The sequence below is a fragment of the Paraflavitalea speifideaquila genome (assembly GCF_032395985.1).
Classification (GTDB): Bacteria; Bacteroidota; Bacteroidia; order Chitinophagales; family Chitinophagaceae; genus Paraflavitalea; species Paraflavitalea speifideaquila.
This window is the reverse complement of record NZ_CP135920.1, coordinates 4,491,630-4,713,580: the sequence shown is the minus strand read 5'-3', so window position 1 is coordinate 4,713,580 and position 221,951 is coordinate 4,491,630. Positions and strand designations below refer to the sequence as shown.

Annotated in this window: 290 protein-coding genes, 1 tRNA gene and 28 pseudogenes (2 of these 319 cut by a window edge); 142 read left to right on the top strand and 177 right to left on the bottom strand. The window is 45.7% G+C overall.

Annotated features, from left to right (window positions below; genetic code table 11):
* Positions 1–515 (top strand): annotated as a pseudogene (locus RS881_RS60240) (porin) (its annotated part extends 563 nt beyond the left edge of the window); the annotation flags it as partial.
* A 63-nt stretch (positions 516–578) separates the two neighbouring features.
* Here the strand turns inward: RS881_RS60240 and RS881_RS32455 are convergent.
* A complete protein-coding gene (locus RS881_RS32455) occupies positions 579–1,217 on the bottom strand; it encodes an HdeD family acid-resistance protein (RefSeq protein WP_315814546.1) in 639 nt (212 codons plus the stop codon).
* Positions 1,218–1,401: 184 nt separating this feature from the next.
* Between RS881_RS32455 and RS881_RS32450 the strand changes: the two genes are divergently transcribed.
* Positions 1,402–2,490 carry a zinc metalloprotease gene (locus RS881_RS32450; RefSeq protein ID WP_315814545.1) on the top strand — a complete coding sequence of 363 codons (1,089 nt, stop codon included), beginning with the start codon at positions 1,402–1,404 and terminating at the stop codon, positions 2,488–2,490.
* Positions 2,491–2,824: 334 nt separating this feature from the next.
* Here the strand turns inward: RS881_RS32450 and RS881_RS32445 are convergent.
* The 25 genes and pseudogenes from RS881_RS32445 to coaE form a co-directional block, all read right to left on the bottom strand.
* Positions 2,825–5,088 (bottom strand): annotated as a pseudogene (locus RS881_RS32445) (efflux RND transporter permease subunit).
* 44 nt (positions 5,089–5,132) lie between these two features.
* Complete coding sequence (locus RS881_RS32440) at positions 5,133–5,933, bottom strand: efflux RND transporter permease subunit (protein WP_315814544.1); 801 nt, start codon at positions 5,931–5,933, stop codon at positions 5,133–5,135.
* A 156-nt stretch (positions 5,934–6,089) separates the two neighbouring features.
* Complete coding sequence (locus tag RS881_RS32435; RefSeq protein WP_315814543.1) at positions 6,090–6,557, bottom strand: efflux RND transporter periplasmic adaptor subunit; 468 nt, start codon at positions 6,555–6,557, stop codon at positions 6,090–6,092.
* A 44-nt stretch (positions 6,558–6,601) separates the two neighbouring features.
* The gene (locus tag RS881_RS32430; RefSeq protein ID WP_315814542.1) at positions 6,602–6,931 is read right to left on the bottom strand and encodes an efflux RND transporter periplasmic adaptor subunit; all 330 of its coding nucleotides are present in this window, start codon (positions 6,929–6,931) and stop codon (positions 6,602–6,604) included.
* A 237-nt stretch (positions 6,932–7,168) separates the two neighbouring features.
* Positions 7,169–7,749 (bottom strand): annotated as a pseudogene (locus RS881_RS32425) (TolC family protein).
* Between the two features lie 184 nt (positions 7,750–7,933).
* Complete coding sequence (locus RS881_RS32420) at positions 7,934–8,569, bottom strand: TolC family protein (protein WP_315814540.1); 636 nt, start codon at positions 8,567–8,569, stop codon at positions 7,934–7,936.
* Positions 8,570–8,697: 128 nt separating this feature from the next.
* Positions 8,698–9,306, bottom strand: a complete 609-nt coding sequence (locus tag RS881_RS32415) for a TetR/AcrR family transcriptional regulator (RefSeq protein ID WP_315814539.1) — start codon at positions 9,304–9,306, stop codon at positions 8,698–8,700.
* A 65-nt stretch (positions 9,307–9,371) separates the two neighbouring features.
* A complete protein-coding gene (locus RS881_RS32410; protein WP_315814538.1) occupies positions 9,372–9,698 on the bottom strand; it encodes a hypothetical protein in 327 nt (108 codons plus the stop codon).
* Positions 9,653–9,883: pseudogene (locus RS881_RS60235) on the bottom strand (TetR/AcrR family transcriptional regulator); the annotation flags it as partial. The pseudogene RS881_RS60235 and the gene RS881_RS32410, both read right to left, overlap by 46 nt.
* A 616-nt stretch (positions 9,884–10,499) precedes the next feature.
* Complete coding sequence (locus RS881_RS32405; RefSeq protein WP_315814537.1) at positions 10,500–11,366, bottom strand: hypothetical protein; 867 nt, start codon at positions 11,364–11,366, stop codon at positions 10,500–10,502.
* A 276-nt stretch (positions 11,367–11,642) separates the two neighbouring features.
* Positions 11,643–12,067, bottom strand: a pseudogene (locus tag RS881_RS62630) (anaerobic C4-dicarboxylate transporter family protein).
* Positions 12,025–12,927: pseudogene (locus RS881_RS32390) on the bottom strand (anaerobic C4-dicarboxylate transporter family protein). Before RS881_RS32390 ends, RS881_RS62630 begins: the two co-directional pseudogenes overlap by 43 nt.
* 53 nt (positions 12,928–12,980) lie before the next feature.
* The gene (locus RS881_RS61790; RefSeq protein WP_315824677.1) at positions 12,981–13,181 is read right to left on the bottom strand and encodes a hypothetical protein; all 201 of its coding nucleotides are present in this window, start codon (positions 13,179–13,181) and stop codon (positions 12,981–12,983) included.
* A 41-nt stretch (positions 13,182–13,222) separates the two neighbouring features.
* The gene (locus tag RS881_RS32380; RefSeq protein ID WP_315814534.1) at positions 13,223–14,389 is read right to left on the bottom strand and encodes an aspartate ammonia-lyase; all 1,167 of its coding nucleotides are present in this window, start codon (positions 14,387–14,389) and stop codon (positions 13,223–13,225) included.
* A gap of 348 nt (positions 14,390–14,737) precedes the next feature.
* Complete coding sequence (locus tag RS881_RS32375) at positions 14,738–15,097, bottom strand: cupin domain-containing protein (protein WP_315814533.1); 360 nt, start codon at positions 15,095–15,097, stop codon at positions 14,738–14,740.
* A gap of 201 nt (positions 15,098–15,298) precedes the next feature.
* Positions 15,299–15,721, bottom strand: coding sequence for a transposase (locus tag RS881_RS32370; RefSeq protein ID WP_315814532.1), 423 nt, complete (start codon positions 15,719–15,721; stop codon positions 15,299–15,301).
* Complete coding sequence (locus RS881_RS32365) at positions 15,691–16,047, bottom strand: IS110 family transposase (RefSeq protein ID WP_315814531.1); 357 nt, start codon at positions 16,045–16,047, stop codon at positions 15,691–15,693. Before RS881_RS32365 ends, RS881_RS32370 begins: the two co-directional genes overlap by 31 nt.
* Before the next feature lie 585 nt (positions 16,048–16,632).
* Entirely contained in the window at positions 16,633–17,460 is an 828-nt protein-coding gene (locus RS881_RS32360; protein ID WP_315814530.1) for a maleylpyruvate isomerase family mycothiol-dependent enzyme, read from the bottom strand.
* 159 nt (positions 17,461–17,619) lie between these two features.
* Positions 17,620–19,068, bottom strand: a complete 1,449-nt coding sequence (locus RS881_RS32355; RefSeq protein ID WP_315814529.1) for a M14 family metallopeptidase — start codon at positions 19,066–19,068, stop codon at positions 17,620–17,622.
* A 14-nt stretch (positions 19,069–19,082) separates the two neighbouring features.
* On the bottom strand, positions 19,083–19,373 hold the full coding sequence (locus tag RS881_RS32350) for a M14 family zinc carboxypeptidase (RefSeq protein WP_315814528.1): 291 nt from the start codon (positions 19,371–19,373) through the stop codon (positions 19,083–19,085).
* Positions 19,374–19,465: 92 nt separating this feature from the next.
* The gene (locus RS881_RS32345) at positions 19,466–20,011 is read right to left on the bottom strand and encodes a DUF8731 domain-containing protein (RefSeq protein WP_315814527.1); all 546 of its coding nucleotides are present in this window, start codon (positions 20,009–20,011) and stop codon (positions 19,466–19,468) included.
* Complete coding sequence (locus tag RS881_RS32340; protein ID WP_315814526.1) at positions 20,001–21,059, bottom strand: M14 family metallopeptidase; 1,059 nt, start codon at positions 21,057–21,059, stop codon at positions 20,001–20,003. The genes RS881_RS32345 and RS881_RS32340 overlap by 11 nt, the downstream gene beginning before the upstream one ends.
* A gap of 323 nt (positions 21,060–21,382) precedes the next feature.
* On the bottom strand, positions 21,383–21,913 hold the full coding sequence (locus tag RS881_RS32335) for a Gfo/Idh/MocA family oxidoreductase (protein WP_315814525.1): 531 nt from the start codon (positions 21,911–21,913) through the stop codon (positions 21,383–21,385).
* Entirely contained in the window at positions 21,900–22,604 is a 705-nt protein-coding gene (locus tag RS881_RS32330; protein ID WP_315814524.1) for a Gfo/Idh/MocA family protein, read from the bottom strand. The genes RS881_RS32335 and RS881_RS32330 overlap by 14 nt, the downstream gene beginning before the upstream one ends.
* 254 nt (positions 22,605–22,858) lie before the next feature.
* Positions 22,859–23,455, bottom strand: coding sequence for a dephospho-CoA kinase (coaE, locus tag RS881_RS32325; protein ID WP_315814523.1), 597 nt, complete (start codon positions 23,453–23,455; stop codon positions 22,859–22,861).
* Between the two features lie 54 nt (positions 23,456–23,509).
* Between coaE and RS881_RS32320 the strand changes: the two genes are divergently transcribed.
* On the top strand, positions 23,510–23,869 hold the full coding sequence (locus RS881_RS32320) for a bifunctional nuclease domain-containing protein (protein ID WP_315814522.1): 360 nt from the start codon (positions 23,510–23,512) through the stop codon (positions 23,867–23,869).
* Between the two features lie 32 nt (positions 23,870–23,901).
* Positions 23,902–23,985: a hypothetical protein gene (locus RS881_RS60230; RefSeq protein WP_350340268.1), complete on the top strand. Its 84-nt coding sequence runs from the start codon at positions 23,902–23,904 to the stop codon at positions 23,983–23,985.
* Positions 23,986–24,020: 35 nt separating this feature from the next.
* On the opposite strand, the gene yajC is transcribed toward RS881_RS60230, so the two are convergent.
* The 4 genes and pseudogenes from yajC to RS881_RS32300 form a co-directional block, all read right to left on the bottom strand.
* The gene (gene yajC / locus RS881_RS32315; RefSeq protein ID WP_315814521.1) at positions 24,021–24,383 is read right to left on the bottom strand and encodes a preprotein translocase subunit YajC; all 363 of its coding nucleotides are present in this window, start codon (positions 24,381–24,383) and stop codon (positions 24,021–24,023) included.
* A gap of 109 nt (positions 24,384–24,492) precedes the next feature.
* On the bottom strand, positions 24,493–24,927 hold the full coding sequence (locus RS881_RS32310; RefSeq protein WP_315814520.1) for a DUF1573 domain-containing protein: 435 nt from the start codon (positions 24,925–24,927) through the stop codon (positions 24,493–24,495).
* Between the two features lie 14 nt (positions 24,928–24,941).
* Positions 24,942–25,204: pseudogene (locus RS881_RS32305) on the bottom strand (transcription antitermination protein NusB).
* 2 nt (positions 25,205–25,206) lie between these two features.
* A complete protein-coding gene (locus RS881_RS32300; RefSeq protein ID WP_315814519.1) occupies positions 25,207–25,866 on the bottom strand; it encodes a transcription antitermination factor NusB in 660 nt (219 codons plus the stop codon).
* Positions 25,867–26,424: 558 nt separating this feature from the next.
* Here RS881_RS32300 and RS881_RS32295 point away from each other — a divergent pair.
* The 3 genes from RS881_RS32295 (at position 26,425) to RS881_RS32285 (ending at position 29,141) form a co-directional block, all read left to right on the top strand.
* Positions 26,425–26,706, top strand: coding sequence for a co-chaperone GroES (locus RS881_RS32295; RefSeq protein WP_119048861.1), 282 nt, complete (start codon positions 26,425–26,427; stop codon positions 26,704–26,706).
* Between the two features lie 115 nt (positions 26,707–26,821).
* On the top strand, positions 26,822–28,462 hold the full coding sequence (gene groL, locus RS881_RS32290) for a chaperonin GroEL (protein ID WP_315814518.1): 1,641 nt from the start codon (positions 26,822–26,824) through the stop codon (positions 28,460–28,462).
* Positions 28,463–28,700: 238 nt separating this feature from the next.
* Positions 28,701–29,141, top strand: a complete 441-nt coding sequence (locus RS881_RS32285) for a nuclear transport factor 2 family protein (protein ID WP_315814517.1) — start codon at positions 28,701–28,703, stop codon at positions 29,139–29,141.
* Between the two features lie 133 nt (positions 29,142–29,274).
* Here the strand turns inward: RS881_RS32285 and RS881_RS32280 are convergent, their stop codons facing one another.
* From RS881_RS32280 to RS881_RS32270, 3 genes are all read right to left on the bottom strand, one after another.
* Positions 29,275–29,955: a hypothetical protein gene (locus tag RS881_RS32280; RefSeq protein ID WP_315814516.1), complete on the bottom strand. Its 681-nt coding sequence runs from the start codon at positions 29,953–29,955 to the stop codon at positions 29,275–29,277.
* The gene (locus tag RS881_RS32275) at positions 29,924–30,556 is read right to left on the bottom strand and encodes a hypothetical protein (protein WP_315814515.1); all 633 of its coding nucleotides are present in this window, start codon (positions 30,554–30,556) and stop codon (positions 29,924–29,926) included. The genes RS881_RS32280 and RS881_RS32275 overlap by 32 nt, the downstream gene beginning before the upstream one ends.
* Positions 30,557–30,709: 153 nt before the next feature.
* Positions 30,710–31,141, bottom strand: a complete 432-nt coding sequence (locus RS881_RS32270; protein WP_315814514.1) for an Hsp20/alpha crystallin family protein — start codon at positions 31,139–31,141, stop codon at positions 30,710–30,712.
* A 243-nt stretch (positions 31,142–31,384) separates the two neighbouring features.
* Here RS881_RS32270 and RS881_RS32265 point away from each other — a divergent pair, with 243 nt between their 5' ends.
* The 4 genes from RS881_RS32265 to RS881_RS32250 all read left to right on the top strand — a co-directional run bounded on the left by RS881_RS32265 (position 31,385) and on the right by RS881_RS32250 (position 36,346).
* Complete coding sequence (locus RS881_RS32265; protein ID WP_315814513.1) at positions 31,385–31,798, top strand: BrxA/BrxB family bacilliredoxin; 414 nt, start codon at positions 31,385–31,387, stop codon at positions 31,796–31,798.
* 223 nt (positions 31,799–32,021) lie between these two features.
* Positions 32,022–33,173, top strand: coding sequence for a prolipoprotein diacylglyceryl transferase (locus RS881_RS32260; RefSeq protein WP_315814512.1), 1,152 nt, complete (start codon positions 32,022–32,024; stop codon positions 33,171–33,173).
* Positions 33,151–33,321 carry a hypothetical protein gene (locus tag RS881_RS32255; RefSeq protein ID WP_315814511.1) on the top strand — a complete coding sequence of 57 codons (171 nt, stop codon included), beginning with the start codon at positions 33,151–33,153 and terminating at the stop codon, positions 33,319–33,321. The genes RS881_RS32260 and RS881_RS32255 overlap by 23 nt, the downstream gene beginning before the upstream one ends.
* A 550-nt stretch (positions 33,322–33,871) precedes the next feature.
* On the top strand, positions 33,872–36,346 hold the full coding sequence (locus RS881_RS32250; RefSeq protein ID WP_315814510.1) for a TonB-dependent receptor domain-containing protein: 2,475 nt from the start codon (positions 33,872–33,874) through the stop codon (positions 36,344–36,346).
* A gap of 660 nt (positions 36,347–37,006) precedes the next feature.
* Here the strand turns inward: RS881_RS32250 and RS881_RS32245 are convergent.
* Both RS881_RS32245 and RS881_RS32240 read right to left on the bottom strand, forming a co-directional pair.
* Positions 37,007–37,438, bottom strand: a complete 432-nt coding sequence (locus RS881_RS32245; protein ID WP_315814509.1) for a hypothetical protein — start codon at positions 37,436–37,438, stop codon at positions 37,007–37,009.
* Between the two features lie 154 nt (positions 37,439–37,592).
* Positions 37,593–37,799 (bottom strand): metallophosphoesterase, encoded by a 207-nt coding sequence (locus tag RS881_RS32240; RefSeq protein ID WP_315814508.1) that lies wholly within the window; start codon positions 37,797–37,799, stop codon positions 37,593–37,595.
* Here RS881_RS32240 and RS881_RS32235 point away from each other — a divergent pair.
* The 7 genes and pseudogenes from RS881_RS32235 to RS881_RS32195 all read left to right on the top strand — a co-directional run bounded on the left by RS881_RS32235 (position 37,774) and on the right by RS881_RS32195 (position 42,388).
* Positions 37,774–38,341 (top strand): annotated as a pseudogene (locus RS881_RS32235) (YajQ family cyclic di-GMP-binding protein). The gene RS881_RS32240 and the pseudogene RS881_RS32235 sit on opposite strands and share 26 nt — an antisense overlap.
* A gap of 577 nt (positions 38,342–38,918) precedes the next feature.
* The gene (locus RS881_RS32225; protein ID WP_315814507.1) at positions 38,919–39,215 is read left to right on the top strand and encodes a type B 50S ribosomal protein L31; all 297 of its coding nucleotides are present in this window, start codon (positions 38,919–38,921) and stop codon (positions 39,213–39,215) included.
* A gap of 624 nt (positions 39,216–39,839) precedes the next feature.
* Positions 39,840–39,917, top strand: a pseudogene (locus tag RS881_RS60225) (hypothetical protein); the annotation flags it as partial.
* 26 nt (positions 39,918–39,943) lie between these two features.
* Positions 39,944–40,627 (top strand): putative sugar nucleotidyl transferase, encoded by a 684-nt coding sequence (locus RS881_RS32220; RefSeq protein ID WP_315814506.1) that lies wholly within the window; start codon positions 39,944–39,946, stop codon positions 40,625–40,627.
* Positions 40,624–40,869, top strand: coding sequence for a hypothetical protein (locus tag RS881_RS32215; RefSeq protein WP_315814505.1), 246 nt, complete (start codon positions 40,624–40,626; stop codon positions 40,867–40,869). The genes RS881_RS32220 and RS881_RS32215 overlap by 4 nt, the downstream gene beginning before the upstream one ends.
* Positions 40,870–40,987: 118 nt before the next feature.
* Positions 40,988–41,747, top strand: a pseudogene (gene tpiA / locus RS881_RS60220) (triose-phosphate isomerase).
* A 221-nt stretch (positions 41,748–41,968) separates the two neighbouring features.
* Entirely contained in the window at positions 41,969–42,388 is a 420-nt protein-coding gene (locus RS881_RS32195) for a hemerythrin domain-containing protein (RefSeq protein WP_315814502.1), read from the top strand.
* A 187-nt stretch (positions 42,389–42,575) separates the two neighbouring features.
* Here the strand turns inward: RS881_RS32195 and RS881_RS32190 are convergent, their stop codons facing one another.
* Genes RS881_RS32190 through RS881_RS32170 form a run of 5 tightly spaced genes read right to left on the bottom strand, consistent with a single transcriptional unit; the run spans position 42,576 to position 44,184 of the window.
* Positions 42,576–42,707 (bottom strand): hypothetical protein, encoded by a 132-nt coding sequence (locus RS881_RS32190; RefSeq protein ID WP_315814501.1) that lies wholly within the window; start codon positions 42,705–42,707, stop codon positions 42,576–42,578.
* A gap of 8 nt (positions 42,708–42,715) precedes the next feature.
* Positions 42,716–43,132, bottom strand: a complete 417-nt coding sequence (locus tag RS881_RS32185) for a hypothetical protein (protein WP_315814500.1) — start codon at positions 43,130–43,132, stop codon at positions 42,716–42,718.
* Between the two features lie 11 nt (positions 43,133–43,143).
* Positions 43,144–43,389 carry an arginase family protein gene (locus RS881_RS32180; RefSeq protein ID WP_315814499.1) on the bottom strand — a complete coding sequence of 82 codons (246 nt, stop codon included), beginning with the start codon at positions 43,387–43,389 and terminating at the stop codon, positions 43,144–43,146.
* Positions 43,373–43,735 carry an arginase family protein gene (locus RS881_RS32175; RefSeq protein ID WP_315814498.1) on the bottom strand — a complete coding sequence of 121 codons (363 nt, stop codon included), beginning with the start codon at positions 43,733–43,735 and terminating at the stop codon, positions 43,373–43,375. Before RS881_RS32175 ends, RS881_RS32180 begins: the two co-directional genes overlap by 17 nt.
* Positions 43,736–43,758: 23 nt before the next feature.
* Complete coding sequence (locus RS881_RS32170; RefSeq protein WP_315814497.1) at positions 43,759–44,184, bottom strand: hypothetical protein; 426 nt, start codon at positions 44,182–44,184, stop codon at positions 43,759–43,761.
* Between the two features lie 379 nt (positions 44,185–44,563).
* On the opposite strand from RS881_RS32170, the gene RS881_RS32165 reads away from it, so the two are divergent.
* From RS881_RS32165 to RS881_RS32135, 7 genes are all read left to right on the top strand, one after another.
* Positions 44,564–44,758: a hypothetical protein gene (locus RS881_RS32165; protein ID WP_315814496.1), complete on the top strand. Its 195-nt coding sequence runs from the start codon at positions 44,564–44,566 to the stop codon at positions 44,756–44,758.
* Positions 44,759–44,829: 71 nt separating this feature from the next.
* On the top strand, positions 44,830–44,976 hold the full coding sequence (locus tag RS881_RS32160; RefSeq protein WP_315814495.1) for a hypothetical protein: 147 nt from the start codon (positions 44,830–44,832) through the stop codon (positions 44,974–44,976).
* A gap of 9 nt (positions 44,977–44,985) precedes the next feature.
* Entirely contained in the window at positions 44,986–45,384 is a 399-nt protein-coding gene (locus tag RS881_RS32155) for a hypothetical protein (protein WP_315814494.1), read from the top strand.
* On the top strand, positions 45,384–45,728 hold the full coding sequence (gene ccsA / locus RS881_RS32150) for a cytochrome c biogenesis protein CcsA (RefSeq protein ID WP_315814493.1): 345 nt from the start codon (positions 45,384–45,386) through the stop codon (positions 45,726–45,728). The genes RS881_RS32155 and ccsA (RS881_RS32150) overlap by 1 nt, the downstream gene beginning before the upstream one ends.
* Positions 45,659–46,630, top strand: coding sequence for a cytochrome c biogenesis protein CcsA (ccsA, locus tag RS881_RS32145; RefSeq protein WP_315814492.1), 972 nt, complete (start codon positions 45,659–45,661; stop codon positions 46,628–46,630). The genes ccsA (RS881_RS32150) and ccsA (RS881_RS32145) overlap by 70 nt, the downstream gene beginning before the upstream one ends.
* A complete protein-coding gene (locus tag RS881_RS32140) occupies positions 46,627–47,451 on the top strand; it encodes a cytochrome c biogenesis ResB family protein (protein ID WP_315814491.1) in 825 nt (274 codons plus the stop codon). The genes ccsA (RS881_RS32145) and RS881_RS32140 overlap by 4 nt, the downstream gene beginning before the upstream one ends.
* A 72-nt stretch (positions 47,452–47,523) precedes the next feature.
* The gene (locus tag RS881_RS32135) at positions 47,524–48,216 is read left to right on the top strand and encodes a DUF4294 domain-containing protein (protein ID WP_315814490.1); all 693 of its coding nucleotides are present in this window, start codon (positions 47,524–47,526) and stop codon (positions 48,214–48,216) included.
* Between the two features lie 40 nt (positions 48,217–48,256).
* On the opposite strand, the gene rfaE2 is transcribed toward RS881_RS32135, so the two are convergent.
* From rfaE2 to panC, 5 genes are all read right to left on the bottom strand, one after another.
* A complete protein-coding gene (gene rfaE2 / locus RS881_RS32130) occupies positions 48,257–48,748 on the bottom strand; it encodes a D-glycero-beta-D-manno-heptose 1-phosphate adenylyltransferase (protein ID WP_315814489.1) in 492 nt (163 codons plus the stop codon).
* Positions 48,702–49,040 (bottom strand): hypothetical protein, encoded by a 339-nt coding sequence (locus RS881_RS32125; RefSeq protein WP_315814488.1) that lies wholly within the window; start codon positions 49,038–49,040, stop codon positions 48,702–48,704. Before RS881_RS32125 ends, rfaE2 begins: the two co-directional genes overlap by 47 nt.
* Complete coding sequence (locus tag RS881_RS32120; RefSeq protein ID WP_315814487.1) at positions 49,037–49,756, bottom strand: lysylphosphatidylglycerol synthase transmembrane domain-containing protein; 720 nt, start codon at positions 49,754–49,756, stop codon at positions 49,037–49,039. The genes RS881_RS32125 and RS881_RS32120 overlap by 4 nt, the downstream gene beginning before the upstream one ends.
* A gap of 161 nt (positions 49,757–49,917) precedes the next feature.
* Entirely contained in the window at positions 49,918–50,172 is a 255-nt protein-coding gene (gene panD / locus RS881_RS32115; RefSeq protein WP_315814486.1) for an aspartate 1-decarboxylase, read from the bottom strand.
* A 176-nt stretch (positions 50,173–50,348) separates the two neighbouring features.
* Positions 50,349–51,197 carry a pantoate--beta-alanine ligase gene (panC, locus tag RS881_RS32110; protein WP_315814485.1) on the bottom strand — a complete coding sequence of 283 codons (849 nt, stop codon included), beginning with the start codon at positions 51,195–51,197 and terminating at the stop codon, positions 50,349–50,351.
* Positions 51,198–51,309: 112 nt separating this feature from the next.
* On the opposite strand from panC, the gene RS881_RS32105 reads away from it, so the two are divergent.
* From RS881_RS32105 to rlmB, 6 genes are all read left to right on the top strand, one after another.
* Positions 51,310–51,669 (top strand): glycogen/starch synthase, encoded by a 360-nt coding sequence (locus tag RS881_RS32105; protein ID WP_315814484.1) that lies wholly within the window; start codon positions 51,310–51,312, stop codon positions 51,667–51,669.
* Entirely contained in the window at positions 51,552–52,082 is a 531-nt protein-coding gene (locus RS881_RS32100; protein WP_315814483.1) for a glycogen/starch synthase, read from the top strand. The genes RS881_RS32105 and RS881_RS32100 overlap by 118 nt, the downstream gene beginning before the upstream one ends.
* Before the next feature lie 70 nt (positions 52,083–52,152).
* Positions 52,153–53,583, top strand: coding sequence for a DUF4270 family protein (locus RS881_RS32095; protein ID WP_315814482.1), 1,431 nt, complete (start codon positions 52,153–52,155; stop codon positions 53,581–53,583).
* Between the two features lie 76 nt (positions 53,584–53,659).
* Positions 53,660–54,880, top strand: a complete 1,221-nt coding sequence (gene metK / locus RS881_RS32090) for a methionine adenosyltransferase (RefSeq protein ID WP_315814481.1) — start codon at positions 53,660–53,662, stop codon at positions 54,878–54,880.
* 319 nt (positions 54,881–55,199) lie between these two features.
* Positions 55,200–55,760 carry an NUDIX domain-containing protein gene (locus RS881_RS32085; RefSeq protein WP_315814480.1) on the top strand — a complete coding sequence of 187 codons (561 nt, stop codon included), beginning with the start codon at positions 55,200–55,202 and terminating at the stop codon, positions 55,758–55,760.
* Positions 55,744–56,505 carry a 23S rRNA (guanosine(2251)-2'-O)-methyltransferase RlmB gene (gene rlmB, locus RS881_RS32080; protein ID WP_315814479.1) on the top strand — a complete coding sequence of 254 codons (762 nt, stop codon included), beginning with the start codon at positions 55,744–55,746 and terminating at the stop codon, positions 56,503–56,505. Before RS881_RS32085 ends, rlmB begins: the two co-directional genes overlap by 17 nt.
* 65 nt (positions 56,506–56,570) lie before the next feature.
* Here the strand turns inward: rlmB and RS881_RS32075 are convergent, their stop codons facing one another.
* From RS881_RS32075 to RS881_RS32060, 4 genes are read right to left on the bottom strand one after another with little or no spacing between them, the layout of a single operon-like run.
* The gene (locus RS881_RS32075; RefSeq protein WP_315814478.1) at positions 56,571–56,882 is read right to left on the bottom strand and encodes a hypothetical protein; all 312 of its coding nucleotides are present in this window, start codon (positions 56,880–56,882) and stop codon (positions 56,571–56,573) included.
* A gap of 11 nt (positions 56,883–56,893) precedes the next feature.
* Entirely contained in the window at positions 56,894–57,538 is a 645-nt protein-coding gene (locus RS881_RS32070; protein ID WP_315824675.1) for a peptidase dimerization domain-containing protein, read from the bottom strand.
* Positions 57,451–58,065, bottom strand: a complete 615-nt coding sequence (locus tag RS881_RS32065) for a zinc-binding metallopeptidase family protein (RefSeq protein ID WP_315814477.1) — start codon at positions 58,063–58,065, stop codon at positions 57,451–57,453. Before RS881_RS32065 ends, RS881_RS32070 begins: the two co-directional genes overlap by 88 nt.
* Positions 58,029–58,187 carry a hypothetical protein gene (locus tag RS881_RS32060; RefSeq protein ID WP_315814476.1) on the bottom strand — a complete coding sequence of 53 codons (159 nt, stop codon included), beginning with the start codon at positions 58,185–58,187 and terminating at the stop codon, positions 58,029–58,031. The genes RS881_RS32065 and RS881_RS32060 overlap by 37 nt, the downstream gene beginning before the upstream one ends.
* A 258-nt stretch (positions 58,188–58,445) precedes the next feature.
* On the opposite strand from RS881_RS32060, the gene RS881_RS32055 reads away from it, so the two are divergent.
* From RS881_RS32055 to RS881_RS32030, 7 genes and pseudogenes are all read left to right on the top strand, one after another.
* Entirely contained in the window at positions 58,446–58,814 is a 369-nt protein-coding gene (locus tag RS881_RS32055; protein ID WP_315814475.1) for a beta/alpha barrel domain-containing protein, read from the top strand.
* Positions 58,793–59,314 carry a hydroxymethylglutaryl-CoA lyase-like TIM-barrel protein gene (locus tag RS881_RS32050; protein WP_315814474.1) on the top strand — a complete coding sequence of 174 codons (522 nt, stop codon included), beginning with the start codon at positions 58,793–58,795 and terminating at the stop codon, positions 59,312–59,314. Before RS881_RS32055 ends, RS881_RS32050 begins: the two co-directional genes overlap by 22 nt.
* A gap of 46 nt (positions 59,315–59,360) precedes the next feature.
* A pseudogene (locus tag RS881_RS32040) lies at positions 59,361–60,124 on the top strand (GSCFA domain-containing protein); the annotation flags it as partial.
* Between the two features lie 12 nt (positions 60,125–60,136).
* Entirely contained in the window at positions 60,137–60,352 is a 216-nt protein-coding gene (locus RS881_RS62625) for a hypothetical protein (RefSeq protein ID WP_527250437.1), read from the top strand.
* 583 nt (positions 60,353–60,935) lie between these two features.
* Complete coding sequence (locus tag RS881_RS61785) at positions 60,936–61,139, top strand: DUF6922 domain-containing protein (RefSeq protein WP_425476297.1); 204 nt, start codon at positions 60,936–60,938, stop codon at positions 61,137–61,139.
* Between the two features lie 63 nt (positions 61,140–61,202).
* Positions 61,203–61,547 carry a nucleotidyl transferase AbiEii/AbiGii toxin family protein gene (locus tag RS881_RS32035; protein ID WP_315814472.1) on the top strand — a complete coding sequence of 115 codons (345 nt, stop codon included), beginning with the start codon at positions 61,203–61,205 and terminating at the stop codon, positions 61,545–61,547.
* 94 nt (positions 61,548–61,641) lie between these two features.
* Positions 61,642–61,947, top strand: a complete 306-nt coding sequence (locus RS881_RS32030; RefSeq protein ID WP_315814471.1) for a hypothetical protein — start codon at positions 61,642–61,644, stop codon at positions 61,945–61,947.
* Positions 61,948–62,350: 403 nt separating this feature from the next.
* On the opposite strand, the gene RS881_RS32025 is transcribed toward RS881_RS32030, so the two are convergent.
* The 3 genes and pseudogenes from RS881_RS32025 to RS881_RS32010 all read right to left on the bottom strand — a co-directional run bounded on the left by RS881_RS32025 (position 62,351) and on the right by RS881_RS32010 (position 64,801).
* Positions 62,351–63,103 (bottom strand): phosphotransferase, encoded by a 753-nt coding sequence (locus tag RS881_RS32025; RefSeq protein ID WP_315814470.1) that lies wholly within the window; start codon positions 63,101–63,103, stop codon positions 62,351–62,353.
* Entirely contained in the window at positions 63,042–63,401 is a 360-nt protein-coding gene (locus tag RS881_RS32020; protein ID WP_315814469.1) for a hypothetical protein, read from the bottom strand. Before RS881_RS32020 ends, RS881_RS32025 begins: the two co-directional genes overlap by 62 nt.
* A 51-nt stretch (positions 63,402–63,452) precedes the next feature.
* Positions 63,453–64,801, bottom strand: a pseudogene (locus RS881_RS32010) (Gfo/Idh/MocA family protein).
* Positions 64,802–65,086: 285 nt separating this feature from the next.
* Between RS881_RS32010 and tnpA (RS881_RS32005) the strand changes: the two are divergent.
* The 4 genes and pseudogenes from tnpA (RS881_RS32005) to RS881_RS60215 all read left to right on the top strand — a co-directional run bounded on the left by tnpA (RS881_RS32005) (position 65,087) and on the right by RS881_RS60215 (position 67,552).
* Positions 65,087–65,404, top strand: a complete 318-nt coding sequence (gene tnpA, locus RS881_RS32005; RefSeq protein WP_315814461.1) for an IS66 family insertion sequence element accessory protein TnpA — start codon at positions 65,087–65,089, stop codon at positions 65,402–65,404.
* A gap of 3 nt (positions 65,405–65,407) precedes the next feature.
* A pseudogene (gene tnpB / locus RS881_RS32000) lies at positions 65,408–65,790 on the top strand (IS66 family insertion sequence element accessory protein TnpB).
* A 176-nt stretch (positions 65,791–65,966) separates the two neighbouring features.
* Positions 65,967–67,405 (top strand): annotated as a pseudogene (tnpC, locus tag RS881_RS31995) (IS66 family transposase); the annotation flags it as partial.
* A complete protein-coding gene (locus RS881_RS60215; protein WP_350340266.1) occupies positions 67,403–67,552 on the top strand; it encodes a transposase domain-containing protein in 150 nt (49 codons plus the stop codon). The pseudogene tnpC (RS881_RS31995) and the gene RS881_RS60215, both read left to right, overlap by 3 nt.
* A gap of 31 nt (positions 67,553–67,583) precedes the next feature.
* On the opposite strand, the pseudogene tnpB (RS881_RS31985) reads toward RS881_RS60215, so the two are convergent.
* The 22 genes and pseudogenes from tnpB (RS881_RS31985) to RS881_RS31890 all read right to left on the bottom strand — a co-directional run bounded on the left by tnpB (RS881_RS31985) (position 67,584) and on the right by RS881_RS31890 (position 81,257).
* Positions 67,584–67,891 (bottom strand): annotated as a pseudogene (gene tnpB / locus RS881_RS31985) (IS66 family insertion sequence element accessory protein TnpB).
* 11 nt (positions 67,892–67,902) lie between these two features.
* The gene (gene tnpA, locus RS881_RS31980) at positions 67,903–68,211 is read right to left on the bottom strand and encodes an IS66 family insertion sequence element accessory protein TnpA (RefSeq protein WP_315814464.1); all 309 of its coding nucleotides are present in this window, start codon (positions 68,209–68,211) and stop codon (positions 67,903–67,905) included.
* 54 nt (positions 68,212–68,265) lie between these two features.
* Entirely contained in the window at positions 68,266–68,400 is a 135-nt protein-coding gene (locus RS881_RS31975) for a hypothetical protein (RefSeq protein ID WP_315814463.1), read from the bottom strand.
* A 205-nt stretch (positions 68,401–68,605) separates the two neighbouring features.
* A pseudogene (gene tnpB, locus RS881_RS60210) lies at positions 68,606–68,958 on the bottom strand (IS66 family insertion sequence element accessory protein TnpB).
* A 194-nt stretch (positions 68,959–69,152) separates the two neighbouring features.
* Positions 69,153–69,299 (bottom strand): transposase domain-containing protein, encoded by a 147-nt coding sequence (locus RS881_RS31965; RefSeq protein WP_315824673.1) that lies wholly within the window; start codon positions 69,297–69,299, stop codon positions 69,153–69,155.
* A pseudogene (gene tnpC, locus RS881_RS31960) lies at positions 69,300–70,681 on the bottom strand (IS66 family transposase); the annotation flags it as partial.
* Between the two features lie 233 nt (positions 70,682–70,914).
* A pseudogene (gene tnpB / locus RS881_RS60205) lies at positions 70,915–71,297 on the bottom strand (IS66 family insertion sequence element accessory protein TnpB).
* 3 nt (positions 71,298–71,300) lie between these two features.
* The gene (gene tnpA / locus RS881_RS31950) at positions 71,301–71,618 is read right to left on the bottom strand and encodes an IS66 family insertion sequence element accessory protein TnpA (protein WP_315814461.1); all 318 of its coding nucleotides are present in this window, start codon (positions 71,616–71,618) and stop codon (positions 71,301–71,303) included.
* Between the two features lie 743 nt (positions 71,619–72,361).
* Positions 72,362–72,583, bottom strand: a complete 222-nt coding sequence (locus tag RS881_RS31945) for a hypothetical protein (protein WP_315814460.1) — start codon at positions 72,581–72,583, stop codon at positions 72,362–72,364.
* A 111-nt stretch (positions 72,584–72,694) separates the two neighbouring features.
* Positions 72,695–73,195 carry a peroxiredoxin family protein gene (locus RS881_RS31940; protein ID WP_315814459.1) on the bottom strand — a complete coding sequence of 167 codons (501 nt, stop codon included), beginning with the start codon at positions 73,193–73,195 and terminating at the stop codon, positions 72,695–72,697.
* A 277-nt stretch (positions 73,196–73,472) separates the two neighbouring features.
* Positions 73,473–74,255, bottom strand: a complete 783-nt coding sequence (locus tag RS881_RS31935; RefSeq protein ID WP_315814458.1) for a hypothetical protein — start codon at positions 74,253–74,255, stop codon at positions 73,473–73,475.
* A 788-nt stretch (positions 74,256–75,043) separates the two neighbouring features.
* Complete coding sequence (locus tag RS881_RS60200; protein WP_350339974.1) at positions 75,044–75,358, bottom strand: MauE/DoxX family redox-associated membrane protein; 315 nt, start codon at positions 75,356–75,358, stop codon at positions 75,044–75,046.
* A 254-nt stretch (positions 75,359–75,612) separates the two neighbouring features.
* Positions 75,613–75,948: a helix-turn-helix transcriptional regulator gene (locus RS881_RS31930; RefSeq protein WP_315814457.1), complete on the bottom strand. Its 336-nt coding sequence runs from the start codon at positions 75,946–75,948 to the stop codon at positions 75,613–75,615.
* Positions 75,936–76,190, bottom strand: coding sequence for a helix-turn-helix domain-containing protein (locus RS881_RS60195; protein WP_350339973.1), 255 nt, complete (start codon positions 76,188–76,190; stop codon positions 75,936–75,938). Before RS881_RS60195 ends, RS881_RS31930 begins: the two co-directional genes overlap by 13 nt.
* Positions 76,191–76,241: 51 nt before the next feature.
* Complete coding sequence (locus RS881_RS31925) at positions 76,242–77,480, bottom strand: IS701 family transposase (protein WP_425476380.1); 1,239 nt, start codon at positions 77,478–77,480, stop codon at positions 76,242–76,244.
* A 349-nt stretch (positions 77,481–77,829) separates the two neighbouring features.
* Positions 77,830–78,492: a 2Fe-2S iron-sulfur cluster-binding protein gene (locus RS881_RS31920; protein ID WP_315814455.1), complete on the bottom strand. Its 663-nt coding sequence runs from the start codon at positions 78,490–78,492 to the stop codon at positions 77,830–77,832.
* A 7-nt stretch (positions 78,493–78,499) separates the two neighbouring features.
* Positions 78,500–78,916 carry an FAD-binding oxidoreductase gene (locus tag RS881_RS31915; RefSeq protein WP_315814454.1) on the bottom strand — a complete coding sequence of 139 codons (417 nt, stop codon included), beginning with the start codon at positions 78,914–78,916 and terminating at the stop codon, positions 78,500–78,502.
* A 1-nt stretch (position 78,917) separates the two neighbouring features.
* On the bottom strand, positions 78,918–79,352 hold the full coding sequence (locus RS881_RS31910; protein ID WP_315824672.1) for an MDR/zinc-dependent alcohol dehydrogenase-like family protein: 435 nt from the start codon (positions 79,350–79,352) through the stop codon (positions 78,918–78,920).
* A 26-nt stretch (positions 79,353–79,378) separates the two neighbouring features.
* Entirely contained in the window at positions 79,379–79,819 is a 441-nt protein-coding gene (locus RS881_RS31905; RefSeq protein WP_315814453.1) for an alcohol dehydrogenase catalytic domain-containing protein, read from the bottom strand.
* 178 nt (positions 79,820–79,997) lie between these two features.
* Positions 79,998–80,525: an O-acetyl-ADP-ribose deacetylase gene (locus RS881_RS31900; RefSeq protein ID WP_315814452.1), complete on the bottom strand. Its 528-nt coding sequence runs from the start codon at positions 80,523–80,525 to the stop codon at positions 79,998–80,000.
* A gap of 17 nt (positions 80,526–80,542) precedes the next feature.
* Positions 80,543–81,046 (bottom strand): methylated-DNA--[protein]-cysteine S-methyltransferase, encoded by a 504-nt coding sequence (locus tag RS881_RS31895; RefSeq protein WP_315814451.1) that lies wholly within the window; start codon positions 81,044–81,046, stop codon positions 80,543–80,545.
* A 25-nt stretch (positions 81,047–81,071) separates the two neighbouring features.
* The gene (locus RS881_RS31890) at positions 81,072–81,257 is read right to left on the bottom strand and encodes a hypothetical protein (RefSeq protein ID WP_315814450.1); all 186 of its coding nucleotides are present in this window, start codon (positions 81,255–81,257) and stop codon (positions 81,072–81,074) included.
* A 301-nt stretch (positions 81,258–81,558) separates the two neighbouring features.
* Here RS881_RS31890 and RS881_RS31885 point away from each other — a divergent pair, with 301 nt between their 5' ends.
* The 3 genes from RS881_RS31885 (at position 81,559) to RS881_RS31875 (ending at position 84,810) form a co-directional block, all read left to right on the top strand.
* Entirely contained in the window at positions 81,559–82,905 is a 1,347-nt protein-coding gene (locus RS881_RS31885; RefSeq protein WP_315814449.1) for a Gfo/Idh/MocA family protein, read from the top strand.
* Between the two features lie 763 nt (positions 82,906–83,668).
* A complete protein-coding gene (locus RS881_RS31880; RefSeq protein ID WP_315814448.1) occupies positions 83,669–84,193 on the top strand; it encodes a Gfo/Idh/MocA family protein in 525 nt (174 codons plus the stop codon).
* Positions 84,130–84,810, top strand: a complete 681-nt coding sequence (locus RS881_RS31875) for a hypothetical protein (protein ID WP_350339972.1) — start codon at positions 84,130–84,132, stop codon at positions 84,808–84,810. Before RS881_RS31880 ends, RS881_RS31875 begins: the two co-directional genes overlap by 64 nt.
* A 329-nt stretch (positions 84,811–85,139) precedes the next feature.
* On the opposite strand, the gene RS881_RS31870 is transcribed toward RS881_RS31875, so the two are convergent.
* From RS881_RS31870 to topA, 10 genes and pseudogenes are all read right to left on the bottom strand, one after another.
* On the bottom strand, positions 85,140–85,619 hold the full coding sequence (locus RS881_RS31870; RefSeq protein WP_315814446.1) for a hypothetical protein: 480 nt from the start codon (positions 85,617–85,619) through the stop codon (positions 85,140–85,142).
* Between the two features lie 204 nt (positions 85,620–85,823).
* The gene (locus RS881_RS31865) at positions 85,824–86,441 is read right to left on the bottom strand and encodes a Dps family protein (protein WP_315814445.1); all 618 of its coding nucleotides are present in this window, start codon (positions 86,439–86,441) and stop codon (positions 85,824–85,826) included.
* A 284-nt stretch (positions 86,442–86,725) separates the two neighbouring features.
* Positions 86,726–87,001, bottom strand: a complete 276-nt coding sequence (locus tag RS881_RS31860; RefSeq protein WP_315814444.1) for a hypothetical protein — start codon at positions 86,999–87,001, stop codon at positions 86,726–86,728.
* Complete coding sequence (locus tag RS881_RS31855; RefSeq protein WP_315814443.1) at positions 86,998–87,711, bottom strand: transglutaminase family protein; 714 nt, start codon at positions 87,709–87,711, stop codon at positions 86,998–87,000. Before RS881_RS31855 ends, RS881_RS31860 begins: the two co-directional genes overlap by 4 nt.
* Positions 87,712–87,957: 246 nt before the next feature.
* Positions 87,958–88,176 carry a YcxB family protein gene (locus tag RS881_RS31850; protein WP_315814442.1) on the bottom strand — a complete coding sequence of 73 codons (219 nt, stop codon included), beginning with the start codon at positions 88,174–88,176 and terminating at the stop codon, positions 87,958–87,960.
* Positions 88,160–88,510, bottom strand: a complete 351-nt coding sequence (locus RS881_RS31845; protein WP_315814441.1) for a hypothetical protein — start codon at positions 88,508–88,510, stop codon at positions 88,160–88,162. The genes RS881_RS31850 and RS881_RS31845 overlap by 17 nt, the downstream gene beginning before the upstream one ends.
* A 6-nt stretch (positions 88,511–88,516) precedes the next feature.
* The gene (locus RS881_RS31840; protein ID WP_315814440.1) at positions 88,517–88,657 is read right to left on the bottom strand and encodes a hypothetical protein; all 141 of its coding nucleotides are present in this window, start codon (positions 88,655–88,657) and stop codon (positions 88,517–88,519) included.
* On the bottom strand, positions 88,654–88,776 hold the full coding sequence (locus RS881_RS31835) for a topoisomerase C-terminal repeat-containing protein (protein ID WP_315814439.1): 123 nt from the start codon (positions 88,774–88,776) through the stop codon (positions 88,654–88,656). The genes RS881_RS31840 and RS881_RS31835 overlap by 4 nt, the downstream gene beginning before the upstream one ends.
* Entirely contained in the window at positions 88,757–89,365 is a 609-nt protein-coding gene (locus RS881_RS31830) for a topoisomerase C-terminal repeat-containing protein (protein ID WP_315814438.1), read from the bottom strand. The genes RS881_RS31835 and RS881_RS31830 overlap by 20 nt, the downstream gene beginning before the upstream one ends.
* Positions 89,281–91,100 (bottom strand): annotated as a pseudogene (topA, locus tag RS881_RS61780) (type I DNA topoisomerase). Before topA ends, RS881_RS31830 begins: the two are co-directional and overlap by 85 nt.
* Positions 91,101–91,484: 384 nt before the next feature.
* Between topA and pxpB the strand changes: the two are divergent.
* The 12 genes and pseudogenes from pxpB (at position 91,485) to RS881_RS31750 (ending at position 98,553) form a co-directional block, all read left to right on the top strand.
* Entirely contained in the window at positions 91,485–92,129 is a 645-nt protein-coding gene (gene pxpB / locus RS881_RS31815; RefSeq protein ID WP_315814436.1) for a 5-oxoprolinase subunit PxpB, read from the top strand.
* A 36-nt stretch (positions 92,130–92,165) separates the two neighbouring features.
* Positions 92,166–93,160, top strand: a pseudogene (locus RS881_RS60190) (5-oxoprolinase subunit C family protein).
* A 52-nt stretch (positions 93,161–93,212) separates the two neighbouring features.
* The gene (locus tag RS881_RS31800; RefSeq protein WP_315824670.1) at positions 93,213–93,914 is read left to right on the top strand and encodes a LamB/YcsF family protein; all 702 of its coding nucleotides are present in this window, start codon (positions 93,213–93,215) and stop codon (positions 93,912–93,914) included.
* Positions 93,895–94,245, top strand: coding sequence for a hypothetical protein (locus tag RS881_RS31795; RefSeq protein WP_315814434.1), 351 nt, complete (start codon positions 93,895–93,897; stop codon positions 94,243–94,245). Before RS881_RS31800 ends, RS881_RS31795 begins: the two co-directional genes overlap by 20 nt.
* Positions 94,246–94,262: 17 nt before the next feature.
* Positions 94,263–95,131 (top strand): annotated as a pseudogene (locus RS881_RS62620) (NRAMP family divalent metal transporter).
* A gap of 284 nt (positions 95,132–95,415) precedes the next feature.
* Positions 95,416–95,655 (top strand): hypothetical protein, encoded by a 240-nt coding sequence (locus RS881_RS31780; RefSeq protein WP_315814431.1) that lies wholly within the window; start codon positions 95,416–95,418, stop codon positions 95,653–95,655.
* Positions 95,656–95,902: 247 nt separating this feature from the next.
* Positions 95,903–96,517: a hypothetical protein gene (locus RS881_RS31775; protein WP_315814430.1), complete on the top strand. Its 615-nt coding sequence runs from the start codon at positions 95,903–95,905 to the stop codon at positions 96,515–96,517.
* A 186-nt stretch (positions 96,518–96,703) separates the two neighbouring features.
* Positions 96,704–97,090: a hypothetical protein gene (locus RS881_RS31770; RefSeq protein ID WP_315814429.1), complete on the top strand. Its 387-nt coding sequence runs from the start codon at positions 96,704–96,706 to the stop codon at positions 97,088–97,090.
* A gap of 203 nt (positions 97,091–97,293) precedes the next feature.
* Positions 97,294–97,419 carry a hypothetical protein gene (locus RS881_RS31765; RefSeq protein WP_315814428.1) on the top strand — a complete coding sequence of 42 codons (126 nt, stop codon included), beginning with the start codon at positions 97,294–97,296 and terminating at the stop codon, positions 97,417–97,419.
* A 44-nt stretch (positions 97,420–97,463) separates the two neighbouring features.
* Positions 97,464–97,811 (top strand): DUF4407 domain-containing protein, encoded by a 348-nt coding sequence (locus tag RS881_RS31760; protein ID WP_315814427.1) that lies wholly within the window; start codon positions 97,464–97,466, stop codon positions 97,809–97,811.
* Positions 97,811–98,407 carry a DUF4407 domain-containing protein gene (locus RS881_RS31755; RefSeq protein WP_315814426.1) on the top strand — a complete coding sequence of 199 codons (597 nt, stop codon included), beginning with the start codon at positions 97,811–97,813 and terminating at the stop codon, positions 98,405–98,407. Before RS881_RS31760 ends, RS881_RS31755 begins: the two co-directional genes overlap by 1 nt.
* Entirely contained in the window at positions 98,392–98,553 is a 162-nt protein-coding gene (locus RS881_RS31750) for a hypothetical protein (protein WP_315814425.1), read from the top strand. Before RS881_RS31755 ends, RS881_RS31750 begins: the two co-directional genes overlap by 16 nt.
* On the opposite strand, the gene RS881_RS31745 is transcribed toward RS881_RS31750, so the two are convergent.
* The 5 genes from RS881_RS31745 to RS881_RS31725 form a co-directional block, all read right to left on the bottom strand.
* Positions 98,545–98,970 carry a hypothetical protein gene (locus RS881_RS31745; protein ID WP_315814424.1) on the bottom strand — a complete coding sequence of 142 codons (426 nt, stop codon included), beginning with the start codon at positions 98,968–98,970 and terminating at the stop codon, positions 98,545–98,547. The two genes, RS881_RS31750 and RS881_RS31745, sit on opposite strands and share 9 nt — an antisense overlap.
* A 601-nt stretch (positions 98,971–99,571) precedes the next feature.
* Positions 99,572–100,189, bottom strand: coding sequence for an SGNH/GDSL hydrolase family protein (locus RS881_RS31740; protein WP_315814423.1), 618 nt, complete (start codon positions 100,187–100,189; stop codon positions 99,572–99,574).
* Positions 100,190–100,363: 174 nt separating this feature from the next.
* Positions 100,364–100,639: a hypothetical protein gene (locus RS881_RS31735; RefSeq protein ID WP_315814422.1), complete on the bottom strand. Its 276-nt coding sequence runs from the start codon at positions 100,637–100,639 to the stop codon at positions 100,364–100,366.
* Positions 100,640–100,707: 68 nt separating this feature from the next.
* A complete protein-coding gene (locus RS881_RS31730) occupies positions 100,708–101,115 on the bottom strand; it encodes an RDD family protein (protein WP_315814421.1) in 408 nt (135 codons plus the stop codon).
* A gap of 261 nt (positions 101,116–101,376) precedes the next feature.
* Positions 101,377–101,607: a cyclic nucleotide-binding domain-containing protein gene (locus RS881_RS31725; protein ID WP_315814420.1), complete on the bottom strand. Its 231-nt coding sequence runs from the start codon at positions 101,605–101,607 to the stop codon at positions 101,377–101,379.
* Positions 101,608–101,934: 327 nt separating this feature from the next.
* Between RS881_RS31725 and RS881_RS31720 the strand changes: the two genes are divergently transcribed.
* Both RS881_RS31720 and RS881_RS31715 read left to right on the top strand, forming a co-directional pair.
* Positions 101,935–102,087: a hypothetical protein gene (locus RS881_RS31720; protein WP_315814419.1), complete on the top strand. Its 153-nt coding sequence runs from the start codon at positions 101,935–101,937 to the stop codon at positions 102,085–102,087.
* A gap of 131 nt (positions 102,088–102,218) precedes the next feature.
* Positions 102,219–103,055 carry an ABC transporter permease gene (locus tag RS881_RS31715; RefSeq protein ID WP_315814418.1) on the top strand — a complete coding sequence of 279 codons (837 nt, stop codon included), beginning with the start codon at positions 102,219–102,221 and terminating at the stop codon, positions 103,053–103,055.
* 19 nt (positions 103,056–103,074) lie between these two features.
* Here RS881_RS31715 and RS881_RS31710 read toward each other — a convergent pair whose 3' ends face one another.
* From RS881_RS31710 to RS881_RS31665, 10 genes are all read right to left on the bottom strand, one after another.
* Positions 103,075–103,956 carry a hypothetical protein gene (locus RS881_RS31710; protein ID WP_315814417.1) on the bottom strand — a complete coding sequence of 294 codons (882 nt, stop codon included), beginning with the start codon at positions 103,954–103,956 and terminating at the stop codon, positions 103,075–103,077.
* 245 nt (positions 103,957–104,201) lie between these two features.
* The gene (locus RS881_RS31705) at positions 104,202–104,483 is read right to left on the bottom strand and encodes a hypothetical protein (RefSeq protein ID WP_315814416.1); all 282 of its coding nucleotides are present in this window, start codon (positions 104,481–104,483) and stop codon (positions 104,202–104,204) included.
* Positions 104,484–104,518: 35 nt separating this feature from the next.
* Entirely contained in the window at positions 104,519–105,310 is a 792-nt protein-coding gene (locus RS881_RS31700) for a hypothetical protein (RefSeq protein WP_315814415.1), read from the bottom strand.
* 169 nt (positions 105,311–105,479) lie between these two features.
* Entirely contained in the window at positions 105,480–105,710 is a 231-nt protein-coding gene (locus tag RS881_RS31695) for a hypothetical protein (protein WP_315814414.1), read from the bottom strand.
* A 459-nt stretch (positions 105,711–106,169) separates the two neighbouring features.
* Positions 106,170–106,754 (bottom strand): hypothetical protein, encoded by a 585-nt coding sequence (locus RS881_RS31690; protein WP_315814413.1) that lies wholly within the window; start codon positions 106,752–106,754, stop codon positions 106,170–106,172.
* Positions 106,755–106,810: 56 nt separating this feature from the next.
* Positions 106,811–107,116, bottom strand: a complete 306-nt coding sequence (locus tag RS881_RS31685) for a hypothetical protein (protein WP_315814412.1) — start codon at positions 107,114–107,116, stop codon at positions 106,811–106,813.
* Positions 107,092–107,355, bottom strand: coding sequence for a hypothetical protein (locus RS881_RS31680; RefSeq protein WP_315814411.1), 264 nt, complete (start codon positions 107,353–107,355; stop codon positions 107,092–107,094). The genes RS881_RS31685 and RS881_RS31680 overlap by 25 nt, the downstream gene beginning before the upstream one ends.
* Entirely contained in the window at positions 107,333–108,340 is a 1,008-nt protein-coding gene (locus RS881_RS31675) for an amidohydrolase family protein (RefSeq protein ID WP_315814410.1), read from the bottom strand. The genes RS881_RS31680 and RS881_RS31675 overlap by 23 nt, the downstream gene beginning before the upstream one ends.
* Before the next feature lie 298 nt (positions 108,341–108,638).
* A complete protein-coding gene (locus RS881_RS31670; protein WP_315814409.1) occupies positions 108,639–109,286 on the bottom strand; it encodes a hypothetical protein in 648 nt (215 codons plus the stop codon).
* A gap of 162 nt (positions 109,287–109,448) precedes the next feature.
* Positions 109,449–110,291, bottom strand: coding sequence for a polymorphic toxin type 23 domain-containing protein (locus RS881_RS31665; protein ID WP_315814408.1), 843 nt, complete (start codon positions 110,289–110,291; stop codon positions 109,449–109,451).
* A 465-nt stretch (positions 110,292–110,756) separates the two neighbouring features.
* Here RS881_RS31665 and RS881_RS31660 point away from each other — a divergent pair, with 465 nt between their 5' ends.
* Together RS881_RS31660 and RS881_RS31655 are read left to right on the top strand one after the other, a co-directional pair.
* Entirely contained in the window at positions 110,757–111,083 is a 327-nt protein-coding gene (locus RS881_RS31660) for an IS110 family transposase (protein WP_315814407.1), read from the top strand.
* Positions 111,041–111,995, top strand: a pseudogene (locus RS881_RS31655) (IS110 family RNA-guided transposase). Before RS881_RS31660 ends, RS881_RS31655 begins: the two are co-directional and overlap by 43 nt.
* 206 nt (positions 111,996–112,201) lie before the next feature.
* Here the strand turns inward: RS881_RS31655 and RS881_RS31650 are convergent.
* From RS881_RS31650 to RS881_RS31635, 4 genes are all read right to left on the bottom strand, one after another.
* Complete coding sequence (locus RS881_RS31650) at positions 112,202–114,667, bottom strand: TonB-dependent receptor domain-containing protein (RefSeq protein ID WP_315814405.1); 2,466 nt, start codon at positions 114,665–114,667, stop codon at positions 112,202–112,204.
* 276 nt (positions 114,668–114,943) lie between these two features.
* On the bottom strand, positions 114,944–115,108 hold the full coding sequence (locus tag RS881_RS31645) for a hypothetical protein (RefSeq protein ID WP_315814404.1): 165 nt from the start codon (positions 115,106–115,108) through the stop codon (positions 114,944–114,946).
* Entirely contained in the window at positions 115,105–115,296 is a 192-nt protein-coding gene (locus tag RS881_RS31640; protein WP_315814403.1) for a hypothetical protein, read from the bottom strand. The genes RS881_RS31645 and RS881_RS31640 overlap by 4 nt, the downstream gene beginning before the upstream one ends.
* Positions 115,297–115,330: 34 nt before the next feature.
* Positions 115,331–115,537: a hypothetical protein gene (locus tag RS881_RS31635; RefSeq protein ID WP_315814402.1), complete on the bottom strand. Its 207-nt coding sequence runs from the start codon at positions 115,535–115,537 to the stop codon at positions 115,331–115,333.
* Between the two features lie 254 nt (positions 115,538–115,791).
* On the opposite strand from RS881_RS31635, the gene RS881_RS31630 reads away from it, so the two are divergent.
* The 15 genes and pseudogenes from RS881_RS31630 to RS881_RS31555 all read left to right on the top strand — a co-directional run bounded on the left by RS881_RS31630 (position 115,792) and on the right by RS881_RS31555 (position 126,587).
* A tRNA-His gene (locus RS881_RS31630) sits at positions 115,792–115,865 on the top strand.
* Between the two features lie 851 nt (positions 115,866–116,716).
* Positions 116,717–118,246, top strand: a complete 1,530-nt coding sequence (locus RS881_RS31625) for a serine hydrolase domain-containing protein (RefSeq protein ID WP_315824669.1) — start codon at positions 116,717–116,719, stop codon at positions 118,244–118,246.
* A gap of 123 nt (positions 118,247–118,369) precedes the next feature.
* Positions 118,370–118,789, top strand: coding sequence for a hypothetical protein (locus RS881_RS31620; protein ID WP_315814401.1), 420 nt, complete (start codon positions 118,370–118,372; stop codon positions 118,787–118,789).
* Positions 118,753–120,222 (top strand): S41 family peptidase, encoded by a 1,470-nt coding sequence (locus RS881_RS31615; protein ID WP_315824668.1) that lies wholly within the window; start codon positions 118,753–118,755, stop codon positions 120,220–120,222. Before RS881_RS31620 ends, RS881_RS31615 begins: the two co-directional genes overlap by 37 nt.
* Positions 120,108–120,551, top strand: coding sequence for a carboxy terminal-processing peptidase (locus RS881_RS31610; RefSeq protein WP_315814400.1), 444 nt, complete (start codon positions 120,108–120,110; stop codon positions 120,549–120,551). Before RS881_RS31615 ends, RS881_RS31610 begins: the two co-directional genes overlap by 115 nt.
* 214 nt (positions 120,552–120,765) lie before the next feature.
* Complete coding sequence (locus RS881_RS31605) at positions 120,766–121,065, top strand: hypothetical protein (RefSeq protein WP_315814399.1); 300 nt, start codon at positions 120,766–120,768, stop codon at positions 121,063–121,065.
* Positions 121,029–121,283, top strand: coding sequence for a hypothetical protein (locus tag RS881_RS31600; RefSeq protein WP_315814398.1), 255 nt, complete (start codon positions 121,029–121,031; stop codon positions 121,281–121,283). The genes RS881_RS31605 and RS881_RS31600 overlap by 37 nt, the downstream gene beginning before the upstream one ends.
* Positions 121,284–121,380: 97 nt before the next feature.
* A complete protein-coding gene (locus RS881_RS31595) occupies positions 121,381–122,328 on the top strand; it encodes a geranylgeranylglycerol-phosphate geranylgeranyltransferase (RefSeq protein WP_315814397.1) in 948 nt (315 codons plus the stop codon).
* Positions 122,328–122,908: pseudogene (locus RS881_RS31590) on the top strand (Maf family protein). Before RS881_RS31595 ends, RS881_RS31590 begins: the two are co-directional and overlap by 1 nt.
* Before the next feature lie 103 nt (positions 122,909–123,011).
* Positions 123,012–123,521, top strand: coding sequence for a TonB-dependent receptor plug domain-containing protein (locus RS881_RS31580; protein WP_484557639.1), 510 nt, complete (start codon positions 123,012–123,014; stop codon positions 123,519–123,521).
* The gene (locus RS881_RS31575) at positions 123,518–124,072 is read left to right on the top strand and encodes a hypothetical protein (protein ID WP_315814394.1); all 555 of its coding nucleotides are present in this window, start codon (positions 123,518–123,520) and stop codon (positions 124,070–124,072) included. Before RS881_RS31580 ends, RS881_RS31575 begins: the two co-directional genes overlap by 4 nt.
* 24 nt (positions 124,073–124,096) lie before the next feature.
* Positions 124,097–124,489 carry an outer membrane beta-barrel protein gene (locus tag RS881_RS31570; protein ID WP_315824666.1) on the top strand — a complete coding sequence of 131 codons (393 nt, stop codon included), beginning with the start codon at positions 124,097–124,099 and terminating at the stop codon, positions 124,487–124,489.
* Positions 124,482–124,985, top strand: coding sequence for a TonB-dependent receptor domain-containing protein (locus RS881_RS31565; RefSeq protein ID WP_315824665.1), 504 nt, complete (start codon positions 124,482–124,484; stop codon positions 124,983–124,985). The genes RS881_RS31570 and RS881_RS31565 overlap by 8 nt, the downstream gene beginning before the upstream one ends.
* A complete protein-coding gene (locus RS881_RS31560; protein ID WP_315824664.1) occupies positions 124,880–125,221 on the top strand; it encodes an outer membrane beta-barrel protein in 342 nt (113 codons plus the stop codon). The genes RS881_RS31565 and RS881_RS31560 overlap by 106 nt, the downstream gene beginning before the upstream one ends.
* A 79-nt stretch (positions 125,222–125,300) precedes the next feature.
* Positions 125,301–126,587, top strand: coding sequence for a DUF2851 family protein (locus tag RS881_RS31555; RefSeq protein ID WP_315814393.1), 1,287 nt, complete (start codon positions 125,301–125,303; stop codon positions 126,585–126,587).
* 152 nt (positions 126,588–126,739) lie between these two features.
* On the opposite strand, the gene RS881_RS31550 is transcribed toward RS881_RS31555, so the two are convergent.
* Positions 126,740–126,991: an OsmC family protein gene (locus tag RS881_RS31550; RefSeq protein WP_315824663.1), complete on the bottom strand. Its 252-nt coding sequence runs from the start codon at positions 126,989–126,991 to the stop codon at positions 126,740–126,742.
* Between the two features lie 349 nt (positions 126,992–127,340).
* Between RS881_RS31550 and RS881_RS31545 the strand changes: the two genes are divergently transcribed.
* The 13 genes and pseudogenes from RS881_RS31545 to RS881_RS31490 all read left to right on the top strand — a co-directional run bounded on the left by RS881_RS31545 (position 127,341) and on the right by RS881_RS31490 (position 134,723).
* Positions 127,341–127,532, top strand: a complete 192-nt coding sequence (locus tag RS881_RS31545; protein WP_315814392.1) for a hypothetical protein — start codon at positions 127,341–127,343, stop codon at positions 127,530–127,532.
* A 20-nt stretch (positions 127,533–127,552) separates the two neighbouring features.
* Positions 127,553–128,011, top strand: a complete 459-nt coding sequence (locus RS881_RS31540) for a hypothetical protein (RefSeq protein ID WP_315814391.1) — start codon at positions 127,553–127,555, stop codon at positions 128,009–128,011.
* A 57-nt stretch (positions 128,012–128,068) separates the two neighbouring features.
* A complete protein-coding gene (locus RS881_RS60185; RefSeq protein ID WP_350339971.1) occupies positions 128,069–128,686 on the top strand; it encodes a lipoyl synthase in 618 nt (205 codons plus the stop codon).
* The gene (locus RS881_RS60180; RefSeq protein WP_350339970.1) at positions 128,599–129,018 is read left to right on the top strand and encodes a hypothetical protein; all 420 of its coding nucleotides are present in this window, start codon (positions 128,599–128,601) and stop codon (positions 129,016–129,018) included. Before RS881_RS60185 ends, RS881_RS60180 begins: the two co-directional genes overlap by 88 nt.
* Positions 129,019–129,141: 123 nt before the next feature.
* Positions 129,142–129,477 (top strand): hypothetical protein, encoded by a 336-nt coding sequence (locus RS881_RS31530; protein ID WP_315814390.1) that lies wholly within the window; start codon positions 129,142–129,144, stop codon positions 129,475–129,477.
* Positions 129,474–129,761, top strand: coding sequence for a hypothetical protein (locus RS881_RS31525; RefSeq protein ID WP_315814389.1), 288 nt, complete (start codon positions 129,474–129,476; stop codon positions 129,759–129,761). Before RS881_RS31530 ends, RS881_RS31525 begins: the two co-directional genes overlap by 4 nt.
* Positions 129,725–129,970 (top strand): phosphodiester glycosidase family protein, encoded by a 246-nt coding sequence (locus RS881_RS60175; protein WP_350339969.1) that lies wholly within the window; start codon positions 129,725–129,727, stop codon positions 129,968–129,970. Before RS881_RS31525 ends, RS881_RS60175 begins: the two co-directional genes overlap by 37 nt.
* Positions 129,901–130,089: a phosphodiester glycosidase family protein gene (locus RS881_RS31520; protein ID WP_315814388.1), complete on the top strand. Its 189-nt coding sequence runs from the start codon at positions 129,901–129,903 to the stop codon at positions 130,087–130,089. The genes RS881_RS60175 and RS881_RS31520 overlap by 70 nt, the downstream gene beginning before the upstream one ends.
* A gap of 27 nt (positions 130,090–130,116) precedes the next feature.
* Complete coding sequence (locus RS881_RS31515; RefSeq protein WP_315814387.1) at positions 130,117–130,527, top strand: hypothetical protein; 411 nt, start codon at positions 130,117–130,119, stop codon at positions 130,525–130,527.
* 35 nt (positions 130,528–130,562) lie between these two features.
* Positions 130,563–130,742: a hypothetical protein gene (locus tag RS881_RS31510; protein WP_315814386.1), complete on the top strand. Its 180-nt coding sequence runs from the start codon at positions 130,563–130,565 to the stop codon at positions 130,740–130,742.
* A 76-nt stretch (positions 130,743–130,818) separates the two neighbouring features.
* Positions 130,819–132,578, top strand: a pseudogene (locus tag RS881_RS60170) (DUF4132 domain-containing protein).
* Positions 132,579–132,631: 53 nt separating this feature from the next.
* Entirely contained in the window at positions 132,632–133,006 is a 375-nt protein-coding gene (locus RS881_RS31495; protein ID WP_315814383.1) for a DUF7737 domain-containing protein, read from the top strand.
* Between the two features lie 139 nt (positions 133,007–133,145).
* The gene (locus RS881_RS31490) at positions 133,146–134,723 is read left to right on the top strand and encodes an IS1182 family transposase (RefSeq protein ID WP_315814382.1); all 1,578 of its coding nucleotides are present in this window, start codon (positions 133,146–133,148) and stop codon (positions 134,721–134,723) included.
* A gap of 187 nt (positions 134,724–134,910) precedes the next feature.
* On the opposite strand, the gene RS881_RS31485 is transcribed toward RS881_RS31490, so the two are convergent.
* The 4 genes from RS881_RS31485 to RS881_RS31470 all read right to left on the bottom strand — a co-directional run bounded on the left by RS881_RS31485 (position 134,911) and on the right by RS881_RS31470 (position 137,320).
* Positions 134,911–135,894: an ROK family protein gene (locus RS881_RS31485; protein ID WP_315814381.1), complete on the bottom strand. Its 984-nt coding sequence runs from the start codon at positions 135,892–135,894 to the stop codon at positions 134,911–134,913.
* 63 nt (positions 135,895–135,957) lie between these two features.
* On the bottom strand, positions 135,958–136,407 hold the full coding sequence (locus RS881_RS31480; protein ID WP_315814380.1) for an MFS transporter: 450 nt from the start codon (positions 136,405–136,407) through the stop codon (positions 135,958–135,960).
* Between the two features lie 44 nt (positions 136,408–136,451).
* Positions 136,452–136,916 carry an MFS transporter gene (locus tag RS881_RS31475; RefSeq protein WP_315814379.1) on the bottom strand — a complete coding sequence of 155 codons (465 nt, stop codon included), beginning with the start codon at positions 136,914–136,916 and terminating at the stop codon, positions 136,452–136,454.
* On the bottom strand, positions 136,913–137,320 hold the full coding sequence (locus RS881_RS31470) for an MFS transporter (RefSeq protein ID WP_315814378.1): 408 nt from the start codon (positions 137,318–137,320) through the stop codon (positions 136,913–136,915). Before RS881_RS31470 ends, RS881_RS31475 begins: the two co-directional genes overlap by 4 nt.
* Before the next feature lie 507 nt (positions 137,321–137,827).
* On the opposite strand from RS881_RS31470, the gene RS881_RS31465 reads away from it, so the two are divergent.
* From RS881_RS31465 to RS881_RS60165, 9 genes are all read left to right on the top strand, one after another.
* The gene (locus tag RS881_RS31465) at positions 137,828–138,448 is read left to right on the top strand and encodes a glycogen/starch synthase (RefSeq protein ID WP_315814377.1); all 621 of its coding nucleotides are present in this window, start codon (positions 137,828–137,830) and stop codon (positions 138,446–138,448) included.
* 43 nt (positions 138,449–138,491) lie between these two features.
* Positions 138,492–139,244: a glycogen synthase gene (locus RS881_RS31460; RefSeq protein WP_315814376.1), complete on the top strand. Its 753-nt coding sequence runs from the start codon at positions 138,492–138,494 to the stop codon at positions 139,242–139,244.
* A gap of 98 nt (positions 139,245–139,342) precedes the next feature.
* Positions 139,343–139,879 carry a transposase DNA-binding-containing protein gene (locus RS881_RS31455; protein ID WP_315814375.1) on the top strand — a complete coding sequence of 179 codons (537 nt, stop codon included), beginning with the start codon at positions 139,343–139,345 and terminating at the stop codon, positions 139,877–139,879.
* Positions 139,880–139,887: 8 nt separating this feature from the next.
* Complete coding sequence (locus RS881_RS31450) at positions 139,888–140,664, top strand: IS4 family transposase (RefSeq protein WP_315814374.1); 777 nt, start codon at positions 139,888–139,890, stop codon at positions 140,662–140,664.
* Between the two features lie 140 nt (positions 140,665–140,804).
* On the top strand, positions 140,805–142,079 hold the full coding sequence (locus RS881_RS31445; RefSeq protein ID WP_315814373.1) for a glucose-1-phosphate adenylyltransferase: 1,275 nt from the start codon (positions 140,805–140,807) through the stop codon (positions 142,077–142,079).
* A 481-nt stretch (positions 142,080–142,560) separates the two neighbouring features.
* A complete protein-coding gene (locus RS881_RS31440) occupies positions 142,561–143,682 on the top strand; it encodes a T9SS type A sorting domain-containing protein (protein ID WP_315814372.1) in 1,122 nt (373 codons plus the stop codon).
* A gap of 523 nt (positions 143,683–144,205) precedes the next feature.
* Positions 144,206–144,391, top strand: a complete 186-nt coding sequence (locus RS881_RS31435) for a hypothetical protein (RefSeq protein WP_315814371.1) — start codon at positions 144,206–144,208, stop codon at positions 144,389–144,391.
* A 193-nt stretch (positions 144,392–144,584) separates the two neighbouring features.
* Positions 144,585–145,100: a hypothetical protein gene (locus tag RS881_RS31430; RefSeq protein ID WP_315814370.1), complete on the top strand. Its 516-nt coding sequence runs from the start codon at positions 144,585–144,587 to the stop codon at positions 145,098–145,100.
* Entirely contained in the window at positions 145,034–145,243 is a 210-nt protein-coding gene (locus RS881_RS60165; protein ID WP_350340265.1) for a T9SS type A sorting domain-containing protein, read from the top strand. Before RS881_RS31430 ends, RS881_RS60165 begins: the two co-directional genes overlap by 67 nt.
* 405 nt (positions 145,244–145,648) lie before the next feature.
* Here RS881_RS60165 and RS881_RS31425 read toward each other — a convergent pair whose 3' ends face one another.
* Positions 145,649–145,984 carry a hypothetical protein gene (locus RS881_RS31425; protein WP_315814369.1) on the bottom strand — a complete coding sequence of 112 codons (336 nt, stop codon included), beginning with the start codon at positions 145,982–145,984 and terminating at the stop codon, positions 145,649–145,651.
* A gap of 58 nt (positions 145,985–146,042) precedes the next feature.
* On the opposite strand from RS881_RS31425, the gene RS881_RS31420 reads away from it, so the two are divergent.
* The 5 genes from RS881_RS31420 to RS881_RS31405 all read left to right on the top strand — a co-directional run bounded on the left by RS881_RS31420 (position 146,043) and on the right by RS881_RS31405 (position 148,070).
* Positions 146,043–146,621, top strand: a complete 579-nt coding sequence (locus tag RS881_RS31420) for a matrixin family metalloprotease (RefSeq protein WP_315814368.1) — start codon at positions 146,043–146,045, stop codon at positions 146,619–146,621.
* A gap of 7 nt (positions 146,622–146,628) precedes the next feature.
* On the top strand, positions 146,629–147,189 hold the full coding sequence (locus tag RS881_RS31415) for a hypothetical protein (protein ID WP_315814367.1): 561 nt from the start codon (positions 146,629–146,631) through the stop codon (positions 147,187–147,189).
* A gap of 76 nt (positions 147,190–147,265) precedes the next feature.
* The gene (locus RS881_RS31410) at positions 147,266–147,412 is read left to right on the top strand and encodes a hypothetical protein (RefSeq protein WP_315814366.1); all 147 of its coding nucleotides are present in this window, start codon (positions 147,266–147,268) and stop codon (positions 147,410–147,412) included.
* A complete protein-coding gene (locus RS881_RS60160; RefSeq protein ID WP_350340264.1) occupies positions 147,409–147,708 on the top strand; it encodes a DUF5990 family protein in 300 nt (99 codons plus the stop codon). Before RS881_RS31410 ends, RS881_RS60160 begins: the two co-directional genes overlap by 4 nt.
* 11 nt (positions 147,709–147,719) lie before the next feature.
* Positions 147,720–148,070, top strand: coding sequence for an ADP-ribosylation/crystallin J1 (locus tag RS881_RS31405; protein WP_315814365.1), 351 nt, complete (start codon positions 147,720–147,722; stop codon positions 148,068–148,070).
* Here RS881_RS31405 and RS881_RS31400 read toward each other — a convergent pair.
* The 11 genes from RS881_RS31400 to RS881_RS31350 form a co-directional block, all read right to left on the bottom strand.
* Entirely contained in the window at positions 148,067–148,651 is a 585-nt protein-coding gene (locus tag RS881_RS31400; RefSeq protein WP_315824662.1) for an RNA-dependent RNA polymerase family protein, read from the bottom strand. The genes RS881_RS31405 and RS881_RS31400 overlap by 4 nt on opposite strands.
* Positions 148,567–148,872: an RNA-dependent RNA polymerase family protein gene (locus RS881_RS31395; RefSeq protein ID WP_315814364.1), complete on the bottom strand. Its 306-nt coding sequence runs from the start codon at positions 148,870–148,872 to the stop codon at positions 148,567–148,569. The genes RS881_RS31400 and RS881_RS31395 overlap by 85 nt, the downstream gene beginning before the upstream one ends.
* Entirely contained in the window at positions 148,869–149,303 is a 435-nt protein-coding gene (locus tag RS881_RS31390; RefSeq protein ID WP_315814363.1) for an RNA-dependent RNA polymerase family protein, read from the bottom strand. The genes RS881_RS31395 and RS881_RS31390 overlap by 4 nt, the downstream gene beginning before the upstream one ends.
* Positions 149,222–149,581 carry a hypothetical protein gene (locus RS881_RS31385; RefSeq protein ID WP_315814362.1) on the bottom strand — a complete coding sequence of 120 codons (360 nt, stop codon included), beginning with the start codon at positions 149,579–149,581 and terminating at the stop codon, positions 149,222–149,224. Before RS881_RS31385 ends, RS881_RS31390 begins: the two co-directional genes overlap by 82 nt.
* A 117-nt stretch (positions 149,582–149,698) precedes the next feature.
* Complete coding sequence (locus RS881_RS31380; RefSeq protein ID WP_315814361.1) at positions 149,699–150,199, bottom strand: hypothetical protein; 501 nt, start codon at positions 150,197–150,199, stop codon at positions 149,699–149,701.
* 8 nt (positions 150,200–150,207) lie between these two features.
* Positions 150,208–150,873: a hypothetical protein gene (locus RS881_RS31375; RefSeq protein WP_315814360.1), complete on the bottom strand. Its 666-nt coding sequence runs from the start codon at positions 150,871–150,873 to the stop codon at positions 150,208–150,210.
* A 71-nt stretch (positions 150,874–150,944) separates the two neighbouring features.
* Positions 150,945–153,059, bottom strand: coding sequence for a hypothetical protein (locus tag RS881_RS31370; RefSeq protein WP_315814359.1), 2,115 nt, complete (start codon positions 153,057–153,059; stop codon positions 150,945–150,947).
* Complete coding sequence (locus RS881_RS31365; RefSeq protein ID WP_315814358.1) at positions 152,993–153,241, bottom strand: hypothetical protein; 249 nt, start codon at positions 153,239–153,241, stop codon at positions 152,993–152,995. Before RS881_RS31365 ends, RS881_RS31370 begins: the two co-directional genes overlap by 67 nt.
* Before the next feature lie 11 nt (positions 153,242–153,252).
* Positions 153,253–153,420: a hypothetical protein gene (locus RS881_RS31360; protein WP_315814357.1), complete on the bottom strand. Its 168-nt coding sequence runs from the start codon at positions 153,418–153,420 to the stop codon at positions 153,253–153,255.
* Positions 153,398–153,910: a hypothetical protein gene (locus RS881_RS31355; protein ID WP_315814356.1), complete on the bottom strand. Its 513-nt coding sequence runs from the start codon at positions 153,908–153,910 to the stop codon at positions 153,398–153,400. The genes RS881_RS31360 and RS881_RS31355 overlap by 23 nt, the downstream gene beginning before the upstream one ends.
* A 142-nt stretch (positions 153,911–154,052) precedes the next feature.
* A complete protein-coding gene (locus tag RS881_RS31350; protein ID WP_315814355.1) occupies positions 154,053–154,268 on the bottom strand; it encodes a hypothetical protein in 216 nt (71 codons plus the stop codon).
* A 531-nt stretch (positions 154,269–154,799) separates the two neighbouring features.
* Here RS881_RS31350 and RS881_RS31345 point away from each other — a divergent pair.
* The 7 genes and pseudogenes from RS881_RS31345 to RS881_RS31315 all read left to right on the top strand — a co-directional run bounded on the left by RS881_RS31345 (position 154,800) and on the right by RS881_RS31315 (position 158,623).
* Positions 154,800–155,021, top strand: coding sequence for a hypothetical protein (locus tag RS881_RS31345; protein WP_315814354.1), 222 nt, complete (start codon positions 154,800–154,802; stop codon positions 155,019–155,021).
* Between the two features lie 298 nt (positions 155,022–155,319).
* Positions 155,320–155,652, top strand: a complete 333-nt coding sequence (locus RS881_RS31340; RefSeq protein ID WP_315814353.1) for a hypothetical protein — start codon at positions 155,320–155,322, stop codon at positions 155,650–155,652.
* A complete protein-coding gene (locus tag RS881_RS31335; RefSeq protein ID WP_315814352.1) occupies positions 155,616–156,314 on the top strand; it encodes an MFS transporter in 699 nt (232 codons plus the stop codon). The genes RS881_RS31340 and RS881_RS31335 overlap by 37 nt, the downstream gene beginning before the upstream one ends.
* Before the next feature lie 17 nt (positions 156,315–156,331).
* The gene (locus RS881_RS31330; RefSeq protein ID WP_315814351.1) at positions 156,332–156,700 is read left to right on the top strand and encodes a hypothetical protein; all 369 of its coding nucleotides are present in this window, start codon (positions 156,332–156,334) and stop codon (positions 156,698–156,700) included.
* A 76-nt stretch (positions 156,701–156,776) separates the two neighbouring features.
* Positions 156,777–158,078: an alpha-amylase family glycosyl hydrolase gene (locus RS881_RS31325; protein ID WP_315814350.1), complete on the top strand. Its 1,302-nt coding sequence runs from the start codon at positions 156,777–156,779 to the stop codon at positions 158,076–158,078.
* A gap of 11 nt (positions 158,079–158,089) precedes the next feature.
* Positions 158,090–158,155, top strand: a pseudogene (locus RS881_RS31320) (hypothetical protein); the annotation flags it as partial.
* 15 nt (positions 158,156–158,170) lie between these two features.
* The gene (locus RS881_RS31315) at positions 158,171–158,623 is read left to right on the top strand and encodes a cyclomaltodextrinase C-terminal domain-containing protein (protein WP_315814349.1); all 453 of its coding nucleotides are present in this window, start codon (positions 158,171–158,173) and stop codon (positions 158,621–158,623) included.
* A 278-nt stretch (positions 158,624–158,901) separates the two neighbouring features.
* Here the strand turns inward: RS881_RS31315 and RS881_RS31310 are convergent, their stop codons facing one another.
* The 5 genes from RS881_RS31310 to RS881_RS31290 all read right to left on the bottom strand — a co-directional run bounded on the left by RS881_RS31310 (position 158,902) and on the right by RS881_RS31290 (position 162,407).
* Positions 158,902–159,336 (bottom strand): GLPGLI family protein, encoded by a 435-nt coding sequence (locus RS881_RS31310; RefSeq protein ID WP_315824661.1) that lies wholly within the window; start codon positions 159,334–159,336, stop codon positions 158,902–158,904.
* Positions 159,337–159,644: 308 nt separating this feature from the next.
* Positions 159,645–159,995, bottom strand: a complete 351-nt coding sequence (locus tag RS881_RS31305; protein WP_315814348.1) for a hypothetical protein — start codon at positions 159,993–159,995, stop codon at positions 159,645–159,647.
* 35 nt (positions 159,996–160,030) lie between these two features.
* Positions 160,031–161,710: an outer membrane beta-barrel protein gene (locus RS881_RS31300; protein WP_315814347.1), complete on the bottom strand. Its 1,680-nt coding sequence runs from the start codon at positions 161,708–161,710 to the stop codon at positions 160,031–160,033.
* Positions 161,659–161,964: a hypothetical protein gene (locus RS881_RS31295; RefSeq protein WP_315814346.1), complete on the bottom strand. Its 306-nt coding sequence runs from the start codon at positions 161,962–161,964 to the stop codon at positions 161,659–161,661. Before RS881_RS31295 ends, RS881_RS31300 begins: the two co-directional genes overlap by 52 nt.
* On the bottom strand, positions 161,955–162,407 hold the full coding sequence (locus RS881_RS31290; protein WP_315814345.1) for a peptidase associated/transthyretin-like domain-containing protein: 453 nt from the start codon (positions 162,405–162,407) through the stop codon (positions 161,955–161,957). The genes RS881_RS31295 and RS881_RS31290 overlap by 10 nt, the downstream gene beginning before the upstream one ends.
* A 460-nt stretch (positions 162,408–162,867) precedes the next feature.
* Here RS881_RS31290 and RS881_RS31285 point away from each other — a divergent pair, with 460 nt between their 5' ends.
* The 11 genes and pseudogenes from RS881_RS31285 (at position 162,868) to RS881_RS31230 (ending at position 170,175) form a co-directional block, all read left to right on the top strand.
* On the top strand, positions 162,868–163,083 hold the full coding sequence (locus tag RS881_RS31285) for a hypothetical protein (protein WP_315814344.1): 216 nt from the start codon (positions 162,868–162,870) through the stop codon (positions 163,081–163,083).
* Between the two features lie 11 nt (positions 163,084–163,094).
* Positions 163,095–163,502 (top strand): annotated as a pseudogene (locus tag RS881_RS31280) (1,4-alpha-glucan branching protein GlgB); the annotation flags it as partial.
* A complete protein-coding gene (locus tag RS881_RS31275) occupies positions 163,502–164,227 on the top strand; it encodes an alpha-amylase family glycosyl hydrolase (protein WP_315814343.1) in 726 nt (241 codons plus the stop codon). The pseudogene RS881_RS31280 and the gene RS881_RS31275, both read left to right, overlap by 1 nt.
* A gap of 17 nt (positions 164,228–164,244) precedes the next feature.
* A complete protein-coding gene (locus RS881_RS31270; protein ID WP_315814342.1) occupies positions 164,245–164,733 on the top strand; it encodes a hypothetical protein in 489 nt (162 codons plus the stop codon).
* A 128-nt stretch (positions 164,734–164,861) separates the two neighbouring features.
* Positions 164,862–165,605, top strand: a complete 744-nt coding sequence (locus tag RS881_RS31265; RefSeq protein ID WP_315814341.1) for a tetratricopeptide repeat protein — start codon at positions 164,862–164,864, stop codon at positions 165,603–165,605.
* Positions 165,536–165,898, top strand: a complete 363-nt coding sequence (locus RS881_RS31260; protein WP_315814340.1) for a tetratricopeptide repeat protein — start codon at positions 165,536–165,538, stop codon at positions 165,896–165,898. The genes RS881_RS31265 and RS881_RS31260 overlap by 70 nt, the downstream gene beginning before the upstream one ends.
* A 447-nt stretch (positions 165,899–166,345) precedes the next feature.
* Complete coding sequence (pdhA, locus tag RS881_RS31255) at positions 166,346–167,344, top strand: pyruvate dehydrogenase (acetyl-transferring) E1 component subunit alpha (protein WP_315814339.1); 999 nt, start codon at positions 166,346–166,348, stop codon at positions 167,342–167,344.
* A gap of 84 nt (positions 167,345–167,428) precedes the next feature.
* Entirely contained in the window at positions 167,429–168,139 is a 711-nt protein-coding gene (locus RS881_RS31250; protein ID WP_315814338.1) for a tetratricopeptide repeat protein, read from the top strand.
* Positions 168,140–168,211: 72 nt separating this feature from the next.
* Positions 168,212–168,711 (top strand): annotated as a pseudogene (gene ribH, locus RS881_RS60155) (6,7-dimethyl-8-ribityllumazine synthase).
* A 144-nt stretch (positions 168,712–168,855) separates the two neighbouring features.
* A complete protein-coding gene (locus tag RS881_RS31235; RefSeq protein ID WP_315814336.1) occupies positions 168,856–169,512 on the top strand; it encodes a (Fe-S)-binding protein in 657 nt (218 codons plus the stop codon).
* A gap of 111 nt (positions 169,513–169,623) precedes the next feature.
* Entirely contained in the window at positions 169,624–170,175 is a 552-nt protein-coding gene (locus RS881_RS31230) for an NUDIX hydrolase (RefSeq protein WP_315814335.1), read from the top strand.
* A gap of 114 nt (positions 170,176–170,289) precedes the next feature.
* Here the strand turns inward: RS881_RS31230 and RS881_RS31225 are convergent, their stop codons facing one another.
* The 7 genes from RS881_RS31225 to RS881_RS31195 all read right to left on the bottom strand — a co-directional run bounded on the left by RS881_RS31225 (position 170,290) and on the right by RS881_RS31195 (position 174,823).
* Positions 170,290–171,579, bottom strand: a complete 1,290-nt coding sequence (locus RS881_RS31225; RefSeq protein ID WP_315814334.1) for a bifunctional folylpolyglutamate synthase/dihydrofolate synthase — start codon at positions 171,577–171,579, stop codon at positions 170,290–170,292.
* A gap of 89 nt (positions 171,580–171,668) precedes the next feature.
* Complete coding sequence (locus RS881_RS31220) at positions 171,669–172,541, bottom strand: hypothetical protein (RefSeq protein ID WP_315814333.1); 873 nt, start codon at positions 172,539–172,541, stop codon at positions 171,669–171,671.
* A gap of 177 nt (positions 172,542–172,718) precedes the next feature.
* Positions 172,719–173,378: a sulfite exporter TauE/SafE family protein gene (locus RS881_RS31215; protein ID WP_315814332.1), complete on the bottom strand. Its 660-nt coding sequence runs from the start codon at positions 173,376–173,378 to the stop codon at positions 172,719–172,721.
* A gap of 164 nt (positions 173,379–173,542) precedes the next feature.
* A complete protein-coding gene (locus RS881_RS31210) occupies positions 173,543–173,833 on the bottom strand; it encodes an EamA family transporter (RefSeq protein ID WP_315814331.1) in 291 nt (96 codons plus the stop codon).
* Positions 173,818–174,285: a DMT family transporter gene (locus RS881_RS31205; protein WP_315814330.1), complete on the bottom strand. Its 468-nt coding sequence runs from the start codon at positions 174,283–174,285 to the stop codon at positions 173,818–173,820. Before RS881_RS31205 ends, RS881_RS31210 begins: the two co-directional genes overlap by 16 nt.
* Positions 174,286–174,299: 14 nt before the next feature.
* Positions 174,300–174,458, bottom strand: coding sequence for a hypothetical protein (locus RS881_RS31200; protein WP_315814329.1), 159 nt, complete (start codon positions 174,456–174,458; stop codon positions 174,300–174,302).
* A 128-nt stretch (positions 174,459–174,586) separates the two neighbouring features.
* Positions 174,587–174,823: a hypothetical protein gene (locus RS881_RS31195; protein ID WP_315814328.1), complete on the bottom strand. Its 237-nt coding sequence runs from the start codon at positions 174,821–174,823 to the stop codon at positions 174,587–174,589.
* A gap of 541 nt (positions 174,824–175,364) precedes the next feature.
* On the opposite strand from RS881_RS31195, the gene RS881_RS31190 reads away from it, so the two are divergent.
* Positions 175,365–176,603: a hypothetical protein gene (locus tag RS881_RS31190; RefSeq protein WP_315814327.1), complete on the top strand. Its 1,239-nt coding sequence runs from the start codon at positions 175,365–175,367 to the stop codon at positions 176,601–176,603.
* 130 nt (positions 176,604–176,733) lie between these two features.
* Here the strand turns inward: RS881_RS31190 and RS881_RS31185 are convergent, their stop codons facing one another.
* From RS881_RS31185 to RS881_RS31175, 3 genes are all read right to left on the bottom strand, one after another.
* On the bottom strand, positions 176,734–177,456 hold the full coding sequence (locus tag RS881_RS31185; RefSeq protein ID WP_315814326.1) for a radical SAM family protein: 723 nt from the start codon (positions 177,454–177,456) through the stop codon (positions 176,734–176,736).
* Entirely contained in the window at positions 177,363–178,043 is a 681-nt protein-coding gene (locus RS881_RS31180; RefSeq protein WP_315814325.1) for a hypothetical protein, read from the bottom strand. Before RS881_RS31180 ends, RS881_RS31185 begins: the two co-directional genes overlap by 94 nt.
* A gap of 145 nt (positions 178,044–178,188) precedes the next feature.
* Complete coding sequence (locus RS881_RS31175; protein WP_315814324.1) at positions 178,189–178,779, bottom strand: hypothetical protein; 591 nt, start codon at positions 178,777–178,779, stop codon at positions 178,189–178,191.
* Positions 178,780–178,913: 134 nt separating this feature from the next.
* Between RS881_RS31175 and RS881_RS31170 the strand changes: the two genes are divergently transcribed.
* From RS881_RS31170 to RS881_RS31155, 4 genes are all read left to right on the top strand, one after another.
* Complete coding sequence (locus RS881_RS31170) at positions 178,914–179,270, top strand: oligosaccharide flippase family protein (RefSeq protein ID WP_315814323.1); 357 nt, start codon at positions 178,914–178,916, stop codon at positions 179,268–179,270.
* A gap of 14 nt (positions 179,271–179,284) precedes the next feature.
* A complete protein-coding gene (locus RS881_RS31165) occupies positions 179,285–180,157 on the top strand; it encodes an oligosaccharide flippase family protein (protein ID WP_315814322.1) in 873 nt (290 codons plus the stop codon).
* A gap of 183 nt (positions 180,158–180,340) precedes the next feature.
* The gene (locus RS881_RS31160; protein WP_315814321.1) at positions 180,341–180,544 is read left to right on the top strand and encodes a hypothetical protein; all 204 of its coding nucleotides are present in this window, start codon (positions 180,341–180,343) and stop codon (positions 180,542–180,544) included.
* A 464-nt stretch (positions 180,545–181,008) separates the two neighbouring features.
* Complete coding sequence (locus RS881_RS31155; RefSeq protein WP_315814320.1) at positions 181,009–181,410, top strand: glycosyltransferase; 402 nt, start codon at positions 181,009–181,011, stop codon at positions 181,408–181,410.
* 117 nt (positions 181,411–181,527) lie between these two features.
* On the opposite strand, the gene RS881_RS31150 is transcribed toward RS881_RS31155, so the two are convergent.
* Positions 181,528–181,710 carry an acyl-CoA-binding protein gene (locus tag RS881_RS31150; RefSeq protein ID WP_315824660.1) on the bottom strand — a complete coding sequence of 61 codons (183 nt, stop codon included), beginning with the start codon at positions 181,708–181,710 and terminating at the stop codon, positions 181,528–181,530.
* A gap of 832 nt (positions 181,711–182,542) precedes the next feature.
* Here RS881_RS31150 and RS881_RS31145 point away from each other — a divergent pair.
* From RS881_RS31145 to RS881_RS31115, 9 genes are all read left to right on the top strand, one after another.
* Positions 182,543–182,830, top strand: coding sequence for a hypothetical protein (locus tag RS881_RS31145; protein ID WP_315814319.1), 288 nt, complete (start codon positions 182,543–182,545; stop codon positions 182,828–182,830).
* On the top strand, positions 182,748–183,044 hold the full coding sequence (locus RS881_RS31140) for a TrbG/VirB9 family P-type conjugative transfer protein (protein ID WP_315814318.1): 297 nt from the start codon (positions 182,748–182,750) through the stop codon (positions 183,042–183,044). Before RS881_RS31145 ends, RS881_RS31140 begins: the two co-directional genes overlap by 83 nt.
* Positions 183,045–183,208: 164 nt before the next feature.
* Positions 183,209–183,457, top strand: coding sequence for a hypothetical protein (locus tag RS881_RS31135; protein WP_315814317.1), 249 nt, complete (start codon positions 183,209–183,211; stop codon positions 183,455–183,457).
* Between the two features lie 250 nt (positions 183,458–183,707).
* Entirely contained in the window at positions 183,708–184,826 is a 1,119-nt protein-coding gene (locus tag RS881_RS61775) for a GTP-binding protein (RefSeq protein WP_425476296.1), read from the top strand.
* Entirely contained in the window at positions 184,778–185,335 is a 558-nt protein-coding gene (locus RS881_RS61770) for an elongation factor 4 family protein (protein WP_425476295.1), read from the top strand. The genes RS881_RS61775 and RS881_RS61770 overlap by 49 nt, the downstream gene beginning before the upstream one ends.
* Positions 185,293–185,529: a hypothetical protein gene (locus RS881_RS61765; protein WP_425476294.1), complete on the top strand. Its 237-nt coding sequence runs from the start codon at positions 185,293–185,295 to the stop codon at positions 185,527–185,529. Before RS881_RS61770 ends, RS881_RS61765 begins: the two co-directional genes overlap by 43 nt.
* A gap of 33 nt (positions 185,530–185,562) precedes the next feature.
* Entirely contained in the window at positions 185,563–185,874 is a 312-nt protein-coding gene (locus tag RS881_RS31125; protein WP_315814316.1) for a hypothetical protein, read from the top strand.
* A gap of 248 nt (positions 185,875–186,122) precedes the next feature.
* Complete coding sequence (locus RS881_RS31120; RefSeq protein WP_315814315.1) at positions 186,123–186,626, top strand: hypothetical protein; 504 nt, start codon at positions 186,123–186,125, stop codon at positions 186,624–186,626.
* 64 nt (positions 186,627–186,690) lie between these two features.
* Positions 186,691–187,335, top strand: a complete 645-nt coding sequence (locus RS881_RS31115) for a PH domain-containing protein (protein ID WP_315814314.1) — start codon at positions 186,691–186,693, stop codon at positions 187,333–187,335.
* 324 nt (positions 187,336–187,659) lie between these two features.
* Here the strand turns inward: RS881_RS31115 and RS881_RS31110 are convergent, their stop codons facing one another.
* The gene (locus tag RS881_RS31110; protein WP_315814313.1) at positions 187,660–188,304 is read right to left on the bottom strand and encodes a hypothetical protein; all 645 of its coding nucleotides are present in this window, start codon (positions 188,302–188,304) and stop codon (positions 187,660–187,662) included.
* A gap of 15 nt (positions 188,305–188,319) precedes the next feature.
* Between RS881_RS31110 and RS881_RS31105 the strand changes: the two genes are divergently transcribed.
* A complete protein-coding gene (locus RS881_RS31105; RefSeq protein ID WP_315814312.1) occupies positions 188,320–188,580 on the top strand; it encodes a hypothetical protein in 261 nt (86 codons plus the stop codon).
* Between the two features lie 172 nt (positions 188,581–188,752).
* On the opposite strand, the gene RS881_RS31100 is transcribed toward RS881_RS31105, so the two are convergent.
* The 7 genes from RS881_RS31100 to RS881_RS31070 form a co-directional block, all read right to left on the bottom strand.
* Positions 188,753–189,337: a D-glycero-alpha-D-manno-heptose-1,7-bisphosphate 7-phosphatase gene (locus RS881_RS31100; RefSeq protein ID WP_315814311.1), complete on the bottom strand. Its 585-nt coding sequence runs from the start codon at positions 189,335–189,337 to the stop codon at positions 188,753–188,755.
* Positions 189,338–189,532: 195 nt separating this feature from the next.
* Positions 189,533–189,916, bottom strand: a complete 384-nt coding sequence (locus RS881_RS31095; protein WP_315814310.1) for a D-sedoheptulose-7-phosphate isomerase — start codon at positions 189,914–189,916, stop codon at positions 189,533–189,535.
* Positions 189,917–189,968: 52 nt separating this feature from the next.
* Positions 189,969–190,721: a glycosyltransferase gene (locus RS881_RS31090; RefSeq protein ID WP_315814309.1), complete on the bottom strand. Its 753-nt coding sequence runs from the start codon at positions 190,719–190,721 to the stop codon at positions 189,969–189,971.
* A gap of 100 nt (positions 190,722–190,821) precedes the next feature.
* Positions 190,822–191,199 (bottom strand): glycosyltransferase family protein, encoded by a 378-nt coding sequence (locus RS881_RS31085; RefSeq protein WP_315814308.1) that lies wholly within the window; start codon positions 191,197–191,199, stop codon positions 190,822–190,824.
* 9 nt (positions 191,200–191,208) lie between these two features.
* Entirely contained in the window at positions 191,209–192,153 is a 945-nt protein-coding gene (locus tag RS881_RS31080) for a glycosyltransferase family 2 protein (RefSeq protein ID WP_425476393.1), read from the bottom strand.
* Between the two features lie 69 nt (positions 192,154–192,222).
* The gene (locus RS881_RS31075) at positions 192,223–192,705 is read right to left on the bottom strand and encodes a DUF4199 domain-containing protein (RefSeq protein WP_315814306.1); all 483 of its coding nucleotides are present in this window, start codon (positions 192,703–192,705) and stop codon (positions 192,223–192,225) included.
* Positions 192,706–192,830: 125 nt separating this feature from the next.
* A complete protein-coding gene (locus tag RS881_RS31070; RefSeq protein WP_315814305.1) occupies positions 192,831–193,979 on the bottom strand; it encodes a dihydroorotase in 1,149 nt (382 codons plus the stop codon).
* Between the two features lie 217 nt (positions 193,980–194,196).
* Here RS881_RS31070 and RS881_RS31065 point away from each other — a divergent pair, with 217 nt between their 5' ends.
* The 5 genes from RS881_RS31065 (at position 194,197) to RS881_RS31045 (ending at position 197,813) form a co-directional block, all read left to right on the top strand.
* On the top strand, positions 194,197–195,243 hold the full coding sequence (locus tag RS881_RS31065) for a ligand-binding sensor domain-containing protein (protein ID WP_315814304.1): 1,047 nt from the start codon (positions 194,197–194,199) through the stop codon (positions 195,241–195,243).
* Complete coding sequence (locus RS881_RS31060) at positions 195,240–195,440, top strand: hypothetical protein (RefSeq protein ID WP_315814303.1); 201 nt, start codon at positions 195,240–195,242, stop codon at positions 195,438–195,440. Before RS881_RS31065 ends, RS881_RS31060 begins: the two co-directional genes overlap by 4 nt.
* Positions 195,441–195,520: 80 nt before the next feature.
* Positions 195,521–196,552, top strand: coding sequence for a triple tyrosine motif-containing protein (locus tag RS881_RS31055; RefSeq protein ID WP_315814302.1), 1,032 nt, complete (start codon positions 195,521–195,523; stop codon positions 196,550–196,552).
* A complete protein-coding gene (locus RS881_RS31050) occupies positions 196,522–197,181 on the top strand; it encodes a sensor histidine kinase (protein WP_315814301.1) in 660 nt (219 codons plus the stop codon). Before RS881_RS31055 ends, RS881_RS31050 begins: the two co-directional genes overlap by 31 nt.
* Complete coding sequence (locus RS881_RS31045; protein WP_315814300.1) at positions 197,178–197,813, top strand: LytR/AlgR family response regulator transcription factor; 636 nt, start codon at positions 197,178–197,180, stop codon at positions 197,811–197,813. Before RS881_RS31050 ends, RS881_RS31045 begins: the two co-directional genes overlap by 4 nt.
* Before the next feature lie 194 nt (positions 197,814–198,007).
* On the opposite strand, the gene RS881_RS31040 is transcribed toward RS881_RS31045, so the two are convergent.
* The 3 genes from RS881_RS31040 to RS881_RS31030 all read right to left on the bottom strand — a co-directional run bounded on the left by RS881_RS31040 (position 198,008) and on the right by RS881_RS31030 (position 201,480).
* Complete coding sequence (locus RS881_RS31040) at positions 198,008–198,949, bottom strand: hypothetical protein (protein ID WP_315814299.1); 942 nt, start codon at positions 198,947–198,949, stop codon at positions 198,008–198,010.
* Entirely contained in the window at positions 198,949–199,434 is a 486-nt protein-coding gene (locus RS881_RS31035; protein ID WP_315814298.1) for a hypothetical protein, read from the bottom strand. Before RS881_RS31035 ends, RS881_RS31040 begins: the two co-directional genes overlap by 1 nt.
* A gap of 663 nt (positions 199,435–200,097) precedes the next feature.
* On the bottom strand, positions 200,098–201,480 hold the full coding sequence (locus tag RS881_RS31030; protein WP_315814297.1) for an undecaprenyl-phosphate glucose phosphotransferase: 1,383 nt from the start codon (positions 201,478–201,480) through the stop codon (positions 200,098–200,100).
* 478 nt (positions 201,481–201,958) lie between these two features.
* Between RS881_RS31030 and RS881_RS31025 the strand changes: the two genes are divergently transcribed.
* Positions 201,959–202,423 (top strand): hypothetical protein, encoded by a 465-nt coding sequence (locus RS881_RS31025; protein ID WP_315814296.1) that lies wholly within the window; start codon positions 201,959–201,961, stop codon positions 202,421–202,423.
* A 148-nt stretch (positions 202,424–202,571) separates the two neighbouring features.
* On the opposite strand, the pseudogene RS881_RS31020 reads toward RS881_RS31025, so the two are convergent.
* The 30 genes and pseudogenes from RS881_RS31020 to RS881_RS30875 all read right to left on the bottom strand — a co-directional run.
* Positions 202,572–203,368 (bottom strand): annotated as a pseudogene (locus RS881_RS31020) (WecB/TagA/CpsF family glycosyltransferase).
* Positions 203,369–203,403: 35 nt separating this feature from the next.
* Positions 203,404–203,775, bottom strand: a complete 372-nt coding sequence (locus RS881_RS31015; RefSeq protein ID WP_315814294.1) for a glycosyltransferase — start codon at positions 203,773–203,775, stop codon at positions 203,404–203,406.
* Positions 203,690–204,280: a glycosyltransferase gene (locus RS881_RS31010; RefSeq protein ID WP_315814293.1), complete on the bottom strand. Its 591-nt coding sequence runs from the start codon at positions 204,278–204,280 to the stop codon at positions 203,690–203,692. The genes RS881_RS31015 and RS881_RS31010 overlap by 86 nt, the downstream gene beginning before the upstream one ends.
* Before the next feature lie 4 nt (positions 204,281–204,284).
* A complete protein-coding gene (locus tag RS881_RS31005; RefSeq protein WP_315814292.1) occupies positions 204,285–204,455 on the bottom strand; it encodes a hypothetical protein in 171 nt (56 codons plus the stop codon).
* A gap of 129 nt (positions 204,456–204,584) precedes the next feature.
* On the bottom strand, positions 204,585–205,247 hold the full coding sequence (locus RS881_RS31000; RefSeq protein WP_315814291.1) for a glycosyltransferase: 663 nt from the start codon (positions 205,245–205,247) through the stop codon (positions 204,585–204,587).
* Between the two features lie 502 nt (positions 205,248–205,749).
* On the bottom strand, positions 205,750–206,382 hold the full coding sequence (locus tag RS881_RS30995; RefSeq protein ID WP_315814290.1) for an acyltransferase: 633 nt from the start codon (positions 206,380–206,382) through the stop codon (positions 205,750–205,752).
* On the bottom strand, positions 206,379–206,543 hold the full coding sequence (locus RS881_RS30990; RefSeq protein WP_315814289.1) for a hypothetical protein: 165 nt from the start codon (positions 206,541–206,543) through the stop codon (positions 206,379–206,381). The genes RS881_RS30995 and RS881_RS30990 overlap by 4 nt, the downstream gene beginning before the upstream one ends.
* A 26-nt stretch (positions 206,544–206,569) precedes the next feature.
* Complete coding sequence (locus RS881_RS30985) at positions 206,570–207,328, bottom strand: hypothetical protein (protein WP_315814288.1); 759 nt, start codon at positions 207,326–207,328, stop codon at positions 206,570–206,572.
* Positions 207,325–207,810, bottom strand: coding sequence for a hypothetical protein (locus tag RS881_RS30980; RefSeq protein ID WP_315814287.1), 486 nt, complete (start codon positions 207,808–207,810; stop codon positions 207,325–207,327). The genes RS881_RS30985 and RS881_RS30980 overlap by 4 nt, the downstream gene beginning before the upstream one ends.
* A gap of 150 nt (positions 207,811–207,960) precedes the next feature.
* Positions 207,961–208,440 (bottom strand): glycosyltransferase family 4 protein, encoded by a 480-nt coding sequence (locus tag RS881_RS30975; protein WP_315824659.1) that lies wholly within the window; start codon positions 208,438–208,440, stop codon positions 207,961–207,963.
* On the bottom strand, positions 208,413–208,604 hold the full coding sequence (locus RS881_RS30970) for a hypothetical protein (RefSeq protein WP_315814286.1): 192 nt from the start codon (positions 208,602–208,604) through the stop codon (positions 208,413–208,415). The genes RS881_RS30975 and RS881_RS30970 overlap by 28 nt, the downstream gene beginning before the upstream one ends.
* A 44-nt stretch (positions 208,605–208,648) precedes the next feature.
* The gene (locus tag RS881_RS30965) at positions 208,649–209,167 is read right to left on the bottom strand and encodes a hypothetical protein (protein WP_315814285.1); all 519 of its coding nucleotides are present in this window, start codon (positions 209,165–209,167) and stop codon (positions 208,649–208,651) included.
* Between the two features lie 22 nt (positions 209,168–209,189).
* Complete coding sequence (locus RS881_RS30960; RefSeq protein ID WP_315814284.1) at positions 209,190–210,095, bottom strand: glycosyltransferase family 2 protein; 906 nt, start codon at positions 210,093–210,095, stop codon at positions 209,190–209,192.
* A 23-nt stretch (positions 210,096–210,118) separates the two neighbouring features.
* Complete coding sequence (locus tag RS881_RS30955) at positions 210,119–211,093, bottom strand: lipopolysaccharide biosynthesis protein (RefSeq protein WP_315814283.1); 975 nt, start codon at positions 211,091–211,093, stop codon at positions 210,119–210,121.
* On the bottom strand, positions 211,060–211,380 hold the full coding sequence (locus RS881_RS30950; protein WP_315814282.1) for a polysaccharide biosynthesis protein: 321 nt from the start codon (positions 211,378–211,380) through the stop codon (positions 211,060–211,062). The genes RS881_RS30955 and RS881_RS30950 overlap by 34 nt, the downstream gene beginning before the upstream one ends.
* Positions 211,381–211,391: 11 nt before the next feature.
* Entirely contained in the window at positions 211,392–211,613 is a 222-nt protein-coding gene (locus tag RS881_RS30945) for a hypothetical protein (RefSeq protein WP_315814281.1), read from the bottom strand.
* A complete protein-coding gene (locus tag RS881_RS30940; protein ID WP_315814280.1) occupies positions 211,607–212,446 on the bottom strand; it encodes a polysaccharide biosynthesis tyrosine autokinase in 840 nt (279 codons plus the stop codon). Before RS881_RS30940 ends, RS881_RS30945 begins: the two co-directional genes overlap by 7 nt.
* A 26-nt stretch (positions 212,447–212,472) precedes the next feature.
* Positions 212,473–212,952 carry a GumC domain-containing protein gene (locus tag RS881_RS30935; RefSeq protein WP_315814279.1) on the bottom strand — a complete coding sequence of 160 codons (480 nt, stop codon included), beginning with the start codon at positions 212,950–212,952 and terminating at the stop codon, positions 212,473–212,475.
* A 56-nt stretch (positions 212,953–213,008) separates the two neighbouring features.
* Positions 213,009–213,536: a hypothetical protein gene (locus RS881_RS30930; RefSeq protein ID WP_315814278.1), complete on the bottom strand. Its 528-nt coding sequence runs from the start codon at positions 213,534–213,536 to the stop codon at positions 213,009–213,011.
* A 198-nt stretch (positions 213,537–213,734) separates the two neighbouring features.
* Complete coding sequence (locus RS881_RS30925) at positions 213,735–214,559, bottom strand: polysaccharide biosynthesis/export family protein (protein ID WP_315814277.1); 825 nt, start codon at positions 214,557–214,559, stop codon at positions 213,735–213,737.
* A 354-nt stretch (positions 214,560–214,913) separates the two neighbouring features.
* Entirely contained in the window at positions 214,914–215,135 is a 222-nt protein-coding gene (locus RS881_RS30920; RefSeq protein ID WP_315814276.1) for an SGNH/GDSL hydrolase family protein, read from the bottom strand.
* Entirely contained in the window at positions 215,132–215,332 is a 201-nt protein-coding gene (locus RS881_RS30915; RefSeq protein ID WP_315814275.1) for a hypothetical protein, read from the bottom strand. Before RS881_RS30915 ends, RS881_RS30920 begins: the two co-directional genes overlap by 4 nt.
* Before the next feature lie 32 nt (positions 215,333–215,364).
* Positions 215,365–215,838, bottom strand: coding sequence for a hypothetical protein (locus RS881_RS30910; RefSeq protein WP_315814274.1), 474 nt, complete (start codon positions 215,836–215,838; stop codon positions 215,365–215,367).
* A gap of 6 nt (positions 215,839–215,844) precedes the next feature.
* Positions 215,845–216,186, bottom strand: coding sequence for an MBOAT family O-acyltransferase (locus RS881_RS30905; protein WP_315814273.1), 342 nt, complete (start codon positions 216,184–216,186; stop codon positions 215,845–215,847).
* A gap of 1 nt (position 216,187) precedes the next feature.
* Entirely contained in the window at positions 216,188–216,379 is a 192-nt protein-coding gene (locus tag RS881_RS60150; protein ID WP_350340263.1) for an MBOAT family O-acyltransferase, read from the bottom strand.
* Between the two features lie 1,350 nt (positions 216,380–217,729).
* Positions 217,730–218,560: a DUF5007 domain-containing protein gene (locus tag RS881_RS30895; RefSeq protein WP_315814271.1), complete on the bottom strand. Its 831-nt coding sequence runs from the start codon at positions 218,558–218,560 to the stop codon at positions 217,730–217,732.
* A complete protein-coding gene (locus RS881_RS30890; RefSeq protein WP_315814270.1) occupies positions 218,505–219,296 on the bottom strand; it encodes a hypothetical protein in 792 nt (263 codons plus the stop codon). The genes RS881_RS30895 and RS881_RS30890 overlap by 56 nt, the downstream gene beginning before the upstream one ends.
* A 32-nt stretch (positions 219,297–219,328) precedes the next feature.
* A complete protein-coding gene (locus RS881_RS30885) occupies positions 219,329–220,564 on the bottom strand; it encodes a RagB/SusD family nutrient uptake outer membrane protein (protein WP_315814269.1) in 1,236 nt (411 codons plus the stop codon).
* Between the two features lie 41 nt (positions 220,565–220,605).
* Positions 220,606–220,917 carry a hypothetical protein gene (locus RS881_RS30880; protein ID WP_315814268.1) on the bottom strand — a complete coding sequence of 104 codons (312 nt, stop codon included), beginning with the start codon at positions 220,915–220,917 and terminating at the stop codon, positions 220,606–220,608.
* 196 nt (positions 220,918–221,113) lie between these two features.
* A protein-coding gene (locus tag RS881_RS30875) for a SusC/RagA family TonB-linked outer membrane protein (RefSeq protein WP_315824658.1) crosses the window boundary here: on the bottom strand, positions 221,114–221,951 show its 3' end. 1,346 nt of this gene lie beyond the right edge of the window; only the last 838 of its 2,184 coding nucleotides appear in the window; its start codon lies off the right edge, out of view; it ends in the stop codon at positions 221,114–221,116.

Genomic DNA, 221,951 nt, shown 5'->3' with positions numbered 1-221,951 from the left:
CCGAATTATATGGCGCTGTACCAGATATCACCGAAGCCAAGTTTCCCATTGCAGCGGTGGCCAATTGGCGGGGTAATTTGTTCGGCGGTAAGCTAAGTACTATATGGTCTTATAGCATCTTTAAGGAAGCACGGTCTACCTACATGCACTATATCGCCCTGGGCAACCAACTTTCGCTCAACAGGTTTCAATTGGCCTATGACTTTAAATACAGCACGGAAGAACTTGATCGCAAGGGGATCGTATCGGGCATTACAGATCCCAATAATACCCAGCCGGCTAACCAGGATGTAATGTATATGAGCCATTGGTTGAAGGCGGATTATAGGATAGGTAAGGTCAACGTATCGGCCGTTGGGATGGTAGATTTTGCCAGTTGGGATGGCAATCCCGATCCCAATAAGAACAAGAAGCTGCGTACGGCCTGGGGATTTATCCCTACGGTGGAGTATTTCCCCTTCAAGGGGCTCAACCTCAAATTATTTGTGAACTATGTAGGCAGGGTATACCGGTATTCGGATTATGCCAGGAGTAAGTTTGGCGCCTCAATGGTAATACAGGCGTTATATCACTGGGTTTTATTTCGCCGATACATATATTGTAAACAAAAGGGGGAGGGGTTGGATCAAAGGCTGGTCAATGCGTGCGGGGGTAGCAGAGGGGTAGTGTTTCCGGATAGCTTCTTTATGCCTGCGTCTCAAACGCATGGCAAAGGAAATGAGTATAAAGCCGAATACGAGGGCATAGAATCCAAATATCAGGGTAATGGTGATGGCGCCTGCAATAGGATTTAGCAGGATCAATATGCCAAAAATAATACCCAGTATACCTGCCAGTATATACCAGCCCTCGCCGCTGATGACCTTGCGCAGGCGGATGGCCACTACAATTTCAAGGATACCTACCAGTATGGCCCAAAAGGCAACCAGGTACAGCAACGCTGCGCCTGTTACAAAAGGATTCATAAAGGTCACAATACCTGCCAGGATACTCAATATACCAATGGTGAGCACCCAGCCCCAATACTCCATGGTTTTCCGGCCACTGATGGCTGCAGCCACCGAAAATATACCATCAATGAACATATAAGCGCCCAGGAATATGACCAGGGTCGTAAAGGTAATGCCGGGCATTGATAAGGCAATGATGCCCAGGATAATCGCAAATAACCCTCTTAAGAGGAAAATCCACCAATACTGTGTGAAGATCGGACTCATAGTAACTGTTTTTGATGATGGTTAAAATACCAGTACTACGGATGATGGTTATAGGGGTAGTATGGCAGGAGTAGGGGATGAAAAAGCGATCGTTTCAGATGGCAGGAGCAGATGAATAACGGCTAAAGTTAATAAAATATATAATACCATGTTTATATGATTATGCCATATAAAAATAGATGGGATGCAGCGTAGGGGGCATCTGTTAGTCATCATTTGTTTTTATACCTTCGTAAAGATGCCTCAAAACAACTGCCTCCGCTTTTATCAAGTAGCCCTTCCATTTTTGCTGGCCCTGGCTATAGGGAGCTGCAGGAAGCCCGGTCACGACCCGGACCCGGAACCTCCACCCATAACCTCCATCCCCGATGATGAAATTGTACGCATACCCGTTGTAGTGCATGTGTTATACAGTAATGCTGCCTTCAATATTTCTGATCAGAAGATACAAACACAACTAACGGTGCTGAATGAGGATTTTCGTAAAAAGAATGCTGACGTGTCTAAAACACCCGCCGAGTTTACTGATCGGGTAGCTGACGTGGGAATTGAATTTGTGCTGGCCACCAAGGACCCCAGGGGCAATCCTACGGATGGCATTATCAGGGTCTCCACCCAGGTGGATGGCTGGAGTGGCAACAACCCTTCCGGTACGATACCAGTAGAAGACCTCGATCTTTTTCATACCGCCAAAGGCGGCAGCGATGCCTGGCCCTCAGACCGTTACTTGAATATCTATGTGGCCGGAATGTCGGACCGGCAAGGCAAATTGGGATTGGCTGGTTATTCCAGTTACCCTGGCGCCGATGCGCGTATTGATGCGGTGGTCATCGATCCCCGCGCTTTTGGTACCCAGCCACCCTTGAGCCAGGGCCATGAGTTGGGCCGTACGGCTACACATGAAACAGGCCACTGGTTCAACCTGCTACATATATTTGGTAATACCGACAATTGCAGCTCCACGGATTATGTGGATGATACACCCAGCACGGGTACCCGCTATATGGGCCATCCCACCTATCCGCAAAACTCCTGCGGGCATAGCAATATGTTCATGAATTTTATGGATTATGTGGATGATGATGCCATGTACCTGTTTACCAGGGGCCAGCGGGAAAGGATGCGTAAAACATTTTTCACGGGTGGTGGAAGGCACCAGTTGTACAAGCATTGTACCGGGAAGTCAAAAAAGAAAATGATCCCAACCTGGGCGATAACTACCGCGGCGGTTGAGACCATTTCCTGCATTTGTAATGCTGCTGGTTTAGAATAATGAAGTCCGTAAGTCCGTAAGTCGGGAAGTCGGGAAGTCGGGAAGACGGGAAGTCCGAAAGAAAGACGGCGACGTAATTAATGCTGCTGGTTTAGAATAATGAAGTCCGTAAGTCGGGAAGTCCGAAAGCAAGACCGTGATTAGTATATTTCTTACCGACTTTCGGACTTCCCGACTTTCCGTCTTTCTGACCTTACCGACTTTCGGACTTTACTGACTTTCCGTCTTTCTGACTTTACCGACTTTCGGACTATTTCGCCTTCCCGCCTCTCCTAAATATGCGACGGACTAAACTCCCCTTCGTGCACTTCTTGCGGCACATAATCTTCCGTCATTAATTCGTTGACATCTTTTGTTTTTTACCTCGGTTCAACCTGTTCACGATCTTATCGAAGATGGCATACATTACGGGTACTACTACCAGGGTGAGGAAGAGGGAACTGATCAAACCGCCAATGATAACCCAGGCCAGGCCATTTTTCCACTCGGCGCCTGCGCCTTTGGCCAGGGCAATGGGCAACATCCCGATCACCATGGCGATGGTGGTCATGAGAATGGGCCGTAAACGGGCATGGTTGGCATCAATGAGCGCCTGGTAGGTACTGGCTCCTTCTGCTTTACGCTGGTTGGTAAAATCCACCAGGATAATGGCATTTTTGGCTACCAGGCCAATCAACATGATCAAACCCAGGATGGTGAACAGGTTTAAGGAGTTGTTGGTAAGCGCCAGTGCGAGGAAGGCGCCAATAATGGCCAGCGGAATAGAGAACAATACGACAAAAGGATATACAAAGCTATTGTACAACGCCACCATGATAAGGTATACCAATACAATGGCGGCCAGCAGGGCAATACCCATGGAGCCAAAACCTTCGCTCTGGTTTTCCATATCACCACTCCACACATAACCTACGCCTACAGGGCGGGGTAATTTATCGAACATAACCTGCCATTCGGCGGCTACGGTACCGGAAGGACGGCCTACACTTTGGGCCTGTATGGTGACGGAAGTACTTTTATCGCGGCGCTCCAATTGGCTGGGGCCAGAACCTTCTTTCACGGTGGCAAACTGCAACAGCCTTACCTGCTGTCCCTGGTCGTTGATGAACAGGAGGTTGCTTACATCGGTAATATTTTGACGGTTGAACTTTTCATACCGGATATTGATATCATATTCATATTCGCCCTGGCGGAACTTGCCATCGGTATTACCACTGAAGGCAGTTTGCATGGTACTACCCACAGTACTGAGGGATAAGCCCAGCGCGGCCATCTTGTCACGGTCTACCTGTACACTGATCTCGGGGTTACCCGCTTCTACCGACAAACGCATTTCCGTGGCGCCCGGTATTTTCTTCAGTTCGGCCATGGCGGCATTGGCAAAACGCATTACGCTGTCCAGCTCCGGACCGGTTACCACCAACGCCAGGGGGGCTTGTTCGGCCGTACCCAGGATACTTACGGGCACGGTTTTTACTTTGGCGCCGATCAATATCTTTTCCAGCTCCCGTTTCGTTTTCACGGCATAGATATTGGCCTCGTCTGCCCGTTCGGTCTTGGGTACCAATTGTACGTCGATCTCCGCTTTGTAAGCGGTGGATTGGGAGGCGCCCATACCATCACTGCTTTGGCCAATGATGGTGATGAGTTTGGTTACTTCTTTCTTTGTTTTCAGGAACTCCTCGGCCCGGCGTGTCATCGCATTTGTTTGCTCAATGGAAGCATCCTTGGGCATTTCAATTTGCACCAGGAATTCGCCCCGATCGGTTTTGGCAAAGAACTCTGCACCGATATAACCAGCGCCTACCAGGTAGAAGGAGCCAATGAATAATATAAGCATGGCGCCCAACGTAGTTTTCTTATGACCCAGGCACCATTTGAGGATGCCGGTGATCCAGTTGGTAAAGCGGTGCAATCCTTTTTCAAATCCTACAATGATCTTACCAAAGAAAGTTTTGCCGGTGATCACTTCCAGTTTTCCAAAACGGCTCGACAACCAGGGTACGATGGTAAAGGACGATAACAAGGACAGGAGGGTGGCAATGGATACCGTAACACAAAACTGTTTCAGGATATCTGCTGCCAGGCCGGTACTCAAAGCGATGGGAATGAATACGACCACAATGACCAGGGTAATGGAGGTAACGGTAAACCCGATCTCCTTGGTAGCGTCGTAAGCTGCCCGTACCCGGTTCTTGCCCATTTCCATATGCCGGTAAATATTTTCCAATACCACAATGGCATCATCTACCAGGATACCCACTACCAGCGAAAGAGCCAGTAAGGACATCAGGTTGAGTGAATAACCCAATAAGGCCATGCCAATAAAGGTGGCGATCAGCGATGCCGGGATGGCTACCATCACAATAAGGGCATTGCGGATGCTGTGCAAAAGAACAACATCACAAAGGCTACCAGTATGATGGCCAGTATCAGGTCATGGATCACCGCATCGGCCGATTGCAGGGTATATACTGAACTATCATTGGCGATATCGATCTTCAAGCCCGCACTGGCATAGTCTTTTTGTAATTTTTGAATGCTGGCTGTGATCTGTTCACTCACCGATACGGCATTGGCATCCGATTGTTTGATCACCTGCAGGGCAATGGATGCCTGCTGGTTCACACGGGCCAGTTTCTCTACATCTTTTGTACATCCTGCACATCGGCTACATCTTTCAGGCGAACCTGTACGCCATTCTTATTTAAAACGACCAGGTTGCGCAGTTCATCCACCGTTTTGTACTTGCCTGCCAGACGGATCAGGATATCCTGCTCACGCGTTTGTACACTACCTGTTGGGAAGTCGAGGTTGGACGCCAGGATGGCTTGCTGCACCTGCAACAGGGAGAGGCCAAAGCCCTGCAGGCGGGTAGCATCTATATTCACCTGTATTTCGCGTTCCTGACCACCGATGAGGTTTACCTGAGCCACACCCTGCACGCGGGATAATACGGGCGCAATACGTTTGTCCATCAGGTCAAAGAAAGCGGCTTCTTCCATCTTGCCCGTGGCCGATAAGGTCATGATGGGCAGGTCGTCGAGCGAGAACTTATTGAGCGAGGGCGGGGCCACATCTTCCGGCAGGTCCTTCAGGATGGCATTCACCTTACGCTGTGCGTCATTCAGTGAATAGTCTACATCCGTACCACTGTTCAGGGTGATGGTAATGATGGATAAGCTCTCGAATGATTTGGTCTCTAATTTTTTGATGTTTTCCATGGACGATACGGCATCTTCTATCTTCTTCGATACCGTATTCTCTACTTCACTGGGTGAGGCGCCGGGATACACCGTGGTAATGGATACTACGGATGGTGCAAACTTGGGCAGCAACTCATAGTTCAGTGATTTATAACTTAACAATCCACCCAGTATCAGTACTGTAAACAGTACGATCACCAGGGTAGGACGTTTGATCGATATTTCTGCAAGTTTCATGAATCAATTTTTAAATGTACTTCCTTGTCAATGTCAGGCTTGTTGAAGGGCTGGTGAAGGCGACTTAAGGGTGGGTCGCCCATCGGGGGCGGCTCACCCTCTGCCGCGCTGCCTTGCCGGGCTGCAGGGTGACTCACCTTTGGTCTGGTTACTTCACTACCGATACCGGCGATCCTCATTGAGGTTGATCTGTCCGCTGGTGATCACATTTTCGCCTTCCTGTAAACCTTGTAATACTTCTACTTTGTTTCCCAGTACACGGCCGGCCACCACCTTGCGCAAAGAAGCGGTATTGTCGCTCTTGATCACAAAAACCTGGTTGCTGCTAACGCTGCCAATAAAGGCCGAGCGGGGGATCATGATAGCAGGCGCCTGGGAGGGGAAATTAAAGATGGCTGTTCCATACATGCCTGCCTTTACCTGGTTGCCGGGATTGGCCGCTAAGGAAATTTCGATAGGGAAACTAAGGGTATTATCCGCCTTGGCTGCAATAAAGCTTACTGTACCAGTGAATTCCTTATCGGGGAATACACTCACCTTAATTTGTACCTTATCGCCCACCTTTAAATTGGCTACCTGCGATTCGTTGACAGTTACCTGTAATTTGAGCCGGGAGATGTCCACCAGTTCAAACAATTGAGTAGCCGGGGCTACAACAGCGCCTGGTTCTATATACCTTTATTCACCACCCCATTGATAGAGGCGCGGATATAAGCATCGCCCATTTTTATTTTAGCTTGTGCTACCCTTGCTTCGGCATTGTCGAGCGTCAGGGTGGCCTGGTCTAATTGCTGCTGCGTAACACCCCCGGTTTTGAAAGCATTCTCATAACGCGCTTTATCTTTCAGGGCATTGCGGTAATTGGCTTGTGCACTTTCCAGGTCTACATTGAGCTGGTCGGTTTTGATGATGGCCAGCGTTTGCCCCCTGGTGACCACGCTGCCTTCATCAACCAGTACTTGCGTAACCCGGCCCGAGTTCTCGGCCGAAAAATTCAATTGCTGACCGGGTATGAAATTACCATTGGCGCCAAAGTCCAGCTCCAGCGATTGCTTTTGGACCGGGCTTATGCGAACGGCAATATCACCATTGGCCTGTGCTACAACGGCTGTTTTTTCTGCATTCTTCTTTTTGTTGTTATTGAGTACCCATCCTATCAGGGCAATAGACCCTGTGAGGATAACGATGGTAATGATGGTACGTACTATTGGTCTTTTTCATCCTGGGTGAATTGCTTAGTTTAATAATGATTTTAAGTTGCCTTGTGCTTTGATGAGCTGGATCTCTGCTACCCGGTAATCCAAGAGGGCGGCAGAATGGTTGTTCTGTGCTTCGGTGAGGGAATTCTCTGCATCCAGCAGGTCCGTCAGCGTAGCCAGTCCATTATTGTAATTGTTCTGTGTATTGAAAAATACTTTTGTGCCAGTTGAACATTCTCCCGCTGGTTGTTGAGTATGATGATGCTGTTGTTGATCTGTGTTGTGGCATTCTCATACAGCAGGTTCAGCGAAAGGGAGGTATTGGAAATATCTTCCTGTAGTTTGCGGATGCTTACATCGGCTTGCCGGATGCGCGCACGGGTGGCACCTCCATTGAATATGGGTACCTTGAGGCTCAATCCCACCGAGGCATAGTCAAACCAGTTGACCCCGGCACTGCCTTTCTGGAACCAGGGCACTTTATTACCCAGCCCCTGGTAAGCATAGTTGCCATTGAGCGAAAGGGTGGGGTAGTACTCGGCCTTATAGGCGTCTTTCTGGAATTGCAGCAAAGACTCCTGCTGTTTCAATAGCCTGTATTCTGTCCGTGTGCTCACATTGAGCGTGTCGCCCGAGGGGGCTGTTTGCGGCTGGATAGCAGCAAATTCCACCGGGGCAGTGCGATGGGGTTTTGGATGGGCATACCCATGGCGTATTTCAATTGGTTTTCGTACTGCGTTACTGCATTCAATAACTGTTGCCTTTGCGTTTGCAGGTTCGAGATGTTCACCGCAATACGGTCTACATCGATTTGCTTGGCCAATCCATTGGCAAATTGTCCTTTATGATGGTTTGTACCTTACTGGTGTTAAAAATGGTGGTATCCAGTACGCCTATCTTTTGGCGCTGTACCAATACCTGGTAATAGGTAGTGGCTACCTGTTCTATTAACTGCTCATCGGTGAGTTGTGCATTGATCTTATAATACTCCTGGGTAGACCTGGCGGCTTTTAAACCGGTGAATACCGATTGGTCAAAGAGGTTTTGTGACAGCGATACGCCTGCCGTAGAGTTCCATTTTTGACCAAAGGGCACCATCAGCGTTTTGCCAGGTTGGCCGGCCAATTCGCCGGGCAGGGCGCTTAACTGCAAAATGGGGTTATAGTTAAGCGCCGCATTACCGGTGATCTGTGGCAATGCACGGGCTCTTACCTCGTCGACCTGGTATTTGCCATTCTCCATATCCAGGCGCGCTTTACGCGCTGTTTGGCTGGCTTGCAGGGCATATTTCAATGCCTCCTTCAAGGTGAGTTCGGTGGAGGCGTTTGCCCCGTTGCTGGCCGGTAGCGGCCCGCTGGCGGGAGACGTACTTTGCGCCAGTACCCTGCCACAGAAAAGCCCCGTCATCATCAACAGGCTTAGCGTGAGCCTTTTCATTGTGCTTTTGTTTTTCACATCCATAAATACATCTGTTTATTGCTGTTTGGTGGTTTTGAAGAAAGCTTCGAGCTGTGAGCCATGAGCTGAGAGCTTTGAATAGCGACTGGCTTGATGCCTCGTTTCCTTTATGACTCTGGAAATTCTTTTAAGTATTTTTCGATCAGCCGTATGCCTTTGGTGGTGGCCATGCCATGCAGGTAATGCAGGATCAGTTGCTCACTGATGGTGGCTTGTGGCCACAACTGTTGTTTGTTGAGTTCCTGCCGGGTATGAATACCGGTAATAGATACCTGGTAACCCGCTATCAATTCAGGTATGATCTGACTGCGGTACAGTTGTTCTTCCTGGCCGCGTTTAATATTTTTAAGTAATAGTTCGTATAAGAATTCCTTTTTGAAGCTGGTATACCGTTCAAAGGCGGCATGGTGGTATTTCTGCAGGTCATGCAGCAGGGTTTCATTCATGGTGCCAATGGTTTTCTTCAGCGATTGCCATGTCAGAAATACCTCCTGGATGGCATTGGTGGCCCGCTTAATAATGGCCGAGCAATCCATTTCGGTTATTTTTAAGGGAACGGCATATACCGCCTCTACCAGTTCATTTTTATCGGTAAACCAGGTATACAGCGTCTTCTTGGAAATACCCATGCTACTGGCTATTTCATCCATCGTAATACTCCTTACGCTGAACTGACTAAATAGAACCGCTGCTTTCTCTGCTATCTGTTCTTTCATTTTAACATAACTATTTAATAAAGGTGTTTAACAATTTTGTCAAAACAGGGGCATAAAAAAGGCTGTTACCTGAACAGCATTTTTAAAATAAGCTCCTTCCTGGCAATCAATACCTGTTTGTATTGTTTATCAGAATAGTTGAAGATCTTCTTAAAAGGGGTTGCATCACTACGGGGTGCGAAAGCAGGGAAATGAGGGTGATCACAAACTGTACGGGCTCCATCTTCTCCAGGGTGCCTTTTTTGATCTCTGCTTCGATATCGCGCAGGAAATTCTTCAGCCTGTCTGTCTTTTTTGAGGTCATTGATGATCTCATTTTGCTTTTCCACATCCTGGTTGATCTGGGTTACCATATAAATGTCCAGGTAGGGATAGGTAAAAGCTTGTTCCATGAAGATGTCAATGAAATGCTCAATTTTCTTTTGAACGAGGTCTCTGCACTCATGGCATTGTCCAGGCGCTGGTCCATCGTAACGCGGGCCTCTTGCAAGATCTGATCAAACAACAGGTCCCTCGACCGGAAATAGTAATTGACCAGGGTACGGTTTACACCGGCGGCGTCGGCTATTTCCTGGGTAGTGGCATTGAACCTCCCCTCGGCGAAAAAAAAAGCTTATGTGCCGCATCCTTGATCTGTTGTTCGGTTTGACTGTCTTTAACTGCCATTGACAATATAGTTTGACAAAATTGTCAAACAAAAGTACTCACGGTGGTTGAATTTCCAAATTCCGGGTATGTTAAAATCTGGTGAAGGCGGGCGGGCGGGCTTGTAATTATTTCTTTTGCAAGGCATTGGGGCGCTGGAAATTCTTTTCCACATAAGGATATCGGAAACTTCTGGCTGGGCAAAAGTTTCCGGTGGGTCCAATGGATCCGGGTGTTAGCGGCTAAAAGAGGCTATCAGGCAGAGCTTGTCGAAGCTGTCTTTGAGAAACGAGCCTTAACACAAGAAAGCATTTCGATAGGCTCCTTTAGACCAGGGTGAGCCGTCCTTGAGGGCGACCCACCCTAGAGACACCTTCAACAAGTAAAAAGGCGTGCAGCTATTGGCGGTTCTTACCGGTTCTCAACGATATTTTCCAAATGCTGATAAGCTTTTGTGGTGACTGGCGGGGCTGCGGCTTTGATCTTTTGCACGGTCTCATCTTCCCGTTTTTGCTTGGTAGCGGGCGAATTTTCGTTGCTCTTTAAGCCTAAAAAGCGGCTGAACTGACGCCCATCAAAGTCAACTGCCAGGACTCGAACTCCAGGAAGGGATATACCTCATGACCGAATATACTTTTCAAAAACTGACCAATGAAGGCGATGCCAAAGATCATATTCATCACTACGGCCTGGTAACGGTGTATGGTGATTCCGCCTTCATCCGATAGGATATCGGTAAACAGGCCTTTGGAATCTTCATAGTCCTGGTGGCGTATGGGTACCGGGTTGGCTTCAGGGTTCATTTGTGTATTGTCGATCACTTTGCCAAATACAGCGACTGCGAGTCCACCACCCATCAGGAGTACCATGCTGGGGGTAAAGGAGATCAGGTAGCCTGTATAGATATAGTAGGTGAGGAAGGTAGACAGGATAATGACGGTCCACCAGAATAATTGCAATTTGGAATAGCTGAACGGTCTTTTATCTGCCGGGCGCAAATTGTTGGTGGCGGGATCATAACAGAGGTCTTTACATAATGCCGTATTGTACATCAGGTACCGGCTTATGAAGACAAGGATTAGCCCGCCCGCAATGGCGGCCCATAGCCGCCAATTGGAGGCCCCTTTTGCCGGATAATATTCCCTGAAATGCTCCAGATCATAGTGGTACCTATCCATGAGGGAGGTGGAGTCTACATTTACCTTAGCCGGCTTATCGGCTGTTGAACCGGCATTGCCGGCCGCTTTGGGGGCTGGCTTTTCTGTACCGGCCGCCCTGGCTTTGTCTATAGAGTCTTTCTTTATTTTATCGGCCAGGTCTTTGGCTTGCATGGTAGAGTCGGGTTGGTGATTGCCCTGCGCCCAGGAAGTGGTTGTACCCAGCAACAAGGTAATAAACAGGATATACCGAAGCATACGTTCAAGTTTTAAAGGTGGTAGCTATTGATTTGCTTCGGTAAATGTAGAAACGGAGTAAACAGAATTGTACCGTGTTTTAGCGGTATTATAACAGGTGAAAGGAAGGTGGGCTCCCGCACTACTGCGGGACCGCGCTGCCTTGCCGGGCAGTCCCGCAGAATTGCGGGATGACTCACCTTTAAATTTAAAAGGTGACACCTTTCGTTTGCATCGCCTGGGAAAGGTGTCACCTCTTCGCTGAAAAGTGTGCGAAAAGATGCCATCCAGGTTGGCTTACATCAAAATGCTGCTAAGCAAAAATGCTACTGCAATGGTTACAGTGATGGCTACCATACCCGGTACGATAAAACTGTGGTTGATCACAAACTTACCGATGCGGGTGGTGCCGGTGCGGTCAAAGTCCATGGCAGCTACCAGGGTAGGATAACCGGGCAATAAGAAGTCTCCATTGACTGCGGGGAACATGGCCAGCAGGTGAGGATTGAAATGCCCAATGCCACACCCATGGGCATCATGGTGCGGGTGGTGGCTGCCTGGCTAAAGGTAAGGGCGCCCATCAGGAACAGGGCAATGGCAAAGGTCCATGGATGATCCTGAGTGATATCGCCAAAAACATGTTTGATGAGGGGCTCATTGGCATCCATGAAGGTGGCGCTCATCCATACCACGCCCAATACAGATACCACGGCAGTTGCCATAGAAGTAAAGAGGCTGGCCCTGGTAACCAGGGCGGGGAGGTTTTGGTCAGCAGCATAATGGAAGCCGATGCCGAGAGTGTGATGATAATGATAAGGCTGGTGAGGTTGAGGGAACCATCGGCATTCACGCTAAAGTTGGGGCGACCGGCTCCTACATTGGGTACAAACTGGGGAAAGGCGCCAAAGAAAATGATGAGCAGGATGGCCATTCCAAAGATGCCCACCGCCAGCTTAGCGCCTGGCTTAATGGCACCGGTTGCGCTGGCACTGGAACCATCAATACTTTGTGCAAAATCAGGGTCCTTCATTTTCTCCAGGAATTCCGGGTCTTCGTTCAATTCCTTGCCTTTCTTTTGTACGACGAGTACACCAGCCAGGATACCCACGAGGCAGGAAGGTATACAAACCTTCATGATATCGACTGATGCGGTGGCAGTAGCCAATACAGTGGCCATGGTGGCCGTAGCAGCACTCATGGGACTGCCCGTGAGCGAGAGGTGGGAAGCGATCACTGAAATGGAGAGGGGCCGCTCGGGCCTGATGCGCTTTTTTGGCCGACACTTCGGCAATGATGGGTAATAAAGAATATACAATATGCGCGGTGCCAGCGAAGAGACAAAGAAAGTAAACTGTAAAGGGGGCGATAAAAGTAATACGGGATGGATTGCTGCGAATGACCTTCTCGGCAATGCTTACCAGGTAATCCAATCCACCCGCTGCCTGCAGGGTAGCTGCCGTAGTTACAATGGCCAGGATGATCAGTAATACAGCGATGGGGGATCGGCCGGGGGCAGGTGAAATACAAGTACAAAGATGAGTAAGCCGATCATGCCCATAACACCCAGTCCGATCCCCTTCATCCTGGAGCCAATGAGGATCATGGCCAGCAGGATGATCAGTTGTATGATCGTTATCATTGGGTAATGAATTTGGGATTGATGAGGTTGTCTATGGAATAGATCTCATCCCATTTGGCCTGGGTGATCAACTTCTTTTCTTTAACGGCAATATCGTGTACGGATTTGCCTGTTTTCAAAGCCTCCTTGGCAATGGCGGCTGATTCCTCATAACCAATAATCGGGTTCAGCTGGGTGACGATCCCAATACTTTGCATCACCTGTTGTTTGGTATACTCCGCATTGGCGGTAATACCGGTTACGCATTTTTCACGCAGGGTATTGCAGGCCTTGGTAAGGTATTCCAGGGAGGTAAACAGGAGAATCCTATGACGGGTTCCATGACATTGAGTTGTAATTGACCGGCTTCGGCGGCCATGGTTACGGTGAGATCGGCCCCAATTACATAGAAGCAGGTTTGATTGACCACTTCCGGAATAACAGGATTTACTTTGCCTGGCATGATGGAGGAACCTGGCTGCATGGGCGGCAGGTTAATTTCTCCCAGTCCACAACGTGGGCCGCTGCTCAATAAGCGCAGGTCATTACATACTTTGCTGAGCTTGATGGCGCCTCTCTTAAGTGTACCACTCAATTCTACAAAAGCACCGGGATCATAAGTAGCTTCAAAGAGGTCTTCGGCCAGGGTCACCGGTATCCCACTGATCTTAGCCAGGTGTTCAACACATAATTTGGCATAACCGGTTGGTGCATTCACACCGGTACCGATGGCGGTAGCGCCCATATTCACTTCGGTAATGAGTTTTTCGGATTCGCGCAAGCGTTGCACATCTTCAAAAATGGTAGTAGCAAAAGCATTGAATTCCTGTCCGAGGGTCATCGGTACAGCATCCTGTAATTGGGTGCGGCCCATTTTCAACACCTTGGCAAACTCCCTGCCTTTATCATAAAATGCTTTGCCCAGGTGTTCCAGTGCATCGGCAAAAGCATCGATCTTTAAGTATAAAGCAATACGGAATGCAGTAGGATAGGCATCGTTGGTACTTTGAGAAAGGTTGACGTCATTGTTGGGATGCAGGTGATCGTATTCGCCTTTTTTATGTCCCAGGTGCTCCAGGCCAACATTGGCAATCACTTCATTGGCATTCATGTTGGTGGAAGTACCGGCTCCGCCCTGTATCAGGTCGCTGATAAACTGATCTGCAAATTCACCCTTGATCAACCGGTCGCAGGCATAGGCAATGGCATCTGCTTTTTTAGCATCCAATACACCCAGTTCTTTATTGGCCAGGGCTGCTGCTTTTTTTACATACCCAAATGCCTTGATGAACAGAGGTTCGCTACTGATGGGAATACCCGTAATATCAAAGTTTTCCTTGGCCCTAAGGGTTTGTACGCCATAATATGCATTATTGGAAATCTGCTTTTCTCCCAGAAAATCATGTTCTGTGCGGAATGTAGACATAACCTTAGTATTGAGTTGTTTAATAAAATGAAAGATTAGCTGCTATTGCTTACACAAACAGCTTGCGCTACTTCAGAACCAACGGTAATAGGGGAAATTTTGCTACACTATAACGGGGAGGCAGGTATTGAGGCAGTCAGCAGGGATCAACTGCTATAGCTTATGATCTGTTGATCAAATATAAATAAACCCGATTGGTTTACCATAAAAACGATGAGTAATGTGCTTTGTTTTATAAAATAGCTTCGGGTTATGAAGCTTTTGTACTAAACTGGCACCCTTCAAATTATTGGCGGGTATACAGAATACGGCCGTTGTGGTTATTAATATACCTGGTAAAGAATACTTCTAAATCCTGCCCAATTCCTTCTTCGTGAACTCATTTTCCACATTGCCGGTATTAAGGGTGGTGGCGGGTTCAAACAACAATACCTCTACTTCTTCAGGCGCATTGGGGCGGTGTTCCACACCACGGGGTACGATGATAAACTCGCCTTGATTGATGGTAACCTGCTTATCCCTAAACTCCATGATGAAGCTGCCTTTTACTACCAGGAACATTTCATCTTCGTGTTCGTGGTGGTGCCAGGTAAAGGGCCCTTTGAACTTCACCAGTTTTACATGTTGCCCATTGAGTTCGCCGGCAATTTTAGGGCTCCAGTATTCATTGAAGGTGGCAAATTTCTCTGCGAGATTAATTTTATTCATGATTGTTGAATTTATCAGATTATTTCTACCAGCTGCAAGCTTCGAGCTGCGAGCCCAAAGTATCAAAGCAAACGCATTGCCGACTCAATCCTGGCGCAAGGAACTGTCATCCAAATTTTAGATATGGAAAGAGAGCGCCGAAGTCGAATTTCGACGGATGCGTTCATCTAGTGTAGCTCTGGTCTATCCAGAGCTACTTTTTTATGTCTTATGGAAAGAGAGCGACCGAGTCCCCATCTCCGGATGCATGTCCTGATTAAATGATTCTCCCTTTTTCCATATTGTATAAATGAGAATAAGTAGCTTTCGCTGGACTGCTACATATGCTTTCATTTTTACCAGTGTTCTCATATATACCCTGACATATAAATCAGTAAATGGTTTGATATTGTACCTCACCACGCTAAATGCCGGCATGAATAGGATTCGTCTTATACGGCTGTTGCCAATTTTTGATATTTTTGTGTTCCCCTGTCTTTTTCCTGATTGATTTTTGACTACATCGTATCCACAATAACTTACCAGTTGCGCCTGGTTTTGAAATAAAGTAAAGCCATCGGTCTCGGCAATAATAGTAGCTATACTGATCAGGCCTACACCTTTAATGGAGTTAATAGCTTCCACTTTTTCCCATAAGGCAGCATCCTGACGAAGTGTTTTTCGATAGCAGCTGCTACCTGTTTAATTTGTACTTCGACTTCTGCAAGGAGCGTCCTGAAGCCCAAAGTGACGGTGTCGTTTTCCGTCCTGGCGTAAGTCATTGTCTGCAACTGATTGCGAAGCATGGTTCTGGTATCCTGAAGCTGTTGATGGAACCGGGTAAGTTGTCTTAATTCATAAATCTGATTGCTGAAGGGCACCCATAATTTCAGTGTTTGTTGAGCTGCCATCATTGCCAGGCCTTTTGCATCTATTTTATCGTCTTTTGATTTGATACCGAGGGAACGCATATAATGCCTGGCTTTATTAGGGACCAGAACACTTACGGGATGCTCTTTTGATATAGAAACCAGACAAGCTGTTCATAATAAATCCCTGTCGCTTCCATGCAAAAAAGGATGGGCGCCTGAGTAGAAATATGCTTTTTACCCAATGCAGTAACTCGTCAAAACCTTTGGGGCTGTTGGAAATCCCTGCTTTGCTGGACCTGATAGTCACCTTTTGCGTCTCATCAATTACGGCCAGACATGCGTCAAACTTGTCCTTGGCGATGTCCAGGCCAATTGCATACTTAAGTAGCTTAGCCATAGAACATTGTTTTAGATATTAACTATGGAAATGACGGTCTTCCTGGCTTTTACTCATAGATGCTAAGTGACAAGTTTAACCTGTCCTTTTGGGAACTGTTCAAGCTCGAAAGAAGATAGAAGTCGGAGATATCCCTTGCGCCCTAAATCGTTTTTGACGTTTTTGTATGCAGTAAAAGGTGCTCCGACTACTTGTCATTTTATGGTAAAGGTATGATATGAGTATGCAGTAGAGCAACTGTGTGCTAGCGTACTTGTGCCCTTCCAGCAAAAGATTCACGGTTCCCCTCACGCCATCACCGACACCATATCCAGTACCACATCGCCTAATTCCTGGTTTCCCTCAATGGTTACATAGGGTAGTACCTCTTTCCGACGCCAGCTTTTGGAAAACAATTTCCAGGCAACACTTCCATCAATCGTGGTATGGGCTGCAGGTATTACAGTTGATGTCGGAATAAGTTCCCATTGATCCTGTTTTTGCAGGAACCAGCTGCCTCCACCGGTGCCCGTGCAGGTGAATTGTAACACCGTACCTGCTGGGGCATTGGTATTTCGATAAGTGAAAGGGAGTGCCCGCATGAATGTGTCGAGGAAGGGGAAATAGAGTTCGGCTGTCATAATGCCTGGTTTATCCACGGCTTCCCGGATCTGTTGTTGGTGTTGCCATTTCTCTGTGTATTCCCGCGCTATGTGGAACCAGTTGGCCGATACAGCTTCACCGGCCCAGCCAACAGAAAAGATGGCTTGTTCGGCAGGGTCTAGCGTAGCCAGATAGGCGCTGGCCTGTGGGCAGCTAATGGCCAGCTGATCGGTTAATACAGCCGGGCTGACGCGTTTGTAGGCTGCTACCCAATCGGCATTGAGCTGGTTGAGGTAGTTGATCAGGTCATGAGGCGATTGAATATTACCGGGAGGATCACCCATATAGCCATCCCGGGCTATGGAAAGGCAACGGTGATGTGTATCCAATAGATGGGCTGCCACATCTTTTACCGTCCATAGTTTGGCCACCGTATGCCGGTTCCACTCCTCGGGTGTTAGGGAGCGAAGTAGTTCGATCAGTTGTTGATCGAGCACCGGAAACAGGTGTATGGTATCAATAGGAGGGAGCATATACAAATATAGGAAAACTGGCTTCGAGGGAAAACCTGTCCGCTCACTCGCTCGCCTCCGGCGAGTGAGGGTATTGGCAAGCCTCCGGCTTGCTGCAACAAGCCGGAGGCTTGTAAATAACCGTCACCAGCCAGAGGCTGGCGACGACTGGTTTATAACTTATTTCGTCTTACTAATCAATCCGCCTTTACGGCTATCAACATTGATGGTGTACTTGCCACTGCCTTGTACGATCCAGCGTACCGTTACGGTACCTTGACCAGGAATATTGGCCACTTCAATCGTAGCAGGATTGTTTTTTTGTTCTGTTGTAATATTCAGGTCACGGTTATCTATTACCATGCCGGCCACTACTTTGAGACCAGTAAGGCTAATATAGTCCGGGCGTTCAATTTTGAATTTTAAGTCCTGGCTGGCATGGGTAGGGATAATGCGTTCGTTGGATACAACGGCGGTAATTTCTTTCAGTCCATCACCCAGGTCTTTTTCTGCAATGGAATCAATGGACAACTTGGGTGTTTGGTAGCAATGGAAAATACTGAAAGACATATTGCGGTGAGCATCACTTTCCAACAGGAAACCAGGATGCATACGGCCAAAGTTCTTCTTGAAGCCACCGATCTCAATTTTGCCGTATTGTGGATGATCATAAGCATGCCATTCTACAAAAGCATCTTTGAACAACAGGTAACGGTCGAATTGATAAGCAGGATCTACACCAGCATTGTTGTCATCGTCACCATTGCCTTTATTGAACATCAGGTAAGAGGTCCACAATTCGTTGGAGAAAGTATAAACGCCACGGCCACCATAAAACCAGTCCAGTTCTCCGCCATAGGCCGAATAGAGGTCCTTGTATACGACCAGGTAGCGATAGCCTGGCAACAGTTCTTCGCCCTTCTTGCCCAATACATCATAGATGCGTACATCGGTGGCATTGTAAGTGCCTACATCCTCCTGGCCACCAGGTCCCCGCAGGATCATGCCACCAGAGTTGTGGTAAGATTGGGCGGCTGCAATATTGGGATGCTTCATCACAAATTCCATAACATTCCTGTTTTCGGGCAGGGAGAAAGGATATTTATAAGCGCCCCCTTGTATATAGTTAGGCTGCCATCCCCATCCCCAGTCACGATTGGGATCGTATTCAAAAGTATAACCATCTTCATTCACCAATCCGTCTCCATCATTGTCAATACCTTCCAGCCCCAGCAATTCATAATCGCCTTTTTCTTCTGGTCCTACTTGTACCATCTTGCGTGGATCTTTGCTGTCCTGTTTCCACCGGCCATTGGGATTTTTGCGGCGCATCATCACAATATTGCCGTCCTTGTCCAGGTCATCATATCCATCTTCATCTACAGCACCATCGCGGTCATTGTCTACCGGTATCAGTCCCGAACGGGGCGAATTGGCATTATTGGCTTCATGGAAGAAATTGTCACGGGCATCGGGGTTGATGGTGGGAACGATGTAAAACGTTTTATCGGCCAGTAACTCCTGTATGTATTTGGTATCGCCAAAGGATTCAGTGAGGTACCAGGCGGTATAAAGGGCAAACTCACTTCCCTGTACTTCGTTGGAGTGGATATTGCCATCAATATACATGGCGGGTTTGCGGTTTACATCGCCCCCTTTTTGAAATCACTGATGGTAAGGCACCAGAGATCACGGCCTTGAAATGATTTACCAATGGATTCCAGTTTACAGAGGTCGGGATGCGCAGCGGCTATCTTTTTAACAATATCAGAAATACCGGCATGGTCATTATACCGGTTCCAGTTCATAGGCACTTTAGGATTCACCGGGCTACCGGCTCCTTTGAAAACCTGGTTGGGCTGCTGGGCCTGCAGGGTCATACCTGTAACAGAAACCGCACAAGTAAAAATAAAGGATGCAATATTTAGTTTCATAATAATCAGTTTTGTGCTTTTCTCAGCCCCGTCAGGGGCTATCATTTTGTAGAAAAAGATTTGCAAAGCCAAATGCCCCATAGGGGCTACACTTAAAGGGTTATATCTGTTTTTACGGTACCGGTGGTTGGGCAACCAGCTTCGATGGTTATTTTGCCACTGCCTTTTACCAGCCAGGTAAGCGTTTGCGAGCTCAATCCATCCAGGGTGTTCAGCAGTTGGTTCTTACGGCCACTGATCACGGATTGATTACCATTGGTATTTACTTTTACCTGTATACGCTTGATCCAGTAACTTCTTTCGCCCAGTTTGGTATGTGATGCCAGTAAGCCTTTGTTGGCCACATCCAAGGTAATACGCGTAAGGCCATTGCCTATCTTTTCGGTTTTTACATTCAGTATATCCAGCGCTGGCTGGTATGCAGCCAGCTTTACTACAAAATCAGTATGTTTCTTTACCAGGTCGGGTACTAATTTAAAGGGTGGGTTGATCAATACGAATGGATCAAGGCCGCCCGCTTCAACCGTTCTTCCTGCAAAGTCGGGATGCTGTACAGCTTTCCAGTCGGTGAAGGTGTTGGTAATGCCTTGTTGGGCTGCCCAACGCAGGTAATTGGCCGTGGGGTCATCAACAGACAATGCTTTTTCTTTTTTTAGCTGTATCGGGTTTTGCTTTGGGTACAAACCAGCCGGGGGTACTGTAACTATAACGTGCATAATGATAATAACCCCAGGAAAGGAAGTCGCCACCCGCTGCAGTAGTTTTGGGAGCTTCTTTCAACCCTGTTATTTTATTGTACAGGTCCGATACCAGGCTATTGGCTTTGGCATCGGCTTCCAGGTAGCCGGCTACCAGGCGTTGGTTGGCGGCAGTGGCATTATAAGCAATAGGAGTAGAGAGATTATTGTTATTGCCAAAGCTGATCACAGTATATACATTGAACAGATCAAATAATTGATCGGCCAGGGCCCTGGTTTCTTTTTCAGAAACAGCAAATTCGCCGGAGCCAGGTGTAAAGGAGGGATGTTTGTAGGTAAAGTTTTTGTTGAACCATATACCACCTTCTCCATCTTCATTGTATTGATTGTCTTTATCGTTGTCAATACCTTCGGCCAGTAAGAGGTACTTGCCCTTTTCGCCTTTCGAAGCATCGGCCTTGATCAATACCCTGGCATCGTCGGGATGCAGTTTATAATCACCCAGTGGCGATTCCACCCGTATCCAGGTGATCTTGCCATTGCCATCCAGGTCATCATACCCGTCTTCATCGGTTTTGCCATCGCGGTCATCATCTGTGGCAGTCGCATTGCCCTGACGTTCGTATTTCAGTTTGGCAAAATATTGCTCTGTCGCATCGGGGCTCATATTGGGAAATACATAAAAGGTGGTGTTATTCAACAGGGCTTTGATGCTATCGGTAGTACTGCCCTTGAGCAGGTCTTCGGCAAAGCCAATGGCCAGTTCTGTACCCAGCAGGTGGTTGCCTTCTACACCGCCTACCAGGGCGATGGCTGGTTTGGTAGCAGTATTACCGCTGCCAATCGTGATCATCCATGCTTCTTTATTACCCGCCGTATGGGCGATGGACTTCACCGTAACCAGTTGTGGATACTGTTTGGATAAAGCCTGTATTCGATTGGTTTGTTGCTGGTAATTACTGTAATCATTTTGGGCTTGTGCAGCCAATAGGGGTACCAGGCCGCATAGGAGCGCAATCAGTTTTTTCTCATGCAGGGAAATTTTTTAAGGAATAAATATAGGGAATCGCTGATTATAGGATTAGGTAGATTATGCAGTTTAGGGATGGGTTTGCAAATTGAGCGGTTGAACGGTAGAAGGGGCCGGTGGTTACCGGTTTCCAGTTACCGGGCTTCCGGTTGCCTGTATTGGCATCGTATCGTTTCGATACCCAAAAGCCTGGTAACGATTAACTACAAAAGAAACGCATCATCCTTTTCAGAACAATGCGTATCAAACGAATAATCAATAATCAATAATCAGTAACTCCTTCAGCCCACCCGCGAAACCTTTGGCTCCAGCGAGGTGAGATCGCCAATGTTGATGGGCTTGCCGCTGTCGATGCTATTGCGGGCAGCAATGCCAATGAGGATAGACATGGCGCCATCGCGGCTGCCGGCACCCTGGTGATAGGGGTCGGCGCCCGGTGTAAATACTTGTTTGCGCAGGCGGCTATCGCCACCACCGTGGCCTGCTTCATTATTAGGAATGCGGATGATCTCCCGTTTACCAAAATTGGCCGTTACCTGTATTTCATCAAAAGCTTCTTCTTCCCAGGGTTGACTTTCTTTGATCCAAGCATCCAATCGCCCCTTGGTGCCATTGAAGGCTATACGATAGCCCTCGTAAGGTGAATAGGCAGTTAAGGAATAACTTACCTGTACTTTATTGGCGTATTTGATCTGTACGGCCATTTTATCAAAGATGTCGATGTCTTCTTTCCACACACAACCATCACGGTGATAGCCGTCATACTGTTCGTTACCGGCATACAGTTCCATCAGGCCTTTATTCTTGGTCATATCCCAATAGAATTGGCATTCTTTTTATGCGGGCATGGGCGGCAATGAGTATGGCGGAAGCTGTTGTTTTTCCATAATGTTCCAGGGCGCCATAGGCAAATACCTGTTCGGGTTCTGAATTGATCCACCAGTTCAGCAGGTCAAAGTGGTGCGTGGCTTTGTGTACCAGCAGGCTGCCGCCATTCTTGCGCAGGCGGTGCCAGCGGCGGAAATAATCGGCGCCATGCGAAGTATTGAGGTACCAATGAAAGTCGACCGAAGTGATCTTGCCAATGGTATCATTGCGCAATAGTTCATATATCTTTTGCCGGTGGGGTGAATACCGGTAATTGAAGGTGACGGTTACTTTTTTACCCGTTCTTTTCTCGGCATCCAGGATGGCCTGGCATTTCGTTTCATCAATCGTCATGGGTTTTTCTGTAATGATATCTGCACCATATTCCATGCCTTTAATAATAAATTCATGGTGCGTGCCATCTACCGTCATGACCAATAATTTATCGGGCTTGGTTTCCTTCATCATCTTGTCAAAGTCTGTGAAGGTGGGGCAGGAGAGGCCCAGGGATCTTTTGGCGGTTTCTACGCGGCCGGGATTGATATCACAAAGGCCTACAAATTCTACTTCATTGGCAAATTCGCTGATCACGGGTTTGCCCCACATGCCAATGCCACGCACACCCGTGCCCACCATGGCGATGCGTTTTTAGCAAAAAGGAGTGGTCAGGGATTCGTTGGCCAGTACAGAATCGGCCATGAGTGAGCCGGCAATAAGGCTGCCGGATTGTTGCAGGAAATTTCTTCGGTGCATAGCAATCTTTTATTTGATCATAAGATACCAATTGCACCGCAAAGCGGAAAATACTTTTGCGAAATTGGGTAAAATTGATGAATAAAATGTTGAATGAGATGTATTTGTGATCAGGACAGTGCAGGACGGCAGGTTAGCTACTGGCCACACGCTATTGTAAGTAATTCTCCATGCAGCTTCATCACCTGTGGTATTACCGCCTCCTGCTCATCATTAGTGATCACAAAATCGCAGAGCCGCATTTTAATAACTTGTTTGATCTGTTTATTCATGCGGGCAATGACCGCTTCGCGGGTTATATGGTCACGTTGCATGGTCCGGTGGATGCGTAAGGCGTCGGGCGCCGATACGCCAACAACATAATCGAGGTGCGATTGGGAACCACTTTCAAAGATCAGGGCTGCTTCTTTGATGGCATAGGGTGTTGTTTGTTGCGCCATCCACCGCTCGCCATCCCTGATGGTGGCAGGGTGTACCAGTGAATTCAACAATTCCAGTTTACTGCGGTCATTAAATACCATGTCTGCCAGGTATTTCCGGTTTAATACACCATTTGCATACGTATCGGGGCCAAACTGTTGCAGGAGCTGTTGCCGCAGCAGCGGGTCTTCATTCATCAGCTGTTTGGCGGCCTCATCGGCATAGTATACCGGGACGCCCAATACTTCAAACACTTTAGCTACCGTGCTTTTGCCTGAGCCGATGCCGCCTGTAAGACCAATGCGCAAAGTCATAAGGGGCAAATTAATTAAAGAATAAGATTATTTTACAGCAAATTTCTGTATCGGATGGAAAACATCCCCCACCTTATCGAGCTGGAAGTACGCAGCCTTTCGGAACGTAAAAAGCCGTCTTTCTGGAGAGCCGTTTTTGGACCACCCAAAGAGCAGGAATATTGCGTGGTATTGGCGCCCAAAGCCCCAACTGCTGCAGGTCTGCAACTACCCATCCTTATCGGTAAACATGAAGCCATGAACCTGGCCATCATTATTCAGAAAATGCCGGTAAAAATGCCCCTCACGGTCGATCTGTTCAAAGAGGCTACCGATTCTTTTGGATACAGGCTGGATGCCGTGACCATTGATCAACTGGATGAAAGCAGTATTTATCATTGCACCATGCAGTATTCTAGCGGCGAAAAAGGGTAGCACTGCATGCCCGCTCTTCAGATGCCATTACCATGGCTATAAAATACGAAGCGCCTATTTATATTCTAAAAGAGATACTGGACAAGGCCGGATTGGTTATAGCGGTAAGGGCATAAATGGAAAAACCGGATGCAGGCATCCGGTTCAATATTTATACAATCGGCGATCGCTTACTTAGTGGTCGTAGTGGCAGCAGCTGCAGCTTTATTGATGTTGTTGGTCCATTCAATAGAGATAGCGCTTTTTCGATCTTGATATAGCTGCCAGGGCTGGTTTCCAGGTCGATGGTACCATCCTCGTTAACTTTATTGATTTTACCATGAATACCGGCAATCGTTACCACCCTTTCACCTTTCTGCAAATTTGCCTGGAATTGTTTGGCGGCCTTGGCTTTTTTAGCTTGTGGTCGGATCATGAATAACCAGAAAATAAGGATCATACCTCCCAGCAGAACCAGTTGCATGGTTCCTCCCCCTGAAGCGGGTGCCTGTAATAAAACAACTAAAGATGTCATTTGGTATATCTGTTTAAAAATGTTTAAGAATGAGGTTCAGAGGGCGCAAGATACGTCAATCAACATAATTATAGTCTCCGTATCTATAAATGGCCTGTATATTAACTAATTACTTGACCGGTTTGGGCGCTACTTCTACTGAAAATTCCAGTTTGTGCTCGTCACTGCCTGGTGTATTGGCATACACAAAAATAGTTTTCCTATTGTGCCCGGGTTTGCCACTGCTGTTAAAAGCTGCCTTGATCACCCCTTCTTTACCCGGGGCAATGGGTTGTTCTGGTTTCTCGGCTACCGTACAACCGCAGCTCACCGTCACATTTTTGATCACCAGCGGTTTAGTGCCTGTATTCTTAAAGCGGTAAGAAATATCCACCACTTGTCCTTCATCGATCTTCCCCATATCCCTGGTCGAATCGAGCCATTGAATAGTGGTCAGTTCGCCGGGTTGGGCCGTTGTTCCGTGGCATTGCTTTGGCAGGCACCAGCCACCACTGCTACAGCGATCAGTAAAGAGAATAATGCTTTCATGGAAATGTTTTATCAAGTATAGTATAAAGATCAGGAGGGCTTAAAAGCCACTTTGTGCATCTTGTCATCACGTACCAGGTCCTTATGTATATTATCCAGGATGCCATTTACAAATTGACCGCTTTGGGGAGTACTGTATTCCTTGGCCAGGTCGATGTACTCATTAATAGTGACCTTGGGGGAATGGTTTCAAAGTACAGGAATTCACAAACACCCATGCGCATCAGGATCATGTCCAAAACAGCTATCCTTTCAGGGTCCCAGTTCTTGAGCTTGGGTTTGATGTATTCCATCGTCACCTCTTTTTCTCCAATACCGTTTCCAGTAACCCTTTGCCAAAAAGCCATTTTTCCCGGCTAATGAGTTCCTGAAAATTAAAGCTTGATGGTTTATTGAGAAAGTTTTGTACCAGCAGGCGCAGCATATCGGCATCATCATCCCAATTGGTGAAGTTTTCTTCTATCCAACTGGTAAAAGATTCATTGGGTAACATCAGTTCATTGAAAATGAATTCCAACATTGCCTTTTCTTCCTTCTTGTCCCTTCCTGCTACAACAATATATTGTTGATACTTATCTGTTTCAACCAGTTGGAGGTAAAGCTTACGCAATAGTTCGGGATTGGCCAGTAATTCGGGCCGGGTATCCTTCACTGCTTTTTGGTAGGTAGGGTATTCCAGTATCTTCCAAAGTAGTTCATTGCCTGCCAGTTTAATGTTTACATTCAGATCCTCCCTGGAAGGCAGGTGTTTGTTGGCGCGGTTGCGGGCATCTGTTTCTGCATACCGGGCTACTTCGGTCAGGAAATGGATCAGGTATACGAAAAGTGCGTGCGTCTGGTCAAAATGTTTCTGGAGTAATTTAAATGGATCATTGGGTTTGGGAGTGGTTTCCTGAGTTTCCACGGAATAGAGGGCCTGCATTACCTTCACACGGATGTTTCTTCTGCTGATCATGCTAAGAGCTTATTTTGAACCGGCAAAATTAAGGATAAAAGTCGGAAAGTAGGGCCCGGGAGAGTCCGAAAGTCAGAAAAGCCCGAAAAGTTAGTAAAGTCGGTAAAGTCCGGAAGCCAGTTTAGTCTGAAAGCCAGTAGAGTCCGAAAGTCAGAAAAGCCCGAAAAGTTAGTAAAGTCGGTAAAGTCCGGAAGTCAGTTTAGTCTGAAAGCCAGTAGAGTCCGAAAGTCAGTAAAGTTGGAAAGGTCAGTAAAGTTCGGAGGCTGGTAAATGTATTAATTTGTGCGTTGCTATATTCTTCCGGACTTTCCGGCTTCCGGTCTTCCGGACTTTCCGTCTTCCTGTCTTCCGGTCTTACCTGCAAAATTGGCATTGGACAGCCGGGTATTCTGCCAGACACCGGTTGACAGCCTGCCAGCCTTTGCCGTCAAAGCTGAAAAAATGACTTGTAAAAACGGTTTGGTATGGAATATGTTTACCTTTGCCGCCCCCGGCAGGCATATTAAACAAGATTGCCGGATACTAAACATTTCACCAAAATCAAAAAACTGATAAACTATGGCTAAGAAAGTCAATGTTACCCCCTTGCACGACCGGGTAATTGTGAAACCCGCTAAAGCGGAAGAGAAAACTGCCGGTGGTATCATCATCCCCGACACTGCCAAAGAAAAGCCTCAGCGTGGTACCGTAGTAGCTGCAGGTCCTGGCAAGAAGGATGAGCCGGTAACAGTAAAAGTAGGTGATACCGTATTATATGGTAAGTATTCTGGCACCGAGATCCAAATTGAAGGCGATGATCTGCTGATCATGAGAGAAAGTGACATCTTAGCAATTGTTTAATGTGCTAATTTGAAAATGTGCTAATACTTTTGTTTCGAGAGTCCGCACATTTGGTAAATACGCACTGTTTTCCATTTTCAAATTCTCAAATTAACTAATTCTCAAATTAAATAATATGGCAAAACAACTGTTCTTCGATATCGAAGCCCGTAATAAAATGAAGAGAGGGGTTGATATCCTGGCGAATGCGGTGAAAGTTACATTGGGTCCCAAAGGCCGTAATGTAGTTCTGGAAAAGAAATTCGGTGCACCCGCTATCACTAAAGATGGTGTTACCGTAGCAAAAGAAATTGAACTGGAAGATCCTATCGAAAATATGGGCGCCCAGATGGTCAAGGAAGTAGCTTCTAAAACCGCTGATATTGCCGGTGATGGAACTACTACTGCCACTGTACTGGCTCAGTCAATCATCAGCGAAGGTTTGAAAAACGTAGCTGCAGGTGCCAACCCAATGGACCTGAAACGTGGTATTGACAAGGCAGTAGCCCAGGTTGTTGAGAACCTGAAAGGTCAATCTCAGACAGTAGGTATCGATAGCAAAAAGATCCAACAAGTTGCTTCTATCTCTGCTAACAACGACGATACCATCGGTAAACTGATCGCTGAAGCTTTCGGTAAAGTAGGTAAAGAAGGTGTGATCACGGTAGAAGAAGCAAAAGGTACCGATACCAATGTAGAAGTGGTAGAAGGTATGCAATTCGACCGCGGTTATATCTCTCCTTATTTCGTTACCAACAGCGAAAAAATGGAAGTTGAACTGCAAAGCCCTTATATCCTGATCTACGATAAGAAGATCAGCGCTATGAAGGATATCCTCCACATCCTGGAGAAAGTTGCACAAAGCGGCCGTCCTTTATTGATCATTGCTGAAGACCTGGAAGGTGAAGCACTCGCTACCCTGGTAGTAAACAAATTGCGTGGCACCCTGAAAGTAGCTGCTGTAAAAGCTCCTGGTTTCGGCGACCGTCGTAAAGAAATGCTGCAAGACATTGCGATCCTTACCAAAGGGATCGTGATCAGCGAAGAACAAGGTTACAAACTGGAGAATGCCGACCTCAGCTACCTGGGACAAGCTTCTTCTGTTACCATCGATAAGGATAACACTACCGTAGTAGGTGGCAAGGGTAAAAAAGAAGATATCTCTGCCCGTGTTAACCAAATCAAAGCTCAGATTGAAGTAACTACTTCTGACTACGATAAAGAAAAATTACAAGAGCGTCTTGCTAAGTTAAGCGGTGGTGTTGCTGTACTGTATGTTGGTGCTGCTACCGAAGTGGAAATGAAAGAAAAGAAAGACCGCGTAGATGATGCCCTGCATGCTACACGTGCTGCTGTAGAAGAAGGTATCGTTCCTGGTGGTGGTATCGCGTACATCCGCGCTATTGCCAGCCTGGACAAACTGAAAGGCGCTGTGAATGAAGATGAGCAAACTGGTATCGCCATCGTTAAACGCGCTATCGAAGAGCCGCTGCGTCAGATCGTTTTCAACAGCGGTATTGAAGGTAGCATCGTTGTTCAGAAAGTAAAAGAAGGTCAGGCTGACTTTGGTTTCAATGCCCGCACAGAGAAGTATGAAAACCTCTTCCGTGCTGGTGTAATTGATCCTACCAAGGTTACCCGTATCGCATTGGAAAATGCTGCTTCTATTGCTGGTATGTTGCTCACCACTGAGTGTGTAATTGCCGACAAGCCTAAGAAAGAAGAGCCACATGCTCATGGCGGTGGCGCTCCTGATATGGGCGGCATGGGTTATTAAGAAGAGCATACAGCAGATTGAATACTGTATTCAGAAGAATACAGCGTTGTCTCTGTATCAACAATACAAATCCCGCTGGTTCCCGTTTTACGGGAACAGCGGGATTTCTCTTTGTATAAATCGGACAGCTCCATTCGCCGCCTGTGTAAAAACAGGCCATTGCTTCCAATAGGCCGCTATTTTTATAGGCCCATCTGGTATTAACCTTTTATACAGTCTTTATGAAAAAGTAATCTTATTGCTGCTGATCGCCATCGGGATGGAAAACAGGCTGCAGGCCCAAACCTCCGAAGACTCCGTTAAAGCGGCCGTTAACCAATTATTTGAAGGGATGAAAACGGCCAATGCCGCCCTGGTGAAAAGCGCTTTTGCCGACAGCGCCATCCTGCAAACCATCATTACCCGTAACAAGGAAGGGAAAACCGTTATACGCAATGAAGCCGTGGGTGAATTTGCCGATTTTGTAGGTAAGCAAAAAGCAGGTGCTGCTGATGAGCGCATACAATTTGAGACCATTAAGATCGATGGCCCCCTGGCTATTGTTTGGACACCCTATAAGTTCTATTTCAATGGCAATTTCAGCCACTGCGGCGTTAACTCCTTCCAACTGGTACGCCTGAATGGTCAGTGGAAAATTCAATATTTAATAGATACGCGCCGGAAAGACAAGTGTGATTAATTAGGCAAATGTGATAATTAGACAATGTGGTAATTTGAAAATGTGGGAAGATGTGTCGCCATTGCGCGGTATAGGCATTCTCAAATTTTCAAATTCTCAAATTAGCACATTCCCCAATTAGCACATTAACAAATTACTTCTTCAATCTGTATTTCCTATTCACCTTAGGGCTATTGAAGTATTCATTTAGTTCGGCTTCACTCATGCTATGGGCCAATTCCAGGGGTATATCAATAAGCTGTATTTGTATCTGCTTCAACTCGTCTTTGAGCTTGTTGGTCTTTTTAGCAATATCCGGGTCCCTTTCTCCTACCAGGCTATTGTCTTGCAACATGTAGTCTAGTCTTTTGATCGAAGAACGGATAGAAGATGCCTGATTTTGGTCAAACACCTTTTGCGGGGCTACTGCTTCTTTGATGGGTACCAGTGATACGCCCACACTGGGTAATATCTTTCCGGTCTTTTGGGCATCCTGACTGGTGGAAGAAGTGAGTATACTGCCCGTTAAAGCCGTGGTGGAGCTGGTAATATCGAAGCCCGTACGGGCGCTCTTGGTTTTCTTTACCCCCTTATCCAATTGTACAAACGTATATTTTAATTGAAGTATATACGTGTTGATATTGCGGGCTGCCAGGGTGTGCTCCTGCAAAGCAAAGGGGTAATTGAGTGCATCCTTAACAATCACTCTTACTACAGCCGTATCCCTTGCCATAAAACGGTTGGAGCCAATAAAGCTCAGCAACAACACTTTTTCTTTACCCGGGTCCGATTCCTTTACAAAATCAAGGGGGCGACCACACAAAATCATCATCACACTTCCTGACCGTGGTATAATTCTTCATAGGCATATTGGACAGGAAAGTGATATTGTCTATGGGGAAGCTGCCAAACTCACACTGTACTTTGAAGGAAAGCGTATCGCCTTCTTCAATCGTGAGGGTAGAGCTAACGGATGGTTTTACCTTGGCAGGTACGATCTCGGTATTGTAAAATACAATGGCAAAGGAGGTATCTACCCGTTCAGTGGGATTGTCCAGGCTTTGTACCCCAATATTGACCCGGTACTCATTGTCATACCTGAGCTTACCGCTCAGGAAATATGATTTTTCCGCCTTAAAGGTCAGCGTACCATTGTCTTTATTAATACGCAGGCCTACGGGCGAGTTCCGCAGGTACCAATAAAATTTGGATTCATCTTTATTGATCTCCAGCCGGTAGATGAGCGTGGAGTCTACATGCAGGGTGAAATAGGGATTGAGGTTTTTAATACGCAAAACCTTTTCTACCGTATCAATACGCGTAGGGGGCAGGGGCACGGTGTCAACAGACTTCGGAATCGTGTCTGTTGTCCGTAGTTGATCTTGTGCTGCTAACCAGGCCGTTGGTGCGATCATGCAAACAATCAACACCATCACTTTATTTACTAAGGGATTTGGACTCATGTTGTTAAATCGTGGCCGAAGTTAATAACAAAACAATAAAAAACCCATCCCGATAGAGATCGGGATGGGGCTTAAACCAAAACCAACTGCTTATGAAAAAGTATTAATAAATATTTAATGCCGTTCTTACTGAATGTTAATCTGTTTGGTGCTTGCTTTAGCTTGTTCTTTCTTTGGCAGGTGAAGTTTCAATACACCCTGATCATATTTTGCCTGGATATTGTCAACATCCACTTGATCATCTACATTAAAGCTACGCTTGAAACTGCGTTGTACAAATTCCCTGCGTACAGTTTTATAATCTTCAGCCTTTGTTTCTTCTTTCTTTTCAAAGCTGATCGTCAATAAACCTTCTTCGACATTCACCTGAAAATCTTCTTTGCTTAAACCAGGTGCGCTTAATTCTACATGATAAGCATCCTTGGTTTCATGAATATTTACCGGAGGATAGTGTAAAGAACTGTCTTTCCAGGTTCCGGGAAACTGGTTGAGCAGATCATCAAATACGGAATTAAATACCCTGTTTACTGGACGGTTGTTGAATTTTACGAGTGTCATAGTCTTATTCTTTTTTTTTAGTTTTTAATTCGATTGTACAGAAGTATTTTCAAATGGCGTACCAACGCAAAAAACAAGGGTTTTTACCGCCAGGTTAGCAAGAGTACAGGACCTGGTAGGTCATAATGGCATATCGTCATTGGGTTTGGCTGACATAGTAGCATGTTTGTTGAATTCAAAAACGGGGCATCAACTTTTTGCGTAGATTTGCGTTCTATACTTGAACAAAAAAACATCATTAATATGTATCCAGCAGAAATAGTGCAGCCCATGAAAGAGGAGCTGACGGACTATGGTTTTACGGAATTACTGACTCCTACAGCAGTTGACAACCAATTGGGTAAGGAAGGAACGACCCTGGTAATGATCAATTCAGTATGTGGTTGTTCGGCCGGATCGGCGCGTCCGGGCGTACTCATGGCCGTGGCCAATGCCAGCAAAAAACCCGACCACCTAAGCACCAGCTTTGCGGGGTTTGATGTGGATGCCATTAAGAAATTGCGCGAGCATTTATTGCCTTATCCTCCCTCCTCACCAGCTATTGCCTTATTTAAAGATGGCCAACTGGTGCATTTCATCGAGCGTCACCAGATCGAGGGACGGCCGGCGCAAATGATCGCCCACAACCTGATCACGGCTTTTGATCAATATTGTTAGTTGGTTGTGCTGGCCTTCAGCCAGTGTGTTACTAAGGGCCAGGGCAATAACAACTTACAGAAGTACCCATTATAAACGGAATTACGCTGATTAAATTCAGCTTTGTTCATAGTGATAAACCTTCCCATTCCTGGGAGGGTTTTTTTATTGATGGAACCTTTTACTTATCATTGCACATTCAAAATCTCAAATCATTCTCCTAATATTCAACTATCCATAATACATGTATCCCAACCTATACTACGCTTTTCGTGATCTATTTGGTATCGAAGCAAGGGGATTGCGCTTTGTGAATTCATTCGGATTCTTTGTAGCGCTTTCATTCCTGGCCGCCGCCTGGGTACTTACGCATGAGCTAAAACGTAGAGAGCGGGCTGGCTTGCTTACTGGTCAGGATGTAAAGATCACAGTTGGCAAACCTGCTGGATTTAGAGATATATTGCTCAATTTCATCCTTGGATTTATCCTTGGTTACAAAATAATCGGTCTTTTCCTTTCTAATGGCCCTGCTACAGAAGATCCCCAGGCCTTTATTTTCTCTCCAGCCGGCAACTGGCCGGTAGGTATTGGGCTGGGTTTGTTGTTTGCGGGTATCAAATGGTGGGAAAAGAACAAGCAAAAGCTGGCAAAACCCGAAGAACGGGTAGTGCGTATCTGGCCCCATGACAGGGTAGGAGACCTGGTGATCTATGCTGCCCTCTTTGGTTTCCTGGGCGCCAAGATATTCCATAACCTGGAAAACTGGAATGAGTTCTGGGCCAGCCCTATTGAGGCCCTGTTGTCTTTCAGTGGTCTTACTTTTTATGGTGGTCTGATCTGTGCGGCGGTGGCCATCTTTTTCTATGCCCGTAAGCATAAAATAGGTTTCAAACACCTGTGCGATGCCGTAGCGCCCGGATTGATGATTGCTTATGCCATTGGCCGGATAGGTTGCCAGGTGGCTGGCGATGGCGATTGGGGTATTCTCAACAGTGCCTATGTTACCACCCCCGATTCAAAAGTAGCACTGGCCGATACTACCCAGTTCAACAATGCACTGCAGGCCAATAGCCGGTTCTATTTGAAAACCTTTCAGGTGGAGTCACTAGACCAGGTACACCATAAGGCCGTTAAAGCACCCTCCTGGCTGCCCGATTGGATGGTGGCCTACCACTATCCCCACAATGTAATTAACGAAGGAACGGCCATTGCCGGCTGTACCGATCAGCAATATTGTAATCAATTGCCCATACCCGTTTTCCCAACCCCTTTTTATGAATCGGTGGTGGGATTCCTGCTCTTTATATTACTGTGGTCGCTCCGGAACCGGCTGAAAGTGCCCGGTAGCATGTTTGCTGTGTATTTGATTGTGAATGGGTTGGAGCGGTTTTTATAGAAAAATACGGGTAAATACCACCTATACCATCGGCGGCTTCCATCCTACCCAGGCAGAACTGATCTCTGCCGGTCTGGTCATCATTGGAGTAATATTGTATTTCTACCTTAACCGGAAAAAAGCACAGCCAGCCACGCAGGCCAATTAATGCTCAATCCAAAGCTGTTCAAATCCGGACCTGGTTACAAAATCCCGGTCTCTTGGCTTCCTTTTGGTTACAACTGGTAGTGTAATGCTAGTGTAGGCCTATTGAAATTGCCTGAACATGACCTGAATATGCGCTATACATTCAACAATACTTGCACTGGAAGCGCCTAAAACAGGCCTCTACAGAGGGGGCCAGTGCAAGTATTGTTGAATGTGAAGGCAATGTTCAGTGAATATCCCGGCAAGTCAGCCAGGGTCTGCCACGGCTGCTGGTACCAGTACAGGCACGGTAAACGAACTATAAAGCATTGATTTATATACCTAATACGCTCTTTGTTCCGCTCAATCCCGGTTTTTGACCATTCATCCCAATCGAAAGTCTGCCTGTAACCTAATTCAAAGCAGATCGTCATACTACCGTCACCAATTATTTACCGGATATCAATAAAATCAGCCATCCAGCACTTGACAATGTACTATGCGTAACATAGTACTTATTTTTGGACTGTAATTAATAAGACAAAGTATTCAACAAAGTAAAGAGTATAGCCATGAGAACAAAACTAATCGTAGCATCCATTATCCTAACTGCTTTTAATCTGGCTGCCCAGGCCCAGCAAAAGACCGGTAAAGTAGCCGGTACCGTAGGGGGCACAGATAAGGCTGCTATCCAGGCAGCAACAGTGACCCTTTTAAAAGCGAAAGATTCGAGTGTGGTGAAAATGTCAGTGTCTGATCAAGCCGGCAAATTTGAATTTGCCCAGGTTCCTGATGGTAAATACCTGCTGCTGGTTTCGGCGGTAGGCCATGTAAAGAAATATACACCGGCTTTTGAAGTAGCCGGTGCTGCGGTAGAAGTAGCGGCGGTTGCGTTGGCCGGTGAGTCAAAGGATCTGAAGGCGGTTACCATTACAGCCAGCAGGCCCATGATCGAACAAAAGATTGACAGGACGGTATTAAATGTTGAGGCTTCAGTAACCAATGTAGGCGCCAATGCCCTGGAGGTATTGGAAAAAGCACCCGGTGTGCAAGTAGATAAAGACGGTAATATCTCACTCAAGGGAAAGCAAGGCGTGATCGTTATGATGGATGGCCGCCCTTCCTACCTCAGTGGCGCCGAACTGGCCAACCTGTTAAAAGGAGTGCAGGCTTCCCAACTGGATCAGATCGAGATCATGACCAATCCCCCTGCCAAATACGATGCTGCCGGTAATTCGGGTATCATTAATATCAAAACCAAAAAGAACAAGATCAGGGGTTTTAATGGTAATGCTACCGTAGGGGTAGGGCAGGGTGTCTATTTCAAAACCAATGAAAGCATCAGCCTTAATTACCGGGATGGTAAAATGAACCTCTTCAGCAGTTATAGTTTTGGCTACAATGAGAACTTCCAGCAACTGGACATCTTCCGCCGCTATAAGAATGCTGATAAAACCACCAACGCCATATTTGAACAAAAGGCTTTCATGAAACGCCTTAACCGCAACAATAACCTGAAGCTGGGTATGGATTATTACCTGACACAAAAAACAACACTGGGTGTCGTATTGAGTGGTTCTTACAATCCCCAAACCAATGATAATGATAATACCAGTTACCTGAAAAATCCCCAGGGGCAGGTTGATTCAATTATCACTGCTGATTCATACATCAAAGAGGCCTGGAAGAATGCCAGTGTGAACCTGAATATGCGCCACCAGTTTGATTCTACAGGGCGCGAGTTGACTGTTGACCTGGATTATATCCGGTATGATGCTACCAATGTCCAGGATTTTGTCAATAGTACTTACAACCCCAGTTGGGTAAAACGGTATGATGAATTGCTGAAAGGCGACCTGCCTTTATCTATCAATATCTATTCGGCCAAGGCAGATTATACACATCCATTAAAGAACAATGCCAAGCTGGAAATGGGTGTTAAAACCAGCTATGTAAATACAGAGAACAAAGCCAACTATTTTGAATTTGTTGCCGCACAGTGGCAGCCCGACTATACTAAAACCAACTTCTTTAATTATAAGGAAAATATCAACGCTGCTTATGTAAGCCTCAATAAGCAATTGACTAAAAAATGGGGTGTACAAGCCGGTTTGAGGTTTGAGAATACCAACCTGAAGGGACTACAGTTTGGTAATCCTACCAAAAAGGACTCAGCTTTTGACCGTTCTTATAACAGCCTTTTCCCTACGGTGTATTTTAGCTACAATGCCAATAAGGATAACCAGTTTGGCTTATCATACGGTCGCCGTATAGACCGCCCTTCTTATGAAGACCTGAATCCTTTTATGTTCTTTATTGACAAGTTTACCTATGGTGCTGGTAACCCTTTCCTGAAGCCCCAATATTCCGACAACTTTGAAGTAACGCATATTTTCAAAGGCTTTCTGACCACTACATTGAACTATAGTGTGACCAAAGACCTGTTCAATGAGACCTTTAGCCAGGAAGAATTGCCCAATGGAGATATTGGTTATGCTACCATTGTACGCCAGGGAAATATTGGTCGCCGTGAGAATGCGGGTGCAGCAGTAAGCGTGCAGGTGCCAGTTGCCAAATGGTTAACCGTCATGGTGTACAGTAATTACAACTACATCAAATACAGTGGCGTGCTCAATGGAGAGAAACTATCTATTGAAGCGGGTAACCTGATGTTGAATATGAACAACCAGTTTAAGTTCAACAAAGGATGGAGTGGTGAGCTGAGTGGCTGGTACCGTTCAAAAGGACCCGATGGACAGATCTTATTGGATGCCTTTGGTCAGTTATCTGCCGGTATAGCCAAACAGGTGTTGAAGGGAAAAGGTACTGTGAAATTGAATGTGCGTGATATCTTTTACACACAGCAGCCCCAGGGTAATATCAACTTCCAATCAACCGAAGCCAAGTTTAAAAACTGGCGCGATAGCCGGGTAGTTAACCTCACGTTAACCTATCGTTTTGGTAAACCTTTGAAAAATGGTAACGGACAACGTAAGAAAGGTGGTGCTGGTGAAGAGCAAAACCGCGTAAAAGGTGCTGGCGAATAACCAACAAATAACAACCAACACTTAGAGACGAACGTAAATAAGTAAAGATTTGTTAAATGGGCAATACCCACTTCCGGTAATAATGTTGGTATGGGGATTGCAATAGTAGAAACCTGTTTCCCAAATTGATAAAGTTTTCGTCTAATGGGAAAAAGCTCTTTGCAAAATTGAAGTAAGGTACTTGACATTTGTCTTCCCATTATAAGACTGAATGCCTCCATTAGGTGTGGCACACCCTGCAACATAGATTTTTTCAGTTGCAGGGTGACTTATTTCAGTTGATAATAAAGTGAGTGTTTAACCTGGTTTTAATGATGCAGTGGGCTTTTGGAAAATTTTAACAGGTGTTGATACAACCTTTTTCTTTTAAAATAGTCTTATATAAGTAGCCAACGATGAAAAAAAATTATACTCATAGTAATTGTACTGATGTACCTGGTTGGATGCGGAATCTCGTACATGTAAAATAAAAAGACCTGAGTGATCGTTAATAGAAAGAGCGCAGCATGAACAGGTTTTTAATTGTCGAATGTACTTTTGATAGGATTATATAAAAACTATTATACATTTTTTCTCATAAGCAGTTAGTTTTGGTTAACGGGCCCCATGTCTATGGGGCCTTTTTAGTGCGCTGTATTTTTTGATGTGTTGCAACTTGAATTAGTTTCTGTAAGAGATCTCATATAAACTATTCACGGGATCGGATTGCCAGTATTGTTTTGACTGTACGTTCATGATCGTGAGTCGTCCGCCTCCTCCGCCGCCTGTATCTATATTGTTGATATTGGCAGCCTTCATCGGCTGATCTGTTCCCCACATGATGGTGCGGGTATGGCCGATAAAAACTTCCTCAAAGCGGGTAGCCATTTTGAAGCGCCCGGGCCTTTTCTTATCCCGGCTGGTGGCTTCCCAGGAAAGGGCTTCCAACCACAACTGCCGGTCCCAATAATACAAATGCGGCATTTGTTCCCCGAAGGGGTACTGGCGATCGAACCCGGCATGTACAAAGCAATTCTTATTGTCGTCAACATAAAATAAACGCTGGCGGTTAAAGAAGTCCCGGTGGGCAGCAGGTATATCGGCGGGTTGCAAGGCCAGGGGATGGATAAAGCCGTAGGGGGAATCTCATTTTCCTTGCCGGCAGCCAATAGATAGGAGCGTAGGGTACCTTCACCGCCCTGGTACCAATATTGGGGATGGATGCCGGTTTGGATAAAAGTGAGGAACCAATCGTCATGATTGCCCTTCAGGGGATCAGGTGGGTGATCTTCAGCAATTCTTCCACACAGGCAAATACTTCATCATAGCCATCGGCTATATCACCCAGCTGGATCAGGGTATCCCGCTGGTAGTCGAATTGAGCCCGCTGGAGGCATTGTACCAGGGCCTTATAGCCCCCATGAATATCGCCCATCACAAAAGTGGCCATGGCTGTTAAGATTTCAGTCAGCAAATTAGCATATTATGATTTCCGTACATTCCCTAGCTTTGCGCAAAATGTTGCTATGCCCTCATTCGATATCGTTAGTAAAGTAGACGCCCAGGCATTGGACAATGCCGTAAACGTAACTACCAAGGAGATTACCAACCGTTTTGACTTCAAAGGGTCGCACGTAGTGATCAAACTGGATAAAAAGGAGTTTAAGATCAGCCTGGAAACAGAAGACGACATGAAGATGCGTCAGCTGATCGATGTCTTGATCAACCGTGCCCATAAGCAGGGCATTGCTCCCGAAGCTTTTGATACCTCAAAGAATCCTATCCCAGCGGTAAGCTCACCAAGCAGGAAGTAAGCGTACGCAATGGGCTCAAGCAGGAGGATGCCAAAAAGGTGGTAAAACTCATTAAAGACGCCGGCCTGAAGGTCCAGGCGGCCATCATGGATGATATGGTGCGGGTAACCGGCAAAAGATCGACGACCTGCAGGAAGTGATCCAGCTTTGCCGTGGGGCCGAACTGGGTATCCCCCTGCAGTATGAGAATATGAGAAGCTAATCTGGGCCGGTAAACGTGAGAAGTGAGAGACCCACTCTGACGTTTCCCGCCTCACATTTCACCGCTCACTTCTCGCGCCACCCCAATGTGGATAACCTGGTGCAGAACTGGTGCATATCAGAAAGGCTAAAAATTTGGAACAACTATAGCTGGTAAAGTACCTTAGATGTAGAAAGTCGCCCAAATAAATTAAACAGTATTAAAGCGATTTTTAGAAAAGCATTGGATTAATAACTGTACAAACTTCGGTGAGTATGAATATTAACCCGGTGCTTTTTCTTTTTGGCAATGGTTCCACTCCCATTACTACCGCCCGTTGGCGGGTCCGGTTCACGATTGCCGTATTTTCATTTTCTTTAACTTATCCCATTGCAACCCCAAAAACCTGATTTACATCTTTATAATAGTAGATCATCAACGCAAACGATTGAGTTTGAATAGACCATTGATTTTAGTCAATAAACGGTGTTGTAACTATAATTTTGTTCAACTTAAATTGGCTAGCAATTGAAATAAATTTAATTTGGCGGTAAGACAGTCGGGAAGTAATTTTGCGGCTTTGTTAATAATTAAAATATTGTACGGCAAAATCCGTACAACCTTTAAATCAAAGAGTTATGAAAAGGGCATCCATCCCGCTGGCTACCGGTTTGTAGTTTTCAAAGACATGAGTAATGGCAATAGTTTTTTGAGCCGTTCTACAGCAGTTACCAAAGAAACAATTAAGTTTGAAGATGGTAATGAGTACCCGCTGGTGAAATTAGAGATCTCAAATACTTCTCACCCGTTCTATACCGGTCAGAATGTATTGGTAGATACTGCTGGTAGAATTGATAAGTTCAAAAGCGTTACGAAAAGAAGAAATAAAGCTTAACTTCAGCATAACATTTTTTGTTTTTCATGGCTATACTTTCCCTTTCCTATTCTTAGGAGAGGGATTCTTGTTTTAGGCAAGTCCATAAAACAGCAAGTCCGAGAGTCAGTAAAGTCCGAGAGTCGGTAAAGTCCGAGAGTCGGTAAAGTCCGAAAGTCGGTAAAGTCCGAAAGTCAGTAAAGTCCGGAAGCCGGTAAAGTCCGAAAGTCAGTAAAGTCCGGAAGCCGGTAAAGTCCGGAAGTCGGTAAAGTCCGAGAGTCAGTAAAGTCCGAGAGTCAGTAAAGTCCGAGAGTCGGTAAAGTCCGAGAGTCGGTAAAGTCCGAGAGTCGGTAAAGTCCGAGAGTCGGTAAAGTCCGAGAGCCGGTAAAGTCCGAGAGTCGGTAAAGTCCGAAAGTCGGTAAAGTCCGAAAGTCAGTAAAGTCCGAGAGCCGGTAAAGTCCGAAAGTCGGTAAAGTCCGAAAGTCGGTAAGAAATATATTAATCACGGTCTTGCTTTCGGTCTTCCGGTCTTCCGACTTCCGGTCTTCCCGACTTCCCGACTTCTGGTCTTTTCCCTGGAATCAGGATTGCATAGCAGGATGTATTACATTTGAAAATCAGTCATTCACCTAGTAATACCCAGTTATGATATTCCTGAACGATAAAGAAGTACGTGACCACTTATTCCCTTTTACCCTCATGCGGTCGCCTGCCGATATCCGCATTGGTATCCTCACCATCCGGGAGAAATGGGAGGCGCTGCTGGGGCAGGAGGTAAAAGTGGTGGAAGACGGCAGTATGGTGTCTTCACCGAAGGCGGCCCTTTTGCCTCCAATATCATTCCCTCCGAACAATTTATCGCCTCCCTTCAAAAAGAGGATAATACACTCAAAAAGGACCCCGACTGGGAATCCATCAAAATACTGCAATATCCCTGGCATATTTTTGAATGGAATGATTGGGCATTGCGGGAAGATTTCAAATTACTCACCCGCGGCAAAACTTCGCAGGTAATACCCCAAAGCGTACAGGCGATCAATCCCCAGGCGGTCTTTATTGAAGAAGGCGCCCGGCTGGCCCATTGTATGCTCAATGCTTCCCTAGGTCCCATTTACATAGGAAAAGATGCCGAGATCATGGAAGGCAGTTTTATCAGGGGCCCCTTTGCGCTTTGTGAAGGCGCCGTGGTAAAAATGGGCAGTAAAATTTATGGCGCTACCACCATTGGTCCTAAGTGTACCGTAGGGGGCGAGATCAAAAACAGCGTTTTCTTTGGTTATTCCAATAAAGCACATGATGGCTACCTGGGTGATGCCGTGATAGGAGAGTGGTGCAACCTGGGGCAGGCTGTTCCAATTCCAACCTCAAAAACAATGCTGCCGATGTTAAAGTATGGCATAATCCCTCCAAAGACTTTATCAGGGCCGGCATGAAATGTGGTTTGCTCATGGGCGATTATTCCCGCGCCGCTATCAATACAGCCTTTAATACAGGTACCGTAACAGGTGTTTGCGCCAATATCTTTGGAGAGGGACTGACGCCTAAATTTATTCCCAGTTTTACCTGGGGCAGCAAGGCCCTGTCGAGGTATGAGTTTGAAAAAGCCCTGTCTGATATCAGTAATTGGAAAAAATTAAAAATCAACAACTTACAGACGCGGAAGCAAAGCAATTGAAACATATTTTTGAGCAATCATAAACAAAGTTCTGCAAGGATAGTGGGTCGCCTTCCATCCGCCGCCCACCATCCTTGCGATTGGAATAGCAAATAGAATAACAAACAAATCAACCAACATGCGTAAACAAATTGCTGCTGCTAACTGGAAGATGAACTGTACCTACCAGCAGGGAGAGGAGCTATTAGACAATATCCTGGGGGCCAATATAGAGCTGGCCGATCACCGGCAGGTGGTCTTTGCCGTGCCTTTTCCTTACCTCATAATGGCCAATTACGAAGTAGCCGATGAGAAGAACTATTTTATAGCAGCACAGAATTGTTACAACAAAAAACAGGCGCTTTTACGGGCGAAGTATCAGCCGAAATGCTCCATTCAATTGGCATTAAGTATTGCGTACTTGGGCATAGTGAGCGTCGTGAATATTTCCAGGAAAGCAATCAAATGCTGGCCGGGAAACTAAATATTTGTCTTGAATACGGTATTACTCCCATTTTTGTTGTGGTGAACCCCTCAATATCCGTGAGGCCGGTACACAGAATAGCTATGTGGAAACACAATTAAAGGAATCATTATTTCATTTGGCCGACAGTGTTATTTCAAAGATCGTGATCGCTTATGAGCCTATCTGGGCCATTGGTACAGGTAAAACCGCCAGCTCGGATCAGGCCCAGGAAATGCATGCCCATTTGCGTAGTGTATTGGCCAAACAATATGGCCCGGTACTGGCCAATAGTATTTCCATTTTATATGGCGGCAGTGTGAAAGCCAATAACGCTGTGGAATTATTTTCCCGCCCGGATGTTGATGGCGGATTGGTAGGCGGCGCTTCACTCAATGCAGAAGAGTTTATCGCTATCATCAAGGCGTTGAAGTAGTCGTGAGCGGTGAGACATGAAATGGGTTCGTAGTCTGTACAAATTCCCGTTTTCAGTAACGATAAAAGGTTGAATAGAAGGAAGTACACTTTTTCTATTCAACCTTTTCACTTTCCCTGTTTCACATCTCTCGTTTCACATTTCATGTTCTGTTAAAGTTTTCCACAATAACAGCTTATGGAGTAATTCTTGTCGTATCTATAGGAAAGGAGGGACTTATTATGGAACGGAATACCGTACTACAACCATTTTTAAACCACCTCGCCAGCGACCGGCAAATATGCACCCAGTTATTGGGTAATATGATGGCCGGCAAAAGCAGCAAGACTACTAAGTTAGCGGTGGAGAACTTCTGGCTCAACAACCTGCAAAAACATATTGAAGCAGAAGAAAGAACCCTGATCCCTTTTCTGATCCAACATCATTTTGGCTTACAGTACACCAACTTATTACACCGGGAACATGATACCATCCGGGTATTGGCCGAGCGATTGCGTGAGGCGCAGGAAGGCGATTACCTGTATGAAGTATTTGTAAAACTGGTACATGAACACCTGCTGTTTGAAGACCGGGTGATCTTTACCCGCATTGCAGAAACGATTCCCGAACAGGAATTGGAACAGTTGCGCCTGGTAGCGTAGAAGTCGGAATACAATAGTCCGAAAGTCAGGAAGACCGTAAGCCGGGAAGTCGGGAAGTCGGGAAGACGGGAAGACGGGAAGAGGAGAAGACGGGAAGTCGGGAAGTCCGGAAGCAAGACCGTGATTAGTATATTTCTTACCGACTTTCGGACTATACCGACTTTCGGACTTTACTGACTTTCCGACTTTACAGACTTCCGGACTTATTCAATTGTTTCCTGCACCAGGCATTGAATTCATCTTCATCCGCCTCATCGTCTTCATCATCCTCAATTTCCCTTTGCAGAATGCGGTTATTGACAAAGTCGAGGGTGAGCATTCCATCCTTTAAGAGGATATTGTCGAACTGTATCCACTGGTATCTTTTTTGAAGAGCGAGTTGATCACGATCTCCTGGTCAGAAAAGCCGATCTCCAGGGAGTATTTGGCCTGGTATTCCAATAAGGCCAGGATAATGAATACAAAAGTGAGCCATTGAAAGTAGGGCATTTTCATCCATACAAGGGCTGCCACCAGCAGGGCGCGGCTATAATATACTTTTTTGCCTTTGGATGATTGTACAAGGTTCCAGGTGAGGATGCCGATAATGGCAACAATACCGAGCAGGTAGGCCACTCCAGGCTGTTGAGACATGATCAATTCACGTACAAAGAATATCACCGAGAGGATACTCAACAGCAGGCCGATAAGGTCGATGGTTTTGCTGTTCTTGTTTTTAAGGATAACAACGTATTGGTAGATCATGCGCCATGGGCTTATTGATTGCAAGCTACCAGTAAATTGCTTAATTTCCATAACACACGGGCGCCAACATTGGCATCCCATTCATTTTCACCTACGCCTACCTCATTCAGGTCGAAACCAATAAAGCGGCGGCCACTTTTAATAATGCGATTCAATAAGTAGTAAACCTGCTGCGCTTCAAAACCACCCGGTACCGGGGTACCGGTATTGGGACATAACTTGGGGTCCAGTCCGTCAATATCAAAGCTTAAAAACATCCTGTGGCAGGTGCTCTACGATCTCATCCGCGATCTCTTTCCAGGACTGCCCTTCATAAATGCGTTCTTTAATGCTCTTATCAAAATAGGTAACTACCCGGTCCTTATGGTTGCAGATATAATTCCACTCTTCTTCGCAGTAATCGCGTACACCTGCCTGTACCAGTTTGGTTAGCTGGGGTATTTCCTGCAGCGCATTGTACATCACACTGGCATGGCTGTACCGGAAGCTTTCGTATGATTTGCGCAGGTCGCAGTGCGCGTCGATCTGCAAAATGCCAAAGGAGGGATATCTTTCAGCAATTGACTTATAATAACCCAGGGCGGTACTATGATCCCCACCCAATACCGCAACCAGCTTGTTCTGGTCTAGCAGTGCCTTGGTTTGTTCATATACCCAATTGTTGAGGTATATAGCCCCTCATTGATCTCCTTCAGTGATTTGCACATGAACGAGTTCTTCCCTACATCTTCTCCCCTGGAGATATAATCAATATACAGTTCGGCTTCTTTGCGCAGGTAATCACTTTTGAGCAAGATCTTCCTGTCAGGCACCCGCATAAAGAATCCCTTTTTCCAGGCATCTTTTACATCCGCATCAAACAGGTCAACATGCATACTGGCTTTGAAGATATGGTCGGCGGCCCTGGCTGTACCTGCATTGCAGCTTACAGTAACTTCCCACGGTACAGGAAGGATTACAAGGCGGGCATCTTCTTCTGTAAAGGGTAAACCGAATATATTATTATTAGGATTACTTACACCGTTGGGATCAAAATGAGATAAGTCTGTCATTGTTGAAGAGGTCTCTTCTTTAAAACGCCGTGCAAGGTAGCACAGTATTAGATAGAAGCAAAATAATGTCGATAAGTTGCATAAACGAGCGTTTGTTTGAAGAAGACTCGTGGTAACTGGTGAGTGGGCGCTTTTGACTGGTAGAGTCTTCACTTTGTCTCACAAGCCCCGCTAATCACTCGCCACTCGCTATTCCCCGCTCCCTTTTCCCGCTATTCCCCACTCGCCATTCTCAACACCCTATTCTCTTACAATCAATATTTTAGATTTTTTTTAAACAAAATTGAAACAGGCGGGTTATACAGCCCGTAAACACATAAAAATCACATAAACCCGTTCCGCATTTTGGCCTAACTTTGCAGTTGAACTGAACCAGGTTATGAAGAAGATCCACATCGTTATTCTCGTTTGCATTGCTGCCGGCATCATGGTGCTGCTTAGTTTCATGGGCGATCTCTCGACCTATGAAACCCTGGCTTCGGCCCGTCAAAAGGAAGGAAAACAGTTACAGTTATTACCCAGCTCGACCGTACTCAACCTATTGAATACAATCCTGCCATCAATCCCAACCTGACCAGTTTCCACGTAATAGATTCCCTGGGCAATAAAGCCCGTGTAATATACTATTTCGAGAAGCCCTTTGATATGGAAAAAAGTGATCGTATTGTATTGAAAGGCAAGATGAAAGGCGATTTGTTTGAAATTAGTCGTAAGGATGGTATCCTGATCAAATGTCCCTCCAAATACAAAGACGACCCCAAGGCAGCCTACAATAACCTCTCTCAAAATTAATGCACCCCGATGGATTATATTGGTGAACACCTGTTACCCGGACAGTTAGGCCATTTACTGGTAGTACTTTCTTTAGTAGCCTCCATCGTGGCCTGCATAGCTTATTTCAAATCCGCCAATGCCAAATTGCCCGATGAGGCCGTGAGCTGGCGTAAAATAGGGCGCATCGCCTTTATAACAGACGCACTTGCTGTAATCGCTGTTTTTGGGATCATCCTCTTCATTATTGTACAGCATTACTACGAATATTATTACGCCTATAACCATTCCGATAGATCCTTGTCGCCCAAATTTCTGCTGGCCAGTATCTGGGAAGGGCAGGAGGGGAGCTTTCTGTTGTGGACACTTTGGCATGGCGTGTTGGGCCTGATCCTGATCCGTACCGCCAAAAATGGGAAGCGCCCGTAATGGCAGTCATCAGCTTTGCCCAAATATGCCTGGCTACAATGGTATTGGGCGTGTATTTATTGGATATCAAAATTGGCAGCACCCCTTTCCTGCTTACCCGCCACCAGTTTTCCAATGCCCCCATTTTTAGTCAGGCCAATTACCTGTCTAATCTGCAGGATGGGGTAGGGTTAAATCAATTATTGCAGAACTATTGGATGGTCATCCACCCTCCTGTATTGTTCCTGGGCTTTGCCTCCACCATAGTACCTTTTGCTTTTGCCATTGCCGGTTTGTGGAAAAAGAATACGGCGGCTGGACCAAAACGGCCCTTCCCTGGTCGTTGTTTTCCGGCGGTATTTTAGGACTGGGCATTATGATGGGCGCTTACTGGGCTTATGAATCCCTTAGTTTTGGCGGTTACTGGGCCTGGGACCCGGTTGAAAATGCTTCGTTGGTACCCTGGCTGATCCTGGTGGCCGGTATCCATACACAGATTATTTTCAATGCAACCGGGCATTCACTCCGCGCTACACATTTCTTCTTTATTGCCAGCTTCTTGCTCATTTTGTATTCTACCTACCTTACGCGTAGTGGCGATCTGCAGGATACTTCCGTACACGCCTTTACAGGAAGTGGTATGAACTGGCAATTAAGGGCCCTGGTATTTGTTTTCCTGGTACCCTCCTTATTGTTGTTTTTCGCCCGGTACAAAAAAATACCCCATATTGCCAAAGAGGAAAACTCCTATAGCCGTGAATTCTGGATGTTCATCGGTGCGCTGGTATTATTCCTGTCTTCGTTATTTATCATTGTGGCCACCTCCTTACCGGTGATCAACAAAATATTTGGCACCAGCTTTACCATCGGGGAAGATCCTCAATTCCCATACAACCGCATACAGATCTTTGTAGCTGTTGTACTGGGCATACTCACCGCTGTAACACAATACCTCAAATACAAGAATACCGCCAAGGCTACTTTCTTTAAGAAACTGGCATTGCCTACCGCTATTGCCCTGGCCATCTCTTTGTCCATTAGCTTATGGGGCAATATCAACTATGATAAGTCCGGTCTGGGTTATCTCGCAGCCATTCACCTGGCCCTCTTTGCGAGTGTCTATGCCGTAATAGCCAATACAAATTATATCTGGGGTGGACTGAAGGGTAAACTCAAAGCTGCCGGTGCTTCTGTAGCCCATGTAGGTTTTGGTGTAATGATGGTAGGCATACTGATCTCCTCTTCCAAAAAGAAGTATTGTCCATGAACTTTATGAACCCCCTCAATTTTGGTCCCGATCAAAAAGAGAAAGGCGTAGAAAACCTCACCTTATACCAGGGCGTGCGTACAGATATGGGCAAGTACTGGGCTACCTATACCAGCGATTCCGTAACAGAAAAAGGAAAGATGACCTATTTCAGGATCGATATGGAAAGCAAGGACGGTAAAGAACGTTTCCCCCTTTATCCCGACCTCATTAAGAATACCAAGGGCCAGGAAGGCTATTCCAATAACCCCGATGCCCGTCATTACTGGAATAAGGACATTTTTGTATATATCAATTACTCCACCAAAATGCAGGAAGAGAAAGACACTTCTCAATTCCGGGCGCAAAAGGTGAAAGTGGGCGATACACTATACTATTCCAATGGTTTCATGACCCTTGACAGCGTAACAGTGAATCCGCATACTGCCAAACGGCAATTCAAACCATCTGATACCGCCATCATGGCCAATATCAGTATCGTAACCCGTGAGCAGAAGAAACTCACTGCCCGGCCTGTATTTTACCTGGAGAACAACCAGCCTCAATACATTATGGATACCATCGTCTCCCAGGGCCTGTCACTTAGCCTGGCCCGCGTGGTAGATGACCAGCATATTGAAATACGCGTAAAAGAATCTGCTAAAATGGTTCCTTTTATTGCCCTGAAAGTGTTGCAGTTCCCTTTTATCAAGCTCGTTTGGTTGGGCACCGTTCTGATGGTCATTGGCTTTTTCATGAGTATGTTTTACCGCATCAGGTTGCTAAAGCCCATCAGCGAAGAAAGAGCAGTCAGGAAAAAAGAGACTGTGCAACAACTTTAACGAAAATATTTGCAGCAGCAGGGGTTACTTAGTTTGTCTTACCGGTATTATTCCTGAGGAATAATCACTATTTTGTGTGAGTACCATGCTTCCCCATCGCATTACATACAGTTGTTTGATCCTGCTAACTGCCTGCCTGTATGTTACCGGCCAGGCAGTGGCACAGGAGAAAAAGACACCATTCCGCTGCCCCCGGGTGTGGAGCATCCTGTATTGGGCCCCAATGATACCATTCCCGTACCTGCCATCATTACCGGTAATCAATTGATCCCTTCAGGAAACATGGAATGGTTATGGGTAACGGCTCCCTATCCTAAACATTTATTGAAGAAAAGACAGGAATGGACGCGCTTGCGCAATGCCATTTATGTTACCTATCCCTATGCACGTAAAGCCGGCACCATTATTAATGAGATCAACAACAGGCTTTCTGGTGTAACAGATAAGGAAGAGCGTAAGAAATACCTTAAAACAAGAGAGAAAGAACTCAAAAAAGAGTTTTCCGATCCATTGAGTAACCTGTCTGTCTACCAGGGCAAGGTACTGATGAAACTGATCAACCGGCAAACAGGTAATAACTGCTACGAAATTATCAAAGAATACAAAGGAGGTTTTACAGCCCGTGTTTACAAACCGTGGCCTTCTTCTTCAACAGCAACCTCAAACAGCCTTATGATGCCCAGGGCAACGAAAAGGAAATGGAGGTCATTGTACAGGAAGTTGAGCGGATGTACAGGATGTAATGTGCGGATTTCTGATTGCTGATTGCGGATTGCTAATTCTCCCAGCCTAACAAGTATAAAAACTAAAGCTTATTGATCTTACCAATGAGGCCCGTTGTGGAATAGCCTTCTACAATTGGATTGATCACTATTTTCCCCCCATTGGCTTTTACTTCTTTAGCTCCCACAATTTGTTCTTCCGTGTAGTCGCCGCCTTTTACCAATACATCCGGCATTACCGCTTTGATCAGTTCGAGGGGCGTATCTTCTTCAAAAAGTACTACGGCATCAACCATTAGCAAGGATGCCATCACTATGCTGCGTGCCTGCTCGTCATTAACCGGGCGGGAATCGCCTTTCAGGCGCTTGGTAGAGGCGTCGGAATTGAGGCCTACAATCAGGTAGTCCGTTTCTTTCGCGGCCTGCGACAGCGAGTAGATATGGCCACGGTGCATAATATCAAAAACACCATTGGTGAAGGCCACTGTTTTGCCAATGGCGCGCCATTGCGCTATTCTTCTTACTAACTCAGGAAGGGTGAAGATCTTTTTCTCGATGATGTCCGCTTTGCGCATGAGGAACGATTTGCTTCTTATTGAAATATGGCAGCAAAGCTAAGGCAACAAATCCACTGATCAGCATCTGGAAGAATTGTACAGTCCACATCAGTAAACCAAAGGCTAGCCCAATGCCTTCATTCAACCCATAGAGGGCCAGTGTTTGTTGCACAAAAATATGGTATACACCCAGTCCGCCAGGCGTGGGCACAATCATGGCCAGGCTACCCGTGGATAAAACAGAGAGGGCTTCTTTCAAACCGTAGATCGAGGTTTCCTGCAGGGAATAGAATCCGATCCAAACGCTCACCAGGTACATCGTCCATATAAAGATGGAATGAAAAATGAACCAGCCTTTTTCTTCAGGTATCGGATGCTGGTAATACCACCCCAGATGCCGGCCATTATTTTCTTTATTTTTTGAATAAAGCCAATATGACCAAACTTCTTGAATACAAAAATCGTGGCAAAAACAAGGAACAACAGTACAACTATCAACAGCACGATCTTACCAGGCGTGAGTAGACTGGCTTTTGAGGCGATGATCTGGTCTACCTTACCTCCCACATAACCGCCAATCACATCTATTTGCGTAAGCGTTGCCAGGGTGATCACTACAATAAGGCACAATACATCAAATGCTCTTTCGGCAACGATGGTGCCTACCAGCTTATCCGCTGGTACTTTTTCATAACGCGCCAGTACAGTACACTTCAGTACTTCACCCAATCGGGGAAAAGCGAGATTGGCCATATAGCCAATTAATACAGCCAGGTAAGTGTTGGAGGTGCGGGGTTTGTACCCCAGGGGCTCCATCAGGATCTTCCACCGCAGGGCGCGGCTGTAATGACTTAATAACAGCGATGCCATCACAGGGAAAATAAGCCAGTATTTTGCCTTGAGAATCGCCGTTTTGATATTGATCCATTCCGTGTTGGGGATCTTTTTTACCGACCACCAGACCAGGAAGATTGCCAGTCCTAAAAACAATACATATTGAAGGTAGCTGACAATCTTTTTATTCATGAGTTAATGGCTGGTTGGTATCAGGCAAAAATAGGGACAATATATAACGGGAATATTATTATAACGGTATAGTTATAATTTATTGCCTTCTATAGGGAATACCAACCAGGGTTTGAAAGCTTTGGCTTTTTCAAAATCCATACGGGCATAGGAAATGATGATCACAATATCACCAGCTGCCCCTGGCGGGCGGCAGGACCATTAAGGCAGCATACGCCTGACCCTCTTTTGCCTTTGATCAAATAGGTTTCAATGCGGGAGCCATTGTTCACATTCACCACCTGGATCTTCTCATGTTCGATCATATTGGCTGCCTCCATCAGATCTTCGTCCAGCGTAAGGCTTCCTACATAGTTAAGGTTGGCTTCTGTAATCACTGCCCGGTGAACCTTCGACTTGAGCACTTCTATATCCATGATACCTTTTAATTTGTGTTTTTGGATGGGGTGTCCGTCATTCTTTCCCCGGGATTTCCAATTGGAAGTACCCGGTTAAAAATGGCGTTTATAAAAACGGCTGCAAAGCTATAAAAGTTTACTGATTTTCTAACGTTAGTTAGTCTTTCACAGATTAATGCAATTGTTAATATGCCCTATTGGACTACCTGCATATTGTCAATCAGCCTCACCTCGCCTAAAAAAGCGGCAATGAGTGCAACCAGCGCTGTTTTTCCGTCCCAATTGTCCATAGGCGCCAGGTTGTGGGCATTGGCAATAGCTACATAGTCCACTTTAAATCCCTGGTTTTCAAGTACACGCCGGGCTTCCTGAATCAAGCCGGCGAGCAGGCCCGGCTGTGCATGCTGCCGGATATGCGACAGGGCCTCGTAAATAGTAGTGGCTTTTTGCCTGTCAGACGCTGGCAGGCGCATATTGCGGCTACTCATGGCCAGGCCATCAGTTTCACGGATGGTGGGCACAGCCACAAATTGAGTGTCCATCGAGAGGTGTTTGAGCAGCCATTGTACCACCATACATTGCTGGTAATCCTTTTGACCCATGAACAATAGAGCAGGGTGGACGGCCCGGAGTAAACGGCTCATTACCTGGCATACACCCTGGAAATGACCGGGCCGGAAAGCCCCTTCAAGTATCGTTTCCAGGTACCCTAAGTCGTACTTTTCCAGATGGTGGATACCTTGTGGATACATTTCTTCCACAGTGGGTAGATACAGCGCATCCGTACCGGTTAGTTCCAGCTGGTAGATATCCTTATCCAGGGTATTGGGATACTTCTTAAAATCGTTGGGATCGTTAAACTGAGTAGGGTTCACAAATATGCTGCAAACCGTTATGTCGGTGTGTTTTTGGGCTTCTTTGACCAGGGCCAAATGCCCTTCGTGGAGTGCTCCCATTGTGGGAATAAACCCTGTTTTTCGTTGCATCGATCCTTGCTTTTCCAGATACCTGCCCAAGTCTGCTGCGCGCTTAAAAATGATCATTTTGAGACGTTTAAAAGCATGGGACTGGCTGTGCCGCCCATTTTTTTAATAAAATACCTTAACTTTGCACCCTGTTTTTTAAAATGGTTATCCGCAACCAATTATAATCATAATGCTGACAAAGAAAAGAATTTTATTTATTGCCAACGAAATGTCTCCTTACCTGGAGCTGACAGAATTCTCGGAAACTGTTAACCGGCTGGCAATAAAAGCAAATGAAGGTGGTTTTGAAGTTCGTTGCATTATGCCCCGGTTTGGGGTGATCAATGAGAGGCGGCACAGGCTCCATGAAGTCGTTCGCTTATCGGGTATCAATGTTTCGGTTGATAATGATGATTTTCCCTCCAGATCAAAGTGGCTTCCCTCCCCAATGCCCGTTTACAGGTTTATTTTCTCGATAATGAAGACCTGTTCAAACGCAAGCAGATATTTCATGATGATGATGAAAAATGGTTTGATGACAATGGCTTGAGAACAGTTTTTTTCTGCAAGGGAGCCCTGGAAACAGTTAAGAAATTCGGTTGGCCTCCCGATATCATCCATTGCAGTGGCTGGATGACCGGGCTGATCCCGCTGTATCAAAAAACAGCTTACAAAAAGGAACCTGTTTTTGCCCATAGTAAAGTGATTTATACCATGGGTAATAACAGTTTTAAGGAAAAGATGGGGGCTAATTTCCTGAAGTTGGCCAATATCAGCCCTAATATTAAAGAAAAAGACCTGGAGCCCTTCAAGGATCTTAATAATACTGCTTTGATGCGCGGCGGTGCTGCCTATGCCGATGCTGTTACTTTTGGAGCTGATAAGGTAGACAAGAAGTTGGTGGATGAGTTTGGCAAGGTGAAAGGTAAAAAGTACTTACCTATAATGCTGAGTCCGATTTAACAGACTATTTGCAATTGTATACCGACCTTGCTAAATAGGCTAAATTCCGTAAACTGTTAACAATCACTAAGTGAATAGGAAAATTTTTGCATCTGTCATCGCTGCTTTGACCGGTTTCATCATTTATAGCTCTTGCACCAAGGTAGATACCACCGATCTTGGAAATGAACTGATCCCCGCCGTAGATAATGTACATACCTTTGAAACAGTACTCGATGTTGTAACCGACAATTTCCTGTTCCCCGATACCACCCGTATCACCGGTTCTTCGCTCCATGCACTGGGTATTATTGGCGATGATCCCGAATTTGGAAGAACAGAGGCTAAAATATATTCTGCCTTCAAACCCGCCACTTTCGGAACACACCCATTTGTAGTAAAAGATTCGGTGATCATTGACTCCATTGTGTTGTCATTGGCCTATGGTGGTTTATATGGCGACTCTAACTCCATAGAGCGTTTTGAAGTTTACCAGATCGACCCCAATCCTTCTAATTTCAAGGATTCACTATACCGCATTGGCGAGAACGATTTTACCGTTTTGCCTACCGTACTGGGTAGTAAGGATGTTGATTTCAAAACATTAAATGATTCATTATGGTACCGTGACCGCAAGGATACGGTTAAAACCATCAATGAATTAAGGATCAGGCTGGATACCTCCTTTGGCCGCCAGTTTGTGAATTATGATACCGCTGTTCAGTATAAAACTGATTCCGCTTTCAAAACCTACTTCAAGGGATTGGCTATTAAAACAAACAATGGTTCTGCCATTAAAAATGCCTTGGCCTATTTCAGTCTCAACAGCACTACCAATACCAAGCTTACTTTTTATACCCGGATTACCAACAATGGGGTAATTGATACTACCACCGCGGTATTTGCCTACAACAGCGGTAACCAGGCCAACCTGATCCGCCGCGTACCGGCTCATGGGTATCAAGCCTACTTAACCAATGGCAATCCCAACGATGATAAGGTTTACATTCAATCATCACCGGGTTCCTATGCTACCGTGAAAGTGCCCGGGTTGGATACCTTCAAAAATGTAAACCGCATAATTCATCGGGCTGAACTGATCATTGAACAAATACCTTCTACACAGGATGATATCTATACAGCTCCAGGGTTGATGTTTATTGATGCTTTGAATGCAGCAGGAGACTCCAGCTTTACCATCCGGAATGATTTCATCTATACCGGGCAGGGTAATGGCTATGATATTGCCAACCTGGGTGGAAACCTTAACAACAAGAAGTACGTATTTAATTTAACACGATATCTTCAGAGTGTGGTTACGAAGCATTTGCCTTATTACACCTTACGTATATATGCTCCATTCATGGCTGATCCCTTCTATCAATTGCCAGATGGAACAAACAAAGAATTGCTTACCTATCTGTTTGTCAACAGTCCAATTGCCAATGGTCGACTGGTAGCCGGTGGCGGCAGCAGTGCGACGCAAAAGATGAAGGTCCGAATTATTTATTCCAAATTATAAGTTGGACTCTTATCTTTGCGCGTGTTTGAATAATCCATTAAAGATTCTGTATTAACCTTTATCAAATCAAATAGTCATGCCGTATTTATTTACTTCGGAGAGTGTGTCGGAAGGCCATCCAGACAAGGTAGCTGACCAGATTTCAGATGCGCTTATTGATAACTTTCTTGCATTTGATCCCCAGTCAAAAGTAGCCTGTGAAACATTGGTAACTACCGGTCAGGTAGTATTGGCCGGTGAAGTAAAGTCTGCCGCTTACCTCGATGTGCAGGAAATTGCCCGTAATGTGATCCGCAAAATTGGTTATACCAAAAGCGAATACATGTTCGAGGCCAGCTCTTGTGGTGTATTATCTGCCATCCATGAACAATCTGCTGACATTAACCAGGGCGTTGACCGCAAGAAGAAAGAAGAACAAGGCGCTGGCGACCAGGGTATGATGTTTGGTTATGCTACCAATGAAACCGAGGACTATATGCCTTTGGCATTGGACCTGGCTCATAAACTGTTGCTGGAACTGGCTATTTTAAGAAGAGAAGGCAAACAGATCAAGTACCTGCGTCCTGATGCCAAAAGCCAGGTAACGTTGGAATATGATGACAACAACAAGCCTGTACGTATTGATGCGATCGTGATCTCTACACAGCACGATGATTTTGCTTCTGAAACCAAAATGCAGGAGCAGATCAAGAAGGATATGGTGAATATCCTGATCCCACGCATTATTGCCAAGAATAAGAAAATTGCACACCTGTTCAATAATAAGATCAAGTATCATATCAACCCCACTGGTAAATTCGTGATCGGTGGACCGCATGGTGATACAGGTCTTACCGGCCGTAAGATCATTGTTGATACTTATGGTGGTAAAGGTGCACATGGTGGTGGTGCATTCAGCGGTAAAGATCCTTCCAAGGTTGACCGTTCGGCTGCTTATGCTACCCGGCATATTGCTAAAAACCTGGTTGCTGCCGGTATTTGCGATGAAGTACTGGTACAGGTTTCCTACGCTATAGGTGTTGCCCAGCCAATGGGTATTTATGTAAATACTTATGGTACTGCCAAGGTAAAGCTGTCTGACGGACAGATTGCCAGGAAGGTATCTGAGGTATTTGACATGCGTCCCTACTTCATTGAGCAACGCTTGAAATTGCGTAATCCCATCTACAGTGAAACGGCTGCTTATGGACACATGGGCCGTAAACCAGAAGTAGTGGAAAAACATTCACATCACCTGACGGTAAAACCGTTAAGAAGAAAGTGGAGCTGTTTACCTGGGAGAAGCTGGATTATGTGAGCAAGATCAAAAGGCATTTAGTTCCAAATAGTTGCTGAAAAAAACAGAAGGAGCCCCGCCAACAGCGGGGCTTTTTTATGGGTATTACCTCTTGCAGCTGCTGATTCACGACTGCTCCCGCCGTGAGGCGGGAACATCCTAAGCTTGTCGAAGCCTTATTAGGTGGGTCGCTCTTCCCCGCCCATTGGCGGGACGGCTCACCCTGGTCAAAGGAGCTTGTCGAAAGGGTTGCACGCCCCGTGAGGGGTTACAGCTTTGTAGAATTGATTGTCAACAAATCCATTTGCCCTGTAGGGGCAATCCTCCTTATTTTCGCCTAATGAATGAGCAGCACAATCCCTGGCAGATAAAGGGACAGAAGCAGATATATGACAATCCTTGGATCGGCATCACTGAATTCGATGTTATTAACCCTTCCGGAGGCAAGGGCATCTATGGCAAGGTTCATTTTAAAGGTTGGGCCATGGGCGTACTGCCCCTGGATGAAGAACTCCATACCTGGCTGGTAGGGCAATATCGTTTTCCGCTGAACCAATATAGCTGGGAAATACCTGAAGGCGGTGGTGCATTGGATGTAGACCCCTTATTGTCGGCACAACGGGAATTGCTGGAAGAAACCGGCCTGGTGGCGGATGAATGGACGAAGATCATGGACATGCATCTTTCCAACTCCGTTTCTGATGAGCATGCGATCATCTATCTTGCACGTAATTTGCGGCAGGAAACAGCCTGTCCGGAAGAAACAGAGCAGTTGCAGGTGCGTAAACTGCCTTTTGAAGAAGTATATCAAATGGTAGAGCAGGGAAAGATCACCGATTCTGTATCTGTGGCTGCTATTCTAAAAGTAAAACTGATGTTGACCGATGGACGGATATCATAAGAAACCAGGTATAAAGAAATCATCATTGATCATTGGACGGCAGCCCATCATTGAAGCCATCCAAAGTGGCCGGCCCATTGATAAAATATTGTTTCAGCGCAATGTAAGCGGTGATGCCATAGGTACCATTCGCCAGCTAGCGCAAGAACATCATATTCCCATACAGCAGGTGCCGCCTGAAAAACTGCATGGGCTTACCAGGGCCAACCACCAGGGATGTATTGCAATTGCCGGTTTGGTGCAATACCTCGACCTGCAGCAGGTGATAGACCATGTAGTAGGTAGTGGAGAAGTGCCTTTGTTTATTATGCTGGATGGGGTAACAGATGTACGGAATATTGGCGCCATTGCGCGTACGGCGCTCTGCTGCGGCGCACAGGCGTTGCTGATCCCCGATAAAGGGGTAGGAGCTTTGAATGAAGAAGCCGTGAAATCATCTGCCGGCGCCCTGGAAAGGATCCAGGTATGCCGGGTGAACAGCCTGATGAAGGCAGTGGATACCTTGCACCTCAATGGCATCAAAGTTTATGCTTCGGAAATGACCGCTACCCGGCAAGTTTTTGAATTGCCTTATACCGAGCCTTGTTGTGTGATCATGGGCAGTGAGGACAAAGGTGTATTCCCCGGCTTATTGAAGATATGTGATGATGTATTCAGGATACCCATGGCCGGCGATTTTGAATCACTCAACGTATCAGTAGCAGCAGGCATCATTTTATTCGAGGCGATGAAACAACGTTTGTAATATTGGAAGGTGGGTCACCCTGCAGGGCTGCCTAAGCTGCGCAGCAGGGTGGCTCACCTTTAAACCTAAAAACCCTTCTTCTCCAGTTGCGGATACTGGATACCCAATTGTTCCAGGTAAGTCTTATACTTTGTAGGATCGTAATAGTATTTCTTCAAAAGGGGACGAAACTCATCCATTGTCTTTTTATTCAAATGCGTGGCCGGTGGCGTACTGGCCTCTACAAATGGAATATACTTCACTTCTTTCGTCTGCACATTTTTATAATAATCCCAGGCATCGGTAATGGTTTTGGGATTGGTAAGCATGTCCAGCAGCGTAGCAGCTACTACTTTACTGCCTGCCACCACACCCTTGTGCGCAATAGGCGTAGCCATGGAAATAGCATCTACCCAGCTATGGCCAGGCGTGCCGGGAATATTGAGGGATACCGGAATACCACCGTTGGAATATTCCAGGCTATATCGGCAATATCATCACTGCCGCCGCCGGATGAAAATTGAACGGGGCCGCTTAAAGTATCCAGTTTGACAGCCAGTCCGTCAATGAGTTCGCCACGGGATGTTTTCTTTGGCGCATTGGACATTTTCTGTACCGCTCTTGCCAGCCGCTGATCCGCCGAGTCCCAGATAGGCAATCCTACGGATTGAATATTCTTATACACCAGTTCAGCTATTGGTTTATTGAAATGCCCCGGCCAGGCCGTACCCAGCAGTTTATGAGATACCGTAGTGCCTGTCATGGCTGCTACGGATTTGGCATACAGGATGGCATCATCATACATGCCTTTAATATCTTCATACGTCCTTTCCCGCAGGTAATACCATACAGCTGCTTTGGAAGGCACTACATTGGGCTGATTGCCGCCATCCGTGATCACGTAATGAGAACGCTGCGTAGGCTTCAGGTGTTCTCTTTTAAAGTTCCAGGCTATATCCATCAGTTCTACAGCATCGAGGGCACTCTTGCCCCGCCAGGGCTGTCCGGCCGCATGAGCGGCATTGCCTTCAAATTTGAATTCAACCGATACCAGTCCATTATTGCCCGCATCCCCCAGGATACACCTAAATTACTGCCCACATGCGTAAACAGGCAGGCATCTACATTTTTAAAATACCCATCGCGGATATACCAGGCTTTGGAACCCACCACTTCTTCTGCCACGCCGGGCCAGATAATAAGCGTGCCGGGCAGTTTTTCACGTTCCATGATCTTCTTAACTTCTATGGCCGACAGGATCACCAATGGTAATCCCGAGTTATGGCCTTCTCCGTGGCCCGGGGCGTCTTCTACAATGGGCTCCTTGTAGGCAACTCCGGGTTTTTGAGATGCTTTGGGAATACAATCCACATCACTGCCCAGCGCAATAACGGGTTTGCCATTGCCCCATTTGGCCATCCAGGCAGTGGGGATGCCACTGATGCCCCTTTCAATCGTAAAGCCATTCTTTTGGAGGATATTGGTCAGGTAAGCGGCGCTTTCCGTTTCCTGGAATCCCAGTTCGGAAAAACTGAATACCATGTCTACCATTTCCTGCGCCGTTTTAGCCTTGTTGTCCAATGATTGGATCGCTTCTTTTTCCAGCCATCCAGTTTGGGATTAGTGCCAGCAGGCGTTTGTGCGCTGATGGATAGAGAGCAGATAAGGGCTACTAAAAGCCAGGTCAGTTTTGAATAAAACATAATGCGTGTTGATTTGGGTATACGAAAACCGGGTATCGGTACCATCCGGCCGGAGGGTACAGGAAAGCAATAATTGATGGAATGCCTAAGGTAAGAAAACCTTGATTATAACCAACCTGACCTTCTGAATAAAACATAGAGGAGCTCACATACAGCAAGGGGCCGCTCTTTAAATACCTTATCTTCAATAGCCTCCAGTTCATTTTCCAAATCATCCATTTCCCCGGGAATGTTAACTTTGCACTCCAATAAGCGCCAATGAATCAACCGGTAAAACTCATCGAATGTCCCCGGGATGCCATGCAAGGCTGGAAAGAATCGATCCCAACAGCCACCAAAGTGGAATACCTCAATGCTTTGCTAAGAGTAGGGTTTGACACCCTCGATTGCGGGAGTTTTGTATCGCCCAAAGCCATCCCGCAAATGGCCGATACCAGGGACGTGATCCCGCAATTGGACCTGACAGGTACATCCACCAAACTGCTTACCATTATTGCCAATGAACGGGGGCCACAGATGCCCTGGCATTTGATCAGATCACTTACCTGGGTTTTCCCTTTTCGGTATCGGAAACATTTCAGCAGCGTAATGCCAACAGTTCTATTGTGGAGTCGCTGGGCCGGGTAGCCGAAATCCAAAACCTCTGCATCAAATCGGGTAAACAACTGGTGGTCTATATATCCATGGGTTTTGGCAATCCCTATGGGGATCCTTATTCGCCCGAAATTGTTTTTGAGTGGGTAGACAAGCTGGTGGCGATGGACATTGGCATTATTTCCCTGGCCGATACAGTAGGGCTTGCAACGCCGGAACAAGTAAGTGCGATGACCAAATACCTGGTGAATTCATTGACCGGTACGGAGGTAGGTGTTCACCTGCATTCAACGCCATTTAACCAGCAGGCCAAACTGGAAGCTGCTGTACAAACCGGCTGCCGCCGTTTTGACGGCGCTTTAAAAGGCATTGGCGGTTGCCCCATGGCCAATGATGAACTGGTAGGTAATATGGACACCGAATGGATGATCCCTTACTTTGGACAACTGAACCTGCTGCCTGCTTTGAATAAGGAAGCGCTGCAGCAATGTAGCATGATGGCGGATCAGATCTTTAAGAACGATATGCATTAACTTGAGATTGTAGTAAAAAATTAACATTTACCACTCGCCTGTATTTATGGATTTTCAAGTAGACATCAATATCCCAACGCCCGCAGCCTCCATCAATTACCGGGAACCCATCCTGCTTACGGGATCCTGCTTTACCGAGCATATTGGTAATAGCCTGCAGGATTTGAAGTTTGAGGTATTGCAAAATCCGCATGGTATTCTCTTTGATCCGGCCAGTGTGGCTTCCAGCCTGGTATCTTACGTACAGAACAAACAATATACTGCGGCCGATCTTTTTACCTGAATGAAGTATGGCAAAGTTGGCAGCACCATGGTCGTTTTTCCCATGTTGACCAGGCCACCGCTTTACAACGTATCAATGATTCCCAGCAGCAGGCAAATACTTTCCTGAAGCAGGCCAAATGGTTGATCATTACACTGGGTAGTGCCTTTTCTTACCGGTTGAATGAGCAGGCCATTGCGGATGTACAAGTGGGGTTGAATGTTGCAGCCAACGGCGGTGGAAGAGAAGGTGCCGTAGCCAATTGCCACCGGGCGCCCGGTCAATGGTTTCGCAAGCACCTCATGACCATAGAGGAGATCAATACCGTTTTGGACAATAGTTTGTACCAGGTATTGAAATTCAATCCCGATCTGCGGATAATATTCACCGTAAGTCCGGTACGTCATATACGCGATGGAATAATTGATAATAACCGGAGTAAGGCGCGGTTGATAGAAGTGGTGCATCACCTGGTCAATAAATTTGACAGGTTATATTATTTCCCGGCTTATGAACTGGTGATCGATGTATTGAGGGACTACCGTTTTTATGATATTGATATGGTGCATCCCAATTACCCGGCCACCAGTTTTGTATTGGAAAAGTTCATGAAGCATTTTACAGATGCCGAATCGCAACAGCTGGCGGCCGAAGTACAGAAAATTGTTATAGCCCGTAAACACAAAGCGTTTCATCCGGCTACAGAAGCCCATAAACGGTTTTTAAAAGCCCACCTTGATAAAGCCCAGGAATTGCAGGCGAAATATCCTTTTTGAACTTGCAGGAAGAGATCACTTACTTTGGCGAGGGCGTAAAAGGCTAGTGGTAAGAAGGCATCGAGGCAACAAGGCATCGAGGTTTGAGGACATGCCGTCAAACCTTTAGACTACAATGTCAGGTTTCTTTAGGGTGGGTCGCCCTCTAAGGGCGGCACTCGCTCGCCTCTGGCGAGTGAGGGTATTTTGTAGCCTCCGGCTACAGACTCAGGCATTCGTCTAAAGAAGCTTGTTGAAACCGTCTTCGACAGGCGCTGGCTGACAATCGACAGGTTACATTGAGAGCACATTCACCACTCACCACTCTTCAAACTGTATTTCCATACATTGAGACTTTTATTAGGGCAAATGTGAGGCTATTAAAAAGGAAAGTATCAGAGTGAGAATGCGAGGCTCGCCAGGAAAACATTGCACCGATACAGGAGCTATTGGAAGCCAGTGAAAGAAGTATCCCGAGAATAGTGCCATCATGACCAAAAAAGCTTTAATCCTCTATGAAGATAAAGATTTCACCATGCCTAACGAGAAATATTCCAGCAATACATACACCGGAAAATTCGCTAAAAGATTGTAATTTTAAAGCATGAATATCGAGACAGCCGATATATTACCACTTCCCGGATACGCATTTTGGGATGTAAAACGTGAAAATCTTGACTTTTCACGGGATAAAGGATTTATTATCTCTCGCATGTTCGAAAGGGGTAAGTTTGAGGATGTTCTCTCTCTGATCGCTTTTTATGGAAAAACGAAACAACCAGTATTTTACAAAACAACAAGTACCTGAGCCGGCCAGGGCTGTTTTTAGCACATACTTTACTGGGACTTCCTTTACAAGATTTTAAGGCGTATGGTACACTTAAACACCATTGATCCTGCACTTTACCAGGTTCTTTTAGATTTTTCAAAACTTCCCGCATTAGCAAATTTTTCATTGGTTGGTGGTACTTCGTTATCTCTTCAACTTGGTCATCGAAAATCCGACGATCTTGATTTTTTTACAGATCGCTCGTTCGACATCTTAGAAGTGAAGGATGCTATCCTGCAATACAATCCTGAAGTTGTCTTTATAAATGAAACCAGGCAGGGTTTCAGCTTTAGCCTGCCGCTTCCCGGAAAACCCGATAATACCCGGAAATTAGATATTTATAACTGGGCTGTTAAATTTATCCGTCCGGTAAAATATGAAGGGTAATCCGGCTGGCCAGCCTTGAAGACATTGCAGCCTTTAAGTTCGATGCTATCTGCCACAGAAAAGAAAAAAGGATTTCGTAGATATTGCTGTCCTGTTGGATAAATTCACTTTTGCCCAAATGCTCGACTTCTATAGTGAGAAATTCCCTATGAATAACAAACGGATTGTGTTGACACAAATACTGGATACGGAAGGATGGGAAAACTCCGTAGAACCTGTAATGTTGATTGATCTCACCCCCGATCAGGCATTCCACCAAATTGATCAGAAAGTAAAGGCTTTTTCCGAAGAACAGGTAAAAGCAAAGGATTCTCTACACGAAGAGCGTATGAAGCGGATTGCTGAAATGTTAAACCAAAAGAACGAAGGCAACCAAAATAAGAAAGGGAAATCACTTTAGTCAGATCGGCCCACCTGTAGGGCGTTTCCGGAAAATTCGGTACACCTGAATTTAAGCAAGTTCCCGGTGCACCGGGTTTCCACCTTTCCGGCTGATTTCGTTTGATGCGAATTGAGGTAGAAAATTTAAAGGGCCCACAAAACCAGCGTTTTATGAGCCATTAATTACGAATTGATAAGCTATCCAGCGGAGAGAGCACATTCACAACTCACCTCCCGGCACTCGCTCGCCTCTGGCGAGTGAGGGTATTTTGTAGCCTCCGGCTACAGACTCAGGCATTCGTCTAAAGAAGCTTGTTGAAACCGTCTTCGACAGGCGCTGGCTGACAATCGACAGGTTACATTGAGAGCACATTCACCACTCTTCAAACTGTATTTGCTCGAAGCATGCAGCTATTTTCCCCTCACAATTGCCCCACAAATTCTTCCAATCGTTCCAGCAGGATCAATTGGTTCAATGCCCTGTTGAGGTTTTGTTCGGGATAGTCTATTTTATAATACACATCATTATTGAGGAAGTCCGTCACAAAGCGAAGCGATTGCATGTATACCATCATAAGACCGGCCTGGTGGATATGCTGCTTTTCGGCAGGCGTGAAATTATCGCCAATACCTTCCAGGTAGCCGGCAATAATGGCTTTGTAAAAGTCGCCATTGATGGCAATGCCTTCCCATTGCGTGCTGTTTTCATCCTGCGTAGCGCTCATACTGCGGATCATATCGCCCACATCCGAAAAGAAGAGCCCAGGCATTACCGTATCCAGGTCTACCGGGCATAGTGCCTGGTGGCTGGCCGTATCCAGCAGGATATTGCTCAGTTTACAATCATGGTGCATAACCCGGGTATGGTAATCAACTGGCTGTCGATGCAAGGATTCAAAAAAGACCACCAGTTGATGGCGTTGGCGCAATTCGGCTATTACATGCGTTGACTTCAATAGCCGGCCAATGGCCGCATTACTAACGGCCTGCTCAAATTGGGCATAACGTAAAGACAGGTCATGGAAATGGGGAATGATCACCTTTAATTGCGTGATATCAATACTATTGAGCGATCTGGTAAAATGCCCAAAACACTGGGCGGTTTTATATACTTCAGCCGCTGTATTGGGAATGGTTTGAGTATACGACCCTGTTATATAACCGGTTGCTCTCAAAAAAGTTGTTGGGAATCCACCCAAAACCATTTCCCTTCCAGGGTAGGTACCAGGGGGCTAAATGCAGGCCATTATTCGATGCTACCGATTCATACACCAGCCGGTAATTGGAAATAATATTCTCGGGGTGTTTGAATGTGTGGCGGTTAATACATTGCAATACGATGGGCCGGCTAAGGCCATCGCCGCTAAATTCTACCTTATAGGTATGGTGTATTAACCCATTACCAAGACTGGTAATGACCGGTTTCCCATGCCCAAATTGCCGGGCAGCAGCTTCTATATTGTCTACGTGCATATAAAAAGGCCTGTCTTAACCTGTCAAACTGTTTATTTATCAACCTATTCGTTAATATTGATCGTTCAAAGCAAAATCATTCTTCCGGTACATCCACTGTCCGCCCGTGAAATCGGGGAACTCCACGGTTTCATTACCCATTTCAATGCTCATTTCACTCAGGGGTGTGATGGCGCTCCAGGCAGCGGCATCGTATACATCCATAGGTGTGGGCGTTTTGCGCTTGATCGATTCAATGAATGCATGCAATACAAAGAAGTCCATACCACCATGGCCGGCGCCTTCCGTTTCTTTACTCCAGCGTTTCCACAAGGGGTGATCGTATTTCTCTAAATAAGGCTTCGCCTCTTCCCACTGGTGTGCTTTGGGACTTACACCTTCAATATAGAGCGAACGATTCAGGTCCATCCACAGTCCCTTGCTACCCTGTACCCGGAAGCCCAGGGAGTAGGGGCGGGGAGGTTCGTATCATGCTGTAGCATGATCGTTTCGCCATTTACACAACGGATCATCGTGGTTACTACATCGCCCAGCTTAAATTCTACTTTGGCATTGGGATGTTGTTCGCCACCCTTCTTTACAATATAATCGTGCAAGCCCCTTGCTTTTGTAGAAAAGCTGGACAAGGATACAAAGCGGTTACCACGGTTAATATCAATCATATTAGCCACAGGCCCGATACCATGCGTAGGGTACAGGTCGCCGTTGCGGTGAACAGAATGGTTGGTACGCCACCTGGCTTCGGAGAAGCCTTTCTCCCCAAATTCAACACCCCCACCATAAGGATCCGTACCATTGTTGAACTTTACTTCACGCAGATCGTGCTGGTAGCCGCCCTGCAAATGAAGTATTTCACCAAAGAGCCCTTGCCTTACCATATTGAGTATGGCCATCACATCCCGGCGGTAGCACACATTTTCCAGCATCATTACCTGCGCCTGGTGTTTTTCCGCTGCCTTAACCACATCCCAATGGTCTTGCAGCGTAATACCAATGATCACTTCTGTACCTACATATTTAATACCTGCTTCCAGGGCGCCCAGGATCATGGGCGTATGCCATTCCCAGGGTGTAGCGATCAGTACCCCGTCAAGGTCTTTCATTTCTACCAACTTCTTCCAGGCGTTGGGATCTCCTTTGAATATTTTGGGGGCGGGTTTACCCGATTTTTTAATGAGGTCCGTAGCCATTTGCAGCATGCGCTCATCAATATCACAGATGGCTGTTACTTCCACATCACTGCGTCGCAAGGCATTGTCCAGGTGATTTTGTCCGCGTAATCCTACGCCGATGATGCCTAAGCGCACCTTTTGTTGTTGGGCAAAAAGCTGGCTGGCAGGCAGGATAGCAAAACCGGCTGTAGCCACGCCGGCATTTCTTACAAATGTTCTGCGATTCATACGGGATTTTTGTTGTGCATTGGTCCAAAGGAACCTCCTTGGGAGCCGGCGGCAAAGTAGATAAAATTGCTGAAAAGCACGCTCTTAGCACGAAATCTTGCGCAAACGTATGCGGGAAATTAGCCCCTCCCCAACCAGCTAATGCGGCTTAACCGCCTTTTAATATCCTCAAAGAAAGGCCTTCAAATCATTGATTGGAAGGCCTTCGGTAGGTGTACCTCCGAGTAGCTAAAAATTAAGATATTATAAAAAGTTTACTTTTGGGCTTATCAAAAATGTAAACGTATGGAACAAAAGCAATCAAGTGGCTTATCGAAGGAGCAAAAAATGTTCGCGTTGATAGCTGAACATGAAGCCAGTTCGATGACAGTAAAAGATTTTTGTGAGTTGTATGATCTTTCACCTGGTACATATCACTACTGGCAGAAGAAATATCACGCCCGGTTGGAAGATAAGCCGATGGAGAATCAAAGTAGTTTCACTTTGCTAACAGTGACAGGGCAGCAAGAGGTTTCCATTTCCCAGGATCTCTTTGCGGAATACCGGGGCATCCGTTTTTACCGGGAGCCATCTGTGAGTTTTTTAAAAGCTTTAATCAGTTAACTTATGTTACAGATCAACAACGGCACCCATTACTGGTTGTATCATAAGTGGGCGGATGTAAGGAAGAGTTTTGACGGTTTGAGCGGGCTTGTTACCAACGAACTGGGAATGGAAATTCAGACGGGTGATGTATTTATCTTTTGAACAAACGGCAAACGCACCTGAAGGCGTTAGAATGGGAAGGGGATGGTTTTAGCTTATACTATAAGCGATTAGAGGAAGGTACCTTTGAGTTACCGGCAGGTATTATGGAAGGCACTCACAGTAGTATTACGGCTAAACAATTAAGTATGATCTTACAGGGCGTTTCTTTGAAGAAAGCGTTTTTCGAAAGCGGTACATCGGTACGATGTAATCCTTATGGATCATGGGTTGAATATATTTGACGTTGCCATCGAAAAAATGGCAACGTTTTTTATTTTAAGAAAAACAGGCCGGGTTATCCACATTTTTTGGTGCTGTTTTTAAAATCATTTTTGAATGCGGGTTTATCCACGCATCGGCTGTATAACTTTCGGTTATACGATATAGCTTAAATGCATAGCCGGGCTATCTTTGTATAATGTCAGCAGCAGCAGAAAATATAGATTACAAAGCGCTCTATGAGCAACTGCTTCCAATGCTGCAACTACAGCAACAAAATAATGGACAATTACCACAAAACAACCAGGAGCTATTACAAAGCAATAAAGAATTACGCGATCAGGTAACGCAGCTTCAATATCAATTGTATCAACTAACGAAGTTACTGGGTGGTTTTAAGACTGAGAAGTTTGTTCCTTCCCCTTTACAGCAACAGCAGGAATTAGGCCTTTCCTTTGAGCAGGGGTATAAAGCAACCAACCTTGCTGATGTTCAAAAGATAAGTTACGTAAAGCAAAAACAGGTTCAACGGGAAAACGGGTTAGCCAATGCCTTTCCGGATCATCTACGGGTGGAAGAGACCGTGATAGAGCCTCCGGAAGATGTGAGCGGATGCGAGAAGGTGGGAGAAGAAGTAAAGGAACAGCTTGGCTGGAAGCCGGGAGAAATATTTCTCCAACGTACTATTATCCCTCAGTATAAATGCTCTGTAGCAGAACGGCCTGATCAGCATCGTATAGTGCAGGCGCATCTTCCAGAGCAAGCCTTGTCTAAGAGCATTGCCACGCCGGAGTTGTTAGCACAGATCATTATAGATAAGTTTATAGATCATAAACCGCTGAATCGTCAGTTGGACTGCTTCAAGAGAAGTAATGTCACCATTGCTTATTCAACCATTACCGATTGGGTACGGCAGGTTGCGAACGTGGTAGCGCCACTGGGCCATCTGCACCTGCATGAGATGTACCAATATGATTATTGGCATGGTGATGAAACAACCATACAGGTTCTGGACAGGAATAAGAAGAAAGATACCCACCAGGGGTATTACTGGACGTACTTAACGCATAACGGGCAACTGATCTACTTTGATTATCATCGGGGAGGGATACATTGGCAGCCAAACATATCTTACAACATTTTAAGGGTCACTTGCAGGTAGATGGTTATGATGTCTATGAAGAGTTGGACATCAAAGGAATACATGTGTTCTTTTGTATGGCCCATGCCCGCCGTCATTTTTATGAGGCGAAAGGCAATGATAAAGTTCGGGCAGAATATGCTTTGACCGAGATAGCGAAGCTTTATAAGATCGAGGAGCAATGTAGAGAAGAGCAGCTCAACCCGGACCAGATCAAAGTGCGGCGGACAGAACAATCTGTGCCTATTTTAAAAGAACTGGGAGAGTGGATGAAGCAGGAGTATGTAAAGCTAAAACCGAAAAGCCCTATAGCACAGGCTATAGCTTACAGCATCAAACGCTGGGACGGCTTAAGTCTCTATGCCTCTACTAATCATTTGCATATTGATAATAATCCCATAGAGCGCTGTATGAAAAACCTGGCTGTCGGACGCAAAAACTACCTGTTCTGTGGCTCGCATGAAGCGGCCAAAAGAGCAGGCCTCTTATACTCGCTGCTGGTTACCTGCAAACTTAATACCGTAAACCCTTATGAGTGGCTCCGCGAAGTGCTTAGTCATAACATCAACGAGATGACTACCGGGCAACTCAGGAAACTCTTACCCCACCAGTGGAAAAAAACACAAGCCATCACTACGGCTTAAAGCAAAATTAGGCAACTAAACAATACGATTTTTAGGCTACTCGGAGACACACTACTCGGAGACACACTGTAATACTACTGTGAGTGCCTTCCATAATACCTGCCGGTAACTCAAAGGTCCCTTCCTCTAATCGCTTATAGTATAAGCTAAAACCATCCCCTTCCCATTCTAATGCCTTCAGATGTGTTTGCCGTTTATTCAAAAAATAAATACATCACCTGTCTGCATTTCCATTCCCAGTTCGTTGGTGACAAGCCCGCTCAAACCGTCAAAACTCTTCCTTACATCCGCCCACTTGTGATACAGCCAGTAATGGGTGCTGTTGTTAATCTGTAACATGAGTTAACTGATTAGAGCTTTAAAAAACTTACAGATGGCTCCTGGTAAAAACGGATACCTCGGTATTCCGCAAAGAGATCCTGGGCACTGGAAACTTCTTGCGACTCCGTCACGTTAAGCAAAGTGAAACTACTTTGGTTCACTATCGGCTTATCTTCTAACCGGGCGTGATATTTCTTTTGCCAGTAGTAATACCTCCCAACCGACAGATCGTATAACTCACAAAAATCTTTTACTGTCATTGTACTGGCCTCATGTTCGGCTATCAGTGCAAACATCTTTTGCTCCTTCGATAACCCATTTACTTGTTTCTGTTCCATTTGTTTACTTTTTTGATAAACCCAAAAAGTAAACATTTTTCGACGCCTTAGTTTTTAACTCCTCGGAGGTACACATAGCTCCTGGTTGTTTTGTGGTAATTGTCCATTATTTTGTTGCTGTAGTTGCAGCATTGGAAGCAGTTGCTCATAGAGCGCTTTGTAATCTATATTTTCTGCTGCTGCTGACATTATACAAAGATAGCCCGGCTATGCATTTAAGCTATATCGTATAACCGAAAGTTATACAGCCGATGCGTGGATAAACCCGCATTCAAAAATGATTTTAAAAACAGCACCAAAAATGTGGATAACCCGGCCTGTTTTTCTTAAAATAAAAAACGTTGCCATTTTTCGATGGCAACGTCAAATATATTCAACCCATGATCCATAAGGATTACATCGTACCGATGTACCGCTTTCGAAAAAACGCTTTCTTCAAAGAAACGCCCTGTAAGATCATACTTAATTGTTTAGCCGTAATACTACTGTGAGTGCCTTCCATAATACCTGCCGGTAACTCAAAGGTACCTTCCTCTAATCGCTTATAGTATAAGCTAAAACCATCCCCTTCCCATTCTAACGCCTTCAGGTGCGTTTGCCGTTTGTTCAAAAGATAAATACATCACCCGTCTGAATTTCCATTCCCAGTTCGTTGGTAACAAGCCCGCTCAAACCGTCAAAACTCTTCCTTACATCCGCCCACTTATGATACAACCAGTAATGGGTGCCGTTGTTGATCTGTAACATAAGTTAACTGATTAAAGCTTTTAAAAAACTCACAGATGGCTCCCGGTAAAAACGGATGCCCCGGTATTCCGCAAAGAGATCCTGGGAAATGGAAACCTCTTGCTGCCCTGTCACTGTTAGCAAAGTGAAACTACTTTGATTCGTGTGTCTCCGAGTAGCCTAAAAATCGTATTGTTTAGTTGCCTAATTTTGCTTTAAGCCTTAGTGATGGCTTGTGTTTTTTTCCACTGGTGGGGTAAGAGTTTCCTGAGTTGCGCGGTAGTCATCTCGTTGATGTTATGACTAAGCACTTCGCGGAGCCACTCATAAGGGTTTACGGTATTAAGTTTGCAGGTAACCAGCAGCGAGTATAAGAGGCCTGCTCTTTTGGCCGCTTCATGCGAGCCACAGAACAGGTAGTTTTTGCGTCCGACAGCCAGGTTTTTCATACAGCGCTCTATGGGATTATTATCAATATGCAAATGATTAGTAGAGGCATAGAGACTTAAGCCGTCCCAGCGTTTGATGCTGTAAGCTATAGCCTGTGCTATAGGGCTTTTCGGTTTTAGCTTTACATACTCCTGCTTCATCCACTCTCCCAGTTCTTTTAAAATAGGCACAGATTGTTCTGTCCGCCGCACTTTGATCTGGTCCGGGTTGAGCTGCTCTTCTCTACATTGCTCCTCGATCTTATAAAGCTTCGCTATCTCGGTCAAAGCATATTCTGCCCGAACTTTATCATTGCCTTTCGCCTCATAAAAATGACGACGGGCATGGGCCATACAAAAGAACACATGTATTCCTTTGATGTCCAACTCTTCATAGACATCATAACCATCTACCTGCAAGTGACCCTTAAAATGTTGTAAGATATGTTTGGCTGCCAATGTATCCCTCCCCGATGATAATCAAAGTAGATCAGTTGCCCGTTATGCGTTAAGTACGTCCAGTAATACCCCTGGTGGGTATCTTTCTTCTTATTCCTGTCCAGAACCTGTATGGTTGTTTCATCACCATGCCAATAATCATATTGGTACATCTCATGCAGGTGCAGATGGCCCAGTGGCGCTACCACGTTCGCAACCTGCCGTACCCAATCGGTAATGGTTGAATAAGCAATGGTGACATTACTTCTCTTGAAGCAGTCCAACTGACGATTCAGCGGTTTATGATCTATAAACTTATCTATAATGATCTGTGCTAACAACTCCGGCGTGGCAATGCTCTTAGACAAGGCTTGCTCTGGAAGATGCGCCTGCACTATACGATGCTGATCAGGCCGTTCTGCTACAGAGCATTTATACTGAGGGATAATAGTACGTTGGAGAAATATTTCTCCCGGCTTCCAGCCAAGCTGTTCCTTTACTTCTTCTCCCACCTTCTCGCATCCGCTCACATCTTCCGGAGGCTCTATCACGGTCTCTTCCACCCGTAGATGATCCGGAAAGGCATTGGCTAACCCGTTTTCCCGTTGAACCTGTTTTTGCTTTACGTAACTTATCTTTTGAACATCAGCAAGGTTGGTTGCTTTATACCCCTGCTCAAAGGAAAGGCCTAATTCCTGCTGTTGCTGTAAAGGGGAAGGAACAAACTTCTCAGTCTTAAAACCACCCAGTAACTTCGTTAGTTGATACAATTGATATTGAAGCTGCGTTACCTGATCGCGTAATTCTTTATTGCTTTGTAATAGCTCCTGGTTGTTTTGTGGTAATTGTCCATTATTTTGTTGCTGTAGTTGCAGCATTGGAAGCAGTTGCTCATAGAGCGCTTTGTAATCTATATTTTCTGCTGCTGCTGACATTATACAAAGATAGCCCGGCTATGCATTTAAGCTATATCGTATAACCGAAAGTTATACAGCCGATGCGTGGATAAACCCGCATTCAAAAATGATTTTAAAAAACAGCACCAAAAATGTGGATAACCCGGCCTGTTTTTCTTAAAATAAAAAACGTTGCCATTTTTTCGATGGCAACGTCAAATATATTCAACCCATGATCCATAAGGATTACATCGTACCGATGTACCGCTTTCGAAAAACGCTTTCTTCAAAGAAACGCCCTGTAAGATCATACTTAATTGTTTAGCCGTAATACTACTGTGAGTGCCTTCCATAATACCTGCCGGTAACTCAAAGGTACCTTCCTCTAATCGCTTATAGTATAAGCTAAAACCATCCCCTTCCCATTCTAACGCCTTCAGGTGCGTTTGCCGTTTGTTCAAAAGATAAATACATCACCCGTCTGAATTTCCATTCCCAGTTCGTTGGTAACAAGCCCGCTCAAACCGTCAAAACTCTTCCTTACATCCGCCCACTTATGATACAACCAGTAATGGGTGCCGTTGTTGATCTGTAACATAAGTTAACTGATTAAAGCTTTTAAAAAACTCACAGATGGCTCCCGGTAAAAACGGATGCCCCGGTATTCCGCAAAGAGATCCTGGGAAATGGAAACCTCTTGCTGCCCTGTCACTGTTAGCAAAGTGAAACTACTTTGATTCTCCATCGGCTTATCTTCCAACCGGGCGTGATATTTCTTCTGCCAGTAGTGATATGTACCAGGTGAAAGATCATACAACTCACAAAAATCTTTTACTGTCATCGAACTGGCTTCATGTTCAGCTATCAACGCGAACATTTTTTGCTCCTTCGATAAGCCACTTGATTGCTTTTGTTCCATACGTTTACATTTTTGATAAGCCCAAAAAGTAAACTTTTTATAATATCTTAATTTTTAGCTACTCGGAGGTACACTTTGATTCTCCATCGGCTTATCTTCCAACCGGGCGTGATATTTCTTCTGCCAGTAGTGATATGTACCAGGTGAAAGATCATACAACTCACAAAAACTTTTACTGTCATCGAACTGGCTTCATGTTCAGCTATCAACGCGAACATTTTTGCTCCTTCGATAAGCCACTTGATTGCTTTTGTTCCATACGTTTACATTTTTGATAAGCCCAAAAAGTAAACTTTTTATAATATCTTAATTTTTAGCTACTCGGAGGTACACTGACAGCCAGATGCCATCGAATTGAATTAAAAGGAGAATCACGCAGAAAGAAAAAATAATAGTCCTTATCCCCCAAATCATATCTTTGAAATCTTCAAAATAGCTCTTTCTCTTTTGGGCCTTCTTGCAGGGGGTATCATGCCCGGAATGAGGGGTTACCATCAGCGGAATTTACAAACTATTATTTGAAATAGAATCAGAATCTAGAAGCGACAAGACAGAAATACTGCAGAAAATTGTGTGCTATGTTTCATAGCCGAACGGCATAACAACATTTACCAACAGTTTCTTTGTATAGGCTTTTCACCAAATAGCATAGAAGGTCGTCCCAAATTAACTGGGACGACCTAATAAACTAAGAAATTGGGAAAAACTCAACTACTATGGTTCAACACTAGTAAGTTTCCTAACTATGCAAAATTGAGCATCGCTAGTGATTGTAGTATAAGCTTTAACTGAAAAAAGCCATCAGGAGTGTTAGAAGTCAAAAGCGTTTCTACATTACAGACGGTACCTGATGGAACTGTAGTATAAAATTTAATCAGACCGTAATCCTTTGCCTTAAATGCAAGAGATCCGCTTACTGTTACCAGCATTACGATAGCGGCTAACATCAATTTTACTCTTTTCATAAATTTGTGCTTTTTACTAAAAAGCTAAATTTTATAAAGTTTAATTCGCCTAATTTTTAATCTTCTCTAAGGATAGGCGATTGACCTATAAAGAAGAATCCGGATAACTTATTAACAACTCAAAAAATAAATACCTTTAGTTGAGTATGTTTTCAATTTTTCTTTTCCAATTATTTTTTTCCGAAAATCCATTTTTTTGTCGTAAACCAGGATATACGGAACTCCAGGGATATTGTAGTGCGTAGCAACCCTATTATCTTGGTCTAATAGCACGTCAATGTTTGAATATTCATCTAAACTATAAGATGTATAGAAATTTTTAGTTTTCTCTGGATCAGCATTAGTTATAAGACATATCTGAAATTGCTTTAACCTTTCTATATTATCAAGTATCTCAACAATTTGCTTGTTACAAAAGGGGCAATCAGGGTCGAAAAGAAACAATATCAGCTCACGACCTTTACTAACCTCGTTTACCTGAACAATAGTGCCATCTGTAATCGATTTCAATTTTACATTAGGCACGATATTATTGTTTTCAAGTAAAACAGGATCTTTGCTTTCGCAAGAGGAAATCAAAAAGATGGCTAAGACTACAATGAAGTGTTTCATAACTTAAGTTTTTTAAATTATTACAGCACAGATTCAATAGCCAATAATTGGTAAGTTGGCCTCACTTTCTAGTTTTTATTGCTTGATTCGACTAATGAGCTATAAATAATGTCCATCAAAATAATTGAAAATGAACTAATAAGAATAACTGGAAATACCTGAAATCTTAAAGCCGCCGAGGACACAGAGATAGTAAAACAGGCATTTATAAGCCAAATGAAAAAAACTAGAAATATGGCTTTCTTAAGTAAAACTTCCTCTGGATATACTTTTAGTGTCAAAAGGAAATAAATAAAAAGAGAAAAAGCGCATTCATAATTCCTGTGTAAACTGGGTAATAAATTATAAGATTTGATTCTACTGTCTTTGTTCTTGCGAATACTTTATTCGATTTATAGTTGAACCATTCCTTTGCGCTATTTTGTACATAATCTTTCCCCTCATTGTAGTAGCTCAAATATTCCAATGGCAGAGAGTAATATCTTATAGAATTTGGGACAATGAAATATTTAAAATAATACATCGGATATTTTCTAATAATATGCTTGCCATACTCTGCATAGAAAGGGCCCATCGAAGCCCATTTCCTGAATTCAGAAGATATTGTATCTGACCTAAAAATGGAATCCCTATACTTGAACAACGGTTGATGCCTTGTCCACATATACATTGTACTTGCTAATGACAATTCTTCAGGATGTTTCTTAGCATCTCGAGTCGTATCAAAATGCCTTCTAATCATATTATCAAGGTTTCTAAACTTTGGAAGAACTGGCTTTCTAGACGCACTATCAACAAATTTATAAGCGTACATCGCATTATTAGCCAATTGCCAGCCACTAAACGGGGAAAACTGCCATATTTCCGTTTCTTGCTTGTACTGATACATTGTAAATAGAACAAATAACCCAATTGGAAAGAACATAATTACTATATAGTTTATTTTACGTTTAACACTATTTCTAGTTAGCAAAATTGCAATTAGCGATATAAGTGGATAGATTAACGCATTATATCGAACCATAAAGGCAATAGATAAAACTGGAATTAATACAATCATTGCCCATCTTAGCTTTTTAATTATAAACCACAGCATTAATGCAAACCAAAGAATACTGATTGATAGGAATAAGCAATCACTTGATACAAGGTTAGCTACATACAGACTAATTGGGTTTAGCAATAGAATTATGTATAAACCAATCTTGGTTAAATTGTTTTTATTGCAAATAAATAGAGTATACTAAAGAATAGAAATAATAAACTAAACTGCAGAAGTATATACTGAAGGCAAACAAGGAAAGTGTCAGAAGAAGAAAAAACACTAACTAATCTTAAAAATTTTGAATAACCAATTGGATATGTATTAATTGACAAGTTCTTAGCAGCAGCATTTATATACACAAATGAATCTCCATGTATATAGCTAGCGAACGGATAAAAGTACTTAAAGATGGAAAGTTGAATTAGAATTGCAGCTAATGTGATCCATAGGATGATTTTGCTCCTTTTATCATTAGTTAGGAAATTCTTGAACGATACAGTATTCGATAAACTTTGTTGCATCTGCAATACTTTTATTATTTACATATTTGCTTTGCTGACCGTAGTCAAAGTATTTGGTCTCCGAGCATGCTAATCTTTTTGTCCGTCATGCTCTGCGCAGCCGAACTCCATTTTAACTCCCATTTAAAGGAGGGTATTGGATTTGTGACTTTTGCTTGCCTACCAGGCTCCATTGTTCTTCTATTTCCTTCCGTATTTTCTTTTCGATAATGATCCCTACAATTCCTAATCCTATAAACACCAAATTGAATACTATATGTTGCTTTTGGGAGAGATTACCAATCACTCCCCACAGCTACAAGGAATTCCATCAGTAGATAGAATTAAGCCTACTAGGTATACGCTGAATACAATCATTAGCCCTGTAGAGAAATATAGACCTTTCAACCGCCAACGTGGGGCAATTAATAATATAACGGTAATAAATTCAAGCAGCGGTATTAAAGGTGTAATAAAACTTGCGATAGGGGCTAAAAACGAAGAAATCGCAATTTCCTCATTAAATAAGTCGTACTCGTTTAGTTTGCTTATTGCCGTATATAAAAACAGGATGATAAAAAGTACCTCGATAATGTTTACTATCTGTATCCTTTTCATATGCCCGATAGATTTTTAAATGAATCCGGGGACTGAATTGATTCGCGTAATTTATGTACTACCAGCCTCCTGGATTTGGGAATGTCGTAAAGCACGTTCAGTTTCGAATGTTAACGATAATAACTAAAGTGAATATAACTTGTCGGGGTAAAAAGTTTTTAAAAAGCTGTTTGAATTTGTGTTAGCCTTTTGTTCCGTTGTATCTGAAAGTAAAAATAGGATGTGCAATTAATGCAATCCGGCCCCTTTATAATTCATTTGGTAATATTTTTCTGGGGCCTTTTTTGAGTCGGGTGGCAGTATGGAGGCTTTCCAAAACGCGGGCGTTTGATTATATACCTTTTGAACGCAATGTTAAAGTTGCTCTCATGCTCATACCCAATTTCCCGTAAAATCTGTGTGATAGGCAATTCATTTAACATTAACTCCCTGGCTTTTTCCATTCTCAACAATCGAAGGTAATGATATACCCCGCTGCCAAATTGCTGTTTAAAGCCAAGCATCAATTTCGACTGCGATATGCCATGGGCCTTGGCGAGCACCTTAATAGGGAGATGTATTTTGAGTGATATTTTAATCACCTCTGCCACTTTCTGCACTTTTGAATATCTCCCTTAGTTAACTGAAGCATTCTTGCCTGTTTTGCGGCAGGCTGTTTGCCTAATCTATTGTATTGCGCCGGTGTAGTTTTGAAATGTCTTTTGAAAGCGGCCACGAAATTGGCGGGGTAATTGTACCCGCATTTCTTGCTAACTAAGATCTCCAAATCGTTCGTCGTGTTTAGTAACCGCAAGGCTAGTTTTAAACGTTCTGATTCTAACAATCCATACACCGTTTGCCCGTGAACCCACTTAAAACCCAGCTTTAGCTTAACTCTACTTTGTCACATTCTTAAATAGAACAAGTTATCGAGGGTGCTTTTACGGAATGGCTGTTTCCAACGGATAATAGAAAAAACCTTTTCTGAATAGCTATCAGGGAATAAGACTTTCATTTTGATACATCTTACGATCTCTCCTGTGGTAAGCTTTAAGTGATGTCGGACTTTTTGGCGCAGCTTCTCTGTGTTAATAAACAATTGAGCTAACATACATAGTGCCATGTGCCTGAGCCATCCAACTTCACTTCGGGTCTGGTATTCATTGAGGCCCAGTTCTTTCTTGGTATCCCTGAATGCCTGTTCAATAAAATACCTTTTACATTGGCGGTATGCCAGCACCCGGGTACGCACATATTTAGGAGCATGGCAAAGGCTGTATTTGATCGTTCCATCCTTATCCTTTCTGACAAGCAGAATTAACTTCATTGCCTGGCTTGTCAATGGATTCAATACATATACATCTTTTCGATGGAACTTTGCTTTTAGCTTTCCTTTACTTTGATAGCGTATCGTCAGCTTTTGCCAGTCCTTTCTTCTCAACGATGAACAATAGTCCCGGATCAAAATGGATGCTGTAGTGGGTTTTAGCCGGGTTGGCTTTCTGCCTTTGCCTGGCAGTTTGCCGGGTATCTCCATTTCAAAACAACTCAGCCATACATGGATGTTACCTGGAACATCTGCGATAAATTCCTGCCCTGTTTCTGCCAGGGCACTCAGGAAGGATGTATCCCTACCGTAAAAGGCATCAAAACCAACCCATTGGACAGGTATCTGCAGATCTGTGGTAACATGACTTATGATATCCCTGGCGTGGTCTATCTTACTGATGTTTTGATCTGGCTGATATAAAGCTGCCTGAACAAGATTAACCATGGAACCACCATTCAGTGCAGCAAAAACGCCTACCTGACAATTATCTATTTTCCCTCTTTGGCCACAATATTGCCTGTTTACACCAGCTGATTGGTTACCCTTCTTTGGGAAAGAACTCTCATCCAGCAACAGGGCAATGTCCTCATCGGGATGATAGCTTTGGAGATGGCGATAAAAATCAACCGTGATCCTGTCCATAACCCCACTGGCTTCCCACTTTGCCTGCGTGAGCAAGTGGTGAAGACGTTGATCATTAACGCCATCCATTTCCTGCGCCATCGCCTGACAGTTACGCCGGTGGGTGATCATTAAGCCGGTACAATAAACGGACGCAGTTGCTCCTACTGATCGAGTCTTTGATCTGAACAGATCTTCATACTCCTTAAAAAAGAACCGAAACGATTACCTATGAGCGAGACATCCTGTATCTTCGACTCATATTTAATTTTTTGTTTTTAAATAGCCCTTGCTTTTTCCATGAGAAAGGGCTATTCTTTTTTGCTCACGCAATTTACGCGCACTAATTCCTCTTATACTATTTCAATGACTGTTTTTACTAATTCCAAATAGCTTTCCTTGACTTGTTTGCAAAAAGGCAGTAACTATTGTGTAACCTATTGATTGGCTGTTATGTTTTCCCTTGTATGGCCAAAACCCGCTTCAACAGGTTGGGCATTACCGCTTTTGACATTGTATAACGCGTGGCGATGTTTTTTGTTTACAGCTCCAATACCAGGTCAGTCACGGCATAGCCCACACAGGTGAGAATAAGGCCCTTTTCGAGGTCTTGCTCCGTTAGTACCTCATTCATATTCATTTTTACGGTACCGCTGCTGCAATGAGCGCTACAGGCCGAACAGCGGCCGCCTTTGCAGCTATAAGGTAGTTTGATCTGTTGGTCAAGGGCGGCCTGCAGGATAGTGGCTGGATAGGAAACGTTAAATTTATAACTCTTCTCTCCCTGCTTTACCAACACGGTACGGGGTGCGGGGTCGAGGGTAAAAGCAGGCGGCGGCACGGTTTCTACGGTGAAATTTTCTTTGCGGATATAGGCTTCCTCCACTCCCATTACGCGCAAGGTAAACTGTACCATGCGCATGAAGGAAGCAGGGCCGCAGGTATAGAACCAGCACTGGCTGTTTTCGGATAGTTGGTTGTCGTGGTTTCCAGGTACTGGTTTCCGCGTATTGGTAGAGGGTGGCAGCAGGTTATTGAGGAGGGTCTCCAGGAGGCCATTGTTCAATCGCTGATGCGGAAGATCGGGCAATATAGGATGACTAAGCAGGTCAATGCGTATAAGCCGGTCAGGGTATTGTTCTTTTAGTTGCTGAATAGCCTCATGATAAACGATATTTTGCTCATCATGGTTTTGGTAGATCAAGATGGCCCTACTCTGTGGTTCGGTATGCAATAGTTTTTAAGCAAGGCAAATATGGGTACGATGCCACTGCCGGCCGCCAGAAAAACAGGTGCCTGGCCTGGCTGGTAGGTGTAGGCAACGTAAACATGCCAGCGGGTGGGAGGCTATTAATAAGAGTGCCTTCGGTCCAATGGTCGAGGATATAACGGGATATGGCACCGTTCTCTTTCTTCTTCACAGTGATGAACGGTTGTTGGTCAATACCCGGTGTACTGCCCAGGGAATAAGAGCGCCTTATTTCCTGACCGTGGTAATCAAACAGGAAGGTTAGAAATTGTCCTGCCTCATATATTACAGGCTGACCGCTGGTTTCCTGCAATACATAACTGATGGTGTTCCTTGCTTCGGGTATAACCCGTATCACTTTCCATTGAAACAGGTCCATATTATTTATCGGCAATTTTTACAACCACCCGGCCCATGATCTTGCCTTGCAGGATGGCATCAATATAGGTGAGGTTGATCTCTTCCAGGGTAACTTCTTTGGCGATGGCATTGAGTTTATCCTTGATATTCCAAACATCTCCTAACTTATCCCATATCAGCAGGCGGGTGGTCATGGGTGTTTCGGCCGATCCTACTCCCAGCAGGCTCACGCCATTCAGGATAAAGGGGTATACGGTAGCATCAAGCTTGGGTGATGATACCAGGCCGGTACTAACTACGGCTCCATCGGGCTTGCAGGCTTTTAATAAGGTGAGTAAGGTATTGCCGCCTACTGTATCTATAGCGCCTGCCCATTGAGGGCGCAGCAGGGCTTTACCAGTAGTATCATTTACCAATTCACGACCTTCTATTCTAGCAGCGCCTAGGAATTGCAGGTATTCATGCGCATGGCTTTTACCGGTTACTGCAATGACTTCATAGCCGATTTGGCCAGTAAGGCCACGGCCATACTGCCTACACCGCCTGTGGAGCCTGTTACTACTACGGGGCCTTGTTCGGGGTTTATACCCAGCAATTCCATTTTGTGCAGTGCCAGGGCGGCTGTAACACCGGCGGTTCCCAATATCATACATTCCTTCAGGGTATAACCTTCGGGTTTGCGGACAACCCAGGCTGCCGGCACACGGATAAATTCGGCAAAACCGCCGCAGGTATTCATTCCCAGGTCGTATCCGGTAATGATCACTTCATCGCCGGTAGCAAATAGTTCATTACGGCTGATCTCTACAATGCCTGCTGCGTCAATTCCAGGCGTGTGCGGATACTTGCGGGTAATACCTTTATTGCCGGTTGCTGAAAGGGCATCCTTGTAATTCAGTGCAGAATAGAGTACCCTGATCACTATTTCGCCAGGGGCAGGTCGTCAATGCTCCGCTCAATGATATTCCGTTCAAACTTTCCATCAGTGGTTTCTGTTATCCATAGTGCTTTAAATGGCATATAGTTGTGCGTTCGCTGTTTATTGGTTTCCGTTGTAAAGTAAGTCAATCAATCTTAATAAGAGAAATGGCCGCTTATCATTAGCCATTCGCCAATCCCTGTTGGTACAGCTTATAATTCTCCTCATCAAAACAAACAAAACTGATCTCATCCAACTGATGGGGATGGTTGGCCACAAATTCGCGCACAGTAGCCAGGGCCAAAGAGGCTGCTGCTTCTTTTGGGAACCGGTATATGCCGGTGCTGATATTGGGAAAGGCCAGGGTTTTAATACCATGTTCAACTGCCAGGTTTAATACATTCCGGTAGCAGTTAGATAGCAATTCCCGTTCCCGCTTGTTACCGCCTTGCCAAACAGGGCCTACGGTATGAATAACAAACCGGGCAGGTAATTTGCCCGCAGTAGTGATCACCGCTTCTCCCGGCTTACAACCACCTTGTTTATTTCTGATCTGTACACAAGCTTCCAGGATGGCAGGCCCTCCTGCACGATGGATAGCGCCATCCACACCACCGCCGCCTAATAAAGAGCTATTGGCCGCATTGACGATGGCATCGGCATTGATCCTGGTAATGTCGCCTTGAAGTATGGTGAGCTTTGTTGACATAGGAAGTGAAGGTAAACTCAAAACAGCGTTTGCACACCATTTGCTACTTTATTCTCATGCGTCAGCAACCATTTTTTCCGGGCCAGTCCACCACCAAAACCAACCAGGTCGCCCTTGGCGCCTATTACCCGGTGGCAGGGAACAATGATGGCGATATGGTTTTTACCATTGGCCATACCGGCGGCCCGGATGGACTTGGGATCACCCAGGCGGCGCGACAGTTCCTGGTAGCTGATGGTTTTCCCAAAAGGAATATTGATCAGTTCATTCCATACTTTCTCCTGAAAGCCAGTGCCCTTTTGATACAGGGGCAATTCAAATACCCTGCGGTTGCCATGAAAATATTGTATCAATTGTTCGGTGGCTTGTATGGCCATGGGAGGCAGGGGAGTGGTGGGGGTAGGCCGGGCGGCTGCTTCCTCCTCATTCATAAAATGTACTTCACTGAGGTATTGATCAGTACCGGAAAGGCGCAACAGACCTACCGGCGATTGATAATATGTTGTAAAGTGGGTTGACATAGCTACTCCCTACACCCGGAATGGTCTATCCTATTTTCCATCCGTTGGAGACCTTTCTTTCGGGTTGTAATAAAACTACATCTTTTTTATCAGTATATACGCCCAGCACCAGGCATTCACTGTAGAAATTAGCAATCTGTTTAGGCGGAAAATTGACGATGGCTACCACTTGTTTGCCCATCAACTCATCTTTGCTGTAGACAGCTGTCACTTGTGCGGATGATTTTTAATTCCCAATTCACCGAAATCGATTGTAATTTGGTAAGCTGGTTTTTCGCTTTTGGAAAATCGTTAACTTCCAGAATTGTTCCAACACGGATGTCGATCTTTTCAAAGTCGTCCCAGGAAATCGTCATAGATAAAATATGTTTATTCAAAAATAGTAAAACAGGCATTCTATTCACTCAACCATTCATTTGCAATATGAAAAGTAAGCAATCATCGTCCCGTCGAAAATTTCTCCGTAATTCTTCGCTGGCTGCAGCCGGCTTTTTATTGTACCCCGTCATGTATTGGGTAAAGGTTATATCGCGCCCAGTGATAAGCTGAATATAGCAGCTGTAGGGGCAGGAGGGAAGGGCTCTGTGAACATTTCCCTGGCCTATAATAATGGGGCAGAAAATATAGTGAGTTTGTGTGATGTGGATGACCGGCAGGCTGTAGATTCCCGCAAGAAGCATCCCAAGGCCTCTTATTACCGCGATTTCCGTGAAATGCTGGACAAGGAAGGAAAATCAATCGATGCAGTCATGATCAGTACGCCTGATCACATGCATGCGGTAATGGCCTTGCCCTGTATGCAATTGGGCAAGCACATATATGTTGAGAAACCATTGACGCATGATATTTATGAAGCCCGCACACTGACGCAGGCAGCTCAAAAATACAAGGTCGTGACGCAGATGGGCAACCAGGGTAGTAGTAGTGATGGTACCCGCAATGTAGAATCCTGGGTACAAAATGGGGTGATTGGTGATGTGCATACGGTGCATGTATGGACCAACCGTCCTACCTGGCCTCAGGGTATCCCTACGCCCAAAGGGCAGTTTGCTGTACCGGCCGAAGTAGATTGGGAGCTTTGGTTGGGCACTGCACCATTCCGCGAATTCAACCCGGCTTATATTCCTGCTATCTGGAGAGGCTGGACCGATTTCGGTACAGGGTCATTGGGAGATATGGGTTGCCATTTCATTGATGTGCCTTACCGGGCTCTGAAACTGCGCTATCCTATTTCAGTGGATTCAAGTGTAACCCGTGTATGGACCGGATTTTTCCAGGAAGCATTTAATACCGATAGTTATCCGCCTTCTTCCAAATCCCATATCATGTTCCCTGCCCGGGGCAAAATGGTGCCGGTAGAAATGGTATGGTATGATGGTGGTATTATGCCCCGCCGTCCGGATGAATTAGGAGCCGATGAACCCTTTGGAGAAGACAGTGGCGGTATTCTCTTTGAAGGCACCAAAGGCAAGATACTGGCCGGCATATTTGGTGAGCATGCCCGGTTATTGCCCGACGCTAAGTTCAAAGGCGCCAAACTGCCCAAGCCGGACAGGCCTTATGTTGTTCGTGGTCCCGAAGGGCACCAAACGCAATGGACGGATGCCTGCAAAAAAGGGCATGGTGCTTATACCAGCTCACCTTTTGAAATGGCGGGCCCGCTTACGGAAACGGTACTCATGGGCAACCTGGGCATCCGCAGTTTCTATTACAGCGAAACAGACAGCAAGGGCAACAAGAAATTCCCCGGCCGCAAAAAACTGCTTTGGGACGGCGAGAATATGAAGGTTACCAACTTTGAGCCCGCCAACCAGTTTATAAAGCGTCAATATCGTGGCAACTGGAAACTGGAGCTTTAATCAGACAGTCCGGAAACAAGGTCGTTTAAGCTTGTCGCACCTTTACAGTGAGTCTGGCTGCCGCCCGGCTGATGCAGTGCTGCAAAGTGGCCCACCTTTGTAACTGGCAAAAGTTTTCTTAACTAAACAACAGCGAATCCGGAAATTAGATATTGTGTTGAAGCTGCTTTGCAGAACACATAGTAATAATTTGAAAATAGTAAGGCCTGGTTGGGTTAATTTGCAGGGCATAATTAACAGCCAGGTCTTTCACATACAGGCAGTTTTTGTATTGACAGGTCGTTTGCCTGTGTTTTCATTTAAAAACAACAAAATGAGGTACTGCCAGGAGGGCTTCATTTTCAAATTATCAAATTTTCACCTTCCCGCATTTTTAATTTCGGAGAATGGCCAGTTCTCCTTAATTTGGGTGCTAAATCGTTATATTACTGCTATTGTAAACATATTAACCTAAAATCAAGTTTGTCATCATGAAAAAAAGCAAACGACTAAACCCTCTCGCCGTGATTTTATCCGTAACAGTTCCCTGGCGGCGGCTGGGTTTTTATCGTACCGCGCCATGTACTGGGAAAAGGTTTTATAGCCCCCAGTGATAAACTCAATATTGCCGGTATTGGTGTGGGGGTAAAGGACAAAGCGACCTGGCAGAGTTTGCCAAGAGCCCCAATGCCAATATCGTAGCCTTGTGCGATGTAGATGATCGCCAGGCTAAAAATCCCGCGAACGTTTTTCCAAGGCCAATTACTACAAGGATTTCCGCGAAATGCTGGCTAAGGAAGCCAAAAATATTGATGCCGTTTCTGTATCCACACCCGATAATACCCACGCAGTAGCTGCCCTGGCAGCCATGCAACTGGGTAAACACGTGTATTGTCAGAAGCCGATGACACATGATATTTATGAAGCACGTGTGCTCACCGAGGCCGCTAAGAAATACAAAGTGGTTACACAAATGGGTAACCAGGGAGGTTCAGGCGATGGTGTGCGCAAGATGAAAGAGATTGTAGATGCTGGTATGATCGGCGAAGTACATACGGTACATTGCTGGACCAACCGTCCGGTATGGCCACAGGGTGTTCCTACACCAACAGGCCAGTTTGATGTGCCTTCCGAACTGAACTGGGACCTCTGGCTAGGACCAGCTAAAAGATCGATTTCAATCCTGCCTACCTGCCATTTAACTGGCGCGGTTGGTGGGCTTTCGGTACCGGTTCCCTGGGTGATATGGCCTGCCATATCATGGACCCCGTATACCGCATATTACCTATTGATTTCCCTTCCAGCGTAGAATGTAGCGTAGCTACTGTATGGAAAGAAATGTGGAATGATTCGGCCAATCCCGATAGCTGCCCTCCTTCTACTATCGTACACCTTAACTATCCAAGGAAAGATGGTAAAGGCAATATCAAAGTATCCTGGCATGATGGCGGCCTGTTGCCACAACGCCCCGATGAATTATTGCCTGATGAACCCATGGGTAACTGGGATGGTGGAACCATCTTCGAAGGTACCAAGGGCAAGATCATGTGCGATTGTTATGGCGCCAACCCCCGTTTGCTCCCTACCATCCTGATGAAGGAGAAAACAATGCCGAAGGAAACCATCAAGCGTGTACCCGAAGGGCACTATGTACAATGGGTAAATGCTTGTATTGCCGGTTATGGCAAAGGTGAGACCAGTTCTCCCTTCTCCTTTGCAGGTCCTTTCACTGAAAGTATCCTCATTTCCAACCTGGCTATTCGCAGCTTCCTGATGAAGAACCCCAATGGTAAGGGATGGGATGATAAATACCTTGGCAGAAAACGCCTGCTGTGGGATGCGAAGAACATGAAGATCACCAACTTTGATGAAGCCAACCAGTTTGTAAAACGCGAATACCGCGATGGCTATAGCCTGTCATTGTAATTAGTTATTTCAAACCGGTATTACCGGTTTCACATAAGAGGAGATGCCTGGAAACAAGTGTCTCCTTTTTATGTGCGCCCGGCACCGGCGCAAACTGTAGGGTGCAAGTCCCGAACGAACCTTGATAGTGGGAAGCGTTAACTCAGGGCAAGGGTATCCTCCGCGAGGAGGAATCTGAAGGTAGCCAGCGGTAAATCTCCGGTCTGACGAACCGGAAGCAGATGAGGCAGTTATTCGGCAGCCAGGAGTTGCCCATTGGCAGGCAGTATAAAGCCGAGGTAATGAAAGCGCTGGGCTTTACTGACCAGGGATAGGCAACAGATATTATATCAAAAATAATAACCGGCTTTCAACCCAAAGAAGCTATTGGTGCCGCTTTTGATCCAGGCTTCGTATTTACCCTGGATATCAAATTTCAGTAAGCGTATGCCGATGCCGGGCGCCACCAGAAAGGCCGATCCGCCACCTCCTGTATAATTGGCGGCACCGGCTTCCACCTTAAAATAAACGATGGGCAGACCCCGGAACATCAAGCCTACACGAACAGGCACGGCTTTCAGCTTGGGTATGCTGGATTTGCCGTTGAACTGCATGTAGCCTACTGAACCGGTAACGGCCAACTTTACCGGTAAATTGATAATGGCAGCCAGACCCGCTCCCCAACCCGAATTATGGGTGTCGGAAAGATCGCCCACCGGCACACCGGTTTCCACATAAGGCCCTATTCCGAATCCTTTTAATTGTGCCTGGCAAGGAGCATAGGCGAGGGCCAGTACCAGTAAGCAAGCGAGTGTTTGGAGTTTTTTCATTGTACATTATTGAATGTTTCTTGAATAGTTGTTTTCGGGAGGTGACACCTTTCGTTTGCGTCGTAGAGGCAAGGTGTTACCTCCTCTTAGGTTGTAGTTCCAGAGGAGACACCTTTCGTTTGCGTCGTAGAGGAAAGGTGTTACCTCCTCTTAGGTTGTAGTTCCAGAGGAGACACCTTTCGTTTGCGTCGTAGAGGAAAGGTGTTACCTCCTTTTAGGTTGTAGTTCCAGAGGAGACACCTTTCGTTTGCGTTGAAGAGGAAAGGTGTTACCTCCTTTAGGTTGTAGTTCCAGAGGAGACACCTTTCGTTTGCGTCGTAGGAGAAAGGTGTCTCCTCTCCATGGGGTGTTTACTTCAGATAAGAGCGCAGCATCCAGGCCATCTTTTTCATGTTTCTCCATCAGGCCGGTCAGGAAATCGGCTGTGCCGGCATCTTTCAGTTTGTCCTGTATAATATTGATCTGTTCACGGATATAGCGGGTCATGGTTTCATGATCATCCAATAGGTTCCTGACCTGTTTTTGCTGATCGGGTGTAGGCGCTTGCTCTTCCAGGTCGGCCAGCTTGAGGTATTCTTTCAGACGGCCTTCGGCAAAATGGCCCAGGGTACGAATGCGTTCGGCCACATCATCTACTACATCGGCCAGTTCTTCATATTGCCCTTCATAGAACTTGTGCATTTCCATGAAATTGTCGCCTTCATAATTCCAATGGTAGTTGCGGGTTTTGGCGTAGAGGATCTGCTCATCGGCCAGTATTTTGTTTAACGTAAGTGCTATTTGCTGGGCGTTCTTTTCAGTAAGACCAATATTGGCTTTCATATTTTATTATTTGGTTATTAATGGCTTGGCGGAATTGTTGCAAATTCGATGCCCGGAAAGCAAGCTGTGAGCTGCTGGCTTCGAGCCACGAGCTTGGGGGAATGTTGATAAGGTGACAGGTTGATAAGGAAAGGGATTAAGGCAACGAGGCATCTAGGCAACGAGGAAAGCAACGATAAACGGCTCGTAGCTCGAAGCTCGTGGCTCGCCGCTTATAGCTGTATTCCGTTCGCAGCTCGCAGCTCGTGGCTCGTAGCTGTTTTCCGCTCGCAGCTGTATTTGCTCTATTCCGGTTCTGTAGGGGGAGGGGCGTCCGCACTATCCGCGCTATCGGCTTGTGCATCCTCATCGGGCTGGTCTACGATCAGTTCGGCCAGGGCCATCAGCTCGGTTTGCTTGTACCGGGTTTTGTCGGTATCAAAGCATTTGCTGAATTCTTCCAACAAGGTTTGTATAATGCGTTTATTGGATAGGGGTTTAAAGTAGGAAGGTACAGGTGGTACGCTGATCCGTTTGAAATAGTTTTCTACATCTTTATGGGTAAATACCTGCCCACTCATGGGGTCGATAAAAATTCCGCCTTGTACTGAAAATCGGCTGTAGGGCGGTTGAAATCATAATCTGATTTGAAATAGGCCAATACAAACTGGCGGGGTATATTGATGACCCGGATAGGCACATCCAGCAGTTCGCTAAGGATGAGGTACAGGATACCGTTGGCAATAGCATTGCCTCGTTTGGTTTCCAGTTGCTTGTTGATCAAAAATTCTTCAGGATGCTGGTAGCCTACTTCGGTGCCGCGCAGGCTATAATAATTGTACAGGATGCTGGTGATCACATTCACCTGTTCCAGCGGGGTAAGGTAATTATTGAGTTCCAGCCATACGTTGCGGCGTAGCTTCTCAATTTCCTGGTAAACTGTGGCGGTTGCCAGATCGGGATATTGAAAACGGGATACCAGTAAGGCGCCGGTCAGGAGGTCCTGGTGCGCATGTTTATCCCATTGTACTACTTCTTCTGAAAGATCACGAAGATGAAGGCGGTGTATCAGTACTTCAATGCGTTCCTGTACTTCTTCGCTTATCGTATTTTCCCAAAGGTTTTCCAGGTTGGGGATAATGCCTTTCCCATAATCAATGATGCGGGTGGATACCACATTGTATACCTCTGTGTCAGGATCATCTAACAAATGAAACAGCGCTGATATTTCTTTATTTTCTTCCATGGTTTTTACTTCATCAATATCCAACACAGCAGATATGGCAGTCAATTTCGGGCAAACTGGTATATTATAAATGAAAATCTTTTCCACAAATCCACAAGGGAACAGAATACAGTATACAGAAAAATAGCATTCAGCATAGTGCATTCAGCATTCAGAAGCCTTTGACGATGAGCCAGAATTGGCTACGGGAAAGGGTTTGAGAGGCCTATGGCTCACTGCCCGAAGCGCATGGCTCACAGCTTGACAGGTGTAGTTCTTTTACGCACAATACCTAACAACCTGCTCACAAAATTAGTCTTCTGCGCTGCTGAATTCCGAAGTGAGTGACAAATACTGGTTCAGCATTCGTTCTAGCTCCTGTTTTTCGGCTGTATTCCGGGCAGCTCGTTTAGGTATAACGATGGCATGATGGGAATTGGTATACAGGTAATAGCAGAAGGGCGTTTCGGCTTTGCGTACAATGGCCTCCCAGGTATATTTGGATTCGGAGGCTTCATCTTTGTCGATCACGCCCGTATCCATTAAAATTACTTCGGCTGCTCCCAGTACATGCTGGTTTTCGGGTTGGCGCAGGATGTCTTTTACCCGCCGGCGAATAGAGTTTTGATGAGCCAGGGTACCAGTAAAAGTAGGTGATGGCAATGATGCCAAAAATGGTAAAGTCGATCAGCAATTGCCGGCTTTGCCGGCTGATGATGAATAGAACAGCTACGGCCGTATACAGCAGGAATACCCGCAGGTAATAACGTATCCGGTAGCCTTTCTTCTCGGGCGAAGACCAGGCTGTATAGTAATTGTAATCGAAGTATTCTTCTTCTGTCAGGTGGTATTTGAGGACCAACATCCGGAATTATTTCTTCTTCTTCGGGGCTGCTTTCTTGGCCGGGGCCTTTTTAGCTGCCGCTTTTTTAGCCGGTGCCGCTTTGGTTTTCTTGGCAAAGGCATTGGGTACCTGTACTTCGATCATCCTCTTCACATCCTCCAGGCTCACCCCAGCCATTTCCTCAGCGGTGTATTTGAGTCATCTGCTTTCTTACCCAGCTTCAGCATTTTCTTGCCAAAACGGATAAAGGGACCCCAACGGCCATTTTCAATGGCAATCTTTTTCATCGGGCCAGTTCTGTATGTAGCGATTGGCTTCTTTGCTGATTTTGGCTTCAATCAGTTCTTTAATATCGGAAGCGCTTAAGGCATCAAAATTATAACGGCGGGGTACATTGATAAACATATCGTTCCACTTGATAAAGGGTCCAAAACGGCCTTTACCCTTGGTAACGGGTTTGTTATCGTAGGTGCTGATAGGCGCATCAGCAGTTTGCTTTTCCTTGATCAGTTCAATTGCCCGCCCGAGGGATACTTCCAGCGGGTCTTCACCCCGGGGAATAGAAATGAATTGCTCACCCAGTTTTACATAAGGACCAAAGCGGCCTATGTTCACCGCTACTTCCTGCCCTTCATATTCACCCAGGGTACGCGGTAGCTGGAACAGTTGCATCGCTTCTTCCAGGGTAATGGTCTCAATGCTCTGCTCTTTCTTCAAAGCGGCAAAGCGGGGTTTCTCTTCATCGTTCACATCACCAATCTGCACCATGGGACCATAACGGCCCATACGGGCTACGATCTTCTTGCCGGTTTCGGCTTCCACACCCAGTTCCCGTTCGCCCTTGATGCGTTCGGCATGCTCAATAGTATTCTCCACATCCTTTTGAAAGGGATGTAAAAATCGTCGATCATCGTGTTCCACTTCAGTTTGCCGGCCGCTACTTCATCAAACTCACCTTCTACGCGGGCGGTGAAACCATAATCCATGATATCATCAAAATACTGCTTCAAAAAGTCGGTCACAACCAGGCCCAGGTCGGTAGGGAATAGTTTCGACTTCTCGGCGCCCGTATTTTCTTGTTCGGTTACTTTAGTAATAGCATTATCGGCCAGGCGGAATACCCTGAAATCACGCTTAACGCCATCCTTGTCCCTTTTCTCTACATAACCTCTTTTCTGGATGGTAGAAATGGTTGGAGCGTAGGTCGATGGCCGACCGATGCCCAGCTCTTCCAATTTCTTTACCAGCGAGGCTTCCGTATAACGTGGTGATGGCCTGCTGAAGCGCTCAATCGCTTTCATTTCCTTCAGGGGCAGTTGTTGCTGTACACTTAATGGAGGCAACATGCCTTCGTTCTGCTCATCGTCTGTAATATCCTCCTCATCCCGGTCTTCGCGGTATACCTTCAGGAACCCTTCAAACTTCAGTACTTCACCACTGGCAGTGAGTTCTTCCTTATTGGTAGATACCTGTATTTTAGCAATCGTCTTTTCCAGTTCTGCATCGGCCATCTGGCTGGCCATGGTTCGTTTCCAGATCAGCTCATACAGGCGCTTGGTATCCGGATCGTCTACCGTGGAGTTCTCCATATAAGTAGGACGGATGGCTTCATGGGCTTCCTGTGCCGACTCATTCTTGTTCTTGTATTTGCGGGGTTGAAAGTACCTGTCGCCATATTGGCCTGTTACCTGGTTGCGGATGCCATCCATGGCTGTATCGCTCAGGTTCACACTGTCGGTACGCATATAGGATATATAACCGCTTTCATACAGTTTTTGGGCCAGCAGCATGGTGCGGCTTACAGAATACCCAAACTTACGGGAGGCTTCTTGTTGCAGGGTAGAAGTGGTAAAAGGGGCGGAAGGCGATTTTTGCCTGGCTTTACCTGTATATCTGTTACGGCATAATCGGCGCCGATACAGCTTTGCAGGAATTTCTCGGCATCTTCGGCCTGGTTGTACTTCTTGCCTTCGGCGCCGAAGGTTACCTGTTTGCCCGTAGTATCCTTAGCAGTGAATTGTGCTTCTATTTTAAAGGAGCTAATAGCGGAAAAAGCATTGATCTCCCTTTCCCGCTCGGCAATGAGGCGAACGGCCACACTTTGTACCCGGCCGGCACTCAGGTTGTTCTTCATGCTCATTTTGCGCCAAAGCACTGGGCTTAGCTCAAAACCCACGATGCGATCCAATACCCGGCGCGCCTGTTGGGCGTTGACCAGGTTCATGTCTACCGTACGTGGTTTATCTACTGCCTTTACGATGGCAGGTTTGGTAATTTCATGAAATACAATGCGTTTTGTAGTAGAGGGGTCCAGTCCGAGTACTTCGCAAAGGTGCCAGCTGATGGCTTCTCCTTCGCGGTCCTCATCCGTTGCCAGCCATACTTCGTCCGATCTTTTGGCCAGGGTTTTCAATTCCTTCACCACCCTTTCCTTCTCTTCTGGTACTATATAACGCGGTTGGTAATTGTTCTTGACATCAATACCCATCTCGTCTTTCTCCAGATCACGGATATGACCATAGCAACTTTTCACCTCGAAATCCTTGCCCAGGAACTTCTCAATAGTCTTTGCTTTTGCAGGGGACTCTACGATCAATAAATTCTTCGCCATACGTTGTTTGAAACAGTTTACAATAGACCTGTTGGCGTGCAAGTTTAGTGTATAAGCACGAAATCAACAAATTGCTGCCTGCCAGAACCTATATAAATAGAAGAATGTCAATGAGAAAGTTAATTGTTATACTTTATTCAGCAATAGGGGTCCGTGGTCAGCAGTCTGAAATCAGGGGTGGGAGGGAAGTCGACGGCCAGCCATATCAGGTGGAACAAAAGGACCAAAGGGGAATCGGTGAACCTGAAGTCAAAAGTTGGCGGTAAGACACCGATTTCAGGCACCCGGAAGCTCGTGGGAGAAGAATCCGGGCGGTTGGCCTATTTATCCAAGTAATTAATATCTTTAGTAAGTAGCAGATCCTGCAGCCTGTCATTGAATCAATTGCCCATCATATTTCCAATGGGCGATGGCGCTGTCACCATCGACCTGGGTAACCAGCTCAGCGAAACGCTGAATGGTAAAGTACTGGCTATGAGCCAATGGTTGCAGCAAAATCGCTTTGAAGGCCTGAAAGACATTATTATCGCTTACGCTTCGCTTACCCTCTTATACGATCCTTCCTTTGTTAAAAGCCATTACCAGCCTGCCAACACTGTTTTTGAGTGGGTGCAGGAAAGATTGGTCACTGCTTACCGCCAATCGGGTCCTGCCATCCTGGGTACCCCGGTAAAACATCGCATCCCTGTTTATTATGGGGGCGAAAATGGGCCCGATCTGGCCTCGCTGGCCCAGGCCAGGAACCTGAGTCCCGAAGCCGTGGTACAGCTCCATATAGCCCAGGTGTACCAGGTGTATATGATCGGTTTCCTACCCGGATTCTCGTATATGGGCACTGTGGACGATCAGATCGCCCAGCCCCGCAAGGCTAAACCGGTAGCCGTACAGGCAGGCAGTGTAGGTATAGCTGGCTCACAAACAGGTATTTATCCATTCAACAGCCCTGGCGGATGGAATATCATTGGCCGTACCCCTCCAAATGTTCAACGCTCAGTCCGAAAATCCCGTACTATTGAAAGCAGGAGATGAAGTGGAATTTTATGACGCCAAACTCTAAACAAGCCTATGTCTTTATCAATCATCAAACCCGGATTGTTGGACACGATCCAGGATCTTGGCCGTTATGGCTATGGTAGCTGGGGTATTAATCCCGGTGGGGTTATGGATGCGTATGCGGCCCGTGTGGCCAATATGCTGGTGGGTAATGAGCCGGGTGAAGCGGTGATGGAGATCCATTTTCCGGGGGCACAGCTGTTGTTCGAACAAAATGCGCTGATCAGTATTACAGGGGCCGATTTTTCGCCTACCCTCAATGACAATGAATCGGTAGGCACCTGGCGACCCATTGTAGTGCGCAGGAATACCTTGTTGCATTTCCCCGGTGGCTATCGGGCAGCCGTTGTTACCTGGCCGTACATGGTGGTTTCTGTGTGCCGCGCTGGCTCAACAGTTATAGTACCAACCTCAGGGCGGGAGCCGGCGGCTACCAGGGCCGCAAGCTGGAAAAAGGCGATGAACTGCCCTTTAAAGAAAACAGCATTTATTTTGCCGGCCTGCTCAAAGAAACACGCGAATACCAACCACTCAACTGGCGGGTAGATACGGGAAGAACCTATCAGCTGCCCCACGAAATACTTTTTACTATTGGCAATGAATGGAGTCAGCTTACGCATACATCACAGCGCGAACTGCTGGAAAACAATTTTATCATCCACCCATATTCCGATCGCATGGGTTATCAACTGCGCGGTGTACCCTTAAAACGGCAATATACTACCGGGCTGGTTTCATCCGGGGTAAGTTTTGGAACCATCCAATTATTGCCCGATGGACAGTTGGTATTGTTAATGGCCGACCATCAAACTACGGGCGGCTACCCCAGGATTGGCCATGTGATATCCTCCCAGTTGCCCAAACTGGCACAGTTAAGGCCCAGCGACAGCATACAATTTAATATGGTTGATATGCCTACTGCTGAGGAATTGCTATTTTCACAGGAGCATGAGCTCAATATTATTCAGCGGGCCTGCTATGATCACCTGAACCAACTGGTATGCTAACAACTGACATTAACTGTGATATGGGGAGAGTACCCATTTATGGGAATATGATATTGAAAAAGACCTGGCCTTATTACCCTATATCAGTTCCATCAATATTGCTTGTGGTTTTCATGCAGGCGACGCACATACCATGCATGAACTGGTGGCGGCGGCCCTGAAAGCCGGGATAGCCATTGGGGCTCATCCTTCCTACCAGGACCGGGATAATTTTGGCCGCAGCCAGGTTCACCTCTCTCCTGAAAAAGTATATGATATAGTATTGTACCAGGTAGGCGCCATACAGGCTTTTCTGCATGTACACGGCACCTCCCTGCACCATGTAAAACCACATGGCGCCCTGTACAATATGGCTGCTACTGATCCGGTATTGGCTACGGCTGTATGCCAGGCGGTGAAAGACCTGGACAGCAAACTGGTACTGTATGGTTTGTCGGGCAGTCTGTTGATCAGTACCGCCCTGGATATGGGACTGCCTACTGCCAGTGAAGTATTTGCCGATCGTACATACCGTGATGATGGCAGCCTTACCCCGCGCTCGGAAGCCAATGCATTGATTGATGACCCGGCGATTGGTATTGCCCAGGTATTGCAGATGGTAGAACAGGGTATTGTTTACACCACCAGCAACCACCGCCTGGCTATCACCGCCGAAACGATCTGTATTCATAGTGATGGCGCCCACGCACTCACCATTGCCCAACAAATACACCACACAATAAAACAACACGGTATTGAAATTAAATCCGTTTAAGCGATCCGGTAACCCACCTGCTCAAAAGCGTATTGTATTTGGTGGCGGCGGTGCCGTATTGGGTGCTGCTTTCCTGATGGCCAACTCATCCATAGGACCGGGATTTCTGATACAAACCACCGATTTTACGCAAAAGCTGCTGGCGGGTATGGGGTTCGTGATCCTGGTATCCATCCTGCTGGACATCGGCGCGCAACTGAATACCTGGCGGGTATTGACCGTAAGCGAATTGCGGGCGCAGGACCTGGCCAATAAGTTATTGCCGGGCCTGGGGTATTTCCTGGCCGTATTGGTGATACTCGGGGCTTTGCTTTTAATATTGGCAATATAGCAGGTTGTGGTCTGGGCATGAATGTGCTTACAGGCATGTCGTTTGAAACCGGCGCGGTGGTAAGTTGTATCGTAGCCCTGGCGCTTTTCTGGTTAAGCGAGATCGGTAAAATGCTCGATGGCTTTACCAAAACCCTGGGCGTGATAAAGATCCTGCTTACATTATATATTGCTTTCAGCGCACACCCGCCATTGGGCGAAGCGCTGCGCCAAACCATCATGCCCGAAAAGATCAGCACTGTGGCCATTGTAGCGCTGGTAGGAGGTACCGTAGGTGGTTATATCACATTCTCTGGCGCACATCGTTTATTGGATGCTGGCATCAAGGGGCAGGCGCATTTGCCACAGGTAGACCGCAGCGCTATGAGTGGTATCGTTATTTCCAGTATCATGAGGTATGTATTGTTCCTGGCAGTGCTGGGCGTCGTAGCGCAGGGCGTGGTGCTGGATGTCAATAATCCGCCGGCCAGTGTGTTCAGACATGCGGCGGGAGAACTGGGTTTCCGCATCTTTGGCGTGGTATTGTGGGGGCGGCTATTTCCTCTGTGGTAGGGGCGGCCTATACCTCTGTTTCCTTCTTCAAAACTTTCCACCCGGTTTTTGCCCGCTACGAGCGGCTATGCATTTCAATATTCATCATCCTTTCCACCCTCATCTTTGTAGCCATCGGCAAGCCGAAACAATTGCTCATTGCCGCCGGGGTAGTCAATGGACTGATCCTGCCCGTTGGACTGGGCCTTATACTCCTGGCAGCCATGAACAAGCAACTGATGAAAGGATACCGGCATCCGCTCTGGATGCAGTTGGCAGGGTGGGCGGTGGTGGCTGTGATGGGCGTAATGGGAGTTAAGGCCATCATGAGTGATCTGCCGAAGTTGTGGCAGTAAGTATATTTTATTACTATAAAATATATCATCATGGCTAAATATATTGAAGCCTTCATTCCATTGCTGATTGGCATTTTTGCATTACCAGTTCCAAAACATTGGTAAAGGCAAGTGATGGAGACTATTTCAAAAAAGAAAGGATCGTACGCATAGGCGGCTGGGTATTGGTGGGAGCAAGTCTACTATTAATAGCGAGCAAATATTTTAGTCGTTGATTATGCTCTTTGGTTTGAAACTTAGCCAATTGGTGTTATTTTGATGGCAGGTCATAAACCCACACCACCATGAAAAATATCAATATCATCAAAGCCAAATACCTGGGTAAAGGCGTTACGGCCGATAACCTGGAATATGCCATTGAAGCCGTTAAAGATGGTTCCAAAAGGGAACATATTATCGAGAACCTCACGGCCGACTACCGCGGTATGCAAGCCGGTGAAGCTAACCAATTACTGGAAGAACTTTTTGTGGCCAGCGGGGGCGAGTTTAAAAGGAAAACCGGGGCGGTTACCTCTTTGGGATAATTTTCCTACTGGTAGGTCTGGCTGCCGCCGCTTATATTTACTTTGTAAATGATTTTAGCAAATCGAAGATGGTGTTCATTATGTGGTCCCTCGCTATTGGCGGTATTTTGGGCGGCATTTTATATATAGGAATGGCTATGCGCGGCAAATACAGGGACAGCCATGATCCGTTTAATGATTAATAGTATCTTGCTTCCTGGCAACCTATCATATGTATAAACTCCTTTTACCCCTTCTCTTGATTGTAATGCTCGCGGCTTGTAGCGGACCAGCTGAACAAGCAACGGTTATTGCCAATAAAGACAGCGCCAAAACTGCTATTGATACTTCCGACATAACTTATGATGAACTCCCGCCAGGTAGTATCAAGGCTGATTCATATTGGGGGCGTATGGGATTGGAAGAACTCCTTCCCGCATTGATGGCTTTTGTACCCACAGGCTACCAGGTTATGGATACCTGCAGTGGAGACCTCAACTTGGATACTTATCCAGATTACCTGCTGGTATTGAATGTTCCCCAGGAAGATATCGTAGCAACTAAACGGGCTGATTCAGCAGGGCCACTCAAAAGATCTATGCTTGTATTATTAGGGCAGCAAGACTCAACCTACAAACTGGCAGTCCAAAGTGACAAGGCCATCTATTGTTCAGATTGTGGTGGCGGAGGTATGGGAGACCCTTATTCAGCTTTAGTAATTAAGAATGGATATTTTTCCATTGAGCATTATGGCGGTGGCGCCCGTCGCTGGACACGCACTACCACTTTCAAATATTCAGCGACTGACAGTACCTGGTACCTTCACAAAGATGGCCATGTTAAATTTAATGCCGGGGATGAAGAAGATGAAAAAGAACAATGAAGATACTGACTGCCAAAGACTTTGGGAAGATAGCCTTTACAGATTTCGATATTTACAAGGCCCGCTAATTTTCTTTAACCCCTCCTATTTGCTTAGAGTAACCTTGCTTTTCTGCTTACTATTACCAGTCACCCTGACTTTTCGCAGGGATATATTGGGCGTTCCAAAAGAGCAGTCATCCGTCCCTTGAAAGCTGAAAGTAAGAAAAGCCATTTTAGGAACAGCCCCATCGAAATGAATGATCAATATATGGTACTGCATGTAAAGGACAGCTCCTTCCAACCGGCCTCCTTTTATTATTACTTCGACGAACGTGGTAAATGCAACCAGGAAAAGACCATCTCCTTTTGCGACTCCTGTTATACAAAATACAGAGACAAATTGCTGGCCCGGAAGCAATTTGAATGGGTCAGGATCAATGATACCCTCTATGTGTCGAAGTTTTCCAAAAAGCGGCGATTGGAACTGCACCCCCATCAACCCGACAGGACGATGAACCTTTTCAAAACCAGCTGGAAAAGGCCGGAATATGAACTACTCTTGAGCGATAATCCATTCATGCCGCGTTTCTAATCTGCGAAATCCACCCAAATCACCATAATCTGGGCTTCTAATCAACGCAATCTATCCAATCTGCGCCATCTGCGATAAATCTGCGTAATCTGCGATTCTTTCACGTTTTGTTTACAATTATTGTTTTTATTTGCCGTTGTATTCTCATTCCACTTCAACCGCTATCGCTTAATATTTTACATTTTATTCATTAAAGCATTTGTATGACTGCCAAAGAAACTGTGCAGGAAAATGACCTGTACGCTTATGACTCCTTTAGTGGGGAAGCGGTAAAAGATCGGACAACAATTTTCTGTGGTGGTGCGCCGGTGCGCACCAGCAATTATTAAAGCAATTCCCCTCCGAGCACAGCAAGTACGGTGGACTGGGTGGGGTGATCCTGGCTACCTTTGTACTGGCGGCCATTTCATCGGGCTATGCCATTTACAGTATCTTCAACAATATTGGGTGGACCTTTCTCTTTGCTATCATCTGGGGGCTCATCATCTTTAATTTCGACCGCTTCCTGGTATCCACCATGCGCAAGTATGGCGTCAGCAGGCGCAAACAGTTCTGGATGGCTTTACCCCGGGTTGCCCTGGCCCTGCTGATCGGCGTAACCATTGCCCGCCCGCTGGAGCTGAAGATCTTTGAGAAGGAGATCGATACCAAGGTGGTAGAGAATATTCATAAAAGATACAGCTCAATGATAGCCTGCTGCAGGCCGAAAATACGGCCCTGATGCAAAGCACGGAAGCCGAACGCAACCGGCTGGTAAACCGTAAGCTGTCGCTCGAAGATACCTTACACCGCCTGCAACAAGCTTATGTGCAGGAAGCTGATGGAACGGGTGGATCAGGCCGCAGGGGCATTGAAAACCTTACCCGCTTAAAGATGGATGCTTATACCAATGCACGGCAACAGTACATACCCGAGTTATTACAATTACAAATTGATATTAGCAAGCAAGACAGTATCCTGGCCGGCGCCAAAGCAGGCCTGGAAGAAAAGCGTAAACAATATGAAGCCGCTGCCAAAGCCAATGTGGGCTTCCTGGAACGCAACAAAGCGCTGACGGACCTGGCCAATGAAGAAAGCAGTGTATTCTGGACCAGCCTCCTATTATCACTCCTCATCATCCTGATCGAAGTAGGGCCCATCATATCCAAACTCATCATGCCCGTAGGGCCTTATGATATAGCCCTGGCCAAAGAAGAGTTGACGCTGATGGCTGCTTCGGAAAACGATATGCGCAAGGACAAAGAGCTGACCTCTGAAAAGAAGAAAGCTTTTACCGCAAACAAAAAGAAGTATCAGACCAGTTGTCTGACAAGCTAAGTGCTTTACAACAAAAGCATATTGATGAAGAACTGGACAAATGGGAGCGGGGTGAATGGAATCCCAAAGACCATCGTGCTTCCATGGATGAAGTAATGCGTAAGATCAAGGAACGCTACCAGGTCGATGAGGGCGATCTATTGTAAGAAGAAATACAATCCAACCAAAAACAGCAATAAGATCAGGGTCGGTAAGTAAGTGCGCTTGCCGACCTTGTATTTTACCCGCGCCGAAGGCAGTAATAAAAATACCAGAGCCAGTAGCAGAATGAATACAACAACACCGCCAACTATTTTATTGTTGGTATTGGTAAGGTTGTAACCAGCTATCATAATACCTGCTGCAATGGCATTGAGCAGTAATAGCAGCGGCACACTGATCACCCAGCCGGCTCTTTTGCCCTTTAATAACAACCAACCTCCGGCCAGGGCCAGGATGATGGAAACAATGGAACGCACATGGTTCATCAGTTCGCTGGTGCTTATCTGGATGGCGCCTTCCTTCACAGCATAGGCATCGGCTTTGGAGGACAAGAAATCACTGGCCTGCCAAAGCAGGTACACCAGCCCAATGAGCAGTAGCAGAATACCGGCAAATTTTTCTCTCCAACTTAATTTGAGAACGGGGGCTGCGTTTGTTGCGTTTCCATATCAGAACCTGGGCTATTGAGGGCGCAATTTAATGGGAAAAACGGGAATCGTCAATCGGCAATCAATGTCACTTAGTTTTACCTGTCTCCTTTAAGGTGAGCCGCTCTGCAGCACTGCATCGGCCAGACAACAGAGCGACCCACCTTTTAACCCTCCCAAAATTCTCCTAACTAAATGGTATTTTGAACCGTCAATCGGCAATGGTTTCCTCAACCTGAATTCACGCCAGATCCATGTGAGATTGCCTAAATAGCCTATCCGAATTGCACTGGGGCCCTAGTGGAATTGCACTGACTCCCTACGGTGGAGTGCTGGTTTCCTAGTATCCCAGTGCAATTACCAGGCGCTTTTTAGGCTTGTAAGCCAGGCCCAGACTAGGTTTTAGCTACCAGGCAAAGTACATTTTAGTACAAAATGGCCTGGTTACCTCCTCCTGGAGGGGACGCTATTTTACCTTGTTTCCCAATAAATAATTGATTGTAAATTAATTGCAGAGTTGGAGGCTTTCCATTCGCTATCCCCCATTGACCACTGTCATCACTTCTTCCGCCAGTTTTGCCGCCCAACGGCTGTATTCTTTACCGGAGGGGTGCAATTGATCGGTCGTGAGCAGGGTAGGGTCGTTAGCGGCCTCGCGGGTGCCTGGTGTGATGTCGATATAATGCACCCCATATTCGTTGGCGAGTGACTTATTAATGGCATTAAACGCATCAATTTCGCGGGTTATGAGTGCCCGGTCCCTGCCTTCAGCATAGGGCGTGGCGCCCCAATCGGGAATCGATAATACAAACACATGATTCGGGTGGTGGCCTGCAAAAGCGATGGCACGCTCCAGCAGTATTTGAAACTGGTTGGCGTATTCCGGGCTGGACCTGCCCCGGTATTGATTGTTGACACCAACGAGCAGGGAAACCATCGTATAGGTACTGTCAAGGGAAGCGGCATCAATGGCTTGCTGCAACTCATCTGTTGTCCAGCCCGTTTTGGCAATAATGGTGGGCTTATTAAAAATGTGGCCTGCGGTATTGAGTAATTGCACGGCCTGGTGTGGGAAATTTTCTGTTTCAACTACACCTTCGCCAATGGTATAAGAATCGCCAAGGGCGAGATACGTTCGGTTGGTTGGGTTCATATCCTGTGCTGTTAAAGGGACTAGCATACACAGACAAAGGTATATGAACAATATTACTTTGCTCATATTCAGCGTCCTTTGCTATATATACGTAAATAGGTTCGCTTTGTATTGCCGGGATGGTCAAAAAACACTTGTTTCCCCTTATGGGAACCAGTACTGGCGGGGTTTTAACTAGGGATTATCGCTACCTATATGGTTGACTTGTACCTGTTTATTATGGCCATCCTGGTAAATGTATTTGGCCACTCCTGAATAGGAATCCGGATTGTACCGGGTATACAATAATTGCATGGTTAATTGTTTCAGGAGGTTGGCTTGTTCATCCGATTCAAGGTAATTGGCTTTGAGTTTAAAAAGGGCGAATATATACTTACCGGTATGACCTGTCACCGAATCATATACGCTGAAGCTGGGCTGCAGGTATTGGCCCAGGCTATCACTGAACAATTTATCGAGCGATTGACTGGCTGCTGCATTGTATGAACTTCTTACATAGGGCGGCGTAGTTGGACGATTCAGTGCAGGGGCAAGGGCAAAAAGGTCAATACCATGACCGCATAGGAAATAACCAGGGAAAATAATATTTTACCAGCCGCCAGTTTGGGCTGTGGTGCAGTAAAAGGATCATACAAGGCCACTCGTGTTCCGGCTACCCGGTCGCCAATGCGGCGGGTTGGATTGGTGAGCGTCACTATAACTTCAATGGGCCAGATAATACAAAACAAGTTCCTCACCAGGCACTGCAGGGGCGATGCTACCTGGCCGGTAGTATTGTCAAGGACTTGCAGGCGGGTAACCCGTTTGCCAAAACTTCTTCCCTTAATGCTGTCTTTACAAAAGTACAAGGCAAATCCGATGAGGAAAATATAAGGATAATGACCGCCAAATGGATTCAACATAAGCAGTTCGTCCGAACTTCCCATGATTTGAAAAAAAGGAGGTAAGCAAGCCGGGTATAAAGAAAAGTACACAGATCAGCGTCATTATAATCTGGTCGCAGATCATGGAACCCAATCGGGTACTGCTGTGGATAGTAGTGTTGGTATTGGTCATCTGGTTACCGGCAGCCCGGCAGTTATTAAGGGTTAGTAATATGGGATTGAAAATACAATAAAACCGGTAAAACCCATAGTTGTAGGTGCAATCAGGATAACCCCGTGGGAACACTAAAAAGACCAGGCTGTTCAGCGTTTTGATTTCAGGCGACTCAAGGTTTCCTGCGATACGTTGAGGTAGGAAGCAGTCATTTTATTAGACAGGCGCTGCACCACTACGGGGTTTTCATCAGGTAGTTGCCGGTACCTTTCTGTGGCGTCGAGGGTGATAAACGACATGAGGCGGTTGGTATTGTTTACATACGCCATTTCGAGGTAGCTGCGGTAGAGTTTTTCCCAACCTGGTATGATCTTTAGCATTTCGCATCAATCCAACAAAGGCCATAATGAGGGTCATAGGAATCACTACAAACAGGGTGTTGATGTAATTAAAATGTTTCTTTTTCATGTCTTGTTCTATTCTTTAAATGATGACGCAAAGGTGCGGCAGGCAATAGGAATGAATTGTGACATAGGTCAAAAAACAAATAGGATAGGTTCCTCAAAACTGAACACCGGCTGTATCAAAAACGGACGATCCAGGTACTGGATAACTAGTATAACGAGTTAATTATTAGTTGTTTGTAATCTTGCATTTTCTTAGAAGAAAGTTCCAGTTACAATCATTCCAACAGAAAAAAAGCCTTCATGATCAAAAATTATTTCAAAGTCGCCTTTCGCAACCTGGGCCGGCATAAAGGCCATTCCTTTATCAATATAGCCGGTTTATCGGTGGGTATGGCGGTGGCCATGCTAATAGGACGTATATGCCAACCTGCCGGCCAATACACCTTTCAGTAAACTGGCATTTATTGCCTCCTGGGACCTGTATAGCAGCAACAATGAATGAGTAAAAGAGCCGGAGAACAATGGGACAATAATTCGTTTCAACTATTTGTGCAGGTAGCTAACAAGGCTGATATGGCCAAGGTGTGGCCCTGATCACGGGCTTGATAGCTGGCAGTTATCCCGCCTTCTACCTCTCTTCCTTCCAGCCGGTTAAAGTATTGAAAGGCACTTTCAGGGTAGGGCGTTTGGCTAGTATTCCCCGCAAGGTGCTGGTGGTGGTACAGTTTACCGTTTCGGTGATCCTGATAGTAGGCACGCTGGGCGAGATCGTTCGATGGGGCGACAGAGACTATACAGTTGTTGGCATAGTGCGGGATATGGTGATGCAATCGCCTTATGAACCCGTAAAGCAATCCGTTTTTTCTACCCTGGGTGATATGAGTGAGGTGATCACTATCCGCCTCAATCCTCATAATAGTACCCACGAGGCATTGGCTGCCATTGAAGCCGTGTATAAAAAGTATGTACCTGCAGCGCCACTCGATTATAAGTTTATTGATGAAGAATACGGGCACATATTTGCCGATGAAGAACGTATTGGCAAGTTGGTTGGATTCTTTGCCGCCCTGGCCATTTTCATCAGCTGCCTGGGTTTGTTTGGCATGGCTGCTTTCATGGCCGAACAACGTACCAAAGAGATCGGCGTAAGGAAAGTGCTGGGCGCTTCGGTGTTCAACTTATGGCGCCTGCTCTCCCGCGAGTTTGTGTTGTTGGTTACCTTGTCACTGGCCATCGCTATTCCGCTCTCTTACTACCTCATGCACAACTGGCTGCAACATTATGAATACCGCACCTCTGCAAGCTGGTGGATCTTTGCTGCAGCCGGTAGCGGCGCTTTGGTGATCACCCTGCTCACCGTAAGTTTCCAGGCTATTAAAGCAGCGTTGGCCAACCCGGTAAGGAGCCTGCGCGCTGAATAAAATAACGCATTCACCAGGTTTACCGGTACTGATAGCGTAGCTGCGAGCCCGGTACCGGTAATCTTTTGTTCATGGCTGCTGCTTGTGAATCAGGATAATAATTTTCTTTTAATACTTCTTTGATATCGGCTTGCAACTTGGGATAGTTGATCTTCTTTTGATAGGTATATCCATACAAAATACCGCTCACTTCATTTTGCGCGTTCTCAAGCTGCTTGCTTAACACATAACCCCGTTTAAGCGCCTGCTTCTTGTTTTTTGATCTCACCACATGCAGCCGGTATAGTTGCTCTTTATCCGTACCATCGGCATTGGTACTGTATACATAATAAATGATCTTAGAGTAACGTCCCTGTGTGTTGGGTTCACCCGGCTCGGGGTACCATTCATAACCCCATACATTTTTATCCTTCCATTTGAAATACGTGAAATTGTAATACTGGTCCATCCCTTCTGGTAGCTTCCTGGCTTTATAGGCTTTGTAAAGTAAGTCCTGGTACTTTCTTGCCTGGATGGGCTTATTTAAGCCAAAAGAGGAAACGACCAGGTTTTTATACATCCAGTATTTCCTGTTCACAAAGGTTTCCTTAAAATAAGGAATACCCTTTCTAATGAGTTGTAATGACCGCTGCCCAAAATAATAGGAGCTGTCAAACTGTTGTCTCAGTCTGTAATACAATTCCAACCTCGTGGTAGTGCTTAGTGTACTCCATAGAATATACGGGTACAACGTATCTGTTTTATCGCAGTAAGGTTCTACATACTTCAATAACCGCCAGGCATCGGTGAGTTTGTTGGATTCAAGTAAGTACTCTGCCGCGTTGTAGATCCTGATCAGGGATGTTTTGCCGTAGCTGCTGGCTGAGACGCCCAGCAACAAAATGAGTAGAAGATTTTTCATAGCTCGGATTTTGGATTTACCCAATATAGAAAGAACAATAGGCATTGTCAACCCTGCAATTGTGAATCAGTAGAACCACGCTGGCAGCGGTTTTCCGCTTCGGTGTGATAGCCAGATTTTTATGATAAGATAAGCGTTAAACGGTCACAAAATTTTAATGTTGAGGTAATGATCTCAATCAAGAAGTAGCGGGAGTTCGGACCCCGATCAGACTGCATTTGAGCTTTTGCATGTAGAAGGATGGCCTATTGGGAGGCTAATGGCTTATACCAATCTTTCTGCTTGACGAATTTGGTAGAGTCGATCGCAAAGAATTTACGCAGGTCATTAACCTTGCGTTGCTCCCACTTGCCTTTAATATCACCCTCAATTTCTTCGAGGCTTTTGGTGGATAGTACCCAATTCATAGGCACCTCACTACCCGATTTTTGCAAGGGAAGCTCCATGGCTTCTCCGCCCTGGCTGCGCACATAGTTACACAATTCCTGGTTGGCAGTAAGCGACCGGCCATTGCGGGTATTGTACATACCATACAGGATCTCGGTAAATTCATTACCAGTGCTTATATTTTTGTCTTTCCATTATTGGATTGGTTGTATTTAAGTATAAAGACAAATGGTTTGATCTTGATGGGCTTCCTGGTCTTTTGGGGATCGGCCAGGTCTTTAAAAGTAGGTTCCAGTGCCCGCAATACTTCCAGCATGGTGCCACAACCCGTATTCTCCACATAGCCGCCATCGATATAATGAAACTTTTTCCCTTTATCCTGGATCAAGGTACCGGCGGGCGAAAACAAAGGGAATCGGGAACTGAAATTGATCATGGTACTGTAATTGATACCACCCCTGATCTTATAGTTCATCAGATCACGCTTTTCAGCTTCTACAATGGGAGAGTCTGTCATTTTTATGTTTGTAAGCCAGCATTGATATCCCGATTCCGCCTCTGTGGTATTGATAAATATCGCGGGATGGATTTTGGAAGTATTCAGATAAAGACTACGGAAATCAGCTGAAAAGATATTCCGCCCATTCGGTTTGATTACTTTCTCAAAGCCTTCTTCCCAACTTTGTTCCAGGGCTACTGACCGGTCGAGTATATTAATATGGAAGGGAATAAATAATTGCAATACTTCGGCGTAGAACATTTTACCAATTACCGGCGACAAGTAATCTTGTGTAAAAAATGTTTTGGACAACTCACTAAAAGAACTTTCCTGCCGAAGGTCGTCGGGGTTGCTTAGGTAGGCGGCTGCATTGAAATAACTGATGCCTACGCTGCCCCGATACGCCTGAATAGGCGTATACCGATCTTTGATATCAATACCGCAATGCTTTCTAATAGAGTCCTGCAAAAAGCTAAGTGTTTGGGCGGCAAAAGCGCCTGTACGCAGGGCGCCGCCTTCGGCGCAAACAAAAACAACGGGATAGAAGGGATCTTTTTAGCTGAATCGCTCCGGAGGCTCCACAAGGTTTCTGACGAATCTTTTTGGTATTGCACCAGCCATTTGGTGAAATGGTCCTTTAAAACGGGCCGCTCGTCCTGCCCGTTCCATTGCTATTATAACGGACCGGATGATCTTCATTGATCCAGGAGGAAAACAACAGCAGCGCAAACAGTATAAAACGAAGCGATACTCTCTTATCGCGCAAACGCGCATAGTCCACATACAACAAACCCACATAAATACCGCACCAGCATCCGAAGGCTACTACGATAAGGCCAGGAGCGCCGATATGAGGATAGGCTGACACCGGCAAAAACAGATCGATAGGAAGACAATTAGACTAGCTATGACCAAAACATATAACTGCTTGTGTAGTGTAGGATAAAAATTCAATGGGATCTTATAGATCCATTTGAAATATTCATTTTTGGGATTCGACGGCTCGTCATTCTCTCCTTTTGTAAACTCATCCAGTATAAAAGGGGAAGGTATCCTTACATCGTCTTCGATCATGGATTGATCCTGGGGAAATTGTTTTTTTGCCGGCTGGATCCTGCGGGTCTTGTGGTTGGCAAAGAAAGTTATTGCAAAATAACCTATACTCTTCATTGATCTCCTCTTTGAAATTGCAAGGTTTTTGAATGGTATATACATACCGGTTGTATATACCAAAAGCATATTGCACCATTTTAACTCCTGTCGGGGTAGCAGCAGGAAACGGTAAAAGGCATTATTGGATTTACGGTGTATTTCCCTTTCCTTGTCATCATAGTAGAAATGGGCAACTACCCGGAATACCAGGAAAAGGCTGGCAACAGGAATGCCAAAACCCCAGTTTTTCGTTGGGTTTAAGGGAAGTATCCTGCAGGTAATTGATCAGGAAGCCCAGTGTTACAATAAGGTAGGGCAGCATCAGGAAATACTCTGCTATGGCTTCCTGTACAGCACGCCGCCATTTGATACGTCTATCAGAAATACTTTGCAGGGTATTATCCGTTATATAGATCGAATACCGCGAGCCAAATTCGGAGGCAACACTCCAGAATATGACACCAATCAGCAGCCATATCAGGTTTCCGATCTGGTGAGGAGGGCGGCTGATGTCTTCTGCTACGATCAGTAAAACATCTTTTCCCTGTGGCAAAAAAGCAAATACAATAAAGGCGATCAGGTTGAGGAAGGCAAACATGCCTACACTGCGCAATACGGAAAAGAAATCGCTGACCAGGTACCGTAACGGAATACCTGTTTTGGCTTTCCAGAGCGATTTGAACTGGCGGGTGAAGTGTTCCAGCAAAAATTGATAGAACTTTTTAAAGCCAGCTGTAAGATAACTTAATATAGAAGACATAGAATGTTAATGGTTTTGAATGGAATGATTAACGTCTTGTATCATGATAATTGGCTTTATCCTATTAACGCAACCCGCTTTAAAAGGAACTCTTTACCATTGATAAAGAATAACCTGTCGGCGAATGCGTGCACATCAAACCCATTAGGCAGGCTTACTTTATCGCGATTGGCCCTGGCAAAACGGGGAAATGAACGGATGAAATCGTTTTTGAAGTCATTAATGGAATCGATGGTAGGGCAACACCAAACAGGGTTGATCAATCCATCAAAGTCCGAACCGATGCAAACCTGCATAAGCGCCTGGCTCACATTATAGCCCCCTTCACCGGCTACTTTTATAAGGTGGAGGATATGCGACATAAAATGACAGAGGTGATAAAAGCTGCATCCGGATTTACGGTACCCGCATCCAAAATTTCCTGGTGTGTAATGCAATAGGCTTCCAATATTTTAGCACCTGTTGTTGGGCCGGTTAAGTAGAACTCCCTTTCTTCGTTGGAAATGTATTCTATTTCAATGACCAACTCCTGCGCATCCCGGGGATCTTTACTTGCTTCCGAATAACCAAGTATCCGTTTATCGAGCGATAGACCAATCATTCCCCCGAATATAATACGGCGAGAATGTCTTCATTGAAAAGGTTGATGCTGCTGGGATTAAAGGCCGTTTTGTCGAGTGAGCCGTATATACTGGGCTTTGCCCAGGATATTTCACTATATGATTCCCCTGGATCCCGCGCATATTGATATAGTTGGGAATGTCTTTGTAGGAAAGTCCCGTAAATCCCGCATGGGTACAAACGAGTGGTTGAAGGATGGCCTGCATATCCCCGGCAATCCGGATTTGCTCTATCAGCATACGCCGTGCCCCCAGGCTCATGTGTTTGATGTCGATCATTATCCTGCGTTCGTAACATGCTGTAATGATGGATATCCCTGCCGGGCTTATCATCCTGCCTGTAGGGTAAAAGTTGTCACTGCCTACAAATTGGATACCAAATGCATGGTTGCAGAATGGGTATTGCTCAAGGTGGGTTAGGTTAAGTGATATGATGGGGAATCCACGGGTAGAGGTAAGGTCACTAAGGTTGGCAATTACACTGTCGGCAGTGATCGTGGTACGATCAAATGTATTGCCCAGCGAATGAGCGCCTTCTACGGTTAGGGCAATATACAGTGTTGACTGGTCATCAGGGTCATAATCATCCCCATTTCTGAGCAATACTACGCTCTTATCCATAATACCAAATCTTGCAGGATCTAATAGTACATGTTGTAAATCATTCAATACAAGTTGATACGGACTGGTGTTGGGATCGTTGATCCTGGTTAGTTCATCCGGGTCAAGGTACCTGCTCAGAGTACCCCTGGCCTGCTGGTTGATAAGGGCATTTTGTGTCATGCCCCTTTCTGGTGCAATGAGGGCAATGCAAACAAGGTTACACCCTGTATTCGATAATTGGGCGAGATTGCTTTGCGAGCATAGAATATATTGAAAATCACTACACCAACGTGCCACCCATGGAATGGCGTGGATATCAATATTTGTCCAGGGACTTGTCTTTGAAGTCTCCTGCGAAAACATACTTTTTAAAGTAGGATGGATGTGAAAGTCAAAGAATGGCATAAGGTTTAAGTTTATTTAGTGAGCAGGGGCCGGGCTTGTATTGGGTAAGGCAAAGGATGTAAAGGTGATCATGTATCGTGCTGCATTATAAATTGGTTGGCAAGCGGGGCAACCAGGATTCTTCAAAAAATTATTGAGCCAAATAGCATTGGCCTTTTTACTACATCCCTGGAATTGAAGTGCCGCAATACATGGTAAGTCAGGAAGGAATACGATTGCATTTCCAGGGCATGTGTGGTAGAAGAGAAATTGACAGCTATCTGGTTATTGCTATCCCCTTTTTGATACTCATTTGGTCAAAGCGTAATAGGTATACCTTTTCTGCGTGTGGTTTGAAAGCATCCAGTACAATTTCCAGGTACCCAAAATATGCGTCTCCAGGATCAAATGGCAGGTCATTCAGTATCATTTTGATACGGTATTTATCATCCGCGGGGTATAAAGTAAAGGTGCCGGTGAACTTTATCAACTTGTCGAAATAACGATCTGTTTTGCCTTCGAGTTGACGGGTTGCCCCCAATAACTGTATGATACTACTGGCCGGATAGGCATAGGTAGTTTCTACTACGCCTGCCAGGCAAAGATCAGTAGTATCTACCACCTTAACCCTTAGGCGGAGGTACCTTGCAACATGCTGACTTAAACATTTTACCCCATTGGTATCGATTTCTTTCCCTTTGGCTAGTTTGATCCTGTAATTGGAGTTAATGACCGCTCTTTCTGCACAAGCTATTGAACTGTCCCAGGAAGCAATGTAAAGGCAGGAGGATTCTATAGATTCAAAACGATTTACAAAGATCATGGTATCAAGGCCGCGTTGAATGCTGCTTAACCTATCCCTGATCACTTCTTGCTGTTGTCCGATAGCCGGCCACTGGCAAAATGCCAGTGATACAATCGTCAAAAAAAAGGCATTCGTATTGTAAAACTCTGTTTCATGGCATCGATATATTAGCATCCACCCCTCCTCCAAAAAAGATACTGTTGATATTAAGCTGCCAATTGTTTCGGCCACCGGCCTCAAGATTGCCAGGTGTCGATGACCGGTGTTTGAAATAATGTAATTTCAAACAGTTCTTTTGTCGTATTTGATAAGTGAATGGATGAAATTTTGAGAGAACATGGTCCAGGGAGCAGTTGAGCCAATTGAGAAATGAAAGTTGGGGAGATACACTCCTGACTGTGTTCCCGGCATCTGGGGGCCTGTATAACTAAGGCTGGCAATGAACCAGGAGCTATTGAAATATTCCTGCCCGGCATTCTGGTTTGCATAGTTTTTCAGTTTCCAAATATTTCCCCTGTTTTTGTAGGATATAATATCTGGCGCAAGAAAGGGATTGGCTCTGTTCAATCCGGTATATACTTCAGAATAGATATGCAAAGTATAATGATCATTGAACCTGTATCGTACGAAGCCGCCGCCGGTGAAGAAACGGTCCCAGTTATCACCCAACTGAAAGATCGTTGTTAGGATTGGTACATAATCATCGTACATAGTGAAGTTGAAATTCCTAAGGTTGATGGCCAGCATGCAGGCCTGCTGCGTCCGGTTGCGAATGGTAGATACATTTTTGTAAGTTCCTCTCGGGGAAGCGGTAAAAGTAGTACCCAGCGTAACAGCATATTTATAATCATTAAATACTGCATTGGGGGTACCCAGGTAAAAGGGCTCCAGTTCCTGGTATACATAGCGCCCTTTGGACAGGTTTAGTGTAAGCATCGGTGAAAAGGTAAAGACGAGTTGGCTTTTAGAACGCGTATCATTGGGATTGGCGCCATTACGGTAATTACCCAGGAAGGCTTTATACACCCGCCATTGTACTGCTGTATTTAAGGAATATTGTAAGGAAGGATTGTCTTTCCAGATGCCATAACCTACGCCTATAGAGAATCCTTTTTTATCCCACAAACCAGCGAAGCTTTGAATAGATTTTTTGCTCCCTGCTGTTGGGTCAGTACCGGCGATACGTTATTATTAAATAGCCGCAGGCCCTCCTGTGGTCTGGCTTCAATAACGAACCCTATTGTTAAAAACAACTATTAATCGCTGTTTTAACTGCCGTATGGATACCACTTTTTCATTTAGTCCGAAATGAATAGTGTTACTCTAATTGGCCCTCATAGGGGTTATTTTGTATAGGGTGCCGAGTTAAAAGGAGAAGGATGCATTGTTATAGGTTGGTTAAAACTCATATTATTTCAGGGTACTCACAACCGTTAAAACACTGTTTTTGGGCGGGTAATTAACCCTTTGACGCAGTAGGATGGGGGCAGGGAAACAAAAACATTGATGCCTTTTGAGCACCCGCGCCCATGAAAAGTGTGAGCCGTTGAAAAATGGTAACTTTCCTATATACAAAACAAGGAGGTTACTATGGTAAAGTCAACAATTGAGTTTGACCAGGTAGTAGCTGCAGGCTGCGGTCTGGACGTTCATAAGAACAGTGTGGTAGCCAGTATTGGAGGTCAAGGGATAGTGGAAGAAACCCGAAGTTTTGAGACTTTTACTGCTTCTTTAGAGCAGTTGCGCCATTGGTTAAAGCAAACTGGTATTACCCACGTAGCCATGGAGAGCACCAGTGTTTACTGGAAGCCTGTCTATAATATCCTGGAAGAAGACTTCGAGATCCTGCTGGTTAACGCCCGGCATGTAAAAATGTGCCTGGCCGCAAAACGGACAAGGCCGATAGCCGTTGGCTGACCAAATTATTGCTCAGTGGATTATTGAGCGGCAGCTTCATTCCACCTTCAGACATAAGAGAAATGCGAGACTTGTTCCGCTATAAAAAGAAACTCACCGGTCAGATTGCTGCCGAGAAGAACCGCCTTCAAAAGATACTGGAAGACGCTAACATCAAGCTCGGCAGTGTCATCAGTGATGTGTTTGGCAAAAGTGGGTCAGCTGTGATCGATGCCATCATTGGCGGCCAAACAGATCCTGCTGTTTTGACCTCCCTGGCCCTTGGTCGGGTAAAAGCATCCAAAGACACCTTGCATAAATCCCTGCAGGGGCGTATCACTGCTCATCATCGCTTCATGCTCAAGACAATCAAAAAGTCTATAGCCCAAATACAGGCAGTTATCGCAGACGTTGACCAGGCGATCGACGAACATCTGCAAAGTCACCAACTGTCTGTTGATCTGCTGCAAACCATACCAGGAGTTGGGAAAGATAGTGCCGCTACTATCATTAGTGAAATTGGTGACAATATGGAGGCTTTCCCATCTTCACATCACCTTGCATCGTGGGCTGGTATTAGTCCTGGCAATAATGAAAGTGCTGGTAAAAAAAAGCGGCCGAATAACAAAAGGCAACCCCCAACTCAAAACCGTTCTAGTAGAATGTGCCTGGGCTGCTACACATTGCAAGGGCGAGGGAAAGGACTACCTACGTAACAAATATTATAGCCTCGCGGTACGAATAGGCGCTAAAAAGGCGCTCATCGCTATAGGGCATAAGATCCTGTGTGCAGTCTGGCATATGATTAAAGACAAGCAACCTTTTACACAACCCGATCCAATTGTATTACAACAAAAAATAAAAACCAAACAGCTTAATGCATATCTGCAGAAGATCAAACAACTCGGATATGAAGCTGTATTGCAACCTTAAAGGCCGAGGCTTTACTGGTATATAAACCGGCACAAAAACTGGCTTCACCTATCAAGCATCCGCAGCTGTGCCTCAGAGCACGTAGAAAAAAATTTGATCCCTTGATAGGTTGATAAGGAACTTCTTGAAGGCTTTTCAGAAAAAAAAGCCGCCTCAATACCCTTGAGACGGCTTTCACAATAAGTTTTATAAGAACAGAGAGGTCTTTACTGGCCCATGCCCTGCATACCATTTTGCATACCTTCCGATTCGCCCTTCATGTTTTTACGTTTGAAGAGGCCGATATCAAACTTACCAAAACGGTAGCTGAAGTTGACGCGAACGATCTGCGGATCTCTTCTTCTCCAATCTGTTTGCGTAAAGTTGGCTGATTCAGAGAAGGAGTAGAAGCGGCGTGTACGGAAGATATCATTCCAGTTTACCGAAATGGTAGCTGTATTCTTCTTGATCTGGAATTCTTTCCGCAAACCCAGGTCGGCGCCATAGTTGGCATCAATAAAACCTTGTACGGAAGAAGGCGCTGCTCCCATAAAGCCGCCACCGCCGCCCATACCACCGCCACGGCCACCGCCACCGCCGCCACTATTGCTGGTGCTAACCGGTAAAGCACTCTTGGAAATATAGTCACCACTCAACTGTATGCTCCACCCCTTACCCAGTTTGTAAGTATTGTTGATCTTGGCCGACCAACTGGTACGCTCATTGGTGAGCTGCTTGGTGATATTATCGCCATTGATCTTGGAATAATAAACGTTGGTGCTGAAGTTCATATCCCACCACTTCGTCCAGTTATTACGGAATACCAGTTCAATACCTGCTGCATAAGCATCCGAAGCATTGATCCAGGTACTTACAAACCTTTTTTGACCTTCTACCACCTGCGTATCCTGGTAGCGGGCTATCAGGTCGGTTGTATACTTACCAAACAAAGTAGCCAGGAAGGTATTGTTGTTTTTACCGTATGTCTTTTGGTACGACAGTTCCAGCGAGTGCGTAAACTCGGGTGTCAGGTTGGGGTTACCCGTAGAGTAGTTCAGGATATTGGAGATGTCATAGTTAGGCATCAACTGGAAGAAGTTGGGCCGGTTGATCCTGCGTGAATAGTTGATCTGGATATCCTGCTTGCTCTCAAACGAACGCGTTAAGAATACACTGGGGAACAAACTGATGGGGAAGCTGTTGGAATAATTGTCTTTACCAATTTGCTTTCCGTCGTAATTAGAACTTTCGGCGCGTAAACCCAGTTGGTAACTCCATTTGTCTTTTACCTTTTGAGAAAAAGTAGCATAACCGGCATATACATAATCTGTATACTCAAAATTGTTGCTTACACCGGGATTGGCTACCCCATTGGTGGAAATAGCTTGTGAGCTTTCCGATTTGCGGATCTGTGCCCTAAGACCAGCTTCCCACTTCATGGTTTCGTTAATGGGGTTTACAAAATCCGTTTGTGCTACAATGAACCTGTTCTTTCCACTGCCGATGGATTGTTGTAATTGCTCGGGTCCTTTAGGATTGGTTTGCCCGGCATCATTGAATGAGCGGAACAGGATATTGCTGTTGTTCTCATTCTTGCTTAGGTTATAGTTTACATCAGCCGTCCATTCTTTACCGGCTTTGGCAAAGAGGTGCTTAAAGCTTAACTGAGTTCCATAATTGCGGAATTCAAATTCGCCGAGCGAGTTGCGGTACTGCGTTTCAAAGAAGTTACCCATGGTATCCAGGTGATAGTTTTCCTGGTTATCATTTTTGAATTTACCCCGCACAATGGATTGAGAAATAGACAGCGTATTGCGGTTGTCCATGAAATAATCCAACCCAAATCGGCCAAAAGCAAAAGAACCACGGTTTACCTGGTCATTATCCTGGTGGGTATAACTATTGCGGCCTCCCAGGTTACTCGTCTGGTCCGACCAGCCCCAGCCTTTTGATTTACGCTGGTTGTACATGGCATTGGCAAATACATTCAGTTTGCCCTGGCGTACATTCAGATCACCACCGCCATTGAAACGGGCGCGGGAATCAACCCCGGCGCGGATACTTCCATTGTAACCGGCTTTGCGGTTCTTCTTCAATACAATATTAAGGATACCTGCCTGGCCGCCACTGGCATCATACTTGGCCGAAGGGTTGGTGATCATTTCCACACTCTGGATGGCATCGGCTGGTATTTGGTCGAGCGACAGGGTAGTGGGGCGTCCGTCTACAAATATCTGCGGCGCGGCATTGCGCAGCGTTACATTGCCATCAATATCTACATTGAGCGAGGGTACATTACGCATTACATCCACTGCCGTACCGCCCGCGGAGGTAATATTCTTTTCTACGTTGAATATCTTACGGTCAATGCCCATTTCGATCAGGGGTTTGGAACCCGTAACCGTTACCGCTTCCATTACCTGTGCATCCTGCTCCAGTTTGAAATTGCCCAGGTCTTTATCTACTGCATTCATGGCCTGGCTCATATCGCCACCCTGGCCAAACTTCAATTCAAAACCTACTTTCTGCTCAATGGTTTTATAACCAATGGCAGTGACCTTCAGGCGGAACTGACCAAAGATCGGCAGGTTTTCCAGGCTGAAATCGCCATTGCCCCGGGTAAGCATACCACTTACAATCGTATCCTTGGGTTTTTTGGTCACATTGTCCATTTTAGTCTGGATCAGTTGCACCGAAACCGCTTCAATACCTTTATTGGTTTTGGAATCGAGGATACGGCCGTAAAATGGCCGATATTGGGAACACCCCCACCAGCTCCTCCCGGCCTTCCTCCGCCGGGCGCTCCCCCTCCGGGAAACTGGGCTATACTTTGGCTACACAATACAGCACAAACAACAAATAATAGGAAACTTCTCATACCAGGTTAATTAATTTGTAGGGGTTAGACGCAAAAGTGCCCGAGAACTTGTGACCCGGGAATGACATTGTGATGAGTGGCAAAGGCCGTGCTAGTAGCTGACTGTAGCCATAACAATACCCAGTTGGGCAAGGCCAATCAGCAGGCCCAGCAAGGCCGCTAGACCTGCGGCCAGGTTCAGTTTATTACCTATAGCCTGATAAACAGCTACTTGTATCCTTTCGGTGGGGATGGCGCTTATTTTATCAATGATCATTTGCTCCAGGTTAAGGTCTTGCTGCAGGTTTTTACATATCCCTTCATGACCACTGGGAAAATGGTTTCCAACTCTTTAAGGAATATTTCTTTCAACTGATTAATTGTGCGCTCACCAATAAAGGTGCTGATCATGGGAAAGGCTTTGGGTAGCCCTTTGCGCAGGAACTCATCTACATGCACCTCCAATTGGGGTTTGATCTTTGCAGGCTTTCCGGACTGCCTATTTTTCTTCCAGCATATTGCCCGACAGCAATTCGGTGGCAGCCAGTTTGGCCAGTTGGGTTGTCCACTGTTGCCTGTTGCGTGGTAGTGCCAGGGCTAGAAATAATTTTACCATTAGCTGTACAGTTAACCAGCCAATCAATGCAGATAAAATAGGGATCATTAACCACCAGGGGCTCATACGGGCAAAATTTAGAGGCTGCAAAGAAAAGGGAATTGGACGGGAAAGCAAGTTTCGGGCTACGTGAATGGCGTGAAAGACGGGCATGAACCAGGTGAGTGAAAAGAAAATTGGGAAGTCGGGTAAACCTGGTATTGGCTCGCCGCTCGTAGCTCATGGCTCGGAGCTTTTGTATGATAATCAACCTGCTTTGTGAATAAAAATTGTCTATTGCATAAAAATGTGGAGATGATTTTTGACAGAAAACAGAATTGCTTTACTTTTGCACTCCCAATACGGTGGTTGTAGCTCAGTTGGTTAGAGCATCAGATTGTGGTTCTGAGGGTCGCCGGTTCGAACCCGGTCATCCACCCAAAAAAGAGGCAGGTAACTGCCTCTTTTTTATTGCCCTTTTAAGTAACCTGTTGTATGTGCCGGGCAGGTATTGGATCAGGTTGAAAAGTATCCCATGACCCTGAGACCAACTATCTTTTACAAATAAATAAGTTGAATACCCCAGGATTTCAACATGATCTCAGGTTTGTTGCCCTGATGAGTTTTCTTCAACTCGCAACTTGCGTTCCGGTAATCCGCGAAATCCGTACATCATGCAATTTTGGATGTAATGTCATTTTGGCGATCTTTTCGTATTGTTGCTACCAACACTTTTATACCGGTTTAAGCATACTTCCTTCCGTGGATAAGCCGCAGATCAGCCGTAGATAGGCCGTACATCCCCATCTTTCAGCTAAGCCGGAAGTAAACTTGAAGTAAACCGGAAGTAAACTTAAAGTAAAGTGAAAAGGTCTTTTTCTCCTCTCGGAGCGGCTATGGAGAGAGCCTGCTGATTTATTCTACCGCACAGAACCATCGCCTGACCAGGGGCGGAGAAAACCGCGACACCAGCGATAATGGGAAAAGTGGAAGAAAAGATCATGCACCGAAAATACGAAATAGGTGTCAACTTGGCGTACCCGGAGAAGTGAAAAATATCGCCTGCCTACCAGGGCAGATAACTAACGGCATTATTTTCCTAATATAAGAAACTAATCGTACGAATTATTTCCTATGTTTGGGTGATGAAAAACATAACCTTCCCTTTGGGGCTCATTTTATTAGTCCCCGCTTATTACAAGCTCAGGCCCTGCCAGATACCCTGCGCCTGAAAGTGGATAGCCTATTTAAAAATGGGATGTTCCCGGCAAACCTGGTTGCGTAGCAGGCATCATCCGAAATGATTCCGTTATATATGCCAAAGGGTTTGGCCTGGCCAACCTCGAAAATAAGATCGCCAGCACCCCACAAACTGTTTATTACATGTGCTCCGTGTCCAAACAGTTTGCCGGTTATGCCATCGTATTGCTTGCCCGGCAGGGAAAACTGAAGCTGGATGATGATATCCATCTTTACCTGCCCTGGATGGCCCGGTTTGGCAAGCCTATTACCATCCGCAATTTATTAAACCATACCAGTGGCCTGCGCGATGATTTGAATATGATCAATATATCAGGTACGCCCGATGGCGCCATGATCACCCAGGATTATGCCCTTAAACTGCTCAAAAATCAACGAACCCTCAATTTTGAGCCCGGCGAAAAATACCAATACTCCAATTCCAATTTTGTGTTGCTGGCCGAAATTGTACGGGTAGCCAGTGGGCAAAGCTTCCGTGCTTTCACCGACGAACAAATAGTCAAACCCCTGGGCATGACCAGTACCCGTTTTGTTGACGATGGTCAGGAACTGATTGCTAACAGGGCTCCTTCTTACCAGGCTTCCGTGGACAACACCTATAAAAACAGCCTGCACAATGTGTATACCCTGGGTGATGGCGGCCTGTTTACCAATCTGGACGATATGACGCGGTGGATCATGAATTTCTATGCACCCCGCGCCGGTGACGCCAGGGACATTGAACAATTGACCGAAAGGGGCAAGCTCACTAATGGAAAACAGATCAATTACGCCCTGGGCATCAGTGTAGATGAGGCGAGGGGATGGAAACGATATATGCACAATGGCAGCCTGGCAGGCTACCGTACCATTATAGCTGTTTATCCCGAACTAAAAATGGGCTTTGTTGTTTTTGGCAACGGCGGCGATAATGAAGTGTACTCAAAATCGGATCAACTGGCGGCTTTATTTGTTCCGGAAAAAGGTACTTCACCGGCTCCCAAACCAGCCGTCGTCCTTGATTCAGCGCTCCAGGTATTGAAGCAGCCCCAAGCCATCCAGGAACTTACCGGTACTTATATTGCAGAGGATGGTTACCAACTGAAATTTTCATTGAAAGACGGGAAGTTCTGGATGAATAACCGGGTACTGGTGCAAACAACTGCTGATTCTTTCTACGTATTTGTCAACCCTGCCATCCGGTTTGGTTTCCACCGGGGCAACAGGTCCACCCTCCCTTATCTGGAACTTATGTCGCCGGCGGTAGATAAGCCATTGCGAATGGAAATGGTGGCCGATCCGCTGGTCCTGACCGAACAGGCCCTGAAATCCTATACTGGCAACTATTACAGTCCTGAACTGGATTGTACCTATACCATCACCCTGAAAGATGGTCAGCTATTCCTGGGCAATTTCAGAAGAGGCGAAGGGAAAATAACTGTGTTGGGTGGTGATCACCTGGTGACCAATCTGTGGCCGATGCAACACCTAAAGCTAAGGCGGGATGCTAAAAACAGGGTCATTGGTTTTGAAGTAAATACAGGCGGTTTCATGCACCTGGTATTCAATAAGATGGATTGAGGCACCGTTTAACCAGCCGTCTTTTCCGATCCTCCCGATTTAGAAGACTTTACGCAAAACCGATTGTTAATATTCATTTTGTATTGCAACAACCCACCTTATTTATCGTTATTTTTGGAAGCAATGACTAAAGTATTACGCTATATGGTTAAAAGAAAGAATCTACCCATTGTGTTGATTATTTTGGGTGCCGGTTTGTTCCTGGCTTTCCGTACCCTGGGAATTGGAGGAGGCAGTAAACCACCCGCTACAAAATATGAGAAGATCCTGCATACAGTAGGTGAAATGCTCTCGGAAGCCCACTACAGTCCCAAAAAGATTGACGATAATTTCTCCAAAGAGGTATTTAAGAAGTTTCTTACCAGCCGCTACGTGGATGAAAGTAAGAATATCCTCCTGCAAGCTGATATTCAACAGCTGAAGAAGTACGAAACAAAGATCGACGATGAGATACTGGGCGAACCGGTACTGTTTGTGCCCGCCGTTTCAGAGATCGTGAAAAACGTATCCTGGAAACCGAACAGGTCTATAAAGAGATACTGAGCAAGCCTTTTGAATTTACCAAAGACGAATCGGCCAATTTCAATACCGACGACATTGATTTCCCTAAAAATGAGGCCGAGCGTAAAGAGGTATGGCGTAAAAGAATGAAGTCTTTGGTGCTGGACCGTTATGCCGACCTGTTGGAAGCCCGTGAAAAGAACAAGGGAAAGGACAGTGTGAAAGTGAAAACAGATGCAGAGCTGGAAAAAGATGCCCGCGACCGGGTAATGAAGATCATGGACCGCTTGTATGAGCGCCTGAAATTAAAAGTGAGCGATGACGACCGGTTCAATGAGTTTGTGAAAACCATTACCGAATCAATGGATCCGCATACTACCTTCTTCCCGCCTGTTGACAAACGTTATTTTGATGAGCAAATGAGCGGTACTTTCTATGGTATTGGTGCTTCCCTGTTGGACGGTGAGGGTGGAATCAAGATCAATACACTGATCACTGGTAGCCCCGCCTGGAAATCGGGTCAAATAGCAGTAGGTGACCTGATCCTGAAAGTAGGGCAGGGCGCTGCTGAACCCACCGACCTGGCCGGCTTCTTTGTAGAAGATGCCGTGAAACTGATCCGTGGCAAGCAGGGTACCGAAGTACGCCTCACCTTGAAGAAAACCGATGGCTCAGTTAAAGTGGTAACACTGATCCGCGATAAGATTGTACAAGACGAAACTTTTGCCCGCAGCGCTATTGTAAATACAACCAGCGGCAAGATCGGCTTTATATACCTGCCTGAATTTTATGCAGATTTTGAAAATCCCAAAGGCCCCCGTTGTGCCGAGGATGTGCGCAAAGAGATCATCAAGCTGAAAGAACAAAAAGTGGATGGCATTGTAATGGACCTTCGCAACAATGGCGGCGGATCACTCTATGATGTGGTGCAAATGGTAGGATTGTTTATCGAAGGTGGCCCCATTGTACAGGTAAAAGACCGTGATGGCAAACCGCAAATATATTACGACCACGATAAAGCCGTATTGTACGATGGCCCGCTGGCTGTAATGGTCAACGAGTTCAGTGCTTCCGCTTCTGAAATCTTTGCCGCTGCTATTCAGGACTATGACCGTGGTATTATCATTGGTAGCACTACTACCTATGGCAAAGGAACCGTGCAACGCAATATTGGCCTCGACAAGAACCTGGGTATGCTCAATCCCAACAGCGAATTAGGTACCGTGAAACTTACCTTGCAGAAGTTTTACCGCATTAATGGCGGTTCTACCCAACTGAGGGGTGTAAGTTCAGACATTCCTTTACCCGATCTGGCAGAGTACTCCAAGCTGCGCGAAAAAGACAATCCCGATGCATTGCCTTGGGACGAAATAAAAAAGCTGAATACAATCGCTGGAAATATGGTCTGGACCTGGCGCCCATCAAGAAAGCCAGTGACGACCGTATCAAGAGCAGTGATGCATTCACCAAAATAAAAACCAATGCCGAATGGTTGGCCAGGCAGAATGATAAGATAACGCCCCTCAACCTGAAGAAATTCCAGGAAGAGCAACGGCAGATCAAGGCTGTAGGCAAGCAAATTGATTCCATCAATAAATCGGCTAAAGAGTTGGATGTGGAAGCCATGGCCGAAGACCTGAAAAAATTCGAGTACGATACCGGTAAATCAGAGCGCTTTAAACAATGGATCAAATCCTTGCGCAACAATGATATCTACCTGGGCGAAGCCGTAAATGTGATCAATGATATGATCGTTCAGAAAAACCTGGTATACAATGCCAATGGCGCCGGCCGGAAGAATTAGAAAACCTTTGTCAGCCTAAGCCTTCAACACTCGCTCGCCTCTGGCGAGTGAGGTAATTTGCAGCCTCTGGCTACTGGTTTTAACTGTAGCCTAAAGAGGTTTGACTAAGACGACATTTGAATAAGATAATAGCGAACGCTGAATGGTATACCTGCCATTCAGCGTTCTTATTTGTGGTTTCCCTATTTTTGTTCCTTATTACTAACCCATTGCCATGAGTATTTTAGACAAGTTCAAGCAGATCACTACGTTTATATTTGATATGGATGGTGTACTCACCGATGGTACCGTATATGTGTTGGAGGGTGGTCAATACCGGCGTATGAGTATCAAGGATGGTTTTGCCTTACAACTGGCCATCAAAAAAGGATACCGGATAGCCGTTATTTCTGGTAGTACCAGCGATCCGGCAGTGGAACGTCTGCACAAACTGGGTATACAAGATGTGTTTATGGGTGTAAAGGATAAAAAGCCCGTTTGGAAGAATATAGGCGCCAGCACAACCTCCAGGTAGTCGAAATATTGATGATGGGGGATGATATTCCCGATTATGAAATAATGCAATCAGTGGGCCTGGCCTGCGCACCTGCCGATGCCGCCATCGAAATAAGGGAAATGGCCCATTATATTTCCGGCTACCCCGGCGGAATGGGCTGTGTGCGCGATGTGATTGAAAAAGTGCTGAAATTGAACGATCACTGGGACTTGCACACGAATACGGCCAGTTTGTAGTCCGCCGGATACCCAATTCCGGCAGCTGAGGCAACTTTGTATGAAACCTTAAACTCCACTGGTAAACTTTAAATCTCTTGATTATCTTAGCGCTTTCATGAAACTACTGGTAGCATTTTTACGGCTGGTACGAACATTGAACCTGGTGTTTATTGCATTCACCCAGCTGTTATTCCTGTATTGCGTAGTGATCCCTGTATTTCAACAATCAGATATGCCCCTGGTGATACCCATTTACCAGTTTGTGCTATTGGCCATTGCTTCTGTATTGATTGCCGCAGGTGGTTATATCATCAACGATTATTTTGACCTCAATATTGACCAGGTGAATAAACCTCGCAGGTTGGTGGTGGAAAAGATCATCAAACGCCGCTGGGCCATAGTATGGCATTGGGTTTTATCGGCTGCAGGCATACTCCTAAGTACTTATGTGGCCTGGAAGATCAGGGTATGGTGGCTGGCTCCGGCCAATTTATGTTGCGTAATAGCCCTGTGGTTTTACTCTACTACCTTTAAGCGAAAACTGCTAAGCGGCAATATCATTATCTCCTTGTTAACAGCCTGGACAGTGATGGTAGTGGGCTTTATAGTGCATTATAAGGTGATCAAAACGCCAGGCTTTTATGGCCTGGTAGAGGCTTCCAAGATCATGCGCATTACTTTCCTGTATGCCGGCTTTGCCTTCATTATTTCCCTGATCAGGGAAGTGATCAAGGATATTGAAGATATGGCAGGCGATCAGAAATACGGATGCCGCACCATGCCCATTGTATGGGGCGTAAATGTATCAAAGGTTTTTGTAGCCACCTGGATCATTGTATTGGTGGCCGCCCTGATCATTGTTCAAGCCTATGTACTCACTTTTGAATGGTGGGGATCCGCACTTTATTGCGTATTGCTGATCATTATTCCCCTATTGTATATATTGCGTAAGTTATATACCGCGCAAGCCAGCCGCGAATTTCATCATTTAAGCGGGTGGATAAAATTGGTGATGCTTACCGGTATCGTGTCCATGATCTTCTTTAAAATTTATTTTGCGTAATGGCTATTCAACGAGTAGTACTGGCCTCACAAAGTCCCCGGCGGAAACAGCTACTGGAGTGGGCCGAAGTTCCTTTTGATATCATTGTAAGATCTACCGATGAATCCTATCCCCCCGGCCTGTCTATAGAAGACATTCCTGTACATATTGCCCGTCAGAAAGCCCTGGCTGTGCAAAACTGCGATGAATACAGACTGTATAAGGCCAATGCCACCATCATAGCGGCCGACACCGTGGTGGTGCTGGACAATACCATTATTGGCAAACCCGCCGACCGCGAAGATGCCATTGATATTCTTAGCTCACTCTCTGGTAAGAAACACCTGGTGATCACCGGTGTAGTGATCCTGCAGGATGGAGAAGAAATTGCTTTTTCCGATACTACCGAAGTATGGTTCCATCCCATCACCACCGGCGAAATTGCTTTCTATGTAGACAAGCACCGTCCTTTGATAAAGCCGGCGCTTATGCCATCCAGGAGTGGATCGGCGTAACCAGCATCAAACGCATCAATGGTGATTTCTACAATGTAATGGGCCTGCCTGTGAGCAGGGTAGTACAGGCCCTGAAAGCGTTGTGAAATTTATATATATTAATCATGCTTATCATGCTGCTTAAATTTCCTCATATCGAAAATTAAACTTCGGTTAACGGTGATTCTTCCTTCTCTTAATTGAAAGAAAATAAGCGCCACCTTCTCAACCGAAGAAGGAACTTTTACCATAGCCATAAGCCAGGCAGGCGATTATATCCTCCAAATCTCGGCAGTCAGCTATAATAATAAAGAGGTGCCGGTTAATATGACATCTTCACAAAGCAAAATTATTCTCCCCGATATTTTGTTCTCCTCCTCAGCGGGCGCCTTGCAAGAGGTGGTAGTTACTTCTAAAAAGAAACTGATAGAAGTGCGTCCCGGTATGCTGGTATACAATGCAGCCAACGATGCTACCAACAAAGGCGGTACCGCTGCCGATGTGTTGCGCAAGGCCCCTGTATTGAATGTAGACGTCCAGGGCAATGTGAGTATGCGGGGCAGCACAAACCTCAATATCCTGGTCAATGGCAAGTATTCGGGCCAGATGGCCCGCAGTCCGGCCGATGCCCTCAACATGATGCCCGCCGATATTATCCAGTCTGTAGAAGTAATTACTACCCTTCTGCCAGGTATGATGCCGAAGGGGCCGCTGGCGTGATCAACATCATTACCAAAAAAGGAAGAAAGGACATCAGCGGCGCCCTCGAATTAAGCGCCAGCAACCTGGAACAGGTATTCAACCCCCGCATAGCCATCAATACCGGCAAATGGAGCATCGCGGCCCATGGCCATGCCCACCGCCTCCGTTTTAAAGAAGCAGCTACTACCAACCGTACCCAGTTTGAAAATGGGCAGGCCACCGGTCAGCTCGCTCAAAAAATGGAGAAAGACAATGCCGCACCCCATGGTTCCGGCGACCTGGCCATCAGTTTTCAACCCGATTCTGTCACAGAGATCACCGCTGGTGTCAATGCCTGGTTTGGCAATTGGCCCGATGACCGTAGTATTGAAACCATTCGCCGGCAGCCCAATGGATCGATCACCGAACACTATTTCCAATCTATCCATGCCCGCGAAAAATACCTCGGGGCCGATATCAACCTGGGGTATAACCGGAAGTTCAACAATCCCGGCCAGGAAATAACCTTACTGGCCCAGTTTTCCCATCAAAAAGCAAAGAACCTTATCAAATCCTGGCTGAGCGATTAGAGCAGCCAGCCTTATTACCAGGAGATCAATGACAACCACACCCGTAATACCGAGTGGACCTTCCAGGCCGATTATGTACACCCATTGGCAGCAGAGGGGAAATATGTGCTTGAAACCGGGGGCAAACTCATCTTCCGCGATGTAAACAACCGGTATAACGTACTGGCCGGCGATCCTTTGCAGTTACCTGGTTTGCAACCCGACCCCACCCGGTCTGATAATTTCAGCTATAACCAGGATGTATGGGGCGCCTATGCCTTGTTGAAAGCCAACCTCAACCACAATTGGTATGCAGAGGTGGGCGTGCGTGTAGAAGGAACCAGGCTGAAGGGGATCATTACAGGAACTGGTACCCGGTTCAGCAATGACTTCACCAACCTGATCCCTACCGCCACCATTTCCAAAAAAGATCGATGACCGCCAGACCCTGTCTATCAGCTATACCAAACGCCTCACCCGGCCTTATATTTGGGACCTAAGTCCCAATGCTGATGCGAGTGATCATAAAAATATCATCGGTGGCAATCCCTACCTCCAGCCCGAACTGGCCCATCAGGCCGAATTGACCTATAACCTCAATACAGGTACTGACTTCTTTCTGAATGCTTCATTTTTCTGGAAGCAAACCGATAATGCGATCGTGGAGTTTATGCGCACAGATGCACAGGGCATTTCTTATACCAGTAAGCAAAACCTGGCTGCCAACAAACAGGCAGGATTGAATGTGTCTTCCTCCGTCAATGTATCGCCCAGGTGGAGCCTCAATGGTAACCTGAACCTCAATTACCTCGATTTCCAAAGCGGGGGCTGGAGATATACAGATCGGGTTGGGCAACAGATATCAACATCAATACCAGGGCCGTTACCCTGCTGGGCAACCAAACCGGCAGGTATTACTATAGCTTCGCCGTAAAGAAGGAGATCAAAAAACAAAAACTGACCATTACAGTAGCCGCCATCAACCCCTTTACTGAATTTGTGCCCCAGTCTGTGTTGACCCACCGACCTGCATTTCAGTCAACCGTAGATAACCGTTACTACAGTCGCGCGTTGAAGTTTACCCTTAACTGGGAGTTTGGTAATATGTTTCAACAGAAGGAAAGAAAGAAGATCAATAACGATGATGTTAATGTGCAGGGCAAAGGGTAGGGGCAATAGCTGAAACAAATAAGGCCCTTGTAAATACGGGCGCCTGAAAGTTTCGTATATACCCCAAATTCAATGTCCCATGACTGAAAGACTACTCCAGTTTATTTGGCAATTCCAGTATTTCAACAATAAAAGTCTTCAGCTTCACACGGGCGAACCTTTTGAGATCGTTCATCCGGGCCTCCTCAATACCAACCAGGGGCCCGATTTCCTGGCAACCCGGATAAAAATAGGCGATACCCTGATTATCGGTCCAGTAGAATTGCACATCAAAACCTCCGGCTGGTACAAACATCGCCACCAGCTTGATCCACTTTACAGCAAGGTTATTTTGCATGTGGTATGGGAAGATGACCTGGACAGTGCCAATAGCGCCATTCCTGTATTGGCGCTGCGCGACAGGGTGTCCAAATTATTATTACAGCAATTTGAAGATTGGATGAATAGCCCCCGTTTCATTGCCTGCGGGCAACAGGTTAATCAGCTCAACAATATTACCTGGCTGGCCTGGAACGAGCGTTTATTGGTAGAGCGATTACAAAGAAAATCGGCTGTAGTTTTTGAATTCCTGCAGCAGAATAAACAGCATTGGGAAGAAACTTTCTGGTGGCTACTGGCCCGCAACTTTGGTATGAAGGTAAATGCCGACGTATTTGAGGGTATGGCCCGCAGTATTCCCCTTTCCCTATTGAGTAAACAAAAGAATCAATTGTTGCAGTTGGAAGCCATATTAATGGGACAGGCAGGCTTATTGGAAAAGGGCTATGAAGATGATTATGCCCGAAAGCTAAAGGAAACTTATCAATTCCAACAGGCCAAATACAAACTCCAGCAGCGTCCAAATACCGCTCTTTTCCTTCGGATGAGACCGGCTTCTTTTCCTACCATCAGGTTGGCCCAGTTGGCTGCATTGGTTCATAGTTCAGGTCATTTATTCTCAAAAATTAAGGAGATTATTTCAGTAAAAGATGTTAAAGCCCTGCTGGATACCTGCGCCAGTGCCTATTGGGACCAACATTATACCTTTGATCACCTGTCAGCTGTGTCAAAGGCCAAAAGAACAGGACATAACATGATCAATAATATCATCATCAATACCGTGGTGCCCACCCTTTTTGCCTATGGCCTGCAGCGACAGGAACAGCAGTACAAAGACCGTGCATTGCAATGGCTTACCGAAGTTATGGTGGAGGAAAATACCATCACCCGGGGATTTGCTCAATGCGGTATTGCCAGCAGAAATGCGTTTGAATCGCAGGCCCTCATCGAATTAAAGACCAGCTATTGCGATCAGAAGCGCTGTCTGGATTGCGCGGTGGGCAACGCCCTGTTGAAGAAAAAATGTGCTAATGGGATAATATGCTAATGGGAAGATTTGCTAATTCGAAAATTTGAAAATGGGGAGTGCTTGAAAAGAAAAAGCCATGACTCAGGCACGTGGGTGATTGTGTCATGGCCGCATAATCCTAAAGGCTTCTTTCGGGCATTATCAAATTTTCAAATTACCTGATTCTCAAATTAAATTAACACCGTTTTCCAATTGAACACCACATTGATCTTGATATCGGGATGCAGACTATAGATCACCGGGCAGGTATGTGCGGCCCGTTCCAAAATGGTCTTTTGCTTCTCGTCTGCCTGTAAGCTATCCGGGAAATGAAATGTTAAATTAATACCACCTACACGGCGCGGATCAGATGCCATGATCTTTTCTACCTCGATCTTCGTTTCCGTCAGGTCAACCTCCATATCCCTTGCTTTTATACCCATAATTGTCATCATACAGGCTCCCAATGAGGTCGCCAACAGATCCGTGGGGAGAAGCGTTCACCCTTGCCCTGATTGTCCGGTGGGGCATCTGTTTGAATTTCAGTGCCTGATTTTAAATGTGAACAAACCGTTCTCAGGTTTCCTTCGTAAACAACAGTTGAGGTCATTATGTGTAATTTTGCCTTAAATTTACGTTGAATAATTAAATCACAGCCGGTGAAGAAATTTGTTTTGGTCATCCTCATAGGTCTATTAACCTGTTCTGCCTGGGCGCAGAATAATCCCAGTCCCAAATCTCCAACAGCGAAAAAAGACAAAAAAGCTGCCCGCCGGGGAGCAAATCAACAATTTGCTGAAAATGGAGGAAGAAGGGGAGATCATTTTCAATAAACAGAGCATTTTTGGCCTGAAACTCGCTACCGACGGCTATGGCCTTTCTTACGAATGGGGCAAATTCAAGAGCAACCGGGTGGCTACCATTTTCCAGATCGAACTGAATGAGAAAAAGCACCCCAAGGAAAAAGGACTTCCTACGCCGTAGGCGCTTTCAATGTGAACAGTGTGATCTATGGTAAAACCAATAATTTTTACCAATTGAAATTGGGCGTGGGCCAACAACGCATTATTGGCGGTAAAGGCAATAAAAATGGCGTAGCCGTGATGGCTACCTATGCTGGTGGCCTGTCTGTGGGCTTTATGAAGCCTTATTATGTGGATGTGGCAAAGAAGAATGATGAACGTATCAGGTCTACCTATCCCACCATTATCGACAGTAGCTATCTCGAGATCGGTGCCTCTGGTTTCACGGTAGGCTGGGGCGACGTAAAGATCCGCCCAGGCGCTCAAGCCAAGGCTGGACTAAGGTTTGATTTTGGACGCTTTAATGAAACCATTACTGCCGTGGAAGTAGGTGTTTCGGCCGAATTCTATGCCCAGAAGGTCTCCCAGATGGCCTTTAATAAGGAAAAACAGTTTTTCTTCAATGGCTATGTAACCCTGCTGCTTGGTAGAAGAAAGTGATGTATTTTTGCCTGCCCCGCCTTGGGCGGATAATGAACAACTTACTATCCTAAGTTGTTGATACAGATCACTGAAAGACAAAATATGCAGGAATTACCCATCATTAATACGGTACCCGAAACTTCCAAAGTAAAGAAACCCAACTGGCTACGGGTAAAGTTGCCTACCGGCGAAAACTACAAGCACGTACGTGGCCTGGTAGATACCCACAAATTACACACCATTTGCGAGAGCGGTAACTGTCCCAATATGGGAGAGTGCTGGGGCGAAGGAACAGCTACTTTTATGATATTGGGCAATGTGTGTACCCGCAGTTGCGGCTTTTGTGCCGTAGCTACCGGCAGGCCCGATGCTGTGGACTGGGATGAGCCCCAACGGGTGGCCGAAGCCATTTACCTGATGCAGGTAAAACATGCCGTAGTAACCTCCGTTGACCGTGATGAATTGAAAGATGGCGGCAGTATCATTTGGTACAATACCATCAAAGCCATCAAATCACTCAATCCCAATACCACCCTCGAAACCCTGGTGCCCGATTTTAAAGGTCAGCAAGAAAATATACAACGCATTATAGAGGCCGCCCCGAAGTGGTGTCCCACAATATTGAAACCGTTGAGCGCCTTACCCGCCAGGTGCGGATACAGGCCAAGTACCGCCGCAGCATGGATGTACTGAAACAGTTGAAAGAAGGTGGTATGCGTACCAAGAGCGGCATAATGCTGGGCCTGGGTGAGGAAAAAGAAGAAGTACTTCAAACCATGCGCGACCTGCGCAACAGTGGTGTGGATGTGATCACCATTGGCCAATACCTGCAACCTACCCGCAAACATTTGCCCGTGATCAGGTTTGTACATCCCGATGAGTTTGCTGCCTACCGCGAAGCCGGTTACGAAATGGGCTTCGACTACGTAGAAAGCGGCCCCCTGGTGCGTTCATCCTACCACAGCGATAAACATGTGATAGCAGGTTTCGGTATCTCAAGTGGAAGCTGGAAAAGGAATTGGTAAGCCAATAATGAAAAGCGAGGAGTAAGTGGTCCCGAAAGCTTTCGGGAACAAGTGGTATTGTATTTTCCACTAGCCATTTACCATTAGCCACTAGCATTTCTTCCATCCTATTATACGTTTTGTTTGAAAAAGATACTTTTATTCGGAACTATAGTTGCGTTACTGTATTCCACCTCCTCAACTGCCCAACTGAATTGGAACCGCGTTGATTCAGCCTTTGGTAAATTGCCTAGGTCTGTTCAGGTATATAAAACGACCGACTCCCTCAATGGTCACCCTTTTGTGGCCTACCTGGTAGTAGCCAGTCTGAAAGACCGTAAGCTGGAGTTTACTACCCAGGTAAGTAAGGACAAACGTTATACGCCCACCCAGTTCTATGAACAAGAGGGTAAGCCCTTAGTGGTCATGAATGGTACTTTTTCTCATTTGCCACCAATCAGAACCTCAATGTGGTCATGAAGGATGACAGCATGGTAGCTTATAACCAACCGGCTTTACAACAAAAGAATACCGACTCTTTCTATTACCCTACCCGCAGTGCCCTGGGTATTACCAAACATCGCCGGGCCGATGTTGCCTGGCTGTTTACCGATACAGCCCAGCAATGGCCCTATGCTTTCCAGGAACGGCCCATCCTGGCCAAGGGTACTAAGTCTGATCCTTCTTTGCCGATCTTAAAACCCTGGATCAATGGAAATGGTGGAAAATGCGTACCGCCATTGGGGGCGGGCCGGTTTTGGTGAAAGATGGACTCATCCATGTTACCAATGAAGAAGAACAGATGTTTGTGAAGGGGGAGAATGACAGGCATCCGCGCACTGCCATGGGATATAACAATAAGCGGCAACTCCTGATCCTGGCCATCCAGGGCCGGTTTCAGGTGTGGCCGATGGCGCTACCCTGGCCGAAGAAGCCAAAATACTGGCCGACCTGGGCTGTATTGAAGCCCTGAACCTTGATGGCGGTGGCAGCAGCTGCGTGCTGGTAAATGGAAAAGAAACCATCCAACCTTCCGATAAAACAGGTCAAAGACCCGTACCCGCCGTATTTATCATCCGAAAACGGAAATAGATACTAATCTACTGGCAATCAGCGTTTATGTTTCCCCTTATGCCAGTAACCGTTACCATCAGAGATGAGACTGCCGGCGGCAGGATCCTCACAGAATTGCCCGTCACACTCGACAATGAGCTGACAACTGTCAAAGACATCATTATCGCCCGGGTAATGACCGAAGTATTAACCTATAACGAAAAAAAGCCTGAATATTTCCAGGGGTTGGTACAACCAACCGATGCCGAAGTAACCCTTAATGGTTACAGGTTGCACAACCGGTCGAAACCGGTCGATGCAGACCAACAATGCCATATTGCCCTGGATGCATTCCGGAACAACGGCTATTTTGTACTCATCGACGATATCCAGCCCGAATCGCTCGATCAGATCATCTTACTCAACAAACAATCCAATATTTCCTTTGTCAAACTAACCCCACTCGTAGGAGGATAACCATGATGACCCATTCAGCAATTTCTCAGGTAGAAATGGAAGCTCTGTATTTGCAACTGCAGGAACTGTCCCTGGAAAAGACCGTGACCAGCCCTCGATTAATAAATATCAGTCACAAAAGAGAAGTACTGGACCTGGCCCAACGTGACAGCCAATGGCTGCTATCTTTTTGTTTTCCTATTGAAAAAGGTGGAGCAGCAACGGCTGCTTCCTGAAGAGAGCAGCAATTATGATGGATCACTTATCAAGCATTGGGTGATCTCTTACCGGATAGCCGCCGGGATAATAAAAATGGTGCCCGATCCCGATGAGCCAACCTTTGTATATTATGTGCAGCAGCTGGCTGATGTACCTACATTAGATCTGACCTACCAGGAGTGGCCTTATGATAGACTGGTCAATATGGCCACCGCCCTTATCCGGGCCAATGGACTTACTTCACCTGTCGTTGAATCCTTGGAACTATTGCAAGCAACACCGGAAGATTATCATATCGATATCATGAAGAAGACCTTCGAGCGGATCGGCTTTCTGCTGCAAGGTGGTCCAGACAGGACCTTTGATGTGAACGATGGTTGGGGCAAGGCGTTGGATGCTTTTTCAAAACTGCATCAGCCGAAGAAACTGCAGCCTGGCATGCCTTGCTGGAGCATTGTTCTTCGCAGGCTGGTAAGAATACTCCCACGCAACAATGGAGTAAAAAAAACGCCTGTACTGTTGAATGCGATCGGGCACGATCGATTTGCTGATCAGCTGATATCCTGGTTGATCCTCTTGCAGGAGTTGCTAAGTGAAGCGCATCAAAGCCCGGAAAATTCCGATTACCTCAATGAGGTCAACCACGACCTGTTGCGGCCCCTGATCTGGTGTGCTGGTTTTGTGAATCATGCGCTGTTGAACAATGCCCTCGACGAATATGCTGGTTGGGCCTATAAGAAAAAGCACGATGTCGGTTCCCTATCAGCCAAAACAGGTAATGCCTGCATGTATGCATTTTCCCTGCTTCCTGCCAATGAAGGAGTGGGCCGGCTAACGAAGTTCAGCATGAAGATCAAGAACAACACCATCCTGAAAGCCATTAACAAGATCATCGAGGATGTTTCGAAGAAGAATAATATTTCCTGCGGGGAACTGGAAGAAATGAGCGTGCCCAGCCTGGGTCTTGATGAGCAGGGCATATTACGTATGAGCTTTGGTGATTATGAGGCAGTATACACCGTGACGCGCCTAAATGAAGCCGAACTGCAATGGGAAAAACAGGGTACCCCACAGAAATCCCTGCCGGTAGCTGTGAAAAGTGGCTATACCGCCGACCTGAAAATACTGAAGGCCCGGATCAAAGAAATAGAAAGCCTGCTGCCTGTTTATAAAGACAAATTGGAGCAAACCTATCTGCAACAGAGGTCCTGGACTTATGAACAATGGGAAGCAAGTTATATCCGGCACCCGCTGATGGCAATCCTGGCCAAAAACTGATCTGGCACTTCGATACAGAAGGGGCAAAACAACAGGGCATTTGGTGGAATGGGGGCCTTGTCGATGTGCAGGGAGAACCACTTACCGGCTTGACGGTCAATACATCAGTACAGTTATGGCACCCGATCGGTTTCGGCCCTGATGTAATCGTTGCCTGGAGGGATTTTCTGTTGCATAACGAAATTACACAACCTTTCAAGCAGGCTTACCGGGAAGTCTATTTAGTTACCGATGCAGAGTTGAATACGGAGACCTATAGCAACCGTTTTGCTGCGCATGTGTTGCGGCAACAGCAATTTGCCGCCTTGTGTAAACAAAGGGGCTGGTCCTATGCGGTCATGGGCAACTGGGATTCGCACAATACACCCGAGCTCCAAATCCCTGGCTGGAAGATGATGGCTCAATACTATGTCGATGCCAATTGGGAGGGAGATATGACAAGTAGCGGCATCTTTCAGCATATCCTCACCGACCAGGTACGATTTTACCGGGAGGGCGAACAACTAAAAATGCAGGACGTACCGGCAATCGTATTTACGGAGGTGATGCGGGATGTGGACCTTTTGTTGGGGTAACCAGTATTGGCAATGATCCGTCCTGGCGGGATAATGGTATTGATAACGACCAGATGAATACCTACTGGGGAAGTTATTCTTTCGGCGATCTGTCGGAGTCGGCGCGTGTGCGGGCTGATGTATTGAAGAAACTGGTGCCACGGCTGAAGATCAAGGACAAATGCAGTTTTGAAGGCAAGTTCCTGGTTGTAAAGGGGCAATTGCGAACCTATAAGATCCACATGGGAAGCGGAAATATTCTCCTGGAGCCCAATGATCAGTACCTGTGTATTGTACCAGAGCAGGCCACCGGCATCAGTAAAGAGAAAGTATTCCTGCCTTTTGAGGGAGATAACTTATTATCCATCATCATCAGCAAAGCATTGTTGCTTGCTGATGACGACAAAATAAAAGACGTTACGATCACCAGGCAGATCACTCCTGCCTGATCGATTGGAGAGGAAAACGGGGCTGACCCAAAAGGTCAGTTTGTTTAAAGAAGTAAGGGTTGACCCCAAAAAGGTCAGCCCTTACTTTTTAGAGTAAGGGCTGTTTTGTAATTTTAAGTTACCACACTCAAAAATTACAATGGCTAAAGTAAAGACTTCCGTAATATTTAAGCAATACAATCAGCAACAATCTTTATTGCTACCCCCTTCTCTGGAAGAATTAATTGGCGAAAAGCACCTTGTCCGGGTAGTCAACGAAGTTGTAGAGTCTATGGATATCAGTGACTTAATTAATCTGTACAAAGGCGGCGGCACTAGTTCCTACCATCCCCGGATGCTGCTGAAAGTGTTATTATATGCCTACAGCGTCAAGATCTACACTGGCCGTAAAATAGCCAAAGCACTCGGCCAGGATATACATTTTATGTGGCTCAGTGGTATGAGCCGGCCTGACTTCCGGACAATCAATAATTTCCGTAGCAGCAAGGCCAAAGAAGTCATAGAGATCCTGTTTAAGGAAATGCTGGAATTCCTGGTAGCCCACCAATACATAAAACTGGAGAACTATTTCTGTGATGGCACGACCTTACGGGCCGATGCCAATCAACACAAAATGGTATGGAAGAAGAATGCAGAACGCTATGGCGCAAAGAATATAGAAAACTGCCGGTCGTTGTTTAAGCAGATCGATGAGTTGAACAGGCAGGAAGAAACAACTTACGGTACAGCAGACCTGGAAGAGCATGGAAAGGCGTCCTTTATTACACGGGAAGCCATTGCAGAGAAAGTAGCTGAATTGAATGATACGATCCGTACAACTACAGCCAAAAGAAAGCGTCGCAAGGCAATGACACTGAAAAAGAAGCTAAAGGAGGCTGAACATAAAATAGACAAGTATAACAACCAGATCACCAAAGCAGGCAAGCGCAGTGGCTACAACAAAACAGACCCTGATGCCAGCGCCATGATGATGAAAAACAAAGTGGAGGTTCTCCCTGCCTACAATATAATGGCTGGCAGTGAAGAGCAGTTCATTACCGGTATCAGTGTTCACCAGACAACCAATGATGGTGTTTGCTTTGAAGGTCACCTGCAGCAGATAGAGCAACAACAGCCCTGCAAACCGGACAGGATCATCGCTGACAGCATCTTTGGTACAGAACAGAATTACGAATTGTTGCAGAAAAATGAGATAGAGAATTATATGAAGTTCCCACTTTATCATAAGGAACAAACAAAGGGGTACCAGAAAAACCTTTTTCTAAAGGAGAACTTCTCCTATGACCCTGTAACCGACAGTTACGGATGTCCCAATAATGAGCTGCTTGTTTTTAAAGGCAAACATCAGAAGACGCATAAAAGAACCGGTTACAAGTCTGAAGTGAGACTATATGAGTGTAACAATTGTGCTGGCTGTCCCTTATACCAACAATGCTGCAAATCCACCAAAGGGTACAACCGGAAGATAGAGGTGAATGAAAAGCTTGAAGCCTATAAGCAACAGGCCCGGGAGAATCTTCACACAGAACTGGGACAGGCATTAAAAAAGCGACGCGGTACAGAGATCGAAAGTTGCTTTGGCGACATTAAGCACAATATGGGCTTCCGTCGCTTCCACCTGCGTGGCCTGCGCAAAGTAAAAACAGAGATTGCGCTGGTAGCCATGGCCCATAACCTTCGAAAGGTATATCTCAATGGTGCCAAAAGGGCTTCCTGACTGCAAAAACAGGCTCTCAAGGGTAGCTTTACTCCCTGATCTTCTACACAAGCTCATAAATACCCGAAAAACTTACTGCCATACAAAATTATATAGCCCGACAGGGCGGGCCATATAATTTTCTTCTTTTGGCGGGTATTGACCTTTTAGGTCAGCCCCGTTTTATTAAAGTGATCCAGCTATGGAGTCAGGTTATCCTTTCATTTCCCATACCAGCGCACTGGCGCCCAGGATCGCGGCATCTGCCTCCTTCAGTTCGGAGAACAAGAGCTTGATCTTGTTTTGGAAAAATGGGCAGCATATTCTTTTCCATATGCTCCCTTGTAGGCTTCAGGATCAGGTCGCCTGCCTTCGTCATACCACCAAATAAAATGATGGCTTCAGGAGAAGAGAACATCACAAAATTAGCCAGCGCCAATCCCAGCACTTTACCGGTAAACTCATATACTTCCTGTGCCAGCTTATCACCCTGCATTGCGCAGTCGTAAACTACCCGGCTATCGATCTCTTCTTTGGCAAAATTGCGCAGCAGGCTGTCGCGGTGGTTGTCCCTTTCCAGGAACTCGATCGCTGTTAAGGCTACCCCGGTGGCAGAAGCATAAGCTTCCAGTGAGCCATGCAGGCCTGTGCCTTTGTGTTTGCGGCCGTCAGGAATGATGGTGGTATGGCCCAGTTCCCCGGCAAAGCCATCATGGCCATAGATCAGTTGTCCATTGGCCACAATACCGCTGCCAACACCCGTGCCCAGCGTGATCATAATGAAATCTTTCATGCCACGTGCTACCCCGTACATCATTTCTCCCACGGCAGCTGCATTCGCATCATTGGTCAGCGAACAGGATACATTGAACTTGTCCGTCATCAGTTGAGCCAATGGGATCACCCCTTTCCAGGGCAGGTTGGGCGCATATTCAATGGTGCCATTGTAATAGTTGCCATTCGGCGCACCAATACCAATACCACGAATGGCGCCAATGCCACCAACTTCGTCAATAGCCGGTAAAAGCGCCTCATACAACTCATTGATGTAATCAGTAACATTGTTGTGCTTCCTGGTGGAAATAGCACCCCGGTACGAAATATCCCCGCGATGATCCACAATACCAAACACCGTGTTGGTGCCACCTATATCAATACCGATTGCCAGCTCTTGCTTTTGACTGATTGCCATGATTAGTGATTATAAAAAGGTCCCGCCTTTAGCGGGACGCAATGTACAAATTATTTTGGTTGATTAGTGGCCTCCGGCTATCTGCGCATCAATATCCAGCCCTTGACTTTTCAACACTGCTTTGGTCTTGATCGTGTGCCATGCCAGGTAGGCAAAACAGATCAGCGGAACGATGTAAGACAGGTGGGTGAAATTGGTTCCTTCACCTCCACCTGCCGCCAATCTCGCCTGATCGAGGTCGATGATCGCACCCTGTGTTGGCGGAATGATCGCACCACCCAGGATCATCATGATCAGGAAAGCAGAGCCCTGACTGGTATATTTACCCAAACCGGTAACTGCCAGCGCAAAGATACAGGGCCACATAACAGAGCAGCAAAGACCGCAACTGATGATGGCAAAATTGGAAACCATACCAGTGGTTACCAGTGATATCAGTATTGCAACAGCTGCCAGTACAGAAACGGTCAGCAACAGTTTTACTGGTTTTTCTTCAGCAAACAGGAAGGCCAATGCGGCAATGATGATAGGAATGAGGTAGGGGAGGAACTCATTGACTACGTTATCCCCTTAATATAATTCACCAGCAGGATCAGCGCAAAAGCTACTATCGGAACTACCAGGCCAAGAACCCGTTTGGTGCTCTTGGGCAGGTTGAATACACTCACGGCTCCCGTCCAGCGGCCGATCATCAAACTACCCCAGTACAGCGATACCAGGTGCGCAATTTCCGACTCATCATAACCACCAAAAGCAGGCAGTTTCAGCAGTGCTGCAAAGTTATTGTCGATCGTTACTTCCACACCCACATAAATAAAGATGGCTATCATGCCCAGTACCAACTGTGGGTACTGCATGGCGCCCCATCCTTCCTTGTTTTTGGAAGCCAGGAACATGGAGACGAAGAGGATACCAAGGATGATCAACAACGAACCTACTACAATGGCTGTTTTGCTGATGCCGGTTTGCTCTTTCACGAAATCCGCAAACAGTACAGGCAGGAAGATGAGACCAATGATCAATAAGGTATATAAAGCCTTGGGACTTTTTCCAGCTTTTCGTTGGAAGTGGTCTTAGGCAATTTGGCAAAAGCAAAGATGGCAGCTGCCAGCAGGAACAAACCGGAAAGGAAGAAATACAGCGTTTGGATATTGGTGATCGATGCTTCTTTCTTTGCAGCGACGCTACCAAAGAGTACTACACTTACTACCAATGGTCCCAGCAGGGTGCCAAAGGAATTAACGCTTCCGCCCATATTCAGTCGGTGGGCGCCTGTTTCCGGACTACCCAAAGCAATAGCAAACGGTTGCGCAGATGTTTGTTGTAGTGAAAAGCCCAATGCGATTATAAAGAAGGATAACAATACCAGTCCAAAAGTGGCATTACCCGAACCGCTGATAAAGGCCAGCGCCAGCGCACCTACCACCGAGATCAGCAGGCCATAGATGATACCTTTTTATATCCGATCTTATTGAGCAGGTCAGTACCGCCAATAGCCGATGCCAGGTAAAGGATAAGAGAGCCATAAAAGTAGGCGCCATAAAAGGCTGAACCTACCAGCTGTGACTGAATCTGATCCAGCTTAAAGAACTTTTTGCAAAAGGGATAAAAATACTGTTGGAAGCAGCTACGAAGCCCCAGAAGAAAAATACGATGATCAAAACACCGAACTGGGACCACTTGGTTTGTTGACTCATGCAGAATCGTTTTAGTAAAATTTTTAAAAGTAACAGTTTTTGCCATCACCCGTATCGGACGGTCAAAATTTATAAGTTATGCAAGGAATAGTGCCGCAAATGTATGTTTTGTAATGATACATCAAAGCATAAGGCCAATACATGAGTAATCTTTTACCTTTTTTACTCCCTGTGCAACAATGAATCAAAATCCTTCCTAAATTGACAGGAATTTCGCACACCAATTGTAGAACAGCATGGAGATCTTACACGTCAGCGCAGAATGTTACCCCGTGGCCAAAGCTGGTGGATTGGGCGATGTTGTGGGCGCCTTACCCAAGTACCTCAATGAAGCGGGCCATATTGCCAAAGTGGTAATGCCCATGTACCGTACCAAATTCCTGTATGCCAACCAATGGGACGTCGTTCATAAAGGATATACCAACCTGGGCAATTGGTGGTTTGAGTTTACCGTCATCAAAGAAAGGAACAATAAACTGGGCTTTGACCTCTACCTGGTAGATATCAATGGCCTGCTGGACCGGGAAAAGGTATATGGTTATGATGACGATACCGAACGGTTTACCGCTTTCCAGATCGCTGTACTTGATTGGATCAATGCCTGGCAGCACCTGCCCGATATGATCCACGTACATGATCACCACACCGCCCTCATTCCTTTCATGCTTAAGCATTGTATTAAATACCGGCCCATTGCCGGCATTCATACCGTTCTTACCATCCACAATGCCCAATACCAGGGATGGATGAGCTGGAACCAGGGCATCTTCATCCCCCTTATGATATGTGGCAGTGGGGCCTGTTGGAATGGAATAAAAACATCAATCCCTGGCTTGCGGTATCAAATGCGCCGATAAGGTCACCACCGTAAGCCCCAGCTACCTCGACGAACTCAAATACATGAGCAATGGGCTTGAAGCCCTCTTTGAATACGAAAAAGGCAAATGCTATGGCATTTTGAATGGTATTGATGTAAAGGTTTGGGATCCCCAAAACGATGAATACCTGGTACACCGGTATGGGCTGGACGATATGGAAGCCGGCAAAGCCAAGAACAAAATGCAGCTCTGCAACCAGTTTTCCCTGGATTTCGATAAACCATTGATCGGATTTATTGGACGACTGGTTGGAGAGAAGGGCGCCGATCTGCTGCCCCAGGCCATCCGCGATTCCCTGAACCATATTGGCCGGCGTATGAATTTTTTGATACTGGGCAGCGGTTTTCCCGAAGTGGAAGGCGCTTTATCCGATATTAAACCTCTTTCCCAATACGATTACAATGTTTATATAGGCTATAATGAAACCCTTAGCCATACCATGTATGCCGGTATGGATTTCCTGCTGATGCCTTCACGCGTAGAACCTTGTGGCCTCAACCAGATGTATTCCATGCGCTACGGTACCGTACCCATGGTGAGACGTACCGGTGGCTTAAAAGATACCGTGATCGACTATGGTGATCCAGGTGGTTATGGCATTTGCTATAATGAGGCAAGTGTAGGCGATATTACCCAGGCCGTGTGGCGGGCAACAGAATTGTATCAACAAAAAGATACCCTGAAACAGATCCGCCGCCACATGATGCAGCTCGATTTTAGCTGGGAAACCAGCGTACAGCAGTATATCGCAGTATACCAGGCGGCTCTTGGCTAAACATTCTGCTAAGCGGCATGTTATTGCTTATTGTCGATCGCTCCCGTCGCATGGCCTATCGTGTGGACACATTTTTGTATAGTTTGCGTGTTTAAACTATGCAAAAGAGAGAATTTACGGAATTAGACGACCTGCGTTTATTGTATCGTGGCAATAAGATTTTAGGGGATTTATTTAGCAAAGGTGTCCACTCGATCCGGCAGCTATCGTCTGATGAGTCTTCTGCCAAGGGGTTTTATCGTTTTTTGCAGAATGACCGTGTGAGTGAAGAAGAAATTGTCCGGAATCTGTCCGCTAACTGTAAAGCTGCCTGCCAGGATAAGTATGTGGTGTGTATTCAGGATACTACAGAAATAAACCTGAGCAGCCATAGCAGGCGGATTAAAAAAGATGAGTATATAGGTACCACCAATGCCAATAATAAAAAGGGTTTGGGTTTCCTGCTGCACCCCAGCCTGGTATTGGATGCTGTTGAAGGGATTCCTTATGGCTATGCAGATATCAAGGTCTGGAACCGGTCACTGGAGTTTAAAAGTAAACATGAGCGCAACTATAGTTCATTGCCGATAGAGGAAAAAGAGTCGTACAGATGGATAGAAGTGTCTAAAAACACCAAAGAGGCGTTGGGGATGTAGTAAAAGGAATGGTCATTGTACAGGACCGGGAAGGTGATATCTATGAGCAATTTGCTGTTATTCCGGAAGCAGGGGCCGATTTACTAATCCGGGTAAGGACCAACCGGACATTAAAGGATAAAACAAAGTTATTCAGTTGTTTGTCAGATCATCCGGTGCAAGGCACTTATGAACTGGTTGTGGATGCTAAAAACGGCAGGAAGAAGCGAATTGCCCGAATGGAAGTCCGGTATAGAGAAGTGGAAATTAAGAGAACGTATGGTAGCAGCGAAGGAGTAGTTCCATGGGTTAAACTTTGGTTGGTAGAAGCAAAGGAAGTGGGTTATGAGGGATCCGATAAGATATGCTGGCGTTTGTTAACCACCCTGGCTGTTGAAAGCGCGGACATGGCAAAAAGTTGCATTGAGTGGTATAGCTGGCGGTGGATGATTGAAGAAGTATTTAAGATACTGAAGAAAGAAGGTTATAACATAGAAGCATCGGAACTGGAATATGCTTCCTCTGTGCGAAAGATGTGTTTACTGATTATGGAAGTGGTCATTAAACTGTTCCTGATGAGGTTGTCTTATGCAGAACCTGAAGTCGCCCTTGGGGCAGAGGCTTGTTTTAGTGAGGATGAACAATTGTTTCTGGAACACCAGATTATACGACTGGAAGGCAAAACGGAAAAACAAAAGAACCCATACAGAACTCAGGATTTAAAAAGGTTTGTATGGGTTATTGCAAGAATGGGCGGATGGAAGGGCTATGAAAGTAGAAAACACCCTGGTATTACGACCCTTTGATTGGAATACAATACTTTAAAGCTGCTTTCGATGCATGGATGATAATGAAAAATGTGTCCACACGATAGGTCGCATGGCGGGACGGGCTGCAGATTCACAATTGACGTATTGTACTGATCAAATATAAAAACCCAACAATTATGAGTAAACAAGTGATTGCTGTCATATTGGGTGGAGGAGCCGGCACGAGGTTGTACCCCCTTACCGCCAGTCGCTCCAAGCCTGCTGTACCCATTGCCGGTAAGTACCGCCTGGTGGATATTCCTATTTCCAACTGTATCAACTCGGGCATCAACCGGATGTTTGTACTTACACAGTTCAATTCCGCCTCCCTCAACAAGCATATTAAGAATACTTACCATTTCAGCATATTCAGCAGCGCCTTTGTGGACATCCTGGCCGCCGAACAAACGCCCGACAACCCTTCCTGGTACCAGGGAACGGCCGATGCCGTACGCCAGTCACTGCGCCACCTCAATCAGCATGAATGTGAGTATGTACTCATCCTGTCGGGCGACCAGCTTTACCAGATGGATTTCCAGAAGATGCTGCAAAACCATAAGGATACCGGAGCTGATATTTCCATCGCTACCATCCCCGTGGTGGCAAGGGAAGCCTCAGACTTTGGCATTTTAAAATCTGATGAAAATAACCTCATCACTTCATTCATAGAAAAACCCAAGAAGGAATTATTACCCGATTGGGCCAGCGATACCGGTGAAGAAATGCACGCCAAAGGAAGAGATTACCTCGCTTCCATGGGCATCTACATCTTTAACCGGAAATTGCTCAATGACCTGTTGATGGATGTGTATAAAGATTGTACCGACTTCGGTAAGGAAATACTGCCCGGTTCCCTGGAAAACTACAAGGTGGCCAGCTACCAATATGATGGTTACTGGACCGATATTGGTAATATCTACTCCTTCTTTGAGGCCAACCTGGCCCTCACCGATGAGATACCACCTTTTAACCTGTTCGACAATTCCAATGCCGTATATACACGCGCCCGCATGCTGCCCCCGGCAAAGATCAGCGGTACCACCCTGGAGAAAGCCATTATCTCCGAAGGTTGTATCATCAATGCCAGCCGTATTGAACACAGCGTAATTGGCATTCGCAGCCGTATTGGTTATGGCTCTACCATTGTGAGCAGCTACCTCATGGGTACCGACTACTACGAAACCATCGAGGAAATGACCCATGCACAGGAGCGCGGATTGCCCACCCTGGGCATTGGCGACCGCTGCTATATCAAAAACGCTATTATTGATAAGAACTGTCGCATAGGCAACGATGTACGCATCAATGGCAGCGATCAATTGGAAAATACCGACCATTCTCTTTATACCATTAAAGATGGTATTGTAGTGGTGAAGAAGGGAGCCATCCTGCCCGATGGATTTGTGATCTAATTCAAGAAAACATTTACATAATAAAACAGGCTGTTACACCACCCATGTGACAGCCTGTTTTCATGTCAGCCAATCTTTGATCAAATCCAGCCTGTTAGGAATCGTGGCTATCGCTGACCTGTGTACGACGTATAATTACGATCGGCTAAAGTGTTTTTTGTAGCGTATTGACCAAAAGCAAAAAATAGTAAGATTTTATTGCTTATTACTACAACATAACAAGTGCATCGGTACTTTTGCACCACTCTCCGCAATTCTCCTCCTGGTTATTTCTTTTAGTAGCATTGGTTAATCAACCAATTTCCTCCATGGGCTTATTGTGCCCGTCCTGTCGTCAACCGGCAACGGTTGATCATTTCCTTCATTAATCATTCACCTGGACTTCTGGCAACCACCTTACGCCAGAGGAGTATATGTATTTCCCGGGACCAGCTATCCGTCCCGGCCAAGTACTTATTGTTTAATCCTAAACCATTTATTAATGAAAAGCTTTTCCTTTTCAATGGCATCCCTATGCATGCTAATGATCAGTTACCAACTTACTGCCCAACGCATTCAGGTAGGGCCGTTTAATGCTACCGCTTTTTCTAATAATACCCAATCGGGTTCCGTTTCATGGAGTAATCCACACCATGCTGCCGTGCCGGATAATAACCGCGCACAAGCTACACAGGTATTGAGCCTCTTTGCTACAGTCAACACCAACTACCTCCTGGCACAAGGTTGGGGAATTGCTATTCCCGAGGCGGCCACCATTAGTGGCATATCCATCGATGTAAAACGCAGCGCAGCCGGTATCAGCCTTGGCGGGGCTGTAAAAGACAACGTCATTAAATTGATAAAGAACGGCAGCATCACCGGCACCAACAATGCCAGTTCCACAGCCTGGAGCATTTTTGATGAGTATATTACTTATGGAAGCCCTACCGACAACTGGGGCCTGTCGTGGACTCCGGGAGATATCAATGCAGGCAATTTTGGAGTAGCTATCGCAGCTTCCTTACAGGCAGGCTTACTAAGCATAGCTTTATCAGCCCGCATTGACCATATCACCATCACCGTGTATTACCTAAATCCTACTACATTGCCAGTTACACTGGAACGGTTTACCGTCACAGCGCGTAATGCGACAAATATCCTTAATTGGGCTATGGCTGATTACGAAACAGCAGCCCGGTGTATGGTCAATAGGTCGGTCGATGGCAGCACCTGGCATACCTTCGCAACCATCCATCCCCAGCCCAACCAGTACACCTATACCTTTACTGATCAAGCGCCACCGCCGGGTACCGTTTATTATCAACTGGCCATAGAAAGTGACGATGGTAGCGTCACGTATTCGCGTGTGCAACGGGTGGTACGTCAGGCCAGTAATATTCGTTTTTATCCCAATCCGGCTATTAACACCATTACCATTTCAGGTAGGCGCTATTCTCCCATCATTGTGATCCGCGATCTGCAGGGAAGATTGATCAAGACCCTTTTCCTGGATACAGCTGTTTTGTCCGCACAGCTTTCCATTAGTGGTATCCCTCCCGGCCACTACCTGCTCGAAATTGATGGCCATGTATCACGGCTGCAGGTGGCAGCACAAACAAGATAAAGGACAGGACGGACATAATACAAAACTCGAAAGGGCCGATCTTTTGATCGGCCCTTTTTGCAACGCCCATCCAGCGTCCTAAGCATCCGCTGGGCTCCAGCAACGGTCCCGCTTGGTGACAACTTGACCCACCTTTGAGGTTGATATATGACAAATAATTAGAACTGGTTAAAATTTCTTATCATAAAAGCCGACCATGCCCGTTATAAACAGGCAACACTTTCCTTCATCCTTTTTGGTTTACGTTGATCTGTAGCACTGTTTCACACATTTATTTCCTGCAAGGGCTTATAATGCCCACCTTATCCTTAACCGGTACCGGTTAATCATTTCATTCATTCGTCAAAAAACGGGTGTCCCAACAAAGCAGGTACGTTGGGATGACCTTTCTATTACCCAAGGACCGCCAACGCTCCTGGTAACGTAACTATTTGTTGAATCCTAAACCACATTTTATGAGAAGAGCTACTCTTTTTATGGCATTCCTATGCCCTGTATTCACCTGCCACCTCACTTTTTCACAATGTATTCAGTCAGGCCCGTTAAGCCCGACCGTTTTTCTGATAACAATAGTTCTGGTACCGTTGCCTGGATCACTCCAGCCAATGCTGCCTTATCCGATAACAACTCTACGCAGGCGTCAGTGGTATTGTCGTTACTGGCTTCGGCAAGTACCCATTACCTCCTGGTAGAAAACCCTGGTTTTTGATACCGGCAGGCGCCGCCATTTGCGGCATAACCGTAACGGTGGAACGTAGTACAGGGGGATTAGCCTGGGCGGATCTGTAAAAGACGCCACTATAAAACTGGTCAAAAATGGCATCATCAGCGGTGTCGACCATGCCAGTGCCGCAGCCTGGCCTGGCAGTGATGCCAATGCCAGCTATGGAGGGGCATCGGATTTGTGGGGACTAGCCTGGCTACCGGCTGATATTAATGCAGCCAATTTTGGAGTGGTCATTAAAGCATCGTTAACCGCAGGGGTAGCGAGCGTGGGACTAACAGCCAGTGTTGATCACGTAACTATTACCGTGTATTACCAAAACGCTATCCTGCTGCCTCTTGTGGTTGAACAATTTGCCGTCACCACTAAAACCGGCACACCCACTGTTACCTGGACTGTTACGGCATATGAAGGCCTTGCTAAATTCCTGGTGGAAAGATCGGCCGATGCCAGGACCTGGGAGGTCATTAAGGTATTACCGAACCTGACATCTAAAAGGGAATACAATTATGTCGATCTTAATCCATTGCCTGTAGATAGTTATTACCGGATTGCAGTAGAAAACGAAGAAGGGAGCCAGGTTTATTCATCCATTAAAAAGTATCCCCACAGGGTAATGCACTCAATATATACCCCAACCCTGCAACAGGTGTCCTTTATATTCGCGGCAAGCGGCATACGGCCAGTATTGTAATTAAAGACCTAACCGGAAGACTTATCAGATCGCTGACTGTTGATCCACGTTTATTGCTGGTGCAGGTGCCTATTACAGACCTGCATCCGGGCATATACCTATTGGAGATAAATGGAACAACATTCAGGATAACCAAAGAATAATGAATTGTCATTCATGTAGGGGATGTGGGTGATGGATAATTGTATTAAATACATTACCTGCACCCCCTGCATGAAATATGCTTTACCCAAGTGGGCTGAAAATCAATGGCGGACAGTTGAAATAAACATAGTATTTTTATAAGTATTATGCTCGACTACATCCTGCTAAATAAAAAGAAAGCCTGGGGGTTAGTGATCTTCTTCCTGGCCATTTTTATAGTCCTGACCATTGCAAATAGAACACCCTTTGAGTTCGGTCTGCAAAAGATCTGGACCAATATTGTAGTGAGCCTGGCCCTTTCCTTTTTGGATACCTGGTGTTTTTATTCGGCGCCTTCATTGACTATTCCAGGGCTACTGCTCTTTTTGATAGTCCGCCCTTTAAACTGCTCCTTGATAAAGGATTTAAAACTGAGCTGACTGCGGTGAGATCAAGATTCCTTTTGCCGGAAAAAGGATTGCTGGAACTGTTGATGGCTTTCCCGTTAAAATAGGTGGCTCTGCCAAACGTTTCAGCATATTCATTGGCGTCAATGAACGGATCACTGATCGCAGGACAAAAAAAGAACTTGTCGACCTGCTAAAGCCAAAGGGCTGAAGTTCGAAGAAATATTTGTTGAAACCCTGGTCGTACCGGGCAATGCAGGCAGCGATAATGGATATGTACTGCACCTGCTGGAAGACAGGATCGCCTTCCTGAAAGTAAATGGCTTTGAACCGCGCGATTAAAACTACTTCCACCTGTCATTTTCTTTGCGTATTTTACTGGCCAGTCATTATGCTGCGTACAACAAAATTATTGTCTGCATTAGTCCTCTGTTGCCTGGTGGCTTTTTCCTGCCAGCAACCTACTCATCCCAATAGAGTAGTGGTTATTCAACCCCTGGGCGATTTTCCTTCGACCCAGGTAGCCACCTTGTTGCGGGAGCTTAAGAAAACCCATCCCCATATCATCACCCGGACAGCCATTCCGTTTCCTGCATCCTCCTGGTATGCGCCGGGAAACCGTTACCGGGCTGATTCGTTGATCAAGTATTTAAACCGTTTGGGCAATGCAGATACTGTGATCATAGGGCTTACCAATAAGGATATCAGCGTCACAAAAGATACCATTAAAGATTGGGGTGTTATGGGCTTTGGGTACAGTCCAGGTAATGGTTGTGTGGTATCTTCCTTCAGACTAACCAGGGGCAGCCAACAGGATCAGTTTTATAAAGTAGCCATTCATGAACTGGGGCATACCCAGGGACTGCCACATTGCTCTGTTAAAACCTGCTTTATGCGCGATGCCGAAGGCGGGAACCCTTTGGATGAAGAAACAGACTTTTGTACCGACTGTAAATCATTCCTGACCAGCAAAGGCTGGCAGTTAAAATAGAAGCCCTATGATCAGGAATGTATTACTTCCCTTACTATTGATACTCCTTGCCGGAGTGACATTTATTTATTGCTGGTACGAACCATCACCAGCCTCTTACATAGGAATACCCGCTTTTGCAGTCCTGGGCTTTGGAAGCCTATACCTTTCCTACTATATTGGCTACGCTTTATTCCCCGACAAGCGAAATATCCCATTGCCACCATTTCCAGGAATTATAGCCTTAAGAAATAAGAAACAGTCAAGTGCCTGGACAAAAGGTAGCGTAATTGGGCTATTATTAACATTGACCTGTTGGATCGGATTTTGGATTGCAGTGCCAAAACTGATCGATCAATACAAATCATACCATATTCATCATTACGGCCAATACAATAAAGCCCTGGTAACAAATACAGGATATACAAAGGGAATCGGTGATTATGCGGAGTATGAATATATAACTAGGGAAGGTAAAAAGTACAACGACCGCACAGCCCGTGGTATATTGGTTGTGGGTGATACCCTTAGCATAATTTATTCCACTGAACGGCCCATTATTAATGAAGTGATCAAAACTTTTCAATAAAACGAGGGTATCATCATTTAATGGGCGCAATTGAAGATTGAATAGTAATTTCAATTTTCTATTATTACACACCTCTATGAACCAGGAATTAAATGCCTGCATCGTTTTGAAGTCCCCGGTATCGGGCGTTCGATATGCCCTTCAAAAATGGAGTGGTACCCAATACGAAGTTGTGCAAGCTATTGAAGCAGCTGGGCACGACCTGCATTTTAAGTTCCCCTGAAAGTAAAGACCGGCAAAGACAGTCTACCCGATTTTGCAGGTCCCTTTGCGCAAGGCCCTGTCGGAGAAAGGTTTGTTTATATAGATATCGGTACCGCGGCGAGACAATTTACCTCACCCTGGAGCCGGCGCTTAAAGATCCCTTTAAGAGGTATTACATGGGAAATGATCCAGCAGGTAAATGATAATCCTGGTGATATATTACAGACTTCAGTTCCCGGAACCGGCAAGGACGGCACCCCTAATTGTGCTACCGTGAAACCCTTTGCAGGGTGGGTAGTAGTTACTCAATCCTAAATTAAACACTTATGCAAAACATAGAAACCACTACTTTATATCGCCCCGTTGGTCCAGAAGAATTGGCACTGATTGAAGAATCGGGTTGGATAAAATTCCCTCCTCGTTTGCTTCAGCAACCTATTTTTTATCCTGTCATGAATGAGGAATATGCCATTCAGATCGCCCGTGACTGGAATGTACCTGCTTCAGGATCAGGATTTGTAACGAAGTTTCAAGTCCGAACAGATTATGTCACAAAGTTTCAGGTGCAAAATGTAGGCGGGGAAATTCACAATGAGCTTTGGGTACCGGCTGAAGAGCTGGAAGAGTTTAACAGCAATATCATAGGGAAGATTGAAGTGACAAAATCTTTTGTTTAAGTAAATCTGGCTGAACACTCACACCACATTCCACCACGGCTTGTCTTCGTCCTTACCCCTGAATGTTGATCGGGTGGAGCAGGAGCTAGCCCATTATCACTAACCGTAGGAACCGCTTCTTTAACCAGGTATTGCAAACGCCCGGTCTTGAATAGTTCATTGATCTGCTGTGCAAACCTGGCGCCCTGTGCAGGCTTGATCGTTTTTACAAAATTGGCATAACCTATTACTACATTGGCTGGACTGGCCTGCCCCGGCATCAGTTCTGTGGCATCTTTCGTTTGCAGTTGGTGCAGCAGGGCCCTGAACTGACGCAACTTCTTTCTGTCAATACCCAACCGTTCATTTACGATTAGTCCTGTTACTTCCTGCCTGGCTCCCTGGTGCATGATCCGGATCTTTTCTGGGTGCACCGTAAATCCTTCATCCGTCAATATCTTCTTGATGCGCCATACCATTTGTTGTGTATTGATATCCGTGTTATTCCAGGAAAAGCTCACATCATCGGCATAGCGTGTATAACTACAATCATGTTTTGTAGCCAGCCCTTGCAACCGAATATCAAGCGAATAACAAAGTATATTTGTAATGGCCGGACTGGTAGGCGCCCCTGTGGTAAAACCCGTTGGCCCTTTTGTACAAAATAATCCTTTCCATCAATCCCCACTTCTTCCGTCACCGCTTCTGTACACAACAAGGCCAGTATAGTGGCTATTTTTTCTGCATATCCCAATTCTTGCAACAAGCCCTTTACCCGTTTGAAATGAATGGAAGGAAAGAAGTCTTTCATATCCATATTCAATACCGTCTTTTACCAACATGGTGCAAGGCATTGCTGATGATGGAACGCTTGGGCGCAAAGCCATGCACCGCCTGGTGTACCGCCACCTTGCTAAGGATCAGCTCTAATATCCGGTAATGTACCTTTTTCAACCGCGGCATGGGAGCCGAGATCAAACGCTTGCCACCCGATTTCTTAGGCAGGTAGAATTTCCGGTAATGTGTTATAGGCGATACTTTGCGTGAGAAGGCCAGGAAACGCAATTCTTTCAGCGTAATGCCCAGAGCTGTAGCCAATTCATTTTCATTGGCAAACACTGGCAGCTGGTGCTTTTGTAAAGCTGCCAGATTGCTTTCTTTGTGGTTAAGCCCTATAGAAACATCCTCACCCAGGTAAATGATCTCAGTTGATTTCTTGTGCTGCCAGGCTGCTGCTTTTTCGAGCCTTTGCAAAGCCCGTTTCTTTTATTCTCTTGCTGCTTTGCCCTGGCTTCGGCCATCCGTTTCTGCCGCATGGCCTTCAATACTTCCTCTTTTTGCTGGTACATGCGGCGCTCCTCAAACAAGCGACGGAACTCATTATTCAGTTCCACCTCTTTTTTGATCAGTAGCTCCGGTACCGAAGGCGATGCATCACTTTTAGGCCAAAAGCCCAGGCGTTGCATTTCTTCCAATACCACCATATCCTTGGAACCTTCGCGGATGCGGTCATCTAAATCGCAATTGCTCAAAGGGAAGCGGTTCACGGCTCAATTCCCGCAACCGGTATACCCCGGTTAAGATCATAGATCACCCGCCCGGCCTGTGTATAAGCACTTAATGCGCCGTCACTTTAGCAGTATCTATTCCTAACTTTTGACCAATATGCGCTGGCGTAGCCAGCCATTCTTTTGCAAGGCCCCAAACACCTGCTGTTTCGTAATATCATCTACCGTAAGTCTGGGCGCCAGCAGGTCAAAATTACCGGCGTGGCTCCAGTCGTTATTCGTCCATCCGCTTAATCCCAGCGTAAAATTCATATCTCCCAGATCCGCAATATAGAAGGCCGGTAAACCCGTGCCCAGCAAATGAACTGTAAACTTGTTGGCTACCGGTATCAGCCTTTCCAATATCAACAATCTTCTTCGGCCCCAGGTTCTTATTTCATGCTTGCTATTGCCTGTATAGATACTGCGTGTGCAGATGATCTCCTTGCCCCAGGGCTCCAGGACGATCTTGACCGGATGCCCCGGCTCCAGCACATAACGCATTGCCCTGGGCCTATGCTTTTCTTTAAAGCGGCGCAGCAACAGGCAAATGCTGTAAATATCCATGGGATGCAAGTCTACCTGTATCGTAGGCAGCGTCATGGCACTGCTTACCTGCAAAAATCCCCGTACCCAACTTTCCGGCAGGTCGATCTTTTTTCCTTAAAGGACTCCTCTTGCGTAGTTTGCACCGTAAAACCGGTAGGGTCTACCTTCAACTCCGTTTCCTTATAGTCCCGTATCTTTTGAAATTCTTCATACAGCCCTGCCGAATAATCAACATTCGTGGTGCCGCATTTATAGTCATTCACCTCCTTAAACACATTGTAATTGCAGCCCAGCTTTCCATACGTCGATTCATCTTCACTGAAACATTCAAAGAACAATTCATCAGGATGGATCGTGATCACCGGATCCAACACAAACCACATATCCTTGTCCTTCTCGTATAGGTAGTTGTAATATTTCCGCCGGGCTTTGTAGAAGGGCGCGAATAACTTATCTTTTTCAACCGTAATCGCCGCTAGCTCTGTTTTGATGCTGGCCATTCGGCTAGTGGCCGCCTGCTCATCATAACTGGCCATAAACTCAGCCAGGAATAGCGCTTCGTTTTGCGCTACCCATTCCTTATAATCCGTTTTGTCCTTAGGTTTGAACCGCAGGTCACTCATCACTACATCATGTAGCGCCGATATAGCTTCCCGGAATGCCAGCTTCTTGTGCAGCTTGCCAACAAACCAGGCGCTTTCACGCAAAGTATCCGGAGCAAACGACACCCCGTTGTTTGCGAGGTACTTGTAACCTTGCTGCTGCCTGCAAAGCGATAATTGAATAACATACCTACCGTTTATGATTCTGCCATTCTTGTTACGAATGGCTTTAGGGTTAATGGTGTTTCTACTTCATACAGCGATTTCAGCTGCAACAATACTTCTATACATTTGGCCTTATCCCCAATAGCTCCCGTGGCCGATACATCCGAAAGAATGCCGCTAACCACTTTGGCCGCTTCGCCCGATTTGCGGCCTTCAACCAGTAAAAATTGATAGATCCTGTTCTTTGCTACCCGACCTTTATTAACCCGCGTTAATACTGAGCGAATATAGAATTCCAGCGAACTGATCTTGGCCACATCATCTGCTGCAAAACGTTCCAGGTAATTCGTGGCAAATAATTGCATTTTCTCACTGGGGTGCTGACTCAATTGCAATAGGTATTGCAGCCCATGTTCACTGTCAAAGAATCTGGTGATCAGTTCCCGTCCAAATGCCTCTACGTCCGGCTTGACCGAATCGGCCAGCGTGATCAATGCTTCCGGTGTCCAGTCAGTAGCTGTAAACTGCTCCCGGAAATACTGCATCGCAAATTGCCGCGTATCCTGCCACTTGCTGTCCAAAAGTTTCACTGCTGCTTCCTTTTCATACCGGATGCGCGACGCCTGTTCCCCATAAAATTTCCAACTCCAGTTACGTACGTTGAGGTTTTCATGACCTCCCAGGGCAATCACCTGTGGGATTGTCAACTGATCCGGACTGGTATATTTTTCAAGGATCACCACCCCAACATCCTGCGCGGCTTTGTAATTGCCGTATAAGAGATTCAGTGCTGTTTCCTTGTTGGCATTTTGCAGGTAATCACTCAATTCATTACACAACAACCTGCTGGTATCTGCATGCAGCCCCTCGGTGGTTTCTTTACGCAGCAAGGATGGCATCAAAGTTGCGGCAGCCAGGTGCCCAAAGGTTTTTTCATCTTTTGCCAGGCGGCCAATGAGCGGCGCTAACCCCTGCCGTACATCCCGGTAGGTGGAATAACAAGCAACAATGATCGCTTCCTGGTGCTTTAACAATTCCGGACTACTTACCAACTCAAGCAATGAAATACCCGCTGCCCGTACAGCCGCATCATCACGCCGCAGCAGGTCAAACAAGATCGACTTGTTCAGTGCATCGGCATTGGTCTGTTGCCGTTGCAGCTTTAATAGTTTTAAGCCAAACAATACAACCGGTCCCTGCGTATGCTGCAACAGGTCGCCAATAATGGCCAGCGGTACTTCCTGTATTTCCGTATTGAACAATTCAATCAACCCATCGCTGGCGCCATTGATCCTCCTTGCCATGAGTTCATGAGGCAACGTATGGCTGATCATCTCAGCAATGGCTTTGCCTACCACGGCTTTTCTGATATCGGAGTTTATCGTTCGGCTGCGGATCAACTCCCAGGCCCATTGCCTGATATCGCCATGCTGAACAAACAACAGGTCCTTGATAAAATCACTTTGCTGGAAATATTCAACCTGTCCCGCAATGGCCCATTCTTTTCCTTTATGGCGGGCTTTTTCAACGGATGAATTAAGCATCGCCGTTACCAGTTCCCCTGGAGCTTGCAGGTAGGCATACTTTTCTGTTACCAGCGTATAACCAAATTCAACTGGCAGCTCAAATCGCGATAACAACAACCGCTTGTATACCGGTACATCCAATTTCCCTTTGATTTCCTGATACTGCGGATGGATCGTCAACGCCCCCTGCGCAAACTCATGGATCTCTTCCAATTCGGCCTCTATCAATAATTGAAGAAACGATTGCGGCAGTTGATTCCACAAATGCAGGAAAGGCGTACCATTTTCATTACTTGCCGCAGCAGCCGCTGACGGTGTAGCGGCGGGTTGGGTAGTAGAAGCCGCTTTCTTTTGGCCAAATATACCGATCAGCTTTTTCAGTAAGCCACCCGTCTGTTGATGACTACTGCTGCCAGATGGCCGGGAACTCCCGCTGGTTTTTGCTGCTGATCTCATCTGCCATAACTGTCCTTTTATCAATGACAGTTCGGGATGTTCCCCGCTAAGCAACTCATGCAGGAATACCGCCCGCGCATTTTGCGGATAGCGGGTTTCTATAGAAATATAACTGCGGCCATTCCATTCACTGCGGCTGGTAGCAAAGGCCTCTTTAAAATCCAATTCTTTTTATAGGCGATCAATAACGCTGTGGCCAGTTTCACATAATCCGTATTGCCTGTATTGCCCAGCAATTTCAACCGGCGCCGTATACGGCGGTGCAGGTACCAACGTGTTTTTTGCGAATAGGCCAGGCGGCTGTTCTTTCGTTTTAGTTCTTTATGTGGATTGATAAGATCATCCACTTCATCAAGGTCTATCTCCGTTTCGAGGTCTTTCCTGATACATTGTGCGTAAACATTTCAGTTTCCCGTTCCAGCCTGCAGCCCAATAACCCCGTTATTTCAAAATCATCCAGCAACTCTGCCGATTTATAAATGGCCCGGATATGCTTAAAATAATTAGGCTGCAGTGGTGCCTGCAATACCATCTTTTTTGAAGAGGGGGCGAAGCCACCGCTGCTCTATAGATATCAAGTAGAGGTTCTCCAACCATCCATATCCGGAGGCCGCTTGCTGTAGATTTTCCGTCAGCAAGGCTTCCAGCGTATTGGCCTGGTTTTCCTGGATGGCTGTTTTAATGCCTTCCGGTAATCCCTCCAGGTATTGCGTCAGGTGCTGGTTCCGGTCATCACCGCTAAGCAGTACAATCAATCCGGCGCCGGCCATCCGCCGCACCAGCGAAGAGGGGTGGTCTTTATGAATGGAGGGCAATACTTCCACCGCTGCTGCATGACCGCTTCGTATGAGCGCCCAGGTACAAACGTATTGATGAAGCGTATCACCTTTTGAGAACAATTGAATAATAGCAGGCCCCGCTTCTTTAATTCTGTATTCACCCGCTTTCCATATTACCCGGCTCAACTTCCAGGGCTTTTGCCTGCGGTTAGCATTACCCTCTACCGCCTGTTGCAATCGTTACAAAATGGCCTTGGGCCGGCCTTCGGGCAATAAACTCCCATTAGCAATAAGCGTGGCTGATGCAGGAATAGTCAATGAAAAGAAGAAACACTGGCGCCAGGAGCCTGGCTGCTTTCGCTGCTGGTATAACCTTTACTTATTTTTCTTCGGCTACACTGGCGTAGATCTTTTCTGCTTCGGACAACGATACCGGCACAGGCGTTTTACTGCCTTCCTTTAAAGGAGCGCTCCGGCGCCCATAACGGAAGTTCACCACATACTTATCATTGCCTGCATCACAGAGATCGATCTCATATACTTTATCCGAATTTCCTTCCTTAAAATAAAGGGCAATTTGTTTAATCAGGCGCATGGATCAGGTCATGAATAAAGGGGAGGGAAGGTAGATAAAAATATTGTTTTTCGTATATTGAGTATTTATTATACCATACATAAAATCAGGAACCTATGCCATCATCCAGCCTGTTTCAAATTTCCTCTTTCATTCTTACATGCCTTATCGTTCTGCTCATAGTCGTATTTTATGTTTGGGGCTATCAATTAAAAATGAAAAAGGTTAAAAACAGCCAACCTACAGCGATGAGGGCTTTGGCGCCATACAGGGATCCTTACTCGGGTTATTAGCCCTTTTGCTGTCGTTCACCTTTAGCATGTCCAGCTCCCGCCACGACAACCGTTATGAAGTAATGGTGCAGGAATCCAATAATATCGGTACCGCCATCCTGCGGGCCGACCTCTTCCCGATTCCATCCGCAACCTATACCGGGTCCGGTTCCGGGAATATGTCAATGCACGCATTAACCTATACAAGGCCGGCATTAACCGCCAACAAAATGAAGATGCCCTACTACAAACCAATAAAACCGGCAACCAACTCTGGGCCATGGCCGCCCTGGCTGCCCAAAGCCCCGATATCGTTACCCGCAACAGCGGGTCCCTCATGGTCAATGCCCTCAACCCCATGATCGACTCAGTAACTACCCGCAAAGCCTCCCGCCAGGCCACTATACCCGATTCCATCCTTTTCCTCCTTTTTGCCCTTTGCCTCGCCTCCGGATTCATTGTAGGTTATGGCAGTAAAAAACAATCGACTGGATCATGGTAGCAGGCTTTTCCCTCATGATCGGCGTTACCATTTTTCCATCCTCGACCTCGATCGGCCCCACCGGGGCTCATTACCCTCGACAGCGCCCAGCAAAATTTTATAGACCTCCTGGACCAGTTGAAGCCTTAAAACCGGCCAATTCCCCGTTAAACCCAATCCATGCTACCTTGACCCCCGCTTGCTTACTACCTTTAAACCCTGTTCCTTTTCAACTTTTAACCGTATCAACTCGTCAACTGTGTACTGATTACACAATAAACCCCTATCTTTCCGCTGCCAATAACAAATAACGATTGCTATGGAACCTGTTACACCCCTTACATTGGACACCGAAACGGCCAAACAAGCCAGGCCACGCGTCAACTTCTGGGCCATTTGGAATATGTGCTTCGGTTTCTTTGGTATCCAGTTTGGCTGGACCCTCCAAATGAACAATATGAGCGCCATCTATGAGTACCTGGGTGCTAAACCTGAACAAATTCCGGGTTTATGGCTGGCTGCTCCTATGACCGGCCTCATCATTCAACCCATTATTGGCTACCTAAGCGACCGCACCTGGCACCCCGTTGGGGCAGACGCCGTCCTTATTTCCTGGTGGGCGCCATCCTCAGTTCCCTCGCCCTATTTGTAATGCCCAATTCCCCCACCGTATGGATGGCAGCTGGTACCCTCTGGATACTCGATTCCTGTATCAATATCAGCATGGAGCCCTTCAGGGCCTTTGTAGCCGATAACCTCAATGATAAACAACGCGCTTTTGGCTATGCCATGCAAAGTATGTTTATCGGTGCCGCATCCTTTATCGCCGGTTTTTTGCCTTCCTACCTCGTTAAATGGTTTGGTATATCCCGCGATCATGCAGGTGGAGGCATTCCACAAAACATCATGTGGTCATTCTATATCGGTGGTATTATGTTTTTTGGGGCTGTATTGTATACCGTATTACGCAGCAAAGAATACCCGCCCCGTGATCCCAACTGGAAACAAAAACTCAACGCACAACATGGTAGGGGTTTCAGCGGGGCCGTAAAAGAAATAACCCATTCCATCCTGAACATGCCCCTGCAAATGAAAAGACTGGCCCTCGTACAGTTCCTTACCTGGCCCGGCTTATTCCTGATGTGGTTTTATTATTCAACCGGCGTAGCAAGGGATATTTATAAAGGAGATCCCACTTCCACCAATACCGGCCTGCGCGATCTATTTACCAAGGGTATAGAACATGCCGGCGCCACTTCTTCCATTCTCAACCTCGTTACCTGCATCTTTTCCTTTTCCCTCCCTTTTGGGTAGGCAAATTGGGCAGGAAGATGACCCATACCTTTTGCCTCCTGATTGGTGGCGTTGGGCTCATCTCTGTTAATTATATCACCAATCCTTCCATGCTCTATGTATCCATGAGTATGGTGGGCATTGCCTGGGCTTCCATCCTGTCCATGCCCTATTCCATGCTGGCGGGTCACCTGCCCGAAAATAAGATCGGTATCTATATGGGCATCTTCAACTTCTTCATTGTGTTGCCCGAAATACTAGCCTCCTTATTCTTTGGCAAGATCATGGAAAACTTCCTCCACAATGATCGCCTCATGGCCGTACAAATAGGAGGGTGGTTGCTCATCCTTGCAGGTTTTGTTTGCGCCCTGATCGTAAAAGATAAAATGAAAGAAGATCTATTGTAGTTAAAATCACTTGTATAAAATGTCATTTGCTCATTGTTCCGCTCACAGCTCGTTGGCCGCAGCTCGCAGCTTTTTCTTGATCGTTTGCCTGTTACTGGCAGTACAACTTGCATTTTCACAAGACACACCCAAAGTATTCCCTACCCATTGGTGGACCGGCATGAAGAACAACAAACTTCAATTAATGGTATACCATCCCGATGGCCTCACCACATCCAAAACTGCTGTGGTATCCAATAGCCCTGATATCAGGATATTGAAAACCCATAAAGCAGCCAATAACCATTACCTGTTTATTGATGTGGAAATACCCGCCAATGCCCGGCCGGGTATAAAGAACATCAGCATAGCCAATCCTTTATTGCGTGAAGCCTATGCCATCAACTATGAGCTGAAGCCACGCAGTAAGGAAAATGGTAAAACAAGGATCAAAGGCATTACCAGTGCAGACCTTATCTACCTCATCATGCCCGACCGCTTTAGCAATGGCGATCCCACCAACGACCGCATAGCCGGCATGAAAGACCAAAGCCTTAACCGCACTAAAATATTCGACCGTCATGGCGGCGACCTTAAAGGCATAGAGAACCACCTGGATTATTTGCAAGACCTGGGCGTTACCGCCCTTTGGCTGAATCCTGTATTGGAAAATGATATGCCCGAACGTACCGAGCATGGTTATGCTGCTACCGGTCATTATACCATTGAGCCCCGGTTGGGTGGTGCTTCAGCTTATCACTCCCTGTCCAATGCTTTGCACAAGCGGGGCATGAAACTGATACAGGACGCCGTTTACAACCATGTAGGCATCGAACATTTCCTGTTCCGCGACTTACCCGATAGTACCTGGTTCCATTTTTGGCCCACCTATACCAATACCACTTACAAAGACCAGGTATTGATGGACCCCTATGCTGCTGCCATTGATAAAAAGAAAATGAGCGATGGTTGGTTTGTACCCTCCATGCCTGATCTCAATCAACAAAATCCTTTTGTAGCCAATTTCCTTATACAACATGCCATCTGGTGTACCGAAGAATTTGGCCTCGATGGCTGGCGCATTGATACCTATGCCTATAATGACCTGGCCTTTATGAATCGATGCAACAAGGCCCTTCTGGATGAGTATCCCCAGCTCCATATCTTCGGCGAAACCTGGGTGCATGGCATTCCCAATCAAACCTTCTTTACCCAGAACGTATACCAGGTTCCTTTTAAGAGCAACCTGCTGGCTGTGACCGATTTTCAATTGAACTTATATGGCATTGTTCCAGCCCTTAACCAGGCTTTTGGCTGGACCGAAGGTGTCAACCGCCTGTACCTCACCGCTTCCAATGATTTTGTGTACAAAGATCCCATGAAGCAGGTGATCTTTTAGACAACCACGATCTGAGCCGTTTCCTGTCAGTAGTAGGCGAGGATGTTCAAAAATTAAAAATTGGCCTGGCCTGGCTGCTTACTTTCAGAGGCGTGCCCCAATTGTATTATGGTACCGAAGTAATGATGAAGAACTTTGCTGATCCTGATGGTCTCGTACGCCTGGATTTTCCCGGCGGGTGGTCGGGCGACAGCGCCAATAAATTTACCCCTGCTGGCCGTACCCTGGCCGAGGACAGCCTGTTCAATTATACCCGCACTTTGGCCAGGTTTCGCAAAACCTCTTCTGCTATTAAAACCGGTAAGCTCATGCAGTATGTGCCCGAAGAGGGCGTATATGTTTATTTCCGGTATGATGCCCGGCAAACCGTTATGTGCATCATGAATCCCACCGATAAGGAAATGGAGCTATCTACTGCCCGCTTTGAAGAAAGATTGAAAGGCTTTGCCAAAGCAAAAGATATCATTACCGGTCAGTCCGCTACCATAACTGATAAAATGAAAATACCAGCTAAAACCCAATTGGTATTGGAACTGATTCCCTAAGTACCTTCTTTTCCAGTCAGATCGGGTGTAGTGCAATTCATCTATACACCCAGGACCATGTAGTAAAAATACACAACATATACCCCATTGCTTATAAATAAAAGGCGCCTCATCAATGAAGCGCCTTTTTCAGCATCTATATTTTAGCCAACAATTTTACCCGAAACCTCGCAGCTCCAGGTTGGATGCCTACAGCAGTATCTGCGGTATCAACCGTTTTCCTTCATCACCCCAATTTTTCATAATATCTTTCAACTGTACCTGGAAGGCTTCACCAGTCAATTTTTTGCCTTTTTGGGAGCCTGCAGGTCTTTGTCTGATATGTCAATCAATTCAAGTTTTGTAGCATACCAGGTAGCATGCATACGGGGAATGGCCAACCCAAGGATCATGCCCGGTAGTCCCGTAAAAGATTCAGGGCCGCCGGAAGGGATGATCTCATCCGAATAAAACGCAATCACAATGATCGAATCCATAATCTTGCCTACCGCCTTGCGACAATCAAACCCGGCGATCTTCCGTATCTCTGATCCTATCTTCCAATCTATTTTGCGCAGGGGATTGGATAGCAGGTACAGGTCGTTCATGATATCCTTTTGCGTAGTAGAACTATCAGTCTCCAGGTTCGTTTGGATCGTATTCTCTGCTATAAATACACCCCATACCTTGTTTTGACGTGTTTCTGGTTCCCGGCCATTCTTATAAACCGAAATACCATCTTTGAAGTATAGGTCAAAATAAGCCGTATGGAATTTGGGCGAATTTTTTTCATCATATCATCCCACATACTCCCTTCTTCCAGGAAAGCATGCTGGTTTGTCTTGCGCTCAAATTCTATTTTCCCATGCGTAATATATTGTTGCGCCTGTGATGCCGAAGAGGCTGCCAGCAAGCAGAATATAAATATGATTGATCTCCTTTGCATATAATTAGTTTGTTGTCGTTATTAAAATTAAATACTTCCTTTCGGTCTTCCCGACTTCCGGACTTTCCGTCTTCTTCACTCCTCACTAGCCATTCTTTACCATCCCATCGGTTTCCCGTTCTTGTTGAAGTTCCAGATCAGCGTTAACATGAAATACCGGCGGAAGGTATCATACGTGCGCTCATTGATAAAGTTGCTGTTGATGCTCCGGTTAAAGCCTATGTTTTGGTCCAGGATATCAAAAGCTGAAAACCGTATGCGGCCCGCATCATTTTTCAGCACCTTTCTTTCTATCCGACCATTCAATCTTACCACATTGTTATTCCGGTCAAAGTCACTGGTCTTTTGACGAATATTCACACTCACATCGCTGCCAATTTCCAGTTTCCAGGGTAAAAACAGGTTCAGGTCCGCATAATATTCTTGTGTCCAAAATTTAGTCACCATGTCTGGACGAAGAGAGGATTTTGACTCATTGTACCTCAATTCCGGGCGGATGCTAAACTGGTATTTCTTTTCCTTTGTTTCCACAGATTGATACCAAAGGCTATACTGTAATTGTTATTGGTATTTTCTTTACCGTCGATGAAGTTGATATTCCGGCTCTTACTGAATTCAACGTTCGGACCTACCTGTGCATCGATCAGTTTCACCTTCTTGTTGTAATCAAACCAGCCATTGATATTGTAATTGCCATTGACATTCACTGGGGTAGTGATACGCGTTCCATCCTTGATAGACGTCATAGAACTGAAGTCGTTTTGCACCGTAGAAAAGCTCATGCTCATATAAATACCCCTTTCCGACAATATCTTGTAGTTATTATAAGAGATATTGAACCGCTGGCGGAAAGCTTGCTTCAGATCAGGATTACCCCTTCTGATATTGGACTGATCACTATTATCGGCTACCGGCTGTATCTGGTCAATATTAGGCGCCTGTGTACTACCATTATAATTGAAACGCAAACTGCCATTCGATCCCAGCGTCCAGGTTATATTGGCCGAAGGGAAGAAATTGGTAAAACTGTATTTTACATCCTTCGTTGTTTTCAGATCCTTGCGGGTAAAATCGGCCCGGGCTATATTGGCCCCAAAGCCAAAAGAGATCCGCTTGGGTTTGGCATAACGGTAATTAATGCCGGCCGATTGGTTCAATACATTGAACGCATAATCATTACTTAAACTGTCTACAACGTCATCGTACTTAGGGCTGCTGGGGTCCAGTTTTCCCAATGCTGTTCTGCGCGACTGACGGTGGTTATTGCTCAGCCCATAATTAAATTCCAACAATGCCCGCTTCGTAAGCGGTTCCGTATAAGATACCTTGCCACTTACCAGCGAAGTAATATTGTCATTCAACTTTTTCTGGTCAACCAGTTGCTCCGTTTTGTTGCCATTACTGTCAAAGTATTCATTTTTAGCCAACAGGAAACCTTGCGACTCATTCTCTTTATAGTCCTGGTTGAAGTTAACCGAGATCGTTCTGCCCTGCTTTTTAAATTTCTTACGGTACAGGAGTGTAGAGTTGAAAGCCTTATTTTCACCAATAGAGCTGGTACGTTGGTCAATTGTACGAACCGGCTTGCCATCTTCATCCAGCCATTCCGTATTACTGATATTGTAACTATTGGTTTTACCCGAAGAGCCGCCTGCAGTAATTTTAAGTGAGGATGATGAGTCCAGTTGGATCTCATACATCCCATCCACCCGGTGGCGTTCCTTGCTGGTGTAGTTATTGCCAAATTCATTAACGTAATACAGTGTATCAGGCAGAATATACTTGCTCGTATTCCGGCCATTGGCTTCCGTATTTATTTTATTGAATTTGTAACTACCGTTCAAATGCAATTTGTCCTGGTTCCATTTGTTGGAGTAATGTATACCTGCTGCCCACCCTTTGGGTAAACCTTCACCCCAGTACGAGCCGCCATTATCAAAATCATCTCCACCGCCTCCCATCATGATATACATACCGCCATCATCACTCATCCCCGATTCCATACCGGAATTGCCGCCATAGTTCATCCTTTCATTCCAGTCAAGCCCCGTTTTTCCGGTTGTCGACATGATGCCGAATGCCGAGAATTTACGCTTGGCCTTAAAGGCATTCAACATCCCACTGTTATTCCAGTATTTATCACCATTACTACCTGCCTCCAACTTACCGAAATACCCTTTTTCTTATCCTCCTTTAATTTCAGGTCAATCGTCTTCGTTTTTACCCCATCATCAACACCTGTAAAAGTGGCCTGGTCACTCTTTTTATCAAATACCTGCACCTTATCCACCGCATCCGATAATAGACCACGTGTGGCAATCGTAGGATCATCACTAAAAAATTCCTCCCCGTCTACCAGTACCTTTTGTACCGTTTCTCCTTGTGCCGTGATCTTCCCATTCCGGTCTACCTGCATACCCGGTAGTTTTTCAACAGGTCTTCCACCGACGATCCCGCCTTCATATAAAAACTATCCGCTTTATATTCTATGGTATCTCCCTTAATACGAATCGCCCCCAATTTGTGAGAAACCACCACTTCCTGTAGCAACTGGCTTTTCAGGATCATCCCTATTTTACCCAGGTTTATTGGGGAAGCATCTTTCACTTCAATTTCATCCAGGTAATCCGCATACGCAGGGTGCGTCACCATTAAAACAAATTTGCCGGGAACAAATTTCGTGAGCGTGAACTGACCACTCTTATCAGTTCGGCCAAAAGTAACCAGCACAGAGTCTGATTTTCTAAGTAAGGCTACTACACTATTCGTAAGATTTTTCTTTTCACTGGTATCAATGATGGTACCTTTAATAGTAGCTTGTTGTGCAAATAAGGAAGAGGCTGATACAAGAAGTACCAATAAAATCAACGTTAGTTTTTGCATCGGGTCTTTGCTGGGTTAATTGTGATTTGGCTAAGTTTTGCTGATCAGTGTTAATTAAACATTATTTCTATACGCTGAACCTTAGTAAAACTACACGCGCGGGCACCTGCGTCAAATCAAAATCTACAAGCCGGGAACCTCTATCTGCAAACAGGGCAAAAGCATACGCAACTTTGACGTACCAAGTACCGGAAAAAGTTGGGAGCCTGGCCGGAAATCTGGAAAGAGATATTGAAGGCTGCTAAACTTGCGATCTTTCCGCCTTCCTGACTTTCTTTCTTTTCCGCCGCAAAAATCTGGATAATCATCCTTATCTTAAATGCTTTAAATCCCTTTTAACATTTTTCAGTGACCACCGGTCAAACACATGGTTCAACGGACAAACTAGGATGCATTTAGTTTAAGAATCCATAAATAAGATCAAAAAAGTATACACGTGGCAAAAGAACAGAAGTATGAGGACATTCATTTTGTAGACAGTACCCGTCCTGTATGGAATTATTCACTGTTTACCGAAGAAGATATTGAGAATTTTCAACAGGGTACCCATTACCGGTTATACGAGCTGTTTGGCGCACGCGGGATCACCGTACTGGATAAAAAGGATATTACTTTGCCGTATGGGCTCCCAATGCTACCTGGGTTTCCGTAACCGGTAACTTCAACGACTGGAATACCCAGTCACATCCCCTGTACGTTCGACTGGATAATTCAGGCATCTGGGAAGGATTTATTCCCTGGTTGCCCAAGGGCGAAGTATATAAATACCATATTCATGGTTTCCGTGGCCGTAAAATGGATAAGGGCGATCCTTATGCCAATTTCTGGGAACGCCGCCCCGATACCGCTTCCATTACCTGGGAACTGGGTTTTCATTGGAACGATACAAACTGGATGAAAGAACGGGCTGCCCATAATAGTCCACAAGCCCCCTGGAGCGTATATGAAGTACACCTCGCCAGTTGGATGCGCCCTGATCCCAACGATGAAGAACGCTATAATACTTATGACTTCTTCCAGGAGCGACTTGTAAATTATGTAAAGAGATGCATTTTACACATGTTGAGCTGATGCCCATCACCGAACATCCCTTCGATGGCAGTTGGGGTTACCAGGGTATAGGCTTTTTTGCCCCCACTTCCCGATTTGGCGATCCCCAGGGCTTCATGGCCCTGGTAGATGCCTTTCACCAGGCAGGTATTGGCGTCATCCTCGATTGGGTGCCTTCTCATTTCCCCTACGATGCCCATGGCCTTTTTATGTTCGATGGAACCCATACCTATGAATATGCCGATATGCGCAAGGGATTTCATCCTGACTGGAATAGCTATATCTTTAATTACAAACGGGGCGAAGTAAAATCCTTCCTCATCAGCAGCGCCCGGTTCTGGCTCGATAAATTCCATATCGATGGTTTACGGGTCGATGCCGTGAGTTCCATGCTTAAACTCAATTACTCACGCGAAGAAGGGGAGTGGGAGCCCAATGAATTTGGCGGTGATGGCAACCTCGAAGCCATTGCATTCATCAAAGACCTCAACGAAACCACCTACCGCGATTTCCCCGATATACAAACCATCGCCGAAGAAGCTACCGACTGGCCGGGCGTTTCCAAACCCACCTTTATGGATGGCCTCGGTTTCGGCATGAAATGGATGATGGGTTGGATGCACGATACCCTCGATTATTTTAAACTCGATCCCATCGAGCGCCCCTACCACCAGAACAAGTTCACCTTTTCCATGATGTACTATTATGATGAGAACTTCATGCTCCCCTCAGCCATGATGAAGTAGTACACGGCAAAAGCCCCATGTTGTATAAAATGCCGGGCGACGACTGGCAAAAGTTTGCCAACCTGCGCGCCCTCTACGGCTATATGTTTACCCATCCTGGCGGTAAACTCCTTTTCATGGGCGATGAATTTGGCGCCACTACCGAATGGAATTATAAAACAGAATTACCCTGGCACCTCCTCAAATATGAAAGCCACCGGGGACTGAAAGATTGTGTTCGCGACCTCAACCAATTACTGCGGCAGGAACCCGCCCTCTATGAAAACCAGTTTAATACAAATGGCTTCGAGTGGGTCGATCTTTCACACCGTCCCGAATGCGTGATGGTCTACCGCCGCAAAGGCAAGGACCCTGCCAATGACCTGCTCATTATCCTCAACCTTACCCCCGTGGTGCGGCGCGACTGGAAGCTGTATGCAGGGGGAAAGAGGCCTGGACTGAAATATTCAATAGCGACCTCGCCATCTATGGCGGAACCGGCGATGTCTTTAATCCGCAAATTTTAACCGCACTTGTGGATAAAAGGAAAATCGATATGAAATAAATATACATTTGCCACCGTTGGGAATTCTTGTACTTAAATAGGCTCTGATTACCTTATAATCCTTTTTTCTATGCGAAAGTACCCATTCGTGTGGCTCCTGCTATGCACCTGTATAGCTACTACCTGTCCGGCCCAAAATGCCGACAGCGCCGCTTTTACACCCAAAAAGGCCAGGCCGAAGAACAGGCCCGCCGCTACCGCGAAGCAGAGAAACATTTTGCCAAAGCCGATCAGTTTGCCCCTGATAATACCACTAACCTCATCAGTTGGGGTAATGTACTCGTAGCCCAAAACCGCTATTTGGAGGCCCGCGAAAAATTTACCAGGGCCGAAACCAAAGACCCCAATAACCCCGTAATTATTGAAAACCTGGCTTCCCTTTCTGTCAATGTGCGTAAATGGGCCGATGCCATCAAATATGCCCAGAAAATGCAGCAAATGAAGATCGGTAGCAAGTCCATGAACTTTTTCATTGCCAAAAGCTACTACGAGTTGGACAATTACGGCGAAGCCCTCAAGTATTGCGAAAAGGCCTTCCGGGATGACTCTACCATGGCCGAAGTCGTCTATATCGCTGCCCGCTGTTTTGTGGAAATGAGCAACTATAAAAGAGCCGAAGGCTGCTACCAGCAAGCCATTGCCCGCGATTCTTCCAACGCCAACTGGATCTTTGAGGCTGGCATGGTAGCCTATGCCATCCCCGACGATAAAAAGCCGTGTATTGGTTTGAATTGGCAGGCGCTAAAGGATACAAACGCACCGACGTGTACCTCGAAAACCTGGCCAATGCCTACCTCAACCTCAAACAATACGACAAAGGTCTGCCCCTCCTGAAGGCCGTGCTAGACCACAGACCACAGGATGCCGAACTTATTTATAATGTGGGTGATGCCTATTACCGCAGCGGTAAATACCAGGATGCCATTGATACCTGGGATCAGATATTGACCATTGATAAGAAAAACTCCAATGCCCTCTACATGATCGGGCTGGCGTACCAGAAAAAAGGCGATAAGCAAAAAGGCGAACAATTGTGCAACCAGGCTATTGCTATGGACCCCTCCCTTAAAGACCTGCGCCAGGAAAAAGATGCCCGGAGGCATGTAATACCTGTAAAAATAACGTAATTTGAGAGGGATGCTTGATGAAGGTATCCCTTCTTTTGTGTATAGACTACACACCAATAATTCCTGCCTTGCCGGGCCCCTCGGCCATCAATAGTCCCTCCTGGATATACCCTAATCGAGACCTTGTAGAGACCTTATCGAGACTTTAACGAGACCCATATCCGTGCTATCTCTGCCCACCAGCCGTACCAGGTACTGCTTCCACGGCGCCTCCAGCGCTGCTTCCCATTCCGGGAAGATTCTCTCGCAATATGCCACCCACGTGTCATCCCTCGGCCCATTTATTCCAATAACTACCTACACTTCAGTTTATTAAATGGCCATTTAAAAGCATAACAATCTATTACAAATTTCCCGTTAACCCCTTATCTTTGCCCCCGCCTTTTCCTTCCGGAATACCCGGGGTGAGGAAATGATTTTTAGGCAGATAACCTCAAATCTAGCATAGTGGCCGCAACCAAATTCAGTAAAGAGACTTATTTGTACTGGTATGAACTGATGCAGCTTATCCGTCAGTTTGAGCTCATGGCAGAAGAAAAGTATAAAATGGACGGTAAGATCCGTGGCTTCTTCCACGCCTATATTGGGCAGGAAGCCATTGCCGCTGGTTGTATGACCGCTACCCGCCTCGAAGATCCCTTTGTGACCGCTTATCGCGACCATGGTCTCGCCCTGGCCAAAGGAGTTTCTCCCGATGCTTGTATGGCCGAACTCTATGGTAAAGCTACCGGTGCTGCCAAAGGTAAGGGTGGATCCATGCACTTCTTCGGTAAAGACGTCTATTTCTTTGGCGGTCACGGTATTGTGGGTGCTCAAATTGGCACCGGGGCCGGACTGGCATTTGCTGAAAAATACAAGGGTACCGACAATGTAGCCCTTACTTACTTTGGCGATGGTGCTGCCCGTCAGGGTATGCTCCATGAAACCTTCAACATGGCCATGACCTGGAAATTGCCGGTTGTATTTATTTGCGAAAACAACAATTACGCCATGGGTACTTCTGTAGAACGTACCAGCAACGTAGTGGATATTTATAAACTGGCAGATGCTTATGAAATGCCCGGTGATACCGTTGATGGTATGAGCGCCGAGGCCGTACATGAAGCCGTCTCCCGCGCTGTGAAAAGAGCCCGCGAAGGCGATGGTCCTACCTTATTGGAAATTAAGACCTACCGCTACAAAGGCCACTCTATTTCCGATCCACAGAAATACCGTACCAAGGAAGAAGTAGAAGAATACAAGCAGCGTGACCCCATTCAGCTGGTATTAAATACCATCCTGAAGAATAAATATGCTACAAAAGACGAAATTGCAGCTATCGATAAACGCGTAAACGAAACCGTAGAAGCTTCTGTAAAGTTTGCAGAAGAATCTCCCTGGCCAGCTGATGATGAAGTCCTGAAAGATGTGTGCATGGATCAGAATTATCCGTTCATCGTAGACTAGTCTTTGAACATCGAGCCTTGTAAATTGAACATTCAATTCACAAGGCAAACCCAAACAAACCAACATTAAAACAAACGAACAAACATGGCTACTGTGAATCAGCCAACCGGGCAAGCGCCTGTAGAAAAGACTTCTGAAGAAAGAGTAGTGGCGGGCGCCCAACAGTTTTGGAGCAAGAACAGCAAATTGATCGGTATAGCACTGGCTGTTGTAGTATTACTCGTAGGTGGTTATTTCGCCTATAACAGTTTCTTCAAACGTCCCGAAGAATTAAAAGCTGCTGAAGCCGCCTGGAAAGCTGAAGAGTATTTCAGAACCGATTCAGTGAAGCTGGCTTTGAATGGCGATGGTATCAACCAGGGATTCCTGAAAGTGATCTCCAAATATGGTGGTACTAAAACCGGTAACAGAGCTAAATTCTATGCAGGTGCTTGCTACCTCCAACTAGGCGATTTCAACAATGCCGTTAAATACCTGAAAGACTTCTCTTCCAATGAAGTGGTGGCCAATATGCGCGCCAACGGTTTATTGGGCGATGCCTATTCCGAACTGGGCAAAAAAGAAGAAGCCATCGGTTATTATAAAAAAGCAGGAGCTGCTTTACCCGAAGATGAAGTAAACTCTCCTGAGTACCTGTTCCGTGCTGCCCTGCTGTTGCAGGATGCCGGTAAAACCAATGAAGCTATTGAATTGGCAAAACAGGTAAAAAATAAATATCCTCGTAGCATTATGCCACAGGCCCAAGGCGGTCAGGATATTGATAAGTACCTCGGTAAATGGGGCGATACAAAATAAGTAACTTGGCAAAGCTAACGACTCCTGGCTCATTGCTCGCAGCTCGTAGCTTCTCAGAACCTTGATTGAATTATGGCCGAAGTAAGCAATAGTATATTATTACAAGTCAACACAGGCATTCTTAAGAAGGATGCCTGTGTTGTTATTGTACGCACTGAATGGAATGCTGCTATCATTGATGAACTGGAGAAAGGCTGCATACGGATATTAGAACAACAGGGCGTAAAACATATCCATATTGTAAATGTTCCCGGTGCTTTTGAAATACCCTTTGGCGTAAAAAGCTATTGGGATACCAACAAATACAAGGAAGACCGGCCAGATGCTTTTATAGCACTGGGCTGCGTATTACGCGGCGATACCCCCATTTCGATTACGTATGCCAGGGTGTTACCCAGGGCGTATTACAACTTAACCTCACCCTTCCTGTACCTACCATCTTTGGTATACTTACCGTAGATAACCAACAACAGGCCGATGAACGCATTGGCGGTAAACATGGTCATAAAGGCGAAGAAGCTGCCATTACCGCCATCAAAATGATTGCATTGGTCAATTCGTTTCACAAATAAATGCCAGGCTCAGCCCCTTACCTGCACTCAAAGTCCCTTTTAGGGCAGCAGCGGGCAGGGGCAGGCTACGGTAGGGAAAGCATGAACGTACAACTTTTTATACCTTGTTTTATTGATCAGCTGTACCCGCAAACAGCCTTCAATATGGTGAAAGTATTGGAGAAAATAGGCTGTACAGTACAATACAATGCCGAACAAACCTGTTGCGGCCAGCCAGCTTTTAATGCCGGTTTTCAGCGCGAAGCCAAAGAGGTATGCATCAAATTCCTCCGCGATTTCAGCGGAGCCGATTATGTAGTGGCCCCCAGTGCCAGCTGCATTGGCTTTGTACGCAATTACTATCCAAAACTATTCGATAACTCTTCCCACCACAATGAGGTCAAAGAACTCCAAAAACGAGCCTTTGAATTTACCGACTTCCTGGTCAATGTCATGAAGGTGGAAGACCTGGGCGCATCCCTCCATGCCAAAGCCACCTATCACGACTCTTGTGCAGCTTTGCGGGAATGTAAAATAAAACCAGAACCGAGAGCTTTGTTATCCCATGTAAAAGGATTGGAGCTTACCGAAATGAATGATGTAGAGACCTGCTGCGGTTTCGGAGGTACTTTCGCCGTTAAGTTTGAACCCATATCCATGGGCATGGCCGATCAAAAGGTTACCAATGCTCGCCAAACAGGCGCCGATTGTATCATTTCTACCGATCACTCCTGCCTCATGCACCTTGATGGCTATATCCGTTATAAAGGACTTCCCTTACAAACCATGCACATTGCCGATGTACTGGCCAGCGGCTGGTAAACGAATAGAGAGGTGACACCTTTCTTTTGCTACGCGAACGAAAGGTGTCACCTCTGGTTGAATAGCCGCTGATTGAATAACCCCTGATTAATAAAGACACACACTTATCATATGCGTAACCTCGAATGGAAAACCCTTAAATCCGAATACCTCTTCAAAGACCTTTGGTTTACCGTACGGCAGGATACCTGCGAACGGCCCGATGGCAAGATCGTTACCCCTTATTATGTATACGAATTCCCCAACTGGGTGACTGCCCTGGCCTTAACAGAAGATGGAAAGGTGATCCTGGAACGGCAATACCGGCATGGATTGGGAGAGGTGCATTATGAAATTCCCGGCGGTTGTGTGGATGATACCGATGCCAATTACGAAGAAGCCATTGCCCGTGAATTATTGGAAGAAACCGGTTATACTTTTACCAAATATGAATACCTGGGCAAGATCAGCGCCAACCCTTCTACCAACAACAACCTCATGCACATGTACCTGGCTACCGGTGGTAAATTGGTAAAAGAACAATCACTGGATGACAATGAAGATATAGAGATACACCTAGCCACCATCGACGAACTAAAACAAATGCTTGACAATAACGAGATCATCCAGGCCATGCATGTCACCGCTCTTTATTATGGGCTGAAGAAACTGGGTGCGCTGTAGCTTAAGAGTCCACAAGTGAGTAAAGACCGAAAGTCCGTATGTCCGGAAGTCCGTAAGTAATACAGCGGTTGTTTTCCCGTCTTCCGGACTTTCCGACTTTCCTAACTTTTCCGACTAAATAGCCACTTCTCCTACAACAAATACACTGCCGCATACAATGATCAGGTCATCCTTATGCGCCTTGTATAAGGCTGCTTTCAAGGCCGTATTCACATCCCCATAGGCTTGTCCATGCAGATCGTGGGTAGCTGCTTGTGCTGCTAGCTGGTCTTCCGGTAAAGCCCTTGGTATTTGAGCTTTCGTAAAATAATAAGCGGCTTCCCGTGGCAATTGCTGCAGTACCTTTTCTATCTCTTTGTCCTTCACCATGCCAATAACAATATGCAGGTGATTATAATTGGTGAGTTCAATTTGTGATACGATCTGCCGCATGCCATCTTCATTATGCCCTACATCCAATACCACAGTTGGGTGGCGGTGAATGAGCTCCCAACGGCCATGTAAGCCCGTGAGCGCTTTTACCTGGTGCAAGGCTTCCTGTACCGTTTCAAGCGGTAGCTGCCAGCCCAGCTGTTGCAACTGATCAACTCCCTCCAATACCGTTACCAGGTTCTTCGTTTGGTAATTACCAGGCAAGTCAAGCCGGTAGGCAGTCCGTTCATCGTGCCCATTGCGCGTAACCTGCACTTTCAATTCATGGTGCTCATATTTCCAGTCCGTTACATAACGCAATTGATCCGCAAAGAGTAATGGTGATTGCCTTTCTGCGGCTATTGCTTCAAATACTTTCCGCGTAGCAGGTACTGTTTCCCCTATAACAACCGGTATGCCCGGTTTAATGATCCCTGCTTTTTCAAATGCTATTTCCTCCAGCGTATTGCCCAGCAGGTTCATATGATCCCAGCCAATATTCGTAATAATGGATAATTCCGGGGTAATGATATTCGTACTGTCCAGCCGGCCACCCAACCCCGTTTCAATTACTGCTATATCTACTCCTTGTTGAGCAAAATAATCAAAGGTCATAGCCACCGTGATCTCAAAAAAGGAAGGCTCTATCTGGTCAATTGCCGGTTGGATACGGCGTGTGAAATCCATGATAAAATCTTTTTCTATCATCACTCCATTGATCCGGAAACGTTCCCTGAAATCGCGTAGGTGAGGGGAGGTGTAGAGACCTGTTTTATAACCCCCTGTTTGCAAGATGGCTGCCAACATATGACTGGTAGAGCCTTTCCCATTCGTACCCGCAATATGGATCGTTTTGAATTGATCTTGCGGATTGCCAATGTAATCGCAAAGCGCTATCGTATTCGTAAGGTCCTTTTTATAAGCCGCTGCACCAATGCGGCTAAACATGGGCAGTCGGGTAAACAGATAATGTAGCGTTTCTTCGTAAGTCATGGTGCGTATTGGGACCACAAAGCTATAAAAGCAACGCCACGGTTCCAAAACCGTGGCGCTACTTATATCGAAGGATTAGTAATTGCTGGTTAGTTGGTAATTCTGAAGTTCAATTCAAAGGTTACAATCTGCTCTTCGGCGGCATTGGCATCAACATTTAGCTTAAAATCTTTAGCTTTCCTTAGAGCAATTTCTTTATGTTGACTGTTGCCTGTTGTGCCTCTTAATACAATACTGGCATCTACTACACGTCCATTGGTTCCAAATTTCACGGCAACAATTACTTTACCTGGTTCATCAAAGTCATCGGTAAGGCTGGGCCAGGCAGTCACCTTTCGATTGCCCAATCCCGATCTCACTGAGATGCCGCCCCTGCCGTTCCCGCCACCTGTATAATTATCCGAGTTGGGATTGCCTCCTGGTCTTCCCTGGTCGCCTTGTCCACCTGCTATACCCTGGTTACCGCCTTTCTTATACGTATCTGCTTCATTGCCGCCTGTGCCAGTTCCATTCACGCCTTTAAATACCGCTTTGGGTTTGACTACCACAGGGGCGGGTGGTGTTTCCACGGGTTTCTTGACCGGTTTACTTTTCACCACATCTTTTTCAGGTGTTTTAGTAGCTGTTGGTTTGGTAATTGTGGGCTTCTTGATAACAGGAGCATCCGGCTCATTGTCTTCCGCTATTTCTTTAGCAGGTTCTTCATGAACAGGTGTAGGTGCCGGAGGCGTATAAGCTTGTTGTTCGGCAGGCGCCGGAGGGCCAGGCTCAAAAGGTTGATCATCACCCATGCCTGCATCACTACTGCCCAGGTTCACCTCAATGCCTTCTTCTACAGGCGGCTCCGGTAAGGGAGGTAAAGACCATCGCACAAAAAGGAAGATCACCAGCAGGAGGGCACATACCAATGCAGTATAGCCACCTGCCTGAATATTCTTCTTTGATTCAAAATTGTCTACCATATACAAGAGATTCGATTACACGAATTTACCAATGTTTTACGGTAAAACGCTACAAAGAGTATGCTAATTGCATAGGCAACTGTTTGCGAACTGTTAAAAGAACCCTCTTTCGTGTAACTTGTCCTGGTTCGTGTTATCCCAACCTTGTTGCCTCGATATCTTAATGCCTCGTTGCCTTTACTTAAAAAAGATATCATACGCAAAACGCAGGATCGTACCGCATACTACTACCAGGAAGAGGATGCGTATAAACGAATTGCCTTTCAGGATGGCCAGCCGTGCTCCCGTAAAACCACCCAGTGCATTACAAACCGCCATGGGCAAGGCAATCGCATAAATGATCTTGCCACTGATGGCAAAGAAAATGATCGACCCCAGGTTCGTGGCCAGGTTCACAAATTTGGCATGCGCACTGGCCTTCAGGAAGTCAAAACCCAATAACGTCACAAAAGCAAGGATGAGGAAACTACCGGCGCCCGGACCAATAAAGCCATCATAAAAACCAATAACCAGGCTAATACCGGCTGCATACCACCATTGCTGTTTATCACTATGGTCTTTCTCCGTATGCGCCCCAAAGTTCTTTTTCGTATACGTGTAAATAGCTACCCCGGCCAGTATCACCAATAACACCGGTTTCATAAAACTGCTGCTCACCAGCGTTAATAATTTAGAGCCCGTGAAAGCGGCACAGAACGCAATAGCCGTCATAGCCGCCAGCCGTTTATAATCCAGCTTCACCGTGCGCGCATATTGAGCCGCAGCAAAACTGGTTCCGCAAAAGGCGGGTATCTTCAGCGTACCCAATACCGTAGCCACCGGATACTGCGGCAGCAATACCAATCCTATCGGTGTTTGTATCAATCCCCGCCACCAACTATCGCGTCAACAAATCCTGCCAAAAAGGCTGCAATGCAAAGAAGTATAATTTCAGTCGTCATATCGTCAATCGTGAACCTGCCATTTCCACGCCCCACTCACCGCTCTCCATTTACCACCAGCTACTTTTTCAAATTAGCAATCACCACCCCTGTTATAACCAGTATCCCACTCAGTACATGCACCATCGTGAATTGCTCACCCAGTATCAACACTGCTTCCAGGATGCTGAATACCGGTATCAGATTACCAAACAAAGCCGTACGCGCAGCGCCTAACCGCGCAATGGCCATATTCCAACACAGAAAGGCCAATACCGATGCCCCTGCCCCCAGGTAAAGAATGATCAATACCAGGTTCATATTCCACTCGATGGGCGCTGCATGCGTCAGTTCTATTAAATAAAAGGGCAACAAAAACAACGTGCCCGTAGCAAATACCGTGAATAAAAACTAAGCGGATGTACGCCACTGGGCTTGCGCTTCACCATAATATTGTAGATGGCAAATGACAAAGCCCCCAGCAATACCCAACCATCACCTGCGGAAAAACGGAAAGCCTTTAACCGTTCCCAGCTCCCCTGCGACAACAACCATACAATACCGCCCAGGCAAAGCAATAACCCCACAATACGCAGTGGCTTGATGGGTTCTTTTAAAAAGATAGCCGCCAGTATGATCGCAAAAACGGGCGAAGAGGTAGTACCAATTAGCGCCAGGTTAATGGCCGGTGAATGATGCCCCGCTATGTATACAAACGTATTAAAGAGCGACACGCCGGTGAGGCCCGTCCAGAAAAAATAACTACGATGTTGAAGTAAGATCCCTTTTTCCTGACGCACATATTTCCAGGCCAGTGGCAGCATGATCAGCGTGGCCGTTATCCACCGGTAAAAGCCAATCCCACAGGCGGTATCTGTTTGATCACCCCACGCGCTACCACGAAATTGCCCGACCATACAATCGTAGCCAATACAGCCAGTAAGATCCCCGTATATAGTTCCTTTTTGGAAATACTCATCGAGTTAGTGATGCGCAAAAGTAATCCTTTCCGCTTAACTGGTTGGCTGCCTCACCAGCCGCCGGCAGGCCATGAGTCCCAGCAGTGGCCCTGGCGCCAACGTCAGAAACACCGTGGCATGCGGATAACAGTTGAACAAAAACTGACTACTGGTGTGCCGAACCATTCACAGCCAACATCACCGGCACAAAAGCCCATAACGTATACAACTCCCACATATGACCAAAATAACCAAAAGCCGCGGCACGGAACTCCTTCGACCTAAATACCTGTCCTATCATAGAAGGATGAAAACCCGTTGCCTGTTTTTTGAAAGGACCGTCCGGAATAAAACAAATGACTATCAGGCCGCCCGTAACAGCAAAGCCAGAGGTAAAGAACATGACCTGGTGCCAGGATAAATGCCAGCCAGGAGAAACCCTGTCATAAAACGAAACAGCAGTATGCTGCTATAACTGTCCGAAAACCAAATGATGCCCATATTGGATCCCGCTGCCAAAAAGAGCAAAGCAGAAACACTTTAGAAGGAGAAAAACGGTCGGTGATAGACAGGATGGAAAATCCCAAAGTGCCTGCTATGAAGCCAATTTGTACCGCCGAGGTCATCTGGCCAATGGCATGCGGCCGGCTGGCCAGTGCGGGAATATCAGCGAGGATGGCATTACCGGCAAACCAAAGCTAGGTACCGGTAAACTGGGCGATCACAATTAACGGCAGTATATAGGCGGGGCGTGGAGAATTCAAAATGATATTGAGTGCTGTTTAAGCCTTGTAAAATTACTGACCTCCTTACCAATTAAAACAGTTGTCAAAAGAATTTTTCAGTTAATAATATGCCGTACCCCTTTCTGCGCATGACAAAATATTGGTTTAAATGTATAGATTTGGCCGCAATTGCCATAAACAGGAAACCGACACATGGTATTGACAGCTATTTTAATCTTACTGTTTGCTTTTCTGATTATTCGGCTTACACGCCGTGGGGATGCTGGTCTCTCCAGGGCAGAGGTAGTGGCCGCCTTTGCATTCAAAGTACTTTTGGCCTGCGCTTATGGCTATCTTTTCCTTCATTATTACGGGGGCGACGATACCTGGAAGATCCACAACGAAGCCCTGGATGAGTACAAAGTGTTGATGAACGATCCCGCTAAGTTTTTTGGAGACTTTAACCCGGCAAGGGTTTGGCGCAAGATCAACAACGATCATTGGCTGGCGCTCCGCATATACCTGGCCGATCTGGAATACTTTCAAATAGCGAAGCCCCTGGGTATTTTCAATATCATTAGCAAGGGTAACTACTATGCCAATGCTGTATTTTTCAGTTTCCTCACCTTCTGGGGCCATTATTGGTTGTTTAAACTCATGACAACCCTATTCCCCCAAAAAAGAAAAGCCCTTCTGCTACTTATTTTTTTCTTCCCACCCGTTGTATTTTGGTTAAGCGGCATACGGACAGATGGGCTGATCTTCTTGTACCTGTCCTTACTACTACTGCATGCCTTTAAGTGGCTACACCAACATAAAAAAAGTTCTATCCTGTATGCACTCCTGGGCCTGATAGGCATTTTGATACTCAGGGATATGCTCATACTGCTGCTGTTGCCTGCATTGATCAGCTGGTTTGTCACCATAACGTTCAATCGTAAGCCACTGCCCGTTTTTGCAATAGTATACAGCCTGTCAATATTGTTGTTTTTCAGCACCGCCTACCTACCCGGTGTTCCTAATTTACCGTTGGTGATCGTGGAGCGTCAGCAAGAGTTCCTGGCCCTGAAAGGCAATACCAGGTTTCAATTGGATCCACTGCAGCCCGCAGTGGAAAGTTTTATGAACGTGTTGCCCCAGGCCGTAAGCAATACTTTCCTAAGGCCGTTTTTGTGGGAAGCCAAAGGCTTTTTGCAGCTCATGGCGGCAGTCGAAATTATGCTCTGTTGGGTATTGGTAGCCCTGGCATTGATAAGGCGCGATAAAACCATGCCTGCTTTTTCTACCTGCCCTGTATGCTGGGTATTGCTGTTCTTTAGCGTCTTTCTTTACCTTTTTCTTGGGTATGTAGTCCCTTTCCCAGGCGCCATCGTACGCTATAAAGTGATACCCGAATTATTCCTGATGGCCCTGCTGCTGGTACAGATCAGACCACCGAAAGGGAAATTGCTGTCTTAAATAAAAATGTATAAGTTCAACACTTAGGCTCCAAAGTGACATCTTTCAACTTGCTGGAGACGCAAAGGTGTTTGGACACAAAGGAGACACCTTTTTCTGCCAACGCAAACGAAAGGTGTCTCCTTTGCTATTAACTGCTAATAATGGGCAAAATCCGCTTCATAGTTCCCTTGATCCGTTCCATGGGAGGGTTGAAGTAACCATACTTCACATTCGGGAATTCTTCCCTGATCAATTCCTGCAATTGCTTGATTCCCAGTAGATCACCGGCTTCGTAAAGATTGATCTTACCCAGGTACCAGTCGGGATCGATATTGAAATTGCGCCACTGGATCATCGTCAGGTCCGTATCACGGATCAGTTTGCGCAACGCTTCATATTCCGCTTCACTATCCGTCACCCCAGGAAATACAAAGTAATTGATACTGGCCCAGCCACCATGCCGGCGCATCACTTTCAGGCTCTCCACAATGTCTTCAAACTGGTAATTATTGGGGCGGTAATACGCCTCATAGATATATTTCTGTGCCGAATTGGTACTGACCCGGATGGAGTTGAGCCCGGCTTTGCACAGCGCATCTACTGCAGCCGGCTTGGACCCATTGGTGTTGATATTGATGCTGCCTTTGCTTGTATGCTTGCGCATTTCAATGATCGACTGCCGGATGGTTTCCCACATCAGCAACGGTTCTCCTTCGCAGCCCTGTCCAAAACTTACAATAGGATAAGGGGCGCTTTCCAGGTGCGGTACCGTAAACTCTACGATCTCTTCGGCCGTAGGTTTGAAAGTAAGGCGGTCCTGCGTGGAAACGATCTCCTCATCCGCCGGCTGAACGAGATACAGCCAATACAATTGGCATTACAGGCCGGAGAACTGGGTATGGGGCATTCCCAGCGACCCATGAAGTAATTGCGGGCGGCCGGGCAATGGTAGGTCAGTGCACAATTATTGGCCAGGTGCTTGACAAGCCTATTATGCGGGTAAGCTTCCAGGAAATGCGCTACCCCTGTATTCACCACTCTTTGGTCAAAACCAGCGCATTCCTGCCTGATATCCTGTTCAATACGAACTGCCGGCACATAAAGCTGGTTATCGAGCCAGCCGGCGGCGGTATAACAAAACAAGGGCAGCGTAGGCGCATCATGCCCCGTTTCATAGGCAGCCAGGTATAAACCTGTATGAGCGGGCGGAATAAAAGCCGCTACAGCCCAGCCCTTCTCACACAACCGCATATCGCCCGTTTCAACGTCGATCCCAATACCCCGGCGGCCAGGTAATTCATACATCGAGCCCCCATCAGGCAACACAATCCAGTCTTCCACAGGCACCTCAAAGGCATCCCAGCCCGCACGACCCGAGGCATACAGCGTGGTATCTTCAAAAATATTCCCCTTTCCGTCAGAGTACAGTAAATACGGCGATTGTTTTAATACAGACATGTTTGTTATAATTCACGAGTACACTAAGGTTGACCAGTTGAAAAAATTAACCGGAGCGCCTGATTCTGGTGCCACCTTTCGTCCGCCACCATTGATTATCAGTGCCCTGTCAACTTATAAACCTTCCAACTTTTCAACTAACTACCTAGATAATGCCTGCAAAATTCGTGAATTTGATCGAGTTCTTCGAATGCAAGATTTTTTGGAGGTCAAACTGATAAGATTTATCAAAGGACGTATTGATCGTAATACAGTCATATTGCGCATTTACCCCATTTACATGCGTCCACAACAGGAATTTGCTTTCCGGTAGCGAGGGGATGCGGATGCCCGTATGGTGAATGGCCACATATTCTTCCGAATTGAGCTGCTTTTCGCAATAGAACAAATAACTGTAAACCAGGCACAGTATGATATGCAGACTGCCCATCAACCAATTCCTTTCCATAAAAAGAACAATACCAATTCCCAGGAAAAACAGGATCTCCGTGAGCCGGAAGAACAGGTTTACCTTGGGCATATCCCTAAGGATGTTTTTTCCCGCAATTACCAGGATAAAAATGTCCAATGCCATTAATAATAAACAGCCCAGGTAAATGGGGCTACTTTCGGGCTGCTTGAAGTGCGAAATAGCATGTACCAATATTAATCCTCCTGCAACCAAATGCAAAAGGCGGCCAGCTTGCTTTAATTTCTGAAACGAGGGGTGTACAACGGGTAATGATAAGGAGTTCATGCCGCAGTAGTTTAATGAAAGATGCACGGACAAGATAATTCCATAAATCAGCCGGCAAAATAAATAAATAGCTGGCAAGTACGAATGAATTAACGTTATTTTGAGGTGTGACTGCTCTTAAAGAGCTATAAATTATGGCCTTAGATAAAACAATTGCCGTTAATAGCGTAAATCGCCTATTGAATATTGCGGTGCAATTTATTACCACAATCATGCTTTCCAGGTTAATGGGAGTAGAGGGCTATGGAATCTTGTCATTGGTCATTGCTTCCGTCACCATATTCAATTTATTTACCTCGTTTGGTTCAGAAGGGGGCATTACCTATTTTATTGCTTCAGGAAGAATAACGCCGGCAGTTGTATACTGGTTTGTCCTGCGTATCCTTTTATTACAGTTTATGATCGCCCTTATAGCCGCAGTGTTGTTAATCATCTATAAGCGATCCTTCATTCTTGCGCTTTCTCCCTGGAGGCTGTTTTGGCGGGTATGATGTTGGTATTTAGCATGTCAGTTACCGAAAAGATAACCGCTTTATTCAATGGCTATCATTTGTATACAGTTCTTAACCGTTTTTCACTGATTAGTAATGTCGCTATAGTGGTGGTACTGGCCTTATATGCGTGGGGGCAATGGGGTTGGCGCAACCGGTTATCTGAGGGCTTTTATCCTGTTATCTTTTTGCAAATGATAGGCCTAGTGATTACATTCAGGAAAGTAGCAGGTGTTAATTTTAACCTGAAAAGCCTTGATTCCGGTGAAATAAAAAATTTCCGAACCTATATTGCAATAATCTATGCTGCCAATCTAATACAATTCCTTGCTTATCGCGTAGACTATTGGATTCTGAATTATTATTATAATGAAAAAGAGGTAGGGTGGTACGCCCTGGCAGTAAAGCTTGCGCAGTTCTTCTGGATCGTTCCAAATCTGCTGGCCAGCATCCTGTTTCCTCAGGTAGCAGGGCGGTTACTAAATGCCAGCACCGAAAACATAATAAAGCTGATCCGAATTATGAATATTATTAACATGGTATTGGCTGTAATTGGTGTGCTGGTGGCAGGATGGTTTATTCCGTTTTTCTTTGGTAAAGATTACCAATCCAGTTTGGGCCTGTTTCTTTGGTTGTTACCAGGTATTTTACTGTTGTGTATCACCACCGTATTGGCTGCTTTTTTTGCTGGCATCAATCAGTCAAAGATCAATCTTTATGGCTCTGCCATTTGTCTGATAGGCGTTTTGCTATTGGATTTCCTGCTGATACCCCGTTGGGGAAAAACCGGGGCTGCAATTGCCAGTACAATTGCTTATAGTATTACAGCTTTTACAGCGTTTACGCATTTTGCCGTTTCTCCAAACAACCTTTGCAGCGTGTTTTAATCCCTGTAAAGGCCGATTGGGAGGCCCTCATTCAAATAAGTTGGAGGTTTATTGGGAAAAGAAAATAATACCTACGTTTTGTGGTTACCATCCTGGTATCCAAATCGCACAGACGCATTTGCCGGTGATTTTATTGAACGGCATGCCCAAGCGGTCAGCTTGCATATAAAAACAGTGGTTATTTTGGTAACCAAGGATGAACAATTGCCCACCGGAAAAGTTGAAATTGATATTGCTGTCAACGGTAATCTTATTGCCTATAAAGCCTATTATGGGGTTACAAAGCACAATACGATCCTGGAAAAATTACAGTCGTTTCGTCTGTTTAAACAAATTCAAAAGCAGGTATTGGCCATCGTGGAAAAGGAATATGGCTCCCGGCATTGATACATGTACATATAGCTATGAAGGCAGGATTCCTGGCCCTGCATTTAAAAAGGAAAAAAGGGCTGCCTTTTATTGTAACCGAACATTGGTCAGGTTATTACCCGCAATGTACACCTAACATATACCACAGTAGTTATTGGATACGGAGAATGACAAAAAGGTACTCGCGAATGCTGATTTGTTTTTGCCAGTCACCCATCAATTGGGCCAAATTATTAACGGGCATTTGTTGAAGGTTCGCTTTCATACCATAGCCAATGTTGTTAATACCGAGCTTTTTATTACCAACCTTGTACTCCTCAACCTTTCAGGTTCCTGCATGTTTCCGCAATGAATTTTCACAAAAATGCGGAGGGCCTTATTGAGGCTGCCGCGAGACTCTCTGCTACAGGTTGCCAATTCGAACTGCTGATGGTGGGCAATGATAGCGATGTTCTAAAAAACATTCCCGCCTGCTGGGTGTATTGGATACCTTCGTTTTTTTTACCCCCATACCTTATCAGCAAGTGGCTCTCAACATGCAACAAGCTTCTGCTTTTATATTGTTCAGCAGGTTTGAAAGTCAGCCATGTGTTATCCTGGAAGCATTATGTTGTGGGTTACCTGTAATAAGCACCAACGTAGGAGGAATCCCGGATTTGCTGAATGAGACCAATGGTATCCTGGTTGAAAGTGAAGATATTGATGGATTGGTATTGGCTATGAAATCGATGATCGAACAGTACCAAAGGTTTAACCGGACTGCTATTGCCGAAGCAGCAAAAGCAACATTCAATTATCATACCATCGGGGCCCGGCATATTCAATATTATGATCTGGTATTAAAATCATCAGGGAAGCTGAATATTGCTGGTCAGCTCGCTTAAAATTTGCAAACTCCTTCCAAAAGTAGCAGGGACGACTTTTCACAAAGATTCATACTTGTTCGATTCAACAATGCTTGTAAACTAATGATGAGGGTATTATGATTTTATTGGGATTATTTAACCCTTTAGTTTTTCAATGAGACTTACATAATCCTGCATGGCTGCTTCCTTGGTTTTACCCTTTAATCCTGTCCATGCTTCAAACTTGGCTTTGGAAACAAAATCAAAAGGATTGGCTGGCGGATCAACATTTACATCACCTTCGGTAGCTTGTTTGTACAGAGAGTACAATTGTAGCAGCGTGTCATTGCTGGGACGGTCGGATAATGTTTTACTGGCTTCTATAGCTTGCTCAAAAGGGTTTTCAGGTCCATATTCACATTAAGTTTATCGCGAATGTAAGGAAAAGTCTGTAGTCTTTAAACAGAATTTGATTTATGTATTCGATAACACTATCGTTTACTTACACTTATTGTCAGGTATGATGGCTGTGGGCATTTAGCGACTAAGGTGAGTCTCCCTGCCGTGCTGCTTTGCCGGGCTGCAGGGAGGCCCACCTTTACAGCTCTTTGAAACATTCGTCCCGCACCCTGGTATAAACAGTAACGTCCCGTGGAAACGGGACGTTTGTTGATCGTACTTATATAATATTTTTTTGAAGTAGTGGGTAAAACCTTCTCTTACTGTGATACCATACACTTGCCCGGTAGTTCCTACTCATTTACAGGAAACACAGATACAGTACAGTTAAAAGCAATGCACCTAACAATACGCGCCTTCTCAGGAATTGCTCAGGAAAAGCTACACTTACTGTAGCTACCTTGCTAGGTTGTTGCTTTACGTGGCGGCCGGGTACTGAAGGATGTATTATCATACTGTTAAGGTTGGCATGGGTTATTCAAAGGGCGTACCAATTTTTTTACCTTGATTACAAGCTGTTTATACCTACAAGGACTAGCTACCATTTCCCAATTCTGTTTCGATATTCCCCTTGTGGGATAAACAAGGAAATAAAAGACCCTGGAAGCCAGGGAATGGACGGCTCAACATATCCATGAAAATTATATACTGATTACATACAAGATAAATTCTTAACTTCCTTACCATTTTAATACACTCAAAACCAGCGTTTATGAAAAGCAGATTAGCAGCCATCATCCTGGCGGGTTTCGCCATCATGGGTACTGCAGCCACCACCATCGTCAATGCCGACTTTAAAGGTGAATGGACTTTCAATGAAAAGAAAAGTAAACTCAGTGAAGGCCGCTTCAGGATGAATGCACAAAAGATAAAAGTATCGGCCGATGGTGACGCCATCGTCATCGAGCGTACTTCCAATGCACCGAATGGGGAATCAAGAACCAGTTCCGAAAAAGATCACCACCGATGGCAAACCTGCCGAAAGCACCGTATTTGGTAATTCCAAGAAAGTCTCCACTGCTAGCTGGAGCGCCAGCGGTGAAGAGCTGACCATCAATTCCACCACCAATTTTGAACGCGATGGCAATACTTTTGAAATTAAGGCCGTAGAGATCTGGAAATTACAGGATGGGGGTAAATCACTGTCCATCGACAATACCACCACTTCTCCCCGCGGTGAAACAAAAAATACCTTTGTATACGATAAGAACTAGCGTAGGCAGTATAGCAAGATATCAATGGTCCCTGCCTTGTGCGGGGATTTTTTATTTCCGGTATTATCTATGTAGAATGTATTATATAAATACATAATTTAGCGACCCGGATCAAAATACAATAGGCTCATAAGATTAGTAGCGACTAACCATTAACTGTACTTATGAGCGATCGCAAACAAGAAGAACAAGTCAAATTTTTAACAGAGACCTTCAAAGTTTTAGTTACTATATTCCTGGCCCTCACTGGCGGCCTGGCTTTCCTGGGAAGGATTACTTATCCTGAAAACAATTCTTCAAAGGAAGCCTTTGATAATGTTCTGTTAGTTTTAGGGGCTGTATTGGATGCATTTATTATTATTGCTATATTTGGAGTGTGGTTTGAGATAAAAGAGAAAATTAAAAAGCTGTGAAATGGACAACACCCGGATTATATGGACCGCTATTATCGGTGGAATTTTAATAATAGGCTTCATGGCTGTCTTTGTTGACATTATCCTTTTTCCAGAAAACAGCGCAAGGATATTGGTCCCTGCCCCGATCAAAAAGCTGATACCACTGAAAAGAAGCTTTTGTGCGTATTAAACTCCTGAAAGAAATATCCCACCTCTTAGAGCAAAAGAAAGCCTTCAAAGCTTAAAGTCACCCTAAAATCAACTACTTTTGCACCTCCTAAACAGAGGAAGCAAGTACATGAAGAATATCCGCAATTTTTGTATTATCGCCCATATTGACCACGGAAAGAGTACCCTGGCAGACAGATTGTTACAGACCACCAATACCATCAGTGAACGGGAAATGATGGACCAGGTACTGGATGATATGGACTTGGAACGGGAAAAGGGTATTACTATCAAGAGTCACGCTATCCAGATCAATTACAAGCATAAAGACGGGCAGGAGTATATCCTGAACCTGATCGATACACCTGGCCACGTAGATTTTAGCTACGAAGTGAGCCGGGCACTGGCTGCCTGCGAAGGAGCCCTGCTGTTGGTTGACGCCACCCAGGGTATCCAGGCCCAAACCATTAGTAACCTGTACCTCGCCATTGATAATGACCTGGAAATCATACCCGTTATCAACAAAATTGATATGGACGGGGCCATGATCGAAGAGGTAAAGGACCAGATCATTGAGCTGATCGGCTGCAAACCCGAAGATATCCTGCTGGCCAGCGGCCGTACCGGCATTGGCGTGGATGGAATTCTGGATGCCATCGTAGGGCGTATCCCTGCCCCCAAAGGTGATCCCGAAGCCCCATTACAAGCACTGATATTCGATAGCGTATTCAATAGCTTTCGTGGTATTATCGTGTACTTCAGGGTACTGAATGGTACCATCAGGAAAGGAGATATCGTTAAATTCGTTTCGACCGATCAGAATTATGAAGCGGCCGAAGTAGGTATCCTGAAACTGAAGATGAGCGAAAAAAAGGAAGTGGGCGCGGGTGATGTAGGCTATCTGATTACTGGTATCAAAAATGCCAAAGAGGTAAAAGTGGGTGATACCATCACCAACTCTGCCCGGCCTACTACTGAAATGATCAAGGGTTTTCAGGAAGTAAAACCCATGGTATTTGCCGGTATCTTCCCGGTTAATACAGACGAGTTTGAGGAACTGCGCGATTGCATGGACAAACTGCAATTGAATGACGCCTCCCTGACCTATGAACTGAAACCTCCCAGGCCCTTGGCTTTGGTTTCCGTTGCGGATTCCTGGGTATGCTACACATGGAGATCATTCAGGAACGCCTGGAAAGGGAATTCGATCAAACCGTGATCACCACCGTTCCCAACGTAAGTTTCATTGCTTATACCACCAAGGGCGAAAAGATCATTGTAAACAATCCTACCGAGTTTCCCGACCCCGTAAAGACCGATAGGATAGAAGAACCTTTTATCAAAGCACAGATCATTACCAAACCCGAATATATTGGTAATATCATGACCCTTTGCCTGGGCAAGCGCGGTATTTTGCTCAACCAGAGCTACCTCACCACTACCCGTGTAGAGCTTCAGTTTGAAATGCCACTTACCGAGATCGTGTTTGATTTCTATGATAAGCTGAAAAGCCAAACACGCGGGTACGCTTCTTTCGACTATCATCCCATCGGCTACCGCGATAGCGATATCGTAAAAATGGATATCCTGCTGAACAGCGATAAAGTCGATGCCTTGAGCGCCCTGATTCACCGCAGCCGTTCACAGGACTTTGGTCGCAAGTTGTGCGAAAAACTAAAGAACTATTGCCACGCCAGCAATTCCAAATTGCCATCCAGGCAGCAGTAGGAGCCAAAGTATTGGCCCGGGAAACCATCTCGGCCATGCGTAAGGACGTAACTGCCAAATGTTATGGTGGTGATATCAGCCGTAAGCGTAAGCTGCTCGAAAAGCAGAAAGAAGGTAAGAAACGTATGCGTCAGATTGGTAACGTGGAAGTACCCCAGGAAGCCTTCCTGGCAGTATTGAAGTTGGATGATTGATAAAACCGGGCTTCTTTCCTATATTGCTATATTATGAACAGAACGCTGCTGTTGCTGGCAATACCCCTACTTTTTACTCAATTAGTCAAAGCACAAGATATTAAGCTGATCCGCTTCCGGGATGATAACCCCGGACAGCGGATTTTGCATTATTATATTGCAGGTGTACAGGATCATCGTAAAGACACCACCTCTCTGGGCACACTGAAGACAGGCCTGTTTGGTAAAAAACAGTCGCCGTTAATCTCGAATACGGTGCTTCCTCCTCCCTGTGGCGGTATGTCAAAAAGAACTTTGTACAGGATACTGCTTTTACGCCGATGGAATTGCATATTACCGATTTGAGATCAAGGAAAGCCCTGCAGGTCTAAGAACCAAAGTGGAAACAGTGATCAACCTTTCCTTCTTTACAAATGGTGAAAAATATACGATTACAAGGCACATGCTGAAGTGCAGACCATGGGCGATGTGCTCAGGCATATCGAGGAGGGAATACGACTGAATGTACGCAACAGCCTGCTCGACTTTGACGGCTTCTGGGGTAAAAACAGGTTGCTCCATGAAAAAATGCAGCAGTAAAACTGCTGGTTGAAATGGGGCAACTATCCAATGATGCCAACTTGATAGCGTATACCCCTGACCGGCCGCTCACCGTAAACGATTTTATTGCCATACCCGATGAATTGAGCCGGGCCGCCGCACAAACCGCCAGCGCCATTGCAGTAAAATATTCCTCCAGTGTTGATAGCGGACAGATTAAAGTACTGGTAACGATCATGCCCTATTTTGATAGATCAAGATCCTGGTTTCTTGAGAAATACCAGACCAATCCTACTATCCTCAAACACGAACAAGGTCATTTTGATATCTCTGCCTTAAAAGCCTGTGAGCTGGTCGATACCCTGCGTCAGCAACAGCTTACCAAAGAACATTACCAGGAGAAACTGGAGCATATCCAGGCACAAAAACAACGGGAATTGAATAATATGCAAACTTTGTATGACAACGAAACCCGTCATGGCACGAATGTTCCCACGCAGCAGAAATGGGATAAATTACTAAAAGAAATGCTGGCTTCCAGATCCTGTTACAAGTAAGGTGGGTGGTTGACAAGGGGCAGTATTCCCCGAAAGTATTACGTTTAATCTCTAAACATTACCCATGCGCACTCCCTTGCAGAAAGAAGAAAAAGTATTACTGATCACCCATCGAAGCTGGTTGCAAATGATTGTACCGGCCCTGTTGGTGATCGTTGGTTTTGTAGCTTCCTGGTTAATTGGTTTTATCCAATATTGGGGATGGATTGCAGCGGCGGCCGGCCTACTTTATTTTCTGTTTGCCTATTGGAATTGGAAAGTCGACATCTGGGTAGTGACCAATTACCGCGTCATTGATGAAACCGGGCTCATCAACCACTTTGCAAAGGAAAGCCCTCTGGAAAAGATCAACAATGTATCCTATGATCAGAATATCTGGGGCCGCATTTTCAATTACGGCCATGTAGAAATTCAAACAGCCGCCGAAATAGGCGCTACCGATTACTTCAATGTGCACCAACCCAAACGCCTGAAAGATACTATTACCCTGGCCCAATCAGAATACAAGAACTTGCAGCTATCCAGCCAGGCCAAACAAATGGCCGCCGCCATGGGATGGCAATCTACTGCTACAGCAAGCGTGGCCGGCACCGGTCAGTCTACTGCCCAAAACATCGCTTCAGAACTGGAAAAGCTATTTCAACTCAAACAACAGGGTATCCTGTCGGAAGATGAGTACAATAAGGCTAAAAACAATCTGCTGGGATAGGAGGGCCCGAATCCCTGTATGAGCAGTAATTGGGTTATAATCAATTGTTTATTGGAGAATCGCTTAGCATACTGAACTCTTGATGGGGGATGGCAACCAGGCCATTTTGTACTAAAATGCACCTTGCATACTAGCTGAAACCTAGTCTGGTCCTAGCTTATAGGCCTAAATAGTGCCTGATAATTGCACTGGAGTACTAGTAAACTTGCACTCCACCCTAGGGGCCAGTGCAAATATGCCTGGGGCCAGTGCAATTATGGTAGGCCATTCAGGCTATACCAAGTGCACCCGGCCTGTATCCGGGTAGTGCCAGGGGATAGAACCCTAGTTGTCCTTCTTCCTGGGTGGTTCTGGCTTCTTTTTGGCTTTTTCGAGGTTGCGTCTGGAGGCCTCTTCCAACTGGAGTTCATTGGCCTTGCCGGCATCGTCCAGGATGAGTGCATCCTTGGGAAAATCGCCGTCTTTTAATTGCTGGTTGAATAGCTTATTGATATGTACCCACTGGCCATTTTGCCACTTAAAGGCCTCGTAATCGCCATCCGGTATATAGGTCCATTTCTTTTCGGGCTCCTCACTTTCCGATATCAGGTGATCGACCAGGATCACATCCATTTCGCTATCATAATTAAGAATGGTCCTGGCGTCTTTCTTGTATTCTATGGCGAACCTGGATTGTACTGCTTTCTTGACCGAATCGTCTTTGAAAGAAATGAAGGGGCCACCAAAAACGGGCTCGCTTTTATCGTTAAAAGACAATACCTCCATCCATTTTTTATTGCTGTTCACACTGAAATCATCAAAGCCCAACAGCGTATAATACCTTTTGCCATTGTGCTCTTTCATGATGATGCGGTAGTAGATAGCCCCGATCCAATTGCGGGCAGAACGGGCCGAATCCATCGGGTTTTTAGTGTACATGGAGGCATCAAATAAAGGGAATAATTTCAAGGAACCATCACGGGTTTGCATTTGAATCGCCCCTTTTTGCATGTACACGTATTCATCCTTCTTCATTTGCCAGGTAAAAATGCGAAAACTGCTATCGGGGGCATAGAGCCTGGATATGTTGAGGGAGTCAAAGGGATAGAAAAAGAGTTTTTGGTAAGCAGGGCACGTACAAAGGTGCGCACGAAGTTGCTATCGCTCCTGAACCTATTGGCCGCCAGGGAATCGAAGACCATGCGGGCCGATAAGACCTTCAGGGAATCTTCTTTTGATTCAGGATGGCTTTGTCGGCCTGGCTGATTAATTGGGCCTGTAAAGAGCTGGTAGTCAGAAACACCATCAACAATAAGCTCCCTGCGGAAAGATATTTTATGATACGTTTATTCATAATGAAAGTACAATCAACTTAATAGCAAATAAAGACAATGGTATACCAGTACCTTTCAAGGAACGTAAAAGCTACGCTTAAATTTTATGCCAATTGCAAAGCTTTTGCGAAACCCGGCAAATCTTTGACGGCTAAGTCAATGACATGGTTGGGTAATGGCTGCTGCGGATGCGTAGTTTTAACAAATACGGTAAACATACCGGCATTACGGCCAAACTCCATATCGCTGATATTGTTGCCGATAATGAATGATTTATGGAGGTCGATCTCCGGAAAGTCTTTTACAGCTTCCCTGGCCATACCCGGATGAGGTTTCCGGTTGGGGTGGTTATTATCGAGGGAAGTACAGTAGTATATTTTGTCAATGCGCCCGCCGGCTGCTGTAATATCAGTGAGCATGCGCTCATGTAGTTGGTGCAGGTCGGCTTCCGTCATCAATCCTTTGCCTACGCCACGCTGGTTGGTGGTGATCACTATTTTATTAAAACGGCCAGCCAATGCCGCCAGTGCTTCCAATACACCATCATAGAACCTGAATTCATCATAGTTGTATATGTAATCCTGGTGCTTCTCATGATTGATCACACCATCCCGGTCAAGGAATAAGGTCCAGCTATTATCAACTTGTGTAAGATCAAGCATAGTAGTGAATAGTGATTGGGCTTGCATAATCAGGCATTAAAAGTACTGCTCCTCTACCAGTTCACAGATGATATGTCCCAGCATGATATGGCTTTCCTGGATGCGGGGCGTATTTTTGAAGGTACATTGATGAGGTAATCACTCAGGTCTTTCATTTTGCCGCCTGTTTCACCCGTAAAGCCTAGAGTAACAATGCCTTTTCACGGGCCACTTCAAAGGCTTTCATAATATTGGTAGAATTACCGGAGGTAGAAAGGCCAACAAGGAAATCGCCTTTTTGCCAATGCCCTTGATGAGGCGGGCGTAGATCACATCATAACTGTAATCATTGGCTACTGCTGTTAAATAAGAGGTATTACAGTGCAAAGCTTCGGCAGGCAAGGCTTCCCGGTCTTTGTAAAAACGACCTGAAAATTCAGCAGCCAGGTGCTGCGCATCAGCGGCGCTGCCGCCATTACCGCAGAAGTAAATATGATTGCCATTTTTCAGGGCCGCTACCATGGCTGTTACCACTGCTTCTGTTGTTTTAAGCAAGGCTTCATTTTGCAATACCTGGTTCTTTACGGCTATAGATTCGCTGATGATGCTCTTTATTTTGTTTTGCATAGTATATTCAATTAGATGTGGGCGTGCCGGATAAGGGTTGTATGAATGATTGTTAAATTAATCCGTACATGCTTGTACAGGCAAAATTAATGGATGGAGTTAAGTTTTGTGGCTGATAGGTCCAGGATTGTTTGCGCCAGGGTATGCCAGGAGTATTTTTCTTTTTCCCGTAGCAGGTGAGGTAGAAAATGGTCTTCCCCAATTCAAAATAACGCTCGATGGCATTGGCCAGTGCAACGGGGTCGGGTTCTGTAACCAGGCCTACCTCTTCATGCGGAACCAGGTCGGCCAGGCCGCCTACATTGGTAACGATTACAGGCTTTTCATAATGATAGGCCAGGGGAGTAACCCCGCTTTGGGTGGCATTGCGATAAGGTTGTACCACACAATCAGCGGCGCACATATAATATTTCACTTCACTGTCTGCTATAAAATCTGTGCGCAGGATCAGCAGGTCTTCAATGCCCAGTTGCCTGATCTGTTCATCATAGGCTGCCTTATCCTCATAGAACTCACCAGCTACAAGCAATTTGATGTTTGAGACAGGTTGTTTAGTCTCCGAATTCCGGGACCCGGCTGCTGTATTCTGTCTTCTATCCTTTATGATCTTCATGGCTTCAAACAGGATATCGAGGCCTTTGTATTTGCGTATGAAGCCAAAGAACAGCAGTATTTTATCATCCTGCGAAAGGCCCAGGTGTTGGCGGGCTGTTGTTTTGGGAACGGCATCCCCAAAACTATCGTACAATGGATGGTTGACCAGCAAGGCCGGTTTGGTGGGTTCAAACTGGCGCAGATCGGCCATTACTTTTCGCTCATGGTAATGAAAGCATCACATGCTTTCAGAAAATACCGGGTGAACGGGGTATCACCAGGCCGTTTTTCATGAGGAATAACATTATCGGTCAACGCAATGATGCGGGTATAGTTATTCTTTTTATGCGGCGGAGAATAGTGCCCAGGGCCGGCCCCATAAAGGGTAGCCAGTAACGCACCAGTACGATATCGGGCTTGATATTCTTAATGGTATTGCCTACCTGTATCCAGTTGAGGGGATGTACGGAATTGATCACTGCATATATTTCCACGTCTTGGGGAGGTGGCTCAGAGCTATACTGGGTAGTACCCGGAAAAAGGAAGGAAGGGTATTGCATGGAAAAGGAATAGATGCTACAGGTATGCCCTTCATCCATGAGCTGTTTGCACAAACGTTGATTGAAAGTGGCAATCCCACCCCGCAAAGGATGGCCGGGACCAATGATGACGACCTTTTTGTGTGCCATGTTAGAAAGTTACTCGATACCGATTTTCTTTTCAATAAGGTAGCTATTCCTGCCCGGGGCATTCCTGGCTATCAGTTCGCCCAAAAATCCTGCCATGAACAGTTGTGTACCGATCACCATGGCTGTTAAAGAAATATAGAAAGGCGGGCTATTGGTAAGGCCCTTATTGGGGTCGGCTATTTTACCAATGATCAGGATGAGGATCATGGCTAAGCCGAGAAGGAAACTGATGGTGCCGATCAATCCAAAGAAGTGCATGGGACGCTTACCATATTTACTGACGAACATGATGGACGCAAGGTCGAGGAAGCCATTGACAAACCGTTCCCATCCAAACTTGGTGGTGCCGTATTTGCGCTTGCGGTGTTCTACTACTTTCTCTCCAATTTTACGAAAGCCAGCCCATTTGGCCAATACAGGAATATAGCGGTGCATCTCGCCATATACTTCGATACTCTTGATCACTTTGCGCTTATAAGATTTGAGCCCGCAGTTGAAGTCGTGCAGGTGGATCTTTGATATGCGGCGGGTACTCCAGTTAAAGAAACGGGAGGGAATATTTTTGGTAAGTGTATTGTCGTACCGTTTCTTTTTCCAGCCGCTGATCATATCATAACCATCTTCTACGATCAGGCGGCGGAGTTCGGGTATTTCGTCGGGGCTATCCTGCAGGTCGGCATCCATGGTGATCACCACATCACCCAAGGAGGCTTTAAAGCCTTCATTGAGGGCGGCCGATTTGCCATAATTGCGTTGGAAACGAATGCCTTTAATATTCGGATTCTGTTGGCGTAATGATTCTATCACCTCCCAGGAAGTATCGGTACTGCCATCATCAACCAATAGGATCTCATAGGAAAGCCGGTGTTCATTCACCACCCGCTCTATCCAGGCGCAAAGTTCGGGAAGTGATTCTTCCTCATTGTATAATGGTACGACGATGGTAACGTCCATATTATTGGTTGGTAAGATTTTCAAATGGCGGTCTTTTCTTACGTATAATGGCCGCTATGATCAGCGAAATCACAAAAAGATAACGCAAACAATACAATAATTGAACAGGATGCCAAAGAAAGAGTTGTTTTGCGGATCGTTTGCTTTTTTGATCGCCTCATCAATATTACTTTGACTGGCGCCAAAACGTTTCATGATCTCTATCATCTTTTCAATTCCTGCCTGGGTCAGGGCATCCCTGAAGGATACGTCGATATAGTTCAGCAGGATATGGCTAAAGATCGTCTGTAAGAGAAAACCCAGGGCAAATATGGTAAATACAACTTTTAATCCTTCGCTCATGGACAGGTATCCGCCATTCAGTTTCTTTTGCCGTAAACCGCCCAATACCGCAATGGCAATGATGACCAGGTAACCTAAATAAGCCTGTGAGCCCATGTAAGCTTCCACGCCACCAATATACATCAGCAGGGTGAAGACCACCATGGCCAGTCCTGCAATTAAACCATATACCCAGCCTACGCTGGAATTGTTTTTTGAAGTTGTTTCCATAATGCCTGGTTTATAGGCTTAGTGTTATTTTTCACCGTTGATAATGCCTTCTACTTTACCGGTTAGTGTTTTACCAATAAAAGCAGAGTTCTTTGATTTGGACCGGAATTGTTGGGCACTTACGGTTACGGTTGCTGCCGGATTGTACAAGGTGATGCAAGCGCGGACGCCTTTTGAATAGCCGCCGATCCCAACCCGAATATTTTGCGGGGATTGGTGCTCAATAGTTCCACCCATCTGTCGGCTGGCACATCGGGCATGGCTGTTCTCAATACAGCATAAGCGGTTTCCAGGCCGGTCATACCATATTGGGCGTATTCAAATTCCAGTACTTTACTATCGTATTCATGGGGCATATGGTGCGTGGCGATGCAATCGATGGTACCATCGAGGATGGCTTTCTTCAACACATTCACTTCCGTTGCTGTACGCAAGGGAGGATATACTTTCAGGTTGGTATCGTATTCCCGCAAGTCGGCATCCGTAAAAAAGAGGTGGTAGGGGGTGACGGAACAGGTAACTGCCAGGCCGCCTTCTTTGGCTCTTTTAATATATTCCAGTGACCGGGGTGAGGTGACTCCGGTAAAATGAAGGCGTGAATCGGTATACCGGGCTAGTTTAATATCCCTGGCTACCAGTAATTCTTCGGCCATCATGGGTTTGCCAGGCAGGCCCAATTGGGTGGAAATGACGCCTTCGTGCATGAGGCCACCGGCACCTACACTTTTATCGTCGGGCAGTTGGATCACTACGCCATCGAATGCTTTTACATATTGAAGGGCCTTCATCAGCAGGCCGGCACTTTGAATAGGGTGGAGGCCATCACTGAATGCAATGGCGCCGCTGGCGCGCATATCATACATTTCGGCCAGGTCTTTCCCTTCGGCTCCTTTGGAAATGGCGCCAATGGGGTAAACATTAACGGGCAGCCCTTTTGATTTTTGGCTGATGTATTCGGCCTGTGATTTATTGTCGATAACAGGTTTGGTATTGGGTATCACCAACACATCGGTATAACCACCTGCAGCAGCTGCTACGGCGCCTGTTTCGAGGGTCTCTTTGTATTCATAACCCGGATCGGCAAACTGGGCAAAGATATCAACCCAACCGGGCGAAACATTCCATGCGCGGGCGTCAATCACCTGATCTGCCTTTGCTTCAATACGGGTTTGAATGTCTTTGATCACGCCGGATTCTATAAGAATATCCTGCCTGGTTTCATGAAAGGGAGAGGATGGATCTGTAATGAAAGCCTGTTGAATAAGCAACACCATTGTTCAAAAAATTGAGCGAAGTTAAGGTATTACTCCGGAATTGGCTGGATGGTTGAAAAAAATGTTGATTATCAGGGGCGAAGCGTAGTATGCTGGCCAGGCTGGTATTTCGTGGTACTGTTTTCTGCCGGCTACCAAAGTATAGTTTCTTTTTCAATATCTTCAGTGTGTAAACCATTATCTGACTGGTCATCTAAACCGCCCCTCCGGCCATACAATGCCTTTTCCTATCCAGATACCAAACCCACGGGTCCGCATTCCTGTATTTTGTTCTCATTTAGCAGCTTTCCTTTCTCTTATCCGGCACCTGGTTGTATGGTGGCTGTTGCTTTTATTGACTGTTGGGGTTGTCAATGCCCAGGAATACAGTTATATACATTATGATGCAAAAGACGGTCTGGCCGGCACGGTCGTGTACAGCATGTGCCAGGATAAAGAAGGTTTTATATGGTTTGGCACAGAAACCGGTGTAAGCCGGTTTGATGGTACCCATTTTAAGAATTTTACGGTGAAGGATGGCTTGCCCGATAATACCATCATTCGTGTATTTGCCGACTCAAAGGGAAGGGTGTGGCTGGTACCTTTTAAACACGCTATTTGTTACTACTACAAAGGAAAAATATACAACCAGCAAAATGATCCATTATTAAAAGAAATAAAGCTGGATTACTTTGTAGCCACCATTTGGGAAAATAAGCACCAGGAAATATTACTTAAGGGAGATTCAAGTGTGTACCTGATAACTTCCAACGATCAGGTAATACCCATAGCATCTGATACACTCAAAAAGGCGTATATCATCGGTATTGGCCAGTCGGGGAATTTTTTTGTTCTATACCGGGATCATGTTTATACATACGATAAGAAGCATTTAACGTTTTATAGCCGCCTGAAAGCTGGTTTGGGAGGCCCGGGGCATGCCATCCTGGATGATCAATTGCTTTGCTCCCTGGAATCATACGGCAAGGTGCGTATACGATCTTCTTTACATAAGCTGGATTATGTGTATGATGCACCGCCACTTTCTAATATGTACCGGCTCAATGACTCTATTCTCTGTCTGAATACTACCCGGGGTGCTATTTTTCTGAATATTTTGCAACGTAAGGCGGAGAATCATTTTCTGCCCGGCAAAAACATCAGCAATATGCTAACGGACAGGGAAGGGGGAGTCTGGTTTTCTACGTTCAATGATGGGGTATACCGGCTTAGCTCAAAAGAGTTTAAGAACATAAAAAAGAAATTGATGACGGGCAAAAGTTGAGTGTCTATGACCTGCAACAATACCAGGGAGCTATCCTGGCAGGTTCTGATATGGGATATGTACAGGTAATCCGCCAAGATTCTGTACAATTGATCTCTCTAAGCCGGCAGCTTAACATCCGGCTAAGTGGCGTTGTTTCTTCCATCAGCAGGCGGGGCGATCAACTGGCGATTGGTTGCGGGTCTTTTGTTTTTTAACCAAAGATCTATCAAACTTCAGGTATTCCCTTCCAACAAGTTCCACTAAAGAAATTGCCTTTAAAAATGATAGTACCCTGGTGGTAGCCAGCGGGCATTATTTGTATAGCTCATCGGTGCCTTTATTAGATACTGTGTATCATTTATGGAAAGGCAGAACAACCTCATTGCTCCTCCATAAGGATGTTATTTACTTCGGCGCGTTAAACGGGCTTTACCAGCTAAACCCCGATGGAACGGTTTTGTACCTGGGTGATAAGTATCCGGTTTTGCAAAACCGGGTGGCTTGCATCCGGGAAGGTCCAGATGGCACTGTTTGGGTAGCTACTTATGGGGAGGGGATCATCGAATTAAAAAATAACCAGATCATACAACAGGTTACCCAATCACATGGCCTTAGCAGTAATATTTGCCGGAGCCTGGCTATTGACAGTGGCTGCATTTGGGTAGGAACGGACAAGGGATTGAATAAAGTAAACCTGCTTAGCAATCCGGTGAGTATTAAAACCTACACTACAGCGGATGGCCTGGCCTCCGATATTATTAATACTGTACTCATTGCGGGCGATACGGTATATACGGGCACGCCGGAAGGCATAACCTATTTTGATGAAACTAAAGTAGTTGCTTTGTCGCGATGTGATCTGAAAATGCTGAACGTATATGTGAATGGACGGGAAACAGCTTATGAGAGCAGTTTTAAGCTGCATCACACGGATAATAATATGCGATTTGAGTATGCAGGTATTTCTTTTAAAGCTGCCGGAGATATTGTATATACTTACCAGCTGCAAGGATGGGATACGGCCTGGAAGCATACAACACAGACTTCCCTTGAATTTATATCCCTGCCTCCCGGACAATATGTGCTGGAAATATTTGCTACGAATAAGTTTGGTATTAAAAGCGACCTGCTTTCCACAGCCATTATGGTAGAAGCGCCTTTCTGGCAAACAAGCTGGTTTGTAGTACTCTGTGCCGGAATAGCCGCTTTTGTTACCTGGTTTGTGGTGAACAGCAGGAATAGGCGGAGACAGAAAAAGAAGCTGAGGCCAGGGCATTTGAGCAACGGTTGCAGGAGTTGGAACAGAAAGCCCTGCGGGCACAAATGAATCCACACTTTATTTTTAATTGTCTCAATTCTGTACAGGAATTTATTCTTGATAATGACCCGCTAAAAGCTAACAAATACCTTAGCAATTTTGCACGTCTTATCCGTCAAACGTTGGATAATTCCCAGCAACCCCTGATCTCTTTAACTGATGAAGTACGATACCTGACCACCTACCTGAACCTGGAAGAGATGCGTTTTAAACATAAGTTCAGGTACAGTATTATAGTGGGTGCCGGTATTGCACCTTCCAATACCTTCATACCAGGCATGCTGTTGCAACCCTTTGTGGAAAACGCTATCCGGCACGGCCTTCAATATAAAGACGGGCAGCAGGGACAAATTGACATTGTGCTTTCCCTGGAGAGCAATATACTTATCTGTATTATTCTTGACAATGGGGTTGGTAGAAAGTTGGCGCAGGCATTTAAGACGGAACAGCATATAGAATACCAGTCGCGGGGCATGCAACTGACCCGTGAACGCATTGATATGTTGAATAAAAACCTTGATCCCAAAATAGTCATGGAAGTCATTGACTGTACCGGTGCCGACGGCAAAGCCACTGGTACGAAGATCATGATCCATTTTCCGCTTATCCAACTTACTGAACCCACACCAATCGTATGATAAACTCCCTTATAGTAGATGATGAACTCAGGAATGTGTCGATACTGCGAAAAATGATCGAGCGATATTGCTCAGGCATAGCTGTTACAGGAGAAGCTACTACTATAGCAGAGGCTAAGGAGTTAATCCGTACATCGGCCCCACAACTGGTATTCCTGGATATTGAGATGCGGCGGGGTAATGCTTTTGACCTGTTGGACCAGCTGGAGCCGGTTAATTTTGAGATCATTTTTGTAACAGCCTTTGACAATTATGCCATCAAGGCATTCAAGTACAATGCGCTGGACTACCTGTTGAAGCCAATTGATGTGGAAGACCTTAAAATGGCCATAGAAAAGGCCAGCAAACGTATAGAGGAACATACGATCAATCAGCGACTGGATCATTTTATGGACACGATCCGTGGAACTGCTACGGTTGCTAAAATTGCTTTGCCGGTCAATGACGGATTGTTGTTTTATGCAGTGAAGGATATTGTTTATTGCACTGCCGAAGGAGGCTATACCTGGTTTGGGTTTGTAACGGGGAAAAGATTACTGGTTTCAGGGACGCTTAAAGAGTTTGAGGACATGTTGCCACCAGATATTTTTGCCGCATACACAATTCGCACCTGGTCAATGTGGACCATGTAAAAAAATACCATCGAGGTAAGGGGGAACTGTAGAAATGATGGATGGTAAAACCCTCGAGATATCCTTTCGCAGGAAAGATGAATTTTTGAACCGGTTGCGCAATAAGCGACCGTGAGTGATGTAGCACTATCAATTGAAAGAACTACCACCCTGCATTGAAAAATTACAAAAATGCAGGATGGTAGTATAATGGATTATAGACAGATACTATTATAGTGATTAAACATACCATTTACCTGGAACGGATTATAGTTGGGGTAGGTAGCTATAAACTGCCCCATGTATTCACACATGTCGGTGGTCTTTGCATTGAAAACATTGTACATTTCCCGGATGTTGGAACCACCTGTATTATCCCAGAAGTTTTCAGAAAACAGTGCATTGGTATTGTCCATCAGGTCAAAGTAAGCACCTGATGGTATCCAAACATTCTGAAACCAGTCTTCCTCCTCTTCTGCAATGCCGAAGGTGGTCCAGCCCAACATTTGACTAAAATTTACGCCATTCCTGCCATAAAGCCTTATAGCATGTTGGGTACCAAGAAATTCGGCCCAGGATTCTCCCACCTGCACCTTGCCCCAACCGTTATAACCGGGATTGCCAAAATCAGTGTCGCTGCCATTGTTGAGTTCAGTCCATATAAAATCTAAGTACCAGCCAGCCCCCACTTTCCTGTAGAAAGATGCATGGCCCAACTCATGAAAAGCCGTTTGTGTAAATCGTGAGCCAAAGAATCTTGGCTGTGTTGATCCACAGACCTTAAATGTCATATCGGGTAAAAGCCCATGTAATAGCGCCAGCAGTTGCCCGGTAACCGGGTTGCTAAAAATAGTCTGCAAAAATGCATCTGTGAATTGACCTCCGGTCAGGTGATATAACATAGGCGCACTTGCCATGCCAAAGTCTGGATCATCGGCCCAATGGGCATAACATACCATGCCGTTAGGGGCGCTATCAATACGGTCCTGTTGTGTATAGAGATCGTGGTAAAAATAGGCGTTCAATATCATTGCCCAATACCTGTTTTGTCTATGCGCATAAAATTCAAAGTTCACATCATTGCGCATATTACAGCTTGAAACCCACCCATAGATATATACAGAACCTACTATGAAATTGGCAATCAGTTGTGGCACTACCTGAAGGAATCCCCCATGGTATTAAATGGTTTTACATTCACCCTGGGGTTTTTGGCGTGTGTGCCCATAATGGTGCCAATACTAAACTTCCATGGAAAACTATAATAGCCATTTCTATCGGTATAGGTAAAGCGTGGAATACCAAATATAAGACCCCATACCTGTATGCCCCTAACGGGTTCCAGCCGTCCTACGCCACCGGCATTATTGGGTAATTGATCATCCCAATATCTTACATGGCCCTCCGGTCTTTTGAAAAGGCAGATGCGCAGGCGTAGGTCGGCCAATTGCTCGTCGGTATAACCTGCTTCTCTCATGGCCTGGAACTGCAAGGTGGTATCTTCTTCCGGTATTAATGCCAACGTATCCAGTACCTGGGTTCGTAGCATCGTATTGCTGCTTAAGGCTTGCACCAAAGGGTTTTCTAAATAAGTTACGGCATATAAATTTCCATCCTTTAGTTGCTCCGCTTTTTTTTTCATCCAAAGCAAGTTCATCGTTATAGATGGCCCCATCGGCAAAGGGAAAGTCCAGGATCTTTATTGTTGTGTCATTTTCCAATGCCTCGAATTCTTCTTTCGTAAGGTTTTTGGGGTCGAACTTCAGGTATGTATATTGGGGAAGTTCTCCTATTCTGTTGGCAGGGTTATTACGTGCCAGTGCAGCCTGCGCTTTTGAATGTTCTGCAAAGAGTAGGGGTTGGAGGTGGTGGGGGCGATGCGGATTGCCGATGGCGTTGCATCAGTTAGTTGCTTTACTTCCTTTTGACAGCTATTCAAAAACAAAAAAATGGTTAATGCAGTCAAGGTGCAACTAAGGAATTGTTGCGTTTTAGTTTTGGCAGATTTCATATGATTATAGTTAATGGTGTAGACTGGAATATTTTTACCCTCTGAAGGTAGCCGTACTTTTGCAGCTGAAAAGTATCAGTTGACAGGTGTATGGTTTTCACCAATAACTGTAGGGTTTTGGGCAATAACTGTATTGGTTCAGCCAATAACTGTAATGGTTGCCGTAGTAAGGGAGGATAAAATGAGCCGGGTAAAGGCAGCGTTCAACAGGCGCTTGCAGAGGCCTAAAACGAGCAGGGTGGGCTGTCCCGGATACAATCCGGGAAGACCCACCCTGGTTAGTTATTAAGGGGGTTAAAAAGCTGCTTTGTGTGTTTTCTCACTGAATACGGTGAGGAAAATGATCTTGATATCCAGCAAGGGCGTCCAGTTCTCCACATACCAAAGGTCATGGGCTGTACGGTTATTGCGTTGTTCTTCCGTATCGGTGGGGCCTCTCCAGCCATTTACCTGCGCCCAGCCGGTAATACCGGGTTTGAGGTAATGACGGATCATATAATTATCCACTTCACGTTGCATCATTTGGTTGAGGAAGATGCGATGGGGACGGGGGCCTACCACGCTCATATCGCCCAACAGCACATTGATGAACTGGGGCAGTTCGTCGAGGCTGTATTTACGGATAAAACGTCCAACCTTAGTTACGCGGGGATCATCTTTCCGCGTAGATGCTTTACCTGCCATCGCAGCATCGTTCTGGAACATACTCCTGAACTTGTATAATTTGAACTGGCGGCCACCTTGCCCCAAACGGATGGGGCAATAAAATACGGGTCCTGCCGATTCCCATTTGATCATAATGGCCAATACCAGGAATAAAGGAGCCAACATGATAAGGGCGGTGGCAGAAAAGATCACATCGCAGATGCGCTTCAGGAACGCAAAGCGAAACCTGTCGAGCGATATTTCCCGGATATTGATAATGGGCATGTCACCAAAACTGGTGGTCTTATAGTTCCTGCCTAATAAGCGAAAATAGTCGGGCACCAGCCTTACGCGGATACCATAATAATCGGCTTTGTCTACCACAAACTGTATCTTCTCGTCGAGGTGTGTAGGCAAGGCAATGATCACTTCATCTACCTTTTTAGAAGTAAGCACTTTGTCCATATCCTGAATGCGCCCAATGATCTGGTACTGCAAGTCAGAGTCTTCCGGATTGTCATCGAGGAATCCAATGATGCGGTAACCAAAGTCGGGGTTTTGGTGGAAATAGGTTTCAATATGCATGCCCACGCGGCCGGCACCCACTACCAATGCTTTGCGTACATTCCTGCCATTGATGCGCAGGCGGCGTACGATGGTAAATAAAAGATAGTTGGAGATCATATTTACTACAGGAAATCCCAGGAGGAAACACATGAACTGCGATTTGGTATAATCGGCAGGGATACCCAGCAATAAGTACAACAGGGAAAGGACGGCAATTAATTCAAAATGGGTTTTCAAGTGGTTCTTCAGGCGATACCTAAGTCCATTATGTAAATGCAATAGATAAACCTTGTTCTTGGAAGTAAGAAGGATCCAGGCAAAGATGAGGGTTACCATGTACAAGTAATCCTGGTTGCTCAAACTTTGATCTTTATAGAACAGCACTACACCCGCAAAGGAGGCAATCAAGGTAATGAAATCACCCATGCCATACAAAAGGGTTAGTCGACGATCTGAACGGATCATAATTAAGGATATGGGTTAAGTTTTCAATAGAATAAATGGATCACGGAGGCCATAGTGATTCTGCCTATAGCCGGTATATTAACGTAAAACTATTAGTTATATGTCGCATGTTATAGTAAAAGAACATAATTTTTATCTGGTTATATATTTACGATACCATATTAGTAGCATAATTTTGTTGCTGAGTGTAAGCATGCCTGAATCAATGTTTTATATTGTTTGATATAGAGCAATATAAATAAGCAACAAGGGCATAATAGCAGCTTATGATAGTCTGGCATATTAACGTTAAGGTTTCGTTTATATGGTATATGGAATGCTTAATTAATTTGTTTCCGAATATGGGAAAGTGGTGTCAACGCAACAGTTAAACGGTAAAATATAAAATAAGCTGTGTTCTATTGCGTTTACTAAATGAGGGTATTATCTTGAGCCAGCATTTGATAACCCATAATTCATTCCCTAATTCGTACCTTATATGAAATCATTTTGCAAAGCCCGCATCATTGGGGCTATATTCATCCTGCTATCAGCCAGTTCCGGCTACGCTCAATGGAGTGACGGTCCTTTTTTAAGCATCAGTGGACAAGTAGGTATGCCACTCAATAAAGAAATAAAAGCCTATGGCTGGGCTGCCGGAGGTGTTGGTAAATTTGCCCTGCCCCTGGGCACTAATGACTATTGTACGCTGTCGATGAATGCTATCAGTATTAATGGTAACTACAAAGGAAAGGGCTTAAAAGAGCGTGATATATTGTCGGGTATGATTGGCTATAGATATGATTTCAGGAAAGAAGATAACTATAGTTATTTTTCATGGAGCCTCAGATCGGCTGGTCATTTATTGGTACAGACTATAACTCTTTTGCTATATGCCTGCCGTAGGGTATTCGCTGAATGGAAAAGTGGACTTCTCTGCTTTTTATTATACTACTACGGCTAACCCCATCATGGCGAAAATAGGGGTAGCAGGTATTATGGTCGCTTACAACCTGCACTTTGCGCGTAAATTATCCGACTAAGGTCATTCTAGTTTAATAATAACCTTAATAAAAAAAAGCATGCATGTAATATGCATGTTTTTTTATGGATTAGTTTGAAGGTAGTAGCAGGGTATCAGGTAATAGCGTGCTGCTGCTTTTTCTAAAGAGCAACCTGAAGAAGAAAGATCTGTTTTGCAGCAGAAATTTTATCGTAGCGTAATATTTGGGCCACAATCTTTTGGGTTCTTTTATTAAGCGGTAAGCCCATCTTAATCCCATCTTTTTACCCATTCCGGACTCCTTAATGATTCATCGGCAAAGTAGAGGAATACACCACCTACTCCCAACATTATAGATTGGGGCAGGTACTGGTAAAAATGGTGCATGAGGTAATCCTGTTTAGGGCTGCTGATGCCTATCCATACCAGGTTGGGTTGTAATGTACGTATATGCTCTATATCGGCTTTTACTTGTTCGCTATTGCCTATTTCAACAGCACTTACAAAAGGAGGGGCTTTGTATCCCAGGATCTTTGCCTGGGGGAATTGTTGCTCCAGGTTTTTCTTCATACTTGCTATGGTGGCGTCGTTGCCTCCATAAAAGTAATGGGTCAGGCCTGTTTGCAGCAGGGCATGGCATAGGTGAAAGCCAGAAACGGTACTCACATTTTTATACCCCTTCAGCCTGGCAACTATTTGTGATGGTTTACCATCGGGCATGGTAAGGTAGCTGTTGTTCAGAATGCTGATCAGCAGTGGATCTTCGTTCGCTTCTTTTACGACAGAAGCATCGGGGAAGCATATATAACCAGGGCGGTTAAAATTATATGCATTGATCCGGCCAACAGTTTCTGCCAGGTTGGTTGCGGATATCGAAACGCCTAGAAAATCAAATCTCCTGTCCATAGGTTGATCTCAAATAACTGGATGATATAAAGTTGTTAACTGGCTTGCAGCGCAGACAAATAAACATTCTTTAGTGATGTCATATAATAGTCTGCGGAATATTCTTCCCTGATCAATTTGCTAGCATTGTTGCTCAGGGAATTAAATTTGCCTGGATTATTTAAGACAGCTCCGATCGCATTCATGAGGCTAACAGAAGATCTCTTTTCTACCAGCAGGCCATTGACCTCATGCTTTACGACTTTTGCCATGGATACATCATCGGAGACTATCACGATTTTTCCAAGGGCCATCGCTTCGAGGAGAGCCATGGGCATACCTTCACTGTAAGATGGAAGCAGGAAGATATCGCTTTGGCTTAATGCTTCCCATTTTGCTTTTGCCCCAAACGCGGCCTTTAAATTCAAATGATTCGCCGATTGCTTGTCTCAGATCAGCAAAGAACCATTCTTCATCGGGCCCGGCGCCATATACCTCAAAATGAAAAGGGACCTGGCGAATTTTCAATTGGCTGAGGGCTTCCACAATTTCTTTAAGACCCTTATTCCGGTCAATGCGGCCAAAGTATATGATCCTGTTTCTAAAGCCCGGTCTTTGATCCAGGTTTTTTATTTCATTGAGGTCAATACAGTTACGAAGCACTTGTATTTTGGAAATATCTACCTTGTAAAGTTCTGCAATAGAATCCCGCTCTGCTTGGTTTAAGACAACTATTTTATCAGCCCCGTTTAAGATCCACCTGCACAAACGGTAATATTTCTTATTAAATATATAGCCACCGCCATGTAAATGCATAATGTATGGTTGCTTTCTTTTTTTTGCGGCATATATGTATAATAGTTCCCGCAATACAGATTTCTTATCAAGGGATATATGAAAATGAACCAATGAATATTCTTTGGTTTTTATCATTGACTTAAAGCTGGTTAGCTTCTTTAAAAGGTAGCCAACTTACCAGTTTCCCCAGATCCCTGTCGAAATAGCTTATTTCGCCCGCACTGTTATTGAGGATGGTATTAACAATGGTAAGAATACCGCCTACAGCAGTCTCGGGATTATTGTTGGGACCAGTCATTAATACTTTCATAGTATTGTATTTACTTGCAATAGTTTATTAATATGTGAGGCGCCCCGCTAAAACCGGTGTAAACGCATCGCGACAAGAGTAACGAATCGGGCTATTATTAGATTGCCCCGGGTAGGGGATGGTTAAGGATTAAATTTGATTAACAAACTCGGCGATCCTTTTACCATGGATGGAATAGTTGAAGGAGGATTCGCCCAGTGAACGGCCTTCCATCCCCACTTTATCGGCGAGTGGTTTGTCGCCGGCAATCAAGGTCAAGAGGTCTGCATAGGCCTCTTCTGTAAATTCAGTTGCTATAAAGGCATTTTTCTTATGTTCAAAATAATGTACTATCTCTCCGATATTGCCGGTTACGATGGGGCGGCCGCTGGATAAGTATTCACCTATTTTGTGTGAAAACCTGGCCTGGTCCTGGCCTACTGTACGTAAGGGAATCAGTAAGGCCAATGCGTGTTGGTATCCTTCGAGCAGCTTGTGGTAAGGAAGTTTCTGTTCAATGATCACGTAGGTATTGAGGCCTTCGGCAGTTACGAGGTCTTTTACTTCCTGCAAGGTCTCTTCACTACCATTTAACACCAGCCTGAGTTTTTGTTGATGGCCCTTGCGTACAAATATGGCGTAGCTTTTAATGATAAACACAATCACGGAGAAATAGCCAAGTGTACCGCAGTACATAAAGTATTCTTCGCTGTCGTGCTGTGGATTATAGCTGGCCGGTTGTAATGCTTCAAAGTCGGCCAATACCGGCACCTTCAACATCGGTTTCCTGAAATGCCCGGTTTTTTGTTCCAATAACTGGCTTATTGGCAGGATGCCATGTGTAAAATAGCCAAATGTATAATCAAATAAAGCGTAGTCAATTTTTTTTATGAAATGGCATGTTCTTAATGTAAAGATGCCACTCTGTGATAAAGACGGCTGTGCGGTATTTGAGTCTTTTGGCAAATAAAGTGTAAAGGAGGTAAAGGGGAATGTAATTGTGTTCCATGATCAGGATATTCCGGGCATCCGGATCCCTTTTTCCTTGAGCAGGTTATATATAGTCCGTATGTTCTTCAACATGCGCAGGCCCCTGCTTTTGGGGAATACATGGTATTCGTATCCGTATTTTGCCCCGGTGAGCTCACCGGCAGGAGTTGTTTTATTTAATCCCAAAGGGGAGTTGATAAAGGTTATTTTTTTGCATGGGGTAATAACCCTCTTGCGACCAGTTCGTTTTTTGAATTGGTAGCGGTGAACTTCAATGGATAATTATCAGTGGCACCTAAGAATATGATATTGCTTTTCATGGGTATTAGATTTGATACATTGCCTGAAGGGTGGGGATCTCTTTATCGTTTAATACACGGATTACCTGGCAGGGGTTTCCTGCAGCTATCACGTTGGCTGGAATACTTTTCGTAACGACGCTATTGGCGCCAATGACGGTATTGGCTCCAATAGTAACGCCTTTCAGGACCACAGTATTGACGCCAAGCCATACATTGTCTTCTATAACCACTTCTTTAGGTGGCCCACTCCTTGGATCATCGAGGTGCCAATCAGCATCTGTGATGAGGGTGTTAGCACCACAGCGTACATTATTGCCCAGCCTGATCTGCCTAAATGCCCCAATGATGGTTCCACTGAAGCCGCAATTATTACCGATCTCAATGATGGCCTTGTGTCCGGACTGGTGTGTGGAGATAATACATGGTTTGTTAATACCGATGAGGTTGGCATTGGAACTGGAAAGGAATGAACAATTGTTACCAATGATAATGGTCGTACCGGGATACCTTTTGAAATAGCACTTGCCAATAAAGCCTGATCCTTTTCCCAGTTTCACGCCCCACCAGGCAGCATGCAACCTGTTCCGTTTTCCCCACAGCTCTTTTAGGCGTGTGTGGATGGTATATACTGTATGTGCAATATTCCTGAATTTCATAACTCACTATTGTGTACTACCGGTTTGGTTTGTTCTATATAATCTGAATAATGTTTAAGTATAGAGATGATCGCTGAAAAGCTTACCATGGTAACACTGGTCAATGTAATATTGTATAGAAAAGCCGCAATCATTGTAAAGGGAAGGAAAATCTTTACCATGGCATTTCTGATCAGGTCAACATCATTCAGTACCTGGGTTTTGAATTGAAATTATACCACAGGTAAAGGGACAGGAGGAACAGGAAAAACCCCAGGATGCCGCTTTGGGCAAACTGGGCAATAAAAGTGGAGCGGCTCTTGGTAAAGTTGTTTAACTGCATGATGGGGGTGTCTTTGCTTTCTATGTAACTCATTTTCCCATTAAACGTATAACCCTGCAGGCTATACCCCAGAAAACACCCAATGGATCGCTTTCCAAAAAAGTCGTCGAACACATAAGAAAACCCTTTGATCTTGCCCCAGTCGCCTATGTTCTCCAGTATCAGTTCCTGTGATTTCTTGATCTCAGCTTCGTACACTTCATTAAAGCTTCCGCGGTTTTGGGCGCCTCCTTCTTTATTCTGGTATTCGTAATAATAGTTCCAACCGAGGAAGAGGAAAAATGCCATCATTGCTCCTGTTATGGCGAAGGAACCTAATTTTCGTACGGGAAGCCTGAATTGTATCCGGTGTTTGACGAGGTAGTAAAAAAGGAATATCATCATTGCTGCCATTACACCCATTATAGTTTTGGAGTCAATGGTGGCAAATTGCAGGAGGGCAATGCTGGCAAAGACAATATATATCGATCTTCGGGTGGTGGTCCATACGAGGATAAAGAACAATGCCATCATAGACACATACCAGGATACAAGGTGACCTGATACAGGCCCGAATGTTCCGCAGGCCACATCATCGAGACCGGCTATCCATTCAAACTGACCACCGCTGCCATCGTCCATCATCCGGGAGGAGGGGGGATGATCTGGGCTATCTGGAGTATACAAACAATGGTTTGTAGAATGGCACCAGCGGTAAACAGATTGAGCAACTGGTAGCAATAAGCAGGGGTGATGCTCTTGCTTTTTATCGTCATATAGACGATATAGAATGCGCTGGCGGTGATGAGGACAAAGGGTGACTGATCGTGGTAGAGCAGGCTGATCAGGGTAAGTACCAGAAAAGCGAGCCAGGCAAGGATGTACCTGGACAGTTTTACCTGTATGGGTATTTTGTGAAAGAAGGCAATGAAAATAATAAACAATAAAAAAGAAGGCTTGGCTACATATTTTGAAATGACCTCGGTTTTTATGAATAGCTGCCCCTGAAAAAAACCAAAGCAGATAAACCAGATGATCCACCATTCGATGGTCTTGAACATCCGTCCGCTGGCCATATAGAACAGGATAATACCCACTACCAAAAGGGCAAAGATCTCTCCTGCCACAAACCCTCCCATTAATACCACAGCAAAAGTGACCAGGTACCGTAGGATACGCTTATAGTTTACAAAGTCAAATACTGGTATCGCAGGTGTGGGGGCATTTCTACAAGGTTCGGTTGATGACAGTTTTATAGATGGCGACTAAATCGTTTGTTATTGTATCCTTATTGTGCCGCTTCCAGGCACGCTCCTGGCTTTTTGGCCGCAGGCAGCTGCAAACCGGAAGTTGTGACTCATTTGCAGGATGGCGCCCGCCAGTGCATGGGCATCTCCATTTTGAAACAGCAGGCCTTCCTGTTCATTGTCGAGCATGGAAGGAGTACCCCCTGCATAGCTGGCAATAACAGGCATACCAATGAGCATGGCTTCGCAAAGGCTATTGGGGCTATTTTCAATGTGACTGGCCTGGCAATAGATATCTGCTGACTGGAGTAGTTGTGAAATTTCACGTTCTCCTGAACCACCCAACAACTTAATGTTGAGGTTGTCCAAACCGGTTTTTAACCATTTGAGGGTAATTTGAACGGTGGTGCTATAGATGTCTAAGCCTACTATCCGCCATTCAAAGTGGAATGAAGGATAGGCAGCTAATTCGCGGGCTGCTTTTACAATGGTTTCAAATCCTTTGTAGATAGCATCGCTGGAAACGGTGACAATCCTGATTGGCTGGCCAAATGCCTGCTTTTGCCAATGGGCCTGGTAAAAGAAGGCCGCAAAGCTTCATTATTAATGTAGTATTGGCTGCCGGGCGCCAATACGCTGGTTACCTGTTTATCCCAGGCGGTCCTGCCGATCACATTACGGGTTTGTTTTAGTATCTGCCGTTCGCGTGTAGCTTTCTTCAGCAGGCTTTTATGTAAACGTGCCGCGGACTGAAAGGTGAGCTTTGCTTTCCATCCTTCTTTTTGGCGAGCCTTACCGGAAGGAATACCGGCAAAAACTTTTCACTTAAAGGATTGAGGATCCCCTGGATGGACAATACGGCAGGTATCCGGGTGTTTTCCTGCAGCAGGCCAAAATTGTCTTCGGTACCGTGAATATGGATAATGTCTGGTTGTATCTTTTGGGTTACTTCCAACAATTGTCTCATTTCTTCCTGATCATAGTTCTTTTCTATGAGGCGCTGTACCAGCCTTTGGAGTTTTGATCCCCTGTTTTTGCGTTGTATGGGAAAATAGGTGGTGTTGCCATACTTAAATGGTTCATGGGCCTGGGCACTGTAAAAACAAATGTGCAGGTCAAGCTCCTTGTAATTACCCAATTCGAGTTCAAGGGCTTTCAGCCAACCTCCGCCATGGCTTTTCAATTGCAGTTTCTCTGCAGCGGCACAAGGAGTATTCGTAAACCAAAGTACTTTCATGGGTTACCTGCTTAGTATTTTTCTAGTTTATTTTTGATCCTGGTAATGACTGTTTTTTTCTTTTCCAAAATCTCCTCACGTGGTGGCTGTCGTAGCCGGTATTGGCCGTGATGCATTCCGGGTGTTGAAGGATCGTAAAATTATTATCTACGGGCCTGTTGTGCATTGAATGTACGCCATCGGTATGCTCGCCGGTATGGCCGATATTGGTGACGAGGTTTTTACCAGGTACTGCGCAGAGGCCGCCGTTTGTGTGCAGGGACAATACAAACTGGTAATCCCAGGTTTTCCGGGTGATGGTTTCTTTGTGTGCATACAATTGCTGGTATCGCTGGGTCCAGAAGTTGACGTCTGTGGTATTGTTGAACAGTTTATTGAATCCTCCTGTCTTGAAAAAGGAAGGCCAGGCATCGAGTGAGATATCGTAATGGGACCAGGAACGTTTCCAGGTGGCCCAGCCCCAAATATGGATGGCGCTGCGGGAGAAGGTATAGCTGGCTGGTATAGCATACTCTTCGTTATAGTTGTTACCGCTCAGCATCCACACTTCCGTGTTGTTCTTATAACGTTCCAGCAGTTCATTGCAATAAGTAAAGAATGCGAGGGAGGGTACTGTGTCATCTTCCAGGATAATGGCCCTGTCTTCCTGTTCAAAGACCCATGAAATGGCTGATGAAACGCCTTTGGCGCAGCCCAGGTTTTGATCGGGAAAATTCATTTGCAAAGCACAAGGCCAGTCGATCTCTTGCAAAAGGGAGCGAATGGCTACACGTGCATCCCGGTCGGTCTGATTGTCTGTTCTTGGACCATCATTAAATACATACAACCGGGCTGTGCGTGCCTTTCGGAGTTGATCTATCACCTGCCTTGTATAATCGGGCCGGTTGAATGTTACTAACAAGACCGGCGCTTCCGGATGGATGACCATAAATACGGTTTAAGAGGTTTGGTTTACAGGCTGAAATATTTTTTATTCATATAGAGCCAGGTAAGGAATGCCAGGCTGATGACGGACATGATAGCGTAAGACAATACCTGGCCCCATGCGGCGCCTGTGAATCCATATTTATTGATCAGGAACACATACATAACTACCACCAGTACGGAGCCGGTAAGCTTTTCCACCAGTGATAGTTTTGAATAACCACAGGCCACCATGGTCATGGAAAGTGTAAAGCTGATAGACCGGGTGATACTGGCAAATACCATGATACGTGCAAAGCCGGTAGCATCCATGTACCGGTAGTTGGTCAGGATACCCATTACAAGTTCTGCGGCTGCCAGGAATACCAATACGGGCAAGATCTTTAATGCATTGGAAGTAAGGATCACTTTTAGCAGGCCTTTTCGGTTGTTATTGCTAATGTGTTTATAGAAATCGGGTTCAAAAGTGGAATCGATAGAGGTGGAGAATAGGAGGAAATAGGAGGCCACTCTTACGGCCACGCTGTAGAGTCCCAGGTTATTCATATCGTTCACGCGTTCCAGGAGGAGGGTGTCGAATCCTGAAAAGAACCAGGTGAGGAGGGCAGAGAGCATGAGTGGCCAGCAAAAGTGTAAGGCATCTTTTACTATGGTAAAATTGATGTATAGTTTTTTTACCTGCCTGCTAAACGCATAAGTGCCAATGGCCAGGTTCACGATCAGCAAACCCTGCATACGGCCGGTGGCTTCGCCCCGCATAACCACCACGAGCAGCAATACGAATACGACATTGAGCAGGTTGTATAATACGTTAATATTAAAGAATGCCCTGGCTTTCTTTTGGAGCCGGAGGTGCATAAAATAGAATGCAAAAATGCACTGCAGGTATACTTTCGAAAAGGTAAGTATGGCGTAGGGGAAGAAGTCGAATTCTATGTGCTGGACATTGAAATAAACTTTTAACCCACCTAGCAATAAGCTGGTAGTGACCAATCCAACCATAGCCTGGAATAATACCAGTGAATTGAGTGCTTCTTCTCTTTTGATTCATCCCATGCGAAAAAACTTTTAGCATAGTAAGAAGACAGTGAAAAGCTGATGAATGGCAGGATGAAAAGGCTAAATGAATCGTAATACCCGATGACTGCAAAGTCGTGGGAAGAAAGGTGTGAGGCCAGTACCGGGTTGAGCAATAACCCTATTACAACCTGTATAATATTGGCTGTAAAGTAGAGGGACAGGTTCCGGATGGAATGTTTGTGATTAATATAAAGCCGGCTGATCTGCATGCCTGTTCTTATTATTTTTCTGCATAATAATTCCCGTAACCGTAGGTGTAGCCGTATCCATAATGTCCTTTCTTCATTTCCACGTCATTGACTACAATGTTGATGCGGGGAAGGGTTCTTTTATGGTTTAATTTTTCGATTAGCCTGATCTGCTGGCGATAGGTGTAATGGTGCCTTACCAGGTAGATGGTGAGGTTGGCATAAGCGGCCATGATCTCTGCATCTGTCACCATGCCAGCAGGAGGGGAGTCGATGATAATATAATCATAGGTATTTTTAGTTCCTCCATCAGCTTTGCTACTTTGGGCAACATCAGTAACTCGGTAGGATTAGGAGGTAAGGGCCCTGATGCTAATATGTCGAAGGATATGGGTTGCTGGCCGGCGGTTTGGATCATGGTACGCCAGTCGGCACCTTCCGAAATAGTATAATTGGTAAAGCCTGTTTTTTGTAACCCAAGATTCTCTGATATTTTGGGTTTGCGAAGATCGAGTTCAAGGAGGATCACTTTTTTATTGGCCAGGGCCAGGGTAGCTGCAAGATTGATAGAGAGGAATGATTTTCCTTCGCCGCTCATACTGGAAGTGATGAGGATGGTTTTTTCCTGTTTGTTGGGTATCAGGTATTGGAGGTTGGTCCGTAGTGAACGGAACTGCTCTGCGATGAGCTGTCTTGAATTCATGGTGACGGCTACGATCTGGTTGGCATTGTTGTGGCCAATTTCTGCCAGGACGGGGATGGTGGTATTGTTGACGATGTCTTCCATAGAAGCCACTTTCGTATTGATGATGTCTTTACTAAAGCTGACAGCAAAAGGCAATACGAGGCCAGCCATCAATCCCATGAAGAGGATCATGGTCTTACTGGGTTTGAAGGGGCTGGGATCGGATTTGGCACGGTCGATGATCCTTGCGCTGGCAATGGTAGCGGATTTGGAAATGGCTGTCTCTTCCAGTTTCTTCAACAGAAAAAGGTAGAGTTCCTGTTTGATGGCCTGTTGCCGGGAATAGTCGAGGAAAGTCCTTTCTTTAGCAGGTATGGTGGTGATAGCGGATTCGATGCCCACTGTGCGTTTCTTCAGCTCATTGACGCTTACTTCAATTCCTTTTTAACGGATGCGATGCTGCTGAGGAGCTCAATACGGAGGTTGCTCAATTGTTCTTCGGTGGTGATGACGGAAGGGTGGCTGGCAGTTAAGCTCATCAGCATCCTGTCGCGCTGCATCTGTGTTTCATTGTATCGTTGAACGAGGGCTATAAAGTTAGCATCCTGCATAACCAGGGAAGAGGGGACTACCCGGGCGTTGTTGAGGTTGTCTTTTAAGAATTGTTCCAGGGCTTGTACTACCGATAACTGTACTTCCTGACCAGTTTGCTGTTTGGCATATTCGCTGGTGTTTTGCAGGAGTAAGCCTGATTGGGTGGTGAGGTCGGTTAGTTTATTGTCTGTCTTAAATCTTTCGATGTCTTTTTCTATATCGTTCAATTCGCCAAATACAAGTCGCAACCTTTCCTGAATAAACTGGATGGTGCTGTCGGCAATCCTGTTCTTATCGGTTACGTTGGCCTGCATGTAGGCGGTGATCAGTTGATTAAGGATGGCTTCTCCTTTAGCGGGTATGATATCGTTTAGGTAAGGTAAATAACGCTTACTTGTTTATTGGGGATCTCCACTTTGAGGGAAGCGAGGTATTTCTGAGTAACGGCGTCGATAGGATCGACTGCAATAGTGAGGGGCGTTTCATACTCCCATTTAGCATAACCTGCTGCCGGTTTTACCAGGGCAGGACCTTCGGGTAATTGAATAGTATCGCCCAGGTGGCCTTTGTATTCCTGTTCGTTATTGGTTAAGGTGAAGTTGGTAATACTGCTTTTATTGAATTGAAGTACATACTGAGTGGTAATGTCGGAGGTATCGGTTGAAGGTACGAGGAACCTGAAGTCTACAGGTCTTCCACCATAAGTTTCTGTGTTCTTTACTTTGCCCTCTGAGTAATAACTTACATTGAGCCGCATATCTCTTACGACCTGTTCCATTAGGGAACGGCTTTTGAATATCTCTGCTTCATTGTCTACATTGCTTTTTCCCATCAGTCCAAAATCACGCAGGATACTGGCTTCTCCGAGATCGGTGCTTTTGTTGTCATCCTGAACCAATACAGAAGCATGGATCTTATAAGCGGAAAGGATATGCGGAGGTAGCAATAGGCCAATCCCAGGCCCAAACCGGCAGAGACAATGAGCCAGGGCCAGAGGCTGAAGAATTTGCTGGCAAACTTCTGGATGAGTTGATTACTTTTTCCGCTTCCTGTGCTTCAATGTTTACAGCTTTATGTTGTATTGACATATCCATGCTTATAGTCTTGTAAAAATGACAACGAGTAAAGAAAGTCCTGCTCCGAGTAATGTAATATTCCTGGCCTTAGCAGCGTCGGTAGATGCAATTTTTGATTTGGCTGGTTCCACATATACGACATCGCCCTGCCTGAGGTAGAAATAGGGCGATAAGAGGGTGGCAGACGAGTTGAGGTCAAAGCGGATCATATTTTTGGCGCCGGCTGAATCTCTGATCAACAGTACATTTTCCCGTTTTCCATAAATGGTCAAATCACCCGCCATGCCGATAGCGTCGAGGATACTCACTTTTTCGCTGGGTACTACATAGCTGGCCGGGCGGGCTACTTCACCGAGTACGGTAACATTAAAGTTGGCAAAGCGTACGTTGACCACCGGGTTTTTATAATAAACAGCCACCCTGTCGTGGATGGTGTCTCTGGCAATGGCCGTAGACAAACCGCCTACCCTGATCTTACCTACTACGGGGAGTTCCACAAAGCCTTTTGCATCGACCAGGAAGCCGCTTACGGCAGCTGGTGGAGCCGGTGCGGCACCGGTTGATCCGGGCTGAATAGTGATGGATGCCGCATTGGCGGCTGCTAAAATATTATTGACCTGGGGGTCGAGTGTGAGGATGGAAATCTGCAGGATGTCATTGGACTGAATGATGGGCTCCTGGTACGGAGCGCCGGCAAGGACCTTGGGGGAGAGGTAAAGCGAATCGGGTGTATCCTGGAAGTAGGTAATCTTTTTATTGGTACCACATGAACAGGCAAACAGGATTGCGCATAGCAATAAGGGCACTACAGAATTGGATAGACTTAACCGGTTCATAGGTTTCATCCGATATTAGATTTTGACTAAATGGTTTATTCAATTTAAACCTGGTGGCACTGGCGCCTGAACAGGTGGCAAATCAAGCAAAAGCAATGGCAAGCAACCGTGGTGTTTTCCCAATATTGGATTACAAATCTCTAAACGGGACAAAATGGTGTTTATTATAACGATACCTATTTAATTTTTAATTAATTAAGTGGGAAAGGCAGATTGCGCAGATTTGGAGGGATTAGGCAGAATTTTGGAGCCAGGAGATGGTAAGCGGTGAAGTTGGGGAAACAGGAAATGGATGGAAGAGTTTAAAAAAAAACATCCTGCCGGTGGCAGGATGATGGGTTGGTTCAGGGTGTAAGGGTTTGGTTATTTAATAATGCCTTTGATGCGTGCTGCTATGCGTTTTGAAAAATGCCTGGCGCCTGTGTCATTGAGGTGGGCGGGGTCTGCAAACTGGTCCTTTTGTTGTTGAATGGCGGTATCCTGGCTATAATCCCAAAACTCCACCCGTTGGCGCTGGCATATTTCCCGGGCCAATTCCAGGGTCCTGGATCGCTGGTACCGGTAGTAAACGGGCGATGTGATCACAAATACTTTTGACCCGGCAGCTTTTGCCGAGGTGATAAAGTCAGCAAAGCTTTTACGAGCTGGCTATCTATTTCTTCCTGTAGGTTATTTTCCCTCATCTCTTTATTATATATGGTGGTGAGGGGATATAACCGTTCTGATCGGATTTCCTTTTTCTTATTCATGGCTGTATTGCCGATGGCAATATTGAAGATCATGGAATTGAAAGGGTAGACGGATGAGCGGAGTTTTATTTTTCAAAGGGGCTCCTTAGTTCCACTATGTCTCTGATCTCCTCATGCGCCTTGTAATAGGGCAGGAGGGCGGAAAGGCGGTCATAATTTTCCGGTGACTGGTTGAAGGAAAAGATATCGAGGTCGAGTATTATGACGCTGGGGGTATATCGTTTCAGGGTGCTTTTCAGTACGGCGGTATTGTACAGTATAAAATTGCCATCCCTGCCTGTATTGTAGGTGGAGAGGCCCAGTCCTTCTTCTATTACCCGGGGATGGTAATGATGGTTGGCCCTGGAGGAGCCAAAGATCAGGGCCTTGCTATTGGTCATGTCCATCGCATAGGTGGTACGGTATAGAAGGCCGGACTGTTGTTTGAAATACCAGTAACGCAACGCCTGGCCGAGGAGAAAATCACCGGCCACGATGATCAGTACAAAGATGGACAGTTTGTATAAGAGCCGTTGTGGTTTATGGTTAAGGGCTTGCATAGTAGATCAGAATTGAAAATAGATAAACTGGCCTCCATCAAATACCCCGATCAAAAGTATGAGGAGGATGATGGATGCGTAGGTGACATTTCTTATTATTACGTTCCTGCTGTTGAGGAGCAGGGTCTTATCTCCGTAAAACTCGTGTTGCAGGTCGTATAGAAACAGTACGGCTATGCCGACGAGGGCAAACATGATCTGGGAGAGGCTTTCGATATAGGGGGTACCGCTGCTGGTAAATATCTTTTGTACAATAAGCAGGGCTTCGTGTGTGCTATTGGCCCTGAAAAAGATCCATGCAAAACTGATAAGCAGGAAGGTGATGAGTGATCCTGCCAGTTTGGGCAATTTAATATGGCTGATAAAGCCTCCTTTTTCCGGCTATAGTGATAAGCCGTTCACCCACCATGTACAAGCCATTGAGGGCTCCCCATATAATAAAGGTCCAACTGGCACCATGCCAAAGTCCGCTGACCATGAATGTAATAAAGAGGTTAAAGCAGTTCCTGGGTATGGTGACGCGACTGCCGCCCAAGGGGATATAGAGGTAGTCCTGAAACCAGGTTGACAGGGATATATGCCATCTTCTCCAGAAGGCGGCGGGGAAGTGGCCAGGTAAGGGCGATGGAAGTTTTCCATGAGCTCAAAGCCCATTACTTTGGCACATCCGAGGGCAATGGTGGAATAGCCGGCAAAATCACAATAGATCTGGATGGCAAAGAAAAAGGTAGCCAACAGGAGGCTGCTGCCATTGTGGTCGGCAGGGTGATTGTAGATGGCATCCACATAAATGGAGAGGCGATCTGCCACTACCACTTTCATGAAGAACCCCCATAGGATGAGTTTGCAACCGGCTACGAACTTTGAATAGTCGAATTTGTGGTATTCATGGAACTGGTGCAGTACATTCTGGGGTCGCTCAATGGGCCCTGCCACCAATTGGGGATAAAACATAACATAGAGTGAGTAGATACCGAAATGTCTTTCTGCTTTTTGGTTACCCCGGTATACTTCGATGGTATAGCTCATGGCCTGGAAGGTATGGAAAGACAGGCCAATGGGCAGCAGGATGGACAGGTAGGGGATATTGTTGGTAACGCCCAGGGACTGGCATAATACTGAAATATTTTCGTTGATGAAGTTATAGTACTTAAATACAGCCAGTACGCCGATATTGGCTACCAGGCTACAGACGAGGAAAAGCTTTCTTTTCCTGCCGCTGGCTTTTTCGATAAAGATGCCTGCATAATAATCGACTACAATGGTGAAGCCAAGGATGAGTATGTACAGGGTACAAATGCCATGTAGAAATAGCAGCTGGAAGCCAATAACCAAAGCCACCTGAACCGGTGTGGCAACAGGAAATACAGGAGGGTTACTATTGGAAAAATATCAGGAATTCAAAAGAATTGAACAGCATAGTCTCGGGGAATGGTTTGGGTTCCCAATATTGGATTTCATTGTTCAAACGGGGTAAAACAACTGTTTATTATGGTGGTGGGCTATTTATTTTAGATTTAATGAAGTGAAATAAAAAGAGAAAGTATCAAAAATAAAATTAGGGCTTGAGAATCGCTTAAACGGCCTCAAGTCTCCGACAGGGACCCGAATAAAAAGAGGGTGTACTTTTTACACCCTCTACCGGAACATGGATTATTCAGTGTACGGAGTAATTGCTATCGAAAACTATTGGTTGGGTCAATTGGACTGTAAACGTATCCTTTTTTTGGGCCAGGTGGAAATTAGTTAACCCGGGTTGCATCAGTGAATTTGAGTTCAATAATATAGGTGCCTTCCATTTTTAAGGTGAAGGCAAAGCGGGGATTAACGGAATACAATCCCGGCGTAAAGCCGTCCACGGTGACAAACTGGCTGGGTATGCGGTAATAGATCAGGTGGCCCCAGTCGGTGGTGGCATCTTTATACCTTGCCAGGGGAAGGGGGCTACCTCAAAATCGCAGATCATGGCGGTATCGGTAAACTTGACGGGTGTAAAGCGTGCATAGTTCTCGAAGGTTGGGCGATCACCTCGCTTGATGATCTCGCCTGATTTGGGATTGAAAGGATGTCCAAATTTATCGGTGAGCTTGAGGATGATCCTGGCGCCGTCATTGGAAGCCTTGGTAAAGGTGAGTTTGGGGTTTTTGTGGGGCGTTGCCGCGCCGGTTACATTGTGGAAGGCATTGGAAACATTGTCTTCCTGTAAAAAGATATCTTCTGCAACGGGATCTACAATATTAATGATGGCAAAGTCGGTGAATACTTTGGTGCCTGTTTTATTGGTGGCTTTCAAGTCGAACGTGTATTTGCCAATGGGAATATTAACGGAGCCGCGGTTGAAGCTGATCTGTCCGCTAACGGGGTTGAAATCCATGGGTGGGATTGTTTTCCATTCCCGTTTTTTATCCAGTTCCGCCACTGTTGTGTCGGTCTTAATATCGAAGCCCATGCCCGGTTTAAACATCAACACTTTGTATTGCTCAAAAAACTCTTTTGGGGCAGGCTTACCATTCTCATCACGCAGGTTCATCATTTCAAAGGCCAGCGTGGGTGTGGAGCCATCTACATCTATTCGTTGGGATTGCACCAGGGGCATCCCACGCAGACAATAAACGTTCTTGTCGATATAGCGCATGGTATCACTGAGGAAACCTTCCTGTATTTTTTTACATCCGGCGATAGTTATTACAACGGCCAGGAGTAAGATAATTATTTTTCTCATGGTGAAAATGCTTAGGTATAAGAATTGGTTGAAAATACCGGATCGTATTAGCCTGGTATTTTTCGGTGTTAAAGAATAGCCGGTGGTTATTGCTCAAAACATGAATGGTACCGGTAGTAGTAATAATGCCGGTAGTTTGGCAGTCGTACCCCATATCCTTTTCGGTTGCTGGGATGGTGGAAGGATCCAGTACCGTTTCATCGCGTGTACCAATTACTTTGGTAAAGTTAATATAGTCTACATGATCAATGTAATCCCTATAATCCTGGGTCCTTCTGATTTTGATGTAGAAAGATACGTTGGGGATGGTGCCCAGGAGGTTTGGGTAGTATTTGCCTTCCACGGACAATTTCTCGCGCCCCAGGTCGCCGGTATACATATACATTTTCAGGGAATCCTTCACCTCTTGCAGCGGCAGGCTGTCCAGGGTGTATTTTATGTTTTCATCCTGTAGTTCAATAGTTCTTCTGGTATAGCGGGCCTTTACAAAATCGTCCACACTGTAATTGGTGGTGGCAAAAAAGGTGATATTGCCGTTGACGGTTTCTTTTAAGCCGGCCCTGTCGATGAGGTGAACGAGGGAAGAGAACTGGGGTTTTGATTTGAGGTAATCGTAGGTGGTCATATTGACCTTGGGGTTGTGGGTGCCCCCATCAACTTTATAGCTATCCTTTTTGCAGGATACCAGGTTGGCTGCAATGACCAGGATAAGCAGGGAAACAAAAATATTTTTCATATACAGTAATTAATTGTGTTAATAGAAGGTGGTTATATCTGCCCCAGCCAATAAGAGGTTTGCACCAGGAATCGGTTTTCTTTGAATAGCAAGGGGCTAACGGGCCAGTAAAATCCACCACGCTTAAACCTGCCTTCCGAAAGCCAGTCAACAAATTCGGTGTACATCCTTGTGCGAAGGAGGTCATAAAAGATATGGCCTTCAACATAGAGTTCTTTACCCCTTTCTATAATGTATTCCTTCATCAGTTCATCGCGTGAATAGGTGTTGTCAACCCGGTTGGTGGAATAGGGATTGGCGCCATTTCTATCGCGGGAATCATTGATTATCTGTATGGCGGTGTTGAGGTCGTTTTTATACAGGGCTATTTCGGCCTGCAGGAGTTTCATGTCGGAATAGCGGAAGATGATCAGGTCATTGCTGAGGTAGGGGTCGCGTTGTTGTCCTGGATTACGGTAAATGACATTACTGTACTTGCGGCACATGGGTTCACTGCTATTGGTATAGTCAAAGTTTTTGCGATACCGTATATCGTTGGTGTCGGTAACCTGTATCCAACCGTCAACAGGATGGTCGAACCAATATTTGTAATTGTAATTGAAATAGGTGCTGGGCACCCAGAACCGGCCGCTGTTTCCGGATTGGTATACATAATCGTCGCCATGCAGGAATTCCAGGCCAATATGGTTGGCCGAGCCTTCCTGTGTTCTGTCGTCCATATACAATTGGAAAATGCCTTCGGGTGAGGTAGTGGTATTGTTGCGGCCAATAAAGGTCATATAATAGTTGGTCGTATCGGTATAATTATAACCACCCTGGGCCAGCAATTTAGTAACGGTAGTATCGGCGTTGTTTACATCCGCAGGGTTGGGCGTATTGGAATTGAGGTTGCTCATGGTAGCGCGCCAGAGGTAGAGGTGTGCCAGCAGGGCATATACGGAGCCGCGGTTGGCAATTACAGCCCGTTCTGTTTTATCCTTATAGCCCCAATTCAATAAAACGGCTGCTTCTTTACAGTCTTTTTCTATTTGCTTTTGTACCTCTGCTGCAGGTGTACGGGGTAATTGAGGCGCTTTGAGGGGATCGGGATAGGATTCTACTACCATGGGTACATCACCCCACACACGGGTCATCATGAAGTAGGTGAGGGCGCGGATAAACAGGGCCTGACCTTTCATTTTGTTTTTAAATTCCTGGATATCGGTCTGTACATCGGCAAAATCTGCATTGGTGGATTTATTGATCTTGTCGATGATGAGGTTGCTCATGGTGATGCTCTTGAAATACAATTTCCAGTCGCCCAGGGTAGTTACATTGTATTTGAAGATGAAGTCACCATTTTGATGCCTTCCAGTCCATCGCCATTATACCTGATTGTGAAATAATTCTTGGCAATGGCGTCGCCGTACATATAGTAGCGGTTGTTTTTATCGGTCACGGCGTTTCTTAATAAGGAATAGTTGCCGGCCATAGCAGATTGGTAATCGCGGCCTGTTTTCCAGAATACCTCATCGTAGGTGGCATTCCTGGGCGTTTGTTCCAATATTTTTTTGCAAGAACTGCCTGCCAGTACACCTACCAGCAAGAAGGCGAGGCTATATATTGATAATGTAGGTTTCATTGTTTTCCTTTTAAATGTTTGGATTAAAATTGAACTTCCAGGCCAATGGTGAATTTTTTTGGAATGGGATAGCCATTGCCATTGTACTCACCATAGGGGTTAACTGCTTCAGCATCGGGCAGGTCTTTTGAACGCTGGAACATGGCCACATTGTCGATGGTACCAAATACTTTGAAACGATCAATTTTAAATCTGCTTAGGAGATTACGGGGATCTCATAGCCCAGGATGATACTCTTGATCCTGAAATAATCGCCTTTCTCCAGGAAGAAGGTTTGGGCGGATGTATAATAGTAGCGATAGCTACCGAGGTCATATTTTGCATATTCAGCTCTATCACCTGGTTCACGCCAGATATTGATCTTGTTGAGATCGGGAATGGAAAACCTTACAAAGTTGTAATAGGGGTCTCCATCTTGTGAATTGGCGAAACGGTCGGATTTAAAGAGGTTCAATACGTCTCTCTTAAAGGTAAAGGTGCAGAAGACACCAAGGGTGAAATTCTTCCAGGTAAAGTTATTGGTGAAACCACCGGTTATTTTGGGGTTCGGATCGCCAACAGGCACTTTGTCGGGGTTGATGCCATCATTGAATACATCAATGAGATAATCTCCATCGAGGTCAGCAAACTGGAAGTCGCCGGCCCGGTAAAAATCATTTGGATTTCTGAAAGCATTACCGGTATAAGGATTGATAGGAACGTCCTTATCGGTGGCATAAACACCGAGTGTTTTATACAGATAGAAAGCGTTGATGGGACTGCCTACTGACAGGATATGTGATTTATCGAACCGGTCACCCTGCATCACAATATCACGGCCACCATTGGGAAGGTTCATAATGGTGTTCTTGTTGTAGGCAATGTTCAGGCGGGAGAACCATTTGATGGCGCTCTTATTGGGCAGGAGGTTGGCTGCCAGTGTTAATTCCACACCTGCATTTCTAACACCGGTAGCATTGGTAAGGGCGGAATCGTAGCCGGATGTTACAGGGAGTACGAGTTTGTATAAGCCGAAGGAGTTTTCCTTATTATAG

Excerpts from the sequence above, each read along its gene's own strand:
- RS881_RS32455 (WP_315814546.1), bottom strand. The coding sequence starts at position 1,217 with ATGAGTCCGATCTTCACACAGTATTGGTGGATTTTCCTCTTAAGAGGG.
- RS881_RS32450 (WP_315814545.1), top strand. The coding sequence starts at position 1,402 with ATGCAGCGTAGGGGGCATCTGTTAGTCATCATTTGTTTTTATACCTTC.
- RS881_RS32440 (WP_315814544.1), bottom strand. The coding sequence starts at position 5,933 with ATGAAACTTGCAGAAATATCGATCAAACGTCCTACCCTGGTGATCGTA.
- RS881_RS32420 (WP_315814540.1), bottom strand. The coding sequence starts at position 8,569 with ATGAAAAGGCTCACGCTAAGCCTGTTGATGATGACGGGGCTTTTCTGT.
- RS881_RS32415 (WP_315814539.1), bottom strand. The coding sequence starts at position 9,306 with ATGAAAGAACAGATAGCAGAGAAAGCAGCGGTTCTATTTAGTCAGTTC.
- RS881_RS32410 (WP_315814538.1), bottom strand. The coding sequence starts at position 9,698 with ATGGAACAAGCTTTTACCTATCCCTACCTGGACATTTATATGGTAACC.
- RS881_RS32405 (WP_315814537.1), bottom strand. The coding sequence starts at position 11,366 with ATGCTTCGGTATATCCTGTTTATTACCTTGTTGCTGGGTACAACCACT.
- RS881_RS61790 (WP_315824677.1), bottom strand. The coding sequence starts at position 13,181 with ATGCAAAGTATTGGGATCGTCACCCAGCTGAACCCGATTATTGGTTAT.
- RS881_RS32380 (WP_315814534.1), bottom strand. The coding sequence starts at position 14,389 with ATGTCTACATTCCGCACAGAACATGATTTTCTGGGAGAAAAGCAGATT.
- RS881_RS32375 (WP_315814533.1), bottom strand. The coding sequence starts at position 15,097 with ATGAATAAAATTAATCTCGCAGAGAAATTTGCCACCTTCAATGAATAC.
- RS881_RS32365 (WP_315814531.1), bottom strand. The coding sequence starts at position 16,047 with ATGCGTTCCCTCGGTATCAAATCAAAAGACGATAAAATAGATGCAAAA.
- RS881_RS32360 (WP_315814530.1), bottom strand. The coding sequence starts at position 17,460 with ATGCTCCCTCCTATTGATACCATACACCTGTTTCCGGTGCTCGATCAA.
- RS881_RS32355 (WP_315814529.1), bottom strand. The coding sequence starts at position 19,068 with ATGTATATTGATGGCAATATCCACTCCAACGAAGTACAGGGAAGTGAG.
- RS881_RS32350 (WP_315814528.1), bottom strand. The coding sequence starts at position 19,373 with ATGAAACTAAATATTGCATCCTTTATTTTTACTTGTGCGGTTTCTGTT.
- RS881_RS32335 (WP_315814525.1), bottom strand. The coding sequence starts at position 21,913 with ATGACCAAGAATAAAGGCCTGATGGAACTGTATGCCGGTAACGAACAG.
- RS881_RS32330 (WP_315814524.1), bottom strand. The coding sequence starts at position 22,604 with ATGGTGGGCACGGGTGTGCGTGGCATTGGCATGTGGGGCAAACCCGTG.
- coaE (WP_315814523.1), bottom strand. The coding sequence starts at position 23,455 with ATGACTTTGCGCATTGGTCTTACAGGCGGCATCGGCTCAGGCAAAAGC.
- RS881_RS32320 (WP_315814522.1), top strand. The coding sequence starts at position 23,510 with ATGGAAAACATCCCCCACCTTATCGAGCTGGAAGTACGCAGCCTTTCG.
- RS881_RS60230 (WP_350340268.1), top strand. The coding sequence starts at position 23,902 with ATGGCTATAAAATACGAAGCGCCTATTTATATTCTAAAAGAGATACTG.
- yajC (WP_315814521.1), bottom strand. The coding sequence starts at position 24,383 with ATGACATCTTTAGTTGTTTTATTACAGGCACCCGCTTCAGGGGGAGGA.
- RS881_RS32300 (WP_315814519.1), bottom strand. The coding sequence starts at position 25,866 with ATGATCAGCAGAAGAAACATCCGTGTGAAGGTAATGCAGGCCCTCTAT.
- RS881_RS32295 (WP_119048861.1), top strand. The coding sequence starts at position 26,425 with ATGGCTAAGAAAGTCAATGTTACCCCCTTGCACGACCGGGTAATTGTG.
- groL (WP_315814518.1), top strand. The coding sequence starts at position 26,822 with ATGGCAAAACAACTGTTCTTCGATATCGAAGCCCGTAATAAAATGAAG.
- RS881_RS32270 (WP_315814514.1), bottom strand. The coding sequence starts at position 31,141 with ATGACACTCGTAAAATTCAACAACCGTCCAGTAAACAGGGTATTTAAT.
- RS881_RS32265 (WP_315814513.1), top strand. The coding sequence starts at position 31,385 with ATGTATCCAGCAGAAATAGTGCAGCCCATGAAAGAGGAGCTGACGGAC.
- RS881_RS32260 (WP_315814512.1), top strand. The coding sequence starts at position 32,022 with ATGTATCCCAACCTATACTACGCTTTTCGTGATCTATTTGGTATCGAA.
- RS881_RS32255 (WP_315814511.1), top strand. The coding sequence starts at position 33,151 with ATGGGTTGGAGCGGTTTTTATAGAAAAATACGGGTAAATACCACCTAT.
- RS881_RS32250 (WP_315814510.1), top strand. The coding sequence starts at position 33,872 with ATGAGAACAAAACTAATCGTAGCATCCATTATCCTAACTGCTTTTAAT.
- RS881_RS32220 (WP_315814506.1), top strand. The coding sequence starts at position 39,944 with ATGGGAGGCGCTGCTGGGGCAGGAGGTAAAAGTGGTGGAAGACGGCAG.
- RS881_RS32215 (WP_315814505.1), top strand. The coding sequence starts at position 40,624 with ATGAAATGTGGTTTGCTCATGGGCGATTATTCCCGCGCCGCTATCAAT.
- RS881_RS32195 (WP_315814502.1), top strand. The coding sequence starts at position 41,969 with ATGGAACGGAATACCGTACTACAACCATTTTTAAACCACCTCGCCAGC.
- RS881_RS32190 (WP_315814501.1), bottom strand. The coding sequence starts at position 42,707 with ATGCTCACCCTCGACTTTGTCAATAACCGCATTCTGCAAAGGGAAATT.
- RS881_RS32185 (WP_315814500.1), bottom strand. The coding sequence starts at position 43,132 with ATGATCTACCAATACGTTGTTATCCTTAAAAACAAGAACAGCAAAACC.
- RS881_RS32180 (WP_315814499.1), bottom strand. The coding sequence starts at position 43,389 with ATGTTTTTAAGCTTTGATATTGACGGACTGGACCCCAAGTTATGTCCC.
- RS881_RS32170 (WP_315814497.1), bottom strand. The coding sequence starts at position 44,184 with ATGACAGACTTATCTCATTTTGATCCCAACGGTGTAAGTAATCCTAAT.
- RS881_RS32165 (WP_315814496.1), top strand. The coding sequence starts at position 44,564 with ATGAAGAAGATCCACATCGTTATTCTCGTTTGCATTGCTGCCGGCATC.
- RS881_RS32160 (WP_315814495.1), top strand. The coding sequence starts at position 44,830 with ATGGAAAAAAGTGATCGTATTGTATTGAAAGGCAAGATGAAAGGCGAT.
- RS881_RS32155 (WP_315814494.1), top strand. The coding sequence starts at position 44,986 with ATGGATTATATTGGTGAACACCTGTTACCCGGACAGTTAGGCCATTTA.
- ccsA (WP_315814493.1), top strand. The coding sequence starts at position 45,384 with ATGGCAGTCATCAGCTTTGCCCAAATATGCCTGGCTACAATGGTATTG.
- RS881_RS32140 (WP_315814491.1), top strand. The coding sequence starts at position 46,627 with ATGAACTTTATGAACCCCCTCAATTTTGGTCCCGATCAAAAAGAGAAA.
- rfaE2 (WP_315814489.1), bottom strand. The coding sequence starts at position 48,748 with ATGCGCAAAGCGGACATCATCGAGAAAAAGATCTTCACCCTTCCTGAG.
- RS881_RS32120 (WP_315814487.1), bottom strand. The coding sequence starts at position 49,756 with ATGAATAAAAAGATTGTCAGCTACCTTCAATATGTATTGTTTTTAGGA.
- panD (WP_315814486.1), bottom strand. The coding sequence starts at position 50,172 with ATGGATATAGAAGTGCTCAAGTCGAAGGTTCACCGGGCAGTGATTACA.
- panC (WP_315814485.1), bottom strand. The coding sequence starts at position 51,197 with ATGATCATTTTTAAGCGCGCAGCAGACTTGGGCAGGTATCTGGAAAAG.
- RS881_RS32105 (WP_315814484.1), top strand. The coding sequence starts at position 51,310 with ATGCTGACAAAGAAAAGAATTTTATTTATTGCCAACGAAATGTCTCCT.
- metK (WP_315814481.1), top strand. The coding sequence starts at position 53,660 with ATGCCGTATTTATTTACTTCGGAGAGTGTGTCGGAAGGCCATCCAGAC.
- RS881_RS32085 (WP_315814480.1), top strand. The coding sequence starts at position 55,200 with ATGAATGAGCAGCACAATCCCTGGCAGATAAAGGGACAGAAGCAGATA.
- rlmB (WP_315814479.1), top strand. The coding sequence starts at position 55,744 with ATGGACGGATATCATAAGAAACCAGGTATAAAGAAATCATCATTGATC.
- RS881_RS32075 (WP_315814478.1), bottom strand. The coding sequence starts at position 56,882 with ATGGCTACGCCTATTGCGCACAAGGGTGTGGTGGCAGGCAGTAAAGTA.
- RS881_RS32060 (WP_315814476.1), bottom strand. The coding sequence starts at position 58,187 with ATGTTTTATTCAAAACTGACCTGGCTTTTAGTAGCCCTTATCTGCTCT.
- RS881_RS32055 (WP_315814475.1), top strand. The coding sequence starts at position 58,446 with ATGAATCAACCGGTAAAACTCATCGAATGTCCCCGGGATGCCATGCAA.
- RS881_RS62625 (WP_527250437.1), top strand. The coding sequence starts at position 60,137 with ATGGTGCATCCCAATTACCCGGCCACCAGTTTTGTATTGGAAAAGTTC.
- RS881_RS61785 (WP_425476297.1), top strand. The coding sequence starts at position 60,936 with ATGAATATCGAGACAGCCGATATATTACCACTTCCCGGATACGCATTT.
- RS881_RS32035 (WP_315814472.1), top strand. The coding sequence starts at position 61,203 with ATGGTACACTTAAACACCATTGATCCTGCACTTTACCAGGTTCTTTTA.
- RS881_RS32020 (WP_315814469.1), bottom strand. The coding sequence starts at position 63,401 with ATGCACGTAGACAATATAGAAGCTGCTGCCCGGCAATTTGGGCATGGG.
- tnpA (WP_315814461.1), top strand. The coding sequence starts at position 65,087 with ATGGAACAAAAGCAATCAAGTGGCTTATCGAAGGAGCAAAAAATGTTC.
- tnpA (WP_315814464.1), bottom strand. The coding sequence starts at position 68,211 with ATGGAACAGAAACAAGTAAATGGGTTATCGAAGGAGCAAAAGATGTTT.
- RS881_RS31975 (WP_315814463.1), bottom strand. The coding sequence starts at position 68,400 with ATGTCAGCAGCAGCAGAAAATATAGATTACAAAGCGCTCTATGAGCAA.
- tnpA (WP_315814461.1), bottom strand. The coding sequence starts at position 71,618 with ATGGAACAAAAGCAATCAAGTGGCTTATCGAAGGAGCAAAAAATGTTC.
- RS881_RS31945 (WP_315814460.1), bottom strand. The coding sequence starts at position 72,583 with ATGAAAAGAGTAAAATTGATGTTAGCCGCTATCGTAATGCTGGTAACA.
- RS881_RS31940 (WP_315814459.1), bottom strand. The coding sequence starts at position 73,195 with ATGAAACACTTCATTGTAGTCTTAGCCATCTTTTTGATTTCCTCTTGC.
- RS881_RS31935 (WP_315814458.1), bottom strand. The coding sequence starts at position 74,255 with ATGATTGTATTAATTCCAGTTTTATCTATTGCCTTTATGGTTCGATAT.
- RS881_RS60200 (WP_350339974.1), bottom strand. The coding sequence starts at position 75,358 with ATGAAAAGGATACAGATAGTAAACATTATCGAGGTACTTTTTATCATC.
- RS881_RS31915 (WP_315814454.1), bottom strand. The coding sequence starts at position 78,916 with ATGGACCTGTTTCAATGGAAAGTGATACGGGTTATACCCGAAGCAAGG.
- RS881_RS31900 (WP_315814452.1), bottom strand. The coding sequence starts at position 80,525 with ATGTCAACAAAGCTCACCATACTTCAAGGCGACATTACCAGGATCAAT.
- RS881_RS31895 (WP_315814451.1), bottom strand. The coding sequence starts at position 81,046 with ATGTCAACCCACTTTACAACATATTATCAATCGCCGGTAGGTCTGTTG.
- RS881_RS31880 (WP_315814448.1), top strand. The coding sequence starts at position 83,669 with ATGCTGGCTAAGGAAGCCAAAAATATTGATGCCGTTTCTGTATCCACA.
- RS881_RS31875 (WP_350339972.1), top strand. The coding sequence starts at position 84,130 with ATGGCCTGCCATATCATGGACCCCGTATACCGCATATTACCTATTGAT.
- RS881_RS31870 (WP_315814446.1), bottom strand. The coding sequence starts at position 85,619 with ATGAAAAAACTCCAAACACTCGCTTGCTTACTGGTACTGGCCCTCGCC.
- RS881_RS31865 (WP_315814445.1), bottom strand. The coding sequence starts at position 86,441 with ATGAAAGCCAATATTGGTCTTACTGAAAAGAACGCCCAGCAAATAGCA.
- RS881_RS31860 (WP_315814444.1), bottom strand. The coding sequence starts at position 87,001 with ATGAGTGGGCAGGTATTTACCCATAAAGATGTAGAAAACTATTTCAAA.
- RS881_RS31845 (WP_315814441.1), bottom strand. The coding sequence starts at position 88,510 with ATGTTGGTCCTCAAATACCACCTGACAGAAGAAGAATACTTCGATTAC.
- RS881_RS31835 (WP_315814439.1), bottom strand. The coding sequence starts at position 88,776 with ATGAAAAAGATTGCCATTGAAAATGGCCGTTGGGGTCCCTTTATCCGT.
- RS881_RS31780 (WP_315814431.1), top strand. The coding sequence starts at position 95,416 with ATGAAAAATATCAATATCATCAAAGCCAAATACCTGGGTAAAGGCGTT.
- RS881_RS31775 (WP_315814430.1), top strand. The coding sequence starts at position 95,903 with ATGCTCGCGGCTTGTAGCGGACCAGCTGAACAAGCAACGGTTATTGCC.
- RS881_RS31765 (WP_315814428.1), top strand. The coding sequence starts at position 97,294 with ATGACTGCCAAAGAAACTGTGCAGGAAAATGACCTGTACGCTTATGAC.
- RS881_RS31755 (WP_315814426.1), top strand. The coding sequence starts at position 97,811 with ATGCAAAGCACGGAAGCCGAACGCAACCGGCTGGTAAACCGTAAGCTG.
- RS881_RS31740 (WP_315814423.1), bottom strand. The coding sequence starts at position 100,189 with ATGAACCCAACCAACCGAACGTATCTCGCCCTTGGCGATTCTTATACC.
- RS881_RS31730 (WP_315814421.1), bottom strand. The coding sequence starts at position 101,115 with ATGGGAAGTTCGGACGAACTGCTTATGTTGAATCCATTTGGCGGTCAT.
- RS881_RS31725 (WP_315814420.1), bottom strand. The coding sequence starts at position 101,607 with ATGCTAAAGATCATACCAGGTTGGGAAAAACTCTACCGCAGCTACCTC.
- RS881_RS31720 (WP_315814419.1), top strand. The coding sequence starts at position 101,935 with ATGATCAAAAATTATTTCAAAGTCGCCTTTCGCAACCTGGGCCGGCAT.
- RS881_RS31710 (WP_315814417.1), bottom strand. The coding sequence starts at position 103,956 with ATGAAAAATCTTCTACTCATTTTGTTGCTGGGCGTCTCAGCCAGCAGC.
- RS881_RS31705 (WP_315814416.1), bottom strand. The coding sequence starts at position 104,483 with ATGTACAATACCCGCAATGGCCGGTCGCTTACTGCCAACCAGGAATTG.
- RS881_RS31690 (WP_315814413.1), bottom strand. The coding sequence starts at position 106,754 with ATGTCTTCTATATTAAGTTATCTTACAGCTGGCTTTAAAAAGTTCTAT.
- RS881_RS31685 (WP_315814412.1), bottom strand. The coding sequence starts at position 107,116 with ATGTCGCATATCCTCCACCTTATAAAAGTAGCCGGTGAAGGGGGCTAT.
- RS881_RS31680 (WP_315814411.1), bottom strand. The coding sequence starts at position 107,355 with ATGATTGGTCTATCGCTCGATAAACGGATACTTGGTTATTCGGAAGCA.
- RS881_RS31675 (WP_315814410.1), bottom strand. The coding sequence starts at position 108,340 with ATGTTTTCGCAGGAGACTTCAAAGACAAGTCCCTGGACAAATATTGAT.
- RS881_RS31660 (WP_315814407.1), top strand. The coding sequence starts at position 110,757 with ATGGTAAAGTCAACAATTGAGTTTGACCAGGTAGTAGCTGCAGGCTGC.
- RS881_RS31645 (WP_315814404.1), bottom strand. The coding sequence starts at position 115,108 with ATGATCATTGATAAAATAAGCGCCATCCCCACCGAAAGGATACAAGTA.
- RS881_RS31620 (WP_315814401.1), top strand. The coding sequence starts at position 118,370 with ATGACTAAAGTATTACGCTATATGGTTAAAAGAAAGAATCTACCCATT.
- RS881_RS31605 (WP_315814399.1), top strand. The coding sequence starts at position 120,766 with ATGAGTATTTTAGACAAGTTCAAGCAGATCACTACGTTTATATTTGAT.
- RS881_RS31595 (WP_315814397.1), top strand. The coding sequence starts at position 121,381 with ATGAAACTACTGGTAGCATTTTTACGGCTGGTACGAACATTGAACCTG.
- RS881_RS31555 (WP_315814393.1), top strand. The coding sequence starts at position 125,301 with ATGACTGAAAGACTACTCCAGTTTATTTGGCAATTCCAGTATTTCAAC.
- RS881_RS31550 (WP_315824663.1), bottom strand. The coding sequence starts at position 126,991 with ATGGGTATAAAAGCAAGGGATATGGAGGTTGACCTGACGGAAACGAAG.
- RS881_RS31525 (WP_315814389.1), top strand. The coding sequence starts at position 129,474 with ATGAAGGATGACAGCATGGTAGCTTATAACCAACCGGCTTTACAACAA.
- RS881_RS60175 (WP_350339969.1), top strand. The coding sequence starts at position 129,725 with ATGCGTACCGCCATTGGGGGCGGGCCGGTTTTGGTGAAAGATGGACTC.
- RS881_RS31515 (WP_315814387.1), top strand. The coding sequence starts at position 130,117 with ATGTTTCCCCTTATGCCAGTAACCGTTACCATCAGAGATGAGACTGCC.
- RS881_RS31510 (WP_315814386.1), top strand. The coding sequence starts at position 130,563 with ATGGAAGCTCTGTATTTGCAACTGCAGGAACTGTCCCTGGAAAAGACC.
- RS881_RS31495 (WP_315814383.1), top strand. The coding sequence starts at position 132,632 with ATGAATACCTACTGGGGAAGTTATTCTTTCGGCGATCTGTCGGAGTCG.
- RS881_RS31490 (WP_315814382.1), top strand. The coding sequence starts at position 133,146 with ATGGCTAAAGTAAAGACTTCCGTAATATTTAAGCAATACAATCAGCAA.
- RS881_RS31485 (WP_315814381.1), bottom strand. The coding sequence starts at position 135,894 with ATGGCAATCAGTCAAAAGCAAGAGCTGGCAATCGGTATTGATATAGGT.
- RS881_RS31465 (WP_315814377.1), top strand. The coding sequence starts at position 137,828 with ATGGAGATCTTACACGTCAGCGCAGAATGTTACCCCGTGGCCAAAGCT.
- RS881_RS31460 (WP_315814376.1), top strand. The coding sequence starts at position 138,492 with ATGAGCAATGGGCTTGAAGCCCTCTTTGAATACGAAAAAGGCAAATGC.
- RS881_RS31455 (WP_315814375.1), top strand. The coding sequence starts at position 139,343 with ATGCAAAAGAGAGAATTTACGGAATTAGACGACCTGCGTTTATTGTAT.
- RS881_RS31450 (WP_315814374.1), top strand. The coding sequence starts at position 139,888 with ATGGTCATTGTACAGGACCGGGAAGGTGATATCTATGAGCAATTTGCT.
- RS881_RS31445 (WP_315814373.1), top strand. The coding sequence starts at position 140,805 with ATGAGTAAACAAGTGATTGCTGTCATATTGGGTGGAGGAGCCGGCACG.
- RS881_RS31440 (WP_315814372.1), top strand. The coding sequence starts at position 142,561 with ATGAAAAGCTTTTCCTTTTCAATGGCATCCCTATGCATGCTAATGATC.
- RS881_RS31435 (WP_315814371.1), top strand. The coding sequence starts at position 144,206 with ATGTATTCAGTCAGGCCCGTTAAGCCCGACCGTTTTTCTGATAACAAT.
- RS881_RS31415 (WP_315814367.1), top strand. The coding sequence starts at position 146,629 with ATGATCAGGAATGTATTACTTCCCTTACTATTGATACTCCTTGCCGGA.
- RS881_RS31410 (WP_315814366.1), top strand. The coding sequence starts at position 147,266 with ATGAACCAGGAATTAAATGCCTGCATCGTTTTGAAGTCCCCGGTATCG.
- RS881_RS31405 (WP_315814365.1), top strand. The coding sequence starts at position 147,720 with ATGCAAAACATAGAAACCACTACTTTATATCGCCCCGTTGGTCCAGAA.
- RS881_RS31380 (WP_315814361.1), bottom strand. The coding sequence starts at position 150,199 with ATGACGCTGCCTACGATACAGGTAGACTTGCATCCCATGGATATTTAC.
- RS881_RS31350 (WP_315814355.1), bottom strand. The coding sequence starts at position 154,268 with ATGCGCCTGATTAAACAAATTGCCCTTTATTTTAAGGAAGGAAATTCG.
- RS881_RS31345 (WP_315814354.1), top strand. The coding sequence starts at position 154,800 with ATGGCCGCCCTGGCTGCCCAAAGCCCCGATATCGTTACCCGCAACAGC.
- RS881_RS31340 (WP_315814353.1), top strand. The coding sequence starts at position 155,320 with ATGGAACCTGTTACACCCCTTACATTGGACACCGAAACGGCCAAACAA.
- RS881_RS31330 (WP_315814351.1), top strand. The coding sequence starts at position 156,332 with ATGACCCATACCTTTTGCCTCCTGATTGGTGGCGTTGGGCTCATCTCT.
- RS881_RS31305 (WP_315814348.1), bottom strand. The coding sequence starts at position 159,995 with ATGGTGACTAAATTTTGGACACAAGAATATTATGCGGACCTGAACCTG.
- RS881_RS31295 (WP_315814346.1), bottom strand. The coding sequence starts at position 161,964 with ATGCAGGTAGACCGGAATGGGAAGATCACGGCACAAGGAGAAACGGTA.
- RS881_RS31275 (WP_315814343.1), top strand. The coding sequence starts at position 163,502 with ATGCCCATCACCGAACATCCCTTCGATGGCAGTTGGGGTTACCAGGGT.
- RS881_RS31270 (WP_315814342.1), top strand. The coding sequence starts at position 164,245 with ATGTTGTATAAAATGCCGGGCGACGACTGGCAAAAGTTTGCCAACCTG.
- RS881_RS31250 (WP_315814338.1), top strand. The coding sequence starts at position 167,429 with ATGGCTACTGTGAATCAGCCAACCGGGCAAGCGCCTGTAGAAAAGACT.
- RS881_RS31235 (WP_315814336.1), top strand. The coding sequence starts at position 168,856 with ATGGTGAAAGTATTGGAGAAAATAGGCTGTACAGTACAATACAATGCC.
- RS881_RS31230 (WP_315814335.1), top strand. The coding sequence starts at position 169,624 with ATGCGTAACCTCGAATGGAAAACCCTTAAATCCGAATACCTCTTCAAA.
- RS881_RS31225 (WP_315814334.1), bottom strand. The coding sequence starts at position 171,579 with ATGACTTACGAAGAAACGCTACATTATCTGTTTACCCGACTGCCCATG.
- RS881_RS31220 (WP_315814333.1), bottom strand. The coding sequence starts at position 172,541 with ATGGTAGACAATTTTGAATCAAAGAAGAATATTCAGGCAGGTGGCTAT.
- RS881_RS31205 (WP_315814330.1), bottom strand. The coding sequence starts at position 174,285 with ATGCTGCCACTGGCCTGGAAATATGTGCGTCAGGAAAAAGGGATCTTA.
- RS881_RS31195 (WP_315814328.1), bottom strand. The coding sequence starts at position 174,823 with ATGTTCTTTACCTCTGGCTTTGCTGTTACGGGCGGCCTGATAGTCATT.
- RS881_RS31180 (WP_315814325.1), bottom strand. The coding sequence starts at position 178,043 with ATGTCTGTATTAAAACAATCGCCGTATTTACTGTACTCTGACGGAAAG.
- RS881_RS31175 (WP_315814324.1), bottom strand. The coding sequence starts at position 178,779 with ATGAACTCCTTATCATTACCCGTTGTACACCCCTCGTTTCAGAAATTA.
- RS881_RS31170 (WP_315814323.1), top strand. The coding sequence starts at position 178,914 with ATGGCCTTAGATAAAACAATTGCCGTTAATAGCGTAAATCGCCTATTG.
- RS881_RS31165 (WP_315814322.1), top strand. The coding sequence starts at position 179,285 with ATGTCAGTTACCGAAAAGATAACCGCTTTATTCAATGGCTATCATTTG.
- RS881_RS31145 (WP_315814319.1), top strand. The coding sequence starts at position 182,543 with ATGAAAAGCAGATTAGCAGCCATCATCCTGGCGGGTTTCGCCATCATG.
- RS881_RS31140 (WP_315814318.1), top strand. The coding sequence starts at position 182,748 with ATGCACCGAATGGGGAATCAAGAACCAGTTCCGAAAAAGATCACCACC.
- RS881_RS31135 (WP_315814317.1), top strand. The coding sequence starts at position 183,209 with ATGAGCGATCGCAAACAAGAAGAACAAGTCAAATTTTTAACAGAGACC.
- RS881_RS61770 (WP_425476295.1), top strand. The coding sequence starts at position 184,778 with ATGGAGATCATTCAGGAACGCCTGGAAAGGGAATTCGATCAAACCGTG.
- RS881_RS31125 (WP_315814316.1), top strand. The coding sequence starts at position 185,563 with ATGAACAGAACGCTGCTGTTGCTGGCAATACCCCTACTTTTTACTCAA.
- RS881_RS31120 (WP_315814315.1), top strand. The coding sequence starts at position 186,123 with ATGGGGCAACTATCCAATGATGCCAACTTGATAGCGTATACCCCTGAC.
- RS881_RS31115 (WP_315814314.1), top strand. The coding sequence starts at position 186,691 with ATGCGCACTCCCTTGCAGAAAGAAGAAAAAGTATTACTGATCACCCAT.
- RS881_RS31110 (WP_315814313.1), bottom strand. The coding sequence starts at position 188,304 with ATGCAAACCCGTGATGGTTCCTTGAAATTATTCCCTTTATTTGATGCC.
- RS881_RS31100 (WP_315814311.1), bottom strand. The coding sequence starts at position 189,337 with ATGCAAGCCCAATCACTATTCACTACTATGCTTGATCTTACACAAGTT.
- RS881_RS31095 (WP_315814310.1), bottom strand. The coding sequence starts at position 189,916 with ATGCAAAACAAAATAAAGAGCATCATCAGCGAATCTATAGCCGTAAAG.
- RS881_RS31090 (WP_315814309.1), bottom strand. The coding sequence starts at position 190,721 with ATGGCCGATCTGCGCCAGTTTGAACCCACCAAACCGGCCTTGCTGGTC.
- RS881_RS31085 (WP_315814308.1), bottom strand. The coding sequence starts at position 191,199 with ATGGCACACAAAAAGGTCGTCATCATTGGTCCCGGCCATCCTTTGCGG.
- RS881_RS31080 (WP_425476393.1), bottom strand. The coding sequence starts at position 192,153 with ATGGACGTTACCATCGTCGTACCATTATACAATGAGGAAGAATCACTT.
- RS881_RS31075 (WP_315814306.1), bottom strand. The coding sequence starts at position 192,705 with ATGGAAACAACTTCAAAAAACAATTCCAGCGTAGGCTGGGTATATGGT.
- RS881_RS31070 (WP_315814305.1), bottom strand. The coding sequence starts at position 193,979 with ATGGTGTTGCTTATTCAACAGGCTTTCATTACAGATCCATCCTCTCCC.
- RS881_RS31065 (WP_315814304.1), top strand. The coding sequence starts at position 194,197 with ATGCCTTTTCCTATCCAGATACCAAACCCACGGGTCCGCATTCCTGTA.
- RS881_RS31045 (WP_315814300.1), top strand. The coding sequence starts at position 197,178 with ATGATAAACTCCCTTATAGTAGATGATGAACTCAGGAATGTGTCGATA.
- RS881_RS31035 (WP_315814298.1), bottom strand. The coding sequence starts at position 199,434 with ATGAAAAAAAAAGCGGAGCAACTAAAGGATGGAAATTTATATGCCGTA.
- RS881_RS31030 (WP_315814297.1), bottom strand. The coding sequence starts at position 201,480 with ATGATCCGTTCAGATCGTCGACTAACCCTTTTGTATGGCATGGGTGAT.
- RS881_RS31025 (WP_315814296.1), top strand. The coding sequence starts at position 201,959 with ATGAAATCATTTTGCAAAGCCCGCATCATTGGGGCTATATTCATCCTG.
- RS881_RS31010 (WP_315814293.1), bottom strand. The coding sequence starts at position 204,280 with ATGATAAAAACCAAAGAATATTCATTGGTTCATTTTCATATATCCCTT.
- RS881_RS31005 (WP_315814292.1), bottom strand. The coding sequence starts at position 204,455 with ATGAAAGTATTAATGACTGGTCCCAACAATAATCCCGAGACTGCTGTA.
- RS881_RS30995 (WP_315814290.1), bottom strand. The coding sequence starts at position 206,382 with ATGAAATTCAGGAATATTGCACATACAGTATATACCATCCACACACGC.
- RS881_RS30990 (WP_315814289.1), bottom strand. The coding sequence starts at position 206,543 with ATGGTAAAGATTTTCCTTCCCTTTACAATGATTGCGGCTTTTCTATAC.
- RS881_RS30985 (WP_315814288.1), bottom strand. The coding sequence starts at position 207,328 with ATGATGGACGATGGCAGCGGTGGTCAGTTTGAATGGATAGCCGGTCTC.
- RS881_RS30965 (WP_315814285.1), bottom strand. The coding sequence starts at position 209,167 with ATGAAAGTACTTTGGTTTACGAATACTCCTTGTGCCGCTGCAGAGAAA.
- RS881_RS30960 (WP_315814284.1), bottom strand. The coding sequence starts at position 210,095 with ATGGTCATCCATCCGGAAGCGCCGGTCTTGTTAGTAACATTCAACCGG.
- RS881_RS30955 (WP_315814283.1), bottom strand. The coding sequence starts at position 211,093 with ATGGTTGGATTGGTCACTACCAGCTTATTGCTAGGTGGGTTAAAAGTT.
- RS881_RS30950 (WP_315814282.1), bottom strand. The coding sequence starts at position 211,380 with ATGCAGATCAGCCGGCTTTATATTAATCACAAACATTCCATCCGGAAC.
- RS881_RS30945 (WP_315814281.1), bottom strand. The coding sequence starts at position 211,613 with ATGGTGACAGATGCAGAGATCATGGCCGCTTATGCCAACCTCACCATC.
- RS881_RS30935 (WP_315814279.1), bottom strand. The coding sequence starts at position 212,952 with ATGCAGGCCAACGTAACCGATAAGAACAGGATTGCCGACAGCACCATC.
- RS881_RS30925 (WP_315814277.1), bottom strand. The coding sequence starts at position 214,559 with ATGAAACCTATGAACCGGTTAAGTCTATCCAATTCTGTAGTGCCCTTA.
- RS881_RS30915 (WP_315814275.1), bottom strand. The coding sequence starts at position 215,332 with ATGATCTTCAATATTGCCATCGGCAATACAGCCATGAATAAGAAAAAG.
- RS881_RS30910 (WP_315814274.1), bottom strand. The coding sequence starts at position 215,838 with ATGCAAGCCCTTAACCATAAACCACAACGGCTCTTATACAAACTGTCC.
- RS881_RS30895 (WP_315814271.1), bottom strand. The coding sequence starts at position 218,560 with ATGAGAAAAATAATTATCTTACTCCTGGCCGTTGTAATAACTATCGCC.
- RS881_RS30890 (WP_315814270.1), bottom strand. The coding sequence starts at position 219,296 with ATGAAAAATATTTTTGTTTCCCTGCTTATCCTGGTCATTGCAGCCAAC.
- RS881_RS30885 (WP_315814269.1), bottom strand. The coding sequence starts at position 220,564 with ATGAGCAACCTCATCATCGACAAGATCAATAAATCCACCAATGCAGAT.
- RS881_RS30880 (WP_315814268.1), bottom strand. The coding sequence starts at position 220,917 with ATGAAACCTACATTATCAATATATAGCCTCGCCTTCTTGCTGGTAGGT.